The 230,686-nt window shown below is 43.3% G+C and carries 204 protein-coding genes, 21 tRNA genes, 3 rRNA genes, 1 other RNA gene, 28 pseudogenes, 3 riboswitches and 1 other annotated feature (2 of these 261 cut by a window edge); of the genes and pseudogenes, 197 read left to right on the plus strand and 60 right to left on the minus strand.

Going from position 1 to position 230,686, the window contains the following annotated elements:
• From L0M13_RS05500 to L0M13_RS05530, 7 genes and pseudogenes are all read right to left on the minus strand, one after another.
• Positions 1-511, minus strand: the 5' portion of a protein-coding gene (locus L0M13_RS05500; protein ID WP_235198655.1) for a peptidylprolyl isomerase. It extends 404 nt beyond the left edge of the window; the window shows 511 of its 915 coding nt (coding positions 1-511); the start codon lies at positions 509-511; its stop codon lies off the left edge, out of view.
• Between the two features lie 117 nt (positions 512-628).
• Positions 629-814: a hypothetical protein gene (locus L0M13_RS05505; RefSeq protein ID WP_235198656.1), complete on the minus strand. Its 186-nt coding sequence runs from the start codon at positions 812-814 to the stop codon at positions 629-631.
• Positions 815-874: 60 nt separating this feature from the next.
• The gene (locus L0M13_RS05510) at positions 875-1,420 is read right to left on the minus strand and encodes a DUF3267 domain-containing protein (protein WP_235198657.1); all 546 of its coding nucleotides are present in this window, start codon (positions 1,418-1,420) and stop codon (positions 875-877) included.
• Positions 1,421-1,526: 106 nt separating this feature from the next.
• A complete protein-coding gene (locus tag L0M13_RS05515) occupies positions 1,527-2,087 on the minus strand; it encodes an HTH-type transcriptional regulator Hpr (RefSeq protein ID WP_235198658.1) in 561 nt (186 codons plus the stop codon).
• Positions 2,088-2,551: 464 nt separating this feature from the next.
• Positions 2,552-2,971 (minus strand): YtxH domain-containing protein, encoded by a 420-nt coding sequence (locus L0M13_RS05520; RefSeq protein ID WP_235198659.1) that lies wholly within the window; start codon positions 2,969-2,971, stop codon positions 2,552-2,554.
• A gap of 122 nt (positions 2,972-3,093) precedes the next feature.
• On the minus strand, positions 3,094-3,624 hold the full coding sequence (locus L0M13_RS05525) for a tryptophan transporter (protein ID WP_235198660.1): 531 nt from the start codon (positions 3,622-3,624) through the stop codon (positions 3,094-3,096).
• A gap of 115 nt (positions 3,625-3,739) precedes the next feature.
• Positions 3,740-4,163, minus strand: a pseudogene (locus L0M13_RS05530) (HIT family protein).
• A 104-nt stretch (positions 4,164-4,267) separates the two neighbouring features.
• Here L0M13_RS05530 and L0M13_RS05535 point away from each other — a divergent pair.
• Together L0M13_RS05535 and L0M13_RS05540 are read left to right on the plus strand one after the other, a co-directional pair.
• The gene (locus tag L0M13_RS05535; protein ID WP_052652279.1) at positions 4,268-5,017 is read left to right on the plus strand and encodes an ABC transporter ATP-binding protein; all 750 of its coding nucleotides are present in this window, start codon (positions 4,268-4,270) and stop codon (positions 5,015-5,017) included.
• Complete coding sequence (locus L0M13_RS05540; protein WP_235198661.1) at positions 5,001-6,200, plus strand: ABC transporter permease; 1,200 nt, start codon at positions 5,001-5,003, stop codon at positions 6,198-6,200. The genes L0M13_RS05535 and L0M13_RS05540 overlap by 17 nt, the downstream gene beginning before the upstream one ends.
• Before the next feature lie 53 nt (positions 6,201-6,253).
• Here L0M13_RS05540 and L0M13_RS05545 read toward each other — a convergent pair whose 3' ends face one another.
• From L0M13_RS05545 to L0M13_RS05555, 3 genes are all read right to left on the minus strand, one after another.
• Complete coding sequence (locus tag L0M13_RS05545) at positions 6,254-7,408, minus strand: M20 family metallopeptidase (protein WP_235198662.1); 1,155 nt, start codon at positions 7,406-7,408, stop codon at positions 6,254-6,256.
• Positions 7,409-7,549: 141 nt separating this feature from the next.
• The gene (locus L0M13_RS05550) at positions 7,550-8,545 is read right to left on the minus strand and encodes a sodium:calcium antiporter (RefSeq protein ID WP_235198663.1); all 996 of its coding nucleotides are present in this window, start codon (positions 8,543-8,545) and stop codon (positions 7,550-7,552) included.
• A 58-nt stretch (positions 8,546-8,603) separates the two neighbouring features.
• Positions 8,604-9,113 (minus strand): antibiotic biosynthesis monooxygenase family protein, encoded by a 510-nt coding sequence (locus L0M13_RS05555; protein WP_235198664.1) that lies wholly within the window; start codon positions 9,111-9,113, stop codon positions 8,604-8,606.
• A gap of 209 nt (positions 9,114-9,322) precedes the next feature.
• On the opposite strand from L0M13_RS05555, the gene hemE reads away from it, so the two are divergent.
• Genes hemE through L0M13_RS05575 form a run of 7 tightly spaced genes read left to right on the plus strand, consistent with a single transcriptional unit; the run spans position 9,323 to position 13,267 of the window.
• Positions 9,323-10,369, plus strand: coding sequence for a uroporphyrinogen decarboxylase (gene hemE / locus L0M13_RS05560; RefSeq protein WP_235198665.1), 1,047 nt, complete (start codon positions 9,323-9,325; stop codon positions 10,367-10,369).
• A 44-nt stretch (positions 10,370-10,413) separates the two neighbouring features.
• Positions 10,414-11,328 carry a ferrochelatase gene (gene hemH, locus L0M13_RS05565; protein ID WP_235199271.1) on the plus strand — a complete coding sequence of 305 codons (915 nt, stop codon included), beginning with the start codon at positions 10,414-10,416 and terminating at the stop codon, positions 11,326-11,328.
• A 27-nt stretch (positions 11,329-11,355) separates the two neighbouring features.
• Entirely contained in the window at positions 11,356-11,520 is a 165-nt protein-coding gene (locus L0M13_RS18475) for an FAD-dependent oxidoreductase (RefSeq protein WP_311195630.1), read from the plus strand.
• Between the two features lie 13 nt (positions 11,521-11,533).
• Complete coding sequence (locus L0M13_RS18480; protein WP_311195660.1) at positions 11,534-11,770, plus strand: hypothetical protein; 237 nt, start codon at positions 11,534-11,536, stop codon at positions 11,768-11,770.
• A gap of 7 nt (positions 11,771-11,777) precedes the next feature.
• A complete protein-coding gene (gene hemG / locus L0M13_RS18485) occupies positions 11,778-12,590 on the plus strand; it encodes a protoporphyrinogen oxidase (RefSeq protein WP_311195631.1) in 813 nt (270 codons plus the stop codon).
• A 4-nt stretch (positions 12,591-12,594) separates the two neighbouring features.
• Positions 12,595-12,777 (plus strand): hypothetical protein, encoded by a 183-nt coding sequence (locus tag L0M13_RS18490; RefSeq protein WP_311195632.1) that lies wholly within the window; start codon positions 12,595-12,597, stop codon positions 12,775-12,777.
• A 16-nt stretch (positions 12,778-12,793) separates the two neighbouring features.
• A complete protein-coding gene (locus L0M13_RS05575; protein ID WP_235198666.1) occupies positions 12,794-13,267 on the plus strand; it encodes a FixH family protein in 474 nt (157 codons plus the stop codon).
• A gap of 116 nt (positions 13,268-13,383) precedes the next feature.
• On the opposite strand, the gene yhfH is transcribed toward L0M13_RS05575, so the two are convergent.
• The gene (gene yhfH, locus L0M13_RS05580; protein WP_235198667.1) at positions 13,384-13,509 is read right to left on the minus strand and encodes a protein YhfH; all 126 of its coding nucleotides are present in this window, start codon (positions 13,507-13,509) and stop codon (positions 13,384-13,386) included.
• A 141-nt stretch (positions 13,510-13,650) separates the two neighbouring features.
• Between yhfH and L0M13_RS05585 the strand changes: the two genes are divergently transcribed.
• The 8 genes and pseudogenes from L0M13_RS05585 (at position 13,651) to L0M13_RS18700 (ending at position 22,898) form a co-directional block, all read left to right on the plus strand.
• Positions 13,651-14,643, plus strand: a complete 993-nt coding sequence (locus L0M13_RS05585; protein ID WP_235198668.1) for a lipoate--protein ligase — start codon at positions 13,651-13,653, stop codon at positions 14,641-14,643.
• 73 nt (positions 14,644-14,716) lie between these two features.
• Positions 14,717-15,419, plus strand: a pseudogene (locus L0M13_RS05590) (response regulator).
• Positions 15,419-16,463, plus strand: a pseudogene (locus tag L0M13_RS05595) (sensor histidine kinase). Before L0M13_RS05590 ends, L0M13_RS05595 begins: the two co-directional pseudogenes overlap by 1 nt.
• Positions 16,423-17,196 (plus strand): annotated as a pseudogene (locus L0M13_RS05600) (ABC transporter ATP-binding protein). Before L0M13_RS05595 ends, L0M13_RS05600 begins: the two co-directional pseudogenes overlap by 41 nt.
• Positions 17,168-19,105, plus strand: coding sequence for an FtsX-like permease family protein (locus L0M13_RS05605; RefSeq protein WP_235198669.1), 1,938 nt, complete (start codon positions 17,168-17,170; stop codon positions 19,103-19,105). The pseudogene L0M13_RS05600 and the gene L0M13_RS05605 overlap by 29 nt, the downstream one beginning before the upstream one ends.
• A gap of 96 nt (positions 19,106-19,201) precedes the next feature.
• Positions 19,202-20,756: pseudogene (locus L0M13_RS05610) on the plus strand (fatty acid--CoA ligase family protein).
• Positions 20,757-20,922: 166 nt separating this feature from the next.
• Positions 20,923-21,627: a TolB family protein gene (locus L0M13_RS18695; protein ID WP_397443518.1), complete on the plus strand. Its 705-nt coding sequence runs from the start codon at positions 20,923-20,925 to the stop codon at positions 21,625-21,627.
• A gap of 554 nt (positions 21,628-22,181) precedes the next feature.
• Entirely contained in the window at positions 22,182-22,898 is a 717-nt protein-coding gene (locus L0M13_RS18700; RefSeq protein WP_397443536.1) for an alpha/beta hydrolase family protein, read from the plus strand.
• A gap of 168 nt (positions 22,899-23,066) precedes the next feature.
• Here the strand turns inward: L0M13_RS18700 and L0M13_RS05620 are convergent, their stop codons facing one another.
• Complete coding sequence (locus L0M13_RS05620; RefSeq protein WP_235198670.1) at positions 23,067-23,843, minus strand: enoyl-CoA hydratase-related protein; 777 nt, start codon at positions 23,841-23,843, stop codon at positions 23,067-23,069.
• 103 nt (positions 23,844-23,946) lie between these two features.
• Here L0M13_RS05620 and L0M13_RS05625 point away from each other — a divergent pair, with 103 nt between their 5' ends.
• Positions 23,947-25,563 (plus strand): ABC1 kinase family protein, encoded by a 1,617-nt coding sequence (locus L0M13_RS05625; protein ID WP_235198671.1) that lies wholly within the window; start codon positions 23,947-23,949, stop codon positions 25,561-25,563.
• A 123-nt stretch (positions 25,564-25,686) separates the two neighbouring features.
• Complete coding sequence (locus L0M13_RS05630) at positions 25,687-26,052, plus strand: YhjD family protein (protein WP_235198672.1); 366 nt, start codon at positions 25,687-25,689, stop codon at positions 26,050-26,052.
• 97 nt (positions 26,053-26,149) lie between these two features.
• Here the strand turns inward: L0M13_RS05630 and L0M13_RS05635 are convergent, their stop codons facing one another.
• Complete coding sequence (locus L0M13_RS05635; RefSeq protein WP_235198673.1) at positions 26,150-26,704, minus strand: competence protein ComK; 555 nt, start codon at positions 26,702-26,704, stop codon at positions 26,150-26,152.
• Between the two features lie 177 nt (positions 26,705-26,881).
• On the opposite strand from L0M13_RS05635, the gene L0M13_RS05640 reads away from it, so the two are divergent.
• The 4 genes from L0M13_RS05640 (at position 26,882) to L0M13_RS05655 (ending at position 33,433) form a co-directional block, all read left to right on the plus strand.
• A complete protein-coding gene (locus L0M13_RS05640; protein ID WP_052652260.1) occupies positions 26,882-27,121 on the plus strand; it encodes an IDEAL domain-containing protein in 240 nt (79 codons plus the stop codon).
• 142 nt (positions 27,122-27,263) lie between these two features.
• The gene (gene uvrB / locus L0M13_RS05645; RefSeq protein ID WP_235198674.1) at positions 27,264-29,246 is read left to right on the plus strand and encodes an excinuclease ABC subunit UvrB; all 1,983 of its coding nucleotides are present in this window, start codon (positions 27,264-27,266) and stop codon (positions 29,244-29,246) included.
• Positions 29,247-29,252: 6 nt separating this feature from the next.
• Complete coding sequence (gene uvrA / locus L0M13_RS05650; protein ID WP_235198675.1) at positions 29,253-32,135, plus strand: excinuclease ABC subunit UvrA; 2,883 nt, start codon at positions 29,253-29,255, stop codon at positions 32,133-32,135.
• Between the two features lie 116 nt (positions 32,136-32,251).
• On the plus strand, positions 32,252-33,433 hold the full coding sequence (locus L0M13_RS05655; protein ID WP_235198676.1) for a DUF4097 family beta strand repeat-containing protein: 1,182 nt from the start codon (positions 32,252-32,254) through the stop codon (positions 33,431-33,433).
• 37 nt (positions 33,434-33,470) lie between these two features.
• On the opposite strand, the gene L0M13_RS05660 is transcribed toward L0M13_RS05655, so the two are convergent.
• The 3 genes from L0M13_RS05660 to L0M13_RS05670 form a co-directional block, all read right to left on the minus strand.
• Positions 33,471-33,896 carry a DUF1801 domain-containing protein gene (locus L0M13_RS05660; RefSeq protein WP_235198677.1) on the minus strand — a complete coding sequence of 142 codons (426 nt, stop codon included), beginning with the start codon at positions 33,894-33,896 and terminating at the stop codon, positions 33,471-33,473.
• 27 nt (positions 33,897-33,923) lie between these two features.
• Positions 33,924-35,876: a GTP-binding protein gene (locus tag L0M13_RS05665; protein WP_235198678.1), complete on the minus strand. Its 1,953-nt coding sequence runs from the start codon at positions 35,874-35,876 to the stop codon at positions 33,924-33,926.
• Between the two features lie 78 nt (positions 35,877-35,954).
• Positions 35,955-36,521, minus strand: a complete 567-nt coding sequence (locus tag L0M13_RS05670; RefSeq protein ID WP_235198679.1) for an N-acetylmuramoyl-L-alanine amidase — start codon at positions 36,519-36,521, stop codon at positions 35,955-35,957.
• 165 nt (positions 36,522-36,686) lie between these two features.
• Between L0M13_RS05670 and hprK the strand changes: the two genes are divergently transcribed.
• The 20 genes and pseudogenes from hprK (at position 36,687) to L0M13_RS05770 (ending at position 53,683) form a co-directional block, all read left to right on the plus strand.
• Complete coding sequence (gene hprK / locus L0M13_RS05675) at positions 36,687-37,613, plus strand: HPr(Ser) kinase/phosphatase (protein WP_235198680.1); 927 nt, start codon at positions 36,687-36,689, stop codon at positions 37,611-37,613.
• A 21-nt stretch (positions 37,614-37,634) separates the two neighbouring features.
• The gene (gene lgt, locus L0M13_RS05680; RefSeq protein WP_235198681.1) at positions 37,635-38,447 is read left to right on the plus strand and encodes a prolipoprotein diacylglyceryl transferase; all 813 of its coding nucleotides are present in this window, start codon (positions 37,635-37,637) and stop codon (positions 38,445-38,447) included.
• Positions 38,448-38,466: 19 nt separating this feature from the next.
• The gene (locus L0M13_RS05685; protein ID WP_235198682.1) at positions 38,467-39,402 is read left to right on the plus strand and encodes a nucleoside recognition domain-containing protein; all 936 of its coding nucleotides are present in this window, start codon (positions 38,467-38,469) and stop codon (positions 39,400-39,402) included.
• Positions 39,399-40,050 (plus strand): annotated as a pseudogene (ppaX, locus tag L0M13_RS05690) (pyrophosphatase PpaX). Before L0M13_RS05685 ends, ppaX begins: the two are co-directional and overlap by 4 nt.
• Entirely contained in the window at positions 40,047-40,589 is a 543-nt protein-coding gene (locus L0M13_RS05695; protein ID WP_235198683.1) for an acyltransferase, read from the plus strand. Before ppaX ends, L0M13_RS05695 begins: the two are co-directional and overlap by 4 nt.
• Before the next feature lie 135 nt (positions 40,590-40,724).
• Positions 40,725-41,888 (plus strand): ATP phosphoribosyltransferase regulatory subunit, encoded by a 1,164-nt coding sequence (gene hisZ / locus L0M13_RS05700; protein ID WP_235198684.1) that lies wholly within the window; start codon positions 40,725-40,727, stop codon positions 41,886-41,888.
• Positions 41,881-42,507 carry an ATP phosphoribosyltransferase gene (gene hisG, locus L0M13_RS05705; protein ID WP_052652247.1) on the plus strand — a complete coding sequence of 209 codons (627 nt, stop codon included), beginning with the start codon at positions 41,881-41,883 and terminating at the stop codon, positions 42,505-42,507. The genes hisZ and hisG overlap by 8 nt, the downstream gene beginning before the upstream one ends.
• A pseudogene (hisD, locus tag L0M13_RS05710) lies at positions 42,504-43,780 on the plus strand (histidinol dehydrogenase). Before hisG ends, hisD begins: the two are co-directional and overlap by 4 nt.
• A 2-nt stretch (positions 43,781-43,782) precedes the next feature.
• Positions 43,783-44,370, plus strand: coding sequence for an imidazoleglycerol-phosphate dehydratase HisB (hisB, locus tag L0M13_RS05715; protein WP_397443519.1), 588 nt, complete (start codon positions 43,783-43,785; stop codon positions 44,368-44,370).
• Positions 44,367-44,987: pseudogene (gene hisH / locus L0M13_RS05720) on the plus strand (imidazole glycerol phosphate synthase subunit HisH); the annotation flags it as partial. The gene hisB and the pseudogene hisH, both read left to right, overlap by 4 nt.
• Before the next feature lies 1 nt (position 44,988).
• Positions 44,989-45,715 (plus strand): annotated as a pseudogene (gene hisA / locus L0M13_RS05725) (1-(5-phosphoribosyl)-5-[(5-phosphoribosylamino)methylideneamino]imidazole-4-carboxamide isomerase).
• Complete coding sequence (hisF, locus tag L0M13_RS05730; protein ID WP_235198686.1) at positions 45,709-46,461, plus strand: imidazole glycerol phosphate synthase subunit HisF; 753 nt, start codon at positions 45,709-45,711, stop codon at positions 46,459-46,461. The pseudogene hisA and the gene hisF overlap by 7 nt, the downstream one beginning before the upstream one ends.
• On the plus strand, positions 46,458-47,084 hold the full coding sequence (gene hisIE, locus L0M13_RS05735; RefSeq protein WP_235198687.1) for a bifunctional phosphoribosyl-AMP cyclohydrolase/phosphoribosyl-ATP diphosphatase HisIE: 627 nt from the start codon (positions 46,458-46,460) through the stop codon (positions 47,082-47,084). The genes hisF and hisIE overlap by 4 nt, the downstream gene beginning before the upstream one ends.
• An 81-nt stretch (positions 47,085-47,165) precedes the next feature.
• Complete coding sequence (locus L0M13_RS05740) at positions 47,166-48,692, plus strand: tetratricopeptide repeat protein (protein WP_235198688.1); 1,527 nt, start codon at positions 47,166-47,168, stop codon at positions 48,690-48,692.
• A gap of 67 nt (positions 48,693-48,759) precedes the next feature.
• Complete coding sequence (trxB, locus tag L0M13_RS05745; protein WP_235198689.1) at positions 48,760-49,713, plus strand: thioredoxin-disulfide reductase; 954 nt, start codon at positions 48,760-48,762, stop codon at positions 49,711-49,713.
• Between the two features lie 317 nt (positions 49,714-50,030).
• The gene (locus tag L0M13_RS05750) at positions 50,031-50,516 is read left to right on the plus strand and encodes an NUDIX hydrolase (RefSeq protein WP_235198690.1); all 486 of its coding nucleotides are present in this window, start codon (positions 50,031-50,033) and stop codon (positions 50,514-50,516) included.
• Positions 50,509-51,390: an RNase adapter RapZ gene (rapZ, locus tag L0M13_RS05755; protein ID WP_235198691.1), complete on the plus strand. Its 882-nt coding sequence runs from the start codon at positions 50,509-50,511 to the stop codon at positions 51,388-51,390. The genes L0M13_RS05750 and rapZ overlap by 8 nt, the downstream gene beginning before the upstream one ends.
• 4 nt (positions 51,391-51,394) lie before the next feature.
• A pseudogene (yvcK, locus tag L0M13_RS05760) lies at positions 51,395-52,389 on the plus strand (uridine diphosphate-N-acetylglucosamine-binding protein YvcK).
• Between the two features lie 24 nt (positions 52,390-52,413).
• Complete coding sequence (gene whiA, locus L0M13_RS05765; protein ID WP_235198692.1) at positions 52,414-53,364, plus strand: DNA-binding protein WhiA; 951 nt, start codon at positions 52,414-52,416, stop codon at positions 53,362-53,364.
• Between the two features lie 61 nt (positions 53,365-53,425).
• Positions 53,426-53,683, plus strand: a complete 258-nt coding sequence (locus tag L0M13_RS05770) for an HPr family phosphocarrier protein (RefSeq protein ID WP_235198693.1) — start codon at positions 53,426-53,428, stop codon at positions 53,681-53,683.
• A 51-nt stretch (positions 53,684-53,734) separates the two neighbouring features.
• Here the strand turns inward: L0M13_RS05770 and clpP are convergent, their stop codons facing one another.
• Positions 53,735-54,334, minus strand: coding sequence for an ATP-dependent Clp endopeptidase proteolytic subunit ClpP (gene clpP, locus L0M13_RS05775; protein ID WP_235198694.1), 600 nt, complete (start codon positions 54,332-54,334; stop codon positions 53,735-53,737).
• A gap of 173 nt (positions 54,335-54,507) precedes the next feature.
• Between clpP and L0M13_RS05780 the strand changes: the two genes are divergently transcribed.
• From L0M13_RS05780 to ssrA, 13 genes and pseudogenes are all read left to right on the plus strand, one after another.
• Positions 54,508-54,579, plus strand: a tRNA-Arg gene (locus tag L0M13_RS05780).
• Positions 54,580-54,776: 197 nt separating this feature from the next.
• On the plus strand, positions 54,777-55,007 hold the full coding sequence (locus L0M13_RS05785) for a glutaredoxin family protein (protein ID WP_235198695.1): 231 nt from the start codon (positions 54,777-54,779) through the stop codon (positions 55,005-55,007).
• Positions 55,008-55,115: 108 nt separating this feature from the next.
• Positions 55,116-56,159, plus strand: coding sequence for a sugar-binding transcriptional regulator (locus L0M13_RS05790; protein WP_235198696.1), 1,044 nt, complete (start codon positions 55,116-55,118; stop codon positions 56,157-56,159).
• Positions 56,160-57,164 carry a type I glyceraldehyde-3-phosphate dehydrogenase gene (gene gap, locus L0M13_RS05795; RefSeq protein WP_235198697.1) on the plus strand — a complete coding sequence of 335 codons (1,005 nt, stop codon included), beginning with the start codon at positions 56,160-56,162 and terminating at the stop codon, positions 57,162-57,164. It abuts the gene before it with no gap.
• 113 nt (positions 57,165-57,277) lie between these two features.
• The gene (locus L0M13_RS05800) at positions 57,278-58,459 is read left to right on the plus strand and encodes a phosphoglycerate kinase (protein WP_235199273.1); all 1,182 of its coding nucleotides are present in this window, start codon (positions 57,278-57,280) and stop codon (positions 58,457-58,459) included.
• A 50-nt stretch (positions 58,460-58,509) separates the two neighbouring features.
• A complete protein-coding gene (gene tpiA, locus L0M13_RS05805) occupies positions 58,510-59,271 on the plus strand; it encodes a triose-phosphate isomerase (protein WP_235198698.1) in 762 nt (253 codons plus the stop codon).
• Entirely contained in the window at positions 59,264-60,796 is a 1,533-nt protein-coding gene (gene gpmI / locus L0M13_RS05810; RefSeq protein WP_235198699.1) for a 2,3-bisphosphoglycerate-independent phosphoglycerate mutase, read from the plus strand. Before tpiA ends, gpmI begins: the two co-directional genes overlap by 8 nt.
• 19 nt (positions 60,797-60,815) lie before the next feature.
• Entirely contained in the window at positions 60,816-62,111 is a 1,296-nt protein-coding gene (eno, locus tag L0M13_RS05815; RefSeq protein ID WP_235198700.1) for a phosphopyruvate hydratase, read from the plus strand.
• Between the two features lie 99 nt (positions 62,112-62,210).
• Positions 62,211-62,438 (plus strand): preprotein translocase subunit SecG, encoded by a 228-nt coding sequence (secG, locus tag L0M13_RS05820; protein ID WP_008429540.1) that lies wholly within the window; start codon positions 62,211-62,213, stop codon positions 62,436-62,438.
• A 372-nt stretch (positions 62,439-62,810) separates the two neighbouring features.
• Complete coding sequence (locus tag L0M13_RS05825; protein WP_235198701.1) at positions 62,811-63,557, plus strand: alpha/beta hydrolase; 747 nt, start codon at positions 62,811-62,813, stop codon at positions 63,555-63,557.
• Between the two features lie 24 nt (positions 63,558-63,581).
• Positions 63,582-65,927 (plus strand): annotated as a pseudogene (gene rnr, locus L0M13_RS05830) (ribonuclease R).
• Positions 65,928-66,056: 129 nt separating this feature from the next.
• A complete protein-coding gene (smpB, locus tag L0M13_RS05835) occupies positions 66,057-66,524 on the plus strand; it encodes an SsrA-binding protein SmpB (RefSeq protein ID WP_235198702.1) in 468 nt (155 codons plus the stop codon).
• An 86-nt stretch (positions 66,525-66,610) separates the two neighbouring features.
• Positions 66,611-66,961: a transfer-messenger RNA gene (gene ssrA, locus L0M13_RS05840) on the plus strand.
• 120 nt (positions 66,962-67,081) lie between these two features.
• On the opposite strand, the gene L0M13_RS05845 is transcribed toward ssrA, so the two are convergent.
• The 4 genes from L0M13_RS05845 to L0M13_RS05860 all read right to left on the minus strand — a co-directional run bounded on the left by L0M13_RS05845 (position 67,082) and on the right by L0M13_RS05860 (position 71,853).
• Entirely contained in the window at positions 67,082-68,269 is a 1,188-nt protein-coding gene (locus tag L0M13_RS05845; protein ID WP_235198703.1) for a site-specific integrase, read from the minus strand.
• Positions 68,270-68,520: 251 nt separating this feature from the next.
• Complete coding sequence (locus L0M13_RS05850) at positions 68,521-69,660, minus strand: tyrosine-type recombinase/integrase (RefSeq protein WP_235198704.1); 1,140 nt, start codon at positions 69,658-69,660, stop codon at positions 68,521-68,523.
• 46 nt (positions 69,661-69,706) lie between these two features.
• Positions 69,707-69,910: a DNA-binding protein gene (locus L0M13_RS05855; protein WP_235198705.1), complete on the minus strand. Its 204-nt coding sequence runs from the start codon at positions 69,908-69,910 to the stop codon at positions 69,707-69,709.
• A 1,361-nt stretch (positions 69,911-71,271) separates the two neighbouring features.
• On the minus strand, positions 71,272-71,853 hold the full coding sequence (locus tag L0M13_RS05860; RefSeq protein WP_235198706.1) for a hypothetical protein: 582 nt from the start codon (positions 71,851-71,853) through the stop codon (positions 71,272-71,274).
• Positions 71,854-72,188: 335 nt separating this feature from the next.
• On the opposite strand from L0M13_RS05860, the gene L0M13_RS05865 reads away from it, so the two are divergent.
• From L0M13_RS05865 to qatD, 5 genes are read left to right on the plus strand one after another with little or no spacing between them, the layout of a single operon-like run.
• A complete protein-coding gene (locus L0M13_RS05865; protein ID WP_235198707.1) occupies positions 72,189-72,509 on the plus strand; it encodes a P-loop NTPase fold protein in 321 nt (106 codons plus the stop codon).
• Between the two features lie 50 nt (positions 72,510-72,559).
• Complete coding sequence (locus L0M13_RS05870; protein WP_235198708.1) at positions 72,560-74,137, plus strand: KAP family P-loop NTPase fold protein; 1,578 nt, start codon at positions 72,560-72,562, stop codon at positions 74,135-74,137.
• A gap of 1 nt (position 74,138) precedes the next feature.
• The gene (locus L0M13_RS05875) at positions 74,139-74,867 is read left to right on the plus strand and encodes a hypothetical protein (RefSeq protein ID WP_235198709.1); all 729 of its coding nucleotides are present in this window, start codon (positions 74,139-74,141) and stop codon (positions 74,865-74,867) included.
• A gap of 1 nt (position 74,868) precedes the next feature.
• Entirely contained in the window at positions 74,869-76,203 is a 1,335-nt protein-coding gene (gene qatC / locus L0M13_RS05880) for a Qat anti-phage system QueC-like protein QatC (RefSeq protein ID WP_235198710.1), read from the plus strand.
• Positions 76,181-76,957 (plus strand): Qat anti-phage system TatD family nuclease QatD, encoded by a 777-nt coding sequence (gene qatD / locus L0M13_RS05885; protein ID WP_235198711.1) that lies wholly within the window; start codon positions 76,181-76,183, stop codon positions 76,955-76,957. Before qatC ends, qatD begins: the two co-directional genes overlap by 23 nt.
• 781 nt (positions 76,958-77,738) lie before the next feature.
• On the opposite strand, the gene L0M13_RS05890 is transcribed toward qatD, so the two are convergent.
• Positions 77,739-79,589, minus strand: coding sequence for a hypothetical protein (locus L0M13_RS05890; RefSeq protein ID WP_235198712.1), 1,851 nt, complete (start codon positions 79,587-79,589; stop codon positions 77,739-77,741).
• Between the two features lie 1,274 nt (positions 79,590-80,863).
• Between L0M13_RS05890 and L0M13_RS05895 the strand changes: the two genes are divergently transcribed.
• From L0M13_RS05895 to L0M13_RS05905, 3 genes are all read left to right on the plus strand, one after another.
• Entirely contained in the window at positions 80,864-81,388 is a 525-nt protein-coding gene (locus L0M13_RS05895) for a hypothetical protein (RefSeq protein WP_235198713.1), read from the plus strand.
• 142 nt (positions 81,389-81,530) lie between these two features.
• A complete protein-coding gene (locus L0M13_RS05900) occupies positions 81,531-81,905 on the plus strand; it encodes a hypothetical protein (RefSeq protein WP_235198714.1) in 375 nt (124 codons plus the stop codon).
• A 27-nt stretch (positions 81,906-81,932) separates the two neighbouring features.
• Positions 81,933-82,286: a hypothetical protein gene (locus tag L0M13_RS05905; protein WP_235198715.1), complete on the plus strand. Its 354-nt coding sequence runs from the start codon at positions 81,933-81,935 to the stop codon at positions 82,284-82,286.
• A gap of 74 nt (positions 82,287-82,360) precedes the next feature.
• Here the strand turns inward: L0M13_RS05905 and L0M13_RS05910 are convergent, their stop codons facing one another.
• Positions 82,361-82,591 (minus strand): helix-turn-helix domain-containing protein, encoded by a 231-nt coding sequence (locus tag L0M13_RS05910; RefSeq protein WP_235198716.1) that lies wholly within the window; start codon positions 82,589-82,591, stop codon positions 82,361-82,363.
• A 220-nt stretch (positions 82,592-82,811) separates the two neighbouring features.
• On the opposite strand from L0M13_RS05910, the gene L0M13_RS05915 reads away from it, so the two are divergent.
• The gene (locus tag L0M13_RS05915; protein WP_235198717.1) at positions 82,812-83,114 is read left to right on the plus strand and encodes a hypothetical protein; all 303 of its coding nucleotides are present in this window, start codon (positions 82,812-82,814) and stop codon (positions 83,112-83,114) included.
• A gap of 114 nt (positions 83,115-83,228) precedes the next feature.
• Here the strand turns inward: L0M13_RS05915 and L0M13_RS05920 are convergent, their stop codons facing one another.
• Positions 83,229-83,729 carry a hypothetical protein gene (locus L0M13_RS05920; protein ID WP_235198718.1) on the minus strand — a complete coding sequence of 167 codons (501 nt, stop codon included), beginning with the start codon at positions 83,727-83,729 and terminating at the stop codon, positions 83,229-83,231.
• 184 nt (positions 83,730-83,913) lie between these two features.
• Here L0M13_RS05920 and L0M13_RS05925 point away from each other — a divergent pair, with 184 nt between their 5' ends.
• Together L0M13_RS05925 and L0M13_RS05930 are read left to right on the plus strand one after the other, a co-directional pair.
• Positions 83,914-85,920 (plus strand): type I restriction-modification system subunit M, encoded by a 2,007-nt coding sequence (locus L0M13_RS05925; RefSeq protein ID WP_235198719.1) that lies wholly within the window; start codon positions 83,914-83,916, stop codon positions 85,918-85,920.
• Positions 85,917-87,131: a restriction endonuclease subunit S gene (locus L0M13_RS05930; RefSeq protein ID WP_235198720.1), complete on the plus strand. Its 1,215-nt coding sequence runs from the start codon at positions 85,917-85,919 to the stop codon at positions 87,129-87,131. Before L0M13_RS05925 ends, L0M13_RS05930 begins: the two co-directional genes overlap by 4 nt.
• A gap of 141 nt (positions 87,132-87,272) precedes the next feature.
• Here the strand turns inward: L0M13_RS05930 and L0M13_RS05935 are convergent, their stop codons facing one another.
• Positions 87,273-88,388, minus strand: coding sequence for an IS4 family transposase (locus tag L0M13_RS05935; protein WP_235196374.1), 1,116 nt, complete (start codon positions 88,386-88,388; stop codon positions 87,273-87,275).
• Positions 88,389-88,527: 139 nt separating this feature from the next.
• Here L0M13_RS05935 and L0M13_RS05940 point away from each other — a divergent pair.
• Positions 88,528-88,920 (plus strand): annotated as a pseudogene (locus L0M13_RS05940) (SAM-dependent methyltransferase); the annotation flags it as partial.
• 117 nt (positions 88,921-89,037) lie between these two features.
• Positions 89,038-89,895, plus strand: a complete 858-nt coding sequence (gene ant(6) / locus L0M13_RS05945) for an aminoglycoside 6-adenylyltransferase (protein ID WP_235198721.1) — start codon at positions 89,038-89,040, stop codon at positions 89,893-89,895.
• 120 nt (positions 89,896-90,015) lie between these two features.
• On the opposite strand, the gene catA is transcribed toward ant(6), so the two are convergent.
• Entirely contained in the window at positions 90,016-90,666 is a 651-nt protein-coding gene (catA, locus tag L0M13_RS05950) for a type A chloramphenicol O-acetyltransferase (RefSeq protein WP_235198722.1), read from the minus strand.
• A gap of 228 nt (positions 90,667-90,894) precedes the next feature.
• Between catA and L0M13_RS05955 the strand changes: the two genes are divergently transcribed.
• The 11 genes and pseudogenes from L0M13_RS05955 (at position 90,895) to L0M13_RS06005 (ending at position 103,049) form a co-directional block, all read left to right on the plus strand.
• Positions 90,895-91,848 carry an aminoglycoside phosphotransferase family protein gene (locus L0M13_RS05955; protein WP_235198723.1) on the plus strand — a complete coding sequence of 318 codons (954 nt, stop codon included), beginning with the start codon at positions 90,895-90,897 and terminating at the stop codon, positions 91,846-91,848.
• Positions 91,849-91,863: 15 nt separating this feature from the next.
• Entirely contained in the window at positions 91,864-92,400 is a 537-nt protein-coding gene (locus tag L0M13_RS05960) for a GNAT family N-acetyltransferase (protein WP_235198724.1), read from the plus strand.
• Between the two features lie 54 nt (positions 92,401-92,454).
• Positions 92,455-93,288 (plus strand): nucleotidyltransferase domain-containing protein, encoded by an 834-nt coding sequence (locus L0M13_RS05965; protein ID WP_235198725.1) that lies wholly within the window; start codon positions 92,455-92,457, stop codon positions 93,286-93,288.
• A 325-nt stretch (positions 93,289-93,613) separates the two neighbouring features.
• Positions 93,614-94,021 (plus strand): DUF2000 domain-containing protein, encoded by a 408-nt coding sequence (locus tag L0M13_RS05970; protein WP_235198726.1) that lies wholly within the window; start codon positions 93,614-93,616, stop codon positions 94,019-94,021.
• A 121-nt stretch (positions 94,022-94,142) separates the two neighbouring features.
• Entirely contained in the window at positions 94,143-94,718 is a 576-nt protein-coding gene (locus L0M13_RS05975) for a LysE family translocator (RefSeq protein WP_235198727.1), read from the plus strand.
• 26 nt (positions 94,719-94,744) lie between these two features.
• Positions 94,745-95,518, plus strand: coding sequence for an AraC family transcriptional regulator (locus L0M13_RS05980; RefSeq protein ID WP_235198728.1), 774 nt, complete (start codon positions 94,745-94,747; stop codon positions 95,516-95,518).
• 561 nt (positions 95,519-96,079) lie between these two features.
• Positions 96,080-96,487 (plus strand): hypothetical protein, encoded by a 408-nt coding sequence (locus L0M13_RS05985; protein ID WP_026682672.1) that lies wholly within the window; start codon positions 96,080-96,082, stop codon positions 96,485-96,487.
• A 176-nt stretch (positions 96,488-96,663) separates the two neighbouring features.
• Positions 96,664-97,338 carry a YqeB family protein gene (locus tag L0M13_RS05990; protein WP_235198729.1) on the plus strand — a complete coding sequence of 225 codons (675 nt, stop codon included), beginning with the start codon at positions 96,664-96,666 and terminating at the stop codon, positions 97,336-97,338.
• 45 nt (positions 97,339-97,383) lie between these two features.
• Entirely contained in the window at positions 97,384-98,289 is a 906-nt protein-coding gene (locus L0M13_RS05995; protein WP_235198730.1) for a macrolide 2'-phosphotransferase, read from the plus strand.
• Between the two features lie 354 nt (positions 98,290-98,643).
• Complete coding sequence (locus tag L0M13_RS06000) at positions 98,644-99,759, plus strand: IS4 family transposase (RefSeq protein WP_235198731.1); 1,116 nt, start codon at positions 98,644-98,646, stop codon at positions 99,757-99,759.
• Between the two features lie 303 nt (positions 99,760-100,062).
• Positions 100,063-103,049, plus strand: a pseudogene (locus L0M13_RS06005) (type I restriction endonuclease subunit R).
• Between the two features lie 80 nt (positions 103,050-103,129).
• On the opposite strand, the gene L0M13_RS06010 reads toward L0M13_RS06005, so the two are convergent.
• Both L0M13_RS06010 and L0M13_RS06015 read right to left on the minus strand, forming a co-directional pair.
• Positions 103,130-104,257, minus strand: coding sequence for a helix-turn-helix domain-containing protein (locus L0M13_RS06010; protein WP_235198732.1), 1,128 nt, complete (start codon positions 104,255-104,257; stop codon positions 103,130-103,132).
• A gap of 28 nt (positions 104,258-104,285) precedes the next feature.
• Positions 104,286-104,984 carry a hypothetical protein gene (locus L0M13_RS06015; protein ID WP_235198733.1) on the minus strand — a complete coding sequence of 233 codons (699 nt, stop codon included), beginning with the start codon at positions 104,982-104,984 and terminating at the stop codon, positions 104,286-104,288.
• A gap of 654 nt (positions 104,985-105,638) precedes the next feature.
• Here L0M13_RS06015 and L0M13_RS06020 point away from each other — a divergent pair.
• The 4 genes from L0M13_RS06020 (at position 105,639) to L0M13_RS06035 (ending at position 109,457) form a co-directional block, all read left to right on the plus strand.
• Positions 105,639-106,790 (plus strand): ATP-binding protein, encoded by a 1,152-nt coding sequence (locus L0M13_RS06020; RefSeq protein ID WP_235198734.1) that lies wholly within the window; start codon positions 105,639-105,641, stop codon positions 106,788-106,790.
• The gene (locus L0M13_RS06025; RefSeq protein ID WP_235198735.1) at positions 106,748-108,055 is read left to right on the plus strand and encodes a hypothetical protein; all 1,308 of its coding nucleotides are present in this window, start codon (positions 106,748-106,750) and stop codon (positions 108,053-108,055) included. The genes L0M13_RS06020 and L0M13_RS06025 overlap by 43 nt, the downstream gene beginning before the upstream one ends.
• A gap of 12 nt (positions 108,056-108,067) precedes the next feature.
• Positions 108,068-109,033, plus strand: a complete 966-nt coding sequence (locus L0M13_RS06030; protein WP_235198736.1) for a TIR domain-containing protein — start codon at positions 108,068-108,070, stop codon at positions 109,031-109,033.
• Positions 109,034-109,184: 151 nt separating this feature from the next.
• Positions 109,185-109,457, plus strand: a complete 273-nt coding sequence (locus L0M13_RS06035) for a hypothetical protein (protein WP_235198737.1) — start codon at positions 109,185-109,187, stop codon at positions 109,455-109,457.
• A gap of 445 nt (positions 109,458-109,902) precedes the next feature.
• On the opposite strand, the gene L0M13_RS06040 is transcribed toward L0M13_RS06035, so the two are convergent.
• Both L0M13_RS06040 and L0M13_RS06045 read right to left on the minus strand, forming a co-directional pair.
• Positions 109,903-110,820: a M3 family metallopeptidase gene (locus L0M13_RS06040; protein ID WP_235198738.1), complete on the minus strand. Its 918-nt coding sequence runs from the start codon at positions 110,818-110,820 to the stop codon at positions 109,903-109,905.
• Between the two features lie 36 nt (positions 110,821-110,856).
• The gene (locus L0M13_RS06045) at positions 110,857-111,711 is read right to left on the minus strand and encodes a gluzincin family metallopeptidase (RefSeq protein WP_235198739.1); all 855 of its coding nucleotides are present in this window, start codon (positions 111,709-111,711) and stop codon (positions 110,857-110,859) included.
• Between the two features lie 342 nt (positions 111,712-112,053).
• Here L0M13_RS06045 and L0M13_RS06050 point away from each other — a divergent pair, with 342 nt between their 5' ends.
• The 23 genes and pseudogenes from L0M13_RS06050 (at position 112,054) to L0M13_RS06160 (ending at position 130,563) form a co-directional block, all read left to right on the plus strand.
• Positions 112,054-112,932: a helix-turn-helix domain-containing protein gene (locus tag L0M13_RS06050; protein WP_235198740.1), complete on the plus strand. Its 879-nt coding sequence runs from the start codon at positions 112,054-112,056 to the stop codon at positions 112,930-112,932.
• Positions 112,933-112,952: 20 nt separating this feature from the next.
• On the plus strand, positions 112,953-113,399 hold the full coding sequence (locus L0M13_RS06055; RefSeq protein ID WP_235198741.1) for a hypothetical protein: 447 nt from the start codon (positions 112,953-112,955) through the stop codon (positions 113,397-113,399).
• 220 nt (positions 113,400-113,619) lie between these two features.
• Positions 113,620-114,336, plus strand: a complete 717-nt coding sequence (locus L0M13_RS06060) for a class I SAM-dependent methyltransferase (RefSeq protein WP_235198742.1) — start codon at positions 113,620-113,622, stop codon at positions 114,334-114,336.
• A gap of 59 nt (positions 114,337-114,395) precedes the next feature.
• The gene (locus L0M13_RS06065; RefSeq protein WP_235198743.1) at positions 114,396-116,072 is read left to right on the plus strand and encodes an S-layer homology domain-containing protein; all 1,677 of its coding nucleotides are present in this window, start codon (positions 114,396-114,398) and stop codon (positions 116,070-116,072) included.
• Between the two features lie 153 nt (positions 116,073-116,225).
• Positions 116,226-117,295 (plus strand): annotated as a pseudogene (locus tag L0M13_RS06070) (aldo/keto reductase).
• Positions 117,296-117,467: 172 nt separating this feature from the next.
• Complete coding sequence (locus L0M13_RS06075; protein WP_235198744.1) at positions 117,468-118,952, plus strand: UDP-N-acetylmuramoyl-L-alanyl-D-glutamate--2,6-diaminopimelate ligase; 1,485 nt, start codon at positions 117,468-117,470, stop codon at positions 118,950-118,952.
• Between the two features lie 227 nt (positions 118,953-119,179).
• Complete coding sequence (locus L0M13_RS06080) at positions 119,180-119,506, plus strand: hypothetical protein (RefSeq protein WP_235198745.1); 327 nt, start codon at positions 119,180-119,182, stop codon at positions 119,504-119,506.
• Between the two features lie 33 nt (positions 119,507-119,539).
• Entirely contained in the window at positions 119,540-120,085 is a 546-nt protein-coding gene (locus L0M13_RS06085; protein WP_235198746.1) for a DUF2268 domain-containing putative Zn-dependent protease, read from the plus strand.
• Between the two features lie 29 nt (positions 120,086-120,114).
• Positions 120,115-120,495 carry a DUF2268 domain-containing putative Zn-dependent protease gene (locus L0M13_RS06090; protein ID WP_235198747.1) on the plus strand — a complete coding sequence of 127 codons (381 nt, stop codon included), beginning with the start codon at positions 120,115-120,117 and terminating at the stop codon, positions 120,493-120,495.
• A complete protein-coding gene (locus L0M13_RS06095) occupies positions 120,482-120,784 on the plus strand; it encodes a hypothetical protein (RefSeq protein ID WP_235198748.1) in 303 nt (100 codons plus the stop codon). The genes L0M13_RS06090 and L0M13_RS06095 overlap by 14 nt, the downstream gene beginning before the upstream one ends.
• Positions 120,785-120,806: 22 nt before the next feature.
• Complete coding sequence (locus tag L0M13_RS06100; protein ID WP_235198749.1) at positions 120,807-121,532, plus strand: metallophosphoesterase family protein; 726 nt, start codon at positions 120,807-120,809, stop codon at positions 121,530-121,532.
• 43 nt (positions 121,533-121,575) lie between these two features.
• The gene (locus L0M13_RS06105) at positions 121,576-121,836 is read left to right on the plus strand and encodes a hypothetical protein (RefSeq protein WP_235198750.1); all 261 of its coding nucleotides are present in this window, start codon (positions 121,576-121,578) and stop codon (positions 121,834-121,836) included.
• Positions 121,797-122,318: a hypothetical protein gene (locus L0M13_RS06110; protein ID WP_235198751.1), complete on the plus strand. Its 522-nt coding sequence runs from the start codon at positions 121,797-121,799 to the stop codon at positions 122,316-122,318. Before L0M13_RS06105 ends, L0M13_RS06110 begins: the two co-directional genes overlap by 40 nt.
• A gap of 21 nt (positions 122,319-122,339) precedes the next feature.
• On the plus strand, positions 122,340-123,419 hold the full coding sequence (locus tag L0M13_RS06115; RefSeq protein WP_235198752.1) for a hypothetical protein: 1,080 nt from the start codon (positions 122,340-122,342) through the stop codon (positions 123,417-123,419).
• 12 nt (positions 123,420-123,431) lie between these two features.
• On the plus strand, positions 123,432-124,067 hold the full coding sequence (locus tag L0M13_RS06120; protein ID WP_235198753.1) for a hydrolase: 636 nt from the start codon (positions 123,432-123,434) through the stop codon (positions 124,065-124,067).
• A gap of 27 nt (positions 124,068-124,094) precedes the next feature.
• On the plus strand, positions 124,095-124,655 hold the full coding sequence (locus tag L0M13_RS06125) for an AAA family ATPase (protein ID WP_235198754.1): 561 nt from the start codon (positions 124,095-124,097) through the stop codon (positions 124,653-124,655).
• 11 nt (positions 124,656-124,666) lie between these two features.
• The gene (locus L0M13_RS06130) at positions 124,667-125,017 is read left to right on the plus strand and encodes an NUDIX hydrolase (protein ID WP_235198755.1); all 351 of its coding nucleotides are present in this window, start codon (positions 124,667-124,669) and stop codon (positions 125,015-125,017) included.
• Between the two features lie 64 nt (positions 125,018-125,081).
• Positions 125,082-125,393, plus strand: coding sequence for an NUDIX domain-containing protein (locus L0M13_RS06135; protein ID WP_235198756.1), 312 nt, complete (start codon positions 125,082-125,084; stop codon positions 125,391-125,393).
• A 182-nt stretch (positions 125,394-125,575) separates the two neighbouring features.
• A complete protein-coding gene (locus L0M13_RS06140; RefSeq protein WP_235198757.1) occupies positions 125,576-126,106 on the plus strand; it encodes a sigma-70 family RNA polymerase sigma factor in 531 nt (176 codons plus the stop codon).
• Positions 126,107-126,180: 74 nt separating this feature from the next.
• The gene (locus tag L0M13_RS06145; protein ID WP_235199274.1) at positions 126,181-127,092 is read left to right on the plus strand and encodes an anti-sigma factor; all 912 of its coding nucleotides are present in this window, start codon (positions 126,181-126,183) and stop codon (positions 127,090-127,092) included.
• A 91-nt stretch (positions 127,093-127,183) separates the two neighbouring features.
• Positions 127,184-127,868: pseudogene (locus L0M13_RS06150) on the plus strand (HAD family hydrolase).
• A 223-nt stretch (positions 127,869-128,091) separates the two neighbouring features.
• Positions 128,092-129,587: pseudogene (locus tag L0M13_RS06155) on the plus strand (BCCT family transporter).
• Between the two features lie 76 nt (positions 129,588-129,663).
• A complete protein-coding gene (locus L0M13_RS06160) occupies positions 129,664-130,563 on the plus strand; it encodes a 5'-3' exonuclease (RefSeq protein ID WP_235198758.1) in 900 nt (299 codons plus the stop codon).
• Here the strand turns inward: L0M13_RS06160 and L0M13_RS06165 are convergent.
• From L0M13_RS06165 to L0M13_RS06175, 3 genes are all read right to left on the minus strand, one after another.
• A complete protein-coding gene (locus L0M13_RS06165) occupies positions 130,547-131,062 on the minus strand; it encodes a C39 family peptidase (protein ID WP_235198759.1) in 516 nt (171 codons plus the stop codon). The genes L0M13_RS06160 and L0M13_RS06165 overlap by 17 nt on opposite strands.
• Positions 131,063-131,095: 33 nt before the next feature.
• Positions 131,096-131,560 (minus strand): STAS domain-containing protein, encoded by a 465-nt coding sequence (locus L0M13_RS06170; protein WP_235198760.1) that lies wholly within the window; start codon positions 131,558-131,560, stop codon positions 131,096-131,098.
• A gap of 137 nt (positions 131,561-131,697) precedes the next feature.
• Positions 131,698-132,018, minus strand: coding sequence for a thioredoxin family protein (locus L0M13_RS06175; protein WP_235198761.1), 321 nt, complete (start codon positions 132,016-132,018; stop codon positions 131,698-131,700).
• A gap of 209 nt (positions 132,019-132,227) precedes the next feature.
• Here L0M13_RS06175 and L0M13_RS06180 point away from each other — a divergent pair, with 209 nt between their 5' ends.
• From L0M13_RS06180 to sufB, 17 genes and pseudogenes are all read left to right on the plus strand, one after another.
• On the plus strand, positions 132,228-134,612 hold the full coding sequence (locus L0M13_RS06180) for a 3-hydroxyacyl-CoA dehydrogenase/enoyl-CoA hydratase family protein (protein ID WP_235198762.1): 2,385 nt from the start codon (positions 132,228-132,230) through the stop codon (positions 134,610-134,612).
• A gap of 29 nt (positions 134,613-134,641) precedes the next feature.
• A pseudogene (locus L0M13_RS06185) lies at positions 134,642-135,815 on the plus strand (acetyl-CoA C-acetyltransferase).
• Positions 135,816-135,862: 47 nt separating this feature from the next.
• Positions 135,863-137,644 carry an acyl-CoA dehydrogenase family protein gene (locus L0M13_RS06190; protein ID WP_235198763.1) on the plus strand — a complete coding sequence of 594 codons (1,782 nt, stop codon included), beginning with the start codon at positions 135,863-135,865 and terminating at the stop codon, positions 137,642-137,644.
• Positions 137,645-137,733: 89 nt separating this feature from the next.
• Positions 137,734-138,087: an arsenate reductase family protein gene (locus L0M13_RS06195; protein ID WP_235198764.1), complete on the plus strand. Its 354-nt coding sequence runs from the start codon at positions 137,734-137,736 to the stop codon at positions 138,085-138,087.
• 77 nt (positions 138,088-138,164) lie between these two features.
• Positions 138,165-138,545 carry a glycine cleavage system protein GcvH gene (gene gcvH, locus L0M13_RS06200; RefSeq protein WP_235198765.1) on the plus strand — a complete coding sequence of 127 codons (381 nt, stop codon included), beginning with the start codon at positions 138,165-138,167 and terminating at the stop codon, positions 138,543-138,545.
• 163 nt (positions 138,546-138,708) lie between these two features.
• Positions 138,709-139,047 carry a ribonuclease M5 gene (locus L0M13_RS06205; protein ID WP_052652187.1) on the plus strand — a complete coding sequence of 113 codons (339 nt, stop codon included), beginning with the start codon at positions 138,709-138,711 and terminating at the stop codon, positions 139,045-139,047.
• Positions 139,048-139,052: 5 nt separating this feature from the next.
• The gene (locus tag L0M13_RS06210) at positions 139,053-139,364 is read left to right on the plus strand and encodes a thioredoxin family protein (RefSeq protein WP_235198766.1); all 312 of its coding nucleotides are present in this window, start codon (positions 139,053-139,055) and stop codon (positions 139,362-139,364) included.
• A gap of 48 nt (positions 139,365-139,412) precedes the next feature.
• Positions 139,413-139,516, plus strand: a riboswitch (SAM riboswitch).
• Positions 139,517-139,601: 85 nt separating this feature from the next.
• Positions 139,602-140,627 carry a methionine ABC transporter ATP-binding protein gene (locus tag L0M13_RS06215; RefSeq protein WP_235198767.1) on the plus strand — a complete coding sequence of 342 codons (1,026 nt, stop codon included), beginning with the start codon at positions 139,602-139,604 and terminating at the stop codon, positions 140,625-140,627.
• The gene (locus tag L0M13_RS06220) at positions 140,620-141,288 is read left to right on the plus strand and encodes a methionine ABC transporter permease (protein ID WP_235198768.1); all 669 of its coding nucleotides are present in this window, start codon (positions 140,620-140,622) and stop codon (positions 141,286-141,288) included. Before L0M13_RS06215 ends, L0M13_RS06220 begins: the two co-directional genes overlap by 8 nt.
• A 36-nt stretch (positions 141,289-141,324) precedes the next feature.
• Positions 141,325-142,143 carry a MetQ/NlpA family ABC transporter substrate-binding protein gene (locus L0M13_RS06225; RefSeq protein WP_235198769.1) on the plus strand — a complete coding sequence of 273 codons (819 nt, stop codon included), beginning with the start codon at positions 141,325-141,327 and terminating at the stop codon, positions 142,141-142,143.
• 198 nt (positions 142,144-142,341) lie between these two features.
• Positions 142,342-143,508 carry a dicarboxylate/amino acid:cation symporter gene (locus L0M13_RS06230; protein ID WP_235198770.1) on the plus strand — a complete coding sequence of 389 codons (1,167 nt, stop codon included), beginning with the start codon at positions 142,342-142,344 and terminating at the stop codon, positions 143,506-143,508.
• Between the two features lie 106 nt (positions 143,509-143,614).
• Entirely contained in the window at positions 143,615-144,148 is a 534-nt protein-coding gene (locus tag L0M13_RS06235) for a hypothetical protein (RefSeq protein ID WP_235198771.1), read from the plus strand.
• Positions 144,149-144,758: 610 nt separating this feature from the next.
• On the plus strand, positions 144,759-145,538 hold the full coding sequence (gene sufC, locus L0M13_RS06240) for a Fe-S cluster assembly ATPase SufC (RefSeq protein ID WP_235198772.1): 780 nt from the start codon (positions 144,759-144,761) through the stop codon (positions 145,536-145,538).
• Between the two features lie 18 nt (positions 145,539-145,556).
• Positions 145,557-146,861, plus strand: a complete 1,305-nt coding sequence (gene sufD, locus L0M13_RS06245) for a Fe-S cluster assembly protein SufD (protein WP_235198773.1) — start codon at positions 145,557-145,559, stop codon at positions 146,859-146,861.
• Positions 146,861-148,090 (plus strand): cysteine desulfurase, encoded by a 1,230-nt coding sequence (locus L0M13_RS06250; RefSeq protein WP_235198774.1) that lies wholly within the window; start codon positions 146,861-146,863, stop codon positions 148,088-148,090. The genes sufD and L0M13_RS06250 overlap by 1 nt, the downstream gene beginning before the upstream one ends.
• Positions 148,080-148,520, plus strand: a complete 441-nt coding sequence (sufU, locus tag L0M13_RS06255; RefSeq protein WP_052652178.1) for a Fe-S cluster assembly sulfur transfer protein SufU — start codon at positions 148,080-148,082, stop codon at positions 148,518-148,520. Before L0M13_RS06250 ends, sufU begins: the two co-directional genes overlap by 11 nt.
• A gap of 20 nt (positions 148,521-148,540) precedes the next feature.
• Positions 148,541-149,937 (plus strand): annotated as a pseudogene (gene sufB / locus L0M13_RS06260) (Fe-S cluster assembly protein SufB).
• Positions 149,938-150,014: 77 nt separating this feature from the next.
• On the opposite strand, the gene L0M13_RS06265 reads toward sufB, so the two are convergent.
• A complete protein-coding gene (locus L0M13_RS06265; RefSeq protein WP_311195662.1) occupies positions 150,015-150,626 on the minus strand; it encodes a DNA alkylation repair protein in 612 nt (203 codons plus the stop codon).
• Positions 150,627-150,864: 238 nt separating this feature from the next.
• On the opposite strand from L0M13_RS06265, the pseudogene L0M13_RS06270 reads away from it, so the two are divergent.
• The 10 genes and pseudogenes from L0M13_RS06270 (at position 150,865) to L0M13_RS06315 (ending at position 160,437) form a co-directional block, all read left to right on the plus strand.
• Positions 150,865-151,726, plus strand: a pseudogene (locus L0M13_RS06270) (DUF72 domain-containing protein).
• Positions 151,726-152,554: pseudogene (locus tag L0M13_RS06275) on the plus strand (sulfite exporter TauE/SafE family protein). The pseudogenes L0M13_RS06270 and L0M13_RS06275 overlap by 1 nt, the downstream one beginning before the upstream one ends.
• 131 nt (positions 152,555-152,685) lie before the next feature.
• A complete protein-coding gene (locus tag L0M13_RS06280; RefSeq protein WP_311195633.1) occupies positions 152,686-153,912 on the plus strand; it encodes a bifunctional metallophosphatase/5'-nucleotidase in 1,227 nt (408 codons plus the stop codon).
• A gap of 73 nt (positions 153,913-153,985) precedes the next feature.
• A riboswitch (Lysine riboswitch) is annotated at positions 153,986-154,167 on the plus strand.
• A 103-nt stretch (positions 154,168-154,270) separates the two neighbouring features.
• Entirely contained in the window at positions 154,271-155,848 is a 1,578-nt protein-coding gene (locus L0M13_RS06285) for a Na+/H+ antiporter NhaC family protein (protein ID WP_235198775.1), read from the plus strand.
• A gap of 193 nt (positions 155,849-156,041) precedes the next feature.
• On the plus strand, positions 156,042-157,562 hold the full coding sequence (locus tag L0M13_RS06290) for a sodium-dependent transporter (protein WP_235198776.1): 1,521 nt from the start codon (positions 156,042-156,044) through the stop codon (positions 157,560-157,562).
• Between the two features lie 14 nt (positions 157,563-157,576).
• Positions 157,577-157,690: a methionine/alanine import family NSS transporter small subunit gene (locus L0M13_RS06295; protein ID WP_235198777.1), complete on the plus strand. Its 114-nt coding sequence runs from the start codon at positions 157,577-157,579 to the stop codon at positions 157,688-157,690.
• 169 nt (positions 157,691-157,859) lie between these two features.
• A complete protein-coding gene (gene lipA, locus L0M13_RS06300; RefSeq protein ID WP_235198778.1) occupies positions 157,860-158,783 on the plus strand; it encodes a lipoyl synthase in 924 nt (307 codons plus the stop codon).
• Between the two features lie 15 nt (positions 158,784-158,798).
• A complete protein-coding gene (locus L0M13_RS06305) occupies positions 158,799-159,143 on the plus strand; it encodes a YutD family protein (RefSeq protein ID WP_235198779.1) in 345 nt (114 codons plus the stop codon).
• Between the two features lie 84 nt (positions 159,144-159,227).
• Complete coding sequence (locus L0M13_RS06310) at positions 159,228-159,686, plus strand: DUF86 domain-containing protein (RefSeq protein WP_235198780.1); 459 nt, start codon at positions 159,228-159,230, stop codon at positions 159,684-159,686.
• The gene (locus tag L0M13_RS06315; RefSeq protein WP_235198781.1) at positions 159,673-160,437 is read left to right on the plus strand and encodes a TIGR01457 family HAD-type hydrolase; all 765 of its coding nucleotides are present in this window, start codon (positions 159,673-159,675) and stop codon (positions 160,435-160,437) included. Before L0M13_RS06310 ends, L0M13_RS06315 begins: the two co-directional genes overlap by 14 nt.
• A 43-nt stretch (positions 160,438-160,480) precedes the next feature.
• Here L0M13_RS06315 and L0M13_RS06320 read toward each other — a convergent pair whose 3' ends face one another.
• Positions 160,481-160,717: a YuzB family protein gene (locus L0M13_RS06320; RefSeq protein WP_235198782.1), complete on the minus strand. Its 237-nt coding sequence runs from the start codon at positions 160,715-160,717 to the stop codon at positions 160,481-160,483.
• A gap of 150 nt (positions 160,718-160,867) precedes the next feature.
• Here L0M13_RS06320 and L0M13_RS06325 point away from each other — a divergent pair, with 150 nt between their 5' ends.
• Positions 160,868-161,935, plus strand: a complete 1,068-nt coding sequence (locus tag L0M13_RS06325; protein WP_235198783.1) for an NAD(P)/FAD-dependent oxidoreductase — start codon at positions 160,868-160,870, stop codon at positions 161,933-161,935.
• 55 nt (positions 161,936-161,990) lie between these two features.
• On the opposite strand, the gene L0M13_RS06330 is transcribed toward L0M13_RS06325, so the two are convergent.
• A complete protein-coding gene (locus L0M13_RS06330) occupies positions 161,991-162,317 on the minus strand; it encodes a YuzD family protein (RefSeq protein ID WP_235198784.1) in 327 nt (108 codons plus the stop codon).
• Positions 162,318-162,399: 82 nt separating this feature from the next.
• Here L0M13_RS06330 and L0M13_RS06335 point away from each other — a divergent pair, with 82 nt between their 5' ends.
• The 6 genes from L0M13_RS06335 (at position 162,400) to L0M13_RS06360 (ending at position 166,014) form a co-directional block, all read left to right on the plus strand.
• Positions 162,400-162,636 carry a NifU family protein gene (locus L0M13_RS06335; RefSeq protein ID WP_052652153.1) on the plus strand — a complete coding sequence of 79 codons (237 nt, stop codon included), beginning with the start codon at positions 162,400-162,402 and terminating at the stop codon, positions 162,634-162,636.
• 112 nt (positions 162,637-162,748) lie between these two features.
• Positions 162,749-163,111: a HesB/IscA family protein gene (locus tag L0M13_RS06340; protein ID WP_235198785.1), complete on the plus strand. Its 363-nt coding sequence runs from the start codon at positions 162,749-162,751 to the stop codon at positions 163,109-163,111.
• 263 nt (positions 163,112-163,374) lie between these two features.
• Complete coding sequence (locus tag L0M13_RS06345) at positions 163,375-164,589, plus strand: NAD(P)/FAD-dependent oxidoreductase (RefSeq protein WP_235199276.1); 1,215 nt, start codon at positions 163,375-163,377, stop codon at positions 164,587-164,589.
• A 105-nt stretch (positions 164,590-164,694) separates the two neighbouring features.
• Positions 164,695-165,192: an NUDIX domain-containing protein gene (locus tag L0M13_RS06350; protein WP_235198786.1), complete on the plus strand. Its 498-nt coding sequence runs from the start codon at positions 164,695-164,697 to the stop codon at positions 165,190-165,192.
• 140 nt (positions 165,193-165,332) lie between these two features.
• A complete protein-coding gene (locus L0M13_RS06355; protein ID WP_235198787.1) occupies positions 165,333-165,458 on the plus strand; it encodes a YuiA family protein in 126 nt (41 codons plus the stop codon).
• Positions 165,459-165,684: 226 nt separating this feature from the next.
• Positions 165,685-166,014, plus strand: coding sequence for a YuiB family protein (locus tag L0M13_RS06360; protein WP_235198788.1), 330 nt, complete (start codon positions 165,685-165,687; stop codon positions 166,012-166,014).
• 77 nt (positions 166,015-166,091) lie between these two features.
• On the opposite strand, the gene L0M13_RS06365 is transcribed toward L0M13_RS06360, so the two are convergent.
• The gene (locus tag L0M13_RS06365) at positions 166,092-166,568 is read right to left on the minus strand and encodes a divergent PAP2 family protein (RefSeq protein WP_235198789.1); all 477 of its coding nucleotides are present in this window, start codon (positions 166,566-166,568) and stop codon (positions 166,092-166,094) included.
• A gap of 149 nt (positions 166,569-166,717) precedes the next feature.
• Between L0M13_RS06365 and L0M13_RS06370 the strand changes: the two genes are divergently transcribed.
• Positions 166,718-168,211, plus strand: coding sequence for a leucyl aminopeptidase (locus L0M13_RS06370; RefSeq protein ID WP_235198790.1), 1,494 nt, complete (start codon positions 166,718-166,720; stop codon positions 168,209-168,211).
• 48 nt (positions 168,212-168,259) lie between these two features.
• On the opposite strand, the gene mnhG is transcribed toward L0M13_RS06370, so the two are convergent.
• The 8 genes and pseudogenes from mnhG to L0M13_RS06410 all read right to left on the minus strand — a co-directional run bounded on the left by mnhG (position 168,260) and on the right by L0M13_RS06410 (position 175,471).
• Entirely contained in the window at positions 168,260-168,643 is a 384-nt protein-coding gene (gene mnhG / locus L0M13_RS06375; RefSeq protein ID WP_235198791.1) for a monovalent cation/H(+) antiporter subunit G, read from the minus strand.
• Positions 168,603-168,884: a Na(+)/H(+) antiporter subunit F1 gene (locus L0M13_RS06380; RefSeq protein WP_235198792.1), complete on the minus strand. Its 282-nt coding sequence runs from the start codon at positions 168,882-168,884 to the stop codon at positions 168,603-168,605. The genes mnhG and L0M13_RS06380 overlap by 41 nt, the downstream gene beginning before the upstream one ends.
• Positions 168,881-169,360, minus strand: coding sequence for a Na+/H+ antiporter subunit E (locus L0M13_RS06385; RefSeq protein ID WP_235198793.1), 480 nt, complete (start codon positions 169,358-169,360; stop codon positions 168,881-168,883). The genes L0M13_RS06380 and L0M13_RS06385 overlap by 4 nt, the downstream gene beginning before the upstream one ends.
• A gap of 6 nt (positions 169,361-169,366) precedes the next feature.
• Positions 169,367-170,847 (minus strand): annotated as a pseudogene (locus tag L0M13_RS06390) (Na+/H+ antiporter subunit D).
• Positions 170,840-171,187 carry a Na(+)/H(+) antiporter subunit C gene (locus L0M13_RS06395; RefSeq protein WP_235198794.1) on the minus strand — a complete coding sequence of 116 codons (348 nt, stop codon included), beginning with the start codon at positions 171,185-171,187 and terminating at the stop codon, positions 170,840-170,842. The pseudogene L0M13_RS06390 and the gene L0M13_RS06395 overlap by 8 nt, the downstream one beginning before the upstream one ends.
• On the minus strand, positions 171,187-171,609 hold the full coding sequence (locus L0M13_RS06400; protein WP_235198795.1) for a Na(+)/H(+) antiporter subunit B: 423 nt from the start codon (positions 171,607-171,609) through the stop codon (positions 171,187-171,189). Before L0M13_RS06400 ends, L0M13_RS06395 begins: the two co-directional genes overlap by 1 nt.
• Positions 171,596-174,013 carry a Na+/H+ antiporter subunit A gene (locus L0M13_RS06405; RefSeq protein WP_235198796.1) on the minus strand — a complete coding sequence of 806 codons (2,418 nt, stop codon included), beginning with the start codon at positions 174,011-174,013 and terminating at the stop codon, positions 171,596-171,598. Before L0M13_RS06405 ends, L0M13_RS06400 begins: the two co-directional genes overlap by 14 nt.
• Positions 174,014-174,240: 227 nt before the next feature.
• Positions 174,241-175,471: pseudogene (locus L0M13_RS06410) on the minus strand (MFS transporter).
• 133 nt (positions 175,472-175,604) lie between these two features.
• Between L0M13_RS06410 and L0M13_RS06415 the strand changes: the two are divergent.
• Both L0M13_RS06415 and L0M13_RS06420 read left to right on the plus strand, forming a co-directional pair.
• Positions 175,605-176,327: a peptidylprolyl isomerase gene (locus L0M13_RS06415; protein ID WP_311195634.1), complete on the plus strand. Its 723-nt coding sequence runs from the start codon at positions 175,605-175,607 to the stop codon at positions 176,325-176,327.
• A gap of 108 nt (positions 176,328-176,435) precedes the next feature.
• Positions 176,436-176,681, plus strand: a complete 246-nt coding sequence (locus L0M13_RS06420; protein ID WP_397443521.1) for a DUF1871 family protein — start codon at positions 176,436-176,438, stop codon at positions 176,679-176,681.
• Between the two features lie 38 nt (positions 176,682-176,719).
• On the opposite strand, the gene L0M13_RS06425 is transcribed toward L0M13_RS06420, so the two are convergent.
• Together L0M13_RS06425 and L0M13_RS06430 are read right to left on the minus strand one after the other, a co-directional pair.
• Positions 176,720-176,935, minus strand: a complete 216-nt coding sequence (locus L0M13_RS06425) for a helix-turn-helix domain-containing protein (protein WP_235198798.1) — start codon at positions 176,933-176,935, stop codon at positions 176,720-176,722.
• A 103-nt stretch (positions 176,936-177,038) separates the two neighbouring features.
• Positions 177,039-178,373 (minus strand): sodium-dependent transporter, encoded by a 1,335-nt coding sequence (locus tag L0M13_RS06430; RefSeq protein WP_235198799.1) that lies wholly within the window; start codon positions 178,371-178,373, stop codon positions 177,039-177,041.
• A gap of 151 nt (positions 178,374-178,524) precedes the next feature.
• Here L0M13_RS06430 and L0M13_RS06435 point away from each other — a divergent pair, with 151 nt between their 5' ends.
• A complete protein-coding gene (locus L0M13_RS06435; RefSeq protein ID WP_235198800.1) occupies positions 178,525-181,140 on the plus strand; it encodes an RNA polymerase sigma factor in 2,616 nt (871 codons plus the stop codon).
• Positions 181,141-181,228: 88 nt separating this feature from the next.
• A complete protein-coding gene (yugI, locus tag L0M13_RS06440) occupies positions 181,229-181,603 on the plus strand; it encodes a S1 domain-containing post-transcriptional regulator GSP13 (protein ID WP_235198801.1) in 375 nt (124 codons plus the stop codon).
• Between the two features lie 49 nt (positions 181,604-181,652).
• On the opposite strand, the gene L0M13_RS06445 is transcribed toward yugI, so the two are convergent.
• A complete protein-coding gene (locus L0M13_RS06445) occupies positions 181,653-182,966 on the minus strand; it encodes an AAA-type ATPase lid domain-containing protein (RefSeq protein WP_235198802.1) in 1,314 nt (437 codons plus the stop codon).
• Between the two features lie 138 nt (positions 182,967-183,104).
• Here L0M13_RS06445 and pruA point away from each other — a divergent pair, with 138 nt between their 5' ends.
• The 4 genes and pseudogenes from pruA (at position 183,105) to L0M13_RS06465 (ending at position 188,520) form a co-directional block, all read left to right on the plus strand.
• A complete protein-coding gene (gene pruA, locus L0M13_RS06450; RefSeq protein WP_235198803.1) occupies positions 183,105-184,649 on the plus strand; it encodes an L-glutamate gamma-semialdehyde dehydrogenase in 1,545 nt (514 codons plus the stop codon).
• A gap of 79 nt (positions 184,650-184,728) precedes the next feature.
• The gene (locus tag L0M13_RS06455) at positions 184,729-185,922 is read left to right on the plus strand and encodes an ornithine--oxo-acid transaminase (RefSeq protein ID WP_235198804.1); all 1,194 of its coding nucleotides are present in this window, start codon (positions 184,729-184,731) and stop codon (positions 185,920-185,922) included.
• 83 nt (positions 185,923-186,005) lie between these two features.
• Positions 186,006-187,250 (plus strand): Glu/Leu/Phe/Val family dehydrogenase, encoded by a 1,245-nt coding sequence (locus L0M13_RS06460; RefSeq protein ID WP_235198805.1) that lies wholly within the window; start codon positions 186,006-186,008, stop codon positions 187,248-187,250.
• 107 nt (positions 187,251-187,357) lie between these two features.
• Positions 187,358-188,520 (plus strand): annotated as a pseudogene (locus L0M13_RS06465) (iron-containing alcohol dehydrogenase).
• A 39-nt stretch (positions 188,521-188,559) separates the two neighbouring features.
• On the opposite strand, the pseudogene L0M13_RS06470 reads toward L0M13_RS06465, so the two are convergent.
• Together L0M13_RS06470 and L0M13_RS06475 are read right to left on the minus strand one after the other, a co-directional pair.
• Positions 188,560-189,559: pseudogene (locus L0M13_RS06470) on the minus strand (cation diffusion facilitator family transporter).
• Positions 189,560-189,571: 12 nt separating this feature from the next.
• Positions 189,572-190,300 (minus strand): MgtC/SapB family protein, encoded by a 729-nt coding sequence (locus L0M13_RS06475; RefSeq protein ID WP_235198806.1) that lies wholly within the window; start codon positions 190,298-190,300, stop codon positions 189,572-189,574.
• A gap of 103 nt (positions 190,301-190,403) precedes the next feature.
• Between L0M13_RS06475 and L0M13_RS06480 the strand changes: the two genes are divergently transcribed.
• The 24 genes from L0M13_RS06480 to L0M13_RS06595 all read left to right on the plus strand — a co-directional run bounded on the left by L0M13_RS06480 (position 190,404) and on the right by L0M13_RS06595 (position 198,436).
• Positions 190,404-191,306, plus strand: coding sequence for a DMT family transporter (locus tag L0M13_RS06480; protein ID WP_235198807.1), 903 nt, complete (start codon positions 190,404-190,406; stop codon positions 191,304-191,306).
• 283 nt (positions 191,307-191,589) lie between these two features.
• Positions 191,590-193,139: ribosomal RNA gene (locus L0M13_RS06485) — 16S ribosomal RNA — on the plus strand.
• 205 nt (positions 193,140-193,344) lie between these two features.
• A 23S ribosomal RNA gene (locus L0M13_RS06490) occupies positions 193,345-196,281 on the plus strand.
• A 141-nt stretch (positions 196,282-196,422) separates the two neighbouring features.
• A 5S ribosomal RNA gene (gene rrf / locus L0M13_RS06495) occupies positions 196,423-196,538 on the plus strand.
• Together the 16S, 23S and 5S rRNA genes with 20 tRNA genes alongside form the textbook arrangement of a ribosomal RNA operon.
• A 9-nt stretch (positions 196,539-196,547) precedes the next feature.
• Positions 196,548-196,623: transfer RNA gene (locus L0M13_RS06500), tRNA-Val, on the plus strand.
• 13 nt (positions 196,624-196,636) lie between these two features.
• A tRNA-Thr gene (locus tag L0M13_RS06505) sits at positions 196,637-196,712 on the plus strand.
• Positions 196,713-196,722: 10 nt separating this feature from the next.
• Positions 196,723-196,798: transfer RNA gene (locus L0M13_RS06510), tRNA-Lys, on the plus strand.
• A gap of 21 nt (positions 196,799-196,819) precedes the next feature.
• A tRNA-Leu gene (locus L0M13_RS06515) sits at positions 196,820-196,904 on the plus strand.
• A gap of 5 nt (positions 196,905-196,909) precedes the next feature.
• Positions 196,910-196,984: transfer RNA gene (locus tag L0M13_RS06520), tRNA-Gly, on the plus strand.
• Positions 196,985-197,014: 30 nt separating this feature from the next.
• A tRNA-Leu gene (locus L0M13_RS06525) sits at positions 197,015-197,103 on the plus strand.
• A 43-nt stretch (positions 197,104-197,146) separates the two neighbouring features.
• A tRNA-Arg gene (locus tag L0M13_RS06530) sits at positions 197,147-197,223 on the plus strand.
• A gap of 25 nt (positions 197,224-197,248) precedes the next feature.
• A tRNA-Pro gene (locus L0M13_RS06535) sits at positions 197,249-197,325 on the plus strand.
• A 6-nt stretch (positions 197,326-197,331) separates the two neighbouring features.
• Positions 197,332-197,407: transfer RNA gene (locus L0M13_RS06540), tRNA-Ala, on the plus strand.
• A 21-nt stretch (positions 197,408-197,428) separates the two neighbouring features.
• Positions 197,429-197,502: transfer RNA gene (locus L0M13_RS06545), tRNA-Met, on the plus strand.
• 8 nt (positions 197,503-197,510) lie between these two features.
• Positions 197,511-197,587: transfer RNA gene (locus L0M13_RS06550), tRNA-Ile, on the plus strand.
• A 15-nt stretch (positions 197,588-197,602) separates the two neighbouring features.
• Positions 197,603-197,695: transfer RNA gene (locus L0M13_RS06555), tRNA-Ser, on the plus strand.
• 75 nt (positions 197,696-197,770) lie between these two features.
• A tRNA-Met gene (locus tag L0M13_RS06560) sits at positions 197,771-197,847 on the plus strand.
• A 3-nt stretch (positions 197,848-197,850) separates the two neighbouring features.
• Positions 197,851-197,926, plus strand: a tRNA-Asp gene (locus L0M13_RS06565).
• Between the two features lie 19 nt (positions 197,927-197,945).
• Positions 197,946-198,021 (plus strand) — tRNA-Phe (locus tag L0M13_RS06570).
• A 5-nt stretch (positions 198,022-198,026) separates the two neighbouring features.
• Positions 198,027-198,100 (plus strand) — tRNA-Gly (locus tag L0M13_RS06575).
• 10 nt (positions 198,101-198,110) lie between these two features.
• Positions 198,111-198,187 (plus strand) — tRNA-Ile (locus L0M13_RS06580).
• 1 nt (position 198,188) lies between these two features.
• Positions 198,189-198,263, plus strand: a tRNA-Asn gene (locus L0M13_RS06585).
• A gap of 4 nt (positions 198,264-198,267) precedes the next feature.
• Positions 198,268-198,358, plus strand: a tRNA-Ser gene (locus L0M13_RS06590).
• 6 nt (positions 198,359-198,364) lie between these two features.
• Positions 198,365-198,436: transfer RNA gene (locus L0M13_RS06595), tRNA-Glu, on the plus strand.
• A 63-nt stretch (positions 198,437-198,499) separates the two neighbouring features.
• Here L0M13_RS06595 and L0M13_RS06600 read toward each other — a convergent pair.
• Together L0M13_RS06600 and L0M13_RS06605 are read right to left on the minus strand one after the other, a co-directional pair.
• Positions 198,500-199,486, minus strand: coding sequence for a DMT family transporter (locus tag L0M13_RS06600; RefSeq protein ID WP_235198808.1), 987 nt, complete (start codon positions 199,484-199,486; stop codon positions 198,500-198,502).
• Positions 199,487-199,679: 193 nt separating this feature from the next.
• Positions 199,680-200,591 carry a 1,4-dihydroxy-2-naphthoate polyprenyltransferase gene (locus tag L0M13_RS06605; RefSeq protein ID WP_235198809.1) on the minus strand — a complete coding sequence of 304 codons (912 nt, stop codon included), beginning with the start codon at positions 200,589-200,591 and terminating at the stop codon, positions 199,680-199,682.
• 171 nt (positions 200,592-200,762) lie between these two features.
• On the opposite strand from L0M13_RS06605, the gene L0M13_RS06610 reads away from it, so the two are divergent.
• The 10 genes and pseudogenes from L0M13_RS06610 (at position 200,763) to L0M13_RS06655 (ending at position 209,755) form a co-directional block, all read left to right on the plus strand.
• Entirely contained in the window at positions 200,763-202,148 is a 1,386-nt protein-coding gene (locus L0M13_RS06610; protein ID WP_235198810.1) for an isochorismate synthase, read from the plus strand.
• On the plus strand, positions 202,141-203,841 hold the full coding sequence (gene menD, locus L0M13_RS06615) for a 2-succinyl-5-enolpyruvyl-6-hydroxy-3-cyclohexene-1-carboxylic-acid synthase (protein ID WP_235198811.1): 1,701 nt from the start codon (positions 202,141-202,143) through the stop codon (positions 203,839-203,841). Before L0M13_RS06610 ends, menD begins: the two co-directional genes overlap by 8 nt.
• Positions 203,838-204,665 carry a 2-succinyl-6-hydroxy-2,4-cyclohexadiene-1-carboxylate synthase gene (menH, locus tag L0M13_RS06620; RefSeq protein WP_235198812.1) on the plus strand — a complete coding sequence of 276 codons (828 nt, stop codon included), beginning with the start codon at positions 203,838-203,840 and terminating at the stop codon, positions 204,663-204,665. The genes menD and menH overlap by 4 nt, the downstream gene beginning before the upstream one ends.
• A pseudogene (menB, locus tag L0M13_RS06625) lies at positions 204,662-205,479 on the plus strand (1,4-dihydroxy-2-naphthoyl-CoA synthase). Before menH ends, menB begins: the two are co-directional and overlap by 4 nt.
• A 132-nt stretch (positions 205,480-205,611) precedes the next feature.
• Positions 205,612-207,042 (plus strand): annotated as a pseudogene (locus L0M13_RS06630) (o-succinylbenzoate--CoA ligase).
• Positions 207,033-208,097 (plus strand): o-succinylbenzoate synthase, encoded by a 1,065-nt coding sequence (menC, locus tag L0M13_RS06635; protein ID WP_235198813.1) that lies wholly within the window; start codon positions 207,033-207,035, stop codon positions 208,095-208,097. Before L0M13_RS06630 ends, menC begins: the two are co-directional and overlap by 10 nt.
• Positions 208,098-208,199: 102 nt before the next feature.
• Entirely contained in the window at positions 208,200-208,460 is a 261-nt protein-coding gene (locus L0M13_RS06640) for a hypothetical protein (protein WP_235198814.1), read from the plus strand.
• 31 nt (positions 208,461-208,491) lie between these two features.
• Positions 208,492-209,220: an AAA family ATPase gene (locus L0M13_RS06645; protein ID WP_235198815.1), complete on the plus strand. Its 729-nt coding sequence runs from the start codon at positions 208,492-208,494 to the stop codon at positions 209,218-209,220.
• A gap of 11 nt (positions 209,221-209,231) precedes the next feature.
• Entirely contained in the window at positions 209,232-209,531 is a 300-nt protein-coding gene (locus tag L0M13_RS06650; RefSeq protein ID WP_235198816.1) for a YesK-like family protein, read from the plus strand.
• Positions 209,528-209,755: a hypothetical protein gene (locus tag L0M13_RS06655; protein WP_235198817.1), complete on the plus strand. Its 228-nt coding sequence runs from the start codon at positions 209,528-209,530 to the stop codon at positions 209,753-209,755. The genes L0M13_RS06650 and L0M13_RS06655 overlap by 4 nt, the downstream gene beginning before the upstream one ends.
• Positions 209,756-209,788: 33 nt before the next feature.
• On the opposite strand, the gene L0M13_RS06660 is transcribed toward L0M13_RS06655, so the two are convergent.
• Positions 209,789-210,802: a metal ABC transporter solute-binding protein, Zn/Mn family gene (locus L0M13_RS06660; RefSeq protein ID WP_235198818.1), complete on the minus strand. Its 1,014-nt coding sequence runs from the start codon at positions 210,800-210,802 to the stop codon at positions 209,789-209,791.
• Positions 210,803-210,891: 89 nt separating this feature from the next.
• A complete protein-coding gene (gene yidD / locus L0M13_RS06665; protein WP_235198819.1) occupies positions 210,892-211,122 on the minus strand; it encodes a membrane protein insertion efficiency factor YidD in 231 nt (76 codons plus the stop codon).
• Between the two features lie 109 nt (positions 211,123-211,231).
• Here yidD and L0M13_RS06670 point away from each other — a divergent pair, with 109 nt between their 5' ends.
• The 3 genes from L0M13_RS06670 to L0M13_RS06680 all read left to right on the plus strand — a co-directional run bounded on the left by L0M13_RS06670 (position 211,232) and on the right by L0M13_RS06680 (position 212,965).
• Positions 211,232-211,678, plus strand: coding sequence for a Dps family protein (locus L0M13_RS06670; RefSeq protein WP_235198820.1), 447 nt, complete (start codon positions 211,232-211,234; stop codon positions 211,676-211,678).
• A 65-nt stretch (positions 211,679-211,743) separates the two neighbouring features.
• Positions 211,744-212,202: an NUDIX domain-containing protein gene (locus tag L0M13_RS06675; RefSeq protein WP_260107738.1), complete on the plus strand. Its 459-nt coding sequence runs from the start codon at positions 211,744-211,746 to the stop codon at positions 212,200-212,202.
• Entirely contained in the window at positions 212,183-212,965 is a 783-nt protein-coding gene (locus L0M13_RS06680) for an alpha/beta hydrolase family protein (protein WP_235198822.1), read from the plus strand. The genes L0M13_RS06675 and L0M13_RS06680 overlap by 20 nt, the downstream gene beginning before the upstream one ends.
• Before the next feature lie 105 nt (positions 212,966-213,070).
• Here the strand turns inward: L0M13_RS06680 and pckA are convergent, their stop codons facing one another.
• Positions 213,071-214,663: a phosphoenolpyruvate carboxykinase (ATP) gene (gene pckA / locus L0M13_RS06685; protein WP_235198823.1), complete on the minus strand. Its 1,593-nt coding sequence runs from the start codon at positions 214,661-214,663 to the stop codon at positions 213,071-213,073.
• A gap of 238 nt (positions 214,664-214,901) precedes the next feature.
• A riboswitch (SAM riboswitch) is annotated at positions 214,902-215,015 on the plus strand.
• 200 nt (positions 215,016-215,215) lie between these two features.
• On the opposite strand from pckA, the gene metK reads away from it, so the two are divergent.
• Positions 215,216-216,412, plus strand: a complete 1,197-nt coding sequence (gene metK, locus L0M13_RS06690; protein WP_235198824.1) for a methionine adenosyltransferase — start codon at positions 215,216-215,218, stop codon at positions 216,410-216,412.
• 46 nt (positions 216,413-216,458) lie between these two features.
• Here metK and L0M13_RS06695 read toward each other — a convergent pair whose 3' ends face one another.
• On the minus strand, positions 216,459-216,968 hold the full coding sequence (locus L0M13_RS06695) for a gamma carbonic anhydrase (RefSeq protein WP_235198825.1): 510 nt from the start codon (positions 216,966-216,968) through the stop codon (positions 216,459-216,461).
• 103 nt (positions 216,969-217,071) lie between these two features.
• On the opposite strand from L0M13_RS06695, the gene L0M13_RS06700 reads away from it, so the two are divergent.
• The 3 genes from L0M13_RS06700 (at position 217,072) to L0M13_RS06710 (ending at position 220,277) form a co-directional block, all read left to right on the plus strand.
• Positions 217,072-217,875, plus strand: coding sequence for an alpha/beta hydrolase (locus L0M13_RS06700; RefSeq protein WP_235198826.1), 804 nt, complete (start codon positions 217,072-217,074; stop codon positions 217,873-217,875).
• 22 nt (positions 217,876-217,897) lie between these two features.
• The gene (locus L0M13_RS06705) at positions 217,898-218,911 is read left to right on the plus strand and encodes an LLM class flavin-dependent oxidoreductase (RefSeq protein WP_235198827.1); all 1,014 of its coding nucleotides are present in this window, start codon (positions 217,898-217,900) and stop codon (positions 218,909-218,911) included.
• Between the two features lie 388 nt (positions 218,912-219,299).
• Positions 219,300-220,277, plus strand: a complete 978-nt coding sequence (locus L0M13_RS06710; RefSeq protein WP_235198828.1) for a ZinT family metal-binding protein — start codon at positions 219,300-219,302, stop codon at positions 220,275-220,277.
• A gap of 70 nt (positions 220,278-220,347) precedes the next feature.
• Here the strand turns inward: L0M13_RS06710 and L0M13_RS06715 are convergent, their stop codons facing one another.
• On the minus strand, positions 220,348-221,325 hold the full coding sequence (locus L0M13_RS06715; RefSeq protein WP_235198829.1) for a TRM11 family SAM-dependent methyltransferase: 978 nt from the start codon (positions 221,323-221,325) through the stop codon (positions 220,348-220,350).
• A gap of 152 nt (positions 221,326-221,477) precedes the next feature.
• On the opposite strand from L0M13_RS06715, the gene L0M13_RS06720 reads away from it, so the two are divergent.
• Positions 221,478-221,771: a hypothetical protein gene (locus L0M13_RS06720; RefSeq protein ID WP_235198830.1), complete on the plus strand. Its 294-nt coding sequence runs from the start codon at positions 221,478-221,480 to the stop codon at positions 221,769-221,771.
• Between the two features lie 55 nt (positions 221,772-221,826).
• Positions 221,827-222,270, plus strand: a complete 444-nt coding sequence (locus L0M13_RS06725; RefSeq protein ID WP_235198831.1) for an ASCH domain-containing protein — start codon at positions 221,827-221,829, stop codon at positions 222,268-222,270.
• Positions 222,271-222,308: 38 nt separating this feature from the next.
• Here L0M13_RS06725 and L0M13_RS06730 read toward each other — a convergent pair whose 3' ends face one another.
• Together L0M13_RS06730 and L0M13_RS06735 are read right to left on the minus strand one after the other, a co-directional pair.
• The gene (locus L0M13_RS06730) at positions 222,309-222,860 is read right to left on the minus strand and encodes a tRNA 5-(aminomethyl)-2-thiouridylate-methyltransferase MnmM (protein WP_235198832.1); all 552 of its coding nucleotides are present in this window, start codon (positions 222,858-222,860) and stop codon (positions 222,309-222,311) included.
• Positions 222,857-223,809 (minus strand): annotated as a pseudogene (locus tag L0M13_RS06735) (TIGR01212 family radical SAM protein). The gene L0M13_RS06730 and the pseudogene L0M13_RS06735 overlap by 4 nt, the downstream one beginning before the upstream one ends.
• Before the next feature lie 157 nt (positions 223,810-223,966).
• On the opposite strand from L0M13_RS06735, the gene L0M13_RS06740 reads away from it, so the two are divergent.
• From L0M13_RS06740 to leuS, 4 genes and pseudogenes are all read left to right on the plus strand, one after another.
• Positions 223,967-225,160: an MDR family MFS transporter gene (locus L0M13_RS06740; RefSeq protein WP_235198833.1), complete on the plus strand. Its 1,194-nt coding sequence runs from the start codon at positions 223,967-223,969 to the stop codon at positions 225,158-225,160.
• A 188-nt stretch (positions 225,161-225,348) separates the two neighbouring features.
• Complete coding sequence (locus L0M13_RS06745; protein ID WP_052652086.1) at positions 225,349-226,041, plus strand: CoA transferase subunit A; 693 nt, start codon at positions 225,349-225,351, stop codon at positions 226,039-226,041.
• 18 nt (positions 226,042-226,059) lie between these two features.
• Positions 226,060-226,712 (plus strand): annotated as a pseudogene (locus L0M13_RS06750) (3-oxoacid CoA-transferase subunit B).
• Between the two features lie 44 nt (positions 226,713-226,756).
• Positions 226,757-226,961: a binding site (T-box leader), on the plus strand.
• A 44-nt stretch (positions 226,962-227,005) separates the two neighbouring features.
• Positions 227,006-229,423 (plus strand): leucine--tRNA ligase, encoded by a 2,418-nt coding sequence (gene leuS, locus L0M13_RS06755; RefSeq protein WP_235198834.1) that lies wholly within the window; start codon positions 227,006-227,008, stop codon positions 229,421-229,423.
• A gap of 173 nt (positions 229,424-229,596) precedes the next feature.
• On the opposite strand, the gene L0M13_RS06760 is transcribed toward leuS, so the two are convergent.
• Positions 229,597-230,686, minus strand: the 3' portion of a protein-coding gene (locus tag L0M13_RS06760; protein ID WP_235198835.1) for a BaiN/RdsA family NAD(P)/FAD-dependent oxidoreductase. Its footprint extends 188 nt past the window's final position; 1,090 of the gene's 1,278 nt are visible here — the last part of the coding sequence; its start codon lies beyond the right edge, outside the window; the stop codon is at positions 229,597-229,599.

The following is a 230,686-nucleotide window of genomic DNA, read 5'->3' on the forward strand; positions in this document are numbered from 1 at the left end:
CTAATTTAGCGAAGTCGCCGCCTTCATCCAATTCTTTTTTCACTTTGTTCGCTGTTTCTTCATCTGCTACAAGGATATGGCGCGCATTCAGTTCAGTTCCTTGGCGCTCATATTGTGCTTGGATTTCTTCGTCTGTCACGTCTACACCGTCAGTCAATGCTTTTTCCTGCAATAGGTTCAAACGAATGACTTTGCGGTAGCTGTCTTCTGTTTGATTGTTTTGCTGAAGGAACTGTTCAAAGCTTTCGCCTAGCTGCTCTTCAGATTTTTTGTATTCTGCGTCGACTTCTTTGTCCGTCACTTCGTACTTGTCAGAAAGTACTTTTTCGATCATGAGGACTTGAACTGCTTGATCGCCGACAGAAGTTTTCATTTCATTGTATAACTCGTTTTCTGTGATATCGCCAACTTTAGAAGAGACAACAACTTCTCCTTCAGAACCGTTATCGCTGCATGCGCCTAATACTAAAACGGATGCGGCTAAAGACAATGTTAATAGTGATTTCTTCATAATTATTCGCTCCCAACTTTCTATCTTGATGCCGTTAGTTACTATAACATAAACGTTTTAAAAATCAAAAAGTTTCTATATCAAAAGAAAAAGCCCAAATGCCTAGGGCAAATGAACTTATGGAGTAAATTCTACGCCTACATATAATGATACCAATAAGATGGTAATTAATATATTGATTGTACGGAAAATTTTCTGATGGTTTTCTTCAGGAATTTCCCTAGACGTAACAAGAGCTAAGGTCATTCGGTTGATCTGGAACAAGTAAAATACGGAAAACATTACTACAAATGCGACTATCATGGATTTCCTCCCCTCTATACTTAGCTATTAGTATAACAAAGACGAGAGGAAAAAACAGGATTAGACTATTGCTTCCGGAACCAAGATTTCATATCCGGTTTCCGTTTCCTCGATTAAAGCGTCTTTTGGTGAATGCGCCAGATTCCGGAGATAGATCAAGTCCGTTAAGCACAAGCCGCAATGATAAGCGAGCAGCATGGCAAAATAATGGCTGTATACAGGCATTGAGATACTAAGAATAATAATGATCGCATTGATCAATAAGAACGGGCTCAGCAAAGTGAATAAAAAACGTTTCTTGGAAACAGGTTCTTTAATATGCAAGGAAAACATCGGGAAAACCTTAAAGCTTTTTTTCACAACCAATTTGATGCATTTACGGCAGCCGACCAAAGGCAAAAAGTGAAATGCCTTATGAAGCGGATAAACGGCTAAAATCGCCAAGATGAAAAAGAAGAAATTCTGGTCGGACAAAGGATCAGAATACAAGATGTTCAACACAATGTAAAAGCTCATGAAAACACCGAGCCCCATAAGTGCAGAAAGCATATAAACACGATCGAGTCCGTATTGTTTTTTTAAATTGATGGTTTTCCAGCAATGCATTATTTGCATCTCCTAAAAGTAGATTGCTCTTTTGAGTCGATACATACAATACAATGATTTAGCGATAAAAGCAAGACAGATTCATATTAAATTTTAGACAGCGTTTTCACTGCTTTTCAATTGCTTCAATCACATGATTTTCTTCGTTGAATTTGTTCTCGATATTTTTAAAGGAAGCTTCAAAAATCTCCATGAAATCATCGCCGTAAATATTGCGGATTAAGGCCATGATATCCAAAAACTCCGGGAATTTCCCGTAAAGATTCCGAATCGGCAAGGAACCATCAATAACGGAGTGGGGAGTGTCATGGTATCGTTCGATCATCTCCTGCATCAGTTCTTCGCCTTTTGGCGTCAATTCGACATATGTATTGCGTTTGTCGGTATCGCGTTTTGAAAAAGCGAGAAGCTCACGTTCTTCTAATTTCTTTGAAAAGTTAAAGGCGGTGGACACATGCATAACCCCAAATTTAGCAACGTCCGAAATAGAAGCCCCTTTTAAATGGTAAGAAATCCATAAAATGTGGTGTTCATTAATATTCAAGTCATAAGGTTTTATCCACAATTGCCAATCTTTTTCAACAGCTTTCCATAAGGCTTTCGATAATTGCCCGATGCGCTGGCTAAACAACATAGCCTCTTTCATCGTGTATTCGCGTTCATTCATTTCAGCACCAACTTTCCCCCAGAAAGATTTTTCTTTATTATAGCAATAAAGCAAACCTTATTAAAGTGTGAATAATAAAAAAATTTCCAAATAGAAAAGTGGAAGTGCCCGTCAAGCTCTGACAGGCATAAGACAGGCAGCCAAAGCGGCGTTCTTTGCCGCACAGGCTGATTGGCTTATGACCCGAAGAGCTGGGCACTGGAACTGGACAATAGAAAAGTAGAAGTGCCTGTCAAGCTCTGACAGGCATAAGACAGGCTGATTGGCTTATGACCCGAAGAGCTGGGCACTGGAACTGAACAATAAAAAAGTGGAAGTGCCCGCTAAGCTCTGAAGGCATAAGATAGCCAGCCGAAGCGACGTTCTTTACCGAACAGGGGAATGGGAGTTTCAAAAGCTTATAGGAAGTCGAGGCCTTCAGACAACCAATGTCCGGATAAAAAAAAAACTGCCAAATGGCAGTTTCACTTGTCGTCCCTATCATCTGAATCGTGATCAGAGCTGTCGTTTTTTCCTTTATTGTCTTTTTTATCTTTTGTAATAGCATTCTGCAATTCCTCAATCGAATTTTGAATAGCCAAAATTTCTAGTTGTAAATGTTCTTTGGCAGGAGCTGTTCCTTCTTGCCAGTTTTCCATTGAAGCTTTTAAGCCATCCGCTGCTGCTGGAAATTGCGTTTTGGCTTCCGCCGATAATGTGGCGATGGATTCTTTCAGCCCGTTCACTTTTTCTTTAACATCTGCAAGTTTCTCTTTCCAATCGGAAGATGTTGTTTTTACAGAAGTGCGAAGTTCTTTCCCCGATTGTGGTGTTGAAAATAATGTGGCTGCAGCTCCGGCTGCTAACCCTGTTGCAAGCCCTAAAAAAAATGTCGATGCTTTCATCGGCAAACGCCCCTTTCATCTATACCGTTCTTTTCCTCTATTTTACTTAATTAAAACATAAAGGTGAATGGGGATTCAATGAAAAAAGCTTTTCAAGGAGAATGTCCTTGAAAAGCTTTGGATTATGCTGATTGAGTGACAGCTGTTTCGAATTTCGAACGTCTTACTAAAGTAAGGACAATCGGATAAATAAATGCGAAAGCGACACCGTTCAGCAGCATTGCAGGCAGCACCACTGTAGTGAAGAGAATCCCGAAAGGAATATCTGCACCGATGATGAAGATGGCAGATGACAGGAAAACGGTTCCTGACAATACCGTGCCTCCCGCACAAAGGGCGATGGCTACCGGCAATTTTTGCACGATTTTCTTTAAGATTAGAACAAATGCCAAAAAGACAAAGGCCGTAATGAATTTATCAAGGATATTTGGAACAAATCCTCCTGGGAAAGTTGAAAACAGTCCTGAAATCACGCCAGTAGTTACGGCAAGCAAAAATACAGATTTAACATTTGGGAATAACAAGATTCCGATAAACATCATCGTCAACATGAAATCGGGTTTCATGCCTCCGCTAAACCCTGGGATGATCACATATAGCGCAGCCCCAACACTGACCAATAAGGCCATTAAAACTAAATTCTTCGTATTCATTTCTCATCTCTCCTCAGCTCGACTCTTTTTTTGCTTTTTCCCGCACGTGCCCTCGTGGCCGCCGGCGAAAAAACTTATTCTGATTCTATCCTTTATAAGGTGCGAAAGCAAGCATTTAAGCCAATTTTTCCTTTACCTGTTCCGCTAGTTCCTGAATCCGTTCAGTTGTGAATTCTTTTTCTTTTGTCATCCATTTTGCGCCGAAGCCGTCCGTCTCGCCGTAAGCGGGGAATGAAGTGGAGGTGGAAATGGAAAACGCTTTGGCCTGCTTTAGCGCCGTTATTGTTTAATAAGTTCATGCCTTCCGGTTCAAATGTCTCTTTGATGGCTGCGGCAATTTTCGGTGCGACACTGAAGAGGTTCGAAGCTTCTTCCGGCGTCATGTCGTATACAAATTCACGATGCGTTTTTGGAATTAAGAGCGTGTGGCCTTTAGATAGCGGCATGATGTCCATAAAAGCATAAACATGCTCGTCTTCATAAACCTTCACACTCGGGATTTCTCCGGCAATAATTTTGCAGAAAATACAATTTGTCATTGTCATCATCCTTTCCATTTTAATCAGTTTAACATATTTCATTTCTCTCAAAAGAAATCATTCAGGAGATTTGATACAATAGTGGAAAGAAAGAGGTGTTGAGATTGGCAATTTTGGAAGTCCAGTCGCTGACCGGGGGCTATACACGCAAACCCGTTTTGCAAGATGTGACATTTTCGATTAATAAAGGGGAATTGGTCGGCTTGATCGGCTTAAATGGAGCCGGGAAAAGTACGACGATCAAGCATATCATCGGCTTGATGGAACCAAAATCAGGAGAAATCCGTTTGAACGGCAAAAAGTTTGAAGAAGATATGGATGCTTATCGTTCATCCTTTTCCTATATCCCAGAAACGCCGGTTCTATACGAAGAGTTGACGCTGCGCGAACATTTGGAACTGACGGCCATGGCCTATAATATCGAACCGGCCCGTTTTGAAAAACGTTCAGCTGAACTATTGAAGGAATTCCGGATGGAGAAACGCTTGAAATGGTTTCCTTCCCATTTCTCGAAAGGGATGCGCCAGAAAGTCATGATCATGAGCGCGTTCTTAGTGGACCCGGCCTTATACATTATTGACGAACCGTTTGTCGGGCTTGACCCGCTCGGCATCAAATCATTGCTCGACCAAATGGAGAAGCAAAAGAAAAAAGGGGCTTCTGTACTCATGTCGACGCATATCCTATCTACGGCTGAACGCTATTGCGACCGCATCATTCTCTTGCACAATGGCCGCATTCGGGCGGTTGGAACCATGAAGGATCTGCGGAAAGCATTTGATATGCCGGATGCTTCACTAGATGATTTATATATTGCGATGACTGAGGATGCTGTCAATGAAGAACTTGCATGAGGTATGGGATAACCGGCTTCAAAAATACATGCGGGAAGTCCAAAATTATTTAAAATATATTTTCACGGGCCATATCGCAGTTGTGCTTCTTTTTGCCATCGGCGCGGCTGGCTACGCCTATAGCGAATGGGTGCAGAACGTGCCGCCGGATTTCCCCGGTGCATGGCTCATGGCATTTGTTTTTGCCTTATTACTGGCATTCAGTGCACCTTCGACTCTATTGAAGGAAGCGGATATGGTGTACTTTTTGCCGCTTGAAAGCAAACTGGACGAATTTTTAAAACCGGCGCTGAAATGGTCGTTTTTCTCGCAATTGTATTTGCCGGTGATTGCGTTTATCGTGTCATTGCCGATGGTCAATGCGTTATACGGTTTGCCGTCGTCTTTATTGATCGGATTGCCGATATTGCTTTTGCTGATAAAATGGTGGAACATCCAAACTGAATTTTCGTTCCGTAAAGCAAAAGCGGGAAGAGACGCCTGGCTTGACCGGCTGGTCCGTTTTGTTTTCGTGCTGTTCTTTGTCTATTTTTACGTAATCGGCAATTTGCTGATTGCCGTATTATTTTTGTTTGCCATGATTGTCTACGGCAGATGGGTGAAGGGGCAAGCGACTCGAAAAGCTTTTCCTTACGAGCATTTCATCCGGCTTGAAGAAAACCGGATGCTGCGGTTCTATCAATTTGCGAATTACTTTACGGACGTCCCACATATCAAAGGAAAAGTGAAAGAGCGGGCTTGGCTAAACTGGATTTACCGTTTGGTTAAAAATGGTCCGCAAAACGCGCATTTCTATTTGATTTTACGGACTTTTATCCGGTCGGATGAATTGTTCTATTTATGGCTTCGCTTGACGGCCATTTCGATGGCAGGGGCTTGGCTGATCCCGTTTCCAACGGCCATTGCCATTTTTATCGCTGCCTTAGCCTTTGCTTCCAGTATCCAAATTTGGCAGGGCTTAAATCAGAAACAGCATTTCCGCATGGATAATTTATTCCCATTGACGGCATTCAGCCGAGAGCAGGCGGTCGGAAAACTGGTGTTGATTCTTCAAAGCATCCAAGCGGTGGTTGTAGCTGTCGTTTTGCTGATAGCAGGAGAATTTATCGTAGCGTTGATCGCATTTGCTGCAGTTCTAGTTGTTTCCTCTATCACTTTAGCTTTTGCGAAGAAGAAAAAATGAAAAAAAGGGTTGTCCCAGAATTTTTGGGACAACCCTTTTTTATTCGTGGAAATTCAACGCGGCTGACCTAACGTTTTAGCAGCCAAAAGCATTGCTTCTTCTTTAAAATCGAATTTCGGATGATGATGCGGGTAGACAGCGCCGTCCGGCATCGCGCCGGTAAAGAAAAAGGTGCCGGGAATTTCCTGCAGGTAATAAGCGAAATCTTCGCCTCCCATTTGCGGAGGGCAATTATAGACTTCATTGACTCCTGGAACGGCTTCAGCGATTTTCTTTACATACATCGTCTCTGCTTCGTGGTTGACGACAGCAGGATAGCCTCTAGAAAAAGTGAAATCACTATGGCTATCGGTGGCGATATTCGTTCCATCCACCACGCGCTGCATCTCTTTTTCCATCAGCAATCGTGTTTCTTCCGTAAAGGTCCGCACCGTTCCGGAAAGGACAGCATGGTCTGCGATGATATTATAAGGATTTTCCGCTACAAATGAAGTGACGGATAAGACTGCCGACTCAAGCGGATCCACACGGCGAGCCACAAGCTGTTGGAGGTTGTTGACGATTTGTGAGCCAATGACCACGGCATCTTTTGTTTCATGCGGCATCGCGCCATGGCCGCCGCGGCCTTGTACTTTTATCGTGAAGCTATCCGCTGCTGCCATAACGGGCCCGATTCGGTAGTCGATTCGGCCGTACGGGGTCGTTGACCAGAGATGTGTACCAAAAATGACATCGACGCCTTCTAAAACACCCGCTTCAATCATCGGTTTCGCGCCTCCTGGAGCGAGCTCTTCCGCATGCTGATGAATTAATCGATAAGTGCCTTTCAGTTCGTTGCGCATTTCATGGAGTGTTTTTCCAAGAACCAATAAAGTTGCCGTATGGCCATCGTGGCCGCAGGCATGCATTACACCCGGCACTTGTGATTTATAAGGGACGTTTTCTTTCAAATCCTGAATGGGCAGGGCATCAAAATCTGCGCGCAAAGCCACAGTTTTTCCAGGTTTTGCACCTCGAATGGTGGCTACTACGCCGTTGCCGCCAACTCCGTGTTTTACTTCGATCCCTAATTGTTCATAATAATTGCGGATATAGGCAGCGGTTTTGGATTCGTGGAAGGAAGGTTCCGGATTCATATGCAAATAGCGGCGGATCTCCACCATTTCTGGATAGCGTTCTTCTAGTTGTTTATATAGTTTTTCAAGCATTTCTGGATCTCCCTTCAATAGTCGAAATTGTTCTACTATAATCATAGCATATTAAATCAGACAGAATGGATGGGAATATAAGGAAGACCGGCAATCTAAAGTTGTACTGAACGGAAAAAGAGAGAGCATAAGGCTCTCTCTTTAATAGTTGAAATTCAGGAAGGTGGCCACAAAGTAAATGATCACCATTAAGATAGAAGGAACCGAATAAACCGTGCTGGACAATGTTTTCTTCTGAGTCAAAGCGTAAATGGTCAAAAGTGACATAGCCAATACACCGAGTGCGATAATCATATGCGCCCCGGAAACTGCTGATAGGATAGGGCCTGCTGTATACACGGGATCGGAAATCGCTAAAATAATCATGTTGAAAATATTGCTTCCCAAAATTGCGCCGACTGCCATATTGACATTATTCAACCGCAACGCGACGAATACAGAAATGGCTTCCGGCAATGAAGTGGTGGCGGCAATCAGAAAACTGCCGATAAAGCTGGAGCCGATTCCGGTAATGACCGCAATTTCATCTCCTGTGATTGAAAGGGCAGTACCGGTTCCAAGAACGACCAAGGCGGCAAGGATGAATCGGATAACAGCGGCTTTTGCCGATAAGTCGCCGCTTGGGTTATTCGGCTCTTGTTCTGAAACTGCCGCTTCTTCTATAGAAGCATCTTGTGATTGAAGCTTATTGATGACGACCATACCGACAATATAAGCGATGGCGATAATTAATGCATCCAACCCGATTCCGAGGAAGGAAATATCGATTCGCAGCCATAAAGAAAGAATGACGAGTACAGTCAGTAACAAGCCGAGAAATGCCGTATACAAATGGTCTTTGCTGGCTCGTTCCAAAATCCGTCTGCGGCGCAGCAGGAAATCAAAAGATGCCAGGATAAATAAATTAAATAAATTGGAGCCGATCATATTGCCGACTGCGATGTCGGCATTGCCGATGGCTGCAGCAGAAAAGCTTGTCGAAACTTCAGGAAGGGAAGTCGCTCCTGCAAGAAGCAAAGTACCTACCATCATTCCGCCCATCGCAGTTTTCTCGCTGATGACATCTGCGTATTGCGATAATTTGATCGAAGCGATTACGGTCACAATTGCAGCTAAGACAAAGTAAACAAAAACCATTTAGTTTCCTCCAGTCATGTATGTATGTGGAGAGCCTCAAAAAATGAGGCTCACTTGATTAATCGTCTTGTGGCTTTGCTTTGTAGGTTTTGATATAGGAAGAGCCCGAAAAGATATTCTGCCGTTTTTCAGCCGGAGCATCCGCCGGTTTATCATGCGCTTTTGAAAAAGCTTGGGATTCTTTCCATTTTTCAAAGAAAGCAGGAGACTCCCATTCCGTCAACACGACGTACGTATCCGAATCGGTAGGACGCAGCACGCGGAATGCGACATAGCCGGGTTCATTTTCGATTGCGCCAGCCCGGTTTTTAAAACGATGTTCAAAAATTGGACGGCCTTCATCCGTTACCGGAATATGGTTCATAACGAAAAAGCCTTTTTCTTTAAATGTACCGGTTCCATCGACTACTTCATAACGCCGCGGCGTCTGGAAAATAGTTCTCCCTTCCGTTTCATGGAGCAGCAAAGTCGTATTCTCCCCTTGCATCAGCACCATTGTTTCCTGCGGGTGCTTTTCTCTCATGTTCTTCATGAATTCATACGTTCCTGTGGTCATAAATAAATTCATCCAAAATACCTCCTCATTCTATATTCTAATCTTATTCTTCCCTTATCTAAAAACATAAAACGCTTTATGTACAAGCTGTGAAGCGAGAAGAGTCTAATTTATGACATTTCCTTAAGGAATCTATACAATAGGAAGCGGAGCGTCTATAGTAAATACGGATAATGAAATAGAACGCAGTGGAAGATAAGATTGAAGGGATGAATAAAAACATGACAGCATTTAACGACACGTACTTAAGAGCTGCCCGCGGAGAAAAAACGGAACATACACCGGTATGGTATATGCGCCAAGCTGGCCGTTCACAGCCGGAATACCGCAAGATTAAAGAGAAATACTCACTTGAACAAATTACGCATCAGCCAGAGCTTTGCGCTTATGTGACAAAGCTTCCTGTCGATCAATACAATGTGGATGCAGCGATTCTTTATAAAGACATCGTGACGCCGCTGCCGGCAATCGGCGTAGACGTTGAAATCAAAGCTGGAGTTGGTCCGGTTATCGATAACCCGATCCGTACAATGGCAGATATTCAGCGCCTCGGCGAAATTAACCCGGAGCAGGACGTCGATTTCGTTCTTGAGACCATCCGTATTTTGACGCAAGAACAATTGAATGTACCGCTTATCGGCTTTTCAGGCGCACCATTTACTTTAGCGAGCTATATGATTGAAGGCGGACCATCGAAAAGCTATAACAAAACAAAAGCGATGATGGCATCTGAGCCTGAAATGTGGTTTGCGTTAATGGATAAATTGGCAGATACCATCATCCCTTACGTAAAAGCGCAAGTAAAAGCAGGAGCAAAAGCTGTTCAAATTTTCGATTCATGGGTAGGGGCTTTGAATGTAGAAGATTACCGCATTTTCATTAAGCCGGTCATGGATCGGATTTTTGCAGAACTTCGGACAGAAGGCGTACCTTTGACGATTTTTGGCGTTGGTGCGAGCCACTTGGCGAAAGAATGGCACGACCTGCCAGTAGATGTGGTCGGCCTCGATTGGAGATTGCCGATTTCTGAAGCACGTGCAATGGGATTGACGAAAACTTTGCAAGGAAACTTCGACCCTTCATTCTTGCTGGCTGATTGGCCGGTAATTGAAGAGCGCGCTAAAAAGATTTTGGATATGGGCTTGCAGCAAGACGGCCATATCTTCAACCTAGGCCACGGCGTATTCCCGGAAGTACAGCCGGATACTTTGAAACGTTTAACAGCATTTGTGCATGAGTACAGTGCTGCCTATAAAGCAAATAATTAATTGAAGCAAAAATTTCTTATGAGGTGATTAAATTGAAAAAGACAATGGGATTATTGGTTATGGCTTATGGTACACCATACGAAGAAGCGGATATTGAGCGTTATTACACGCATATTCGCCATGGCCGCAAACCAAGCGAAGAAAGCTTGGAAGATTTGCGCAGCCGCTATAAAGCAATCGGAGGATTGTCTCCGCTTGCGAAAATCACACAAGACCAAGCAGATGCTTTAGGCGCACGCTTGAACGAAGTGCAGGATGAAATCGACTTTAAAGTATACCTTGGATTAAAACATATTGAACCATTCGTGGAAGATGGAGTAGCGGCAATGGCACGCGACGGCATCAAAGAAGCGGTATCGATTGTACTCGCACCTCATTTCTCAACATTCTCTGTCAAGTCGTATAATGGCCGTGCAGCAGAAGCTGCTGAAAAAGCGGGAATTGAGTTAGTGTCAGTGGAAAGCTGGTACACGGAACCGAAATTCATCCAATACTGGAGCGAAAAAGTAAGTGCAACTTTCGCTGAAATGTCAGAAGAAGAACGTGCAAAATCTTGCTTGATCGTTTCTGCGCATTCATTGCCTGAGAAAATTATTGCAAATGGCGATCCTTATCCGGATCAATTGAAAGAAACAGCAGCTTTGATTTCTGAAGCGGCAGGCGTGGAAAATGTGGAAGTGGGTTGGCAAAGTGCCGGCCAAACACCAGAACCTTGGATCGGACCGGATGTACAGGATCTGACTCGCGAATTATACGAACAAAAAGGCTATACATCGTTTGTTTACACGCCAGTAGGGTTTGTAGCGGACCATTTAGAAGTATTGTTCGACAATGATTATGAATGCAAAGTGGTATGCGATGAAATCGGCGCAACTTACCATCGTCCAGAAATGCCGAATGTCCAGCCATTGTTCATCGATGGCCTTACAGATGTGGTCTTGAAAAAACTGGCAGAATAATAATTGAATCGGGAGTGAATATGAAACGTGACAGAGCGGACGCTGAAAGCAGCAGTCGTGGGCGGAGGAATTTCGGGCCTGTCTGCTGCATACTATTTACAAAAACAAGCGAAAGAGCAAGGCATTTCGTTGGATCTCACAATTATTGAAGCGGTGCATCGCTTAGGCGGGGAAAATCCAGACGCTTCATAGAGACGGTTTTGTAATTGAGCGTGGGCCAGACTCGTTTCTTTCCCGCACAGAAAATATCAATGATTTGGCTAAAGAGTTAGGAATTGAACATAAGTTGATAGCCAGTGGAGCAGGCGAAAGCTTTGTCGTGGTGGAAGATCAATTGCATCCTATTCCGAAAGGGTCCATTATGGGTGTGCCTACGGAATGGGGACCGTTTATCGCTTCGCATTTATCTTCATGGAGGCGGGAAATTTCGGGCAGCGGCTGACTTAGTCATGCCGAGATCTGCCGAATCCGCTGACCAGCCGCTTGGCAAATTCATGCGCCGCCGTTTCGGAAAAGAATTGGTGGAGAATTTAATCGAACCGATTTTCTCCGGCCTGTACGGCGGAGACATTGACCGCATGAGCTTAGCTTCCACGTTTCCGGCTTTCTATCAAATCGAACAAAAGCATCGCAGTCTGATTGCGGGAGTGAAAAAAGACGATTCACTAAATGCAGACTCTTTTACAACAACGAGTGAAGGAATCTTTCAAACATTCGAGAATGGCATGCAAACATTGATTGATGCTTTAGAAAAGGCTTTAGCCGATTGCACCATCCTCAAAGGCGTGAAAGTCGATAAGATTCGGCGTGAGCAGGACAAAGCGCTTCTCCATTTGAATAATGATTCGGATCTTTTAGTAGATGAAGTGATTTTTGCACTTCCGCATGAAAAAATCCAGCCCTTATTTGAATCGTCCGGGCTATTGGGAAATCTAAAAGAAATGCCATCGACTTCAGTGGCTACTGTTTCAGTGGCCTTTTCGGGGGATGCCATCGATTCTTCTGCTGCAAACGGCATGGGATTTGTGGTTTCCAGAAACAGTGATTTTACCATCACGAAATGTTTGGCCATGCATACAAAATGGCCAGTCCATGTTCCGGCTGGCAAGATGCTTTTCAAAGCATTTGTCGGACGGACAGGGGATGAAGCAGTAGTCGACTTGTCAGACCGGGAAATAGAAAGAATGGTGCTGGAAGATTTGCGGAAAGCGATTCCGATTTCCGGGGAACCTGACTTTACAATTGTCACTCCGCTGGAATAATGCAATGCCGCAATATCAGGTAGGGCATGAGGCCCGTACCCAGGCAGCAAAGGAAGACTTGAAAAAAGCATTCCCGATGGTTCAATTGATTGGCAGTTCTTTTGAAGGAGGCGGCATGCCCGCTTGCGCCCAGCAAGGGCAGGCAGCAGCGCTGGAAGCCATCAAGCGATTCCAGTCGAAGAAATGAATGCGGAGGTAAGAGCATGAAGAAATTATTATGGCTCGGCATGCCGATATTGTTATTGGCAGCTTGTGGATCGAATGACGATTCAGCTGGTGCCGGAGATTCGACCCAAATTGTAGAAGTGGAAATCACGACACCACAGGAAGTGGAAGTGGCGGAAGAGGTTACATTATCTGTGACTGTTACACAAGGAAGCGAAACGGTAGAAGACGCAGACGAAGTCGTCTATGAAGTTTGGCAATCCGGTGACCGCGACAACAGTGAAATGATTGAAGCTGAACATACAGAAGACGGGATCTATGAAGCAGAAACCGTTTTTGAAGAAGAAGGCCTGTATTATATGCAAGCCCATACTACAGCCCGTCGCCTTCACGTGATGCCGAAACAGGAAATCACGGTCGGCGATCCGGATCCAGCTTCTATCGTTCCGGATAGCAGCGATGATTCTGAGGGAATGGACAAGATGGACATGGATGAACATTCCGGCCATTGATCCAGCAAAAGGCAAGCACCCGATATGGGCGCTTGCCTTTTTTGTGTATTCATTATTACATTCGCTGTTCTGTCTTATGCCTGTCGGAGCTGACCAGCCGCTTCCGCTTTTCTGTACTATAACTCTTTGCAGGAATCACATTTGCTTCCGTAGCATTCGTGCTGTTCTTCAATCTTTTCTCCACATGTTACGCATTGTTTCGGCGGCAAGTTCTTGAAAAATTCGACTACGTTCTCAATCATTCATTCCAGCTCCTTTGTTATAGTACTGTTATGGTTTATTGAATTGTATTATAACAGTTTTGATTCGTCAACCCTAAACCATGAAATTTTTTAAATTATCCGTTAAACTAAACAAAGTAGAGAAGTTAAAGGAGAGAGATTATGTATTTCGTAGACAATAAAGGCATTACAGACCCGCGCATTAACTTGGCAATTGAAGAATATCTATTAAAGACGATGGACGTGGAAAAAGATTCGTTCTTGCTGTTCTACATTAACGAGCCTTCAATCATCATCGGGAAAAACCAGAACACTTCTGAGGAGATCAATACCGATTACGTCGATTCGAATGGCATCCATGTAGTTCGCCGCTTGTCCGGCGGTGGCGCTGTTTACCACGATCTTGGCAACTTGAACTATAGTTTCATTACAGTGGATGACGGCAATAGCTTCCGCAACTTCCGCAAGTTCACGGAGCCGGTTGTGCAAGCGCTTCAGTCGCTTGGGGTGGATGCAGAGCTTTCAGGGCGCAATGATTTGATGGTGGCAGGGCGCAAAATTTCCGGAAATGCCCAGTTTTCCACAAGAGGCCGCATGTTCAGCCACGGAACATTGATGTTCGATACGGAAGTGGATGCTGTCGTATCGGCTTTAAAAGTCAGCAAAGAAAAAATCGAATCAAAAGGCATCAAATCGATCCGCAGCCGTGTAGCGAACATTTCCGAATTCCTGCAAGAGCCGATGTCTGTCACGGAATTCCGGGCTGCTATCTTAAATTCCCTTTTTGAAGGCGAAGAAAATGTGAAGTACTGGGAATTGACAGAGGAAGATTGGGAAAACATCCGTGCCTTATCTGCAGAACGCTACGGCAACTGGGATTGGAACTACGGAAAATCGCCAAAATTCAATATGAAGCATTCTCACCGGTTCCCGGTTGGCGGAATCGATGTTCGTTTGCAAGTTGAAAACGGGGCGGTCCAAGCTGCCAATATTTATGGCGACTTTTTCGGTGTCGGTGATGTCGAGGAAATCGAACAAGCGATTACTGGCGTTAAATACGAACGGGCTTCATTAGACGAAGCCATCAGTGGATTTGATATTCCAAAATATCTAGGCGGCATTACGAAAGAAGAGTTTTTGAAATTAATTTATTAAGAATTCATGAAGAGCCTGCTTTTAAGCAGGCTCTTTTGTTAAAATGGAAATAAAACGGAAAGGGGGAATCAGAATGGCAGCCCAACGAATTTTAATTGTAGAAGACGATTTGAAAATTGCGGCGTTATTAGCGGAGACACTTCGCAAATATCATTATGAAGTGGAAACTGCGAAAGATTTTGACCGCATCTTGGAAGAGTTCGAAGCATTTGATCCCCATATGGTTTTGTTGGATATCAATCTGCCTTCTTATGACGGCTATTATTGGTGCCGTCAACTTCGCCAAAAATCCACATGCCCCATCCTCTTCATCTCCGCACGTTCTGGAGAAATGGATCAAGTATTTGCTTTGGAAAATGGCGGCGACGATTTCATCACGAAACCTTTTCATTATGAAATCGTCCTTGCAAAAATAAGAAGCCATTTGCGCAGAGCTTATGGTGAATATGCACCAAAACAAGAAGAGCGTTCCGTTAAAGCCGGGCGCATTGAATTGTTTTTAGAGCGGATGGAATTGCATGTGAAATCGATTGTGATTCCGCTTCAGAAAAAAGAATGTACGATTATGGAATTGTTGATTGCGCAGTTTCCGAAAGTGGTTACGGGAGCAATTGCTTGAAGAGCTCTGGGATGACCAGGCTTTTGTAGATGAAAACACATTGAACGTCAATATGACGCGTGTCCGCAAGAAACTGGCGGATTATGAAGTGAAATCTTCAATTGAAACGGTGCGGGGATCCGGCTACCGCCTGCTGTTGAATGAGGAGGAGCTGTAATGTTCCGTCTGTTCTTTAAAGAGCATGCAGCTTTTATCGTGTTCCAGGCAGTGCTTGTTGCCTTCATCATGGCCCTTTATTGGCTCGATGGTTTTCGGAACGTGGATACCGCCATTTATTCGTTTGTTATCAGTACCTTGTTGGTCATCACTTTTTTAGCGGCCCGTTTTGCGAAACGATATCGCTTCTATCACAAGATTCTCTCCATGCCGGATAAAATGGAGCACGCCATCCAGCGCGAAGGCCGGTCGCCTGAACAGCTGCAAAGCGAAAAATACATGCATGAACTATACCGCGTGTATCAGCACGAAGCCCAAGCTTTATATGCAGCTGAAAAACGCCATCTTCAATTCATGAACCAATGGGTGCATCAGATGAAAACTCCGTTATCCGTCATGCAGCTTCTCTTGCAGGAAGAAAAGGAATTGGATAAAAGCAGTGTCCAGGAAGAGATGGACCGTTTAAAGGCAGGATTAGATACGGTGCTCATGAATGCCCGCCTTGATACATTTGAAGACGATATGCAAATTGAACAAGTTCATTTGCGCGGCTTGTCTCCGAAATCGTCACCGAAAACAAACGGTTGTTCATTTCAAAGGGGTATACCCGGAAATCGATGTGAATGACAGCTATACCGTAACGACCGACCGGAAATGGATGAAGTTCATTTTGGGCCAGTTTTTAACGAATGCGATCAAATATACATTTGAACCGAACAAAAAAGTTTATATTCAAGCTAAATGCCAGGAAGGGCATCTTCTTTTGACCATCCGCGATGAAGGGATTGGAATTCCATCATCGGACTTGCCGCGCATTACAAAAGCATTCTTTACAGGAGAGAATGGCCGGAAAACAGGAGAATCTACAGGCATGGGCCTGTACTTGGCAAAAGAAGTTTGTGGAAAGCTTGGCCACCAGTTCTCCATTTCCTCGGTAAAAGGAGAAGGTACGACGGTATCTGTCTTATTTGACAACGAAGATACAGCAACAGGAGGAGAAGGCAATGCCGCTATTGAAAATCGACGAAGTGACGAAAGTCTATGAAGGAAAAGTGACGCATAGAGCCCTCAATCAGCTAAGCTTCGAAGTGGAAAAAGGCGAATTTCTAGCTGTGATGGGGCCATCCGGTAGCGGGGAAAACCACCTTGCTGAATTTGATCTCTACGATTGATTCCTTAACGGCGGGGAAATCCTGATCGATGGCATCAATCCCCACCGATTGGATAAAAATGAATTGGCTTTATTTCGCAGACGGAAATTGGGCTTTATCTTTCAAGACTTTAACTTGCTGCAGATGCTGACTGTGGAAGAAAACCTGGTGCTGCCGTTGACTCTCGACTATGTTCCGGTCAATGATATGGCCACACGGGTTCTGGAATTGGCGAAGCGCCTGGATCTGACGCCGATCTTGCATAAACGGCCGAACGAAATTTCAGGCGGGGAAGCTCAGCGTACGGCAATTGGGCGCGCTTTGATCCATAAGCCAGCAATCATCTTAGCGGATGAGCCGACGGGGAATTTGGATTCCAAAGCTTCCAAAGACGTCCTGGATCTTTTGTCGAGAGTCAGTGCCAATGAAGGCGCCACGATTGTCATGGTGACACATGATCCGATTGCTGCAAGCTATTGCGACCGGGTGCTGTTTATCAAAGACGGTGAATTTTTCAATGAAATTTACGGCGATGAACGGCGCCAGACATTCTATCAAAGGATTTTGAACGTGCTATCCTTGCTTGGAGGAAATGTCAATGACCTTTCGGCAACTCGCCTACCATAATGTTTTCCGCAACCGCAGAAGCTACGCTGCTTTTTTCCTCGCAAGCGTTGTTTCGGTGATGGTGTTCTTCGTCTATTCGATGTTTATTTTCCATCCATTATTTGAAGAAGATGGCTTGCAGGTGCTGGCTGTCCGGGGAATGTTCATAGCGGAAGTTGTACTTTATATTTTCACGCTGTTTTTCCTGTTTTATTCGATGAGTGCTTTTTTGCAGGCACGGTCGAAGGAGTTCGGAATTCTTATGCATTTAGGGATGACCAAAAAGCAGCTGAATAAGTTGATCTTCTTTGAAACGATGATTCTCGGCTCGGTTTCAACCGTGGCCGGAATCGCTTTCGGTTTTGCGTTTTCAAAGTTTTTCTTTATGATCGGCCGTGAAATCATGGAACTTGAATCGCTGCCGCTGTATGTATCATGGCAGCCATTTGCCCTAACCATTGGGGCATTTGCGAGCCTTTTCATCATCATTTCGGTGATCAGTGTAGCGTTTATCCGGACGAAAGGGATTTTGGATTTGCTGCAAGGCTACTGGAAAGTGGATGAAATCACGAATGCATCACGCTGGCTGTCTTTTTTAGGATTTTTGCTGCTGGGGATTTCATACGTGCTTGCTTCTGTCGTGACGGACGAGACCGTCTATACAATGGTGCTAATCATTCCGCCGCTGGCCACTTTAGGGACGTATCTCTTCTTTACGCATTCCGTCCATTCGCTGCTGAATTTTTATAAACGGCGAAAAGGGGTTTACTGGCATAAGACCCGGCTGGTTTCACTTGCAGAAGCTTCTGTCAAACTGAAAGACAGTGCACAGATGTTTTTCATCGTGACCATCGTTTCGACTGTGGCTTTTCTAACCGTCGGGACACTCGCTTCATTTATGTCTTATACAGGCGATTACCGGGAATCAAATCCGCTCGGGCTGGTTTATATCTCGTTTGACGGCAATAGCAAAGAACTGCAACATATTGAGGGATTGACCGCTGAACTGGAAGAAAAGGAACTGGCTTACGATCTTGTTCCTTTGGTGGTCAAAAGGCAGACTTCTACATTTACCGGCAATGACGTGGACATCATCCGCATGTCCGAATTTAATCGTCTGGCGGCAGCACTTGGTTTTGAACCTGCGTATCCGGACCGGGGCGAAGCGCTTTTTATCCCTTATTCGAAAGAATCCTTGAAAGAATTGGGGAAAAGCCAAGTCCAAACGGAATTGATGGAAAGCGGAGTTGAGCTGTCGATCGATCAAGTCTATCCGCATATTCTTTTTCCGGTCCATACGGTCAACTTTAATAGCATTGTCGTGAATGACCTCGACTATGCAGCGATCGACGAACCGCTTCAAGGCTATGCCGACGGGGAATCGACGTTTACTTATTACGCATTCGACATTCCATCGTGGGAAGAAACGGTAGCCATCGGTTCAGATTTAACTGCTCAAATTGAAAGAGCGGTGGAACAGGAAGATTTCAGTGGACTGAATTTCTTTTTTGAGAATCCGGGAGAAGATTACCGCTGGTTCAAATCCTCTTTTGCTATATTGCTATTTATCGGAGTGATGGTTGCTGCGGTTTTCTTATTGGCAGCAGGCAGTTTCATTTACTTCAAATTGTATACAGGGCTCGAGCGGGACCGGAAGCAATATCTCCTATTGGTCCGTTTGGGAATGACGGAGAAAGAGCTCGGGAGAATCGTCAACCGCCAGCTCATTCCGCAGTTTTTCCTGCCATGGGTCGTCGCTTTATTGCACAGCACTTTCGCGTTCATCTCGCTTCAAGTTGTCTGGGATGAATTTGCTGAGCTTTCGATTCTAGGAGAAATGATTCTAGTGCTTACAGGATTCACAATTGCTCAAGTCCTTTATTTCTATTTAATACGGTGGCGCTATATCGCCCATTTACAAGCATCGTGAAATACGATGCTTGTTGTATTGTCAGAAGATTTATTCTATAATGATATAGTGTAAATAATGAATGACTGTTCATTCAACACGAAAGAGGGATGGAAAATGAATTTAAGCAAACGTGTTCATGAAATTTCACTGCAAGATCCAAACAAAGCGGCGTATCATTTTATGGGGAAAGATACATCGTACGGGGAATTCGATCAATCGGTTTCTAAATTCGCCGGCGCCCTTAAAGAACTGGGAGTAGAAAAAGGGGACCATGTCGCATTTTTGCTGGGCAACTCTCCGCATTTCCTCATCTCTTTATATGCGACGATGCGACTCGGGGCAACAGCAGTGCCAATCAATCCGATTTACGCTCCTGATGAAATCGCTTACATAGTGAAAGACAGTGATGCGAAAGTGGTTATTGCACTGGATGCCTTATTGCCGCTTGTTGAAAAAGCACATATGGCGCTTCCGAAGGTGGAGACCTTCGTCATTTGCGAGACCGATGCTGCAACAGCTGCAAAATTGGCAGAATTGCCGAACGAAGTTGGCCAAAAAGTGGCGGCTTTCTCGGAAATTCTCTCCAAAGCCAATTCGATTGAACAGTCGGCTGATGTGCAAACAGATGATAACGCTGTCATTTTGTATACGTCTGGAACAACTGGCAAACCAAAAGGTGCAATGCTGACGCACGGCAATTTGTATTCCAATGCCCGTGATACCGGCGCTTACCTGCAAATCGGACAGGAAGACCGGATTATTGCTACTTTGCCAGTATTCCATGTCTTTGCTTTGACAGTTGTGGTCAATGCACCGTTGATCCAAGGCGCGACCATTATTCTCATTCCGCGCTTCAATCCGAAAGATGTATTTGACGCGATCAAATCCCAGAAAGCGACCATTTTTGCCGGGGTACCGACGATGTTCAATTTCATGTATCAATTCCCGGAAGCGCAAACGGCTGATTTTGAAACTGTCCGTCTCGCGATTTCAGGAGGATCTGCATTGCCGGTAGCATTGCTCCATAATTTCGAAGAGAAATTCAATGTCCGTGTATCGGAAGGCTACGGCTTATCAGAAGCTTCGCCGGTTACGTGCTTCAATCCGGTTGACCGCGAACGTAAAGCCGGTTCAATCGGAACGTCCATTGTTAATGTAGAAAACAAAGTGGTCGATGAATTGGGAGAAGAAGTCGCTGTAGGCGAAGTCGGCGAATTGATTGTCCGCGGCCCTAACGTCATGAAAGGCTATTACAAAATGCCGGAAGAGACGAATGCTGCCCTTCGGGATGGTTGGCTGTACACTGGCGACTTAGCTAAAGTCGACGAAGAAGGCTATTTCTATATTGTTGACCGCAAAAAAGACATGATTATCGTTGGAGGCTATAACGTCTACGCGTGAAGTCGAAGAAGTGCTATTTGCACATCCAGGCATTTCAGAAGCGGCAGTCGTCGGTTTGCCGGATCCGAATTTCGGTGAAGAAGTGAATGCCTACGTCGTGTTAAAAGATTCTTCGGTGACGATAGAAGAGCTGCGTGCGTATTGTGCAGAGCACTTAGCGAAATACAAAGTGCCAAAGCATTTTGAAGTCCTTGAAGATCTACCGAAAAATACGACAGGAAAAATTCTTCGCCGTTCCTTAAAAGATCAAGCGTTGAATAAATCATAAAACAGTTGCAAAATATCCGGTCTTACCAGCCGGAAGGGGGAAAAGCTCAGGCAGCGAGACTGCCTGAGCTTTTTTGATGCATTTGATTGAAAAAACTGACATTTTTCATTATAGTAAGAGAAGTAATATTGCGAGTTTCGAAATAATCAACCAAGGAGGATTTCAAGTGGCCAAAAAAGCTGTAGAAATAAAAGACCTGACTAAATTAATATCGGTGACAGATCCTCATATTTCGCCGGATGGAACGCAAGCCGTATTTATCCGGACACATATGGATGAAGAAGAAAATACATATATTGCCCATCTGTACCATAGTGATTTGGCAAGCGGAGGAGTGACGCAATGGACGCACGGAAAAGAACGGGTTTCTTCGCCGTCATGGTCCGCGGATGGTTCAAAAATCGCATTTTTATCCACGCGCGATGAGAAAAACCAATTATACGTTATCCCGGCATCTGGAGGGGAAGCGAAGGCATTAACGGATTTTGAAAAAGGCGTGAACAGTTTTGTCTGGTCCCCTTGCAACAAGAAAATCTGGATCAATGCCATGGCAAAAGACGGCAAAACATTTACGGATAAAGAAGACAAAGAAGAAAAGAAAAAGCCGGAGCCGGTCTTCGTGACGACGATGAAATACAAAATGGACGGCGCGGTCTTGTGCCGCAAGATGTCCATCGCCATATCGGGATCGTCGACATCGAGACAAAAGAAGTGGAGCAAATTACAGAAGGCGATTACCATTACAGCTTGGAAACGGTATCGCATGACGGCAGCCGTCTGGTTTATAGCGTTGTCCGTGAGGAAAATGTGGATCACCTTTTCCAAGAGCCTTTGTATTTATACGAAGTGGAAACCCAAAAAGAAACCTTGATCATCGATGAAGGAGGCTATTTCGGCGGCGCGGCGTTTTCGTTCGATGATTCGAAAATTGCATTTGCTGGAAGTACCCGTTATTTCGAAAACGCAACGCATACAGAAATTTATGTATACGATGTGGCAGCAGGAGGCTATTTCTGCCTGACAGAAAGCATGGATTTCCCGATTGGGGATTATACAGTAGCCGACCATCAGCAAGGCGCCGTCGCACCGGCGGTAGTATGGACAAAAGATGACCATCTGTATTTCCAAGTTTCCACAATGGGCGATGTCCGTTTGTACTTCGCTTCGCTTGACGGGGCCATCTACCCGGCATCGCCTGAGATGGAACATATCTACGGATACGATATTTCGCGTGACGGCGTATTTGCAGTAGCTGCCATCAGCAACCCCGTAAACCCGGGAGAATTGTATAAATTGACGATTGCCACCGGTGAACGTTCAGCCCTTACAGCGTTCAATAAAACCTATTTGGAAGAAACGGAATTGATTCAGCCGGCTTCCATCATCGCAAAAGGGGCAAATGATTGGGCCATCCATGGCTGGTTGATGAAACCGCGCGGCTATGCAGAAGGGGAGAAATATCCCCTGGTCGTGAATATCCACGGTGGTCCGCATGCCATGTACGGCAATACATTCGTCCATGAAATGCAATTGCTTGCAGCGAGAGGCTTCGGCGTCCTATACGTCAATCCGAGAGGAAGCCATGGCTACAGCCAGGAGTTTGTGGATGCCGTACGCGGCGACTACGGCGGGGCGGACTATGAAGATATCATCAAATCGCTTGAAGAGATGATGGCGGATCATGACTGGATCGATCAAAATCGCTTAGGTGTCACCGGCGGAAGCTACGGCGGGTTCATGACCAACTGGATCGTCGGCCATACTGACCTGTTCAAAGCGGCTGTGACGCAGCGTTCCATTTCCAACTGGATTTCATTCTTCGGGGTGTCGGATATCGGCTATTATTTCAGCGATTGGCAAATCGGCACTGATATGACGGATGTCGAGAAACTATGGAAGCATTCGCCGCTGAAATATGCAGCCAATGTGAAAACGCCGTTATTGATCCTGCATTCGGAAAATGACTACCGCTGCCCGATCGAACAATCGGAGCAATTCTACATTACGCTGAAAAGTATGGGCAAAGAAACCGAATTCGTCCGTTTCCCGGAAGCCGACCATAATTTGTCGCGCACCGGAAAACCGAATCTCCGCTTTGTCCGCCTCGAGCAGATTACCGGCTGGATGGAAAAATACCTGTAAGAGTTAAAAGTGAGCGGTGCCTGATTGCCAGGCGCCGCTTTTTTATGGGATGTTGAGGTTTGTTTGCGGGATCCTGGGGTTTGTTTGCAGGAAATCAACAATTGTTTGCAGAAACGCAAAATCCATCAAAAAAGCCGTGCGGGCTGCACGGCTTTTTTTAATCCATAATTATTTCCCTTTAAACACCGGTTTTCGTTTTTCGCCAAATGCCATCAACGCTTCGATGCGGTCTTCGGTCGGAATGGTCAGCTCGTAAGCTTTCCGTTCAATATTTAAGCCAGTCTGCAAATCAGCATTCATGCCGTTCTTGATAGCATATTTTGCTTGCTGCAGCGCGATTGGCCCGTTGGCAAGCATCATATCGGCAAATTGAGCGGTAGCTTCAATCAACTCATCGCGCGGCACCACTTTCGTGACGAGGCCGTAATCAAGCGCTTCCGGAGATTTCAAGCGGCGCGCCGTTAAGATCAATTCCATCGCTTTCGATTCGCCGATCAGCCGCGGCAGACGCTGTGTGCCCCCAGCACCCGGAATAATGGCGAGGCTCGTTTCAGTCAAGCCGAGCAGTGTATCATCCGCAATGATGCGGAAATCACAGGCTAGTGCGAGTTCCATGCCTCCACCGAATGCAAAACCGTTCATCATGGCGATGGTCGGCTGCGGCAAGTTTTCAATTGTTGTAAAAACTTCACCGATTTTGAAGATGTTGCGCTTCACATGCTGGTCGGTCAAAGTTTTGCGTTCTTTCAAATCAGCCCCTACGCTAAACGCCTTTTCGCCAGCCCCTGTAAATACCACTACCCGGATGTCCGGATTGATGCGGATCGCCTCAACGACTTGCCCAAGTTCCGTCAGCATATCGTAGTTGAAGGCATTCATGGCTTCAGGCCGGTTTAGCGTAATAAACGCGAGATTCCCTTGTTGTTCGTAATGAATTGTATTCATTTCCATCCCCCTTTAAAATCTTGCCATCCTTAAAAAACATACCACTTTTTGGACTATTGCGCTAACAAACTCTATAATGAAAGCCAGGGAAGGGGGCTCACTAATGACGCGTATTGCATTCATCCGCATTTTCCGCATTGTCTTCATGGCAATCAAATTCTATACGCAAGCGATGCTCTTCCAGCGCCGCCACCGGGGCAACTGGAATCCGCTTGTACAGGAAAAATGGGAAAAGCTCGTAACCAAACAAGCAAAAGAGTATAAAATTCTCGCTCTGAAATTAAGCGGGTTAATGATTAAACTAGGGCAATTCCTGTCTACGCGAGCCGACATCATGCCGCCTTCTTTTTTAGTGGAACTGGAAGGCCTGACAGACCGCGTACCATCCGTGTCTCGCCAAAAAATCGTCTCTGTGCTGGAACAAGAGTGGAATTCGCCTCACACAAGCTATTTGACGAGCTTATCCAATGAGTCGGTTGCCTCTGCTTCGATCGGAGAAGTCTATAAAGGCGTTTTAAAAGATGGAACGGAAGTGGCGATCAAAGTCCAGCGCCCTGGAACAGATCGTATCCTGCGAGCTGATTTTCAGGCGATCCGAATCGTTATCTGGTTCTTGCGGACATTTACGCCGCTTTCAAAACAAATGGATTTCAAGCAACTGTACAACGAAATGACCGAAACAATCGGAGCCGAATTGAATTTCCTTCAAGAGCTTCAAAGCGGCCGCGCATTTGCAGAACGCTTTGATGGAATGGAAGGCGTTCGTTTTCCTGTTTATTTTGATGAATACACCACCCGCCGCGTTCTTGTGATGGAATGGATTGAAGGGGCGCGCATTACGGATCTGGCATTTATCGAAAAACACAATTTGGACCGCCATGAACTTTCAGAGCGGCTGTTCATCCTGTTTCTTGAACAAGTGCTCTACGGGGGACAATTCCACGCGGACCCGCACGGCGGCAATATTTTACTCAAGCCTGACGGCACGATTGTGTTGATTGACTTTGGCATGACCGGAACAATTTCAAAAGCCGATTCACAAGCGGTCCTAAGGATTGCAGAAGGCATCATCTTTAAAAATTACGATGAAGTGCTGGATGCATTGGAAGAGCTGCGTTTCCTGTTGCCGCAAGCTGACCGGGCTTTGCTGGCCGATACGATTGCCCGGCTCGTCACCGCTTATGAGTCGAATGAATTGATGCAGATGGACAGCTTTGTGGTCGAGCGCTTGTTGAAAGATTTGCAAGGCATTGTCCGGACACAGCCTGTTCAACTTCCTGCAGAATTCGCTTTTTTCGGAAGAGCAGCTTCGATTTTTGTCGGCGTGCTCCATGTCCTGGATCCTGGCATTGATTTGCTTGCCCTTGCCCGTCCGCGAATACTGGAATGGGCTTCCTCCCAAAAAGAAGGGAAGCGGATGTTCGGCAAAGAAGATGTATTGCGCTGGGTAATCCAAGCATCAACTCCTCTGCGGGTTTTCCCGCAGAAAGTGATCAATTACTTGGAAGAGCCGGAACGCATGCGCCATTACTTGGAGAACCGGGATGGCCGCGTACGGGAACATCAAAGAGACTTGCAGAGCCGTATGTTCGCGGGGATTTTTACAATCCTTTCTTTTCTCGGCATCTCGATTGCGGTCTGGTTTTCCCATGAAGCATTAATTTGGGTGTCTTCCGCATTTTTCGTCGGATCTTTATGGACCTATCGATCAATTAAATAACCATCAAAAAACTGCGCCGGCTAAGGCGCAGTTTTTTTTTTACATGCGAGCTATTGCATTCTGCCATTTTAGCTGTAAAATAAAAACAAGAACAAATGTTCTCTTTTTGGGGAGGTGGACAAGATGCCGTTGATCTCACAAGAGGAAGTAGCCCATTTTGAAAACATGATTTATTTGCCGATGGTGTTGATCATTTTGGAACGCGACCGCGCCTTGATCGAAAAGGGATCTTTTAAGTTGAAACGGCCTTATTTGGAGCTGATAGAAGGCGCAAGCAAGCATGCGCAAAGAGAACTGACAGATACAAAAATCCAGATGCGGAAGCGCCATATGAAAGTGATGAGAGGAAAAAGAGATGATACTTTCACTGAATATGTCTTTTATCATGGGGGGTTTGAAGATCATCGCCGCTATTTGAATGTCCGGCTGCGCAATCGGGTAGAAGAATTATTGAGGGTGTATTTAGCGATGGCATACAATGAAACCTAATGGAACAAAGACCCTTAAAAGAGATCGGCCTTATAGAAAAGAGGCTGACGAATCGTCGAGGTATGAATCTCTGCCTCTTTGCTTAAAAGAAAGGCAATCAATCGAGCGGGTGTTCTTTGCGCGGTGTATAGCGGCGCTTTGTTAAATAGACCATCTGGTGTTTATGGACCTGTTGGGCGTTTTTGAAATAGCGGCGAAGCGAACCGGCGAAAGAATGCTGGTTTCTGAGTGCGATGGGCGAGACATCGAGCGGTACTGTCACTCCATTGCTCAAATGGACGATGCTTCCTTTTCCGCTTTCATCCGTATCTACGAGTTCCACGGCATCGAAGTTAAACCAAACGGAATCTTTATTCTTCGGAGAATGGGTTGGGAAGAACAATAAGGGATTGCCGTAATATTCACCGATGATGACAGGCGGTTTATGCTTCACGCGGATCGCCTTCTGGGAATACAAAGTCGCGCTTTCCAATGAGCCGCGATAAAACGAACAAGAAGAAGTGACCGTTTTGTAAACCGACTCGTCGACCACGAACTCACTGCGGTCTTCAATCACACGTGTGCCCTCCCGGTGGCCGTCCATATACGGCATAAGTGCATAAGTGTTGCTGCACACAGTATATGATAAGGGATTTTGATTCCTTTTACCCATGATTAAACACCCCTTTAATTTACTATACATATAACATTATAATAAAATATGGAAATTAATCAACGTCTTTAATCGGAATATAAAATTTTTTCTATTTCATTAGAATTTTCAAAAAAGTTATTGATTATTCCTATCGCTTTCATGTATACTAATGAAAAGCATTCGGGGTGAAGAAGAATGGAAAACTATTATTCTTATGCTGATTTCATGAAAGCGATGGCTCAAACAAAAAAGATCACTGAAGCGGAAAAACTGCTTAATGACATTTACCTGGATTTATTTTTAAAGCATGTTCACCGCTCACAGCAAGAAGCACAGCTCATGACATTAATCGATGAAGCCCTGGACAATAATGACCGTCAATCATTCGCCACTTATACTGCACAGTTGCAGAGCCTGCAATGTGATGAAGATTAAATGAGAAAACCGCTCCTGGTGAGCGGTTTTTTTATTGCGCAAAAAGAAAAAAATGATAAAAAACATACGTTCGCTTTTTGTTAGGGGATTTTTAGGGCATATGATAAAATAGAGAGAGCGATATAACGGGAGGACGTTGACTATGAAACAGGAATTTAAACTCCAGGCCCCTTATGAACCGGCTGGAGACCAACCGCAAGCCATAGCGGAACTGACGGAAGGCATCATCAATGGCAAGCGCTGCCAGACATTGCTCGGGGCTACAGGAACGGGCAAGACTTATACGATGTCAAATGTCATTCAGCAAGTGAAGAAGCCGACTTTGATCATGGCGCATAACAAAACATTGGCTGGCCAGCTTTACAGCGAATTCAAAGAATTTTTCCCTGATAATGCGGTTGAATACTTTGTCAGCTATTACGATTACTATCAGCCAGAAGCTTATGTTCCACAATCGGATACTTATATAGAAAAAGATGCCAGCATCAACGATGAAATCGATAAATTGCGGCATTCAGCAACAAGCTCATTGTTTGAACGCGACGATGTCATCGTCGTTGCTTCAGTTTCATGCATTTACGGACTTGGATCCCCAAAAGAATACCGGGAACTTGTGGTATCCCTTCGGAAAGGGATGGAAATCGAACGCAATCAGCTGCTCCGGAAATTGGTTGATGTCCAATATGAACGAAACGACATCAACTTTATTCGCGGAACTTTTCGCGTGCGCGGAGATGTCGTGGAAATTTTCCCGGCCTCCCGTGACGAACATTGCTTGCGCGTTGAGTTTTTTGGAGATGAAATCGATCGGATCCGTGAAGTGGATGCGTTGACTGGCGAAATCATCGGGGAACGTGAACACGTCGCCATCTACCCGGCATCCCACTTTGTTACCGGTGAAGAAAAGATGACAAAAGCCATCGAGAATATCGAAGCGGAACTGGAAGAGCGTTTAAAGGAAATGCGTGCAGAAGATAAATTGCTTGAAGCCCAGCGGCTGGAGCAGCGGACACGCTATGACTTGGAAATGATGCGCGAGATGGGGTTCTGTTCAGGAATCGAAAACTATTCCCGCCATTTGACTTTGCGTCCTCCAGGTGCGCAGCCTTATACATTGATTGATTATTTCCCGGAAGATTTCTTGTTGGTTGTCGATGAAAGCCACGTGACACTGCCGCAGGTAAGAGGCATGTTCAATGGTGACCAAGCACGCAAAAAAGTGCTGGTCGACCATGGTTTCCGTTTGCCGTCTGCCATGGATAACCGCCCTTTGACATTTGATGAATTTGAAAAGCATATCCATCAGGCGGTATTCGTATCAGCGACGCCAGGCCCTTATGAACTGGAACATACACCGGAAATGGTCGAACAGATCATCCGTCCGACAGGATTGCTCGATCCAACGATCGAAGTGCGGCCGATCGAAGGGCAAATCGATGATTTAATGGATGAAATCCGCCAGCGCGTGGAACGGGATGAGCGGGTACTCGTAACGACATTGACCAAAAAAATGTCTGAAGACTTAACGGCTTATTTGAAAGAGGCAGGCGTGAAAGTAAACTACCTGCATTCCGAGATTAAAACCTTGGAACGCATTGAAATCATCCGGGAGCTGCGAATGGGTGTCTACGATGTCCTTGTCGGCATCAACTTGCTTCGTGAAGGGCTCGATATTCCGGAAGTCTCGCTTGTAACCATCTTGGATGCGGATAAGGAAGGCTTCCTCCGTTCCGAACGGTCATTGATCCAGACAATGGGACGGGCTGCCCGGAACTCGAATGGCCACGTTATCATGTATGCGGACAGAATGACCGATTCGATGACAAAAGCGATTGAGGAAACGACTCGGCGCCGGACCATCCAAGCAGAATACAATGAAAAACACGGCATCACACCGATTACCATCCAAAAGAAAATCCGCGATGTTATCCGTGCTACTACGGCAGCGGAAGACACCGAAGAATATGTTACAAAAGCAGCAGCAGGCAAAAAGCTCAACAAAGAAGATCGCCTGAAGCTGATTTCGTTATTGGAAAAAGAAATGAAAGAAGCGGCAAAAGCGCTCGATTTCGAACGGGCTGCCGAACTTCGCGATACTGTGCTTGAATTGAAAGCGGAAGGGTGATGGAACTTGAAAAACCAGGAAATACGTATAAAAGGGGCAAGAGCCCACAATCTGAAAAACATTGATGTCACCATCCCGCGCGACCAGCTTGTGGTGATGACGGGCCTTTCCGGTTCCGGAAAATCTTCGTTGGCTTTTGATACGATTTATGCAGAAGGGCAGCGGCGATACGTCGAATCGCTGTCTTCTTATGCACGCCAATTTTTAGGGCAGATGGATAAGCCGGATGTCGATTTGATCGAAGGGCTGTCGCCAGCCATTTCAATCGATCAGAAAACAACGAGCAAAAATCCGCGTTCTACCGTGGCGACAGTAACTGAGATCTATGATTATATGCGCTTAATGTATGCACGGATCGGCAAACCGATCTGTCCGAATCATGGCATTGAGATTTCTTCACAGACGATTGAACAAATGGTCGATCGTTTGCTTGAGTACCCGGAGCGGACAAAAATGCAGATTTTAGCACCGGTTGTCTCAGGGCGAAAAGGTACGCATGTGAAGATGCTGGAAGATATTAAAAAACAAGGATATGTACGAGTTCGCATTGACGGTGTTTTAACGGATCTTGACGATGACATCAATCTGGATAAGAACAAGAAACATTCGATTGAAGTGGTAATTGACCGCGTCATCATGAAAGAAGGCATTGCACCACGCCTCAGCGATTCTTTGGAAGCGGCATTGCGGTTAGGGGAAGGGCGCGTGCTAGTTGATGTCATGGAACAGGAAGAACTTTTGTTCAGTGAACATCATGCGTGCCCGATCTGCGGATTTTCAATCGGTGAATTGGAGCCGCGGATGTTTTCATTCAACTCGCCTTTTGGCGCTTGTCCGGAATGTGACGGCCTTGGACATAAGCTGGAAGTGGATCCTGATTTAGTTATTCCAGACTGGAATTTGTCGCTCGAGCAAGATGCCATCGCTCCTTGGAAACCGACGAGTTCGCAATACTATCCGCAAATGCTGAAAGCGGTATGCAAGCATTATAAGATCGACATGACGGTCCCGATGAACGAATTGCCAGAAGAGCATATCCAAATTCTGCTTCACGGTTCTGGACACGACAAAATCCGTTTCCGCTATGAGAATGACTATGGCCAAATCCGGGACAACCACATTCATTTTGAAGGGGTCCTGACGAACGTCGACCGGAGATTCAGAGAAACGTCTTCTGACTGGACGCGGGAACAAATGGAGAAATACATGGGTGAACAGCCTTGCCCGACTTGTAAAGGGTATCGCTTGAAACCGGAGTCGCTCGCAGTTAAAGTGAATGATCTGCATATCGGATCGGTTTCCGAATTCTCGATTGTCGAAGCGGATCAATTTTTCGAGAAGCTTGTCCTTTCGGAAAAAGATGCTCAAATTGCAGACGCCATTGTGCGCGAGATCCGGGAACGGGTCAGTTTCCTGATCAATGTCGGTTTGGATTATTTGACGCTTAACCGTGCATCCGGCACTTTATCGGGCGGGGAAGCTCAGCGGATCCGCCTTGCTACTCAAATCGGTTCACGATTGACCGGCGTCTTGTATATACTGGATGAACCGTCGATCGGGTTGCATCAACGAGACAATGACCGCTTGATCGGGGCATTAAAAGACATGCGGGATCTCGGAAATACGCTCATCGTCGTAGAACACGATGAAGACACGATGCTCGCAGCCGATTATTTAATTGATATCGGACCAGGGGCAGGCGTGCACGGCGGAGAAGTCATCGCGGCCGGTACCCCTGAAAAAGTAATGAAAAATAAAAAATCGTTGACTGGCCAGTATCTGAAAGGGACGAAGTTCATCCCGATTCCGGCAGAGCGCCGGCAATCTGATGGCCGCAAAATTTCAATTCGCGGAGCCAGTGAAAATAATCTGAAGAATGTGGACATTGATATTCCACTTGGTTTGTTTGTGGCGGTTACCGGTGTATCGGGTTCTGGGAAAAGTACCTTGGTCAATGAAATTCTTTATAAATCATTGGCAAGCCGCTTGAACCGGGCACGCATCAAACCAGGCAAACACAAATCATTGGAAGGCATTGATGAGTTGGAAAAAGTCATCGATATCGACCAATCGCCAATCGGCCGTACCCCAAGATCGAATCCGGCAACTTATACCGGGGTGTTCGACGATATTCGCGATGTGTATGCATCGACAAACGAAGCGAAAGTACGCGGCTATAAAAAAGGGCGATTCAGTTTTAACATCAAGGGCGGACGCTGTGAAGCCTGCCGCGGAGATGGTATTATAAAAATAGAAATGCATTTCCTTCCGGATGTCTATGTGCCTTGTGAAATCTGCCATGGAAAACGCTATAACCGGGAAACATTGGAAGTGAAGTATAAAGACAAGAGCATCTCCGATGTATTGGAAATGACGGTTGAAGCGGCGTCGCAATTTTTCGAGCACCATCCGAAAATTCATCGCAAGCTGAAAACCATCGTCGATGTAGGATTGGGCTATATCACTTTGGGCCAACCGGCGACTACGCTGTCCGGAGGAGAGGCGCAGCGTGTGAAATTGGCTTCAGAGCTGCATAAACGCTCAAACGGCAAATCCTTCTATATATTGGACGAGCCGACAACCGGGCTTCACGCTGACGACATTTCGAGGCTCCTTCTCGTGCTCCAGCGTTTGGTGGATAACGGCGATACAGTCTTGACCATTGAACATAATCTCGATGTCATCAAGACCGCTGACCACATTATCGATTTAGGGCCAGAAGGCGGCGATAAAGGCGGTACGATTATTGCGACAGGGACACCGGAAGATATAGCTGCTGTAAAGAAATCCTATACAGGCAAATACCTTGGACCCATTTTGGAACGGGATCGTGCCCGTACCGATGCGAAAGTCAAAAAGGCGTCAAGTAAGAAAAAAGTTGCAAAATGAAACTTTTCCAGTCAGTAAACGTATGATTAAGTAGAACATTCAGCTTGGATTTTGTTCAGCCGGAAGGAGCAAGGTTCCGGCTGTTCAAGAGTTCGGCGAAGAGGAGGCCGCAATACATGCAAAGTGAAAAAGAACGCATATTGGATATGGTCGAAAATGGTACGATTACGGCAAGAGAAGCTGTCGAATTATTAAGAGCGATTGATGGTGGCGGCGGAAACCAGGAATCATCGCGTGATTCTTCTTATGGCCGCAACGAATACCGTGAAAAGCGCGGAAAGCGTGGACTATTCAGACCAGAAGATATGATCAAAAGATTTTCGAAAGACATTTCAAAAAACGTTTCCAAAGATTTTTCAAAAAACGTTTCGAAGGATTTCAATCAATTAGGCGACCGCATGATGACGTTTATGCAAAGTTCGGTCAGCAAATTGAAAACAATGGATTTTGATTCGCCTTTCGGTGAAGCTATCCAATTTAGCCATACTTTCCGCGAAGAAAATCTGGCAATCGATAACATCATTGCAGATTTAGCGAATGGGCAGCTTGAAATTTTTGCTTCACAGGACGAAACAATCCGTGCTGAATGTACCGTTAAAGCCTTCCGTGCAGAATCGGAAACGCAAGCGAGAGAAGATTTCCTGGATAAATTCGTCTTTATCGCAGACAACCAAAAGCTGCGGATTATCAGCGATATGAAAACCACTCAAGTGAACATTGTTCTTTACGTTCCTGCGAAAACGTACGACCACATTACAGCACGCCTGTTCAACGGTGGGTTTACAATGAAGCGCATTGATGCGGCTTTGGTCAAAGTCAAAACAGCGAACGGTAAAATCGATTTGAAAAACAGCAATTTCGATGATGCAGAACTGGAAACAGCGAATGGAGCCATCCAAGTCCAGGAAGTGACAGGTAAATTCCTTGAAACGGAAACGCTCAATGGCCGCATCTATGTAGACGGCGATATTCAAGCCGTTGAAGCAAAGTCGTTAAACGGCAATGTAGTCGTGACGTCAAGATGCAAAGAAGCACGCAAAGTGGAAGCGAAAACCATTGCAGGCAATTTGGAAATCTACATCCCGTCCCATTTGCCGCTAAGAGGCGAAGTTTCTTCTAACTTAGGGAAAATGGATGTCTTATTGGCTGATGTGGAAAACACCCATGAGCAAGGGCAGTTTATGCAGAAATCCATCCGCTTCTCGAAAGACAGCGGGGAAGCTGTTGCAGCTCCGTTATTGATTCATGGTGAAACAAAAACAGGTACGGTTCTAGTACGCTACCTGACAATCGAATAATAAACAAAAAAGCCGGCATGCAGCATGCCGGCTTTTTTTATGGAGTTGGAGGATAAAGTTTTTGCAGAAATGCGATGGACTGGGTGATCAGTTGTTTCAAAACGCTTATGTCAACATCATCTATTTTATTGATATAGACACAGCCTTTTCCGCTTGTGTGCTTTCCTAGCTTTTCGAGCAATTGGATGCGTTCGTCGTCGCCGGTTGCGAAATAGAGCGTGGTTTTTGCTTTGCGGGGCGAAAAGCCCACGAGCGGTGCATCGCCTTCGTGCCCGGAAGCATAGACATAATGATAGGAGCCGAAACCGATAATGCTCGGTCCCCACATTTTAGCCGGATATCCGCTTGTTTCTTCGAAAATCTCCAGCAATCGATAAGCGTCTTGCCGTTTTTTTGGATTCTCTACCGATTCGATGAATTCGATGACACTTTCATCGGTTTCTTTCGTCTTCTGTTCGTACATCATCTTCGCCCTCATTTCTAATAGAGTTTATAAGAGGTGCATGGCAGCTTCCGCTTCATCCCATGGCACTTTATAGCTTTGGCCTTTGGCGCAAAAAATGGATGTAGAAGTATAGGCAGGATCGGCTTCTTTATTGTACTGAATCTGTTGAATGATCTCTTCTTCATTATGGCAGAAATCGTAGCCTCCGAATAGTAGATTTAAACTTCCTTTGCCGTGGGTGAACGATGCAAATTCGGTGCTGTAATTCATAAAAGTGGCGACAGGGACGGTGCCTTCAATGAAAACTTTGCCATCTGCAGTGTGCGGCGCTTCAAACTTTCCATGGGCTTGCTGGATATCAGACAGCACTTTGCCCATGAAATCGATGCTCGTGCTTATTTTAAAGCGGTACATCGGTTCTAAAAGGCGGTTTTGGGCTTTCTCGAGACCTTGCCGAAGTGCTCGGTAAGCGGCTTCCCGGAAGTCTCCGCCGGAAGTATGTTCTTTGTGGCCGCGGCCAGTCAGCAAGGTGATCTGCACATCCGTCAATGGCGACCCGGTCAATAAACCATGATGGTCCCGTTCGCTTAAATGATGGAGGACCAAGTTCTGGTTGCCTGTGGATAAATCATCCGCATGGCAAAGGTTGGTCAAGGCCACGCCGCTTCCGCGTTCCGCAGCTTCGATTTTCAGATGGACTTCTGCATAATGGCGCAAAGGTTCAAAATGGCCATAGCCGGTAACTGTGTCCGTAATCGTTTCTTTATATAGAATTTCCGGATTGCCAAACGCTACAGTGAAACCGAAGCGGTCTTTGACGATTTGTTCTAACACTTCCAATTGGATTACCCCCATCACATGGATATGGAGTTCCTGGAAATGCTCATCCCACTTGATTTGAAGCGAAGGATCTTCAGCATCGAGCAATTGGAACGCCTTCAATCCTTCTTTTATCAAAACGGAATCTTCAAAAAGCACTTTCGATTTCAAGGCGAGAATCGTTTCAGGGGAAGGGGAATTGATCAAAGCTCCTAATCCGCCGCCGATCCTGGTTTCACTTAAACCGGTTGCGGCAATCAATTGGCCAGCTTGCGCTATTTCGGAGGGCTGGAATTTAGCTCCGTTGTAAACCCGAAGCTGCGTCGCTTTTTCAATCTTCCTTGAATCAGGTTCCCCGTATTCGATTTCATCGCGTACGCGCAAAGTGCCGCTCAGTACTTTAAAAAAGGTCAGACGGGTGCCATTAGATTCATGGCGAATTTTATAGACTTTTGCAGAAAATGGTTGTTCTTTGTCATAGGAAGTTTCCGTTAACGCATCCAGTTTTTCGAAAAACGGCAGTACGCCAATATCTTTTAGCGCCGATCCACTGCCGCAGAGGAAAATCCGGCGATCGTGGATCATGGCGATTAAGGTTTGCCGCCATAAATGCGCATCGTAGCCCGACTCCATATAATGCTCCAACAAATCTTCATCTCGTTCTGCAATGAATTCAATCAATTCCTCGGAAAGCTCGCCTTCTTGGAATTCCTCGGTTATATCGAAAATATCAGGCGTCAATTCCTGTTTCATTTCTTGTAAAACCGTTTTCGGGTCTGCGCCTTCACGGTCAGTTTTATTGAGAAAAAAGAAAACCGGTACTTTGTATTTATCCAACAGCTGCCAGACGGTTTCCGTGTGTCCTTCAATGCCGTCAGCCGCATTCACAAGTACAATGGCATAATCCATGACTTGGATGGCCCGTTCCATCTCCGGTGAAAAATCGACATGGCCCGGGGTATCGATTAAATAATAAGTCGAATCACCATGCTGAAATAGGGCTTGGTCGGCAAAAATGGTGATGCCCCGATTTTTTTCGATTTCGTGGCTGTCGAGAAACGTATCTTGATGATCAACGCGCCCACGCTGCCGAATGCTATGTGTATGAAAGAGCAGCTGTTCTGAAAATGTGGTTTTTCCAGAATCAACATGCGCCAAAATCCCAATTGTTTTGTACATCTTGCACCTCTTTATGTTCAGCTTCTTAAAACAAGTGTAGCAGAAAGAGGAGAAAATAAAAAAACCCGAAGGAAGCGGTTAGGCTTTCCTTCGGGCATTCTTAGCAGTCTGATAGCAGTTGATGCCGAAAACAATCGCATTGGCACAAGAATTCTGGTAGCTTTCGGACTTTAATAACTCCAGTTCAATCCGATTTGTCATAAACCCGCATTCAATCAAAACAGCTGGCATATTTGTATCGCGAAGAACAGCGAAATCAGCTTTTTTCACTCCGCGATCCGGGCGTCCGGTTGCAAGAACTAAAGCGGTCTGGAGGGAGGCGGCCAATGTTTTGGCAGCTGCGGAAGGATTCGTATACGTAAAGCACTCAATTCCGCAACTCGGATTGAAAGTAGAGCCGTATGCATTGGCATGAATGGAGATGAACAATTCCACTTTTAGCCGGTTGGCTAGATTTGTTCTTTCATGCAACGGGACATCTGCATCTTTTTGGTGGCTGAAGAGGACCAAATGGTCATCTAACCCCAATCGTTTTTTGACCGCATCCGCAACAGCAGAATTAAAATGAAATTCCCGCAGCCTGCCGTCCGGAGAGCGCTTGCCTGGCGTCTCTGGACCATGTCCAGCATCAATCATTATTTTCATATTTTCTCCTCCTTTCCTCTATATATAGAAGGAAGTGGACAGAAAGGAGACATCAAAAACTTCAATTTCATTGTTTCCATGTTAAAATAGGAGCAAACCGCTTGAAAGAAGAAAGAACTTTGAAAAAGTTCTTTGTTTCTGAGTGTAAAAGGAATGAGGGTAAAGATGGGACAAGTTACAACAAAACAAGTAATGGAAACATTTGATTTAAAATTGATCAGCGGACAAGAAGGATTGGGCCGTCATATCCCGATTAGCGATATTTCCCGTCCAGGACTTGAAATGGCGGGCTACTTTACGCATTATCCGGCAAACCGGATGCAATTGCTCGGCAAGACAGAATTGTCATTTTTCGCTTTACTAGAAGCGGATGAGCGCCGAAATCGCATGATGAAGCTTTGTACGGAAGAAACGCCGGCAATCATTGTATCCCACGGTATGGATGTGCCAGCGGAATTAGTGGATGCCTCCAGTAAAACGCATGTACCGGTTCTCAGCACGCAAATGCCAACCACACGTTTTTCCAGTTTGTTGACGAATTATTTGGAAAGCCAGCTGGCACCGACGACAGCCGTCCATGGTGTGTTAGTAGATATTTACGGTGTAGGCGTTTTGATCACGGGCAAAAGCGGCGTCGGGAAGAGTGAGACTGCGCTCGAACTTGTGAAAAAAGGGCATCGCTTAGTGGCCGATGATTGCGTAGAAATCCACCAGGAAGGTGAGAATACCTTGGTCGGCCATCCGCCGAAATTGATTGAGCATTTGCTTGAAATACGAGGCGTCGGCATCATCGATATCATGACACTTTTCGGGGCAAGCGCCGTCCGGATGTTCAAACGGATTTCGCTGGTCATTGATTTGGAAATCTGGGACCAAGAAAAAACTTACGACCGGTTAGGATTGGAAGAAGAGAAGATGAGAATCATTGATACGGATTTAACGAAATTAACGATTCCTGTCCGGCCAGGACGAAACTTATCTGTCATCATCGAAGTGGCCGCTATGAATTACCGCTTGAAGCGCATGGGCGTCAACGCAGCGGAAGAGTTTTCAAAACGTCTGGACGACGTCATTGCGCAAGATACAAACTAAGTGGACGGGAAGGTGCAAGTCATGTATTCGTTTTTAGCTGCAATCGATCCGATCGCGTTTTCACTCGGTCCGATCGATGTCCGTTGGTACGGTGTCATCATCGCTACGGGCATAGTCATTGCATTTTTAGTAGGGCAGCGTGAAATGGTCAAACGGGGGCTGCATCCGGATTTTTTGACGGATCTCTTGATTTGGGCGGTGCCGCTGGCCATTGTAGGGGCACGAATTTACTACGTCACGTTCCAGTGGGAGCATTATAAAGACCATCCTGCTGATATCATCGCCATATGGAATGGCGGAATTGCGATTCACGGGGCATTAATTGCTTCGGTCATCGTTGCTTATATTTTTACGAAACGCCGCAATACCTCATTTTTGAAAGTGGCGGATATTTTAGCGCCAAGCATCCTGATCGGCCAGGCAGTTGGCCGGTGGGGGAATTTCATCAACCAGGAAGCACACGGCGGAGAGGTTTCCCGAAACTTCCTGGAAAATTTGTTCTTGCCTGATTGGATCATTAACCAAATGTACATAGACGGATCGTATTACCACCCGACTTTCCTATACGAATCGTTATGGAGCCTTATCGGCATTATCATTTTGTTGTTGCTGCGCCGGGTCAACCTGGTCCGCGGCGAAATGTTCTTCTTCTATGCCATCTGGTATTCAATTGGCCGTTTCGTCATAGAAGGGATGCGTACAGACAGCCTATATGTCATCGGAGAACTTCGTGCGGCGCAAGTCGTGTCGATTCTTGCGATTTTGATCAGTGCTGTGTTCATCATTTACCGGAGAGTGAGCTTGAAAAACCCTCCCCGCTATTTGGATAAATAATAGAGAAAGAAGCGATGGAATGTCTACTTTGAAAAATGGATTAAAAGCAGGCCTTAAGACGACATGGACATTAGGAAAAGTGATTTTCCCGATTACCTTAATCGTGACCATGCTCCAGTTCACGCCTGTTTTGCCTTTTATAATTGATTTAGTTGCGCCGCTCATGGGATTGTTCGGGCTTAGCGGAGATGCCGCCATTCCATTGGTTCTCGGAAACGCCTTAAACCTTTATGCCGGAATTGCCGGAATCTTGTCTTTGGAGTTGACCGTCAAAGAAGTCTTCATCCTCGCGGTCATGCTGTCATTTTCGCATAATATCTTTATTGAAACCGGCGTCGCGTTGAAAGTTGGCGTCAAGCTTTGGGTCGTTTTAGTTGTCCGCTTTGGACTCGCGGCTCTCTCGGGAATCATCATCAACTTGGTGTGGAAAGGCGGCGGGGAAATTGCCCAGTACGGTTTTGCACCGGAAGCGGCAGCAGATCCGCAGAGTTGGATAGGAATTTTCCTTTTAGGCCTTGAAAAAGCGACATTCGGCGTTTTGCAATTAGCGATGATTGTCATTCCGCTTATGCTTATGATCCAAATATTGAAAGACAAAGGCTATTTGCAGCGCATTTCCGATGGAATGGGGCCCTTAACCCGCCTGCTGGGAATTAAGAAAAATGCTTCTCTCACTTTAGCCTCAGGCTTGATTTTCGGATTGGCGATGGGGGCAGGAGTGATGATCCAAGCCGTCCAGGAAGACGGAGTCAGCAAAAAAGATGCGACCTTGGCTTTTATTTTCTTAGTGGCCTGCCATGCCATCGTAGAAGATACGCTGATCTTCATTCCGCTTGGCATCCCGATCTGGCCTTTGTTCTTGATCCGGCTGATCACGGCACTTGTTTTGACGATTTTCGTCTCGTATGTCTGGCGGAAATCAGAAGCTAACCGGAAGGAAGTGTATTCGACATGACGAAAGAAATCAATGCGCTGCTGTTCGATTTTGACGGCACGCTGCTGGATACAAATGAATTGATCATCCAGACTTTTATCGCCGTTCTTGGAGAGCATTTCCCAGGACGCTATGAAAGGGATGACATTCTGCATTTTATCGGTCCGTCGCTTGAACAGACTTTCGAATCGATTGATGCGGAGCGTGCTGTTGAGTTGACAGCACAATACCGGGCGATCAATAAACAATTGCATGACGAACTTATCACGGAATACGATGGCGTCACGGAAACGCTGCGCTTATTGAAAGCGCGCGGATAAAAATGGCGATCGTGTCGACGAAAAGAAGTGCGAATATTAAACGCGGCTTGGCATTGATGGGCATTGATGAAGTGTTTGAATACATCATCAGCTTAGACGAAGTCAAAAATCCGAAGCCGGATCCGGAGCCGATTTTATTGGCCTTGGAAAAGCTCGGAGCTTCAAAAGAAGAAGCATTGATGATCGGGGATAATTACCACGACATCGAAGGCGGCAAAAATGCAGGAGTCCGGACAGCGGAGTCGCTTGGTCCATCAAAGGGGAAGCCTTTTTAGCGAGCTACGAACCGGATTTCATGCTGCAGCACATTAGCGATTTGCTGGAATTGACGAAAGAAGCGGTCCAATGAGAAAGACAGAGCGCCATTTTGTCACCGGCCCCAACTCACTTTGGCATATCTACAAAACGGTTCCGTTCTGGAAAGTTGCAAAGAATTTTGCGGTTATTCAAACGGCTCGCTATACCCCGTTTTTGCCCATGAAAAATTGGCTCTATAAAACGTTTCTCGGCATGGAAATCGGTAAGCAATCTTCATTCGCTTTGATGGTGATGCTCGATGTGATGTTTCCGGAGAAAATTAAAGTCGGGAAAAACTCGGTGATCGGCTACAACACCACGATTCTCGCCCATGAATATTTGATCGAAGAATACCGGCTCGGGGAAGTGGTGATTGGGGACCGGGTTATGATCGGTGCAAATAGCACCATTTTACCCGGCATCACCATTGGTGACGGCGCCATCGTTTCCGCTGCCACATTGGTCCATAAGGATGTTCCCCCGGGCGCTTTTGTCGGCGGCAATCCGATGCGAATCATTTATACAGCTGAACAAATGGCGGAACGCCAATTAGAAAGCGCTGCTGAACAAGCAGCAAAAGAAAGCCTGTGAAGAAAAACAACCCTTTTCTTCACGGGCTTTTTTTCTAATTCCTTGACGGTTGATAGAAAGATAAGTTAAAATTAAAAAATACTTCACCACTCTAACTAACTAAAGTAAAATAACCAAATTTAGGAAGTGAATCCAATGACGATCCAAATGTTCGAAAAACCGCTCGGCATGCGGGATGATTTCCCTTTCATCGCAAAAAAGAAAGCTGAATTGCGCTCCAAAGGGACATCGATTATGGAAAAAGCAGGCTATGATTTGCTGCAGACGCCGACGCTTGAATATTACGAAACGATCGGGAAAATCAGCGCAATCGCAGATAACGCCCTCTTTAAATTGCTGGACAGCCAAGGCGAAACATTAGTGCTGCGTCCGGATATGACTTCGCCGATTGCACGTGTTGCCGCTTCAAAACTTTTAAAAGAGAAAATGCCGGTTCGGCTCGCTTATTACTCGAATGTATTTCGGGCACAAAAACGCGAAGGGGGACGTCCAGCTGAATTTGAACAGATGGGCGTTGAATTGATCGGAGATGATTCTCTTTATGCGGATGCGGAAGTGATCATTCTCGCTTCTTCGATTCTGAAAGAACTGCAAGTGGAATCGGTTCGGATTGTCATTGGGCATACCCAATTGCTGCAGTTGATCCTAAAAGATTTCGGTTTATCGGATGAACAAATCGATTTGGTAAGGGAAGCACTGGTTTCCAAAAACAGTGTAGGCTTTGAACAGCTGGCTTTATCTTTGCCCATCAAAGAAGAAGCGTTAGAAAGCTTTAATCGATTGATCACGACTTCGACATTGGCCGAATGGAAGCAATGGATCGATCCCTCAAATACGGAGCAAAATGAATTATATGAAGAAATGCTGAAATTGCACAAAATTATGGAACGCAATGGCCTGGTGGATTCGGTTACATTCGATTTAACTTTCATTAGCCATATGACCTATTACACGGGGCTCGTTTTTGAATTCTACGGAGCTGGAAGCGGATTTCCGCTCGGCAACGGCGGACGCTACGATGGATTGATGAAGCAATTCAATCTTCAAGTCGGTGCAACCGGATTTGGTTTACGGGTGGATCGGCTATTGGAAGCTATGGCCCCAAACCGTGAAAAAGAATTGCAGACGCTTGTTTTATTCACAGAAGAGACGGAGCAGGAAGCACATGAATTGGCGCAGAAGCTCCGTTCAGAAGGACAGCGGACGACTTTGCAATATGCTCCGGCTGTGCAAGCATTAGATGAATTTACGGCATTGTTCAGCGATGTCAGACGATTGGACGGTGGTACGAATGGATGAATTGACGATTGCGATGCCAAAAGGTCGCATTTTCGAGGAAGCTTATGAGTTATTGGTGAAAGCGGGCTATGATTTGCCGAAAGAACTGGATGATTCCCGCAAGTTGATCGTGGAAGCGCCAAATGAACGTTTCCGCTTTATCCTGGCAAAACCGATGGATGTGCCCGTTTACGTTGAGCACGGAGTTGCAGACGTCGGGATAGCCGGTAAAGACGTGATGCTTGAACATGACCGCTCTGTCCACGAATTGCTGGATCTTGGCATCAGCAGCTGCTATATCGCTACAGCCGGATTGCCGAATACAACCATGAACGAAGTGACGCCGCGCATCGCGACAAAATATCCGGAAGTGGCTTCCCGTTTTTACCGCAGCAAAGGCGAACAAGTGGAAATTATCGAATTGAACGGTTCGATTGAATTGGCGCCGATGATCGGGCTAGCGGACCGGATTGTCGATATCGTTTCGACAGGAAAGACTTTAAAAGAAAATGGCTTAGTGGAGTACGAAAAAATTGTCGATATCACTTCAAGATTAATCGCGAATCCCGTGAGCTACCGGTTGAAACAGCAGCGCATCTCGGAAATGGTTGAAAAGCTGAGAAAGCAGGCGCTGAAATGAGACAAACGAAATTAGCAGCCGGCATTTCCCTCAGAAGAAATGTGGCGGAAGGAAACGCGGCGCAAGTGGCGGCCGTCAAGGAAATCATCCAAAATGTCCGTTCTAACGGAGATCAGGCATTGCGTGAGTATACAGCAAAATGGGACGGCGTTGAACTTGGCAGCATTCGCGTTGAGCAATCCGAAATCGACGAGGCAGCTTTCCGTTTTGACCCGCAATTGCTGGAAGATTTAAAAGAAGCGGCAGCGAATATCCGAAATTACCACGAAAGCCAAAAGCAGGAAGGCTATAAAAACGAGAAAGCGGATGGTTCTTATGTAGCGCAGCGGGTATCTGCGATTGGCTCGGCTGGACTTTATGTTCCGGGCGGCACAGCCGCTTACCCATCTTCGGTATTGATGAACGTCATCCCTGCCCAAGTGGCAGGAGTGCGGCGCATCGTGTTAACGTCGCCTCCAGGAAAAGACGGGGCTTTATCTGACGGAGTTTTAGCAGCTGCCCATATTCTAGGGATTACGGAAGTTTATAAAGTGGGCGGAGCGCAAGCGATTGCCGCACTTGCTTATGGAACGGAAACGATTCAAGCAGTGGATAAAATAACGGGGCCGGGCAATGTATTTGTGGCGCTCGCTAAACGCGAAGTAAACGGCGATGTGGCCATCGATATGATCGCGGACCAAGTGAAATCGCGGTTATTGCAGACGACACGGCGTATGCCGATGAAGTGGCAGCGGATTTATTGTCCCAGGCAGAGCATGATCCGATGGCGAGTGCCGTTTTGTTGACAGCAAGCGAACAATTGGCCGACGCGGTTTCAAAAGAAATAGACCGCCAACTGGAAACTTTGCCGCGGCATTCCATTGCTGCACAAGCCATCCAGGATTACGGCATGATTTATATCGGCGAATCGATGGATGAATTGATTAAGGCAGCCAATGAACTGGCTCCGGAACACCTGGAAATTATTGCGGCCGATGCAGAAGCGGCAGCAGACAAAATTGAAAATGCCGGTGCCATTTTTATTGGCCGCTATTCTTCGGAGCCGGTCGGCGATTATTTTGCCGGCACGAACCACGTGTTGCCGACAAACAGCACTGCCCGTTTTTCAAGCGCATTGTCGGTCTATGATTTCATTAAACGGACAAGTGTCATCTATTACAGCGAACAGGCATGGCAAGAGAACGAAGCGAAGATTGCGAGGCTCGCGCGTCTAGAAGGGCTGGAAGGCCACGCAAGGGCAATAGAATCGCGTTCATGGGAAAAGGGGAATTGATGATGAGAAAAGCGGAATTGAAACGGGATACGAATGAAACCAAAATCGCGGTGGCGTTTTCGTTAGACGGTGAAGGAAAAGCCGATATCCAGACAGGCGTCCCGTTTATGGACCATATGCTTGATTTATTTATCAAGCACGGATTGTTCGACGGCGATATCAAAGCAGATGGCGATACGCATATTGACGATCACCACACGACAGAAGATATTGGCATTGTACTTGGCCAGGCAGTCAAAGAAGCATTGGGTGATAAAAAAGGGATTCGCCGCTACGGCAACGCGTTTGTCCCAATGGATGATGCGCTTGCTCAAGTGGTCATCGATTGTTCAAACCGCCCGCACCTCGAAATGAGAGGCGAGATTCCAAATGCGAAAGTCGGGACATTTGATACGGAATTGGTGCAGGAGTTCTTATGGAAATTTGCGCTTGAATCACGCATGAACGTTCACGTCATCATTCATTACGGCAAAAACACACACCACATCATCGAAGCGGTTTTCAAAGCGTTGGCGCGTGCGCTCGACGAAGCGACAAGCATCGATCCAAGGGTGAAAGGCGTGCCTTCGACAAAGGGGCTGTTGACATGATCATCGGCATTATCGATTACGGCATGGGCAATCTCTTCAGTGTGGAACAAGCGCTGAAGAAATTGGATTGCACCGTCATTCTCTCGGATGATCCCGAAATCCTCAAAGAAGCGGAAGGAATTTTGCTTCCGGGCGTCGGAGCTTTTCCGGACGCGATGGAATTATTGAATGAGAAAGGCTTGTCTTCTTTTATCCGGTCGTTGCCGGAACGGAAAATTCCGCTTCTCGGCATCTGCCTCGGCATGCAATTATTGTATGAAGACAGTTCAGAAGTAAAACCGGCAAAAGGGCTCGGCTTATTAAAAGGGCAAATCCGCCGTTTTGAAAAAGGCACACACCGGATCCCGCACATGGGATGGAACCGTCTGGAATTTGCTCGGATGCCTTATTGGCTGGATGATCTGCAAATCGATACGCATGTTTATTTTGTGCATTCTTTCTTAGCGGTTGATACCGATGGACAAGAAGTGTTCGGCACAGCAAGCTACGGAGAAGTTCAAGTGCCGGGAGTCGTCGGCTCAGGATTGATTACCGGAATGCAGTTCCACCCGGAAAAATCCGGTGATTTCGGCCATTATTTATTGGAGCAATGGATTGCAAATGTCAGGAGGAATCTCGATGAGCAAGTTTCAAATCTACCGCAATTGATTTGCGCGGAGGCAAATGTGTGCGCCTTTTCCAAGGGGATTATGCACAGGAAACGGTTTACGGCGATTCGCCGGTGGAAATGGCGAAGCAATTTGCAGCATCAGGAGCGGAATGGATTCATATGGTGGATTTGGACGGCGCGAAAGACGGCGTCCGCATCAATGATCAAGTGGTGATCGAAGCGGCGAAATTGCCCGTCAAGGTCCAAATTGGCGGCGGCATCCGGACGCGTGAAGACATTGAACATTATTTATCGAACGGCGTCAGCCGGGTCATTATCGGAAGTTTGGCCATCCGCAATCCTGAACTCGCAGTTTCGTTCATAGAAGAATTTGGCGCAGAGAAAATCGTTATCGGAATCGATGCAAAAGACGGCATGGCGGCGACCGAAGGCTGGATTGAAACATCGAGCCAGTCGGCAACAGATGTAGCCAAATTTTTTGCTTCCAAAGGCGCGAAGCATTTTATCTATACGGACATCGCAACGGATGGTACGCTGCAAGGCCCGAATATCGATGCCAATAAAAAATTGGTGTCGGCTGGCCAGGCGGAAGTGATCGTTTCTGGCGGCATCGGCACACTGGATGACATCCGCAGCGTCAAGAAAGCGGCAGCAGGCAGCCCGATTGCCGGCGTCATCATCGGTAAAGCGTTGTATGAAAAACGCTTTACCCTTGAGGAGGCGCTGTCATGCTAACAAAACGCATTATTCCTTGTCTGGACGTAAAAGAAGGGCGTGTCGTAAAAGGCGTCAGTTTCGTGTCGCTTCGGGATGCCGGAGATCCGGTTGAACTGGCCCGTTTCTACGATAAGCAAGGGGCGGATGAATTGGTGTTTCTTGATATCTCCGCTTCGCACGAAGGCAAAGAGACAATGGTCGAAGTCGTTAAAACCGTCGCGACCGAATTGTCGATTCCATTTACCGTGGGCGGCGGCATCCGGACGCTTGAAGACATCAAGCGGATGCTGCGGGCAGGAGCGGATAAAGTGTCGTTGAACACGGCTGCTTTAGATCGGCCGGAGCTGATCAAAGAAGGCGCCGATTATTTCGGTTCCCAGTGCATCGTGGTAGCGATAGATGCCAAGAAAAACGGCAATAGCTGGGACGTCTATACTCACGGTGGGCGCAATAAAACCGACTGGGACGCCGTGGAATGGGCGAAACGGAGCGTTGAACTTGGCGCTGGTGAATTGCTGCTAACGAGCATGGATAAAGACGGACAGAAAGACGGGTTTGACTTGGAGATGATCCAAGCAGTCCGGGAAGCGGTCGAAGTTCCTGTCATTGCGAGCGGCGGTGCAGGAAACCGCGAACATTTTGCCGAAGTCTTTGAAAAAGTGGACGCAGATGCGGCGCTTGCTGCTTCGATTTTCCACTATAAAGAAACAAGTATCGCTGAAGTAAAAGATTATTTAAAAACAATGGGAGTGAATGTCCGATGAGCAAAATCCAATACGATGAAAACGGGCTGATTCCCGTGATTATTCAAAATGCTGAAACAAAAGAAGTGTTGACATTAGCGTATGCCAATGAAGAAGCGGTCAACAAAACCATCAAACTAGGCGAAACTTGGCTGTATTCGAGAAGCCGCAAGGAACTGTGGAACAAAGGGGCAACGAGCGGCAATACGCAGCAAGTAACAGCTGTCCGCTTGGATTGCGACGGCGATGCGTTGATTTATGAAGTGATTCCAAACGGTCCTGCGTGCCACACAGGCGAAAACAGTTGCTTCAATGAAACGATTTCGGGAACACCGAATCCGTCGAAAGCGGATATGTTCAAGGAATTGACCGAATTGATCCGGAACCGTGAACAGGAAATGCCGGAAGGGGCTTATACGACTTACCTCTTTACCGAAGGCGTAGATAAAATCTGCAAGAAAGTCGGAGAAGAAGCGGCGGAAGTCATCATTGCCGCTAAAAATCGGGATCCGCAGGAATTGTCGATGGAAGCAGCGGATTTGTTCTATCACGTATTGGTTCTTCTTCAAGAACAAAAAGTGGATTTAGATCAAGTGATCGGCGTGCTTCAAGAGCGGCACGCAGTAAAAACTTCAAGTAAATAACAGGGAAATATGCTATAATGACAGCATATTTAAGTGAAGGAGCGATGACTATCGTTCCTTTTACTTTTGCGGAGGCATATTTTGGAGAATAAAAAACAGCAAACCTATAAGAATGTCCTGTCGTTTATTCCGACAGGCGAATACTATTTTAAAAAAGGGCTAAAAGAGTTACAGAAAGAACATTATCCAAAAGCGCATAAATACTTGCAGCGGGCAACCGAATTAAGCCCTGAATCGGCAAGCATTTGGACACAATTCGGCATCGTCCTTATGGAAATGCAGGAATTTGAACAAGCGATGGAAGCGCTGCGGACAGCACATGATCTCGATCCGCTTCAAGCTGAAGTCTTCTTTTTCCTCGCAGAAGTCCATGCGCACATGGGCATGTTCATGGAAGCGCGAAACTATGCCAAGAAGTATACAGAAAGTATGCCTCAAGGCGAATACATCGCAGAGGCGCTCGAAATCATCGATTTTGCAGAACAGGAAGACTGGCAGCTTTTTGATGATGAAGGGGAAGCGCAAGACAGCGAAGATTTCTATCAACAGGAAAAAGCGCGGCGCCTCATGGAACAAGGGGATTTTGCGAAGGCGATCACGCTCCTTGAAAATCTGATTGAGGAAAAGCCGGATTTCTGGGGAGCCCATAACAACTTGGCTTTGGCTTATTTCTATATCGGCGAAACGGAAATGGCAAAAGCGTTATTGCATGATGTGTTAAGACGCAATACCGGCAATCTTCATGCTTTGTGCAATCTTGCGGTATTCCATTACTACGAGAAAAACGACGAACTTGAGGATGTCTTGGCGCTTTTGAAAAAGATCCAGCCTTATGTTTTTGAACATCGCTATAAACTGGGCGCCACTTTTGCGCTTGTCGGCAAATACAAAGAGGCTTATCGCTGGCTTAGAAGCCTTCAAAAGCGTGGATTTGATGGAGATCCGGCTTTTTATTTCTGGTTGTCGCATGCGGCTTACCATTCTGGCCACGAAGATATTGCGAGACAGGCATGGAAGCAGTTGACGAAAATGGATCCCGGAAAAGACGGCTATGAACCGTGGTACGAAAATGAGAAAATGCCCCATGAAGATGCATTGGAGCATAACCGCGATTACTTGATCGGCAAGCTTGACCATGAGCATCGAAGCGAGCGGTTATTCGGCTTGTTCCTGCTCGGGAAATCGTCCCATAAACAAGAAATCATTTCGCATCCGAAATGGCTGAAAGCGGAACAGCCGACAGTTCTTGAAACGTATTTGCTCGGCTACGCGCTCGGCCATTCCTTTAACGAGTCGGTGCTTGAAGAAAAAGCGTTTTTGCGGGCGATGGAAGCGACTGAAATTCTATATGCAGAAGAAAAAATGGTTACGGAGAAAGGCTCCTATGCGTTTCAAATGTGGTTCATGCTAGTAGAAAAAGCGTTTGACCGAGGCTATGAATTCAAAAATCCACGGGCGCTTGCAGCGGCAGTGGATTATATGGTCAAGTCTTCGAGAGACCATGCCATTACGAAAAAAGGGATTGCCGCGCGTTTCGGTGTATCGGCCGCCACATTGACGAAGTACGTCAATCAATTGATCCATTATTTGCCGATTTTCGAGTCCTAGGCAAAAACCTTGCTGTAACAGAAAATATCTTATACGATTTACTTATTGAGACCGAGGAGGGCCTATTATGACTGAAACAACGAATATCTATGACGTGATTATTATCGGAGCCGGACCAGCAGGCATGACCGCTGCTGTTTACACTTCAAGAGCCAATCTTTCAACATTGATGCTTGAACGTGGAATTCCGGGCGGACAAATGGCCAACACAGAAGAAATCGAAAACTATCCAGGCTTTGAACATATCCTAGGGCCGGATCTTTCCAACAAAATGTTCGAACATGCGAAAAAATTTGGCGCAGAATATGCGTATGGTGATGTAAAAGAAATCATTGATGGTGAAGAGTACAAAACGATCAAAGCGGGCTCGAAAGAATACAAAGCACGTGCGATCATCATTACAACCGGAGCCGAATACAAAAAAATGGGCATCCCGGGCGAAAACGAACTGGGCGGACGCGGAGTCAGCTATTGCGCAGTTTGTGACGGGGCGTTCTTTAAACAAAAAAATCTTGTCGTAGTGGGTGGAGGAGACTCTGCAGTTGAAGAAGGCGTCTACTTGACGCGCTTTGCTGACAAAGTGACAATTGTTCACCGCCGCGATGAACTAAGAGCCCAAAAGATCCTTCAAGACCGTGCATTTGCCAATGATAAAATTGATTTTATCTGGAGCCATACGGTGAAAGAGATCAATGATGAAAACGGCAAAGTCGGAAGTGTGACTCTTGTGTCGACAAAAGACGGAGCAGAGCAGGAATTTAAAGCAGACGGCGTATTCATCTATATCGGTATGCTTCCATTGACTAAACCATTCGCTGAATTAGGCATTTTAAATGATGAAGGCTATATCGTGACGAATGAAAAAATGGAGACTTCCGTACCGGGAATCTACGCTGCAGGGGACGTACGCGAGAAAATGCTTCGCCAAGTAGTTACAGCAACTGGCGACGGAAGCATCGCTGCCCAAGCCGCTCAGCATTATATTGAAGAATTGCTTGAAAAAACGGGTATCAAAGCTTAATTTAACGCGTTCTTAACGCCTTTGTAACATGTTTGACATGAAGAGGTGGTATAGTAAGGATAGTAAATTGACCCCCTTTTTATAAAGTAATTTGACAGGCCGTTTTCCGGAAATTCCGGGAGGCGGCCTCTTTTTGTTTGTCTTGCATCTATTAAATCCAAATCGGCGTTTCTACTTTTCTTTTATCTCGTTCCAGCGCCCAGCCTCTCGAGGTCGCTTCGGACTTACTGCAAATGGAATCTACTTTTCTTTCTTTGCATGACACGCCAGGATAGTTGTATAATGGAGAGAGTTTACAAAGATACGGAGTGTCGAATGTGCAGAGAATTGCGAATTTATTAGTGGTCCGTGATGGACAAGTACTGTTATTAAGAAAACCTCGGCGCAATTGGTATGTCGCTCCGGGCGGCAAAATGGAATCAGGCGAGTCGATTTACGAAGCAGGAATCCGGGAATTCACAGAAGAAACCGGGGCAAAACCTGTTGGAACTCATTTAAAAGGCGTTTACACCATGATGATTTATGAGAATGATCAAGTAGTCGATGAATGGATGCTTTATACATTCATCGCGAGAGATTTAGAAGGCCAGTTATTTGAAGAAACACGAGAAGGATTGCTTGAATGGCATCCGGTCGAGAGTTTGGCGTTTTTGCCGATGGCAGAAGGGGACCGCAGTAACCTGCTTTTTGCGGTAAACGAGCCAGGCATGCAATACGGAACTTTCCATTACACATCTGAGTTTGAATTGATCAAGGAAAGTTTACAAACATCGGTCGAAGAGGAGAATCCCCAAAATGGATAAACATGTAGACGAGACGGAGTTAATCATTATTACCGGCATGTCTGGAGCCGGCAAAACGGTCGCCATCCAAAGCTTTGAGGATCTCGGATTTTTCACGATTGATAATTTGCCGCCGGCGCTTTTGCTGACGTTCATTCAATTGATGAGAGATTCCGGAAAATCGATGAAGAGAGTCGCAGCTGTTATGGATCTTCGGGGAGGAGACTTTTTCGATAGCCTTGTAGATGCGATCGACAATATTTCAAAAGAGCCGAAAGTTTCGACGACCTTGCTGTTCCTGGACGCTGACAATCAAACGCTAGTGAGCCGCTATAAAGAGTCAAGACGTTCACATCCCTTATCTCCAGGAGGCTTAGTGCTCGGCGGGATCAAAAAAGAGCGCGATATGCTGATGGACCTTCAAGGAAGAGCCAAATACATCTACAATACTTCCACTATGACCCCACGGCAATTAAAAGAAAAAATTGTTGGCGATTTTGCTTCAACTTCAAGCAATGTCTTTACCGTTAACGTGATGTCATTTGGATTCAAACACGGCATGCCGATTGATGCCGATTTAGTGTTTGATATCCGTTTCCTGCCGAATCCCTATTATATAGAAGAATTAAAACCGTTATCGGGCTTGGATGCTCCAGTTTCTGATTATGTTCTTCAATGGACAGAAACGCAGACCTTGATCGAAAAGCTGACCGATCTGTTTGAATTCATGATTCCCCAGTACAAAAATGAAGGAAAAGCACAGCTTGTGATCGCTTTTGGCTGCACGGGCGGACAACATCGATCCGTTACGTTTGCCGAATACTACGGAAAACTGCTGGCAGAAGAAAACAAAACCATTATTACGCATCGCGATGTCAAAACAAGAAAGGGCTGAGTACATGACAGGTGCTTTACGCCGTAAGCGTGTTGTCATTATAGGTGGGGGCACGGGGCTTTCCACCTTGTTAAGAGGGTTAAAGAAATTCCGCTCGATTTAACGGCCATCGTCACGGTAGCCGATGACGGTGGAAGCTCAGGACGCTTGCGCAACGATTTGGACATTCCGCCGCCTGGCGACATCCGGAATGTCATGGCGGCTTTGTCTGACGCAGAACCGCTCGTTGCTGAAATGTTTCAGTACCGTTTTAAACAGTCACTTGACTTAGATGGGCATTCATTAGGAAATCTGATGCTTGCTGCATTAACTGAAATCACAGGAGATTTCTCCCATGCGGTGCGTGAAATGAGCCGGGTTCTGAATGTCAACGGAACCGTATTGCCGGCTGCCAACCAATTGGTCACGCTTCATGCTGAATTTGAAGATGGCACCATTGTCAGCGGAGAATCCAAAATTCCAGCTTATTTACAGCCCATTAAACGGGTTTTTTTAGAACCGAATGATGTGAAAACCTTGCCGGATACCATCGCAGCTATCAACAAAGCCGATGTGATCGTGGTCGGACCGGGTTCGCTGTATACAAGCATTTTGCCGAACCTGCTCGTGAAAGACATCAAGAAAGCCTTAATGGCATCCCAAGCGAAAAAAATCTATATTTGCAACTTGATGACGCAAGCGGGCGAAACCTACCACTATACAGCTTCAGACCATGTCCAAGCCTTGTATGACCATGTAGGAGAAGATTTTTTAGATGCTATCCTTGTCGGGAAAATCCAATTTCCGCCGTCGGTAGTGGAGCGCTATAAGAAAGAACGGGCTTGGCCAGTAGAATATGACGAAGAACATCTGCGGAAAATGGGGCTTGAAGTCTACAAAGAAGAAATCACGAACATCTTTGGAGAAGCCGTACGCCATGAACCGATGAAAGTTGCAGAATGGTTATTTGGATATGCCGGTGGCCTTGCTAAAGAAGATTCAAAGCATCTTTACTTTTAATGCTTTGAAGAGGGGGGACTAGGTTTGTCTTTTGCATCGGAAACAAAAAAAGAAATGACTCAAATAGAGGTCGATGATTGCTGTGGAAAAGCGGAATTATCCGCATTGATCCGGATGAATGGGACTTTGTCTTTTTCAAATCGGCAATTGAGCCTGGACATACAGACTGAAAACGCGGCTATCGCCCGCCGGATTTATACCTTGTTGAAAAGATTTTACAAAGTTTATCCGGTTGAATTGCTGGTCCGCAAAAAAATGCGTTTGAAAAAGAACAATGTTTACATTTGCCGCCTCCGCGAAGGAGCGAAAATGATTCTGGAAGATTTAGCGATCATCTCGGAAGGTTTCCAGTTCCATCATGATATTGACAAAAAATTAATTGAGAAGAATTGCTGCAAACGTTCTTATTTAAGAGGCGCTTTTTTAGCTGGAGGATCGGTCAACAATCCCGAAACTTCTTCTTATCATTTGGAAATCTACTCGTCTTATAAAGACCATGCTGATTCCTTGGTGGAGCTTATGAACGAATTCCATTTGAACAGCAAAACCATTGAGCGGAAAAAAGGCTTCATCACGTATTTGAAAGAAGCTGAAAAGATTGCAGATTTTCTTAGTCTGACCGGCGCACATTCCGCTTTGCTGAAATTCGAAGATGTCCGGATCATCCGTGATATGCGAAACAGCGTAAATCGCCTGGTCAACTGCGAAACAGCCAATCTGAACAAAACCATTGATGCTGCATTGCGGCAAGTTGAAAATATCCGTTTTATCGACAATATGATCGGCATCGACCAGCTGCCTGAACGGCTCCGGGAAATTGCGCGCTTGCGCGTTGAATACCAGGATGTTACCTTGAAGGAACTAGGGGAAATGGTATCGACCGGAAATGTCAGTAAATCGGGCGTTAATCATCGTCTGCGCAAAATCGATGAAATTGCTGAATCGCTGAGAAAAGGAGAAATGATCGGCCGGTAGCACCGTCCGTTCTTTCATATAATTTTTTAAAGAGTCTAGTCAGTTTTAGAGGAGGATCAGCATGGTTGAAAAACAAGTGGAAGTTCAATTGAAATCCGGTTTGCAAGCAAGACAAGCAGCTTTGTTTGTTCAGGAAGCAAATCGCTACAGTTCAGATGTGTATCTTGAAAAAGATGATAAAAAAGTAAATGCGAAAAGCATCATGGGCATCATGAGTTTAGCAATCAGCAAAGGCACAACAGTGAAAATTTCGGCTGATGGCAATGATGAGCAAAATGCAGTGGAGTCATTAGCAGGCTTAATTGAAAAAGAAGGATAATGAAAAAAGCTTGCAGCCGGTATGGGCTGCAAGCTTTTATTCGTTTAACGCTTATTTTTCTTCCAACATTTTGTTGCGCGTGATGATTTGGTCAACGAGGCCGTATTCAAGCGCGCGTTCAGCAGTCATGAAGTTATCGCGGTCCGTATCTTTTGAAATCACTTCGAGCGGCTGTCCAGTACGTTCAGCTAAAATTTGGTTCAATTTTTCGCGAAGGTGCAAGATGCGTTTTGCAGCGATTTCAATTTCTGTTGCTTGTCCTTGAGCACCGCCAAGTGGCTGGTGAATCATGACTTCAGCGTTCGGAAGCGCATAGCGTTTGCCTTTTGTTCCAGCTGCTAGCAAGAAAGCTCCCATTGAAGCCGCCATACCGATGCAGACTGTTTGAACATCCGGTTTGATGAATTGCATAACATCGTAGATTGCCATACCGGCAGTGATGCTTCCGCCTGGGCTATTGATGTAGATGGAAATATCTTTTTCTGGATCTTCCGCTTCAAGGAATAGAAGTTGAGCGACGATTGAGTTTGCAACGTTATCATCGATTCCGCTTCCCAACATGATGACGCGGTCTTTCAAAAGGCGAGAGTAAATGTCATATGCACGTTCGCCTCTGCTTGTTTGTTCAATTACTGTAGGAATTAAGTTCATAAGATAGTTCCTCCTCATAATAGATAGTATCTAGCTATGCTGAAAAATTCATTTCAGCTGTATTAATATCATACACATCTTGGTCAATGAAGGTCAAATCTAACGAATTGCAAAAATCAACTTGAAATGTTTTTTTGTTATGGTTATAATAGAAAAGTCGTTAACGACCATTTGCCCTCGTAGTGTAATGGATCACACGCAAGATTCCGGTTCTTGAAATGGGGGTTCGATTCCCTCCGAGGGTATCCGTTGCCGCTCGTCCCACTTATTATTGTGGGACGAGCGGCTTTTTTCTATTTCCTGAATGAATGCAAGGGCTAGTCCAGCAGAGAATTTCGAGGAGCCTCAATAAAGATGTTCGCCAAACAAGTTACTTAAATATATTATGGGTGAATAGTATAATAGCTTCACTTGAGAATTTAAAATGAGAAGAGGGAAAGCGATGATTACTTTATACACCCGTCCAAATTGTGAACTATGCGAAGAAGCGAAATTGATGTTGGAGCTTGTCAAAGAAGACTTTCCGCTAGAGTACCAGGAAGTCGATATTGAAAGCGACGAACAGCTGCATGAAAAATATATGGTGATGATTCCGGTTCTTGAAAAAGAAGGCGAGCTCCTTATTTACGGAAGAATCGGCTACGTTGAACTATTGGAAGCGTTAGAATTTTAACGCTTCTTTTTATTTGCATTTTTTTAATGGGTTCGGTAGAATGTAACTAGTGGGACAGAAAAATATTGAGCGGGACGAAAATTGTCCAGCTTGAAATGGAGTGAATCAATGGATCCATTAACGGAAGCGAAGAAAAAGCTGATGCCGGAAATGACCGATCTCCTAAAAAAACGTTATCAAATTCTTCAAACCATCCAGATGGAAGAGCCGATTGGCAGGCGTACGCTAAGTGAACTTGCGGGAATGACAGAACGCGACATCCGGAAAGAAACGGATCTTCTGCGAAGCCAGCAATTAATAGAAGCGAAAACTGCCGGTATGGCGATATCGCCGCAAGGATTGGAAGTGCTGGAGGCATTAAAAGAATTCATGCGTGAAATGTCCGGCTTATCCAATATGGAAAAGCAGCTAAAAGTAATTTTAGGGATTTCACAGGTACTGATATTGCCCCAGGATAGCGACGATATTCCAGCAGTTAAAACAAAAATCGGCAAAGAGGCCGCAAGGCTATTAGAAATGAAGTTCCCACTTCATAAAAAAATTGCAGTGACTGGCGGCAGTACGATGGCTGCAATCTCAAAAGAGATATCTTCCGAAAAGCGGGATCGTTCGCTGCAATTCATTGCAGCACGAGGCGGCCTTGGGGAAGACGTACTTCATCAGGCAAATACCATTGCTTCTCTTTTTGCGGAGAAGACAGGCGGAGCGGTCAAAACGCTTTACTTGCCGGACCATCTCAGCGCAGAAGCTTATGAAATGATGATGCGTGAACCGGTCATCAAAGAAATGATGGAGTTGTATGATGAGACGGACGTCGTAGTGCATGGAATCGGCAATGCCGAGGAAATTGCGCTGCATCGGAAATCATCGCCGGAAGAAGTGGAAATGATCCGAAGCGGCGGAGCGGTCAGCGAAGCATTTGGCTATTACTTCGACAATGAAGGAAATGTTGTTTATCGCATCCGAACTGCGGGAATCCAAATGGAACAGGTCCAAAAAGCGAGAGCCATCTTGGCTGTTGCGGGAGGACGATCAAAAGCGAAAGCGATTCTTTCTTATTTCAACATTGCACCGAGACAAACCGTGCTTATAACGGATGAAGGTGCAGCACGGAAAATAATCGAATTAACTACAAAACAGGAGGAATTTTAAATGACTTTAAAATTAGCGATTAACGGATTTGGACGTATTGGACGTATTGTATTCCGCCAAGCATTGGCAAACGAAGAAGTGGAAGTTGTTGCAGTAAACGATTTAACAGATGCTAAAATGTTGGCACACTTGCTTAAATACGATTCAATCCACGGCACATTGGATGCAGAAATTTCATCTGAAGGCAACGACTTGATCGTAAACGGCAAGAAAATCCATGTTTACTCTGAAAAAGATCCAGCGAACTTGCCATGGGCAGAAAACAACATCGATATCGTCATCGAATCTACTGGATTCTTTACAAATGCTGACGATGCGAAAAAACACATCCAAGCAGGCGCTAAAAAAGTTATCGTTTCAGCTCCAGGCAAAAACATGAAGACGCTTGTAATGGGCGTTAACCATGAAAGCTACAACCCGCAGGAAGACGATGTGATTTCAAATGCTTCTTGTACAACAAACGGCTTAGCTGGAATTTCTAAAATCTTGAACGACAAATTCGGCATCAAAAAAGCGATGATGACAACAATCCACTCGTACACAAACGACCAGATTTTGTTGGATTCTCCGCATAAAGACTACCGCCGTGCACGTTCTGCAGCAGAATCGATGATTCCGACAACTACAGGCGCTGCAGTAGCCGTAACAAAAGTATTGCCAGAACTTGAAGGCAAATTAGACGGAATGGCAATCCGCGTTCCAACTCCAAACGTTTCATTGATCGACTTAGTGGCTGAATTGGAAACAGACGTAACAGTAGAAGACGTAAACAACGCGTTAAAAGAAGCAATCGACAAAGACGAAAATGCTTTCTTGAGCTACAGCGAACTTCCACTAGTTTCACGCGACTACAACGGAGTAACAGCTTCGTCTACTGTCGACCTATTATCTACAATGGAACTTGGCGGCAACATGGTAAAAGTTCTTGCATGGTATGACAACGAATCAGGCTATTCTGCTCGATGCATCGACATCGCGTTGCACATGTACAAAACAGGGCTGTAATCCCAAAATCATAGCTTAATTTCCGATGAACCTCTATAATGAAAGAGGGTAAAAGGGGTGGGGATTTACCCCACCCCTTCTTTTTATTTAAACGAACGGGAGGTAATTTCATGTTGAAGAAGATGACCATGAAAGACGTGGACTTAAAGGGGAAACGTGTATTTTGCCGAGTAGATTTCAACGTACCAATGTCTGAAGGAAAAGTAACAGACGACACACGCATCCGTGCAGCATTGCCGACTATCGAATATTTGGTGGAGAACGGGGCGAAAGTGATACTGGCGAGCCATTTAGGCAGACCAAAAGGCCAAGTGAGCGAAGACTTGAGACTGGCTCCTGCCGGTGCAAGACTGGCCGAATTATTACATAAAGAAGTAAAGAGCCTCGATGAGTCAATTGGGGAAAAGGTTGAACAGGCAATAGCAGCTATGGAAGAAGGCGACATTGTCCTATTAGAAAATGTACGCTTCCATCCAGGCGAAGAAAAAAATGATCCGGAATTGGCAAAAGCTTTCGCTGGCTTAGCGGATGTCTTTGTTAATGATGCATTTGGAGCAGCGCACCGAGCGCATGCAACAACTGCGGGCATTGCCGAGCATCTTCCAGCGGTATCCGGTTTGCTGTTAGAAAAGGAACTGGATGTGTTAGGGAAAGCATTGTCTGAACCTGACCGCCCATTCACTGCCATCATCGGCGGTGCAAAAGTAAAAGACAAAATCGGCGTTATCGACCACCTGCTGGACAAAGTCGATAATCTGATCATCGGCGGGGGCTTATCTTATACATTCATCAAAGCGCAAGGCTATGAAATCGGAACTTCTCTATTAGAAGAAGATAAAATCGATTTGGCACTTTCTTTCATTAAAAAAGCGGAAGAAAAAGGCGTGAAAATGTATCTTCCAGTGGATGTCGTGACGACAAAGGATTTTTCAAATGACGGCGAAACGAAAGTAGCGAGCATCAAGGAAATCCCAAGCGACTGGATGGGGCTGGACATCGGACCGGAAACAGTGGAACTCTACGCTGATGTGATCAAGAACTCGAAATTGGTCATCTGGAACGGGCCTATGGGCGTTTTTGAGATGAGTTCTTTCGAAAACGGCACGAAATCAGTAGCGCAAGCGATGGCTGAAACAGATGCCTACACAATCATTGGCGGCGGCGATTCAGCAGCGGCAGTAGAGCAATTCCATGTAGCCGATCAAATGGACCATATTTCAACAGGCGGCGGTGCATCCCTTGAATTCATGGAAGGCAAGGATCTTCCAGGAGTCAGCGCACTGACGGACAAATAAACAATAAAATTAACAATGTTTAAGAAAACGGATAAGAGGAGTGGATTTCTTTGAGAAAACCGATTATTGCAGGTAACTGGAAAATGTATAAAACATTTTCAGAAGCTAAACAATTCATCGAAGAAGTAAAAGGATTGGCACCGGATGCTGATAAAGTCGATTCAATCATCTGTGCACCGTCCCTATTCCTTCAACCATTAGTACAGGCAACTGAAGGCAGTACACTTCAAATCGGCGCGCAAACAATGCATGATGCAAAAGAAGGCGCGTATACAGGTGAAGTGAGTCCGGTTCAATTGAAAGACATCGGCATCAATTATGTCATCCTTGGCCATTCAGAACGCCGCCAGTATTTCAATGAAAGCGACGTATCGGTCAATAAAAAAGTAAAAGCAGCATATGAACACAGCATTACGCCAATCATGTGCGTAGGTGAAACATTAGAGCAGCGTGAAAGCGGCGCAACAGCTTCTATCGTTGAAAACCAAGTAGCAGCTGGTGTTGCTGGATTGGCTGAAGAGCAAATCAACCAATTAGTCATTGCCTATGAGCCGATTTGGGCAATTGGAACTGGTAAAACAGCAACTGCAGAAGATGCGAATGAAGTTTGCGGCGTCATCCGCAAGAAAATTGCGGGCCTTTACAGCCAAGAAGCTGCCGATCAAGTGCGTATCCAATACGGCGGCAGTGTAAAACCGGCGAATATTGAAGAATTGTTAGGCATGGAGCACATCGACGGCGCATTGGTCGGCGGTGCAAGTTTAGAGGCAGATTCTTTTGTCAAATTACTAGAGGCGGGATTGCATGCGTAATACAGAAAATCCAGTAGCGCTTATCATTTTAGATGGTTTCGGCTGCCGCCAAGAAACATTCGGCAATGCAGTCGCTCAAGCAAAAAAACCTAATTTTGATAAACTATGGGAAACTTATCCACATAATCTTTTAACGGCATCTGGGGAAGCTGTCGGCCTTCCAGATGGCCAAATGGGCAACTCGGAAGTCGGGCATTTGAATATTGGTGCAGGGCGCATCGTTTATCAAAACTTGACCCGCATCCATAAATCGATCCGCGACGGCGATTTCTATCAAAACCCTGCTTTTTTAGAAGCAATAGCGAATGTAAAAGCGAAAGGCACAGCGCTTCACCTGATGGGCTTATTATCAGATGGCGGCGTCCATAGCCATTACGAGCATTTGTTTGCACTTTTGGAGCTGGCGAAACAGCAAGGATTGACGGAAGTCTACGTGCACGGTTTCTTAGACGGCCGCGACGTCGGTCCACAAACTGCACTCGGCTATATTGAAAAAACAGAAGAAAAGATGGCGGAAATCGGCATTGGCCGGTTTGCATCCATCAGCGGACGCTATTACGCGATGGACCGCGACAAACGTTGGGACCGTGCGGAAACAGCTTACCGCGTCTTGGTTGATGGTGTGGGCCTTACCGCAGCATCAGCAACAGAAGGGTTAGTCGAATCTTATGACCAAGGCGTCATGGACGAATTCGTTGTGCCATATGCAATTGTCGATGAAGGCGAACCGGTAGCAACGATCAAATCGGACGATTCGATCATCTTCTTTAACTTCCGTCCAGACCGGGCAATCCAATTGACTTCCGCTTTGATTACGGAGGATTTCAATAGCTTCCCGTTAAGCGTCAATCAGCCGAAGAACCTGACTTTTGTGTCTTTCACTTCTTATAGTGATCTTCTGCCAACGCGCATCGCTTTTGAAACGATGAACTTGGAAAATACAATTGGTGAAGTGATTTCGGCAAATGGATTGACGCAGCTGCGCATTGCGGAAACAGAGAAATATCCGCATGTCACGTTCTTTATGAGCGGCGGCCGCGAAAATGTTTTCCCTGGCGAAGATCGCATTTTAGTCGATTCACCGAAAGTGGCGACTTATGACCTTCAGCCGGAAATGAGCGCTTACGAAGTGACTGAGAAATTGGTTGCTCAAATCGAAGCGGATGCACACGATGCCATCATCTTGAACTTTGCAAATCCCGATATGGTCGGCCATAGCGGAATGATCGAACCGACGATCAAAGCAATTGAAACAGTTGATGAATGCTTAGGCAAAATCATCGATGCTTTGCATGCAAAAGGCGGCTCGGCCATCATTACAGCGGACCACGGAAACGCTGATGAAGTCGTAACGATAGAAGGCTTGCCAATGACGGCGCATACGACAAACCAAGTGCCGGTCATCGTAACGAAACCAGGTGCAGAATTGCGAAACGATGGCATCCTGGCTGATTTGGCGCCAACTGTATTAAAACTCTTGAACATTGAACAACCGAAAGAAATGACAGGAAGACCATTATTCTAAACTAAGGGAGCTGTTTTAAATGCCAATCATTACTGACATTCTTGCACGCGAGGTACTGGATTCACGAGGAAACCCAACAATCGAAGTTGAAGTATTCACAGAAAGCGGCGCATTTGGCCGCGCAATCGTCCCATCTGGAGCATCTACAGGAGAGCACGAAGCTGTAGAACTTCGCGATGGCGATAAGAGCCGCTACCTTGGAAAAGGCGTGCTTAAAGCAGTAGAACACGTAAACAGCGAAATCGCTAACGAATTAGAAGGCAATTTTGACGTAATGGACCAAGTTTCAATCGATAAAGCGTTGATCGAATTAGATGGTACTGAAAACAAAGGCCGTCTTGGCGCAAACGCAATTTTGGGTGTTTCGATGGCTGTAGCTCATGCAGCTGCAGATTATCTTGACCTTCCGCTTTACCAGTACTTGGGCGGATTCAACGCTAAGCAATTGCCGGTTCCAATGATGAACATCTTGAATGGCGGCGAGCACGCGGATAATAACGTCGACATCCAAGAATTCATGGTTATGCCTGTAGGCGCTGAATCTTTCCGCCATGCTGTCCGCATGGGCGCTGAAATCTTCCATAACTTGAAGAGCGTGTTGAAAGAAAAAGGCTATAATACTTCTGTTGGAGACGAGGGCGGATTTGCTCCGAACTTAGGATCAAACGAAGAAGCGCTTCAAACAATTATGGAAGCGATCGAAAAAGCCGGCTACAAACCAGGCGAAGATGTCTTGCTTGCAATGGATGTTGCGTCTTCTGAAATCTACGATAAAGAAAAAGGCGTTTATAACTTGCCAGGCGATAACACTGTAAAAACTTCTGCTGAAATGGTTGACTGGTACGAAGAGCTTTCAAACAAATACCCGATCGTTTCAATCGAAGATGGATTGGATGAAAACGACTGGGAAGGCCACAAACTATTGACTGACCGCATCGGCGATCGCGTTCAATTAGTAGGAGACGACCTATTCGTAACAAACACGAAGAAATTGGCTCAAGGGATTGAACAAGGCGTAGGCAACTCGATCTTGATCAAAGTAAACCAAATCGGTACATTGACAGAAACATTCGATGCAATCGAAATGGCAAAACGTGCAGGCTACACTGCTGTAATCAGCCACCGTTCTGGTGAATCTGAAGACGTAACGATTGCGGATATCGCAGTAGCGACAAACGCTGGGCAAATCAAAACGGGTGCACCTTCCCGTACAGACCGCGTTGCGAAATACAACCAATTACTTCGCATCGAAGATCAGTTGAACGAAACTTCACAATATCTTGGTGTTAAAACTTTCTACAACTTGAAAAAATAAAGCTTAAATCATGACTTTTTAACGATGCTATTGTCATAGTTCTAAGTTTTTGGTAAACTTAGTCTTGTTGTGAAAGTTCTTTTCCAGGAGGTGGAATTTATGCATACGTTGTTAATGACGCTTCTTGTCATCGTATCGCTCGCATTAATCGTTGTCGTTTTATTGCAATCAGGAAAAAGTGCAGGTCTTTCGGGAGCCATCTCCGGTGGAGCAGAGCAACTTTTTGGCAAGCAAAAAGCACGTGGGCTGGACTTAGTCCTGCACCGGGTAACGATAGTGCTTGCTGCCTTATTCTTTATTCTGGCTATCGCCGTTACAAAAGTTTAATGTAGAGATTAAATCGCCTGACCAATACACTGGTTAGGCGTTTTCTTTTAGGGTGGAAAATTTTATTTTTTCTCTGATATTTCGCAAAACAGCTGCGCTGAAAAGATTTGCTCCTGCATCGCTTCGCTAGCTTCGTCGCAAAGACTTGGCCTTGCAGGCTGCAGCCAATGTCTTTCCTGCGGGCGAGCGCCAAGCCTCCTCGGACTGCGTCCTGTGGGGTCTCGGCTTTCTCGCTTTCCGCTGGAGTCTTCGCTGTTTTGCTCCATATCTGGGTGTGTAAATAAAAATTCTAATCTTTTATGTTGTTAGCAGACATTTGGAAGAATTATAGTTAAATTTTTAAGTTATATGTAAAATGAATGGAGGATTTTTATGCGGATTTCGCAGCCAAAACCATTTTTCTTTAAATCAGGGCCGAGAGCGGTCTTGTTGTTGCACGGATTTACCGGGAATTCGGCAGATGTACGGATGCTCGGCCGTTTTCTGGAAAAGCATAATTACACATCCATCGCTCCTCATTACGCAGGGCATGGAGTTGAACCGGAAAAGTTGATTCCGACAGGACCGGAAGATTGGTGGAAAGATGTTGAAGCCGCTTATCATCAATTGCGTGATGAAGGCTATACCGAAATTGCAGTGGCTGGATTGTCGCTTGGCGGCGTATTCACATTGAAATTAGGGTATACATTCCCTGTGAAGGGTTTGGTGACGATGTGTGCACCGATGTATATGAAAACAACCGACTTGATGTATGAAGGCGTTGTAAAATATGCACAGGAGTACAAGAAATATGAAGGAAAAAGCGATGAACTTATCGAAGAAGAGATGGAAGAGTTCAAAAAGCATCCGATGGAATCTTTAGCTGATCTGCAGGCATTAATCGCGGATGTAAAAGACCATGTAGACCATGTCTATGCACCGCTATTTGTCGTCCAAGGCAGATTAGATGATGTCATCAATACGGATTCTGCCAATGTCATTTATGAAAACGCGGAATCCTTTGAGAAAAATATAAAGTGGTACGAGGAATCCGGGCATGTCATTACGCTCGATAAAGAAAAAGAACAATTGCACGAAGATATTTTAGCATTTCTCGAATCGCTCGATTGGAGTGTGTGAGAACGTCTAAAGGAGGAAATATACATGGGAAAAAATGAAACGTCGCTGGACCAGCGGTTATTGTCGTTTATGCGCGAAGACGCGTATAAGCCTTTGACTGTACAAGAAATAGAAGAGCAATTCGGCTTTGATGATGCCGATGAATTTAAAGAATTGGTGAAGACCCTAGTGAAACTGGAAGAAAAGGGGCTGCTTGTCCGTTCACGTGTAAATCGTTACGGCGTACCGGAACGCATGAATTTGATGCGCGGAAGTTTATTGGACATCCAAGAGGTTTCGGCTTCGTAGCACCTGAAGAAGCGGGGAATGGATGATGTATTTATTCCCCCGACGGAAGTTAATGGGGCCATCAATGGCGATACGGTGCTGATCCGGATTTCTGAGAATTCTTCCGGCGACCGTCGTGAAGGGGCCATTATTCGAATCGTTGAACGCGGAACGACGAAAGTGGTCGGTACGTTCCAGGATAACCGCGGCTTCGGCTTTGTGGTATCCGATGATAAGAAAATGAATATGGATATCTTTATCGCAAAAGAAGATACATTGGGAGCTGTGGATGGCCATAAAGTCGTCGTGGAAATTACGGGCTGGCCGGAAGGCAGAAAATCTGCGACCGGTATGGTGACACAGATTCTTGGACATAAGAACGACCCAGGCGTCGACATTTTGTCGATTATCCATAAATACGGCATTGAAACCGAATTTCCAGCGGATGTCTTGGAAATGGCGAATAATGTGCCGGAAGAAATCGATCCATCGGATTTGAACGATCGCCGCGATTTGCGCAATGAGCAGATTGTGACGATTGACGGAGCGGATGCGAAAGACTTGGATGATGCAGTTCAAGTAGTGAAACTGGAAGACGGTACGTATAAACTGGGCGTCCATATTGCCGACGTCAGCCATTACGTAACGGAAGATTCACCGATTGACCGGGAAGCTTATGACCGCGCAACAAGCATTTATTTGACGGACCGCGTTATTCCGATGATTCCCCACCGTTTATCAAACGGAATCTGCTCGTTGAATCCGCAAGTGGACCGCCTGACTTTATCCTGTGAAATGATTTTCAATGATAAAGGGGAAGTTTTATCGCATGACATTTTCCAAAGTGTCATCAACACTTCTGCCCGTATGACGTATACGGATGTATACGAAATCTTGGAACAGGACAATCAGGAACTAAAAGAAAAATACGCAGATCTAGTGCCGATGTTCGAATTAATGAAGGAATTGGCAGCTGTTTTACGCGACCGCCGTATGCGCCGTGGAGCTATCGATTTCGATTTCAAGGAATCGAAAGTGTTAGTAGATGAAGATGGCTATCCTGTTGATGTGGTTGTCCGTGAACGCACAGTTTCTGAACGTTTAATTGAAGAATTCATGTTGGCAGCGAACGAAACAGTCGCGGAGCATTTTCACCGCATGGAAGTTCCAGCCATCTACCGGATCCATGAAGATCCAAAGCCTGAGAAATTGCAGCGCTTCTTTGAATTCGTGACTAATTTCGGGATTGTCGTCAAAGGTACCGGAAACCAGATCCATCCGAAAGCTTTGCAGGAAATCATTGAGTCCATCGAAGGCACACCGGAAGAACCCGTGATTTCGACGATGATGCTGCGTTCGATGCAGCAGGCGAAATACTCTTCTGAAAGCCTTGGGCATTTCGGTCTTTCGACAGAATTCTATACGCATTTCACGTCGCCAATCCGCCGTTATCCCGATTTGATCGTACACCGATTGATCCGAACGTATTTGATCAATAAAGACTTGTCAAAAGCGACGATCATGCACTGGGAAGCGAATATGGACGAAATCGCTGAGCATACTTCCGAGCGTGAGCGCCGGGCAGTAGAAGCAGAACGCGATACCGATGCTTTGAAGAAATCGCAGTACATGGCAGATAAAATCGGCGAGGAATTTGATGGCATCATCAGTTCCGTTACGAATTTCGGTCTTTTCATCGAATTGCCGAATACGATCGAAGGATTGGTACATGTTTCCAATATGACCGATGATTTTTACCGTTTTGACGATCGCCAAATGATGATGATCGGCGAACGCAGCAGCCGCCAATTCCGCATCGGCGACGAGATCCGCATCAAAGTCATTGGCGTGAAGCCGGAAGAATCCGCGATCGACTTTGAAATCGTCGGCATGCCGGAAGTAAAGCGCCGCACACGCAAAGACGCACCGAAAGTCATTCGTGCGACGAAAAAAGAAGGCGCTGGGAAACCAGGGCGTGGAGGCAAGCCGAGCCGCGACGGAAAACCGGGCGAAGGCGGCGGACCGACTCGCAAACCGAAAAACAAAAAGAAAAAGTTCTATGAAGGCGTTGCACGAAACCAGAAAAACAAGAAGAAAAAATAAGGGAGCGGCTTAACTGCCGCTTTTAAAGAAATGAGAGTTGCGCGTTCAAGGTGTAAACTCCGGCGTCCATCTGTCTCGAGAGGCAAGATGGGCGCTCGCGCTTTTCTTAATCCAGTTGAGGTGAACAGCATGGCAAAAGGTGAAGGCAAAGTAATTGCCCAGAACAAAAAAGCCGGCTTCGATTATTTCATCGAAGAAACGATTGAAGCGGGCATCGTATTGCAAGGAACAGAAATTAAATCTGCGCGAAACGGCAAAGTCCAATTGGTCGATGCGTTCGTCCGGATCCGGGGCGGCGAAGCTTGGATCTCGAATATGCATATTGCCCCGTACGAGCAAGGCAATATCTTCAATCACGATCCGACCCGTGTACGGAAATTATTGCTGCATAAAAAGCAGATCAATGAACTGATCGGCGTATCGAAAGTACAAGGATCGGCTATCATTCCATTGAAGATGTATTTGAAAGACGGCTATGCCAAAGTGCTTCTCGGCATCGGTAAAGGGAAGAAGAACTACGACAAGCGCCAGGACTTGAAGAAAAAAGATGCGAAGCGTGAAATCGACCGGGCCATCAAGGACCGGGGCCGCTACTGATCGCTTTTCTTGATATTTAGTCCCTATTGCTCTATAATTAATTTATAACACCGAAGCTAACATCTTCCGTGTTCCCTTTTAAACGAGGGGACGTTACGGATTCGACAGGGATGATCTGGGCTTGGGTCGCGCGTCGGAGGATCGGCTCCGTCACCAACGTAACTATAGTAACTGGCAAAACAAACCAAAACCTAGCATTCGCAGCGTAAGCTCGGATCTGCTCTTAGCATCCATCACCCATGTGGCTGTGTAGAGCTCAACTTTAGTGGGATACGGTCGGCAGTGCAACTTGAGCTGCCGGCAAGAGATTTTCAAGTTAGCGCACACGACGCCTGCTTATCGGCATAGTGCTGCGCGAAACTTAAATGGATAAGCTACACGCGTAGACGCTCAAGTAGCGGAGTTTCTGGACGCGTTCGACTCCGCCGTCTCCATAGATTAATTTCATGGAGTTTCATAGAACGTCAAAATCCTTGATATACCAAGGGTTTTGGCGTTTTTTGATGTCATGGAGTTTCATAGAATATCAAATAAACCTAGTCAAAAACCTAGTCAACCTAGTCAAAAACCTCGTCACGTTTTGGACTATCCTCTAAATAATTTTCGAACTTTTCAATGGTTCCTGCCTTCGCTTTTTCTGTTACATGAGTATAGATATCCATCGTCGTTTTAACGTCTGTATGACCTAGCCGTACTTGCACTTCTTTTAAGGTTGCTCCCGCTTCAAAAAGCAGGGAACAGTGGGTATGGCGTAAGCCGTGAGTAGTAATCATTTTTAGATTGTATTTTTTAATCACATGCATGAGCCATTTTCGAGTTTTCGTCGGCTGGAGAAAGTCGTTGAATTCGTTGCTGAATACAAGTTGTTTAGATTGCATTGTATTATAGCCGAGACGAAAATAATCTTTCTTCTGTTGCTTTTTCCAGTTTTTAAGAAGATCCATTGTTTTTTGATCCATCTTTATAGTACGAACAACTCCAGTCTTCGTTGGTTTTACATAGAGTTTGTTATCTTTTCCTCGCGAAAGTGCCTTGTTGATACGAATCTCATTATTAACGAAATTTATATCCTTCCATGTAAGAGCCAATGCTTCTCCTTTACGCATACCTGAAAAAGCGAGTAGACGGAAAAGGGTATAAACCTTGAAGTAATCTTCTTTCTCCAAGCATGCAAGCAATTTAACAAGCTGTTCACGATCGTAAAAGTTTTCTTCCGTGTCCTCATCTATACTGACTTTTTGTAGCTTATTAGGGGCCTCTACTAATGAAAAAGGATTGACTTGAAGGTAACCGCGCTTAATTGCAAAGTCGAGTACTTTTGCAGCATACGCTTTTACCATTCGAAAACGTTGAAGCTTCTTAGCCCACTCATCAACGTGCTTTTGACAAACGGCCACATCGATTTTTTCAATCTTATATGCGCCCATAGCTGGAAGAATATGATTTTTGAAAATGCAAGTTGTTTTGACAAACGTACTTTCTTCAACCGTATTTTCATAGTGATTAACCCAGAGATCATAAATATCTTGATATGTTTCCAGCTGTTTTTTGCGGAACGTACCTTTACTAATTTCAACTTTTAATGCTGCCAAAGCATCCTTTGCTTCTTTTTTAGTTAGAAATCCTCGACGTGTTGTACTTAGCTCTTTACCAGTTAATGGGTCAACACCAATATAAAGATGAAACATATACCTTGTTGAATTGCTCTTGAGTTTATAGCTTTTAATTGTTGTTTGCTTACTCATTCTGTTCCTCCTGAATGCTTACGGAGATAAGATTGGGAGGGGTAGTTAAACTAACTACTCTTTTATTTTATATTGAAGCCTAGCAGTACACAAATAGCACTTCGATAAATTAGAAATGAAAAAAATATAATTGATTGAGGGGTATAAAAAAAAGAGAAGTTAGTGTGTTGGAAAGTAAAATAAGACCATCTACATTTGAGATTCCAAATGTTGATGGTCTTATGGTTTTTCTTCATCAGACGGGGTCTTTATTAATAATTCATATATTCAACAAATAGATTTAATGTATCATCCATGATTTTATCGGTATGATGAATGTACGTTTTTGTTGTAGTATCTCTACCGGAATGTCCTAATCGTTGTTGAATACCTACCAAGCTTGCTCCTGCTTCAGTTAATAAAGTGGGATGTGTATGTCTAAACCCATGAGGTGACAGGTAAGGTAAACTATATTTTTCTTGAATGTTTCGTCCCCATTTCCATGTAAGAGAGGGCTGAATAAGGTGATTTTTTGTGTTTGGGAAAACGAGTTGATTGCTGTTGTCCTTCTCAACATTGTTGGGAATTTTTACTTGTTCTTTTTGCCAAACTTTTAAAAGTTCTAATGTATTTGAATCTATTTTAATGGCACGAGTTTCTCCGGTTTTTGTTTCACTAAAACTCAATTTCATATTCTCGTCTGTAGAAATTGCCTTGTATACATAAATTTCTTTTTCTTCAAAGTCTACATCACACCAATGAAGAGCTAAACACTCGCTTTTTCGCATACCTGTATATGCTAAAAGACGATAAAAAGCATGAATCATGGTATTTCCTTCATTTTTTACAGCTTCTAAAAAATGAATTAATTCGCCACGTGAGTAGTATTTATTCCCATTTGATGATTTTTTTTGTTTAGGAGTTTCTACTAATTTGAAAGGGTTAGTTTGAATATAACCTAGTTTAATTGCATAAGTCATTACACTTGAAGCGTATGAAATTACGCTTTTAAAGCGTTCAAACTTTTCAACCCAGTAGTATGAATAATTTTCGCAGATAGCAAAATTAATTTTATCAATTCTAAGGTTTCCTATGGCAGGTAATATGTGATTTTGAAACAGTCTTGTAGTTTTAAAAAAAGTCGATGGCTTTACTTTTTTTCTATAGTTTACTTTCCATGCCTCATAGACCTCTTCATAAGTTATATATTGCTGCTTTTTATATGTGCCTTCTCTATAAGCATTCTTTAAGCGATCATATATAGTTTGGGCTTCTCTTGTGGTTTTAAATGTCCGTCGAGTTGTGCTTACTTCTTTTCCGGTAAGAGGATCCACCCCAAGATATATTTTGAACATGTAACGAATATCTCCGTTTTTGAGTTTGTATGGTTTAATTGCTGGGTTAGTGTGCATTATTCTTTCTCCTTCTAATTAATAACTATATTCTTTTAAAAAATTATCAATATCGGTTTTTGAAACTCTTTTTTACGCCATTGATTTCGGAAATCTTCAATCCGCAATCACGGAACTTAATGAACGTGTTGTAACAAACATTGGCATAATCTGCGCCTTCTTTAAGTGACATCCATTCTCTAAACGGTGCTTTTTTAAGAATTTCCTTTAAAACCTCTTCTAACATTTCTTTTACTTCGGTTTGTTGCATTGTTTTCTCTCCTTTGTAGTATTAAGTTTTTTGTTTTGGATAAAGTTGATTACTTCAAGGCGTTATACATCATAGACTATAAATCCTAGTATTTTAAGAGCAAAATTAATTTTTTTATTCATAATTCAATTTGTATATAAAATAATTTGGTAATGCCCTATAAAAAAATTTGCCTGTAAGTTAAAGTCTGATTTGCACTCTTTTTGTTTTTCTTGAAGTAAGCATAGATACTATAGCAGTGGATATTAGCCGTTCGAATACTTTTTCGTTTTTTGATTGAAATAATTTTTTTGATTTTGTCTGATGCTTAATAAACGCTTGATTTTAGTGGAATTAGAAGAGGAAGAAAAGATATGTCGTTTCAGAATGAGAATAGAATTAGGATAGATGCTACCTAGCTCGTATTTCAGAGAATTGATTAAGAAGAGGAATTTAAAGAAAGCGGGAGCTGGAGGAGATAATTAATAGAATTCTTAGAGCTACAGTTCGTTGTATTGTCATTCAAAGAATTTAGATAGGATTTGATGTTAAATATTCTGGATTTTTAATGAAGTGTGGTTCTAAATTATAATTCTCTTCGGAGAATGCATGTAATAGGAGGGTTATGAAAAAGTTCGATAAGAGTGATTAGAAACAGTGTATTTTGTATTTGAGAAATGGGTCAGTGATCATTATTATGTCTGTAAGCGATTAAATTTTTGTGGGCTTTGCATGAGTCATGAGTCTCTGCAGCTCTACAGGCATGATTTCTATGTAACCGGGCGCAGTGGTAAGCGTTTCACACCCTACAAGGATTATCATGGTCGCTACTCCTAATAAGATCGAAGAGTCGAATTTAATCAGAAGATTTATCTTTTTTTGAGTTGACTAGTGACTAATATTTCAATTGCTGTAAGCAAAATAGAAAAAAGCATCAATTAATGATGCTTTTTAATGTACAAATATTGTGCCGAGTTGCATTGGTCCGAAACTTAAATAACCAGCTAAAAGAATTGCGATAATAATAGTGAAATTAATAAATAGTTTGTTCAATCTGCCAAAGAGTATATAGCAAATAATAATTAGAGTAACGGCCATCCCTCCGAAAATCAATATAGGAGATATAGCCATTAAGATTTCACTTTCTTGTCCTTCTAAAAAATTCAAAATTGTAATCCTCCATGGTTTTGGTTTTTATTCAGCTGATAACCATACTGAACAAGAAATGTTATTCTAATTTCTTATAGGTATTGGTCTTAGCGCTTTGTGTAATGTAAGTGAAAGGGAGTTTTAGAACTGTTGGTAGTAACTGTGTTGTAAATGTAGTTATAACTGCTTAGATTAAGGATTCATTTTATATCTTCAATTAAAAAATACATAATTTATGCTTGTTTAAAATCTTTTAGGTAATGCTTATTGATTTTTAAAAGAACTTTACTGAGATCACCTTTGGACTCGATGGATATAAGTTCAGAATTAATCTCAGGAAACTTACTGAAGAATTTTGATTCTTTCTTAGATTCAAAAACTATTGTTGCTTCTTTAGTAATCTTCATAAAAGCTTCATTTCTTAAATTAGTAAGTAAAGTCTTCCACTTTTTGTGATTTTGAGTTAAACGCTGATAATTAACAAGGTAGGCTGGGTTCACTTTATTAAGCGCGGTTAAATCATATTGATAATAGTTGACCATATTTGAAGCTTCCTCAATTCCAATACTGAAGCTCTCAAGATCTGAAGAAGTTGTTATGAGTATTTTACGTGTGTTCTCATATTTAAGTTCCAATTCTTTTTTATTGCTAAGTGCTTTTCTAGATGAATCTATTACGTAGTTTTCAGCACCCCTAGCGCCTTTCAATGCAAGAGTAGCAGCCACTTCTTTTACGACTTTTTCTCCTAATTTTTTTGTTGTATCATTTTTAATTATATTGATACCTTGTTGTGTGGCTTTAGCAATAAAACTCATCTTACTTCCCCCTTATAAAAAATGAATAGTATGTGTAGGACTATTAAGAAAATAATATCATTGTGAGTATTTTAATGTAAGTAGTTGGAAAGGAAAATATAAAGTTGGAAATGATAGAAAAGTATCGAAAGTTTAATAGTCATTATTTTAAGACTCCTGGCTGGTCAGAGAAGTTATTAAGAGTGCGGAAATTACGATTATCGCGCTCTTTTTTTATCTGGTTAAATTACGAGTGTAAAGATATGCATCTTTAATTTATTCTGAAATTTCTCAACAAAAAATGGTTATTTCTTGATAAAATAATAAATGAAGGAAAATGGAAATGAGGGCTATATATGTGGGCAGATAATGAAACAGCAGTTGATTTTTTAGGATTTAAAGTTCACTCCGATTTAATAAGATCTGTTGTAACAGATCAAAATCTATTACCTACTACGATTGGTTTATTTGGAGATTGGGGCAGTGGCAAGACTAGTATTATGAAAATGCTCGAACATGATTTAGATTCTGAAAATTATGATGAACAATCGGATAAAGAAAAATATGAAAAGATTTTATGTATCTATTTTAATGGATGGTTATTTGAAGGATATGACGATGCTAAAGCAGCAATTTTAACTTCAATATTAACGCAAATTGCTGAGAAAAAAAGTTAAGCGCAAAAATGCGTGAGAAAATAAGCGGTCTTATACAGTCGGTGAATTGGATGAGACTTGCAAAAAGCAGTATGAAAGAAATTGGTATACCAGCATTATCAGCTTATTTAACTGGCGGTGCTAGCTTACTTCCAACTGCAATTTCGAAAGCAAAATCAATGCTACCTAGTGAAAATGAAGAAGGCAATATAGGAGAAGATATTCAAACCGAACCAGAATTACTTACAGATCGACTATTAAACGAGAGGTCACCTGATTCTATTCATATGGATGTTCGAACTTTTAGAGAACGTTTTTCTGAGTTATTAGACGAATGTAAAATCGATTCTTTAGTTGTGTTGATTGATGATTTAGATAGATGCTCACCTGAAAGAATAATCGAAAATTTAGAGGCAATTAAATTATTTTTGAATGTACCTAATACTTCATTTGTTATTGGAGCAGATCCACGGATTGTAAGACACGCAATTCAAGTTCGATATAACTCTGTTGAATTTGAAAAAAATGAAAGTAATAGATTTTCTTCTGAAGCACTGATTAATGATTATTTAGAAAAATTAATACAAATTCCATACTATATTCCTCGTTTATCTCCAGCTGAAGTAGAATCGTACATGGCACTATTGTTCTGTAATAAAGACATTGTAGATACGGAAATGTTTAACTCCGTGTTTACACATTGCAATGAGCAAAGATTAAAGAATAGATATGCTACATTCGGATATTCTTCAGTAAATGCCGTTTTCGAAAAACAAGGTTTAACAGTGCCTGAAGTATTATCTAATAGTCTTAATTTTTGTTCATCAATTTCTCAATTAATTACCGAGGGGTTAAATGGTAATCCACGTCAAATAAAAAGATTTTTAAATGCCTATACACTTAGAAAAAAATTGGCAGAAGTCGCATCTTTAGAGGAAGTTAAAGATGACATATTAGTAAAATTAATGGTATTGGAATATTCGCATCCGAGAGAATTCAGGCAATTATTCGAGTGGCAAGCATCACAGGAAGGATTGCCTGAACAAATAAAATTACTAGAAACAGCTTTGTTACAAAATCCTGAGAAAGCAGAGGAAGTAGAAAAAATAGATCAGAACTGGTCGACTTCATTTATGAAAAAATGGATATCAATGGAACCATTTCTTACGGATATAGATTTACGGGATTATTTCTGGGTTGCACGCGATAAATTAGCTTCTACATTTAGCGGGCTATCCATGGTTTCACCTATAGTAAGAATAACTCTTAAAGATCTTACATCTGGCATATCTGGAAAGCAAAATCAAGCTGTATCTGCTATCAAGGAATTTTCTGAACAAGAAAGGGTTTCGTTACTAGATATTTTATCCACTAATGTACTAAGAAATCCTGATCAAACAACCTTATATAAAGGTTTAAGATCGCTAGTTGAAAATGATATTGAAGGAAGTGCGTCTACTTATTTTAGAGTAATGGAAGAGTGCAATCACGAATTAGCACCAGCTAGCGAAGGTATCGAAATTCTAACATTAATGAATAAAAAACCAAATTTAAAATCTGAACTTGAAGCGTTAGTTGTTGTTATAAAAGAAAAGCTAGATACTCGTATTGGTCAAGCTCTTATAGCTGCTGAAGGGAGAAAAAAATAAAGTGGGTACTTCGACAGGATATGATGCTCCAACAACTCCGCAGTGGAGTGACTTGAAAAGTGATATTACAAGGTTAGCTCGCGACGGGAAACCTAATACCGAACAATCTCGGGAAGTTATTAGAAAATATATTAATTCGAACGGCGGTAGTAAAAATATAAGTCAAGGGAAAGGAGTAGTAAGCAGCAATTCTGCTCAAAGGACCGCGAGCAAAATATCCGGATTCCTTTTTGATGTAAGGCAATACGGTTTCGAAGAAGCTCTGCATCGATTAAATGTAAAATCTTATAAAGGAATGAATACATTAGAGTTCACATTAACTTTGACTGACTTTCTTAGCGAATCAGCAACATCTTTAGACGATGCTGATTCGAGAAATGCCCTTTCAAGGTTAATGGAGGAATTATTTAATGAAGCTGCTGATGTAGAAGAATTGAATAGCGTATTGGAGCAGAAGTTAGAGGAGTTTGATATAGAAGGAATTCTTATCAAATTTTTCAGCTACTATTTATACGAGCAATTTTGTCGCGTTTTTTATGAAAGACTGGTAACAAGAGTTGGAGACATCAAAGCTGAATCCTTCCTTTCAGGTATTTATGATTATATTATATCTGAAGTGCATTTATTAAATTCTGAAGATTCTCTAACCTCAACTGATTGGGGATCAATTGATCTTAATGAAACTAGTAGTGATATCTTGAATAGGACTTTAACGATTTATGGAGGATAAAATGGAATTTAAAATTCAAGTAACCTCAAGTGAAAATCAGAGAAATGGAATAAAGGATGTTAAAATTACTAATGACAAATTAAGTAACGAGGTAGAATTAGATATTAACTTCACTAAGTTACTAAAATTTAATAATACTGTTTCTCCGGTTCTTAAAGACTTTTTATTTTTTTCTGCGATTATCTATTCGATTGATAAATCTATAAGCAGAAGAAAGTTTAAAGACAATTGGACTAGAGATTTAAACGTTGAAATACCCTTAATAAATTTTGAAATATATAATTCAGTAAAAATGGAAATCGAAAATGCAGTGTCTTTTTTAACAGGTGATAATTGGAGTTTTAACTTTATTGAATTAGAGGAAGATGTTTTTATCGAGGTTAAAGGGATTGAACTAGACAGCTCCTACCCAAAACACACAAGTTTATTTTCTGGTGGACTTGATTCATTGATTGGAGTAATTAATTGGTTAGAAGAAAATCAAGGAGAAAGCCTAGCTTTAGTAGGTCATTATGATAGGCACATAACTCAACCGAAAACAGATCAAGACTTACTATTTGATTTAATAAAACAGGAATATGGAAATAGGATTGATTTGGTACAAGTTAGAGTAGGGCAATTTCATGGAGGCGAGGAAACTTCACTAAGAAGTCGATCTCTTTTGTTTATCGCTTTGGGACTGTTTGTTAGTAATAGTGTTTCTAAAACTGGTTCTTTAATGATTCCGGAAAATGGAGTTATTGCACTTAATGTACCGTTAACACCTTCTAGAAGAGGCTCTTGCAGTACTAGGACAGCACATCCTTTCTTTTTATTGAGCATCCAAGATATATTGATTAAGCTGAACGTAGAAAATAAATTAGAAAATCCTTTAAGATTTAATACTAAAGGTGAAGCGGTAGCTAACTGTGTGAACCAACGTTTACTAAACGAGTGTATTCAATATAGTGTGTCTTGCGGTAAACGTGGACATACTGCAACATGGCAAAATAGAACTGCAAAAGGATGTGGCAGGTGCGTGCCTTGTATTTATAGACGCGCGGCACTTCATACTATAAATGCAGATAATGAATTATATGGTGTTGATATATGTTCAGATAGAATAGATATTGATTCACACGGTGAATCAGAACAAGACTTAAGAGCATTTCTTTCATTTTTAAGAAAAAAATATACGGCGGATGATATTTCTAAGATTCTACTATCGAACGGAAAAATAGCATTCGATGAACTATTCGTTTATTCGAAAATGGTCCATAGAGCAATGGAAGAATTGAAAATTTTACTCAAAGATAAAGGAAATCAAAAAATAAATGAAAAATCAGGAATATTCTAAAAAGAGTTTAATTGTTGATTCTCATTGTCACATTGATTTATATAAAAACCCTCATAAAACTTGTGAAGCAATTGTTCGGGACAATATCAAGACTATAGCCGTCACAAATTTACCGAGCCATTTTGAAATTGGTTACCCACATATATTGAAATATAAAAATATACGGCTAGCTTTAGGATTTCATCCATTGCATATACAAGATTTAGAAAATGAAATTAAAATTTTTGAAAGAAGTTTAGATAAAACTTCTTATATTGGAGAAATTGGCTTAGATTTCACAAAAAAAGGACAAGAAAGTAAGGAACTACAAATTAATGTTTTTGACTTTATATTAAATAAGATGAGTTCAAATCCAAAGTTTATCACCATTCATTCTAGAAGAGCAGAACGAGTAGTGTTAGAAATGTTAGATAAATATAAAATGTATCCATGTATCTTCCATTGGTATACAGGTCCACTGAGTCTTATTGATGAAATTATTAAATCTGGTCATTATTTTTCAATAAATCCTTCTATGGTTGTAAGTATAAATGGTATTAAAATAATTAATAGAATTCCTAAAGAAAGGATATTAACAGAAACAGACGGCCCATTTGGAAAAGTTAATGATGAAGTAATTCTTCCAAGAGATGTAAGAATTGTGATAAAGTACTTGTCGGAAATATGGGGAACTCCCTTTGAAGAAACGGAAAGAATAATATACTCGAATTTTAGTGAATTATTAAAACCAATCAAAAAGATGAGAAGTCTTTAAAAAGTTTTTTATTGAATTTAAAATTTATTTAATATGGGGTATCTAAAAGGGAGTGTGAAAATAGCCATTATCACACTCCTTTTGTTAGGGAATAGCAAAGTCTACATAAGGGCGAATGGTGTTTTCGAAGATACTGTTATAGATTTAAGAAAGACTTATAAGTATAGTTGCGGTTAAAATGAATATTTCTAAAAAATTAGCCGCATTATAAATAAAGAAGAAGGCAACGTAACAAACGTTGCTTTTTTTATATGCTCAAACAGCAGAACAATAAAATATCACATACTATATATTAATCATTAGATATTCAATACAGTGATAAGCATGGGATTTGAAAAAGAATTTCCTTTGCATGGTTCATCTCTTGCTCCAGTGAAAAAGAATTAAGGTGATTTAGATATAAACCCAAACGAATTATTGAAACCTAATTAGAAATTGAGATCGAAATTAATAAGATAGTTCATTGTCTCACTAAAGTCACGTGTCCGAAACGTTGATATAACAGAGATTTCTATAAAAAAATCTTTGAATTGTGACAAAAGTTGAAAAAGGATATATTGTTTCATACAGTCATTTATATAGATAGTAAGCTTGAATAAGAAAACTTTTATATACCTCTGAAAAGATGTCAAAAAGTCACATAACAGAAGAAAAAGCCAGTCATACCAAGCGATAGCAACCTAAGAAGCTTGTGACAGAGCCAACTTTTCTTAAAATATATTTTTTGTTTGTCACAAAAAAAGCCAGATTGACCGCTTTGAGCGGAGTCAATCTGGACTTATCATTTTTCAGCGAATATTTTCATTTCCATTGGTAGATCTGGATGATTCAAATCGAAAGTCCAGCATCTGTATTGAGTAGTGTTTATGCGTGTACGTTCAGAACCCATGTAATAACTTTGAGACTTTAAATCTTCAGTGACTGCTTTATAGCCGCTATAGTGTTTTTCATTTCCTTTCCACTTTGAGTAAACTCCCCATGTCATGGCCGGAGCGATGTATAATATATTTTCCTCAATTCGATAATGCGACTGGTTTAGCCCTCCAGTTTGCTCGTTTACTAAGACAGCTAAATCTTCTAAAAACGTAGATAAGTGATTTGTGCCATCTGCATGTTTCTGTGATTTAATCATTTCGATTTTTACATCAGCAACCAATTTTTCAAATTGATCTTGGTTGCAGAAATTCGTCTGCAGGTTTTCATCTAACCATTCTGTAAAGGTTAATGCTCCAGCCAGAAGTATGGCATAATTTTTCTGTATCCGACTTGTAATATCAGGTGTATCCTCCAACTGAGTAAGCACCTGATCATAATTTTGAAGCAAATTACTTCTCCATTGATGTGAAGTTCTCATGAAATATTGTCCAATCCAATGGAGGATATGCTGATTCTTTTCGAGTGATTTAAAGGCAGCTCGGTCATGGTGGATATGCAGGGAATTCATTTGAATAAGGCGTGTTGTGATTGCTCCATCAGTTGTTCTATTTTCTCCGCCAAATACCAAAGTGCCACGCACTAAATAATGAATTATTTTGTCGATATCGACTGCACCACGTTCGAGTGCTGTCCTCATGAAAATTGTATTCAGGATTTCACGAAACTTGGTGAAAAAATCATTTGCAGCCCGGCTACCAGGTTTCTGTTCCGCTTCGTCATATCCAATCGGCAGATGAGAATACCAGCTAATCATTTTGCGTAAACCATCTAAACTTGGTGGTGGAGGCAATTTGGAATCAATGCCGGCAAAAGCAAACAAACTTCTCATAATTTCTGTTTTCCCCGTATTTCGCCATCCATAAGCATTAATAAATGGAAATTGCTTTGTTTTCTCAGCTATATACGAGACTTGAAAAGTAGAAGTAACGAACCCAATATTGAGCCAACCATAAACGCCGTATAATTTAATATAGTTCTGGATTAATGTAGTAATTTTCTCAGTAGTAGGTTTTGTACTAATATGATTGACGGGTAATTCGAAAGCAGCGTTTTTTTTAATTAAGTAGCTTTTATAAGGAGTCTTTATAATACCCGCTTCATTAGGAAAATATACTTCACCTTTAAGATAAGCATGAGTCTGAAAAAACCATCCTTCTTCGGAAGTATTCCATCCGATATAGTCAATTTCAACGATGGTTTCTGTTTTATATCCCATTAATAATTCTGTTAGTTCTTCTAAGTCACGAGGTGATCCTTTCCAAATGAAATCGCCTGAACTTAGTAAAAGCTCTTTAAATAAACGAGGATTCGATCTTGTTGCAGCGTCCATTATTATAGTTTGGTTTTCCTTCTTATTCACAATTTTCACTACTAACTTAATCTCTTTATTGTCAGCTATAATGCGATAAAGCGGAAGAATAAGAAAATTGGAGATGCGAACTTGGGATCTTTTCGGACCTTTAAGGACATAGTAATACTTATTAATAACATTTATAAAGACTTGCTGTTCCGAGGGGAATTCCAAATTATAATCCAAAAGCAAGTCGCTTAGTTCCTTCTCCTCCTCAGCTTCTTTTAAAGTTTCCATAACTTCAATAAGTAATGGGTGATTCTCATCGGCTTCGGACAATCTGCTTTTATTATTTACTTTCTCCTCATCGGAAAGAGCGTTAGTACTTTCTGTATTCGTAATCATTATTTAACTTTCCTTTCTCTTTGAAATCTTGTATCGCCTTAAGTAAAGAACAATCAATAATAAATAGATTTATTCGATGAAATTATAAATTTAAGTGAGACATAGAAAATTAAATCCCTTTTGTAGAGAATAAAAGAATAATTTCTTAGTAAGGCGAAAATCATTATATATATTGATTTCTATATTTCTACCTTATTAGAATTATTTTTAATAAAAAGAAGTAATATTAAAAATTTATGAAATCAAGGGTTAAGTTAAATGTATTGAAGAATAATAAAGAATTTTATGCAGCCGAAACTATATGCTGTATCTATAAATGACAATACAAGAATCATTAACTCCTAACCTAACTACCGGTGGAAGTGGTTTGATATGGTACCTTTCAAAGGTAACCCTTAATGGTAACGAATATAAAAAAAGCTTAAAATATATGGATTTATAAACCACATTATTTACAGATTGCTAACAATATCCCCTTTAATGGTTACTATAAAAATACCTTTCATCTAAAGCTTTTGAGATAATTACTAGTCTTAAAAGAATAATCTTCCTAGAGGGTTCTACTACGAGGTTCCGTTGTAGGTTCCATTATTGGTAACCATAAGAAATATTGTTTTTTCGAAAAATGAAATGTCTAGTTTTAATTTTTTCTTAAAAGATCCAAAGGGTTCGAAAGAGATAACTTAGCAAGTAAAATAAAGATATATAAATTTATTTTTATCTTTTTATAAGCAGACTATGAATTTCTGCAGTGTATCCCAATAATAGAGTGTCTTTTGGACATAGTTTTCAACTAAAAATATTTGAACAGTAGTGAACGAATTTTACTTATAAAATAATCAAGCCCACGGGCCAGGGAGAGTAAGTGTATAAAACATACACCTCACTTAATTCTGGATCGTGGGCTTTTTATATAGATTTTTAAAAATATATGGGAGGAAAAAAAGGTTAGAATCTGCATTAACTTTTTATAACAATAGCAGACGGAAAGTAGGCATCCGAAAAAGCCAATCGCTAAGGATAAGCGGTTTAAAAACATATCCTAATTAACTCTGAAAAATGTTTGCTCATGGAAGTCTGAGCGAACGACTGTACCCAAGGACGATAATGGTCAGTATAAAATGCAATACCAGCAGAGGCTAAATTGCTTGCCTCTTTAAATATAGAGTGGACTTCTAGAGGGAGTTTTAATTTTTATGTCACACCTTATGAGAGACATAAGGTTAAGGGGCAGTCCAAATACGTTTATTAAGTTATTAAGAAAGGATAAGGGTATGAGCAGAAAAACAAGAAGTAGTATCGTATTTCAAATATCACAAGCAATTACAGAAATAAATCAGATAGGAATCTCAAAGAAAGAGGCCAGGAGAAAAGGCGAGGAGGGCATACATTCCATTAAACAAATTAAGGAAACGTTATCAGCCGCTCAAAACTTTGGAAAATGGATACGGGATGAGTATGGAGTACGGAGTATTTACAACTTAACGGAAGAGCATTACCGCTCCTATTTAATACATTTAATTGAATTAAAAAGGTCAGCTGGACATCGGCAAAATGTAGAAACGGCTTTACGACATCTGCAAAAAGGTATGGCAATCAGAAGTGACCGCTTAGGACTGAAACAAACAATCTTTGTGCCAACCGCTCGACTAACAGATTGGAGGCAATTGAAGAAAGCAGAGGACCGTAGTTATACACAGGAAGAGTTTGAAATGATTCTTTCGCATGTATCTGATAATGTAGGCGATGCAATTCTCTTGCAGCGTTACATTGGATTAAGAGTGCGGGGAAGCATGTAACGTATGCGTAAAACATTTTATTTTAGACGAAGAAGGAAATTATTCGCTGAGAATTAAGAATGAAGAGGCTAAAGGGATTACAAAAGGGGGAAGATACAGAAACGCATCAGTACCTTTATTTTTTCAAATTGAACTGAAAAGAATGTTAGTAAGTAAAGCAGCCGATGATCCCTTAATAGATGTCAAAGTCTCTACAGTACGTAAAGGCGTTAACAGAGCATGTCAAAAAGCTGGGATTAATCAACGCGGAAGGGGAACTCATGGGTTTAGGCATTTGTTTTGTCGAGATCGATTAATGCTTATGCTTGAAGAGAATCAGATACTAAAGCAGGGAATTGCCATGCTCGAAAGAATTATGGCTAATCGAGATAAAGGTCGAAAAGCTGATTATGGGATTTTAAGTAATACTGATAAAAAGATTTACAGTCAGTTGAAAGGAGCAATTGACTCGATCCATGAAGAGATTGGCCATGGTGAAGATCGCTGGGATCTCGCTGAAAGGTATTTAAGAATATAGAAATAGTATAAAAGGAGAAGTTTCAATATGAATGAAGAAAAATTAACGATAGAAATTAAAAGACTGCAAAAACAGGTGCAAGAGCTGCAAGGAAAGGTTGGAAAATGGAGGCGTATGGCTCAGGAAAAGGCCCCATATAATGAATTCTTCAAGGAGCGGCATGACAATAATGTTCATTACATCTATATAAGTGTGCGTGATATTCCCAAAGATTATCCTCTCCATGATGCACAGAGACACATGTTTTCTACAATTATTCCAGCCTACCCTGAATATCGATATTACGGATGCTATAAAACGACAAAACAAGGCTGGGTTTGTATTTTATCAAGATATGACGATGATGTTGAGTTATTCTACGAAGCCGCTCTCTACAGATAATTAAATATTATTAGCAATTACAATGAGGTAGTAACTAATTTAGAAAAAAATCTAATCATAGCGACTTTAAAGAATTAGTCACTCATTTCCAGCTCTTCAACTTCTTTAATAAGCTCATTAGGCAGAACTTCTAATGTTTTAGCTAAAGTGAAAATCGTGCTGATAGTTGGTTGTCGCAGGCCCCTCTCTAACATACTGATATACGTTCGATCTAAATTCGCTTTGAGAGCCAGCTGTTCTTGAGATAGTAATTTCAATTTACGATGACGCTTTAAAACAATTCCAAAAGCAACTTCTAATTTCATAAACAGACTCCTTTTTAAACGTCGACTCTTTTAGGTTACCTATAATGGTAACCAATAGCCGTAACTAATGGTCTAAAAAAAGAGACATATAGTCTACGGACTATAGTCGTCAAAAAGAGAGCGATATGGTATTATGAATACTATAGTCATAGTTGTTTAGAAAGAAACAATTTACTGTTGCCTTCTGTACAACTAAATTAAGAAGTGGAGGAAGCAGCAATTGTGCAAAGAAGTTAAATATAAAGTTGTTCAATCATTTGTAGTGAGTCATTTCCAAAATGAACTTATTGAAACAAGGTATATAAAAAGAATTATCGAAGAAAATGAGAACGAAACGTTAGTAACTAAAACACAAATTTTAAAATCCAATATTAAAAGGGTTGGCTTAGCTGAAATTCCTGTAAAAAATCATGACCGATATTTTCATAATGAATTTAAATCATTCGAAGTGTTTATTAAGAAAGACGATTTTGAAACATATATGCAATCTTCATTTGATTTATTCAAACTTGCACTGCAGTGATAATTTCTACTTGGAAGATAAAATGAAAACAGCAAAAAGCACCTCCATCGTCGTTTGAACAAAAACGACAGACGGAAGGTGCTTTTTGCTTAACCTTTAGGTTTGAATAGTGTTTTATAGCTTTTCAAAGAATGAGCTGATTAACTGATCATATTCTTTAGCGTTGTAAGGATTTAATAAAAGAATCTTTAGTTCTTCGATTATATAGTTACCACTTACTTTTGTCGGTTCAATTAGCTCTAACCCGACCAGTTTATTTATTGATGCTTTGATTTCAGTTTTACGAATCTTAGTTTTATCATAGATTTCTCCAATGTTTAATTTGAAAGAACCATCTTTAGATTTGCAAGCTAATAATGACAAGTATGCGTAAACTACTGTATCAATTCCTCTAACTTCGCCTATACTTTCTGCGCTGAAAATTACAGCTGGAACATAAAATTTTTCAACTTCCTTGTCTAATTTTACTGAATCCACACTGTACCATTTTCCATCTACCTCAAATCCTTCCTCTTTCAAACTTTTCACGTGATACTTATATAAATCGATATATAATTCCTTGTCGTTTAATTGTTTTTCGAAAAAATTAATAGGTAAAGCTGTATAAGTTATCATGTTAATTCTCTCCTTCTTGTATACTATGGTCATCAAAACTATATCACTTATCTTCTTTGTTGACTATAGTATTCGAAAAAGTTCTAACTTATTCTCGTCCTAACTTTTTGGGCTGCCATGTCTTTTTATACACGCTTCTACTATAATGAGGATATGTAAGATTTTAACTCAAAGGAGAAAACTAATGATTAACTTTCAAGATAAAGTAAGTTTCATCTGGTCGATTGCAGAAGTGTTGCGAGGATCTTATAAACCGGAAGATTACGGGAAAGTGGTACTGCCTTTTGCAGTATTACGCCGCTTTGACAGCGTGCTAGCAGATACAAAAGAAGAAGTGTTAACAAGCTATGAAAAATATAAAACAATGAATGAGGACGCACGTGAGCCGATTTTAAACCGGGTTGCCAAGCAAACTTTCCATAATACAAGCCAGTATGATTTTGCGAAGCTGTTGACCGACTCGGATAATATTGCCGAAAACTTGCGTGACTACATAAATGGTTTTTCGAAAACAGCTCGGGACATTATGCAGCATTTCGATTTTGACCGCCAGATTGACAAGATGGAACAAAACGATCTGCTGTACTTAACGATTAAACGCTTCAGTGAGCTTGACCTTCATCCGAAGACTGTATCGAATGTGGAAATGGGTTATGTATTCGAGGAATTGATCCGTCGGTTCAATGAGAATGCGGAAGCAGGGGATCACTATACGCCTCGTGAGGTTGTGCGATTGATGGTCGGCTTGCTGTTTAATGAAACTGAAGATTTAACTAAGCCGGGCATTACCCAGACATTATATGACTGTGCAGCGGGAACGGGCGGCATGGGTTCAGTGGGCCAGGACTATTTGAAAGAGCTGAACCCTACTGCAGATTTGGAGTTTTTTGCACAGGAAATCAATGCGGAGTCGTATGCTATCTGTAAAGCTGACATCTTGATCAAGGGGGAAGATGCCCGTAACATCCGCAGAGGCAATACACTGACAGATGACCAGTTTAAAGGACAAGCCTTTGACTATCTGATTTCAAATCCGCCGTATGGGGTGGACTGGAAGCAATGGGAGAAGAAAATAAAGGGCGAGCATGAAGATCAAGGGTTTGATGGCAGATATGGCCCCGGAACTCCACGAACAAGCGATGGCCAGCTGCTGTTCCTGTTGCATCTGATTTCAAAAATGAAGCCTGTGACAGCAGAAAACTCACAAGGTTCTCGTTTAGCAATCATTATGAACGGGTCTCCTCTTTTCACAGGAGATGCGGGTTCGGGTGAAAGTGAAATCCGCCGCTATGTATTGGAAAACGATTTAGTTGAAGGAATTGTCGCTATGCCGAACGATCTTTTCTATAACACCGGCATTTCAACGTATATCTGGATCTTGACGAACAATAAAGCACCAATTCGCCGCGGCAAAGTAGCTTTGGTGAACGCAGTCGACTTCTCGAAAAAGATGAAAAAAAGCCTAGGCAATAAACGCAACGAGATTACACAAGAACAAATTGATGAAATTATGCGTCTTTATGGAAACTTCCAGGAAAGCGAGTTTGTAAAAATCTTTGACAATGAAGATTTCGGCTATCAGAAAATAACTGTGGAGCGCCCGCTCCGTTTGAACTTCCAATTCAGTGAAGAACGCATTGCTCGCGTAATAGAAGAAAAGGGCTTTACGAATTTGGCGGTTTCAAAGAAAAAAGGCGACAACGGCTTAGCCGAAATTGAAGCCGGGAAAGAGCTGCAAACACAAATTATTGAAGTACTGCGCAGTTTCTCAAGTGGAGAACTTTATAAAAATCGTGAAGAGGTAACCAAATTGCTGAAAGATGCCTTTAAAACAGCAAGCATTACAATCGGCGCGCCAACCTTAAAAGCGGTACTTGCAGGTTTGGCTGAAAAAGATGAAACAGCAGATATATGCATGAAAAATAAAATAGAAGCAGAGCCGGATGCAGATTTGAGGGATACGGAAAGTGTGCCGCTTAAAGAAAAGATTGAAGAATATGTTGCCCGAGAAGTATTGCCTCATGTACCGGATGCTTGGATTGACGATTCAAAAACAAAAATCGGCTATGAAATACCGTTTACGCGTCAATTCTATAAATACACTACTCTGCGCAGCTCTTCAGAAATAATGGAAGAAATCAAAGCGTTGGAAGCGGAGATTGCAGAGCAATTGGAGAAGGTGATGGGATGACGGAAACTAACTCTAAATGTAAAGACAGTAAAAGCGAGTGGATAGGCAAGATTCCTATTACGTGGAGTATGGCTACCGTCCGTAATGGTTATGAGGTTACTTTGGGTAAAATGGTGCAGCCTGAACCAAAAAGCTCCACAGATGTATTAGTGCCTTACTTAAAGGCGATGAACGTTCAAGATGGTTATATTAAAATAGAGAAAATAGAAAAAATGTATGCAAGCAAAAATGAACTTGAGGTTTACAAAATAAGCAAGGGTGATTTGTTAGTATGCGAAGGCGGCGAAGTTGCGCGTTCAACAATAGTTGAAGATGAATATGATGGTTATGTTTTTCAAAACTCGATACATAGAGTTAAAGCAAAAAAGGACAATAATATAGAATATCTTCATTATTTATTAATTGCATTAAGGAACAGTGGATTTATTAACATTTTGGTGAATAAAGCAACTATCGCTCATTTTACAAAAGATAAATTTAACTCTTTAATAATACCTTTGCCCACATCAGAAGAACAAAAAGAAATTGTACTGTATGTTGAGGCAAAAGAGAAAGAGATCTCGAGATTAATAAAGCAAAAGCATCAATTAATCACTTTATTAGAAGAAAAACGCCAATCCATTATCACAGAAGCTGTAACAAAAGGATTAAATCCAAATGTGAAAATGAAACATTCAGGTGTGGAATGGATTGGAGAAATCCCTGAGGATTGGCAAGTTAAGAAGGTTAAACATTTTTCTGAATTCGTCGGAAGTGGTAAAACGCCTTCGGGAGGTTCTGAAGTATACTTAGAAGAAGGTATACCTTTTTTGAGAAGTTTAAATGTACACTTTGACGGTATAAGATTAAAAAATTTAGCATTTATTTCTGAAGAAACTGATGCCGAAATGAGAAGTAGTAGAATTCAACCTTTGGATAACTTATTAAATATAACAGGAGCTTCTATAGGAAGAAGTTGTATAGTACCCAAAGATTTTGGTCAAGGAAACGTGAACCAACATGTGTGTATTATTAGGGTGGATCAGAATAAAATCAATCCATACTATTTCAATTCAATTTTAAATTCTAAGTTGGCTATGGAACAAGTAATGACAGCTCAAACTGGAAGTTCAAGAGAAGGATTAAATTTTCAACAAGTAAAAAATCTAATGTTCCCTGTGGCGCCACTTGAAGAACAAGAAAAATTAAATCAATTTATTTTTGATCACTAGTGTTGCATAAATAATGACGAAATATTCAGTCACAACGTTTCAATTATTTTTGCCAAAAAGGGAAGCACCCGAATAAAGGTAGCACTGTCCATTTGGTAAATTTATACATTTCGGCAGAGGCGACAATGACAGAACAGCTTGTTACGGAACCTTTTCACTTCCGATTTTCCGAAGCCAGTACTGGGGATTTTTCCAAAGGTTGGCGACCAGTACACGCGAAATTCGTAAGATCGACACTCTACTGTTCGTGTCCATTTGAACAAGCACGTTCAAGCAGTAGGCAATCAAAGCAAGGTACACCTGGTTTTTCACGGCGTTTTCGCTTTGACCATAAAAATGCTTGATTTTCACGTGCTGCTTAAGCCATTTGAAGAACAGTTCGATGGCCCAACGGTTCCGGTAAATATCACTGATTTCCTCTACGGAAATATCGAAGCGGTTGGTGATCAGACGCAACACATCGCCTTTTCCATCTGGGAGAACGATAATTCGGAAGACATTTTCTGTACAATTGGTGGCGTTTCCCACGAATGCCATCGAATCGGAAACAGCATCGCTTTCTTCCGGAAGTTCAAATGTTTCGACTGAATGGATGACGGCTTTGTTTTTCAATCGGGAAACGAAAAAGATGCCGTCATCTGTGAAGGTATCAAAGCGTTCATAGTCGATATAGCCGCGGTCAAAAACATACATGGCTTCCTTGTCGTCCACCAGCACTTCCAGCTGATTGCGATCGGATTCCTTGGCATGGGTCATGACTTCTTTGTCCGGATAATGCGTTCCGTATTCATCGTAAACCAGTCGCAGATGCAGTTTGATCCCCGCTTTGGTTTTTCGGAATTCCGCCCAGTTGAAATGGTTCACATTCAAAGGAAGTGTCGTGGAATCAATGATTTTTAACAACATGCCCTTTTTCGGCGCTCGCTTTTGCGCGGCAATCTGGCTGACCAGCTGCTGGAAAAGATTCGACAGAATCGCTGGATCCAACTTGTTGTTTTTACGGGAAAGCTGCGACACACTGATGGACTTCACGCCAACCGCCCGCTGAAAATCGGCGTTCGTTAACGCTGCTTCAAGCGCATGAAGACTATCCGCCTCGGTCAATTGCGCGTGCAGCATCAGCAGCGTATACGCCTGTGTCGTCAGTTTTTTCGTGTACCGGTCTTGCCCGTGAATTTTCACGTTTTCGTTGAATTTCTCAAAATTAATGGCGTGAAGCCATTTACCAAATGAAGTTTTTCGTGTATTCTTGTCCATGCGTGAGTCCTTTTTATTGGATTTGGACAGGAACTACCTGACCTTTCCATTATAAAGGACTTTTTCTTTTGGTTTTCATCGGTTTTTGAATGTTTTATGAATTCCTAATCTTCAAAATCAATTAATGCAACACTAGTGATTAGCTTTTCACTATATTAAATCGTTTGATACAATTTGCAAAAAAGTTTTTGATTGCTTAAAGCCTGGGGGTTCATTTGTTTTTTCGGTGGAACATCCAATTTTTACTTCTCGAAATGAACAAGATTGGTATTATGATAGCCAAGGAAATCGTCTTCATTGGCCTGTTGACAATTATCAGTCAGAAGGTGTGCGTAATACAACCTTCCTAACTGAAAACGTAATTAAATATCACCGTACAGTTTCAACTTACATAAATGATTTAATTTATACTAGTTTTAAAATAAATGCAGTTATGGAACCTATGGCTACTGAAGAAATGGTAAAGAATGTTCCAGGGATGAAAGATGAAAACAGAAGACCCATGTTTTTAATCATTTCAGTAGAAAAGTAATAGTAATAGTTTACTAAATAAAAAGTACACCAATAGAAATCTCAGAACAGTAATTTTCTGAAATTTCTTCGTATACGGCACATAAACTACTATTCAACAAATTGGAGGATTAATACAATGAGAACCGAACGAGAAATGATGAATACGCTTATAGATTTTGCTAAAAATGATGCAAGAATCCGACTTGTAACGCTGGAAGGCTCTCGAACTAATAAAAACATTCCCCGTGATACATTCCAAGATTATGATATTTCTTATTTTATAACAGATATGGATTCCTTCAAAAAGGATGATGTATGGTTGAATGTTTTTGGGAAGCGTTTGATCATGCAAAAACCAGAGGACATGGAGCTTTTTCCACCAGAGTTAGGGAATTGGTTTTCCTACCTTATGCTATTTGAAGATGGCAATAGAATTGACGTAACACTTATTCCAATAAACGAAGTGGATGATTACTTTTCTAATAGTGATGGGCTAGTAGAAGTCCTACTTGATAAGGATGATCTTGTCAAAAGTGAAGTGGTCGCAAATGATCAAAAGTATTGGATTAAAAAGCCAACTGCAAGAGAATTTGATGATTGCTGTAATGAATTTTGGTGGGTTACAACCTATGTTGTAAAAGGACTAGCAAGAAAAGAAATCCTTTTTGCCATTGACCATTTGAGCGAGATAGCAAGACCAAACTTATTAAGAATGATGTCTTGGCAAATTGGATTAGAGAGAGGCTTTGACTTCAGTGCAGGAAAAAACTACAAATTTATTAATCATTATCTCCCTAAAGAAGATTGGGAAACATTAATTTCAACCTATTCTCAAGGTAGCTACACAAACATGTGGGAGGCTTTATTTACATGTTATGAGTTATTTAGAAAATACTCTAAATCTGTGGTAGAAGGTCTTGGATATAAGTATCCAGATTATGACGAAGCCATCACGAAGTATACTCAAAACATTTATCAGTCATTGAATGAGTAATAAGGGTCAAATATAGGTGAGCTAATCAGAACTAGGTAAAGATGGGGTTTGAGTATAATTAAGAAAAGGAGTCACCAAAGCAACTCCTTAACTAAATTTATTAAGCTACATCATCAATACTTATGGGAGCCAATCAAGGCAGTTATTAGAAAGTTGCTGTAGTTCCTCTATAAAAATACTAGCATGAAATCCATCACAAACCGCATGATGTACCTGTAAAGAAATAGGCAATAATATTTTATCTTCCTGATTAAAGTATTTCCCGCCAGTAATTATTGGTAATAAGTAGTCATGATTATTATTTACGTTTAGGTTGAAGCCAGTAAAATTAACCCATGGAATACTAGATATAGGAAAGGAATTCTCTGGTACATTTTCTTTTGTGAAAAATCCTTTAACCTCTGCATATTGTTTCATATCGTCTTGATAGTTTTTATAGAAGACACGAAATTCATCAGAGAATTCGGTCCATATGCTTGAGAATGATTTGTTATCATTATGGAAGATTGTATAGCTTGGCAACATACTTTCCCAATAACCCAGAGTACCATCATCTTTAAAGCAAGTTCTAAATTCTTTATGAGAATTTACTATTCTAGTGACCATGTAAATAAAGGATGGATATAGCTTTATCCCTTTGTTACGGAGCTGTTCCAATAACGTTGTAATATCTATATTTGCTGTAATACTAAATGTGCACTTCTGATTTAAGTAATGCTCGAAATACGGCAATCTATCCCATTTTTCTTTTTCAATTAGATTTAATTTCATTTGATTAGCCTCCTAAAAATGTATTTTTGATTTTTAGGAGGCTAACTTGTCTGCTCTCACCAATACCCTCACCTCATAAATAGTGCTTTAAATAAGATACTAAATCATTTGAAATTCATATTCAACCATTACAATACGCATAAGTATGGCTTTTCATAATAATTAAAGGGCAACCTCGAATTGTGTTATACTTTTTCCGAGTTGATAGTTTTTACTGGAGGGACTAGGATGAATCAAGTAAAAAGTATATTAAAAGACTTTTATGACATAGAGATTAATGATGTGTTGCCTCAGCAGGGTGGTTGGGCATCACTCGCTTATAAAGTGTTTAACAAAAATCAAAGTTATTTTTTGAAGGTATATGAAAAAGGCAGAGCTTCCACTCCGAAGTTGACTGCTCTGATTGATCAATATGTTCCTATCTTGGTTTGGCTTATAAACAATAGCAACTTAAATGGGAAAATCACCGTTCCTTTAATAACAAGTAGTGGGGAATATAAATGCGAGGATGAGAATGCCATCTATTTGCTTTATGAATATATTGAGGGGGAAACGATTGGGGATCAAGATTTAACAGACGATCAGGTTCGACAGCTTTCGAAAATGATAACGGAGATACATTCATTTGGGAAAGACATTCCAGTTGAAACTGCTGCTATAAAAGAAGATTTTGAGGTTCCATTTTTACAGATGTTGAGACAACTATTGCAAAAAGGGAGAGAAGATTTACCATCGGATGTATGGGAATTGGTCCAATCCTACATGCCACAATTAAATGATCTGATTCAAGCTGTTGAGGAGCTTTCACTGAACTTGAAAAATGTCAATTTGAGTATGGCTTTATGTCATACAGATTTGCACTATTGGAATATGATTCAGTCTGAACAACAGTTAATATTGATTGACTGGGAAGGGTTAAAATTAGCCCCAGTAGAAGCTGACTTGATGTTCTTAGTTGATAAACCCTACTTTAATGAATTTTTAAGTATCTATCAGAAAACCCATCAAAACTTTTCAATTAATCCAGAAGCAATGACCTTTTATGAGGGAAAGAGACGATTAGAAGATATATGGGAGTTTTTGGAACAACTTTTGTATGATAAACAAGAGGAGCAAGAAAGATTTGTGATAATGAACTATTTACAGGAAGAGCTGCATGGATTAAGTGAAAATTTGTATTAGAACAGGAGCTATGAGATGAACATAATAATTAAGCAAGAACAGGTCGAGGACTATAAAGTAACTGAAGAAGTGGTAAAGTGTGCATTTGCTAATGCAGAACACAGTGATAAAAATGAACATAATTTGGTGTCTCGAATTAGAAACTCTAATGTATTTATTCCAGAATTATCTTTAGTGGCGATGGATAAAGATAATAACAAACAAGTGGGACATATTCTATTATCCAAGATAAAAATTATGAATGACAATCAAATTCTAGAGTCACTTGCTCTTGCACCTGTATCTGTCTTACCAGAGTATCAAAATAAAGGTGTAGGAAGATGTTTAATTCTTGAAGCATTGAGAGAAGCAAAAGAGCTTGAATATAATTCGGTTGTCGTCTTGGGGCATCCAGAATATTATCCGAAGTTCGGGTTCAAAAAAGCATCTACTTGGGGGATAAAGGCACCTTTCGAAGTCCCAGATGAAGCATTCATGGCAATTGAATTACATGCAAATGTTCTTGATAAAGTTTCAGGAGTTGTAGAATATCCTAGCGTATATTTTGAATGATTAGCCAAAAGTTGCAAATGGGAAATTTGACAATATTTAAGGAGCTGAAAGTTTATGATCGCGCAAAACATTATGAATGATATAAGTAAAGAGTTAAAAGATGTGCTTGGCATTGTTGGTGTAGTCTTAGGAGGTTCAAGAGCAAGGGGTACAAATCACTCAACTTCTGATATTGATATTGGAATTTATTATGATGTAGCGGCAGGCTTCGATGTTGAAAAGATTAGCAAAATAGCAACTAAATTGGATGATGACCATAGAGAAAATTTAGTTACATCATTAGGTGAATGGGGTGAATGGATAAATGGTGGGGCTTGGATTGTTGTCCAAGGGTACCATGTTGATTTGGTCTTTCGTGATATTAAAAGAGTATCACAGGTAGTCGATGAATGTTTATCAGGTAAAGTGTCCACCCACTATCATACTGGACATCCACATGCCTATCTAAATGTTATGTATATGGGGGAAATCTCCATTTGCAAAATATTGTTTGAACGTACCAATCAAATTTCAGATTTAAAAGCTAAGACTAGCCCTTATCCAAAACCATTAAAGGATGCCTTAATTGGCTATTTTATGTTTGAAGCATCTTTTTCTTTGATGTTTGCGAAAGACAATGTGGATAAGGATGATATTTCATATGTTATGGGACACTGCTTCCGAACTATTTCATGTTTAAATCAAGTCTTATTTGCTTTGAATGAAGAATATTGTATCAATGAGAAAAAAGCAGTTCGGATGATAAAGAGTTTTAATAGGAAACCCAAAGAATATAAGGATAGAATTGACCAGATTTTTTCGTTGATTTCTTCAAATATAGAAAGTACAAAGCAAGGGGTGGAAATGCTCCACGGTCTTGTTTCCGAAACAGAAATACTGCTTAAATAAATTTTGGGTATTCGGATTATCGTGAGGAAAAACATTATAGCACTAAATAGTAGGTGTAATGGTTTTTCAATTAGTATCCAATAGTGGTGTTCAATCTCAAATCTATACGAATCCAGGCTGGATCCAATGAGGGTTTAGTCTTTTTTTTGTCCAATACTATTTTAGTCTCTTGTCCAATAAGGATTTGGGTTGTCTCCACTTACAAATCTCTTCCATGATATGGCCCTGCAATAACATACTATATGCTAATTGATTTTAAGATGTATATTATATGATAATAACTTGAATCATTTACCTAGTGATAAAAAGAAGGTGTAGAGTAATCATGGAATTTGATACCAAAATAAAAATTGTTTTAAGGGATGACCTTGAAATGTGGCAAAAATTAAACGTAACAGCATTCCTAATGAGTGGAATTGCTGAAACTCAAAATATTATTGGACAGCCCTATATAGATAAGGATAATGCTCAATATTTACCCATGTCACAGCAACCAATTATGATACATTCTTCTACTGGCGAACGCATGAATGAGCTATTACAAAAGGCCTTAACAAAAGACGTAGTTATTACAATATACACCGAAGAATTGTTCACTACCTATAATGACGAGGATAATCGTGCAATGGTGGCAAAATTCAAAACGGATGAACTAAACCTTGTTGGAATAGGCATACGGGGTAAGAAAAATCATGTAGATAAATTACTAAAGGGCTTTGAATTGCATAAATAAAGGCAACTATTGACACGGCAATAACAGCACTGTCGCTTTCAATTAACCTGCAATAATATACTATATCCCATTAAATTTTTAGATGTATATTTATATGATAACACAGAAAGGAGTTTTCATCATGGATATTACATCTTTTATCATATACTGTTTTATTGTGACTTTTACTCCAGGACCAACGAATATCGTCATTTTGTCCACAGTGCATAATTATGGGGCCAAAAAGGCAATGGAATATACGTATGGAGCAACGATTGCTTTTGGTTTATTACTTGGTCTATCTGCGATGTTAAATACGGTACTGATAACTGTCATTCCCAAAATTTTAATTGGTATGCAGATTATTGGAACCATTTATATGCTCTACCTTTCTTATCAAATCTATAAAATGGATACATCAGAATCAACATCAAATAAAACGGGAACATTTATCTCAGGATTCCTTATGCAGTTTTTAAATCCAAAAGTCGTCTTATTTACTCTGACTGTCATACCTAGCTTTGTTTTACCATACTATACCGATTTACCTGCTGTGTCATTAAATGTTATTGTTATAACGATGATTGGATTTTTAGCATTTATTGCTTGGGTTTTTTTCGGTGCACTCTTTAAGAAGTTTTTACAAAGGCATACAAGGGTTGTTAATGTCATCATGTCCCTATGTTTAGTGTATGCTACAATCATGATATGGATGTAGGGCAGATTTTTAAAGAGGTGAGTAAAGTGGATAAATTTAGCTATAAGAAAGTAGCGGGTATTACAGCGTTGTCAGCTAGTCTCTCTGATTTTAAGTATAAAAAGCACTATCATCAGGAGTATGCAATTGGTGTAACATTGCGTGGTATTCAACATTACTATTTGGATGGTAGTTTACAATTATCCTATCCAAAAGGTGTGATGCTTTTTAATCCAGAACAGCCACATGACGGAATGGCTCATGATGAGTCGGGCCTGGATTATATGATGCTGTATATTGATCCACAGTTGCTTTTAGATGCTTCTCATAAAAAGGATATTGTATTGTTTAGGGAACCTGTTGTATATGATGATCAACTAGGACAAGAAGTGCTAAGTCTAGCTAGTGCAATATTCAATGAAAAGGATGAGGCGTTATGTAGTGAATTACTTTTATCCCTCACAGATAGTCTTATCCAAACAAATCCTTCAGAAGTTCAAAAAGACATTACGCTAATTAGAAAAGCAAAAGAAATGCTTCATTCTGACTTAGGAAATGTACTGAAACTTGACGAAATAAGTAAAGAGCTTAATCTATCAAAATTTCAGTTTATTAGAATGTTTAAATCTCATACTGGAATTACACCATACCAATACTTCCTTACCTGCAAGATTGAACGTGCTAAGGAATTATTAGATAAAAATCGAGATATTTATGCAACGGTAGCTGAATGTGATTTTGTTGATTTAACCCATTTAAACAAACATTTTAAAAAAATATATGGGATAACAGCATATGAATATATGTTACAGTTGAATTGAGGCTATGGTTGGTATCCAATCGGAAAAGGAATCAGGAAGAGCAGCAACCAAACCGTTAATCGTTATTCAATCGTAAAATCAATATCAATTTGAGGGTGGATTCAATAGTGAACCAGTCTTTTTGTTTTGCTCAATATCCCTTCAATTCCTTGTCCAATAAGGGTTTCAGTCGTCTCCCCAATTCATAAATCCGTAGGATTTCTAATCTCTTTTCAGTTAGCTTCCTAACTGTAAACACCACCCCAGAATTGCTGCATTTCCTTCTTTTCTCCAAATTCTTTCCTCCATTATCGGTACCAACTCTTTAACATTGACGGAATATTCGACACAATTCAGAAGGGAAAAAAGAGTGCGGAATCGGGGGTTTTGGGGAAGAACTTAATAACAGATTGGAAAGAAGAGAAAAGAAGTTGCCCCTTAGATCAGCATGGGTTTGAGGGTGATTTGGGCAGGGAAGGACTTTTTAACAGGGGAATAATAATACTAGTAAATACATTGTGTTGACATTGTAAACACAAGGATGTTATGATTAGTTTATTATTTTAAGGAGGCAAAATTTTAATGGATACGAATTTGCACATACGTATATCAAAAGAACTAAAGGAGAATTTCCAACAGATTGCTAAAGAAAATAATAAAGATACCTCATCCCTTGTACGTGACTGGATTTCCAACTATGTAGCTGAACATCAGAAATCGGATGAAGATATAGCTGCTGAACTATATAAGGCAGGGTACCAATTACAACAATCACTAGGGGGAAGGGAGGAAGTTAGTAAGGAGTTTGTAAAACAATTGCAGGAATACGCCTTAACGAATCAAAAAGAATTCACCCAGTTAATCCTAACCACTTACTTGGACCTTGATTTAACAATTCCTTCAGTTGTCTCAAAAGCGTACAATAAGTATGCATTTTCTCAGATGTTTTTATTTGGATTAATAGGAGATAAACCAAAGGAGAAAGTCTGAATTAAAGAAAGTGTTTGTGATTGATGGACTCATTGATACAAGTCCACTTAAAAGGTTAGATTTCCAGCTATATACGATAGAAAATTATTGTTTGTCCAATTTTTGTTCCTTAATACTGAAATAATAACAGAAATAAAATCATCTATTTTAAAAATAGAATGAGGGAGTAAAAAAATATGAAAGATACATCCACAATTGGTATGGGTTTCTTGGAAAAGCTCTTTGTAGTTTTATTTCCTGTTGTGTTAGGAACGATAGGCTGGTTCCTCCCAAGATTGATTGACTTAGTAAAAAAAGTACCATTATTTACTGATTCAAAGGTCATTGAACTATTCGATTCATTTAACCCTTTTTGGGTGTCTATTGTCTTGATGATTACAGGTGTAATTATAGGGGTGCTTTTGTCATTAACAGTCTATAGCGAAGCATTGAAAATGAGTATTAGAGATACTGAAATTTTGATTAATAAAGATGATAAAGAAAATAAAATTACAAAATCAGATGTTAAAGAAGTTTTTATGGAGGATCATATAGTTGTAATAACTGGAAAAAGGGGACAAGAACTTTTAAGAGAAAAGACAGATATAAAAAAGGCGAAAGTACGAGAGGGCTTTCTATATCATCAATATCCGTGGAGTGAACAAGATCCCTATGCTGATGACTACAAACTCTGGACTCTTGAAGATTGTACGGTTGGCGAGAACGTCAATGCCATATTATATGAACGTAGGAAAGCAATTAGAGAAGGAGACAAGAGAAAAATAAAACATTTAAGAATGGACTTAAATGAGCTTGGATTTGTTGTGAAAGATAAAGGTGCGGATCAATATATACGCAATATTCATAACTAATATTGTCTCTATTATTTCAAAAAAGTGATTTGGATGTGATGAGTAATGAGTAAAACAAAAATAGAAGTATTGAAAATTGCAGAAAAACATGGTCTCCAATTGTTAGAGGATACTTTGGTTTTTAATGAATCTGGATTAGACTTTCAGGTTGTATTTGCTAAGGATCAGGAAGGAAAGGAATGGGCACTAAGGATTCCGAGGCGGTCAGATGTATTTCCTAGAACGAAGGCAGAAAAAACCGCACTGGATCTTATCAACAAATACGTAGATTTTGAAGCTCCTAATTGGGAAGTTTACACAGAAGAGCTGATTGCATATGAAAAGTTACGTGGTGTTCCGGCAGGAACCATCGACCCTGAAGCACAAGCCTATGTTTTTGAAATTGATGAAAATAATATTCCGGAAGGATTTTATCAGACACTAGGAAAAACATTGGCGATGATTCATCGTATTCCACAAAAACAAGCAGCAGAAGCGGGAATTGTCGTTCAAACACCAGAGGAAGTAAAACAAATCATGCGAGACCGAATGGATGCTGTTAAGGAGAAATTTGGGGTGGGAGAAGAGTTATGGAATAGATGGCAGTCGTGGCTGAACGATGAAGAAATGTGGCCAAAAGAAACAGGGATGATTCATGGAGATTTGCACCCAGGACATATCCTCATTGAAAAGTCAGGAAATGTAACAGGTTTAATTGATTGGACGGAAGCAAAGGTAGCTGATATATCAACTGATTTCGTTGGCCACTATAGAGTATTTGGTGAAGAAGGTCTTGATGAACTCATCAAAGCGTACAAAGAAGCGGGAGGATACCATTGGTCGAAGATGAAGGAACATATCATTGAATTAAACGCAGCTTATCCAGTTGGAATTGCTGAATTCGCCTTAATATCTGGTATGGATGAATATGTACAGATGGCCAAAAAAGAATTAGGTTTAACTGGAGTGTAACTTTCTCCCTGCTAAATAGTTGGTTTCCGAACGGTAAAGGAACCTAGAAGAGCAGCGAGCAGTCCGTTATGCATTATTCAATTGGTTTTTTCAATCGTAAAATCAATAAATAATTCGATGCTGGATCCAATAGTGGTCCAGTCTTTTTCTTTTGGTTCAATATCCCCAAAATCCCTTTCCTAATAAGGGTTCAAACATCTTTTCTCTATTATCTCCCACTAGTGTTGCATTAATTTATTTTGAAGATTAGGAATTCATAAAACATTCAAAAACCGATGAAAACCAAAAGAAAAAGTCCTTTATAATGGAAAGGTCAGGTAGTTCCTGTCCAAATCCAATAAAAAGGACTCACGCATGGACAAGAATACACGAAAAACTTCATTTGGTAAATGGCTTCACGCCATTAATTTTGAGAAATTCAACGAAAACGTGAAAATTCACGGGCAAGACCGGTACACGAAAAAACTGACGACACAGGCGTATACGCTGCTGATGCTGCACGCGCAATTGACCGAGGCGGATAGTCTTCATGCGCTTGAAGCAGCGTTAACGAACGCCGATTTTCAGCGGGCGGTTGGCGTGAAGTCCATCAGTGTGTCGCAGCTTTCCCGTAAAAACAACAAGTTGGATCCAGCGATTCTGTCGAATCTTTTCCAGCAGCTGGTCAGCCAGATTGCCGCGCAAAAGCGAGCGCCGAAAAAGGGCATGTTGTTAAAAATCATTGATTCCACGACACTTCCTTTGAATGTGAACCATTTCAACTGGACGGAATTCCGAAAAACCAAAGCGGGGATCAAACTGCATCTGCGACTGGTTTACGATGAATACGGAACGCATTATCCGGACAAAGAAGTCATGACCCATGCCAAGGAATCCGATCGCAATCAGCTGGAAGTGCTGGTGGACGACAAGGAAGCCATGTATGTTTTTGACCGCGGCTATATCGACTATGAACGCTTTGATACCTTCACAGATGACGGCATCTTTTTCGTTTCCCGATTGAAAAACAAAGCCGTCATCCATTCAGTCGAAACATTTGAACTTCCGGAAGAAAGCGATGCTGTTTCCGATTCGATGGCATTCGTGGGAAACGCCACCAATTGTACAGAAAATGTCTTCCGAATTATCGTTCTCCCAGATGGAAAAGGCGATGTGTTGCGTCTGATCACCAACCGCTTCGATATTTCCGTAGAGGAAATCAGTGATATTTACCGGAACCGTTGGGCCATCGAACTGTTCTTCAAATGGCTTAAGCAGCACGTGAAAATCAAGCATTTTTATGGTCAAAGCGAAAACGCCGTGAAAAACCAGGTGTACCTTGCTTTGATTGCCTACTGCTTGAACGTGCTTGTTCAAATGGACACGAACAGTAGAGTGTCGATCTTACGAATTTCGCGTGTACTGGTCGCCAACCTTTGGAAAAATCCCCAGTACTGGCTTCGGAAAATCGGAAGTGAAAAGGTTCCGTAACAAGCTGTTCTGTCAGTGTCGCCTCTGCCGAAATGTATAAATTTACCAAATGGACAGTGCTACCTTTATTCGGGTGCTTCCCTTTTTGGCAAAAATAATTGAAACGTTGTGACTGAATATTTTGTCATTATTTATGCAACACTAGTGATTTTTGATAAACAAAAAGAAATTTACAGAGTGATAGATCGTATTGAATCTCAAATCCAAAAACTAAAAGAATACCGCCAATCTCTAATCTATGAAGCAGTAACTGGGAAAATCGATGTACGTGAGTTAGTAGCCGAAAAATAATGGGGTGAGTGAATGAGGATAGATGTGTCAGAGAAGGGGTTTGAAACCAATATTGAGGCATCTTTGATTGGTGCGGGCTATCATAAGCGGGTACTGGAAGGTGAGGACAGCCATTTATTTAAGGAGCATGCCATTGACATAGAAGAGCTTTTTGCGTTTTTGGAAGATACGCAGCCGCAGCGGATGCGCACATTGAAGAAAACATATGGAGCGGATTATCAGAAAAAAGTATTTGTCCGTATTGTTGACCAGATAAAAAAGCACGGGTTGCTCGAATGCATCCGTAAAGGTATTAAAGACCGCGGAGTTTCGCTGGATTTAGCCTATAATAAGCCGCCGACGACGATGAACCGTACGCTTATAGAAAAGTATGAGAAAAACCGCTTTAACGTCAGCCGCCAGGTGTATTATTCAAAAGATAATCAGAATTCACTCGATATGGTGCTGTTTTTAAACGGTTTGCCGCTTGTTGTGATGGAACTGAAAAATCCGCTTACGGGGCAAACCGTCGAGCATGCAAAAAAACAGTTGATTCATGACCGCAATCCGAAAGAGCAGCTGTTCCAATCTAATTCTCGTGCTATTGTGTATTTTGCGGTGGATCCGGATGAAGTGTATATGACGACGGAATTAAAAGGAAATGCAACTTATTTTCTACCGTTTAATAAAGGGAACAACGGTGGAAAAGGAAATCCGACCGCCTACCATTCGTATCGTACAAATTATTTATGGGAAGACATTTTAACGCCCGATAGCCTGCTTGATCTCGTGTATCGTTTTGTATTCTTGAAAAAAGACGATATTTTGGATTCAAATGGTGAAGTGATTGCAGAGCGTGAAATGCTCATTTTCCCACGTTATCACCAGCTGGATGTTGTGCGTGAAATAGAAAACGATGTACAGGAAAAATCCGTTGGTACTAATTATTTAATTCAGCATAGCGCCGGCTCCGGCAAAACCAACTCGATTTCCTGGCTGTCTCATCGTTTGGCGAAACTACATGATGAAAATAATGAAGCGGTTTTTAGCAGCGTAATCGTCATTACCGACCGCCGTGTGCTGGATAAGCAATTGCAGGATGCCGTATATCAGCTTGAGCATAAAGCAGGGATGGTAGAGCGTATTGATAAGGATTCAAGTCAATTAGCGGATGCTATTAATAGTGAGACACGGATCATTATTACGACGCTGCAAAAATTCCCGTTTATTATGGAAAAAGTTTCTGGATTAAACCGTAAAAAGTATGCCGTTATCATTGATGAAGCGCATTCTTCACAAGGCGGAAAGCATCGGCTGCACTCACAAATATTTTATCAGACAAGACCTTAGAAGATGCTTATGAGGAAGACCGGATTGCGGAAGAAAACATGGATGACACCGAAGAAAAGATCATCGAAACGATCTTAAAAAGCGGTAAGCAGGACAATGTTTCATTCTTTGCGTTTACAGCTACGCCAAAGCCGAAGACCCTTGAGAGATTTGGCACTTTGGGAACTGATGGAAAGCCACGAGCATTCCATCTATATTCTATGCGTCAGGCAATAGAAGAAGGTTTTATTTTAGACGTGTTGGAGAACTATACAGCCTATAAAACGTTCTATAAAATCGCTAAAGAAGTTGATGATGATCCGCTAGTATCCAAAAAGCAGGCGACGAAAAAACTTGCGCAATACGTGTCGTTGCATCCGCATAATATTTCACAAAAGACTGAAATTATCATTGAACATTACCGCAATTTTACTCGACAGAAAATTGGTGGACGAGCTAAAGCGATGGTCGTGACAGCGAGCCGCCTTCATGCGGTGCGTTATAAGATCGCTTTTGATAAATACATCAGAGATAAGGGTTATGATGATTTAAAAACTATCGTCGCGTTTTCCGGAACGGTGAACGACGGAGAAATCCCTTACACCGAACCAGGGATGAACGGTTTTGCTGAAAGAGAACTGCCTGATAAATTCCACTCCGATGACTATAAAGTGTTGTTGGTGGCTGAGAAGTATCAGACAGGTTTTGATGAACCGCTCCTGCATACAATGTATGTAGATAAACCATTGAGTGGTATTAAAGCGGTGCAGACATTATCACGTTTGAATCGCACCTGCCCTGGGAAGCACGACACATTCATATTGGACTTTGTGAATGATCCGGAAGAAATTCAAGCATCTTTCCAGCCGTATTATGAAGCAACGATTTTGTCGGAAACAACGGATCCAAACCTATTGTATGATCTGCAGTCGGATTTAAATCCGTTCCAAGTGTATACAGAAGAAGAAGTAGAAGCTGTCAATGAGCTTGAAGTGAACGCTGGCATTAAGAAATCTGCAAAAGCGCAGTCTGAATTGAATGCTTGGCTGGATAAAGGAGTTGAACGATTTAAGAAACTATCGGATGAAGAGCAGGAAACCTTTAAAAGTACAGCCACTAAGTTTATCCGTACATATGGATTCGTATTGCAGATTGTCACCTTTGTAGATGTCGAGCTTCACAAACTCTATATTTACCTAACTTATTTATTGCGTAAGCTTCCACGTAAAGGCACGGATAAAGATCTGTTTATAGCTGATAATGTTGCACTGCAATACTATCGTAATCAGAAGGTATTTGAAGGCAGCATCGAGCTGGAAAAGACGGGTGAGGAAGAACTCGATCCACAAATGCATGGAGCGGGTGGTTTAGCTGAAGACGAAAAAGTAAACCTTTCTTCCATTCTTGATAAATTGAATGAGCTTTTTGGAACAGATTTCACAGAAACAGATTTTCTATCACGTGAACAAGTGAAAGAAGATATGTTGGCCAGTGAAGACATTCAGCGAAAAGCGAAAAATAACACGAAAGACAATTTCAAATTCGCATTTGAAAAATCCTTCATGGACTTTGTCATCGATCGTATCGGCAGCAACGAGAAGTTCTTTATGAAGATTTTGGAGAATGATGAGTTCAAGTCATTCATCATGGAAGATATGATGGATGAGATTTATAGTGAAGTGAATAGTTAAATAAAACCTTCAGATTAATCAGATTTAAAAATGACCCAAGACTGTAAAATACAGCTGGGTCATTTTTTAATATCGCTAAGCTAAAGTAATCTTATAGTAGGCTCAGTATCAATTCGATTAAGGGTACCTTTTTCTAAATTGCAAAGTTGCTCGATTTGATCTTGAGGTAATGAAAGCTCGAGAATAATCTCTTCTGAACTCTTAACACCATGTTTAAGAATTGTTTTAATTGCTTTATTCATAACAGTTGGTTGTGGTACAGCGTACATATCATCCATTGGTTCTGATTTACGCATCTTTTTCATAGAAATTTGCTTTTGAATAGACGTATATCTACTTTCATCCATTAAGCCAATTTCTTTTGCGCGATGAATCATGGCACCTGCCGATACACGCCAATATGTTTTTAATTCTATAAAGTGACTTAAACTTAGAGAGGTAACAGTTTTTGTAAAAGCTTCTTCTGGTAGTAAGAAACACGAGGCGAAATAAAATGCCTGCTCCTCTATTAATTTTTGTTCTTCTTTGTTCAATGAATCCCATTCTTCAACATGTGGATGCATCAATGCATGTCCTAATTCGTGAGCAACATCTAGTTGTCTTCTAAAAGCAGAAGGCTTATCGTTCCCTAAAAAAATAAATGGTCTATCACTTCTATGTTGATAAAAAGCGTCAACAACAGATTTTGACTCTGTATCAACAGAAAAAACAACAATTCCATTTTTCTCGAGTAAATTAACCATGTTAGGAATCGGTTTTGTACCCAGTCCCCAATTTTCTCTTAGTGATCGAGCTAAGTGTTCTATACTTCGCTTGTTCCAACCTAAATCATAATGGTATTTAGGTAAATTTAAAGTTGGAAATTCAACGAATTGTGAAAGGTAAGTATAAATTTCGTAGCCATAAATAGATTTTTGAAACTGTAGGTCTTTAATTTTTTTAGTTAATTTTGATGATGCTCTAAAGAATGTATTTCCAATAAATTGCTCGCTATTCGGTTTGAAAAAATAAGATCTTGGAAAATTTAGTACGCTCATTAAATTTAATACTGTTTCTAATTTAGGAATAGTATCTCCTAATTCAAATTGAGAGATTGCCTGTCTTGTTATGTTTAATTCTGCTGCTAATTCGGTAATTGAATAGCCTCTTAATAATCTTGCTTCTTTGAGTCTTGCAGGATTAAATTCACTTTCAAATACTTTCTTCATAATATATTCCCCATTCAATAAATAAGAATTATTTTAACGGGATATCAATTTCCTCATCTTCATCATTAAATGCTTTTAGTGGTAAATCAATATCTCCAAGAGGTAAAGGAGTGAATGGAATAATATTTTTATTTTGGTCAATTTCAGAAATGTCATCTAAATAAATCCAATTTTCTTGAGAAGGTGTTTGAGCGCCTTCAAAAATTCGTTTATTAATAGAGTCATAGTAAACAATTATTCCAAAAGGAGAGCTGAGACCTTCAAATTTTAAGTTTGTTTGAAATGCTTCGGTTATGACACTCTCAAATTCAACAGATTCTTCTTCGAGTCTATTAAAATTATTATGAGCATGTTCGCCTCTATACAAACTATGATCAAAATTATCTTGGCTAAGAGGTAATCTGCAAATAATAATATTTATATCTCTAGAAGTATCGAAAAGCTTTACATATTCATGAGAAGCAACTTTTCCTAATGCAATTTCTAATTTACTATTATGATGATACTGCTTATCTTTCATAACAGCCTGGTGAATTTCCTCATTTACTAAATCGTATTCAAGTGGACGATGGTGCTTATTTGTAAAAAGACTTTCTTTTTTAGTCTTGCTTATATCGATACCTTTAAAAATAGCGTTTGCGAGTAATTGCTTTTGATAAAAAGATAACTTTAAGTACGATGGTGTATTTATAGAGCGATTTAAACGTGTTTGACCTTTCAATTCCATAATTTCACTCCTCTACTTAATGATAAACTAATTATTTACTTTTATATATTTTTTGTCAAGTGAATAACGGAATCGGGGTTTCGTGTAAAGTTTCTAGGTTTGAAATATTAGCAGAGTAATTCATGAAAACTAAGTATAAAAGCAGTAAAAGAAAATTAGTAGATTGAATTCTTTATCAAGATAAGTTTTTCCTATAAATACTTATACTTCTACTTCTTTTAAATTTATTAGAAGTGCATAAGTTTATAAAATAACATGTTGCTTCTATAGTGGTTCTTTTTATGATTCTTTAATTGATTCATAAGAGTGATAAAAAGGGAGCTTTACAAATAAATTTCAAAAATATTAAAGTGAAGATTTGATTAAGACGTGGAAGCTATTGTTATAATATAAAGGTGCCTATTAAACAGAAAATTTAAACGGAATTCATACAAAATAAACTGATTTAAATATTACATAATCGAGATTTTTATCTAAAATGTTTAGAAAAACTCTGGCCTATCCCTGGATATAGATCTTTAAACTAGCAGCGGTTCGTGGATTAAATTATAAGCAAAAGTAATAAAACTATTATTAAAAGGATTGAAAGCTCTAGAAGTATTTAAATATATGAAAGTGGAACAAAATTCACAATTGGAAAGCTGAGGTAAATAAATGAACGACGCAAAAAAGGATATATATTTTCAAGCTACTTTGGATGCTAGTTCTACTAAAATATGGAACGAGCTAAAAACTATGAAAGAATCGTCACCACATAAAAAAGAGAAGGCTCGAAGAAGATGGATATGGGAACTAATCCAAAATGCATCGGACTGTACGCCAGATGGTGGAAAAATTGATATAACTCTAGAGTTATCTAATAACCAAGTTACATTTGAGCATAATGGTGTGCCTTTTTCTTATGAAAACTTATTTTCTCTAATTACACAGATTTCAACCAAGCAAAGGGCTGAAGGAAAAAAGACCGGCAAATTCGGCACTGGATTTATGTCAACTCATTTACTATCTGAGGTTGTAAAGGTTGAAGGTGCATTCATCCGTTCAGATGGTGAATATACGAGCTTAGAATTTTTTATCGATAGGTCCTCGAAAGATCCTTTAGATATTATGGAAAAAATACAGACAATGTTAGAAGAACTAGAAGCTTTAAATGATACACAAAATCAACTTGAAGAATATTCAAAGACCACAAAGTTTATTTATAATATAGATCACGCTGAGATTAAAGCATCTGTAAAACAAGGAATTAATGACTTGATAGAAACGTTACCATATGTGCTAACTTTTAATGAGAACATTAGATCGATAACATGTAATGGAGTAATTTATAAAAGAGGAGAAGATATTTTTTCAAAAAAACAACCGAAATTAAAGGTTATAGATATTAAAAGTTCAAATGGGAATGAACAGAGGCTGCTATGCTTAAAAGAAAATGACATCACTATTGCATGTCCCATTAAAACTGATAATAATCAAATATACTTCCTTCCCATATCTAATAGAATTCCGAAATTATTTTGCGAATTTCCGTTGATAGGGACAGAAAAAAATTCATTCCCTATAATATTAAATTCCGAAAAATTTGATGTTGAAATAGATCGTGATGCGATTAGAGATGATAATCCAACAAATAGAAAGTTGATTGATGAAGCTGTCTCATTATATAAAGAGTTCATAGATTATTGTGTTGAAAAAGAAAATATTAACGATACATTTAATGTGTGCATTTTAAATTATCACGATGAATATCTCCTTCAAAAAATTTGTTATCAAGAAATTCGAAAATATATTCAAAAAAAGAAATAATTCCAATTTCCCATACTTCTAAAGTAAGAAAGAGAAAAGCATTCAAAGATGATAGCGGCGTAGATCAAGTAATTATTCCAGTAACAAGGGAAGAATCAAACGATGATTCTTTTTGGGAGCTACTATCTAGTATTAATGCTTGGGATTTACCTACTAAAGACAGCAGTGGAGGATGGAGAAAAGTATTCAGCAGTAACTTTAATTTTTATAAATTAAATGATGAGTTAAAAGAAGTAAATATAAGTAAATTAAATGAATTCTTTAACGAAAAAGACCAAACACTGGAGTGGATAAATAAATTTTATAATTTATGGATACAAGATGAAGGTCTTGAAAAAGTAATAAAATTTGTTTTTGTTCCAACACAGCAGGGAGAATTTATCGAAATTAAAGAGGTCTATTTTGATGATAATATTCACGAGGGACTAAAAGAAATCTTAACTTTACTAGGGATAAGTATAAAAAAGAATTTATTGAGTAGAGAAATTACAGCTTTTAATGAATATTTTGATGATCACCATGATAAAAAGAGAAATACCGAAAAAATTTCTAGAAGCATTGAAGCTGAAGTGTCGAAAATTCTTTATAACGAATCTCTTAACCAGGCAGAGAGACCAAAAAGTATTCAAGACATATTTAATAAATTGACAGACTTTTTCTTGCAAGAACCTGAAATAACCAAAGAACTATTTCCAAATTTATATTCTAAGAGGATGATGTTATCCACCACTGAAGAAAATTTAAGAAGACTGAGAATAGCAGAAAAAGTAGAGGAAAACGGTATTACGTATGAAGAGTTAGGTGATCTTATTGAAAGTCACAAAAGCATAAGGGATATTATAAATAATCCCGAATTAAGTGAAGATGAAATACGGCGTCTATTGAACCACGTTGTAACATCTACAAAAGACATGAAAGAATACTTTGATTTGATTTTAATTAGAAGTATTGAGAATGTATATGACTATTTAAAAAGTTCCAAACACTACACTCTGCCACAAACATTAGAAGAATGGAAAGAACAAAAATACTCTGAGACTGTATTTTCTGCTGTTAAAGATGGAAAAGAAAAAAGAATTATTATTCGTCCAAGTGATTCTCAACAAATTATTTTTTATTATGATGAAGAATATGAAGCTTTGGATGATACAGAATATGAATTATGGACCGATGATGGAGAAAGGCAACAAATTGTAACACTAGGTGACCTACTCAAAACCACAGGAATAACAAGAATCCCTTTAAGAAAATTAATAAATACGTGAGGAGTATCATTATTGAGAACAAAAAAGGAAATAATAGCAAGCATTTATGAAAAGGATAGAATAAATACAACATACATTCATCCAACTATAAATAGTATTGAGATAGCCCGGTATATATCTGCCTATGCAAATGGTAACGGTGGAGATTTAATTTTTGGAATCAAAGATGATGGAAGAACATTGATTATAAAAAATTTTGTGTTTAAGCTAAAAATAGAAGAAGTTTTAGAGCTGCTAAATGGAAATGTGAAAATAGAATATGATTATATTTATATCGAGGATCATAAGCTTTTTTATATTTCTATTGATAAAGCAGATGAATTAATAAAAGTTAAAGATATACCTTACACAGTTAACAAGGACGGAGATATAGAAGAAATGAAAATAAAAAAGGTGTTTATTTCATATTCTCATAAAGATAGTGATCTTGTGAATATTATAGAAGATCAATTAAGCGAATATGAAGACATAGAAATAGGCCGTGATATAAAAATTACAGAATACAGAGATAGCTTAGATGAGTTTATGAAAACTATTAGAAATTATGATTTTGTCATATCGGTAGTGACGAGCGAATACATAAAATCATTAAATTGCATGTATGAAATTACACAATTAATGAAAGATAGGGATTATCAGAAAAAACTTTTCTTTATAGTAGTTGGTAAAGGTGATGTAACTTATTACAAAGAAGAAAATGTATACGAAGGCTTTGAAGCGAATATTTATAACGCTAGAGATAGACTGAAATATATTACTTATTGGAGAAATGAAGAAAAGGTATTGGATAGAGAAATTCGTGAAGCGGACCTTCCTTTAGAGTTAATGGTAAATATTACAGAGGACAAACGAAAACTAAATTCTATAATGTCGTCGATGGATGATTTTATTAAATTGTTAAGCGATAAAGTAGGAAGATCATTCAAAGATATGTATAAAAATGACTTTAAAGAGATATTAGATGTAATTAATGAATAATTCATTATTAAGCAATTCTATATAAGAGCCAGTTTAGATAAGTTTATAAAACTTGTTGATAGATTGCTACATTACTTCTTATTGATAATTATGGAAATAGCAAAATGAAGGCGGTAATTGAGGGGCATATTAGAAGCAGAGGAGGATGACTATGGGGAGCATAGATGAAAAATTTAAAAGCCTCAATGATGATAAGGAAAAACTCCGTCTAACAGAATTGAAAAATAAACATCTTTCCGATATAAATACAAACCTTGAAGGTGCAAAAAAAGAAGGCTACAAAATAGCGACGGAAAAAGCTATTATAAACATTTTTAATAAAATGCCAGATATGACAGTGGAAAGTATTGCTGAATTACTGGAAGTCGATATTAACCAAGTAGAAAGAGTTAAAAATGAACAAACGAATTTAAAGGAAAACTAAAGGTATTAAGAGTATTCCAGGTAGAATCGTCTCTTGACCTCTAGTTTTCCGCTGTTCTACGCACAACTATTTCATTAATAAAGTGATTCGAGTTTCTTCTATAAAAAATATAGAACAAATTAAGCTCTTATTATAGAAGGAACTCTTGTAATTGAAATACTAAAATGCAGTTAATATGATTAAGTTAAAGCACTTCTTTGAATAGATATTTCTTATCTCCGTAAGCAATTTTAATAAACCTAGTCAAAACCGTGGTCAGTGATTTTAAAAGGTATGTCAAAACCCTTGAAAACACTGGTATAATTGCACTTTTAACGGGAGTGGGTCCGACTCCCGCCGTCTCCATAGTGAGATAAACAATGAAAAACGCCAAAACCTTTTCGAAGGTTTTGGCGTTTTTCTTATGCAGGTTTTTATTGCGTTAAACTCATTCTAGTTATCTTTTTCAAGAAGAGTGAATTCCTGAAGAAAGTCTAATAAACTCTTCTGCATCTTTCACACAGAGTGCCATTCCTTTTTCCCAAAAGCTTTCTTCGGTAATATCTTCTCCGAGATGCTTCTGTGCCAATTCTTCAACGGTCATGCGTCCGGTGTCCCGCAGCAACGCTAAGTAACGTTGTTCGAATTCTTTTCCTTCTTCCCGTGCTTTGGCATAAATACTGATCGAGAACAGGTAGCCAAAAGTATAAGGGAAGTTATAGAAAGGTGTAGATGTGATATAGAAGTGGGGCACAGCGATCCAGGAATGAATCGGCAGGTGGCTCATAGAACCGGCATAGCCTTCAGTTAGGGCATTCTGCATCATTTCATTTAATTGTTTTGCGAACACCATGCCTGCTTTACGCGCTTCATAGAGCCTTTCTTCAAACAGAAAACGGGAATGGATGTTCATGAAATTCATGACACTTCGTTTTATTTCTTCGTCTAAAAGAAACAATTTCTGTTCCGTACTTTCTGACGTTTTGATGGCGGCATCTAAGACAATCATTTCGGTGAATGTAGAAGCTGTTTCAGCCGTGGATATGCTATAAGTTTGATTTAGTCCATCGACCGATTTCATCGCGTGATTGTGGAAGGCATGTCCCAGTTCATGAGCCAATGTCAATAAACTCGTCATACTCCCATCATAAGTAAGAAAAATTCTGGATTCCCCAGTAAGAGGAAAGCCGGCACAAAAGGCAATGGCTGATTTTCCTTTCCGGTTTTCTGCTTCCACCCATCCTTCTTTAAAAGCAGTCTGGGCAAAGCTTTCCAATTCAGGTCCAAATTGACGGAAATGCTGGAGTATAAATGAAACAGCCTCCTCATAATTTATTGATGTGCTGCTTTCATTGAAGGGAGCCCAAAAATCATAAGAGGGCATTTGAGTGTTCTGGGCTAATTTTGCTTTATGATCCAATTAATTGGCAAAAGGCTTTTTGTTCCGGTTTATGACCTGCCACATAGCTTGCAAGGTTTCTGCTTTTATCCGGTTGTCTTTTAACGGCTTCTCCAATCCATTCATTATCCCTTGTTTTTTATCTGCTTGGATCCGAAAACCTGTTATGTGGTTTAAGATGTGTGCCATAATATCTTCTAGCGCCGTCCACGTATTTTCTAAGGCGATAAATGCTTCAAGACGAACTTTTTCATCGCTATGTGAACGTAAATTAGTAGCTTGTCCAATTGAATATTCTTTTTCGCTTCCACTAATGGTGATGGGTATTTGTAAGTTATTCACAATCGAACGATATAAACCGCCCCAGGAATGGTAGCCATCTACTGATAAAGCAGCAAGGAGGGTTTCTTCTTCCGCTGATAGCGATGAAGCTGCGTTTTCACGCCATTCCGTTAAAATAAAAACTTGATCACTTAGGCTTTCATTTTCTAGCAGAGTGTCCCATATTTCTTGATCAACTATCGAAAGGAGTCGTTGGAAATCCAAAAGGATAGAAGTGGATTCTGTTTTGAGTGACGCAACTTTCCCTTGAAGTGCGGCGGCTGATTGATTTTTAGGATCTTCCGCAAGCAGGCAAGTGGCAAAAGATGCGACATGAGCTATAGACTTATGTATGCCTGAAATTGTCGCTAAAATATTGTTGATGACTATTTCATTGAGAGCTTCGTTAGTGATAGATAAAGCTGTTGTACTTTCGGCAAGCTCTTTTAATTCTGTTTCTATCCGGGTGATTAATTCAACGAGTTTCATCGAATGATCACCGCCTTTGAAAAGGGTATCTAATTTCCACTTCTCAGAATAACTTTCTACTTTCACTAGAAATCCTCCTCAACATTGCTTTTATTACAACGGGAACTAACGTTCTTGTTTAGTATATAGTTACTAAGAGAGTTTATCTATTTAATTTTTCTAATAATCAAAAGTTAATGATGTGATTTATAGATTGAATGTATAGTTAGAATAAAAGGGAAGACGGGGATGGAATAATGATTTCATTTAAATTCTCTAATGCTTTTGCAGTTCCTCCTTTTACAGGAACCTATTTCAATTCTTTCAGTCCAATAATCAAAGAGATTTTTAAATTACAAAACGCACTTTAGCAATTTCCATCAAAAAAACCTTCTCCATTTTCGGTATGATCATTTTGAGGTGAACAGGATGCAGTACAGTGAAGTGACGCAAAGGACGATTTCTTATATTGAAAGCCAGCTGCAGGAAGAACTTCCGCTCGATTCGTTTCCGCGAGCCGTCGGGTATTCAAAATACCATTTGCTGCGGGTGTTCAAAGAAGAGACAGGCAGGACGATTGGCGAATACATCCGGATGCGCCGGTTAGCGATGGCTTCGATGCTTCTCTTGTACAGTGATGAATCGATTATCGCGATTGCTTTTCAATTTCATTTTCAGTCACAGGAAGCTTTTACGCGGGCATTCAAAGAAGTGTATGCTGTGCCGCCTGGGAAATACCGAAAACTGATGCGAGCTGTCAGAATGATGGAGGAGGAAGAAATGATGACGACAAGTGAACAAGTAAAAGGGTGGAGTTTGAGCGGATCGAATCCAGAGTTGTATGAATTGATGACGGATTCAGCGGTGTGCCATACGGGAACGAAATCTGGATTATTGTATGCCAAAGCAGAGGCAAATGAGCAGCAATTTGCGACGATGATGCAAGGGTTTCAGGCGCGTGAATTTATTGGCAAACGGATTAAGCTTTCCTGTTTTTTGAAAACGGAACAGGCAGATAAATGCGGGGCTTGGCTTCGAATCGATAACGCTTCGGGGGATACGGTCCAGTTCGATAATATGGACAATCGGTCGATTCAAGGTACAACCGATTGGAATCATTACTCGATCGTGCTCGATGTTCCGGAAGACAGCGCTTCTATCCATTTCGGTGTTTTGCTGATTGGCGGCGGCAAAGTGTGGGCGGACGGCTTCCGCTTTGAAGAAGTGGGGCAGAACGTGCCGACGACCAATATGCTTTCGAAAGCACTATTGGCAGCGCAGCCGGTCAATTTAGACTTTAGCGAATGACGGGGAAATGAGGGGATTGGATGAAGCAATTTTGGAAGCTGAATGCAGTAAGCATGCTGTATGCGCTTATGATCGTTATCCCCATTGAATTGATGGTGAATGTTTACAGAATCAGCCGGGTCGCGGACTTGGAAATCGGGACGGTAAATAGCTTGACTGGAATCATCTTGCTTCTTGAAGTGACGTTGGGTACGCTGCTCTTCTATAAACTCATCCAGAAGTGGTTGGGACGGAAGAATTCAAATTACTGGACCGTTATTTTGTGGCTGCCTTATTTTGTTCTGTACCTTTACGGGTTTGCGACGCTTTTCCCCATCAGCTATGGGGGCGATATGCCAAATCCTGCTTCGGGTCTTATGATAATAGCGGGACTGTTCATATACCCATTTTATATCCTCATCCTCACATCAGCCGCATTGCCGATTGACTATGAAAAGAAAGACGGAAAACATTCAACTCCTAATTGAAAATTTTTTGGAGGACAACCCAGTTTGATGAAACTGGGTTGGATTTTTAGCGCTCTATATAAAAACTGATTTATTCTGCTTATAGATAAGCCATGACTTCCGGCAAATATTCTTCGATTGGAAGCGTCGTATTGACCGTCAAGGTTTCAATGTCTATAGGCTTTTTGCTGTTGCCGATTATGTAGTCAAAAAAATATCTTAAATATTTTAGAGGTGAAGCATGAAAGAAAAAATCATTGAAAACTTTAATCGCCTTGCCGGTGCTTATGAAAAAACAGTGGATACCCATAATTTATACAATGCGGAATATGAACGACCGGCGATGCTTGCGGAAATAGCAGAAACCTTAGAAGGAAAAAACATCTTGGATGCAGGATGCGCAGCGGGTTGGTACACGCAGAAATTAAATGGGCGAGGAGCACAGGTTACCGCTATTGATGTAAGCCCAGAAATGGTGGAAGCGGCTCGCCGGCGGATGGGTAATCAGGCAGAAGTATCCTGTATGGATTTAGAAAAGCCATTGCCTTTTCCGGACAGCTCTTTTGATTATGTTATCAGTTCACTGACCCTCCATTACTTAAAAGAGTGGGAACCGACCTTTACGGAATTCCAGCGCATTTTAAAACCGGATGGCGTCTTTTTATTTTCAGTCCATCATCCCTTTACGGATATTAAGCTGTCGCAGAATGCGGATTATTTTGCCGTCGAGCTCTTAAAAGACCAGTGGGAAAAAGAAGGACAGCTGTACGATGTCGTATTTTACAGACGGTCGCTTAGTGAAATCATGGCGGCTACATTGAACCACTTTGAAATTGAAAAAGTCATTGAACCAAAACCGACTTCGAGATTTAAAGAATTGGATCCGGCAGGCTATGCGAAGTTAATGAAAGCGCCCAATTTCCTTATTATAAAAGCCCGTTCAAAATTAGTTAGTTAAAGATGAGCGTTCACTCATGGAATATTATGTTATTCTTAGCTATAAAAGGGGGCTTTCGAATGAAAAAATTAGGACTGGCATTAGCTGCAACGTTATTTGTTTCAAGTATTTCGGCGATGCCATCTTCAGCAGCCGGATTTCCCGATGTGAGCGATGCCAATCGCTTCCATAAAGAAATCCAGTATCTTTCGGATGAAGGCGTCATCACCGGTTTTACGGATGGAAAATTCCAGCCGAAAGCGGGGGGTGACGCGCGGCAAGCGGCGATTATGATCGGCAAAGCGCTCGGTTATTCCGCTGAGGAGCAAAATACGCAGTTTAAAGACGTGGACGACACAATCGTTTCGAGCGGCTATATTGCCAAACTTGTAAAAGAAGGCGTCATCAGCGGCTACCCGGACGGCACATTCAAACCGGCTAAAACAGTGACGCGTGCAGAAATGGCCATTTTCATTTCCCGTGCGTTTGATTGGGGCTATGAAGGCGAGCCGGAATATTTCTTGGATGTCCAAAAAGGGATGAAAGCTTATGATGCAATCCAGAAGTTATCCGCTTGGGGCGTTGCTGCGGGATATGAACGGAGTAACTTCCGGCCAGCGGAAACGCTGACGCGGGAACAATTCGCGGCGTTCACTGCACGGGCCATGAATTTGAATGAATTCTCGGTAAAACCGGATGCAGTAGAAATTGCGTTCCTGGATGTCGGACGGGGCGATGCCACATATGTGGAATATGCAGACGGGCGAGCCGTACTGATCGATGCCGGACCGAATGCGGAACAAATCAGCCGTGCATTAAAAGAAATTGGCGCCCGTCCGATCACTTCCTTAATCTTGACGCATCCAGACCCTGAACATATGGGCGGAGCCGCGTGGGTGATTGAAAACAATGAGGTGGAAACGATTTATGAAAGCGGGCTGCCAACCGACCCGGCCATTCACAGCGATTATTTCAAAGCAGTCGAAGCGAATGAAGTCACAGTGAAGACGGTGAAAACCGGCGATAACCTGTCACCGGATGCTTCAGTCGCGATCCAAGTCTTACATGCAGATCCAAAAGCGGAAAATGCAGATGACGGTGGAATGGTCTTGAAAGTGACTCGCGGCACTGAAGATTTCCTTCTTGCCGGAGATGCTACGCCGAAAGTCCAGCAGCAATTGGTGGACAAGTATGACTTGAAAGCGGAAGTATTGAAAGTGCCGCATCACGGAGAGGAAGAATATTATACCTATCCCTTTATTGATGAAGTGAAAGCGCGCATGGCGATCCTGTCCTATTCCGGTGAACCGGATAAAAGCGTCGTGAATGACCTTCGGGCAAGCGGATCGGATATTTATGATACGCATATCCAAGGCAATGTCATTTATGTCATTGCGGATGAATTTACACAAATGAATGTGGACTATCATTTATTCGGATACGGCCAGTTGATTCCGGATATCCGCATTGTGAAAAAAGATCTGAAAGCGGAAGTGGTCACGCTGACGAACTACGATCGGGTAAATGCCAACATGACCGGATTTACTTTAGTCAGTGTGAAAGGCAACGAAACCTTCAAATTCCCAGATGGCTTTATTCTCCGCTCGGGCCAGAGCGTTAATATCACTTCGGGACCGAATGCCCTCCATCAGCCGCCGCAAAGCTTGAAATGGACGAATGCGAATGTATGGGATGATCGCGGAGATGCTGCGAAACTTTTTGAATTCCCAAGTTCGATGTTGGATGAAACGCCTTAATCGAATAAAAGAACAAACCGTTTTCTTGAGTTTTTTCACTCGAGAAAACGGTTTTTTAGTTGGATTGGACGGCAACTGTTTTAGTGGAGAGGCGGCAGGGTATTCTACTAAGGTCAAATAGAATAACCAAAATTCATCCATTAGGAGGAGCTTATGGAAACCATTTATCTAGGAAAATCAGGCTTGCGCGTTCCGAAATACATACTGGGGACGGTCCCATTCAGCGGGACAAACGGATTTGAAGCAGCGGGCGACGTCAAGGAAGATTTGGCTCGGCGCATGGTCGACATGTCGCTGGAAGCAGGCATCAATATGTTCGATACCGCAAATTTATATTCAAAAGGCGATGCAGAGCGTGTGCTGGGTGCGGCAATCAAAGGACGCCGCGACCAAGTATTGCTCACTTCAAAAACCGGGTTTCCGTTGAGCGACGATCCGAATGTGCGCGGGGCTTCCCGCAATAACATCCTGTCGTCGATCGATCAAACTTTGGAGCGACTTGGAACAGATTACCTGGACCTGTATTTTGTCCATCTATGGGACGGGCAGACGCCTGTCGAAGAAACGGTGGAAACGATGACGCAATTGGTGAAGTCCGGCAAGATCCGCCATTGGGGCGTTTCGAATTACAGCGGCTGGGCACTCGCAAGAACCGTTACGATTGCGGAGCAAAATGGTTTTATTCCGCCGATCACCCAGCAGATTTACTACACGCCGGAAGCGCGGAAGCGGAGTATGAACTGTTGCCGGCAGGGAAAGAGCTTGGGGTCAGTTCAATGATCTGGAGCCCGCTTGGTGAAGGCTTGTTGAACGGGAAAATCGGGCGCAACAAAACTGCGCCTGAAAACACACGGCAAGGTGCCGGATGGCCGGAGCCTTGGGTTCAGGATCAGGAACGCCTGTACCAAGTCATCGACGCTTTAGAGGAAGTGGCGGCGAACCACAACGCCTCGGTTCCACAAATCGCCTACGCATGGGTCCGTGATCGTCCGAATGTCGGGCCGATTGTCATTGCTGCGCGAAACGAAGAACAATTGAAAGAAAACATCGCTTCTTTTGACATTCAATTGACGAAAGAAGAGCAGGGCAAAATCGAAGCCGTTGCACGTCCTGTGCCGATTTATCCGCTTTGGCACCGTGCGATGAGCGCACCCGAAATGGGCAGCCCTTCTGAAATCACGTACTTGAATGGTTACCGCAAATCGATGGGAATCGACGAATAAAAATCGGCACTGCCTTAAGACCGAGATCCGGTTTTTGAGGCGGTGTTTTTTTCTGTAAAACCTTTCTTCTGAATAGTCAGAATTTTAGTGATGCAGTAGACTAATAAAACAAGGAAGGGGATTTCTGGAAATCCGCTGGGAATCATCATTACGCGGCGAGAGGAAGAGGCTTTTGAAAACAGAAGAATTATTGAATCTAATTAAAATAAAAACGATCCAAGGCATAGTGCCTGATTTTATAGAAGGAATTCAAATGGATTCCCGAAATGTCGGACCTGGAGATATTTTTGTCTGCATTACCGGCTATACCGTAGATGGCCACGAATTTGTCGAAGATGCGGTGCGCCGAGGCGCATCAATGATTATTGCGGAAAAAGAAATCAGCCATGTACCGGATGGGCTTTGCGTTGTCCGGGTAAAAGATTCGGCTAAAGTGCTTGCTCGCCTTGCCGCCCATCTTTACGGGTATCCTGCAGCCAAACTCTCGACTATAGGGGTTACTGGAACAAACGGCAAAACAACGGTTTCGCATATGATCCATGAATTGATGGGGAAAGCCGGTCAAAAATCAGCTGTTGCCGGAACGCTTGGCTTTCGTTCAGCTGATACGTGGGCACCGACCCCAAACACCACGAGTGATATCCTTTCCAATTTGAAGATGCTTGAGAAAGCAGCTGAAAGCGATTGTTCCGCGATGATTTTTGAAACGTCTTCACAAGGGCTCGTTAACGGAAGAATGTGGGGAATTGAGTTGGATATTGCGGTATTCACCAATTTAAGCCACGATCATCTGGATTTCCATAAATCGATGGAAAGCTACGGACATGCCAAAGGACTGTTGTTCTCGCAGCTTGGACAAGACGTTCGGAAAACCAAATTCGCCGTTTTGAACCAGGATGATTCATGGTCTGCTTCATTCTCACGGATGACGCCTTTTGAAACGATCAGCTACGGGTTATCGGCGGGCGCTGATTTTCAGGCAAGCCAAATTAGCTATGATGAACAAGGGACGGAATTTATGCTCGAGTCTCCTGAAGGAACCTTTGCTGTGAAAACCGCTTTCATCGGAAAATTCAATGTGTACAATGTGCTCGCAGCCCTTGCTGCATTGTATGCATATGGCATGGAAATCGAAACGATGCTTGAACATTTGCCGGAAATCTATCCGGTGGAAGGGCGGATGGAGAAATTGGCATCTTCAGACGGGCCGACGGTCTATATCGATTATGCGCATACACCGGATGCCATTGAAAAAGCGATCGACAGTCTGTTGCCATTTAAAAAAGGCCGTCTGATTGTCCTCATTGCCGGGGGGAATTACCGCGATCAACTCAAACGGCCGATCATGGCAGAAAAAGCATCGATAGCGGATTACGTCATCATCACAACTAACAATCCAGGGCAAGAGCCGAGCCGTGAAATTCTTCAAGCCTATGAAAAAGGCATGCTTCATAGCCGATATACGTTAATAGCAGAAAGAGCGGAAGCGGTCCGGCATGCTATTCGTATCGCGGAGAAAGAAGATATTGTGCTGTTAACGGATAAAGGGCATGAAACGACTTTGCTCGTGGGCGACAGGTATCTGCCTTACAACGAGAAAGAAATCGTTTTAGAACAGCTTAATTTTCAGGCGATGAATAAAGAACAAGTAAATTAAGCGGAAATAAAAGATCACGAAAAGGCATCGATGCTGCTCTGGAATAGAGCAAAGAAACGATGCCTTTTTAAGTTGGTTAAATAGCTTTTTAGCAATTTCACATTTTTTCCAACTTTAGCTGTTGAATTAAAAGAATTATTGATAAAATTAGAGAAATAAAATTTTTAACATCTTTTTGAAACTTTGGGAGCTGTTCTCTCATTTACTTTTAAGGTAGAGGTGCAATTATGAAAAACATATTCATCATCATCGCGACTGCCGCGGTTGAAACAGCGGTGCTTTGGTCTATATCCTTATTTTTTGACTGGAACTTCATCGATATCATGTTGCTTGGCGGCTTATTGATCTTCGGAGCTATTTGGCTCCTGCAGCTTTACTCCAATCAAACCACTAACCAATACAACGCATTTTCAATGATCGATAACAGGCAGGAAACGCCGCAAGCCATACCGTTCTATTTTAAGATCTCACCTTTGGTCTACGGATTGTTGCTATTTAACTTGATGAGTTTCGTAATTACAGTAGTGAAGTTTTATCCATATTTTATTGATTGAATTCACCTTTCTAAAGCAAAAGGAGCGTCCGCTATGGCTAATTTTAAAGTTGCAGCCCTTGTCTTTTTGATTTTAATTTCTTTAACGGGTTGTTCGCAAAAGAACGAGGAAATTGAGAAGCAAGAAGTGGAACCGAGCTTATCGTTCGAACAGAAAGAGCAGGAGTTTACAGTCGTGAATTATTTGCCGGCTATGGAGGAGTTTATCAAAGCGGCAGAGGCGGATCCAAATAATAAAGACGAACTCTACAAAAAAATCGTTCATGGCAGCCTTCGTGATCATGGATTGGGCTATAGCATTTTAGAGGAATGGATATTCGCCGTGCCGTTTGATTTAGCCAAATTGGAAGCGGCTGTGGCGGAATTAGCGGAGCAAAAAGAACAGTATGAAGCAGCTATAAAAGAAGCGCTCGTGTCATCGGCTGAGCTTTTGCCAGGTGAAAATAAAACGATACATGTTTTTCCTTCATTGCCTGAGTTTGCGAGATCGATGGAAGAGGTGGATTACGTAACCGGTTTTGTCTGGGAAAAAGGCGACATGGTCCTTTTACTTGACCGCGTTTTGATGAAGATTCGCTGAGGCAAACGGTAGCCCATGAATACCACCATATGGTTTACGAAGAAATGCAAAAAAACCTTTTATTTACGGTAGCTGAAAGAACGGTGATGGAAGGGAAAGCAGATGTATTTGCGAAAATGATATACCCGGAAGCCAGTCCGAAATGGGCGAACTTTTCATCAGAATCTGAAAAAGCGCATGCAGTTGAAAATTTCAAAGCATTTAACCAATCGGCAGATCCGGAAATAATTATGGAGTTCCATAACGGCAATCCCGCAAAGCAAATCCCGCAATGGGCTCACTACAAAATTGGAAACGACATGGTCCAGACTTATTTGAGTGAGCATCCAGAAATGTCCATTCCAGAATGGACCGCACTGGAGACAGAGGCGTTTTTAAAGAATAGCGGATACCAGGATGCAGAACAATAAAGAAAAGGCGGCGATTTGTATCGATATCAAAGTGGACTACCCATTCATTTATTTTCTAGGAGATCACCGAATCGTCTTCGTTTATGAAATCACTTCAAAAAAAGCCGTCAATGCTGAAGTGCTGTTCAATAGCGACCGGTTCAGAGCAATTGAGATGTGCGAAGAGGAAGCGTTTGAAACGTTTAGACATGGAGGCAGGACGACGCCGGAAGAAACCAGCTTCTTTATGAAAGAGAATGAGTTAGCGGAGCTCGTGAAGCAGATTAATCGGGTGATTCAGGAAAATTAATTTAAAGAAAAGAAGTGACAAAATGGCAGAAAAAATTGCGGTGTTGGCAGATATACATGGCAATTACTCAGCGCTTCAGGCAGTGCTGAAAGAAATTGACCAGGATCCGGATATTGTCCGGATTTATTGCGTAGGTGATATGGTCGGCATCGGCTATGAAACCGACGAAGTATTGGAAGCTCTTTGTTCACGGGATGATGTGACGATGATTCTGGGGAATCATGAAGAGGAAATGCTGGACCTTTTAAACGGTGAAGAAGGCGAAAGCCAGGGCGGCGAAAGAGTGCACCGTGAGTGGCTGCTCGACCGGATGGATAAAAAGTTCATTCCGGAACTCAAGGCTCTTCCAAAAGAGCTGACGGTCCGGCATGGCGGCAAAAACCTCCTGTTGACCCATTATCATTTGGATCCAGCGAAAAAATACTTGCCAATCGATGCGGATCCGACATGGGAAAAATTCGAAATTCTTTATAAGGATTCCGCTGTGGATCTCGTGTGTTTCGGCCATCATCATCCTGTCCATTATTTCTCGACTAACTCGAGAACCTATTTGAATCCAGGCTCTCTTGGCTGCAGCAAATGGCCATATGCCCGGTATGCCATCGTGTCATTTAACGGAACGATCGAAGTGGAATTGAAAGAAGCAGCCTATGACAATAAAGAATTTCTAGCAGGCTATGAAAAGTTGAAAGTTCCTGAAAGAGATTTCATCTTAAGCGTTTTTCACGGCAATCAGCATTTGCTTTAAAGGAAATCTATTTTCACTATTTGCCTGTAGAGAGGATATAAACATGAAAACAATCTATAGTTTTGAGTCTGTGAAAGCCTATGAAAAGTATCAAGGTATAACAGAAAGCTTTAATAAGCGCTTATTAGATTACCAGAAAGTAATGGAAAAAGACTTTGCTTTGACCGAACTTCCAAAAGCCTTTGTTTGGACTTCAGCAGAACTGGCGACGACGGTTTTTTCAGAAGTGCCAATTCCGCGTTTACAAATAAGGATGTTATTTATATGTCACCGGATCTTGCAGAATGGCGGCAGCTTTTTCTGAAGCAATTAGACGGCAAAGACCTGCCCCATATCGAGCAGTTCTATGCGAACTACTCGGAAAATCAGCTGTTCACCATCGCAGCACATGAGCTGACGCATCACTCCGATTTATTTGAGGATGAATTTGACGTTGAGCGGGATGACAGCATTTGGTTTGAAGAAGGCATGTGCGAGTATTTGCCGAGAAAGCTCCTATTGAGCCCGTCAGAGTTTAATGAAATTACAGCCATTGAAAGTGAATTGGTGAAGGTTTTTACAGAAGACTATGGCATGCGTTCTCTCGATGAATTTGGAAGCGCTTCTTATCTTGGCAGTTTGTCGAGCATCATGTTCGATTATTGGCGGAGTTTTTTAGTAGTAAAAGAACTTGTAGAGGACCAATTTGATAATGATATCCAGGCGGTATTTGAACAATACAAACGTTGGCATGGCGATGGACGGAAAATGCCATTGACCGTGTTCTTCGGAGTAGCCGAACAATAAAACAGAATGGGAAGGTAAAACATGATCAATCCATTAAAATTACAAGCAGCAACCAGACACGCGGAAGTGGATACTCCCGTATTTCTCGGAGAAGGGGCTTGGCATTATGCCTGGAAAGTACGTAAAAATGGAAGCGATTGGGTGCTGCGGATTCCGAAAGAAGTAGCGTATGACCAACCGGCTCTGTATGATGAGGCCGTTTTAAAAGCAGAATACGGGGGAACCGAACTCTATTATGCGGCCGTCAATCAAGCGGTAAAGGGTGCAGCGCCTATGCATTATTCCTTTTTCGTGACGGAAGAGCTGACATACACGCTGGAATCTTTTGCCGGAACCGCCATCGAGCTTGCGGAAATAAATAGGGAAGCTGCTTTTCAATTAGGCCAAGACATTGGAGAAATCTACCGGGAAACGGAAAAAATTCCTCATGGATTATCCGGCTACGGTTTTCTTGCGTGGTCTACAGAAGAGGGGCTTCGGGGCAGCATCGCGGGAGATGCGCATCAAGGGTTGAAAGAAGAAAGTGAAGAGCAATTGGCGGATTATGAAACTTTGTGCCAGAGTCACTCGGAATTAAAGAGTGAAGTGGTCGAGAAGGCAATCCATTGGGCAGCAGCGCTCAGGCAGCGAAGATTTACCATGCCGCTCCTAACCAACCAGGATGCTTCACCTGAAAATATATTGATGAACGGCACTCAAGTTTGCCTGATTGATCCTTATCCGATCGTCTATTATCCAAGAGGAATGGCTGGCAATTTCATGAACTTATACGAAAACTATTTTGTTTCCCTCTCTGCTACCGAACGATACAGAAAACATCGATTTGACGTACACGAAGCGAAGATGAAAGCGATCGCTGAAGGTTTTTTAGCTGGCTATAGCGAAGGCAATACAGAAATCGTCCGTGAAGTCAGAGGGGAACAGCTGCTGCAAGTGCTCGAATCGGCCTTTAGTCACCTCCAATTACTGGAAGGGGAGCTGAGAAAAGAAACTGAAATCCGTTTTGGCACGAAGAAAGAAATAGCTGCCCGGTTGCCGCTATTCTTAACGGAGCTCGAACGACTGGCGGCTATCAATATTAATAATGAATCTATAGTTTGAAGGGGGAACCTTATGGGTTCAAGAATCATGCATTTGATTATTGCAGATAAAGTTTCAAAAGGTTTAGATATGAGCGATACCCGGGAAGTTTTATTAGGCGGCATTGCACCAGACGCTGCTTTTGGACGTGCGCGAAAAGACGCGTCGCATTTCTTTGGAGGGGATTTAGATGACGGCACACGATTTGTGGACTATCACGCTTTCAAAGAAAAATACCCGCAAGCTGTGGAAGAGGCATTCGGGCTTGGCTATTTCATTCATTTGATTGCGGATGATGTCTGGCTCAAACGCATCTATTTCGAGAATGATTTGAAGCGGCGTGTGGATAGAGACCCGACTTTATTGGCGCGATGGCACAGTGATTTCCGGAAGATGAATGGCCGCTTGCTTGAACAATACGGCGCAAACGATTTACAAGAGATTTTGGCGGGAGCAGAACTCTCCAAAAGCCCTGTTGAAGAAATCCAAAAGGACGACTTGCGGCTATTCAAAGAAGAAACGCTTGGTGACTTTATTTATTCGAAAGACGAGCTTGTAAGGGAACTGGAAGTATACTCCTGGGAAGAGGTTCTGTCATACATAGAAGAAGCAGCGAACAAAGCGGCAGAAGAATGTGCGCTCCTTCTAAAAGATTCTGCACGTCGGTAAATTGAAAAACCAGGTGGAGGCAAAACAATGGAGAAGTTCGTTTTTTTATTTGGTCCGCAAGCTGTCGGAAAAATGACAGTTGGACAAGAGCTCGCGGCACTGACAAATTTAAGGTTATTCCATAACCATATGACGATTGATTTGTTGGAGCCTTTGTACGGATTTACAGAGGAAATGTGGCGGCTCAACACCCTGTTTCGCCGGCAGATTTTCGAAAGCTTTGCGGGAAGCGAAGCGTATGGAATGATTTTCACGAAGCTCTGGTATTTCGACAAGAAAGAGGACTGGGACGAAGTGGAATGGATGTGCACGCTTTTTAAAACGCAAGGCGTCGAGATTTATTTCGTGGAGTTGGAAGCAGATACGGAGGAGCGCCTCATCCGCAATAAAACCGCGCACCGGCTAGAACACAAGCCGACCAAACGCAATATTGAACAGTCCGAACAGCATCTGCTCCATACGATGCAGCATAACCGGGTGAATTCTGTCGAAGGGGAAATCACGGAAGCGAATTATCTGCGGATCAATAATACCGCTTTGAGTGCAAAAGAAACAGCGGCTTTAATCAAGAGGAAGTTTTCTTTATAAGGGGGACGATCATGCCATTGGCTGTTTGGAAAGGTGCCGCTGCAGTAGTGATGGAAAATGGGCGATTGCTGATGATCAAATCTACAGAAACGAATGCGTGGAGCATTCCATCAGGCGGTTTAGAAGAAGGCGAAACACCAGAACAGGCTTGCATCCGTGAAGTTTGGGAAGAAACAGGATTTAAAGTTGCTATTCATGAGGAGTTGCCGGTTAAAAGAACGCAGATTGGAGATTACGATGTTACGACCCATTATTTCCTTTGTGAAAAGATGGCGGGTTTTATTTCGTATCAGGACCCTGACGCAGAAGTGGAAGAAATCGGGTGGAAAACAGCTGAAGAAATCAGCGAGGTTGGTCCATAATTATCCGGAAGACGTGGAGATGCTTGTGTCACTTGTTCAAAAATCGGTAGGGGAAGAAGTTTAAATGAGAGACCGCGGTGCAGTGGTCATCATTCAAAACAATCGGGTCGCATTAATCAAACGCGTGCGGACCGATTCAATCTACTACGTCTTTCCTGGCGGCGGGATCGAGGCCGGGGAAACCCCGGAAGCGCCAGCAGAACGGGAAGCGTGGGAAGAACTTGGAGTAAAAGTCGAAATCCAGGAATGCCTGGCAACAGTTGAGTTTAACGGCAAGCAGTATTTTTTTCAGGCAACCATACGGGAAGGCGAATTTGGTACGGGCATCGGCGAAGAATTCAATGACCTTCAAAGAGGCGCATACGTGCCTTTATAGATCGAGTTGAATGAACTGGACCATTTAGACGTAAGACCGAGAAAAGTGGCAGACATCGTAAAAGACAGACAGAAGAGAAACGGAAATTAAGTTTCTCTTCTTTTTTTACATTTCTTTTAGTAAAACTGTAACAATATAGAAAGCAAGACGTGTTACATAGAGAAAAGATAAAGGGGGAGCGAATGAAAAAGCAGCAGCTGGAAACTCTTTATGAAAACTATTCAAAACCCCTTTATTATTTTTTATGGAAAATGTCCGGTTCGTCTCATTTAGCTGAGGACCTGACACAGGAAACCTTCGTTCGCGCGACGATTTCCCTCCATACTTATGAAGGGGAAGAAGCGCGTGCCTGGCTGTTCAAAGTGGCGAGGAATATTTACATTGACGAATGGCGGAAACGGAAACGCAGACAAGCGATTCCGTTCCTGAACTTGTTTTATTCAAACGAAGAAATGATCAGCCCTTACGGATTGCCTGAAGAATCCATGTTGTCTCAAGAGGCAGCAGGGGATTTAAACGAATTGTTGAGCTTTTTGCCGGAGCATTACCGGACGATCCTGTATTTGCGGGAAGTTGAACAATTTACATACGCCGAGATTCAGGAAGCGATGGAGCTGTCGGAAGACCAAGTAAAGGTCAATTTGTACCGGGCACGGAAAAAGCTGGAGGCTATCGGGAAAAAGAGAGGGTGGCATGATGGGCGAATGGAATAAAGAATTGGAAAAGAAAATATTAAAAAAATCCCCTTCACCTTGACGATGCGGATTCTGCGGGTTTTGTCTTGGGAATGCTGGTATATGGGATTTATAGTATTTTGTTGAGTGTGGTTTCGGATCGTTTTCAATTCGCTGAAGAAAATGATTTTAATACGAAGCTCGCTTTGGAATGGAAGACACCGAATGTTAGAGGAACATTTGACTACACAGCAGATGGAATTTCTTTTTTCGGAACAACAGAAGTCACATATCCGATTGTCAAAAAGGTGGGGAAAGAAGACCTGGTCATCGGTGAAGCAAAAGCCGTCAAGCGTTTAAGCGACACCAACTCGTATATTGAATACCAAACACCTGGAAAGGATCAGCTTAACTTTTTCCCTTTCTTTTATCCGGAAGACCCAAGAACTGGGGATAAACTAGATGCCAATCCTGAACCGGACGTGTGGAAGACTTTAGACATGCTGCATGAAGGGATCGTCGGAGAATTGGCATTCTCGACGGACCGCTTCATGGAGCCGGAAGAATTGATTGAAAGCCTGGAACCTTACGATGTGGATATTCTCTGGATGCAGCTGCATGCGGGGGAATACACGGAGTTCAGTCCGGGAAGCTCCGGTGGCAGTGCGACAGAAGTAACTGTATATGATGGTATCGGGCTTCCGCCTGCACGGACGATGGCCGAAGATTATTTGTCGAGCACGATGGCTTTTGAACTGGACGCATCATCGGTCGAAGAAAGCAAAGTTGCGATGCTCGATAATATGGAAAAGCTGATTTCGGACAAATCCACTGATTATCTTGAGTTTTATCTTGGACTTAGCCATTTTAAAACTCGCTATGATTATCTAAAAGAAAACGGATTTACCGTTTACGGTGCTGTTGTGACTGGGCCTGTGAAAGAATTATTGAAGCTGCAGGATGAGGAATGGTTTCGGGGTGAACAATTAGGCGAAGTGGAATTATGGAACTGGAGTGAAGAATAGCTTAGCCACTGTATTTTAAAACAGCAGATCGAAGAACCTTTAGAGGCGAAAGCGCGTCTTTCTAATTAAACGGGGACTAAAGGAGAATTGGATGAAACACGCATGTATTTTTGATATGGACGGAACTCTTTTTCAAACAAATCGAATTTTAGAAGCCGGGGCTCGAAGATGCGTTTTCGCATTTGAGAAGCAAAGGGTTATGGGATGCGGCAACGCCGATCGGACAGTACCGCGACATCATGGGGGTACCGCTGCCCAAAGTTTGGGCGGTCCTATTGCCTGATCATTCCCAAGATGTACGGGATGAAACGAATGGCTATTTCCACGAATGCTTGATAGAGAATATCCAAAAGGGCAATGGAGCTCTCTATCCGAACGTCGAGAAGTTATTCAGCCACTTAAAGAACCTGGGCTATCCAATTTTCATCGCAAGCAACGGGCAGACCGAATATCTCAAAGCGATCGTGGATTTTTATGGATTGGATCAATGGGTGACTGAAACCTTCAGCATTGAACAAATCCCGACCTTGGATAAAAGGGATCTCGTAAAATCGATTGTTGAAAAATATTCTCTTTTGGAAGGTACAGTTATCGGCGACCGGCTTTCTGACATCCAAGCCGCAAAAGCCAATGGGCTGACAGCTATCGGCTGCCGTTTTGATTTTGCGCAGGAATCGGAACTGAGAGAAGCAGATTTTATCATTGAAGACCTTCAGGAAATCAAAGGGCTTCTTCCGGCAATTGGAAGAAATCATGCTATGAATATCAAAGTCTGACAGTTGTTCTCTCCTGGAACAACTAATTGCTAAAACACCGTCTTTCTCAAGAAAAACGGTGTTTTTCTATTTCCATTTTCCGCTAGCTTATTTTAATTTAAAACAGGGTATGGATTACATAGTTCTTCATGGGCGGATTTCTTAATACATAGCACACCGTTTGACATAGGCTTTGAACTTCCGTAACATGAACAATTGTGATAAAAAAACAGGGAGGTACTATATGAAGAAAGTAACCAATGTTTTCTGGATTTCGATTGTCCTTGTGTTATTGGCAGTCGGATACGGCGCTTTTGCACCAGATAATTTTGCAGAAGTTACAGGCAATATAGAAGGATTCCTGACAACTTCGTTCGGGTGGTATTATTTATTGATCGTATCGGTCATGGTTCTGTTCTGCCTATTTTTCCTCATCAGTCCGATGGGGCAAATTCGATTGGGGAAAGACAATGACAAGCCGGAATTTTCTTTCGGCACATGGATTGCGATGTTATTCTCAGCTGGGATGGGCATTGGGCTTGTATTCTGGGGAGCGGCTGAGCCGCTGTCCCACTTTGCAATCGACCCGGCCACCGCTGAGCCAGGAACAGCAGAAGCGTTCAAGGAATCGATGCGCTTCACGTTTTTCCATTGGGGAATTCATGCTTGGGCGATTTATGCAGTAGTGGCATTGCCGCTCGCTTATTTCCAATTCCGTAAAGGAGAGCCAGGTCTGATTTCAGCTACGTTAAAGCCGATTTTTGGCGACAAGATGAATGGACCATGGGGGATTTTGGTTGATGTCGTCGCGGTATTTGCTACAGCTGTAGGTGTAGCAACCACTCTCGGGTTCGGAACCATTCAAATCAATGAAGGATTGGCTTTTTTGTTTGATGGCATTCCGGGAGACAATTTCACGGTTCAATTGATCATCATTGCAGTAGTAACGGTCTTATTCATGATTTCAGCTTGGAGCGGATTAAGCAAGGGGATCAAGTATTTGTCGAATACCAATATGGTATTGGCAATCGCATTATTGGTCTTGGTCCTTATCCTAGGCCCGACCTTATTGATCCTCAATATGTTCACAGAAAGTGTTGGGGGTTATTTCCAAAACTTGATCCAAATGAGTTTCCGTTCGGCTCCGGTAAACGGAGAGAACCGGGCTTGGATTGACGGCTGGACGATTTTCTATTGGGCTTGGTGGATTTCGTGGGCGCCATTTGTCGGCATCTTTATCGCCGCGTTTCAAAAGGGCGGACGATCCGCCAATTCCTATTTGGGGTATTGATGATTCCAACTTTCCTAAGTTTCATCTGGTTTGCTGCTTTCGGTTCAACGGCGATTGATGTTCAAAACAGCGGCGTCGATTTAACCGGATTGTTGACATCGGAAACGCTGTTCGGGGTATTCAATGAAGTGCCATTAGGTGTGGTTCTATCGATCATCGCCATTCTATTGGTCACTACATTCTTTATCACATCCGCCGATTCAGCAACTTTCGTTCTCGGCATGCAATCGACAAATGGGTCATTGCATCCGGCAAATGCGGTTAAACTGACTTGGGGAGTTGCGCAATCATTGATTGCGGTTATCCTGTTATCGGCAGGGGGGCTGGATGCGCTTCAAACGGCGCTGATCATTTCAGCATTCCCATTCTCATTCATTATGCTGATGATGATGGGCTCCTTCTACAAGGCAATTAATCTGGAATACAAAGCCATTAAACGCAAACGATAAAACCGCCGCTTCGGCGGTTTTTTTGTGCAACAAGCGGTATAATGGAATGAGTGTTTGATGAAGGTGAGGAATTAAAATGAATGAAAAACCACATGTTTTATTAGTAGACGGGATGGCGTTATTGTTCCGTTCGTTCTTTGCGACTTCTGCGGTCGGCCAGTATTTCCGGACTGCGGAAGGGCTTGCGACAAATGGAGTCCAAGGATTTGCGCGCCATGTACTGGCTGCGAAAGTCATGATGAAACCCACACACATCGCTGTTTGCTGGGATATGGGCGCGACGACATTCCGTACGGAAATGTTCGATGGCTATAAGGCGAACCGCCCAGCGCCGCCGGAAGATATGCTGCACCAATTCGATCTGGCGAAAAAGGTATCGGAGCAATTGGGCTGGAAAAACTACGGTGAAGTTGGAATCGAAGCGGATGATTTTATCGGCTCTTTCACTAAGCAATGGGAAGGCGAAGCGAATTTCACGATTATCACAGGGGATAAAGACATGCTCCAATTATTGAATCCTTCGGTAAAGATTGCTTTTATGAAAAAAGGATTTCATGTTTACGATGTATACGATGAAGACCGCTTTAAGGCAGAGTACGGCATAATGCCTGTTCAATTTGCAGATGTTAAAGCGTTTATGGGCGACCCGAGTGATGGATATCCGGGCGTTAAAGGAATCGGGCCGAAGACGGCGCTGCAGCTCATTCAGAATTACGGTTCAACTGACGGTGTGTTGGAAGCGATCGATGAGTTAAAGCCGGCGCAAAAGAAAAAGATAGAAGAGCATAAAGATATGCTGCTTCTATCTAAAGAACTTGCGGTCATAAAATGCGACATTCCGCTCCAAGTTTCGCTGGATGAAATTTTGGTACCGAATTACACAAACGATATGGTCCAATTATTCGATGACCAGGAATTGAAATTGCTGGCTCGGCAATTGGAGAAAAGTTTAGCACCGGTCAATCCGTTTGAGTAGGAATGATTTTTAGGAACGTCAGAACTTTTCGGTTCTGTTGATAAGAAACCGCCTGGATTTTACTTGGGCGGTTTCTTTTTCCGTTGTCATGAATGTACAGGATCAAATCGTCCGGCCGTTCTTCAAAACCGATCAGTGGAACCCAATGATATTTGTAGGAAGAAGGAAAGTGCCAGCGAAATGAAAAATAACGGTCGAACTTCATCGCCATCGGCCGGCCTTGCAGCAATTCTTCTTTCACTTGATCAATGGAGCGGGTTTTCACTACCCGGTACCTTTTTTGGCCAAAGCGGTTCAGTTTTCTTTTGAATCTCCAGGTGAAGAGCCCGATGCGCGTCGTACCAAGTGCCCGGTAAAGTTCATTGACATCATATTCCTGCTTTTCATGATGCTTTAAAATCGCAGCGGCGGTTGTCGGCTCGCAAGCGGAACCCTGCAGCTCGGCGGCAATCGACTGATCGTATTGGGACATGCCTTGAAATGGAATAAGCACTTTCATCAGGGACACCTCCTGAAGATTCATGGATTAGTATCAGATCGAGTAAAGCGATTGGTCGCCTTCATTCAGCAAACTCTTCAATGCAGCACGGAATGTGTTGAATACTTCGAGTTCCACTTGAATTCCAGCGTGGACGATTTCGCGTACGAAACGAGGGTTGAATCCTACGTAGATTGGGCGAAGGCCCATCAATTTCAAAGCGCTGTTCAATTGTGAAAGCTCATTGGCCAATTCGTTATAGTCAAAAGACTCCACATCTTCCATGCGGACGCCGGTGAAATCGAAGACGACACAATGGATTTCACGGTTATCGGCCGCGTGCTGAAGCACTTTTGTACGGATTGTTTCAAACCGTTCACTGAAAATATATCCGGCAATCGGCACTAGAATCGTATTGGGAACGATAGAAGGGATGATTGGAGCTGACATATTGCGGATCACTTTTTCGTAATGCTTGATCAATTCTTTTAATTCCTGAATTTCATTGGTTGAATCCATAAGTACACCTCAATTTAATTTGTTTCCCTAGCAATTTTACCAGACTCCTGATCATAAGGAAGTTAAAAATTTTTAGGGAATGGAGAATCTTTACAATGACATCTATTATAGCGTAAAAAAAAGAAATAGACGAATGTCTATTTCTCTTGAGAAGCTAAAAAGTCAGTCACTGATTCAGGCGATTTTGCGTTTGCGCTATGCAAGTGAGCTGTTTTTTCACCGTTTTTGAAAATCAATAGGCTCGGGATGCCCATCACTTCATATTTTTCCGCTAGTTCAGGCAGTTCATCGCGGTTTACGTCATACCATGTGTATTGGTTATACTCTTCGATAATCGGGTCGATGAACATATCCATGCGCGTGCAATCCGGGCACCATCCTGCTTGGAATTTCACGATGACAGGATCCGTTCCTTCTATTACTGTATTGAATTGTTCAGTAGATGTAATTGGCTTCATAATTTCTCCTCCTTAACTGGTTCTTCTTCAGTGTACCTTGTCATCCGTTTTTCGAAAAGAAAACAAACTTGAAAGTAATGGATATTTTTAAGGATTAAATATTGCGAAAAAAGGAAAAATAATTTACACTAAGGACATAGAGAACGTTCTATTTTTTTTACAATAAAAATGAATGAGGATTCATTCAAAAACTCAAGGAGGGTTTGCTCGTGGCATACCAAATCAAAAAAGCGGCGGTGCTCGGTTCAGGCGTTATGGGTTCAGGAATTGCAGCACACCTTGCAAACATAGGGATTCCCGTATTATTGCTGGACATCGTACCGCGTGAATTGACAGAAGCGGAGCAGGGAAAAGGTTTGTCTCTTGAAGACAAAGCAGTGCGCAACCGAATTGCATCAACTTCTATCCAGAAGCTATTGAAACAAAAACCGGCTCCACTTACTGCAAAGAAAAATCTTCAATTGATTACTCCAGGAAACTTAGAAGACGATTTAGAGAAACTTAAAGACGTAGATTGGATCATCGAAGTGATTGTTGAAAACTTGGATGTGAAAAAATCTTTATATGAAAAAATTGACGCGGTTAGAAAACCAGGGACGATTATTACCTCCAATACTTCAGGCATCAGCATCAACGCAATGGCTGAAGGCCGCTCAGAAGATTTCGGCAAGCATTTCCTTGGAACGCATTTCTTCAACCCGCCGCGCTACCTGAAATTGCTAGAAGTGATCCCGGCAAATACGACAGCGCCGGAAGTGGTCGAGTTCATGACGAAATTCGGTGAAGACCGTTTAGGAAAAGGCGTCGTTATTGCAAAAGACACGCCAAACTTTATTGCAAACCGCATCGGTACATACGGCTTATTGGTGACGCTTCGTGAAATGCAGAGCCGCGGTTATTCAATCGGTGAGGTGGATTCAGTAACGGGTCCGTTGATCGGCCGTCCGAAATCTGCGACTTTCCGTACATTGGATGTAGTCGGACTTGACACGTTCATGCACGTTGCCAAAAACGTCTATGACCAAACCTCAGGAGACGAACAGAAAGTGTTCGAAGCTCCGGAGTTTATGAAGAAAATGGTTGAAAACGGCTGGCTTGGAGCAAAATCCGGCCAAGGGTTCTTTTTGAAAAAAGACAAGGAAATCCAGGAACTTGATCCGGAAACCTTGGAATACCGTCCAGCTGGAAAATTGAAAACGCCTTCACAAGAAATGGCGAAGCAGCAAAAAGGCCTATCTTCGAAAATGAAGACGCTTGTCTATGCAGAAGACCGTACAGGTGAATTGCTTTGGAGCATTCTTTCGCCAACACTTCGCTACTCGGCTGAGTTGAACGGCGAAATCGCGGATGACATTGTCGCAATTGATAACGCGATGAAATGGGGCTTCGGCTGGCAGCAAGGCCCATTTGAAACATGGGATGCCATCGGCGTTCAAAAGTCAGTCGAGAAAATGAAGCAAGAAGGCCATGACACGCCGGCATTTGTGCAGCGTTTATTGGATTCAGGCAACGAAAGCTTCTATAAAGAAGAAAACGGAGATTTATACTTCTTCGACGGAACGGATTACAAGCCGGTGCCGGTCAATGAAAAAGTCATCGATCTTAAACGATATAAGAAAAAACATGGCGTGATCAAATCGAATTCAGGCGCAAGCCTGATCGATCTTGGAGACGGTATCGCATTACTGGAATTCCATTCCCGCTCGAACGCAATCGGTTTGGATATTATGCAGATGATCAATTTTGCAGTAGATGAAGTTGAAAAGAACTTTAAAGGTCTCGTTATCGGGAACCAAGGAAAGAACTTCTGCGTAGGTGCGAACTTAGGCATGATTTTGATGGAAGCTCAAGATGACAACATCTTCGAACTCGATTTCACGATTAAAACTTTCCAAAATGCCATGATGAAGATTAAATACAGTTCGAAACCGGTTGTAGCAGCACCATTCGGCATGTCGCTCGGCGGCGGAGCTGAAGTGGCATTGCCTGCAGCACACATTCAAGCTTCGATGGAAACATATATGGGGCTTGTCGAAGCAGGAGTTGGCCTGATTCCAGGCGGCGGCGGAAACAAAGAGCTTTACATCAAGCATTTGAAAGGCTTGCCAAACGGTATCAACGTGGATCTGCAGAATATCGCAAGCAATGTTTTTGAGTCGATCGCGATGGCGAAAGTTTCAACTTCGGCAGAAGAAGCGCGTGAAAATAACTTCTTGAACTTTGTAGATGGAATTTCTGTGAATAGCGATCATTTGATTTATGATGCAAAACAAGCCGCTTTAGCCTTGTACGAAAATGGCTACCAAGCACCGCTTCGCGAAAAGATTCCAGTAACTGGCGAACCGGGCTACGCTACGCTCCTGTTGGGTGCGGAAGGCATGTTCAGTTCAGGCTACATCAGTGAATACGATTTGAAATTAGCGAAAAAACTTGCTTTCGTCTTGTCAGGCGGCAAACTTCCTTATGGCACAAAAGTGGATGAACAATATTTATTGGATTTAGAGCGGGAAGCGTTCTTAAGTCTCGTAGCAGAACCGAAAACGCAGCAGCGGATGCAGCATATGCTGGTTAAAGGCAAACCGCTCCGCAACTGAGAGCTCGATATTAAAGGAGGAAACAACTTATGCGTGAAGCAGTAATCGTGGCCGGGGCGCGTACCCCGGTCGGAAAAGCGAAAAAAGGCTCTCTCGCAACAGTGCGCCCGGATGATTTCGGGGCACTTGTTGTCAGAGAAGCAATGAACCGGGCTGGATACGATGGCCCGATCGATGATTTAATCATGGGCTGCGCCATGCCGGAAGCAGAGCAAGGCATGAACATTGCCCGCAATATCGGAGCACTGGCCGGCCTTCCGGATACGACTCCTGCGGTAACGATCAATCGCTTCTGTTCTTCAGGCCTTCAGTCTATCGCTTATGCGGCAGAACGGATTATGGTTGGATCTGCTGAAGCGATTATTGCAGGCGGCGTCGAGTCAATGAGCATGGTGCCGATGATGGGCAATGTCTTGCGCCCGAATGCGAAGCTTGCTGAAACCGCTCCTCAATACTATATGAGCATGGGGCATACAGCTGAGCAAGTAGCAACACAATACGGCGTGAGCCGTGCTGATCAGGATGCTTTTGCGGTCCGTTCCCACGAAAAAGCTGCAGCTGCTATTGAAAAAGGCCATTTCGTAGAAGAAATCGTGCCGGTCGAAGTGACAAAGCGATTCGTGGATGAAAACAATAAATACCAGGAAAAATCCTTTATGTTCGAAATGGATGAAGGTGTTCGCCACGGCACGACCGTGCAGACACTCGATAAATTGCGCGCAGCCTTTTTCTGCACGCGGCACCGTAACGGCTGGGAACTCTTCCCAAACATCAGACGGTGCAGGCGCACTTTTGGTAATGGACCGCGAAAAAGCGGAATCTTTAGGATTGAAACCGATTGCGAAATTCCGTTCCTTTGCAACAGGCGGTGTACCGCCGGAAGTCATGGGGATCGGCCCAGTTGTCGCGATTCCAAAGGCTTTGAAACTGGCAGGACTATCCATCGAAGATATCGATGTATGGGAATTAAACGAAGCATTCGCTTCCCAATCACTTGGTGTAATCCGTGAGCTTGGGCTTGATATCGACAAAGTGAACTTTAACGGCGGGGCGATTGCACTTGGCCATCCGCTCGGCGCCACAGGATCCATTTTGACTTTGCGCATGATGAGTGAACTCAAGCGCCAAGGAAAACAGTTCGGCGTCGTCACCATGTGCATCGGCGGCGGAATGGGCGCAGCAGGCGTCTTTGAAATGCTATAAAAATTTTCCGTTCAATATAGATAACTAAAACTTAGGAGGAATAAAAAATGGCAGAGTCAAAAACCTTAATTAAAGGCGGCAGTTTTTTAATCGAAGATGCAGATTTATCACGGGTATTCACACCGGAAGATTTTACAGAAGAGCATAAAATGATCGCGAAAACGACTGAGGATTATGTGAACAACGAAGTCATGCCAGTGGTCGAAAAATTGGAAAACCACGAATTTGAGCATTCGGTGCGTTTATTGAAATCAGCAGGCGACCTTGGGTTGCTTGGAGCCGATGTTCCGGAACAATACGGTGGACTGGGCCTCGATAAAATCGCATCTGCATTGATCGCAGAGAAAATGTCGAAAGCCGGCGGATTCTCGATCACTCACGGTGCCCACGTAGGGATCGGCTCATTGCCGATCGTTCTTTTCGGCAACGAAGAACAAAAACAGAAATACTTGCCGCGCCTTGCGACGGGTGAAATGATCGCAGCTTATGCCTTGACTGAGCCGAGCTCAGGATCCGACGCTTTAGGTGCAAAAACGGTAGCAAAACTTAACGAAGCAGGCACGCATTTCGTCTTGAACGGCGAGAAGCAATGGATCACAAACGCAGGGTTTGCCGATGTATTCGTGGTTTATGCGAAAATTGACGGAGATAAATTCTCTGCATTCATCGTAGAGCGCGAATTCCCAGGCGTATCGGTTGGACCGGAAGAAAAGAAAATGGGGATTAAATCTTCTTCCACTCGTACATTGATCTTAGAAGACGCAGAAGTGCCGGTTGAAAACTTGCTGGGCGAGGCAGGCCGCGGACACATCATCGCTTTCAACATCTTGAACATCGGCCGCTACAAATTGGGAGTCGGCACGATCGGAGCTTCAAAACGTGCAATGGAATTAACCATTCCTTATACAAACCAGCGCCAACAATTCAAAACGCCGATTTCTTCATTCAACTTAACGCGTGAAAAATTGGCAACAATGGCTTCTCATCTGTATGCGGTGGAAAGTTCCGTTTACCGCACAGTTGGATTGTTCGAAGACCGCATGAGCGGATTCACGGATGAAGAGCATGCGGACGGGAAATTGGTTGCAAATGCAATTGCCGAATTTGCAGTAGAATGCTCAATGAATAAATTCTTCGGTACAGAGACATTGGATTACATCGTCGATGAAGGCGTGCAATTGCATGGCGGTTACGGCTTCATGCAGGAATACGAAATTGAGCGCATCTACCGCGATTCACGCATCAACCGTATTTTCGAAGGAACAAACGAAATCAACCGCTTGCTTGTACCGGGAACATTGATCCGTAAAGCGGTCAAAGGCGAACTTCCATTGCTTCAGCATGCACAGCAATTACAGGAAGAACTATTGATGATGATGCCGGAAGAAATCGGCACGGAAGCTTTGGCTCAAGAAAAATACTTGGTGAAAAATGCGAAGAAAATCGCTTTGCTTGCAGCAGGTCTTGCAGCACAGACTTACGGCACGAAACTTGAAAGCGAGCAGGAAGTGCTTGTCAATATCGCTGACATCGTGAGCAATGTCTTCGCGATGGAATCCGTAGTGCTTCGTACAGAAAAAGCGATTGCTGCTTCAGGCGAAGAAAAAGCCAAGCAAAAATTGCTTTACACACAAATCTATTGCCAAGAAGCATTTGATAAAATTGAAAAAGACGCAAAAGAAACATTATTGGCTGCGATTGACGGAGACAACCAGCGCATGATGCTGTCAGCGCTCCGCAAACTGACGCGTTCAACTCCTTACAATGTAATCGAGAAAAAACGCCAAGCAGCGGTTAAATTGATCGAAGTTGAAAAATACGTAGTGTGATTTTGAAAAGCGCGGCTTCCGAGCCGCGCTTTTTTTACGTCGACCAGCAGCCTTTATTTTGGTAAGCTTGTGGAAAAGGAGGTTTCTGCATGATTACTTATTACGCTTATCCGAAATGTACGACGTGCCGCAAAGCCAAGAAATGGCTGGACCAGAATGAAGTGGAATTCAACGAAATTCACATCGCTGAACATCCGCCATCAAAAGAAGAACTAAGAAAAATTTATGAAAGCAGTGGCATGGAATTGAAGAAATTCTTTAATACAAGCGGCATGATTTACCGTTCGCTTGGATTGAAAGATAAGCTGTCTTCAATGTCCGAAGATGAACAGTTGGAACTGCTTGCATCTGACGGCATGTTGATCAAACGTCCGCTCGCTTTTGACGGGCAGAAAACAACGCTCGGATTCAAAGAAGCGGATTATCAAAATGCTTGGCTATAAAGCATTTGAAATCTTGTATTTCAATGGGGTTTATGTCAAACTGAAATTGAGTTAATTACATATCTGGAGGGATTTCGATGAGTACACCACAAGAACTTCGTTATTCAAAAGAACATGAATGGGTAAAAGTAGAAGGCGGCACTGCCCGCATTGGCATTACGCATTTTGCACAAGCTGAACTTGGCGATATCGTTTTTGTTGAGCTTCCGCAAGTCGGCGACGAAATTAAAAAAGACGAGCCATTTGGCAGCGTTGAATCAGTTAAGACGGTATCGGAGCTATATGCACCAATCAGCGGCCGTGTAATCGAAGTGAATGCTGAACTCGAGGACAACCCTGAACATGTGAACGAGTCTCCATACGAACAAGCATGGATGGTGGTAATCGAATCCCCGAACGAAGCTGAAATTGGCGAATTGATGACTGCAGACCAATACAAAGAAATGACAAACGAGTAAAATCAAAGCGCCTTTTTGGGCGCTTTTTTCATCTCCAGATTTTCCGCTATAAGCAGGATTCTAGAACAAATCGAGCAATCGTTTTATAATAAGAGTATTAACTCTTGCTTAAAAGGCTCTAACTAGTTGAGGCAGCTATCTATTTCCAGTGAGGTGTAGTCTTATGGAAAAGGTGATTGTGGTAGAAGGGCGCAGTGATAAAACCAGAATTGCACCGCTCATTGCAGAACCCGTGACGATTCTTTGCACAAATGGTACAGTAAGTGCGTCAAGGCTTGAAGAGTTGCTGCTGCCTTATGAGGATCTGGATATCATCATTTTGGTGGATGCGGATAAATCCGGTGAGCAGCTGCGGAAATTGGTCAAAAGGGAATTCCCTGAAGCGCGGCATTTCTATATCAATCGAAGCTATAAGGAAGTGGCGGCGACGCCGATCCGGATTTTGCTTGATGTGCTGATCTCAGCGAATGTTCAAGTCAATAAGCTAGTAACTGAGGGATGAACAAGATGAATGAATGGACACATAAAGAGTGGCTGAAAGAAAAAAATACGCATGAATCAGCCGCTTATTATTTATATACGCCCATGTGCGGCACCTGCCAGGTTGCTTCTAAGATGATGGATGTCGTCAAAGAACTGGTCCCGAGTGTCCGCTTGGGCAAAGCGAATTTAAATTATGTACAGGAAATTGCTTCTTTGTATCAAGTCGAAAGCGTGCCATGCCTGCTGATTACAGAGAACGGCCAGTTGAAAGAAAAGATCTATGCTTTTCATTCAGTGCCTTTTTTGTATGAAAAGTTAAAAACTGTTGACGAATAAATCCCTGCATGGTAAATTGAATTTCTGAATACTAATTAAATATCGTAACTCTTATTAAGAGTGGTGGAGGGAAGTGCCCTATGAAGCCCGGCAACCGTCATGAAAATGAAATGGTGCCAAATCACACAAAGTCTGACTTTGGAAGATGAGAGAACGGTTATCGTGTCATTACACGTTCACCCTTCTGCTCAATTCTGCGCAGAAGGGTTTTTTATTTTGGGGTAGGAGTTGTAAATAATGATTGAATTGAAAAAATTATCGAAGGTCTTCGATACAGGAAAAGGTTCTCTTACCGCCGTTGATCATGTGGACTTGTCCATTGGAGCCGGTGAAATTTTCGGCATTATCGGCTATAGCGGCGCCGGAAAAAGTACCTTGATCCGGTTATTGAACGGTTTGGAAAAACCGTCCGATGGATCGGTTGTCATCAATGGCCAAAACATTACGGCAATAAAAGGCAATGATCTTCGCAAAGCACGGCAGAAAGTCAGTATGATTTTCCAGCATTTTAACTTGCTATGGTCGCGTACCGTCAAGGAGAATATCGAATTTCCGCTTGAAATTGCCGGTGTGCCTAAAAGCAAGCGAGATGCGCGCGTATTGGAACTGGTCGAATTGGTTGGCTTAAAAGGAAGAGAAAATGCATATCCTTCACAGCTATCAGGCGGCCAGAAACAGCGGGTTGGCATCGCACGGGCATTGGCAAACGAACCGGAAGTGCTGCTTTGCGATGAAGCGACATCGGCACTTGATCCGCAGACGACAGACTCGATTCTTGAATTGCTGGTCGATATCAATAAACGGCTCGGGCTAACGATTGTGTTGATTACCCATGAGATGCACGTCATCCGGAAAATCTGCCACCGGGTTGCCGTCATGGAAGGCGGACGCGTAGTAGAGCTTGGCGATGTGCTGAACGTCTTCCAATCTCCGAAAGAAGAAATCACGAAGCGTTTTGTAGCTCAAGTAACCGACACGGAAGATTCCCAGGAAACGATCAAGAATTTGCGGAAGCTATATCCGACTGGGGAATTGGTGAAATTGGTCTTTGTAGGCGACCAAACCGAACAGCCGATTTTGACACAGCTGATCCGCAAGTATCCAGTGGATGTCAATATTGTGCAAGGGAATATCGCGCATACGCAACGCGGAGCCTATGGAACCTTAATCTTACAGATGAAAGGTTCTGCCCAGGAAATCAGTGAGGCGCTCACTTATTTGAATGCAGAAAGCGTTCAAACGGAGGTGATGTCAAATGATTGAGTCCTTATTCCCGAACGTTGATTGGGAGAACATGTGGGAAGCGACACTTGAAACGCTCTACATGACAGCGATGTCTACGTTTTTCACTTTTGTCATTGGGCTGGTTCTCGGAATTGTATTATTTTTGACAGCGCCTAAACAATTATGGGCAAATAGCATCGTCAATTGGTTGACTGGAGCTTTCGTCAATATTTTCCGCTCTATTCCTTTTATCATCTTAATCATCTTATTGATCCCGTTCACGAAATTCCTGATCGGTACAATCCGTGGGCCGAACGCAGCTCTGCCTGCCTTGATCATCGGGGCAGCGCCGTTTTATGCGCGGATGGTGTTGATCGCGTTAAAAGAAATTGATAAAGGCGTTATCGAAGCTGCACGTTCAATGGGAGCGACCACTTGGACGATTATCCGCAAAGTGCTTTTGCCGGAGTCTAAGCCGGCGTTGCTATCAGGAATTACGGTAACAGCCATTGCCCTTGTCGGGTATACGGCAATGGCTGGAATTATTGGTGCAGGCGGACTGGGAACTTTGGCTTTTCTTGATGGATTCCAGCGAAGCCGCGAAGACGTCACGTTAATGGCGACGATTTTAATATTGGTCATTGTATTTGCGATTCAATTTATCGGCGACTGGATGACCACTCGCTCAGATAAGCGTTAATAGAAAAACATTATAGAAAAAAGGGAGATCACACACATGAAGAAACTTGTAGCAGGAACATTATTATCCGTATTGGCACTGTCTGGGTGCGGGAGCGACAACGGCGGGTCAAGCGAAGAAGAGTCAAGCACATTAAAAGTCGGAGCGTCTAACGTGCCACACGCGGAGATTTTAGAAAAAGCCAAACCGCTTCTTGAAGAGCAAGGCATTGAATTGGAAATTGAAACTTATCAAGATTATATCTTGCCGAACCAGGATTTGGATTCAGAAGAAATCGATGCGAACTATTTCCAGCACATTCCGTACCTGGAATCTCAAATCGAAGAATTCGGTTATGATTTTGAAAATGCAGGCGGCATCCACATCGAACCGATCGGCGTTTATTCCCAAAAATATGCATCATTAGATGAATTGCCGGACGGCGCAACGATTTTAATGAGCAACTCGGTAGCCGACCACGGACGAATTCTTTCGCTTCTTGAAGCGGAAGGTTTAATCACTTTAGCGGAAGGCGTCGACAAGACGGTTGCAGAAGTGAGCGACGTTGTGGAAAACCCGAAAAATCTTGAGTTTGATGCAAACTATGAAGCTGCTTTGATGGTTCAGCTATATGAATCAGGGGAAGGCGATGCTTTATTGATCAACTCGAACTATGCAATCGATGCAGGCTTGAATCCGTTAGAAGATTCAATTGCACTTGAAAGCTCTGAGTCGCCTTACGTAAACGTAATTGCCGTAAGAGCTGGCGATGAAGACAGTGAAAACGTCAAAGCGCTGGTTGAAGTATTGAAATCAGAAGAAATCCAAGATTTCATCCTTGAAGAGTGGGGCGGTTCAGTCGTACCGGTCGACTGATAAATGACAAAGAGAAGGTCCAAGTAAAATTGGGCCTTCTTTTTTTATTGCATAAAATTTAGATGTTAAATCAATTGAAACTTGTTTGTGGAATAATGAAAATATTACGAGAATACACTAATGGGTTACAATTATTTGCTTCCTGTGCTATTTTTAAATAATAAAATATACATTTGTTCATCTAGGGAGGACAATCGCATGAAGTTCAAATTCGGCTTATTGCCCCGGATTATTCTGGCAATTGCATTAGGCGTTCTAATCGGCTCTTTTGCGCCTGAATGGATGGCGCGCATTTTTGCGACATTCACTACGGTGTTCGGAAATTTTCTTAACTTTGTCGTGCCGTTAATTATTCTTGGTTTTATCGCACCTGGAATTGCTAAGCTTGGGAAAGGATCTGGGAAACTGCTGGGCCTTGCGACGGGTTTTGCCTATGCTTCGACTATTGTGGCAGGAATTTTGGCCTTCTTTGCGGCAACTGCCATTTTGCCGAACTTTATGGATAAAGGTTCGATGAATGGCATTGACGATCCTGCAAAATCCTTGGCCACTTCTTTCATTGATATGCCAATGGAACCGGTATTCGGCGTCATGACTGCTTTGATTTTGGCATTCTTGCTTGGAATCGGAATGGCTTCGACGGGCAGCAAAACGATGCTTTCGTTTTTTGAAGAATTTCAATCGATTATTGAAAAAGTCATTTCTTATGTCATTATTCCATTGCTGCCATTCCACATCTTCGGCATCTTTGCGAATATGGCATACGGGGGAGCGGTAGCGAAGATTCTTTCGCTCTTTGCTGTCGTATTCGTTATGATTATCATTCTGCACTGGGTGATGCTGTCAGTTCAGTATTCAGCAGCTGGTGCATTAACTAAGAAAAACCCTTTGTTCCTATTGAAAACTATGCTTCCTGCCTATTTTACGGCACTTGGCACACAGTCTTCTGCAGCAACGATTCCGGTTACAGTGAAGCAAGCACGAAAGACTGGTGCAAATGAACGGGTAGTTGATTTCGCTGTGCCCTTGTTTGCAACAATCCATTTGTCTGGGAGCACGATCACGCTTGTTTCTTGTGCAATCGGCGTTCTATTTATCACGGGGCAAGATCCCTCGTTCTCTGATTTCTTGCCATTCATCTTCATGCTTGGCGTTACCATGATTGCTGCTCCCGGCGTACCTGGGGGAGCTGTTATGGCCGCGCTCGGTTTGCTTGAAGTGATGCTTGGTTTCGATCCAACAATGATTGCATTGATGATTGCGCTGTATATGGCGCAGGATAGTTTTGGAACTGCAACGAATGTGACGGGCGACGGCGCTTTAGCGATTATCGTAGACCGTTTTGCCAATGGCAAAAAAGTTTAGAATACATGCGTAATTCGATCTATTCCGGCTATTCCCCCAACTATATACTCCTTCATATCGCTTATGCTATTATATGGAAGGATTATTATACTAAGGGGGAAACAACATGAAGAAATTACTTGCAATCGGATTCTCAGCTGCTTTATTTTTAGGGGCGTGCAGCGATGATACAGCATCAGATGAAAAAGCTTCAACTGATAAAGAAACAGAAGAAACAGCTCAACAAAATACAGATGTAAAACAAGATATGATGAAATTCTATCTTTCCATTTCAAAAACGATCAATGCTGTTGATGCGGACTTAAATGCTTACGAAACAGCTCAAGCGGAAGAAACACTTCCAGAAGGTGCAGATCTTCAAACAATGAAAGATGCAGCGAAAACTTCAGCAGAAGAAGCGGCGAAAGCTGTGGAAGGAATCGAAATTCCAGCTGAACTAGAAGAGCAGCAAGCAGACATTGAAACATCATTTGCATCAATTAAAGAAGCATATGATATGAAAGCGGAAGAATTGACAAAAGAAGCGCCTTCTTTTGAAGCGGCTAACGCAAAATTCATGGAAGCTGATGAAAAACTTAACGCTTTATTAGAAGAGCAAGGGCTAATTCCTTCAAGCCTTCTTAATGAAGTATCTCAATAATAACTTTGAAGACCCAGCTTTGGCTGGGTCTTTTGTTTTACGTATTTTTTATCCGACAATGGGGCTAATTTCAGGAAACTTCGTTTAAATGGGTTTTTACTGGAAAGCAATGGGTATAATAAGAGTGAAACAAAATCAGAGAGGAATGGTTCATTATCGATTCACACGGAATTGAACATACCGAAAAGATGGAACAGGCGTTTAGAGATGTACACGGATTTGGTATCGACGAATATCAAAACGACACTGACAAGATTGTAAAAGTGGAACAACGGAGAGAACGAGATTATCAGCAAGGCCAGCAAGTGGCTGCTCGTTTAGAGCGTCTAGTACACCGTGACTAATAGAAAACCAGAGCCAGCGCGATTGAGCGCTGGTTTTTTTATTGATATGTATTCTCATTTAGTTATGCGGTATTGAAAATAAAACCAATGGAGCTCGTACAGGAGTATTCGTTAAAAACCTTTATAAAATCAGTGTTGTAAATTGTTTTTTATGCAATTTCGGTTTCGGTTTAAAGATTTGCTACTCAAGTGAATTTCGGTTAAGATTAGAATGATACTAATTAAGAATGGTTTCCATTCAAAATTCACTTTATGGAGGTATTTACATGTCAACTTTGGTCATTACAGATTTACACGTTAAAATCGAAGACAAAGAGATTTTAAAAGGTGTGAACTTAACAATTAATACAGGTGAGATCCACGCAATCATGGGACCTAACGGAACTGGAAAATCTACATTGGCTTCAGCAATTATGGGCCATCCAAAATATGAAGTAACGCAGGGAAGCATTACGCTAGACGGCGAAGACGTTCTTGAGATGGAAGTCGATGAACGCGCTCGCGCTGGCCTTTTCCTTGGAATGCAGTACCCAAGTGAAATTTCAGGCGTTACGAATGCAGATTTTATGCGTTCATCTATGAATGCCCGCCGCGAAGAAGGGGATGAAATTTCGTTGATGAAATTCATCCGTGAATTGGATAAAAAAATGGAAGTTCTTGATATGGACCAGGATATGGCTCAACGCTACTTGAACGAAGGTTTCTCCGGCGGTGAAAAGAAACGCAACGAAATTCTTCAAATGATGATGATCAAACCGAAAATCGCTGTTCTTGATGAAATCGACTCCGGTTTGGATATCGATGCATTGAAAGTCGTGTCTGAAGGCGTTAACCAAATGAGAGGCGAAGACTTCGGCTGCTTGATTATCACTCACTATCAGCGTTTGCTGAACTACATCACTCCGGACCATGTCCATGTGATGATGCAGGGACGTGTCGTGAAATCAGGCGGAGAAGAACTTTCTCAAAAATTGGAAGCAGAAGGCTACGACTGGATTAAAGCTGAACTTGGAATCGAAGACGAGACTGTAGGACAGGAAGCATAATTGGAAGGGGAGACTAACGTGACGGTTGAAACGAATATCAAAATGACCGAGCAGGACGTGCGCTCCTTCTCGGCTTCTAAAAGAGAACCAGAAGAGTTTACAAACTTGCGCATCCAGGCGCTAGCAGCCGCAGAAGCGTTGCCGCTGCCAAAACCGGATAAAACCAAAATCGATAAATGGAATTTCACTGAATTCCCGGTTCACGCTGTTGAGAGCTCAACTTACAGCTCTTTAGAAGAATTGCCGGAAGAAGTGAAATCCGTTGTAGACTTAAAACAAAAAAATATTTATATCCAGCACAATAACACTCCAGCTTATTCGGCTCTTTCAGAAGACTTGAAAGCAAAAGGCGTTATTTTGACGGATATTTTTACGGCAATCCGCGAACATAGCGATCTTGTCGGGAAATACTTCATGAAAGAAGCGGTTCGTGCTGAAGAGCATAAATTGACTTCTCTGCATGCAGCTCTTTTAAATGGCGGCGTATTCCTATACGTTCCAAAAAATGTTGAAATTGAAGAGCCGGTACAAGTGGTTTTCATCCACGATGACGAGCAGGCATCTCTTTTCAACCACGTATTGGTCGTAGCTGATACAAGCAGTAAAGTAACTTATGTCGAAAACTATTTCTCGACAATTCCGCATTCGAATGGATTGGCGAATATTGTTTCTGAAGTTATTGCTGAAGACAACGCAAGCATCACTTACGGGGCTGTAGACGTTTTGGCAGAAGGCTTCACAACTTACGTGAACCGCCGCGGGATCGCAAAACGTGATGCACGCATTGAGTGGGCGATCGGCATGATGAACGATAGCGATACGATTTCTGAAAACACAACTCACTTGATCGGCGATAACTCAATCGGCGATACAAAAATGGTGGTTGTCGGCCGCGGAACGCAAAAACAGAACTTTACAACTCAAGTGATTCATTGGGGCAAAAACTCTGATGGACAAATCTTGAAGCACGGTGTGATGAAAGATTCTGCTTCATCTATCTTTAATGGCATCGGTAAAATCGAGCATGGTGCAACAAAAGCCAACGCGGAGCAAGAATCGCGTGTCTTGATGCTAAGCCCTCAAGCCAGAGGAGACGCTAACCCAATTCTTCTGATCGATGAAGACGATGTAACAGCAGGCCACGCAGCATCTGTCGGCCGCGTTGATCCTCTTCAATTGTATTACTTAATGAGCCGCGGGATTACAAAACAAGAAGCTGAACGTCTTGTTATTCACGGTTTCTTGGCACCAGTCGTAAATGTGCTGCCAATCGAAGGCGTTAAAAAGCAATTGACGGAGGTTATCGAAAGGAAAGTCCGCTAATGATTAACCAAGAGATAAAAAGCTATTTCCCAATATTAAATCAGGAAATAAATGGCCATCCGCTTGTTTATCTGGATAGCGCTGCTACTTCCCAAAAACCGGTTCAAGTGATCGAAGCATTAAAGTCTTATTATGAATTCGATAACTCCAATGTCCACCGAGGGGTACATACCCTCGGGAATCGGGCTACGGAAAAGTATGAAGGCGCTCGTGAAAAAGTCCGGAATTTCATCAATGCCAATTCAACAGAAGAAATTGTCTTCCTTCGCGGAACGACAACGGCAATTAATTTAGTAGCCCAAAGCTACGGCAGAGCCAATGTTGAAGAAGGCGATGAAATCGTCATTACTTACATGGAACACCATTCCAATATCATTCCATGGCAGCAATTGGCAAAAGAACGCGGAGCCATCTTGAAATACGTCGAGCTTGAAGAAGATGGAACCATTTCATTGGAGCAAGTTCGTGCCGCAGTAACTGAACGTACGAAAATCGTTTCAATGGTTTATGTATCCAATGTTCTTGGAACGATGAATCCTGTGAAGGAAGTTGCTGAGATTGCCCATGAAAATGGAGCAATTATGGTAGTGGACGGAGCACAAGCTGCGCCGCATCTGAAAATTGATGTACAGCAGCTGGATTGTGATTTCTTCGCTTTTTCCGGACATAAGATGTGTGGTCCGACAGGCATCGGCGTTTTATATGGCAAAAAAGCTTTATTGAATGACATGGAACCTGTCGAATTTGGCGGAGAAATGATTGATTTCGTTGGATTATACGACTCCACATGGAAAGAACTGCCTTGGAAATTTGAAGGCGGAACTCCGATTATCGCTGGAGCGGTTGCACTCGGTGCAGCTATCGACTTCCTGAACGAAATCGGATTGAACGAAATTGAAAAACATGAACATCAAATGGCTGCCTATGCAATGGACAAAATGAGTGGGATCGAAGGCCTTTCAATTTACGGACCGAAAGATCCTGCGAAACGTGCGGGCATTGTGACGTTCAACTTGGATGATGTTCATCCTCATGATGTGGCAACCGTCCTTGATATGAACGGCATTGCTGTTCGTGCCGGACACCATTGTGCTCAGCCTCTTATGAAATGGCTGGAGGTATCAGCTACAGCACGCGCAAGCTTCTACCTATATAATAGCGAGTCGGATGTCGACCGTTTAGTAGAAGGATTGCGTTCGGCAAAGGAGTATTTCAACGATGTCTACTAATAATTTAGATCAATTATACCGACGCGTAATCATGGATCATTATAAAACGCCGCGCAATAAAGGCACGCTTGAAAACGAAAACGTGAAAATCGACATGAATAACCCGACTTGCGGCGACCGTATTCATTTGACTTTGCAAGTTGAAGATGGCATCGTTAAAGATGCGAAATTCGATGGAGAAGGATGCTCGATTTCAATGGCATCAGCTTCAATGATGACGCAAGCTGTCAAAGGGAAAGATGTCGATACAGCGATGAAACTTTCAAGCATCTTTTCAGACATGATGCTCGGAAAAGATTATGATGATTCTATTGACCTTGGTGATATAGAAGCCTTGCAAGGCGTTTCACAATTCCCAGCGCGGATCAAATGTGCAACTCTTGCTTGGAAAGCTATGGAAAAAGGCGTGCAAAACGAAGACAAATCGTAACAAAGAACGGAGGAACGATGATGGCTAAAAAAATGCCGGAAATCGGTGATTATAAATATGGGTTCCACGATAAAGACGTTTCAGTTTTCCGCTCTAAACGTGGATTGACTGAAGATATCGTTCGTGAAATTTCGAATATCAAAAGTGAACCTGAATGGATGCTGGAATCACGCTTAAAAGCATTGAAATTATTCTATTCAATGCCGATGCCGCAATGGGGCGGAGATTTAGGTTCGTTGAACTTCGATGAAATTACGTATTACGTAAAACCATCTGAAGCGAGCCAAACTTCTTGGGACGAAGTTCCAGAAGAAATCAAAGCGACATTCGACAAACTTGGGATTCCTGAAGCAGAACAAAAATACCTTGCGGTGTTTCTGCACAGTACGAATCAGAAGTTGTTTACCACAACATGAAAGTGGAACTTGAGGACATGGGCATCGTCTTTAAAGACACAGATGCTGCGCTTCGTGAAAACGAAGACTTGTTCAGAGAATACTGGCAGACGGTTATTCCGGCTGCTGACAATAAATTTGCTGCGTTGAACACAGCTGTATGGTCTGGTGGATCTTTCATCTATGTACCAAAAGGCATCAAAGTGGAATCTCCGCTACAAGCTTATTTCCGCATCAACTCGGAAAATATGGGGCAATTTGAACGTACGCTGATCATTGTTGATGAAGGCGCAAGCGTTCACTATGTAGAAGGGTGTACAGCACCGGTTTATACAACCAACTCACTTCACTCAGCAGTAGTTGAGATTATCGTGAAAAAAGATGCATATTGCCGTTATACAACGATCCAGAACTGGGCAAACAACGTCTATAACCTTGTAACGAAACGCGCATTCGTTGATGCGAACGGAACAATGGAATGGATTGATGGCAACATCGGTTCTAAATTGACAATGAAATACCCAGCAGTTTACCTGCGCGGCGAAGGCGCTCGCGGAATGACGCTTTCGATTGCAATTGCAGGGAAAGGTCAGCACCAGGATGCTGGAGCTAAAATGATTCACTTGGCTCCGAATACTTCATCATCGATTGTTTCGAAATCCATTTCGAAACAAGGCGGTAAAGTATCGTACCGAGGAATTGTCCGTTTCGGACGTAAGGCGGATGGCGCACGTTCAAACATTGAATGTGATACGTTGATCATGGATAACCAGTCAACTTCTGATACGATTCCTTACAATGAAATCTTGAACGACAATGTTTCATTAGAGCACGAAGCGAAAGTTTCGAAAGTATCTGAAGAGCAATTGTTCTACTTGATGAGCCGCGGCGTTTCTGAGCAAGAAGCGACAGAAATGATCGTTATGGGCTTCATCGAACCATTCACGAAAGAACTTCCAATGGAATATGCGGTAGAAATGAACCGTTTAATCAAGTTCGAAATGGAAGGCTCGATCGGTTAATTTTTTCAATACGAAAAGCCCGGTGCCAATATGGCATCGGGCTTTTTATATTTATTGGAAATTAAGAAGCGCCTCTATTATTTTTCGATATTCTTCAAGGCTTCCCGCCTGCTGAGCGGCATGAGCGAGTGATGTGCAGTAAAAGACCGTACCCATTCCGCATCCGTTTTGGCATATTCCCGCAATGCCCAACCAATTGCTTTTTGGATGAAAAACTCTTTAGAAGCTGCATGTTGCCGAATAATTGAAGTTAACAATTCGGTATCGGTTTCCCGTTTGTATTTTAATTGATGCAAAATGGCAGAGCGATTTGTCCATAGATTATCGGCATAGGACCATTCAAGCATGATAGGTGCCCCGTTAAGGCATTCCTCACTAATGACATGGCCAACTATCCTCGGAGCGATTGAATCGACACTATCCCACCAGGACTTGCTTTCAATGAGCTGCCTCAAATTGGGCAGGTCTTGAAGCGTCAAATGATGTTTCGTTTTTTCGAGCAAGGCGATAGCGGCATATTGGTATTCCCGCTCCGGCAAGTTGTAGAGTTTCCATACCTCTTCGAAAAGCTGTGGTGGATGCGGCAATTCGCATTCTAAAAAATGCTGCTTTAATAACGCGTTTCTTAGGGGTGTTTTGATGCCGAGAAAAAGGGAATTGGTTCCGCATGTAAGCGGCCATCGGCACAGCTAATTGTTCATTGCGGTTGGCTTCGAATTTCTCAATGAGTGTTTCGCGGTTCCATTGTTTTTTCAAAGGGATCGGCTCCTCTTCTCCATGGAGGTGTATTTTTTTAGGGAACTGGGAAAAAAGAGATAAGGCAAGCTTTCAACTAAGAGGGCAGCTTTCCCTCTAAAGGCACTCTTAAAAGACGTCTTATTTTTTCTATGCTATCATAAAATAACAACGAATATTGGAGGCGGACTCATGATATATGTAGGATTGACTGGATGGGGCGACCATCCGGATGTCTATAGCCCAGGTTCTAAAAAAACAGAAAAGCTGATTGACTATAGCGCACATTTTCCAATCGTGGAATTGGATTCTTCTTTCTATGCGGTCCAACCTGAACGGAATATCCGGAAATGGATCGATGAAACGCCCGAAGGGTTCCAATTTGTCGTCAAAGCCTATCAAGGGATGACCGGGCATCAGCGGGGGGAGAACCCTTTTGAAAGCCGCGATCAAATGTTTGAAGCTTTTATCTTATCCATTCGCCCCTTAAAAGAGGCAGGGAAACTGGCCATGGTCTTATTGCAATTCCCGCCTTGGTTCGATTGCCAAAAAGAAAATGTCGAGCAGATCCGGGAAATCACCGGTCGCCTGAAAGAATTTGACTTAGCGGTGGAATTTCGACACCAATCTTGGTATGCACCGGAGCTTCGCGAGAAGACGCTTGAATTTTTTAGGGAAAAACAACCTGATCCATTCGGTCTGCGATGAACCACAAGCAGGCGAGGGATCAATTCCATTGGTTCCTGTATCTACCCGCGAAGATAAAGTGCTGATCAGGCTCCACGGGCGCAACGTCCACGGCTGGCTGAATCCTGGCCATGGCCAAAAATGGCGGGAAGTTCGCTATCTTTACGATTACAATGAAAAAGAATTAAATGAAATCAGCGAAGCAGCCAAACTTCTGGAGAAATCAACAGATCGGGTGTATGTTGTTTTCAACAACAATTCAGGAGGCCATGCCGCTGGTGATGCAAAGCAATTCCAGCAAATGAACGGCTTGGAATTCAACGGCTTATCACCGAAGCAGCTCGATTTATTTGACGGAGGGTTTTAATGGTCTTCTTGCTGATTGCGCTTGTCGGTTTGCTTTCAGGCATCGTTGGCGCATTAATCGGACTCGGCGGCGGTGTGATCTTAGTGCCAGCTATGCTTTTTCTTGGCACTTCTTTCGTCTTTTTTCCTGAACTTCCGCCTCAACAAATCGTTGGGCTTTCCGTGGTCATGATGATTTTCACGGGGCTATCCTCGACACTTTCCTATATGAAAGTCAAAACGGTGGATTACCGGAGGCGGGCTGATTTTCTTCGCTGGCAGCGTACCGGGAACCATCATTGGTGCTTTTGTCAATAAAGGCCTGGATCTTCCTTCGTTTCAATTGTATTTTGGGTTTTTATTAGTTTTTCTGGCTTTGTTATTATTGGTCAAAGACCGCTTAAAAGCAGTGCGGTGGTTTGTACAAAATGGCCGCAATTTCACGTTCCGGGATTCGATGAATAAGGAGTACGTATACGGCTATCCGGTATGGTTTGCGCTTCTTCTGACATTTTCCGTCGGATTTGCATCCGGCTTATTTGGCATCGGTGGAGGATCAATCATGGTGCCGGCAATGATTCTTCTTTTTCTATTTCCTCCACATGTAGCGGTCGGGACTTCGATGTTCATGGTGTTTTTATCGGCTATTGTAAATTCCATCACCCATATTTCACTCGGCAATGTGCCTTGGCTTTACACATTAGCAGTTGTTCCCAGTGCCTATATCGGTGCAAAAATAGGGGCCGCATTAAATAAAAAATTGAATTCCGATACACTCGTCGTTATTTTGCGGATTGCTTTATTGGTTCTCGGACTGCGGTCTATTTACGAAGGAATATTTAGTTCTTAAAGAGGTGTAAGTCATGGGTGAAACCCTTCACATTTATCATACAAACGATGTGCATAGCCATTTTTCAAATTGGCCGCGCATCCGGGCGCTGCTAAAAGAGCGAAAGCGTTGGCACGAAGAAGCGGGGGGATATGTGCCTCATTCTCGATATTGGTGACCATGTTGACCGCTCGCATCCTTTCACTGAAGGAACTTCAGGGAAAGGAAATATCGAATTATTGAACGATGCAGGCTACGATGCGGTGACCATCGGCAATAATGAAGGCATCACCTTGGCTAAGGAAGAGCTTGACACGCTTTATCTGCAAGCCGATTTTGACGTCATCGTCTCCAATTTGTTCGAATTGGACGGCAGCCGGCCGAATTGGGCAAAACCCTTTCAACTAATGGAAGCGAAGAGCGGCTTGAAAATTGCGTTGGTTGGGGCTACTGCAGAGTTTACGCCGTTTTACCGGCGACTGGGCTGGTCCGTTACCGACGCAAAAGATTCCATAGTCCAAGCGGTTGAGGCCATAAAAGATCAAGCCGATCTCATTATCTGTCTGTCGCATCTCGGCATTAAAGAAGATGAGCAATTGGTGGACTTGTGTCCGGAGATCGATGTATTGCTCGGAGCCCATACGCATCATATTTTCCATGATGGCAAAATGATCGGAAATACGATGCTTGGAGCAGCCGGTAAATTCGGCATCTATATCGGACACATTACGGTTGATCTTCAAAGCGGCAAGAAACAAGCGGAATTGATTGAAACCGCTATGCTTCAAAGTGTCGAAGAAGATTTTGATGAGTTGCTGATCGCACAAGGAAAAGAACAATTAAATGATCCGATTTTCTATAATGAGCAAGTACTTGATGCGGAATGGTTCAAAGACTCGAAACTCGCAGAATTGTTCGGGGAAGCGATGCTTGATTTTTCAGGAGCGGACTGCGCCATTTTCAATGCCGGGTTATTTATGGAAAATATGCCGCTTGGAACAGCGACGCGCTATGATTTCCATAAGATGCTTCCGCATCCGATCAATCCTTGCCTGATCGAATTGACAGGCGCCGAACTGAAAGAAATCTTTCTCCAATCCTTGAACGCCGAATGGCCGACTATTGAATTGAAAGGGATGGGTTTCCGTGGGGCGGTGTTCGGCAAAATGATCCGCATCAACTTATCGATGGAGAATCACCAATTATTCATTGGCGGCATTCCGGCAAATCCGGAAGAAACTTATAAATTGATTACTTTGGATATGTTCACTTTTGGTTATTTCTTCCCTTCGTTAAAAAGGGCGCCTAAGAAATACTTCATGCCTGAATTCCTGCGGGACGTCTTTAGCCAGTATTTTAGAAGCAAAGCGCTTAAATGAGTGAATATTCAAAGTATAAACTTATTTGATTTTCAAAAAAATATCGGCTATGCTAACTAAGAAATGAATTATATCGATGGGTAGAGGCTGCGGAATTTATCAGTACAATGCGCGAGTTTGACAACGTTGAACGCATTCGAAAGGAAATTTTGCCGAAGTTCTTTTTTCAGAGTCAATGGAAAAAGTGCTGGGGTCATTCTGAAGAAGAATGGCACTGTCATTTGTGCTTTGCACAAATGAAGAGCTACAGGGATGTTTGATGTATTATCACACAGACGAATTGTAGAAGGCTGATTGTACCCTAACGGTGACAATCAGCCTTTTTTCTCTTCCATCCTACAAAAAAGGAGGATTTTTCATGGAGAACACGATTTATTCAATCTTGCCGCCAATCATCGCCATTGCGATGGTGCTATTAACGCGGCGCGTGTTGCTGTCCCTTGGAGCCGGGATTGTCGCTGCAGCATTTATCTATACCTCATTTGCTCCGGTAGCCGCTTTAAAAGAGCTTTATACGTCTTTTGCAGTTATTTTTTGGGATGAAGGCTTTAATGCTTATAATTTTTTCATTATTCTTTTCCTACTGCTTTTAGGAATCATTACCGCTTTCGTCAGCTTATCAGGAGGAAGCCATGCTTTTGCTGAGTGGGCATCGACTCGGATCAAGTCGAGAAGAGGGGCAAAAGTTGTTACAGTCGCATTAGGTATTGTCATTTTCATTGACGATTACTTTAATGCACTTGCTGTCGGGCAAGTCGCACGCCCGATTACAGACCGTTATAAAGTCTCTCGTGCGAAACTGGCTTACTTTATCGATTCTACAGCCGCGCCTGTCTGCGTTATTTCGCCGGTATCAAGCTGGGGCGCAGCCATTATCGGAATTGTAGCCACCATTTTGGCAGGGCAGACTTATGTCGAGTCGTCAGCTTTGGAAGCGTTCATTTGGATGGCACCGATGAACTTTTATGTGGTTGCTTCTCTTGCAATCGTCTTTTTTGTCGCAATTCGAGATGTGGATTTTGGCGAGATGAAAAAGCATGAAACCCTAGCTCTTACAAAAGGCCAATTATTCGATCCGGATAAAACGATTCCAGGTGAAATGAAAGAAGAATTTCCAAGCCATTCACATGGCCGGGTTCTGGATTTATTATTGCCGATCTTCGTATTGGTCGTAGGAACTGTCAGTGCAATGATGTGGACCGGCTATCAAAATGCGGAACAAGTTTTTGATATTTGGCTGATTTTCGAAAATACGGATGTACCTGCTTCTCTTCTAGTGGGCGGCGTATTGGGGGCATTAACTTCCGTCATTCTTTACTTGCTGCAAATGCGCAAAAACGAAACAGCCAATGCCGGTTGGGTAGCAAAAGGAATTTTGGCTGGAGTTAGATCGATGTTGGGTGCAGTGATGATTCTTATCTTCGCTTGGTCATTGACTTATCTGATCGATAGTCTTGAGACCGGAAAATATTTAGCAGATGTTGTTACCGAAGCTAATATGCCGACTTCAATTCTTCCAGTTTTGCTGTTTTTGCTAGCAGGCATCATGGCATTTTCTACAGGAACATCTTGGGGTTCATTCGGGATCTTGCTGCCAATTGCTGGGCAGATTATGTCTCAAGCTGAACCGGAATTATTATTGCCGACGCTTTCAGCCGTTTTAGCAGGAGCTGTATTCGGCGATCATTGTTCGCCGATTTCAGATACGACAATCCTTTCCTCTACAGGAGCAGGAAGCAATCATATGGACCATGTGATTACCCAGTTGCCTTATGCTATTACAGCCGCGTTAATTGCTGCGGTAGGGTATATTGTCATAGGGTTCACAAACTCACTTTTGCTGTCTTTAGGCGTAGTGATTGTTATTTTGGCGATATTATTCATCGTTTGGTCAAGACGCACGACTATTGCTGAAAAACACAATAAACTAGTATAAATTTGAAAGCAGAGAAGTGACTTCTCTGCTTTTTTATTATTTCGCAAATAGTTTTAATTAAAAAAAACGAGAAATTATCTTTACTTTGCCAAACTCCCTCGTTATACTATTTTTAGATTAGCAATAATCTGAAAATAAACAAACTTCCTATTTTTCTGTAAGAAAAATGGAAGAACACTAAGGGGGAAGAGAGATGGAACGTTCGCAATGGGGTACGCGAGCCGGATTTATTATGGCGGCTGTCGGCTCAGCGGTAGGTTTAGGGAACATTTGGCGTTTTCCATATGTTGCCTATGAAAATGGTGGAGGAGCATTCTTTATACCGTACTTATTCGCTCTGTTAACCGCAGGGATACCAATTCTTATTTTGGAATTCACCATTGGACATAAGTACCGCGGATCGGCACCGTTATCATTCTTCAGAATGAGCGGCAAGAAATTGGAATGGATGGGCTGGTGGGCCGTCTTCGTGTCATTCGTCATATCCGTCTATTATGCGGTCATTATCGCATGGGCAATGCGATACACGATTTTCTCCTTCAATCAAGCTTGGGGAGACGATACAGAAGGATTCCTATTCAATGATTTCTTGCAATTGACTGTACAGCCAGGCGAAACTGGTGGAATAGTATGGGGTGTATTTATTCCGCTCGCACTTGTCTGGATCATTACACTCGGCATCTTGCTTGCCGGAGTTAAAAAAGGAATTGAAATGGCTAACCGCATTTTCATTCCAACTTTAGTCGTGATTTTCTTGATTGTTGTTATTCGCGCTGTCACGTTGGACGGAGCGGCTATGGGATTAGATGCATTCTTCAAACCGAATTTTGATGCCATAATGGATCCTTCGGTCTGGGTAGCAGCTTATGGCCATATTTTCTTCAGTTTATCGGTAGCATTTGCGATTATGATCACTTATGCAAGTTATCTTCCGAAAAAATCGGATATTACCAATAACGCCTTTATCACTGGATTTGCCAACTCGGCTTTCGAATTATTGGCAGGGATTGGCGTTTTCGCAGCACTTGGGTTCATGGCTAGCCAACAAGGGGTGGCCGTGGCGGACGTAGCATCAGCTGGCGTCGGGCTGGCATTTGTTGTATTCCCGCAAATCATCAATGAATTCCCAGGATTCAATGGCCTGTTCGGTGCATTGTTCTTCCTGTCATTGACGCTTGCTGGATTGACTTCCTTGATTTCCATCACTGAAACTTATGTAGCTGGTTTTTCTGAGAAATTCGGCATTTCGCGTAAGAAAGCAGTTCTGTTTGGCGGCGGACTTGCTGCTTTGATTTCTATCCTATTTGCAACTCAGGGCGGCTTGTTCTTCTTGGATCTTGCCGATTACTACATCAACCAATTCGGTGTTGCATTCATCGGACTTGTAGAAGTTGTCCTAGTGGTTTGGGTATTCCGCAAAGCAGGAATGCTTCAAGAACATGCCAATGCCATTTCGGATATTCGACTTGGCGGCTGGTGGAAATTCAGCTTAGGCATCATTACCCCAATCGTCTTAGGCTACATGATGTTCGGCCTTTTGAAGCTGAATATTCTTCAGGAGTTTGATAATGAGACTGGGAACTATGAAGGCTACTCCAATATGTTTACACTGACTGGAGGCGTCGCAGTAGCGGCAGGCGCACTTGTTCTTGGAATCCTCTTCTCAATTGGCAAATGGCATAAAGACCATGCGCAGTATGACGAAAACAAATAAGGGAGGTTCACCATATGTCAACTAGTGCAATAGTCGTAATGATCATCGGAATGGTTATCATCTGGGGCGGTCTTGCTGCAAGTATCGGGAATGCCGTCAGCAAAAGCAGAGCCAACCGAAACGCATAATTTCAAACTTTTATTGGTTTACTATCATGGGCCCGGAAGCTATTCGCTTCCGGGTTTTTCGTTTTACAGAAGATGGCAGAGCTTATTGTAGGCGGTGATATATTATGGTACATTTGGAAGGGACCATGAGCGAATACATAAAACCAAGCACCGAAGGGATGATGTAGCAATGCCAGAAAAGCAAGAACATCTTAGAAAACCCGATTGGTTGAAAATTAAGCTTAATACAAATGAAAATTACACAGATTTAAAGAAAATGATGCGTGAAAACAACTTGAATACTGTTTGTGAAGAAGCGAAATGTCCGAACATCCATGAATGCTGGGGAAGCCGGCGGACAGCCACTTTCATGATTTTAGGTGCGGTCTGTACACGCGCTTGCCGGTTTTGTGCAGTTCAGACCGGCCTTCCAAATGAGCTGGACCTTCAAGAACCTGAGCGGGTCGCAGATTCCGTTAAGCTGATGAATTTAAAGCATACGGTCATTACAGCGGTTGCCCGCGACGATCTTAGAGACGGCGGTTCTGAAGTGTTTGCAGAAACGGTGCGTGCGATTAAAAGGAAAAATCCGTTTACGACAGTGGAAGTGCTTCCTTCGGATATGGGCGGAAGCGAAGAGAACTTAAGGACTTTGATGGACGCACAACCGGATATTTTAAACCATAATATTGAAACGGTGAGGCGTTTGACGCCAAGAGTAAGAGCGCGTGCCAAATACGACCGTTCGCTTGAACTGCTTCGGCGTTCTAAAGAAATGTATCCGGAAATTCCGACGAAATCTTCTTTGATGATCGGTTTAGGGGAGACAAAAGAGGAAATAATTGAAGTGATGGATGATTTGCGTGCGAATGACGTAGACATCATGACAATCGGCCAATATTTACAGCCTTCGAAAAAACATTTAAAAGTGCAGAAATACTATTCGCCGAAAGAATTTAAGGAATTATGGGAAATTGCGATGACAAAAGGCTTCTCGCATTGCCAAGCAGGGCCATTGGTTCGGAGCAGCTACCATGCGGATGAGCAAGTTAATGCCGCTGCAAAAGAACGTCAACGTCTCGGGGATCAGCAAGTTGCAGGAGTTAACAGTTAAGAGGTGAAGACGAACATGGTTACGATTGATAAATGGGAATACGAAGTGATCATCGATTACCGGGAAGGCTTCCAGGAAGAAGCTTTGAATAATCGGTACAGCGAAATCCTTTCCAAATACGATTACATTCTGGGCGATTGGGGATATGGCCAATTGCGCCTGAAAGGCTTTTTTGAAGACACGAACCATAAAGCCACATACGATACGAAAATCAGCACACTGCAGGATTATCTGTATGAATACTGCAATTTTGGCTGCGCTTATTTTGTCATAAAGAAAGTCGGAAAAGCGCCTGAGCCAGCACCGGAAACGAAAGAAATTCCAGAACCAGCCACGGAAACCCTCGAAGCGGATGCATGATCCGCCGAGGGTTTTTCTTTGCGCCTGTGATATGATAGAAGGTGGAAATACCATGAAAAGAACAGATCATCAGGAGGGTATAAGATGTACTTTATTGACCGAAACAAAATTACAGAAACGGTAACTTATATGGGGAAACTAATCGCATTGTACGAAGAGAAGGGAGACTGGGCTTCTCTGACAGATGAGCTTGCGCTGGAACGGGTGGCTAGCAATGTCATTGAATCGATTATTGATGTAGGCAACTCGATGATTGATGGATTTATCATGCGCGATCCGGGAAGCTATGAGGACATTATCGATATTCTGACGGATGAAAAAGTGGTGACGCCTGAAATGGATGAGCCGTTAAAACAAGTCATCGGTTTGCGGAAAATGCTGGTGCGCGAATTTGCAGCTGTCGATCATCAAGAATTGCAGGAAGTGTTAAACCAAAATCTCGAAGAGCTTAAGAATTTCGGACCTAAAGTGGAGTATTACCTGGAGCACGAGCTTGGGCCGGTTTCAGCATTTTTGCCGGAGAATAAAAATGAAAAATTATAAAGCGTATTGCCTTGATTTAGATGGAACGGTTTATCGGGGAAAAGAAGCCGTACCGGAAGCGCCAAATTTTGTGGCTCGGCTCCAAGCAAAAGGCATCGAGCCTTTTTTTGTGACCAATAATGCATCAATGACGCAAACGCAGTTGAATTCGAAACTGGCGAAGTTCGGTGTAGTGACAGAAAATCAGCAAATCATGTCCTCGGCAATTGCCGCAGCGAAATACATCAGCCGCTGGTATCCGAACAAAAGCGTTTATATGATCGGGTCAGATGGTTTGAAAGATGCGCTTCAGCAAGAAGGCATTGTGCAAGTGGAGGAAAATGCAGACGTCGTGGTGATGGGGATCGACCCTGGCATCAATTACGAAAAATTAGCCGTTGCCTGCCTGGAAATTCGGAAAGGGGCCGTTTTCTTATCGACGAACCGTGATCTTGCTTTTCCATCCGAACGGGGGCTTGTGCCTGGTAACGGAGCATTTACAACTTTAGTGGCCGCTTCGACAGGAGTGGAGCCGGTCTATATCGGAAAACCGGAAGGGCATATGCTGGATGCCATTCTTTATGAACATGGATTCGAAAAAGAGGAAATGGTGATGATCGGTGATAATTACGAGACGGATATTTTAGCCGGCATCCATTTTGGAATTGATACGGTTCATGTCAATACTGGGGTCACACCGATGGAAGACGTGCTTAAGAAAGACATTCAACCTACCCATGCACTAGAGAGTCTGGCTTTATGGGAAGTTTAGGCGTGGAGAATTTCGGGTAAAAAAATAAGCCGCAGGAAGCGGCTCAGAATAAAGGGTTTTCTTCTATAAATTCATAGACTTTCTTTGTCAATTCTTCAGGTGTATCGGCTTCGACGATTTCACCGTTAACCAACGCATATAAGGATTCTGCACATTGGGTGCAGTAACTTAAACAGCCATATTCCAATACATCCAAATTTGAATCGCTTTCCAATTTCTCAAACGATTCTTGTGATCCGTTTGCCATGTTGCTAATACAAAATTCAACAATCGGTTTCATTTTGGTCACCTCGCTACTACGAAATCCTACCTTTTTTTATAGCGATAGTCAATTATTTGATTTCTTTGGAATGTATTGTGAAAGTTATCACAATCAGCTATACTCATATTTGAGAAATTAAGCAGACAGATGAAATAAAAGGAGATTTTTATGCGAAAACTAGTCTTACTTGGCGGAGGATACGGCAATATGCGGATATTGCTTCGTTTATTGCCAAACAATTTACCCCTGGATACAGAAATCATCTTGATCGACCGTACACCTTTCCACAGTATGAAAACAGAATTCTATGCACTTGCAGCGGGAACGGCATCCGACCATGAGGTGCGGGTAGCTTTTCCGGAAAGCGACCGCTTATCGCTCGTCCATGGAGAAATTCTTGAAATCGACTTGGAAGATAAATGTGTGCTAATGGAAAATGGAGACCGCGTTCAATACGATGACCTGGTGATCGGATTAGGCTGTGAAGACAAATACCATAGCGTGCCGGGAGCGGATGAATTCACTTACAGCATCCAGACAATCGGCAAGTCACGCGAAACCTTCAAAACACTTTTAGGCCTGCCATCTGGCGCAGTTGTCGGAATTGTCGGAGCGGGTCTTAGCGGAATCGAACTTGCAAGTGAATTGCGCGAAAGCAGACGCGATTTGAACATCAAATTATTTGACCGCAGTCCGCGTATTTTGCGTGATTTTCCGGAGCGTTTGAGTAATTTCGTAAAAAAATGGTTTGATAATCACAATGTTGATGTGGTTTCCAATTCGAATATTACAAAAGTCGAACCGAATCTTCTTTATAACCACGAAGAAACGATTCCGGTCGATGCCGTTGTATGGACAGCCGGCATTCAGCCGGTCAAACCGGTTCGCGACCTTGCGCTTGAAAGTGACAGCAGCGGGCGCGTCGTCATCAACCAATACCATCAATTGCCGAACGACGAACATGTCTATGTGGTTGGCGACTGTGCAGCTGTGCCAATGGCTCCATCGGCACAGCTTGCTGAAGAGCAGGCAGAACAGATCGTTGAAGTATTGAAGTTGACTTGGAGAGACAAGCCGCTTCCTGAAACAATGCCTGAAATTAAATTAAAAGGCTTCCTTGGCTCCCTTGGGAAAAAGCAAGGGTTTGCTTATCTCGCAGATCGGACGGTTACCGGGCGCATTGCGCGCCTCATGAAATCCGGTGTGCTTTGGATGTACAAATGGCATAATGGCTGATTCATACAAAAAGCGCGCTCATTTTAGGATGAGCGCGCTTTTTGTATGGAATCGTTTATTCTGCAGGAGAAAAGCCGTGCTTTTCGAGTTCTTTGTAGACCGGTTTCAATTGGACATAGCCTTCGCCGACCACTTCGCCTTCCACTAATACAAGCGGATAGAAAAATTCATCTTCCAAGATGCGCTCGGCGTAGTCTTTCTGATGTGCTTCCGTCTGTGGTTTCTCAATATCGATATACGTAATTGAAAATGGCTGGCCTTTGTATTTTCTAGAAATTGCCGCTTGCAGCCATTCATACGTATCAATGGAAGAAGGGGCATTCACGCAACTTGCACAGATTACTTCGGTTCCGTACACTTCGATGGAAATTTCTTTTGTCATTTTCTAGACCTCCTGGAAATTCAATAGTGGCTTTTTCTACTCAATCACATTATAATGATTATAATGAAAGGAGTCGATATAAATGACTGAAGCTTTGATGGAAGATCAAGTAATGGAAGTCTTAGATAAATTACGTCCATTCCTTTTGCGTGACGGCGGGGACTGTGAATTAGTGGATGTAGAAGATGGGATCGTAAAACTTCGTCTTCTTGGTGCATGCGGAAGCTGCCCAAGTTCGACCATTACCTTAAAAGCAGGGATTGAACGTGCGTTAATGGAAGAAGTTCCTGGCGTTGTAGAAGTAGAACAAGTATTTTAATGCCAAGGGACCTTTCATAGGTCCCTTTTTTGTTACATATTCAAACTTGCAGAGCGGGTTGCTTGAATGGCTTTGGGCAATATTGCTATGATGGGTATAAGGAGGCGATAACATGGCACAAGTAGTTGAGATTACAGAAGCAGCTTCTTTTCAAGTAAAAGAAATGATGCGCCATAACGAAGAAGAAGGCTCGTATCTTCGTGTCGCTGTAAAAGGCGGAGGCTGCAGCGGATTGACTTACGGCATGGGGTTTGAGAAAGAACATGGACCAGAAGATGATGTGCTGGAACAGTTCGGGCTTCAAATCCTCGTGGCAAAAGAAGATGCCCCTATTTTAAATGGGACTGTCGTTGATTATAAGCAATCGTTAATGGGCGGCGGGTTCACCATTGAAAATCCGAATGCAATCGCTTCATGCGGATGCGGAACTTCATTCCGGACAGCTAAAAAAGCAGGGACACCGGAAAACTGCTAATACGTTAAGAACACCTTCCTTTTAAATGGAAGGTGTTTTATTTTGCCTATAAAGGGAGGATAGGAAGGGAATCGAATATTAATAATGGCTAACTGGTGAATGCATTTGCCGTTCAGTATGCACGCTATTGGAAGAGGGAGAATCCAGTTGAAATCAACTGGTAAAAGGGCTAATATAGAGGGTAGGAGTTTATTGGCACTACTATGATTTATAATTAAACTTTTTCTGTTTAAAAAAATGACTTGAAGGTGGTTGCGATTGTGTTGAAAAGACCGTCAATATTAGTATTAGGAGCAGGTTACGGTGGATTGATGACTGTAGTTAACTTGCAAAAAGTTCTTGGCACTGATGCCGCAGATATTACGTTGATCAATAAAAACGAATACCATTACGAAAGCACTTGGTTGCATGAAGCAGCAGCTGGTACATTATTGCCAGAGCAAGTTCGCTATGATATCAAAGATGTTATTGACAGCGTAAAAACAAAATTCGTCCAAGCGACAGTTGAAGCAATTGATGTTGCAGGCAAAAAAGTGACAACTGACAATGGTGTGTTTACATACGATTATCTAGTTATCGGTTTAGGCTTCGAAGGAGAAACTTTCGGAATTCCTGGATTGGACAAATACGCACTTTCAATTGCGAACGTCAAAGCTGCCCGTTATATCCGTGAGCATATTGAATTCCAATTTGCGACGTGGTCTACAGAAGATGTAAAAGACGACAGCCGTTTGACAATCGTTGTAGGCGGAGCCGGATTTACAGGAATCGAGTTCTTAGGAGAACTGGGTAACCGTGTACCGGAATTATGCAAAGAGTATGACGTTCCTCGCGAAAAAGTTCGCGTAGTTTGTGTAGAGGCGGCCCCAATGGTATTGCCTGGATTTGATCCTGAACTTGTCAGCTATGCAGTTGGCCATTTAGAATCTAAAGGCATCGAGTTCTCAATTGGCACTCCAGTCGTTGAAGCTACTCCAGAAGGCGTTAACATCAAAAAAGGCGATGATGAGTTTGAATTCATCAAAGCAGGTACAGTTGTTTGGGCTGCTGGAGTTCGCGGAAGCAAGCTAATCGAAGAATCAGGCATCGAAAACATGCGCGCTCGCGTAAAAGTGGATGCAGACCTTCGTGCTCCTGGACATTCAGATGTATTCGTGATCGGTGACTGTGCATTGATGATCAACGAAGAAACGAACCGTCCATACCCACCGACAGCCCAAATTGCAATGCAGCAAGGGCAAGCAGTGGCAAACAATATCAACGCTTTGATCAAAGGCGAAGAAACTCACCCATTCGTTCCTGACTTAAAAGGAACAGTTTGCTCATTAGGTGAAAATGACGCAATCGGTGTGGTGTTCGGCAAGAAAATTACTGGTAAACGCGCTTCATTCATGAAAAAAATGATCGATAACCGTGCACTTCTAATGGTTGGCGGACCAGGATTAGTTATGAAAAAAGGTAAATTCAACGTTCTATAAGAGAAGCAAAATCTCCCATCTTGAACTGCACCGAAATTGTTAGAGCGATCTAACAACGGAAGCGCAGTTCAACTGGGAGTTTTTTTGGTTAAAGGAGCTGACGGGATGAAAAAGAGCAAACGGGGCAATGTCTGGTTAGGCGCAGCCGGTTTAGTGGTGAATTCGAAAAATGAATGGCTCGTTGTCAAGAAGAGGTACGGCGGTCTGCATGGCAAGTGGTCATTGCCTGCAGGATTTGTGAATGCCGATGAAACAATCGATCAGGCCGCTATGCGAGAAGTGAAAGAAGAAACCGGAATCGACTGCACGCTGTTTGGGCTGGTTGGCTTTCGTTCGGGAGTCATACGAGAAGAAGTGAGCGATAATATGGGGATTTTCCTGTTGAAACCGGTAGATGAGCAACAAAGAATCAAAGCGCAACTGGATGAACTGTACGAAGCGGCGTGGCGATCTCCTGAAGAGCTGTCGGCAGATCCGGATGCTTCGGTCATGCTTCATGAAATGGCGGATTTTCTGCTTGATGAAGGGTTTGAAGCCATTGAAGACGTAGATCCGGGGGATGTATTCGGGTATTCTTCCTATAAACTATTCTTTAAAAAATAGAGGATAAATGAGCAGAATAGCGAATGAACGAGATAAAGGTTAATGTATCCGTTTACAATTCATTGAATTTTCTTGCAAGTATTAAACAGCCGTGTTATATTATCAGAATATTAAAACGATAACAGGAGGAGGTGTTTCGAATGACTATCTTCAAAAAAGCAAAGTCTGCGAATCAATGCCCATATTGTGCAGGCAAAGGCTATTTCCAATTGCGTTTGGGCGGTTCGGAAACGTGCTCCTGCTGTTCTGGATCCGGCAAAAAGTAAAGGCATCACCAATGCAAGCGTTCATGGGAGAAGACTCCCATGAACGCTTTTTTCAATGCTTATAAAACAGATAAAATGAATAAAGCGAACCAAATTTAAGGCTTTACCCAAATACATGCCGTAAGATCGGTTTTAATGTGACAAAGCAATGAACTCGGGATTGTGTGATTGAAAGGGGCAGGACTTTCGGGTAAACTGATGAAAGGAATAACGGAGGTTAGAATTCATGAATACTTCATTTAGCATTGTCCAATTGATCATTTCGGTTTTACTGTTTTACGTAATGTTTTTCGGCATCGGTTTTTTATTGAATATGCTGCTTCGGATGACATGGCTGATGGCAATCGTCTATCCGATCGTCATCTTGCTGGTCATTGATGATGTCGGCTTTTTCAGCTATTTCACAGATCCAGGCGAGTCCTTCTCGATGCTTGGCGATACCATCACTTCGCTTACAGGAAGCGATATTGCCGTATTGCTTGCAGGCTGGGCTGGAGCAATTACTTCCGGATTCGTCATGAAAATCTTGCGTAAAAGCGGTTATCAAATGTTCTAAATTTCAACATAGAAAATCCGCCAGGCCGATTCAAAGGCTTGGCGGATTTTTTCGGTTTTGAGAAGAAAAGTCCATTTTTAACGCAGGATCCCATAGAAAACAAAAGCAAGGGCGATACCGGTAAGGGCGCCTATAAACACTTCGCTCGGTTTATGGCCGAGAAGCGTTTTGAGTTCTGCTATTCTCTCTTCCTCTTTTTTCTGCGGCCATTTTCTGGTTTCGTCCATGAAAAGATAGAAATCGTTGCGCATCTTGTTGATGGTCAAAGCTTGCTGTCCAGCTTGGAATCTGACGCCAGTGGCATCATACATCGTGATGACAGCGAACACCGCGGCCACTGCAAAAATGGTGGAATCGACCCCGTGTTCAAACGCTACGGCCGTAGTTAAGGAAGTCACAGCAGCCGAATGTGAACTGGGCATTCCTCCGGTTGAAGAAAATAATTTCCAATCCAGTTCACGGGTAACGGCATATTGAATAGGAATTTTAACAAATTGGGCAAAGAGAATAGCGAAAAGTGCAATCATCAGCGGCAAATTAGAAAATAGTTCCATCCCGTAAACAACCTTTCCATAGAAGATATTGCTTTAGTATAACATATGGGATTTATTGATTTATCAAAAATCATTTCGGACTCCGAACTACCCCGTATACTGAATAAATGCTAAACTAGAAGTGGAAGTCAATTTAAGGGGGAAATAATATGGAATTAGTCGTACAATCGGATGCAGCTCAAGCGGAAGCGGATATTTTAATCGTAGGTTTAAGCCGCCACCCAGAAAACAGCAAAGGGTGGGAAGCGTTTTCTGAGCGCTTTAACGGTATGCTGGAAGAATGGGTCAAAGGCGACTTGCCGTTTGATTTGAATTCAATCATTACATATCCGGCGCTATCCGGTTCTATTCCGCGCGTTCTTTTTATCGGTCTGAATGACCGTAAAAAATTGACGGAAGACACTATTCGGACAGCTTTCGGCCATGTCGGAAAAGAGCTGGCTAAGAAAAAAATTAAAAAGGCAGCCGTCTATTTGGATTCATTCCTGAATGATGAGATCTCTTCAGAAGATGCAGCTTATTTAGCCGTTGAGGGCATTACAATGGGCACTTATAAATTCGATGATTATAAAACTTCTTCAAATGAAGCGGATGTGGCCTTGGAAACATTAGCGGTTTTATCGGAAGACGATGCAGAAGAATTGCAGGCTTCCGCTTTTATCGGACATGTATTTGGCCAATCAGTCAATGAAGCCCGTACGCTGGTCAATATGCCTGCGAATTTATTGACGGCGACAGCTATGGCAGACTATGCAAAGGAATTAGGCGAAACATACGGATTTGAAACAGAGATTCTCGGCAAAGCTGAAATGGAAGAGCTCGGAATGGGTGCGATTTTAGCAGTTAACCAAGGATCTGTCGAAGAACCTCGCCTGATCGTATTGAAGTACAAAGCAACTGAGAACTTTGAAGAGCCGCTTGCGCTGGTCGGCAAAGGGATTACGTTTGATACGGGCGGCTACTCCTTGAAGCCGAAAGATGGCATCGTCGGCATGAAAGGCGATATGGGCGGAGCGGCAGCAGTTCTCGGTGCGATGAAAGTCATCGGTGAGTTGAAGCCGGAGAAAAACGTTATCGCGGTCATCGCATCGACAGATAATATGGTGTCAGGCAATGCTTTCAAGCCGGATGATGTGATTACGTCTTTAAGCGGCAAAACAATCGAAATCCTGAACACTGATGCTGAAGGGCGTTTGGTGCTGGCGGATTCTGTGACCTATGCAAAACAGATGGGCGCTACTCATATCATAGATGTGGCGACGTTAACCGGCGGTGTCATCGTAGCATTAGGAAATGATAAAACGGGTGCTTTGACGAACGATGAAGCATTTTTTGAAACTTTCCTTGAAGCTTCGGAGGAAACCGGGGAATTCGTTTGGAGACTTCCTTTGACGGAGAATGACAAAAAGCGGATCCGTAAAAGCGATGTAGCGGATTTAAACAACTCACCGGGACGCGATGGCCATATGATTTTCGGCGGCGGATTTGTCGGTGAATTTGTAGACAATACGCCTTGGATCCATTTGGATATTGCAGGCACGTCCCATGCAGCGTCTGCCCATGATCTTGGACCACAAGGCGGAACAGGTGCGATGGTTCGGACGCTTGCCATGATGGTTGAGAAAATGGCAGAAGAAGCGTAAATGATAAAAAAACAAGCGGGTATGCGATTGGCGCATACCCGCTTGTTTTTATTGTTGCCGCTTTTTCTTTGCGACTGCTTCTTTCATATCATCACGTACCGTTTCTTCAGCCAGTTTGATGCCGGATATATAAGATGCGCGTCCGATCAAATGGCCAGCTACCGGCGAAGTGATGAACAGGAAAATGATCGCAATGATCAGCTGGGAGTTAAAATGATCTTCAATCAACCAGAAGTGGATAAACGTTCCACCAAGTATACACATGACACCGAGTGTAGAGCTTTTAGAAGCTGCGTGAGTCCGTGTATACACATCGGGAAGACGCACAAGCCCAAGTGCCGTGACGGCACTGAAAATGACGCCTGTGCTGATCAGAATAATTATGAGGATATTAGCGATTGTCGTTTCGATCGAAAATCTCTCCTCTCTCAATGAATTTCGCAAAAGCCGTCGTGCCGATAAACGACAAGATGCTTAACAGCAAGATGATTTCCAAAAAGAATTCGGTGCCGATGATGAGCGACAGCAATCCAATGATGGAGACCAAGGCTACACCAAGGGCGTCCAGTGCGACGACACGGTCTGCCACTGTCGGGCCTTTGACAAGCCGGTATAAGAGTCCAACAAAAGCGCAACTGATAACGATCAAGGCAATCCAGTAAAACATCATCATGGCCGGCTCACCTCCATAATCGCTCTTTCAAATGTGTTCTTGATCGAGGAAACAGCATCATCGATGTCTTCAAAATCAATGGCATGGATGTATAATTTTTTCTGATCATCGGAAATGCCGACGACCAGAGTGCCGGGCGTCAATGTGATCAATGCTGAAAGCAAGGTAACTTCCCAGTCTTCTTTCAATTCAGTTTCAAGTTCGAAAATAGCTGGCCGGATATTCATGCGTGGCCGGATTACTAACCTGAAAACGGAAATACTGGACATCAATAACTCTTTCAAGAAAAGGAAGAAAAGCGAGATCACTGCCCAAATTCTTAAAAGATACAAGCGATGGCTGAAGAACCGCCGCATTAATATCACGAGAAGCAGGCCGACCAAAAAGCCGATTGCGAATCCCGTAGGCGAAAAGGAGTTCGTCATGAACATCCAAACGCCTGCCAGGAAGAAATTAAGTAAAATTTGCAAAGCCATCGTCATCTACTCCTTTAATACCGCATCTATATAGATGGATGGATTTAGTAGAACTTCTCCTGCTCCTTTGATGAAGGGCATGAACATTTCCGCACCCACTCCGAGAATGACGGTTAATCCTACAAGGATGACAGCAGGGATGAACATTTGGTAATAGCTGCGTTTTTTTAGCGGGACAGTTTCCACGGGCTCGCCCCAGAAGGCATAAATGAAAATACGGATCACACTCAACAGCACAAGCAAGCTTGTCGCAAGCACGACAATGCTGCCCCAGAACTGCGGGCCTTCAAATCCGCCTTGGACAATCAATAGTTTCCCAGGGAATCCGCTAAGCGGGGAATGCCGGCAAGTCCAAAAGCGGCGATGAGATAGACCCAGCCCAGGACAGGGTAAGTCTTTATCAATCCGCCCATTTCCCGCAGGTTGGAAGTGCCGAATAAGACAGCAACAATTCCAATCAGGAAGAATAGCGCTGCTTTGATCAGCATGTCATGGATGAGGTAGAAGAGAGATCCTTCAATCCCTGCTTCGTTCATCTGCGCTACACCGAACAAAATAACCCCTACAGCGATGATGATGTTATAAATGATGATTTTTTTGACATCGAAATAGGCAAGGGCGCCAACGCATCCTGCAAGAATCGTCAAGATGGCGATGATGCCGAGCAATTCATGCGTAAACGCTATGTTCATGGTGAAGAACAACGTATATGTACGGATGATCGCATATACACCGACCTTTGTCAGCAAAGCTCCAAACAACGCAAGTACAGGAATCGGCGGCGCATAATATGCACCTGGAAGCCAGAAATAAAGCGGGAAGATAGCTGCTTTAAATCCGAAGACCACAAGGAACATTACAGCAATTACCGTCAAGATACCGGTAGCCTCAATTTGAGGAATCTTTACAGCCAAGTCAGCCATATTAAGAGTGCCGGTCACCGAATACAGATAAGCAACTCCAGCAACAAAAAATGCAGATGAAATGATGTTTACCAAAAGGTATTTAATGGATTCACGCAATTGCGGTTTTTCGCCGCCATGAACGATCAACATATAGGACGCCATGAGCAGCACTTCGAAGAATACGAACAAGTTAAAAATATCCCCTGTTGTAAATGCTCCGTTGACTCCAACCAATAAAAACAGGACAGCTGGATAATAGAAAGATTTTTCCCGTTCAATTCCAATTGTCGGCATGCTGTAAAAAATGACGAACAATGTGATGATTGTCGCACTCAGTACAAGGAGTACAGACAGCAAATCTGATACCATCGTTATGCCGAACGGCGCATCCCAACTACCTAGAGTGACCGCTTGGATACCATCAGCTTTCACTTTGAAAAGGAGGAACAGCACCGAAATCAAAGTAGCAGCGGCAGCGGCAGCTGCAATGATGCGCTGCAGGCTAATGTTTTTAGGAAAGAATAACAAGATGGCAGCAAATAACAAGGGAATTAAAATCGGAAACAGAAGTAAATTAATCATTGTCTTCAGTTCCTCTCATTAAATTCATGTTATCGGTGCCTAGTTCCTGATATGCCCGGTAAGCAAGCACCAGGAAAAACGAAGTTACAGCAAAAGAAATAACGATTGCTGTCAATATCAAAGCTTGAGGCAACGGATCTGCATAGTCGCTCACGCTGACACCGTCAGCAACGACTGGCAGGGCAGTTCCGCCAAGCCCGCCCATCGTTAAAATCAAGAGGTGGGCGCCGTGGCTAAGAAGGCCAGTTCCGATAATGATGCGAATCAAACTTTTAGAAAGCATCAAGTAAACCGCGGCCATAAAAAGAAAGCCGATGACAAAAGACATAATAATTTCCATTATTCATCCTCTCCAATCGTTTGAATAATGGTCATCGTAACTCCAACAACAACCAGATAGACACCGAGATCGAATAATGCAGCTGAATGCAGAGACGTTTTGCCGAACAATGGCAAGTCAAAATAGTCATAAGCATGGGTAAAGAAAGGCACGTTAAAGAAAATAGAAGCGCCTGCTGTTGCGACCGCAATCAGTAAACCGATCGCAGTCAGCATCACGTAATTGACCGGGATGATTTTCTTCACCGTTTCAATATCGAAGGCCAGCATCAAAAGGACAATGGCGCTGGCTGTCAGCAAGCCGCCGACAAACCCGCCGCCCGGTGTATAGTGGCCAGCAAAAAAGATGTGGACCGCAAACATCAAGATGATGAATGTCACAACTTTTGTTACGGTTTTTAACATCACATCATTTGTTCTCATGTTGGCCCTCCTTTTTCGTTAAACGGAGTTTGATCATCGTAATAATCCCAATACCGGCGATGCCAAGAACAGTAATTTCAAATAGCGTATCAAACCCACGGTAATCGACAAGGATGACGTTGACGATATTTCCGCCGCCAGCTTCCGAATAGACAGTTTCCTTATAATATTCGGAAATGGAAGGCAGGATTTTCTGCGAGTGGGCGGATAAAGCAACGAGAGTCATGGTGACCCCGACTCCTAAAGCGATTAAACCATTGCCCACTTTAAAGCGTATGCGCTCTTCTTTTTTGCTTGATTTCGGCAAATGGTAGAACGCTAACAGGAACAATGCCACTGAAATTGTTTCAATAACCAATTGCGTCAATGCTAAATCCGGTGCCCGGAAAATAACGAAGAACAAAGCGACGGAATAACCGACAGCGCCCAGTGCAATGATGGCCGTCAGTCTTGATTTGGCGGCCAAAATCGTAATGGTCCCACCAACTAAAGCGAGCACAATGACGATTTCATAAAATCCGATCGGAGCTAAATCCGAAAGATCGAATGCGAAAGCTTCATTCAACACCAAAGTGCTGAGAACAATCAAGATGAAGAATCCGAACATATAAACAAGGTAAGAGCGGATGAACCCCGTCATATAAACGGCTGAAAAGCGATTGGCCCCGCCGTCGCTCAAATACATAAGATTATCGTATAGGCGGTTAAGCGAGACTTTATCCGGGAAGGCATCGTAGGAGCGCTGCCATTTGCGGAGCGTCCAGAACATCAACCCGCCGATGATGAAGATTCCAATAGTCATTGCCAGTTCCGGCGTGATGCTTCCGTGCCATGCAGCTACATGGACATGGACATCAGACGGTGAATCATATAAGAATGGTTGAATCGCCGCAACCGCGGGATTCACGATCCATTTACCGACAAAGTTCGGGATGAAGAAAATCGTGATGACCAAAACAGCTAAAATAGCAGGGGAAATCAACATGCCGATTGGCGCTTCATGCGCTTTTTTCGGCAATTCTTCCGGCTTATGTTTACCAGCGAACGTGTGGAAAACAAAATAAAAACTATAGATGAACGTAAATACGCTCGCAATCCATGCCACTACTGGGAATAACAATCCCCAAACATCCATCGAGAATAAATCAAATTCAGTAATGGCGAGCATCGCTGTTAAGAACATTTCCTTACTGAGGAATCCGCCGAATAGTGGAATTCCGGCCATCGAAAATGAACCAATCATCGCGATCGTAAAGCTGATCGGCATCAAACTCATCAAACCGCCGAGCTTACGTATATCGCGTGTACCTGTTTCATGGTCGACAATTCCAGCAATCATAAAGAGGCTTCCTTTAAAGACAGCATGGTTGACCAAATGGAAAATGGCAGCAAAGCCGGCATATTTAAAGACAGTCTCAGCTGCATTATCCACATGGAAGCCCATAGCGGAAGCACCGAGAAGGCTCATGATTAACCCGAGCTGTGAAACAGTGGAAAACGCTAAGATTCCTTTTAAGTCTTTTTGTTTCAGTGCAAAGAACGATCCCCAGAACAGCGTAAACAATCCGACGCCGGTAACCAGCCAAATCCAAGTTCCGGAAACAGCGAAAATCGGGGTAAAGCGGGCGACCAGATAAAGGCCGGCTTTAACCATGGTTGCTGAGTGGAGATAGGCACTGACAGGAGTCGGCGCTTCCATCGCATCCGGCAGCCAAATATAGAATGGGAATTGAGCGGATTTCGTAAAGGCTCCAAGTAAAATCAAGACCAAAGCCCAAACAAAGAACTCATGAGTTGCAAGTTCCGGAGCTTGGGAAATGAGCTCCCGTATCGAATAAGTATTGCCCATAATACTCAGCAGCACAAACCCTCCGAGCATCATCAAGCCGCCAAATACCGTGATCATCATCGATTTTAACGCCCCAAAACGCGAACGGTCCCGGGTATACCAGTAACCGATCAATAAGAATGAGGAAATCGAAGTAAGTTCCCAGAAAAGGTAAAGGGAAATCATATGATCTGATTGGACAACGCCAAGCATTGCTGTCATGAACATCAGCAAATAGACGTAAAAATTATGTAACTGTTCGCGCTTCTTATCCAAATAAAAAATGGAATACAAAACGACAAGAGCTCCTATTCCGCTGATCAAAAGCGAGAACAGAAGGCTTAACCCATCTATATAGGCCACAATGGCAAGATCAATCGAAGGGATCCAACTCAACTCTGAAACAAGCGTACCGCCTTCAAGCGTCGTCGGCAGCAGCGTTAAATAATAGATGAACAGAACCACTGGAACAATCAAGACAAACCAACCCGTATGGATGCGTCCGAGTTTTTTAAATAACAGCGGGATGAACAATGCTGCAATCAATGGTAAAAAAATCAAAAACACAAGTGACAAATGAATCCTCCTTTCAAGCGCATTCATGATGAGTTTCTAGAGAAATTATAACGTACATAGCCAGATTTTGCACCGTTGCACATTTGTGCGCCTGTAAAAGAAGCAGAAATTCCAAAGCTTTAGAAATAGGAAGAAACTCAATTAAGAAAAATTTGTGAAAACGTATAGAAAACAAAAAAGCAGCGATTTCCTGAGAGAAATCACTGCTTTATTTTATTGAATTTTGTTTATGTGGATTTTAGTTCTTGCTCAAGCAAAACGTCTTCGAAATCCTGTTCCGGTTTGGAAGTCGTATATTTCAAGAAGAAGAACGACACGAGGAACAAAACGCCGGTGACCACAAAGACAGCCGGAATGCCGATGAACCCGCTGACAATGCCGCCAAACATCGGACCGACGATATTGCCGAGGAATCGGAAGCTCGTGTTATAGCCCATGACTTCCCCTTGAATCTCAATGGGCGCTTCACGCCGCATCAAGGCCGTGGTTGTCGGAATCATGCCGCCGACAGCAATACCGAACAACAGACGCAAGATCATCAATTGCCAAAGCTCAGTGACGAATGCTTGCGGGACGATAAAGACAAAAGCAAGAATCAGCAAGAAAGTCAAAACGCGTTCGTAGCCGATCTGATCTCCGAGCCGCCCCCAGCGCCGCGCAAAAAGCAAATTCCCGACGCCGGTCGCACTAAAGGTGATCCCGGCAAGCAAAGCGACATTCGTACTGTCCGTCAAATGGGAAACGTATAAAGACAATAAAGGCTGAATACTAAAGTTTCCGATTTGGATAAGGGAAGTGATGATCATTACGTTCAAAAGCAGCCGGTGATTTAAAATCCCCTGAACAATGGTTTTTCTGGCATAGACATGGGCATTCTTTTTCTTCACTTTTTTAACTTCCTTCAACCCGACTGCGACGATCAATGCAGCAAGCCCAATTACGCCGGAAGTGATAACGAAAGTGTAGATAAAGCCGAATGTATCAGCCATCAGCCCGCCGATAACCGGACCGAAAAGTGTTCCGGAAACACTGCCCATCTGAAGAGTGCCGAGCGTTTTGCCGGCAGTTTCCTTCGCTGTCTGCGAACTCACAAAGGCGAGGGAAGTCGGGATAAATCCGGTAACCAATCCCATAAATAGACGGATAAAAAACAATTGCGGCACTGAATCAGCCGTACCCATGAGGAAAATGCTGATTGCAATACCGAACCCGTTGATGATCAATATAGGTTTGTAGCCGTATTTATCAGCAATCCGGCCCCAAATGGGCGACATGATCAAAGCGGCGACAAAGGTCACACCGAAGACTAGCCCAGCCCATCTCTGCACATACTCTTCGGTGAAATTGCCCATCGATTCAATATAGAGGGAAAGGAAAGGCATAATCATAGTGGTGCTTCCCCGCTACAAGGAAATTGGAAAACATAATAATGAAAAAGTTCTTTTTTTGTGTATCCATTCAGTGAACCCCTTCTTTCTGAACCACTCATCTACCTCTTATTATATATTATTTCGCCTTACGAAAAAAGTAAGGTGAACTGTGGATGAATTCGGAAAAATCTTGTGATAAACTAGAGCGGGGGTGAATCGAGATGAAAATGAAAATCGCATTATTGATTTTATTGGCCGCCGTATTAACGGCTTGTTCGAGCGGAGAAGAAACGGCCAATCAAAAGGAAGAACCAAAAGAAGCTGAGACGTCTTCTGACACCGCTTCTGAATCGCAAGAAGAAGTGGAATTGCCGCAGCTTTCCAATGAAGTGGCTGAAGGCGAAGCATTGGTGGAAATGAAAACATCGATGGGAACTATGAAAATCAAACTTTTCCCGGAACATGCACCAAAAGCGGTCGAGAACTTTTTGACGCATGCTGAAGAAGGCTACTACGAAGGCATCACGTTCCATCGTGTCATGAATGAATTCATGATCCAAGGCGGTGACCCGACTGGCACTGGCGGCGGGGGTGAAAGCATTTACGGAGAGAGCTTTGAAGATGAATTCAGTAAAAACCTTTATAATTTCAGAGGAGCTTTGTCTATGGCAAACGCTGGACCTGGCACAAATGGCAGCCAGTTCTTCATTGTTCAAGCCTCTGCTGCTGACCCGAATGCCTTCAACGAAATCCATACGGATCAAATCAGGGAAGCGTACGAAGAATTGGGTGGCACACCTTGGCTTGACGGAAAGCATACTGTCTTTGGCCAAGTGATTGAAGGATTGGAAACCGTGGATGCGATAGCGGCAGTTGAAACCGCAGAAGCAGACAAACCGGTTGTTGATGTCATTATCGAGTCTATCGAAGTTCTAGAGCAGTGAGTGGAAAGGGAGCTGGATTGGCCAGCTTCCTTTTCTTTTTTGGGCATTGTGCTATTATAGCTTGTAATACTATAGAAATGTCAGGTGAAAACGATGGGTATGAGTGAAATGAACCGAAAAGCTGTGAGAGTCTTGGAAGAATGGGATCCTTTTGCAATCGGGGAAGAGCGGTACGGAGTAGAGATCGGCAATGTTGTGGACCAATTGCAAGTATTGGACCATCCTTCCGATTTAGCCAAGCAAATCCAAAGCATCTATGAAGTCTCTTATGAGAAATGGATTCCTTTGGAAAAATGCGTGGAGATTTCATACAAGCTCTTGGCGTTGAAATACGAAGCGAAATGCATCATCTAAAGAAAAAAGCTTTCGGCACAATTTGCCGAAAGCTTTTTTTATTTTGCTGTTGTTAAACCGTCTGTCAAATTGGAAGACGGAACTTCAAGCGCGTTTGAGAGTTTCAAAATTGTTTGGAGCGAAGGCACTTCTTCCCCGGATTCATAAGCTTGGAGGCGAGCAACGCCGACTCTTGCTTTTAAAGCCAGTTCATCAAGTGTTAAATTACGCTCTTCACGCAAAAATGTTAATTGAGCAGCTAAATCTTTTTTCATAGTGAAACACTCCTTTGCATGGTGATACTTTCCTATATGGAAATAATACCATATTCTTTTTATTTCGCTAGGCGAATATTATGGCATTTTACAGACAATTCGTTTAGAAAGCGTCGATAATCCCTTGGATAAAGACAATTACGATGGCAATTGGGGCTACGTATCTGACAAGTACCGTCCAGACACTCACCCATGTTGACGCTCCGCCGAGTTCTGCTTGGACATCGTTTTTTTTCAGAACATAGCCGGCGAATAACGAAATGAACAGGGCTCCGAGCGGCAAGCCGATTTTACTTGTCAGCACATCGACAAAGTCAAAGAAAGTATAGCCGAATAGAAACGGATCGGACATGACCCCGAATGATAAGGCACTTGGAATCCCGACTAGGAAAATCATCAATCCGTAAAGCCAAGCAATTTTCCGGCGGCGTTCGTATTTATTTTTCACACCGATCGATACGACAATCTCAAGCATCGAGATGGAAGAAGTCAAAGTAGCAAATAGCATCAAGATAAAGAAGATGATGATTAAGAATTCACCCATGAACAGCTGATCGAAAATCGCTGGCAAGATGATGAACACAAGTCCTGGACCTTGGTCAGGAGAATAGCCTAATGCGAAGACTGCCGGGAAAATGATCAATCCCGCCATGATGGAAATAATGATGTTCAACGAAACCACGCTCATCGCTGAACGCGTTAAATTTTCCGATTTCGATAAATAAGATGCATACGTGATCATACCAGCCACACCGACGCTAAGCGAGAAAAAAGCTTGGCCTAAAGCCGTCAAAGCGGTATCAAAAGTAAAGAAGGACCAGTCCGGGACAAACATGAATTCGACGCCGGCCATAGCTCCGTCCAACGTCAGGGAGCGGACCATCAATACAACGAAGAAAATCAATAGAGCCGGCATCATCACTTTGCTGGCACGTTCAATTCCCGCTTGGATGCCGCCTTGGACAATCCAGATCGTCAATAACATAAACGCGGCTTGTGCGAGGAGAACTTCAAGTGGATTGCCGATAATGCCATTAAACAAGTCGGCAAATGCATTGTCTCCAAGATTGGATAATTGCAATAATAGCGCGCGGCCGAGATAAGACAGAATCCATCCGCCAACCACACTGTAGAACGACAAGATCATGAAAGAGAAGAAAAAGCCGGACCAGCCGATCAAAAACCACTTTTTGCCGGGAGCCTGTTTTTTAAGCCCCGTCACGGCATCCGCTTGTCCGCGTCGGCCAATCACAAATTCTGCAAGCAGGATGGGGAGGCCGATGGCAATTGTACTGACGATAAACATTAAAATAAAGACACTGCCGCCGTTCGATCCGGTTTCATAAGGGAATTTCCAGATAGCTCCTAAACCGATCGCACTGCCGGCAGCAGCTAAAATAAAGCCGAGCTTTGAAGTCCATTGTTCGCGTTTTTCCATTTCTTCACTCCTATAATGTATAGATTTTTTCATTCTACACGAGGTCCATTGAAAAAAATAGAACTATTTCAAATCACAGGTTATTTATCGTGTATAATAAACAGAAAAAGGAAAAGATTGAATATTCCTTTAATGCAAGGGGCGGAATTACTTGAGAGAGGAAGAATTATTTCGAGAAGCGCAGGCGGGCGATAGGACGTCTTTTGGGGAATGGTGCAGGAATCAGGGATCCGTTATTGGGCAATTCGGCTATCAAAACGGTGTGCCGTCAGATAGACTGGCTCTCTACCAGGAAGCGGCCTATCGAGCATTTGGAAAACAACTTTCCAAAATCGATATTGAACAAGCCGAAATGGCCATTTATGAACAGGCTATGGCTCTTTTAAACGAATATTCAGAGGAGCAGCCGGCAGGTGAAACAGAAAAGCTGCTGCGTTTTGAAGAAGATTTGGAAACGCATCATGCGATCCAACAATTGCCGAAAAACAGAAGAGTGATTTTCACTTTATTTTATTTTCATCAAAAGAATAAAGAAGAACTGGCGTTATTGACGGGCCGCGACTCGGAGGAAATCGAGGATGAACTGGCTATAGCGGTAGAAAGTTTGGCAACTGCTTTACAGTTGGAAAGCAACGGCCAAACAGAGAAAAGAATTGAGTTCGTGGGAAAATCGTATAGCCGCATCCAGACCATGGTAGAAGAGGAGGATTTACTGAGTGGCGAGCCGGAAGAAAAACCCGAGCTTTCAAAAAAGACAAGTGTCCGGAACACAGCCCCAAACAAGAAAGTAGCTGCGCTGCTCGTTGCAGCGGGCTTGTTTCTAACGGGAGTAATCGGTGCCTCATTTATGTTGAATGATGAAAATCCAAAAGTCACCGCTTCAGCAGATGAAGAAGGTGAGAAAATCACAAGAGAATTGATTGAGGACTGGCGTGCCAAGTATAAAGAAGTGCGGAAAACGGCGCCTGAGCGAATGGGCATCCAGCAGAAAGTCTTCGACCAATTCAGCTATGTCAAAGAGGCCGATGCAAAATTGAAGCGCATTTTAAGTGATAAGAACATCAAGAAGATGGAGAATGACCCCAAAATATTGGAGAAGGAAATGAAAAAGGCTTTAATAAGCATCGAGACTCCTCGGGGAATGGTTGACAGTTTAAGCGGGATTGCTTTGCCGTCGGAAGAATCCCAGGAATTCCTGCATGAGTATGCGCTGAAAACGAAAGAAATCATGGGCGTCATTGATATGGCCCTTCTTGTCCATCAGAAAGAATTGGCGAAAATGAAATTCGAAGGTGAACTTTCTCCTGAAAAATTGATGGCTAACCAGAAAAAGCTGCCTGAAGATATCCAGCTATTGCTGGGTGGAATGAATGAACAAGGCTTGATGATTTTCACGCATCCGTATGAAGAGCAGTTTATTTCGCGGCGCAATATGGAGACCCTTTTCTCGAATGAAGTGCTGAATATGGATTTCTACACGAATGAGTATTCGCGTTTATTGCAAAATGAACCGTATTTTGATGAACAAGGTTTGTTGGTCGAGGCCGAATTTATGCCCTATGTATTGAATACAATGGAATTAGCTTTAATTGAATCGGAAAATTATTCGCGCTTGTATTTGGAGTTTGAATACATTTTCCAGCACAGTTTTTGGCTGATGGTGAAAGGGTCGGATGCAGATCCGATATTCGACAGCAAAGGCGTCGTCCATGAAAAATACCAGACGGCTTGGAAAGAAATGATGATTCAGTCCGGAAATCCGCTGATTTATACGCTTTTGCCGATTGTCGAAGAGATGGAAGCGAGCGGCTGGACCAAATCTGAAAGTTACGACGCTTTGGCTTATACCGATATCGTTCAGGCACTTTACTTGGAGAAAGAACAGAAACTGGCTGAGAAAATGCCGAACGGGGATGTAAAAGTAGATCATCGGATGGTGGATCTAGCGAATTTTGATTTTTCCGAGACCGAAAAACGGTATAAGGCATTTTCAAAAAAACATGATGCGGCCTTATTGGAAAATGTGGAGCCGCTCGATATTTTATTCCTCTATTATTATGCGAATAAACTTGAAGACAAAGAAACAATGTGGCATTTGACCGCTGAGAATGGATTGAAGCCTGGAAAAGAACAATTCTTGTCCCAATGGAGAAAGCAGCCCGATATTTTTGAAAATGTGAGATGGGTGGAAACGGCGAAAGACGGTGTAGGCCGAGAAGGACGCAAACTATTTTTGTATCCGAGTATGAGTTATGGCATGCAAGGCATGATCAGTGAGCCTACGCCAAAATTGATCATGGAAGAAAATCATACGTGGCTGGTTGAAAACCAGATGATTGAATCCTATGTACTTGAAGAAGAGCCGGAATATCGAGCGAGAGTAAAAGCTCTGTATGAAAAATTCGCAAGTGGCTTTGACCAGGATATGCTCGAGACGCTGACAGCAGGGGAGATTTCCGGAATGTTCTTCTATGCAAGAGAAGTGGAAGACTATGCAGCGATGCAACAGCTATCGGAAGAAGATGTGGTAGCGATGGACAGTGATTATTTCATGGAACAGTTAAAAACGAGAGCCGTCCCGAAATTATCGGAGATTAGCCGATTGCTGTTCTCAAGCGAAACTTTGCATTACGATCTCAATTTGCGGCCTTCCGGCAGAATTCAATATGAATTGAAAGAAACAGGTGCAGAATACATGATGGGCAATGGCCACGCCTTGTTCAAAACAGACAAAGGATGGCGTATCGGCAACATGGATATGTACTGATTTTACTCTACCGCCTATGTTGTGCTATAATATACAGATGCCAATAGGTGTATAGGATAATTTAGATAAGACTAGGAGCGGGTAGAACATGACAAAAACATATCAAACAGGAGACACAGTCTCAGGAAAAGTAACAGGAATCCAGCCATACGGTGCATTTGTAGCGCTTGACGAGCAAACACAAGGCTTGGTTCACATTTCAGAAATTACTCACGGCTACGTAAAAGAAGTCAGCGAATATCTTTCAGTCGGCCAAGAAGTAGACGTAAAAGTTTTGGAAGTTGATGAAAAATCTAAAAAAATCAGCTTGTCAATCCGCGCATTGCAAGAGCAGCCACCAGCAGCTCAACGCAGCGAAAAACCAAAGCAATCTCTTCAGTCGCACGTGAATGAAAATGATTCAGAAGGATTCAACTCATTGAAAGACAAAATGCAAGAGTGGATCAAACGTTCTGGACAATAATTAAAATGAAGCCGGCTGTAAAGCCGACACAAAAAAACGAAGCACAAGGTTATCCTTGCGCTTCGTTTTTTTTGATTTTCCGCAGCCGATATTGTAGGTTTTGCCGGCTCATGCCGAGTGCAGCCGCCGCTTTCGTGACATTGCCTCGATGCAAGTCCATCGCTTTTTGAAGGTAGTAGATCTCCGCTTCCAGCAAATAATCATCCAGCGGCAGCAACTCTTTTCCAGAATGGAGGATGAAATCCTCAGGAGTGGCAGAGCCGCTTCGCTGGGCCTTCACTTTGAAATGCTGCGGCAGCAGCTGGTACGTAATTTTTTCTTGAGTGGTCAACAGGGAAGTCGCTTCATCCATTATCAGTTCGAGCTCTTTTAAATTGCCTGGCCAGTCGTACGATAAAAACAATTCTTCCACTTCATCGTCAAGACCGGACACGATCGACCCAAAATGCATCCGGTGGCGTGATAGATAGTCTTCAACGAAGGGCACGATGTCTTCTTTCCGATTGCGCAGCGGCTGCAATTGAATCGTCATTGCGGAAAAGAAATAATACAGCTCTTTCAGCAATTTTTCCGAGCTGATAAGTTCTACCGGATCTTCACCGACACTGGCAATGAAATAAGTGTCCTTAGCAGAGTGGGATTTGGCCATTTTCAATAAATGCTCTTGGAGAGAGAGGGAAAGAAGGTCGATCCGTTCACAGTAAATTGTGCCGCTGGAATGTTCCGCTAAATCGGATCCAAGGCGGTCAATCTTTTCCAGGTCTGTGCCGTGGCAATACAGAGTGTGCAGCTGCCATTCAGAAGATGAGGCGAAATGGATAGCTTCTGCAATCAACTCTTTCCCGGTTCCCGCTTCGCCGATTAACAATACCGGCAATTTGATCATCGCCGCTTTTTCGGCCGTGTCAATGACTTGCTGCATACTGTCTGATATGGCTGAAATGCTATTGAAGGTAATCGGCTCTTCGTATTTTTTCAATGGCTGATAAACCGCTTTTTCAAGCGTAGTTACGTCTTGGGAAATCTCAATCGCACCAACCAATTGATCTTGTTCAAATACCGGATACGTATCATTGATGGTCGTGATTTCCTGTCCTTTTCGATTCCAGTAGGTCTGTTTTCGATTGAAAACCGGCATGCCGCTTTGCAGAACTTGGAGCAGCGTACTCTCATGCTGGTCAAAACGGAACATTTCAAGCAACGAACGATCCGCTAACTCTTCAAAATCAAACCCTTCAATTTCTTTCATTTTATCGTTGTACAAGATGGTTTTTCCTTTGGTGTCAATGGCGTGAATGCCCACGGCCACACGTTCAACTGCGAATTGATAAAACAAGGAAAGATCCTTTTCAGACGCACTCAAGTTCTTCACTCCAAAATTATTTTGACTTTATTCGTTAAAATACTTGAAAAATGCAATTATCTTTTGCATTATTATAAGTATAAACTGTTTGTAAGTGCAAATTTTTTTGCACTTAAACAAATTTCAAGGAGGATTCACATGATTCCCTATAAACACGAACCATTTACTGATTTTTCACAAGAAGAAAACCGCAACGCGTACCTGGAAGGGTTAAAGACAGTTGAAGCTTATCTTGGGCAAGACTATCCATTAATCATCGGCGGCGAACGTGTTACGACTGAAGATAAAATCGTTTCATTCAATCCTGCGGACAAAGAAGAAATCATTGGCCGTGTTTCTAAATCAAATAAAGAGTTAGCTGAAAAAGCGATGCAAAGTGCGCTTGAAGCTTTTAAATCATGGAAAAAAGTGAAGCCTGAAGTGCGTGCAGATGTACTATTCAAAGCCGCAGCGATCATTCGCCGCCGCAAGCATGAATTCTCTGCACTTTTGACAAAAGAAGCCGGAAAGCCTTGGAACGAAGCAGATGCCGATACAGCTGAAGCCATCGACTTCTTGGAATACTACGGCCGTCAAATGCTCCGTCTAAAAGACGGCATGCCAGTGGAAAGCCGTCCGGGTGAATACAACCGCTATGACTACATTCCACTAGGAGTCGGCGTTGTCATTTCACCATGGAACTTTGCATTTGCGATCATGGCAGGGACAACGGTTGCGGCTATGGTTACAGGAAATACAGTTCTATTAAAACCTGCTTCAACAACTCCAATCGTTGCGTATAAATTCATCGAAGTCCTTGAAGAAGCAGGCATGCCTGCAGGCGTAGTCAACTACATCCCGGGACCAGGCGGAGAAGTTGGAGATTACTTGGTTGATCATCCAAAAACTCGCTTTATCTCATTCACAGGATCACGTGCAGTCGGTCTTCGCATCGCTGAACGTTCAGCTAAAGTGAATGAAGGGCAAATCTGGATTAAGCGATTAATCGCTGAAATGGGCGGTAAAGATACAATGGTTGTTGATAAAGAAGCAGATCTTGAATTGGCTGCTCAAACGATTGTAAAATCAGCCTTCGGATTCAGTGGACAAAAATGTTCAGCAGCTTCACGTGCAGTGATCGTCGAGGACGTTTACGATACAGTGCTTGAGCGCGTTATCGAATTGACGAAAGAATTGACGATCGGTAATCCAGTTGAACAATCGAACTTCATGGGACCGGTTATCGACGCAGCGGCATTCAAAAAAATTACGGATTACATCGAAATCGGAAAAGAAGAAGGACGTTTAGTGGTCGGAGGAACTGGCGATGATTCGACAGGTTACTTCGTGAACCCGACGGTCTTTGCAGATTTAGACCCGAATTCACGCATTATGCAAGAAGAAATCTTCGGGCCAGTCATCGGAATTTCAAAAGCGAAAGATTTTGATCATGCGCTTGAAATTGCCAACAACACGGAATACGGCTTGACTGGAGCGGTCATCACGAACAACCGCGAACACTTGGAGCAAGCGCGTGAAGAATTCCATGTCGGAAACCTTTACTTCAACCGCGGCTGTACAGGCGCGATCGTTGGATACCAGCCATTCGGTGGATTCAATATGTCAGGGACTGACTCTAAAGCAGGCGGACCGGATTATTTAACACTTCATTTGCAAGCAAAAACTACATCTGAAATGTTATAATCATTCCGTTAATGTTATAATTATTCATTGAAAAGGCAGACTGATCGTCTGCCTTTTTTAAAAATAAGGAGGAATTGACATGACTAAGACGCAAACAATCATTGAAACTACTGAAAAATACGGTGCCAACAACTATCATCCACTGCCAATCGTCATCACAGAAGCAGAAGGTGTATGGGTAAAAGATCCAGAAGGCAATAAATTCATGGATATGCTTTCTGCATACTCTGCAGTAAACCAAGGCCATCGCCATCCGAAAATCATTCAGGCATTGAAAGACCAAGCGGATCGTGTAACGTTGACTTCACGTGCTTTCCACAATGACATGCTGGCTCCTTGGTATGAAATGATCTGCAAGATTTCTGGAAAAGAAATGGCATTGCCGATGAACACAGGAGCAGAAGCGGTCGAAACAGCATTTAAAGCTGCTCGTCGCTGGGCTTATGATGTTAAAGGGGTAGAAGAGGGACAAGCAGAGATCATTGCGTGCAACGGAAATTTCCATGGACGTACAATGACAGCGGTATCATTATCTTCTGATCCTGAATACCGCAGAGGGTTCGGGCCAATGTTGCCAGGCATCAATTTGATTCCTTTCGGAGATCTTGAAGCCTTAAAAGCTGCTATTACGCCAAATACAGCTGCATTCTTGATTGAACCGATTCAAGGCGAAGCAGGAATCATTATGCCGGAAGAAGGCTTTTTGAAGGCAGCAAGAGAACTTTGCCGCGAGAATAACGTCCTATTCATTGCCGATGAAATTCAATGCGGCCTTGCACGTACAGGCAAAATGTTCGCGTGTGAATGGGAAGACGTAAACCCGGACATGTACATACTTGGAAAAGCACTTGGCGGCGGTGTCTTCCCGATCTCGTGTGTAGTCGCTGACAGCGATATTCTAGGTGTATTCAACCCGGGCTCGCATGGCTCTACATTCGGCGGCAACCCGCTTGCTTGTGCCGTATCGATTGCGTCAATGGAAGTACTGCAAGAAGAAAATTTGGCACAGCGTTCTCTTGAACTTGGAGAATATTTCATGGGAAGACTTCGCGAAATCGAACATCCTTCTATTAAAGAAGTGCGCGGCCGCGGATTGTTCATCGGCATGGAATTGACAGAAGAAGCTCGCCCTTATTGTGAGCAGCTGAAAGAGCTAGGTTTATTATGCAAAGAAACGCATGATACGGTTATCCGTTTTGCGCCCCCTTTGGTTATCTCAAAAGAGGATTTGGATTGGGCGATTGAACGTATTCAAAAAGTATTTGCAAAATAACAACTACCTAGCAAATGCAAAGTCAATTATGTTACACTAGTGGCGGAGTAATTACTATAAATATAAAGAGGCGAATTAAAACAATGGCTGAAAACCTGAACTTGTTGACGTCAACGCAGAACGTTATTAAAACTGCATTGGATAAACTCGGATACGAAGAATCGATGTACGAACTTCTTAAGGAACCGATGCGAATTATGGAAGTGCGTATTCCGGTTCGAATGGATGACGGAAATGTAAAAGTGTTCACTGGATTCCGTGCGCAGCATAATGACGCAGTAGGGCCGACAAAAGGCGGAGTGCGTTTCCACCCGGAAGTGAACCGTGAAGAAGTTATGGCATTGTCTATGTGGATGACGCTTAAATGCGGCATTGTAGATTTACCTTACGGCGGCGGTAAAGGCGGTATCATCTGTGACCCGCGTGAAATGTCAATGTACGAAATCGAAAAATTGAGCCGCGGCTATGTAAGAGCGATCAGTCAGATTGTTGGACCGAACAAAGATATTCCAGCGCCGGATGTATTTACAAATTCTCAAATCATGGCATGGATGTTTGATGAGTACAGCAAAATCGATGAATTCAATTCACCTGGTTTCATTACCGGTAAACCGATTGTCCTAGGTGGTTCTCAAGGCCGGGATAAAGCGACTGCTCAAGGTGTAACCATTGTTATTAATGAAGCTGCTAAAAAACGCGGTTTGAATATGAAAGGCGCTCGTGTCGTTATCCAAGGTTTCGGAAACGCAGGAAGCTTCCTTGCAAAATTCTTGCACGATGCAGGAGCGAAAGTAGTCGGCATTTCGGATGCCTACGGCGCATTGCATGATCCAGACGGTTTGGATATCGACTATCTGCTGGATCGCCGCGATAGCTTCGGTACCGTAACTACATTATTTGACAACACCATTACAAACAAAGAATTGTTTGAGTTGGATTGCGATATCATCGTTCCGGCTGCAATCTCTAATCAGATTACAGCTGAAAACGCACCGAACATCAAAGCTTCCATTGTAGTTGAAGCGGCTAATGGTCCGACAACTGCAGAAGCTACGAAGATTTTAACGGATAAAGGTATTCTTTTAGTTCCGGATGTATTAGCAAGTGCTGGTGGAGTTACGGTTTCTTACTTCGAATGGGTACAGAATAATCAAGGTTATTACTGGACTCAAGAAGAAGTGGATGAAAAGCTCAACAAAAAGCTGGTTGATGCATTTGAAAACGTCTATAACGTTGCAACTACGCGAAATATCGATATGCGACTTGCCGCTTATATGGTAGGTGCCCGCAGAACTGCAGAAGCTGCACGCTTCCGTGGTTGGGTTTAAGAGAAAAAAGCCGCTCCTGGAATTTCCAGGAGCGGCTTTTTGGTGCATAATTTTTGCGTTTTCCTTTTCCTATCGACATAATAGTAATGGAAAAGGAGGTTAAAAAAATGAATTCATTTTCTTTCTATAACCCAGTAAAACTAATATTCGGTAAAGGCCAACTCGAAGCACTTAAAACAGAGTTACCAAATTATGGTAAAAAAGTTTTAGTAGTTTACGGTGGTGGCAGCATCAAAAAGAATGGTCTTTATGATGAAGTGATTGATACCTTAAACCAAGCAGGTCTTGAAATCTTCGAATTAAGCGGGGTAGAGCCAAACCGCGTATTACAACGGCTCGTAAAGGCATTGAAATCTGCAAAAAAGAGAACATCGATGTCCTGTTGGCAGTCGGAGGCGGTTCAGTTATTGACTGCACGAAGTTGATTGCGTGCGGAGCTACATACGATGGGGATGCATGGGACTTTGTTTCCCGTAAAGCCCAGCCAGAAGGCGCTTTGCCTTTCGGAACGGTATTGACGATTGCTGCAACAGGTTCCGAAATGAACGCAGGATCTGTTATTACCAATGAAGAAACACAAGAAAAATACGGCTGGGGAAGCCCGTTTTCATTCCCGAAATTTTCAATACTGGATCCAACTTATACATTATCGGTTCCAGAAAACCACACAGTCTACGGAATTGTTGACATGATGTCGCATATTTTCGAGCAGTATTTCAATAATGCCTCGAATATACCGGTTCAGGACCGTATGTGTGAAGGGGTATTGAAGGCGGTTGTTGAAACGGCACCGAAACTGATGGAAGACCTTCAAAGCTATGAACACCGTGAAACGATTATGTTCGCAGGTACGATCGCATTGAACAAATTCCTTGAAATGGGTTACCGGGGAGACTGGGGATCGCATAATATCGAACATGCGGTATCTGCAGTTTATGACATTCCGCATGCAGGTGGGCTTGCAATCCTATTCCCACAATGGATGCGCCATAATGCAAAAGGAAATCCAAGCAAATTTGCACAATTGGCAGTCCGTGTATTTGAGGTAGATCCTGAAGGGAAGACGGAAGAAGCGATCGCTTTCGAAGGAATCGACCGTCTCCAGGAATTCTGGACTTCATTAGGAGCTCCGACAAAACTGGATTATTACGGCATAGACGATTCGAAAATCGACTTAATGGCCGAAAAAGCAATGATCTATGGTGAATTCGGCAACTTCGCTAAACTAAACGGCGAAGACGTCAAACAAATTCTCCAAGCTTCACTATAAGCATAGAAAAAGACCAGGCAATGAGCGCCTGGTCTTTTTCTATGCTTTTGGTTCTCTGAGCGGCGGCAATGATTCAGGGCGTGTGCTCAAGTGTTTCCAATGCGTTTCTCCATCGTCTGCATCGAATGTTATGAGCACATCATCAACGCTTGGTTGGCTCAATATGAGCTGTGCTAATAAATCCTGCAATTCGTCGGCTTCTTTAACAGATAATTCAGGGTCAATTTCGATTTTCGTTTCAACATGCAAAAATTCGCCTTCTTTTACAACTTCGAGTTCTTTGATATCGCGAACGCCTGAATGGTCAGATAACATATGAGCAATGTGATTGACCATCTGCTCATCTGTTTCCCCAATCGCACCGCGCATTTTCAAGGAATACCGTCATTACGACATAAAACATCATAAGCCCGATTGCGATGGATGCAGCACCTTCAATTGCAAGGAAACCGGTAAAATGTGCAATCAGTACTGCGATTAATGCGAGAACGCCGCCGCCTGTTGCAACCAAATCTTCCATAAATACAAGTTTAGTAGCAGGTTTTGCCCGGTTTAAATGAGCAAAGCTTGTAGTGATCGGCGCCATAATGCCGCCTTTAACTCCAGATTCATGCAAAACTTCTTTGCCTGCTTTATATAAAACTGCAAATTCAAGAATAACAGCTATTGATAAGACCACAACACTTATGATAAACCCTTCAGCTTCAACAGGATGGGTCAATTGATGCCAACCTTCCACAATCGTTTCATAAGCCATGATTCCAACAATCAACACCGCTCCAAGCAGTACCAGGTTTAAAAGTCTGCCAAATCCATTAGGAAATCTTTTAGTCGGCGCTTTTTTAGATAAAGCGGAGCCGATGAAAACGAAATATTGGTTAGCGGCGTCTCCGATCGAATGCATTGTTTCAGCAAACATCGCAACATTCCCTGTGAAGAAAAACGCGACACCTTTCATGATGGCGATTAATGTATTCATCACCGCAGCAAGTAAGGACGGCCTATTGCCTCCTTTTAATAACTTAAAAAATTCACCCATTCAAATTCCTCCTCAGCTAATCAATTCAATTTCTACTTTTTCAACGTGTTTAATTTTCAAGATTCTTTCATATAAAGCGATTGTCTCAGTCTCTTGGAGAAAAGAAGCGCGTATCGCCACTTCATGGCAAGGGAAATCTGCTTCCCTATGTTGGAAGAGAGACATTGCTTCTATAATAACACCTTCTGATGTTATTTCTTTGACCGCCTCATCGATATGAGACGAATCTGAAATGAAAATTTTGATATTCGCTTCAATCAACCGCAGTCGCTTTGGCCCGAATTTAAAGAGAAGGGGAGGGACTATCTCGATACCGATTAGAATAATCAGTACCGAAAATGCAGCTTCGACATAAAAACCCGCAGCAACAGCGATGCCAATGCCACCAGCACCCCAGATCATCGCAGCAGTTGTTAAACCGGAAATGGAATCATTGCCGCGTTTTAAAATAACACCAGCTCCAAGAAAACCGATTCCTGAAACAATTTGAGCAGCCAGACGAAGCGGATCCATCGTAATATTTACATTAGCATACTCGCTTCCTTCTGCAAGATATGCAGATTCAATTGAAATGATGGTCAGCAAACAACTGAATGTTGCAATGACGATACTTGTCTTTAACCCAACAGGTTTTCTTTTCAACTCTCGCTCGAGTCCTATTACTAAACTAAGGAGTGCGGCTACCAGAAGTTTGATGAAAGTTTCAAGGGAAGCGATAGGCAGGAAGGTGAAAAAATCCATAACAGCACTCCTTTCAAATGATGGTTGATAAAGAAAGGGGGACATGTCACACTATTTAAAGTGTGAAAACCTTGCATAAGCAACTTAGAGAAGAGGCGTCTATATGGAAAAACCAGTTGTTCATCCTTTTATCCCGATTATCATTGGTGTATTCTCTGTCGCATTATCAGCAATTTTTGTAAAAATGACTTCTGCCGATTCTGGAGTTACTGCTTTTTATCGAATGCTTTTCTCAATTCTTATAATGAGTCCAGTGTTCTTTATGAAATATACCCAAGAAATCAAGAAGCTAAGCAAAAGAGATTGGGCATTCACTTCGATAGCAGGTATTTTTTTAGCCTTTCATTTCATTTTATGGTTTGAATCGTTGAATTATACATCTGTCGCGAGTTCAACAGTGCTTGTAACATTGCAGCCATTATTCGCATTTGCAGGAACCTATTTCTTTTTTAAAGAGAAACTTTCTATTAAAACACTTGTTTCAGGACTAATTGCCGTACTCGGAAGTGTTTTAATCGGCTATGGTGATTTTAAAATTAGCGGTTCTGCTTTATATGGAGATATCTTAGCTTTAATTGCCTGTGCGTTAATTACAGGTTATCTGCTGTTTGGTCAAGATGTACGCCAAAGATTGTCATTGATTACTTATACTTTTGTTGTTTATAGCTTTAGTACAATAACATTGTTCTTCTATATAATTGTAAAAGGTGAATCTTTTGGTCCTTATCCTGCTTCAGAATGGATGTGGTTTTTACTTTTAGCGATCATTCCTAATCTACTTGGCCACACGTTATTCAATTGGTCTTTAAGATGGGTAAGTACAAATGTCATTTCAATCGCAATTCTTTTTGAGCCTGTAGGAGCTGCTATATTAGCTTATTTCATACTTGGAGAGCTGTTAAGTTCCTCTCAGATCATAGGAGGAACAGTTGTGTTATGCGGCATAATCCTGTTCGTTGCAGACTATGGGAAAATAAAATCATTCTTTTTTAGAAAAAGGGGTTGATTTTCTGCGCTCGGCGGTTTATATTTATATATGTCCTTAAGACGACCGAAAAAATATTTTAAAATAGTATTGACAGCAAGTCGTACCTAAGGTATATTAATAAAGTCGCCAATGAGTGCGGCAACATGAACCTTGAAAACTGAACAGCAAAACGTCAACAATATCGGCAACGGACCTTCGGGTCCGCGCCACAACTTACTGATCAGGCTTTGCCAGATCAAAGCGAATCGCGCGTCTTTTCGGAGACGGCGATGCGCCAGCATTGAGCAATCAATACTACTCTATAATGGAGAGTTTGATCCTGGCTCAGGACGAACGCTGGCGGCGTGCCTAATACATGCAAGTCGAGCGGAACACTTGGAGCTTGCTCCAAGTGTTTAGCGGCGGACGGGTGAGTAACACGTGGGCAACCTGCCCTGCAGATCGGGATAACTCCGGGAAACCGGTGCTAATACCGAATAGTTTGAAGCCTCACCTGAGGCTTCACGGAAAGACGGTTTCGGCTGTCACTGCAGGATGGGCCGCGGCGCATTAGCTAGTTGGTGGGGTAACGGCCCACCAAGGCCACGATGCGTAGCCGACCTGAGAGGGTGACCGGCCACACTGGGACTGAGACACGGCCCAGACTCCTACGGGAGGCAGCAGTAGGGAATCTTCCGCAATGGACGCAAGTCTGACGGAGCAACGCCGCGTGAGTGACGAAGGTTTTCGGATCGTAAAACTCTGTTGTGAGGGAAGAACACGTACCAACTAACTATTGGTACCTTGACGGTACCTCACCAGAAAGCCACGGCTAACTACGTGCCAGCAGCCGCGGTAATACGTAGGTGGCAAGCGTTGTCCGGAATTATTGGGCGTAAAGCGCGCGCAGGCGGTTCCTTAAGTCTGATGTGAAAGCCCACGGCTCAACCGTGGAGGGTCATTGGAAACTGGGGAACTTGAGTGCAGAAGAGGAAAGTGGAATTCCACGTGTAGCGGTGAAATGCGTAGAGATGTGGAGGAACACCAGTGGCGAAGGCGACTTTCTGGTCTGTAACTGACGCTGAGGCGCGAAAGCGTGGGGAGCAAACAGGATTAGATACCCTGGTAGTCCACGCCGTAAACGATGAGTGCTAAGTGTTAGGGGGTTTCCGCCCCTTAGTGCTGCAGCTAACGCATTAAGCACTCCGCCTGGGGAGTACGGCCGCAAGGCTGAAACTCAAAGGAATTGACGGGGGCCCGCACAAGCGGTGGAGCATGTGGTTTAATTCGAAGCAACGCGAAGAACCTTACCAGGTCTTGACATCCCGCTGCCCGCCTTGGAGACAAGGCTTTCCCTTCGGGGACAGCGGTGACAGGTGGTGCATGGTTGTCGTCAGCTCGTGTCGTGAGATGTTGGGTTAAGTCCCGCAACGAGCGCAACCCTTGATCTTAGTTGCCAGCATTCAGTTGGGCACTCTAAGGTGACTGCCGGTGACAAACCGGAGGAAGGTGGGGATGACGTCAAATCATCATGCCCCTTATGACCTGGGCTACACACGTGCTACAATGGACGGTACAAAGGGCAGCCAACCCGCGAGGGGGAGCCAATCCCAGAAAACCGTTCTCAGTTCGGATTGCAGGCTGCAACTCGCCTGCATGAAGCCGGAATCGCTAGTAATCGTGGATCAGCATGCCACGGTGAATACGTTCCCGGGCCTTGTACACACCGCCCGTCACACCACGAGAGTTTGTAACACCCGAAGTCGGTGGGGTAACCCTTACGGGAGCCAGCCGCCGAAGGTGGGACAGATGATTGGGGTGAAGTCGTAACAAGGTAGCCGTATCGGAAGGTGCGGCTGGATCACCTCCTTTCTAAGGATTTATTCGGAAACAAGATCTTAGATCTTGTGTTGACGTTTTGCGTTCAGTTTTGAAGGTTCACCCTTCAGGCGTGAGCCTGTTTTGTGACTTCAAACTTGTTCTTTGAAAACTGGATAAAACGACATTGAAACAAATGAAAACAAGCAATTCATGCAAGCATGATCCCAATTGGGATCCACTTTTTAACAAACCACTTGGTTAAGTTAGAAAGGGCGCACGGTGAATGCCTTGGCACTAGGAGCCGAAGAAGGACGGCACTAACACCGATATGCTTCGGGGAGCTGTAAGTGAGCGATGATCCGGAGATTTCCGAATGGGGGAACCCACCGCCTTTAATGGGGCGGTATCCATGTGTGAATACATAGCACATGAGAAGGCAGACCCAGGGAACTGAAACATCTAAGTACCTGGAGGAAGAGAAAGCAAATGCGATTCCCTGAGTAGCGGCGAGCGAAACGGGAACAGCCCAAACCAAGAGGCTTGCCTCTTGGGGTTGTAGGACACTCATTGCGGAGTTACAAAATCCGAATTTAAGCGAAGCGACCTGGAACGGTCCGCGAGACAAGGTAACAGCCCTGTAGCTGAAAGGTTCGGATCTCCCGAGTGGATCCTGAGTACGGCGGAACACGTGAAATTCCGTCGGAATCCGGGAGGACCATCTCCCAAGGCTAAATACTCCCTAGTGACCGATAGTGAACCAGTACCGTGAGGGAAAGGTGAAAAGCACCCCCGGAAGGGGAGTGAAACAGATCCTGAAACCGTGTGCCTACAAGTAGTCAAAGCCCGTTAATGGGTGATGGCGTGCCTTTTGTAGAATGAACCGGCGAGTTACGATTGCATGCAAGGTTAAGCTGAGAAGGCGGAGCCGCAGCGAAAGCGAGTCTGAATAGGGCGAATGAGTATGCAGTTGTAGACCCGAAACCAGGTGATCTACCCATGTCCAGGGTGAAGGTAAGGTAACACTTACTGGAGGCCCGAACCCACGCACGTTGAAAAGTGCGGGGATGAGGTGTGGGTAGCGGAGAAATTCCAATCGAACCTGGAGATAGCTGGTTCTCTCCGAAATAGCTTTAGGGCTAGCCTCAATCGTTTAGAATCCTGGAGGTAGAGCACTGTTTGGACTAGGGGCCCATCCCGGGTTACCGAATTCAGACAAACTCCGAATGCCAGTGATTTATGATTGGGAGTCAGACTGCGAGTGATAAGATCCGTAGTCAAGAGGGAAACAGCCCAGACCACCAGCTAAGGTCCCCAAATATCCGTTAAGTGGAAAAGGATGTGGCGTTGCTTAGACAACCAGGATGTTGGCTTAGAAGCAGCCATCATTTAAAGAGTGCGTAATAGCTCACTGGTCGAGTGACACTGCGCCGAAAATGTACCGGGGCTAAACGGATTACCGAAGCTGTGGATGGACCTCGTCTGAGGTCCGTGGTAGGAGAGCGTTCTAAGGGCGTTGAAGTCAGACCGGAAGGACTGGTGGAGCGCTTAGAAGTGAGAATGCCGGTATGAGTAACGAAAGACGGGTGAGAATCCCGTCCACCGAATGCCTAAGGTTTCCTGAGGAAGGCTCGTCCGCTCAGGGTCAGTCGGGACCTAAGTCGAGGCCGATAGGCGTAGACGATGGACAACAGGTTGATATTCCTGTACCACCTCCCCCGCCGTTTGAGCAATGGGGGGACGCAGAAGGATAAGGTGAGCGCGCCGTTGGTTGTGCGCGTCCAAGCAGTGAGGCGTGGAATGAGGCAAATCCCATTCCTGATACGTTAAGCTGTGACGGCAAGAGGGTTTACCCTCGAGTCCCTGATTTCACACTGCCAAGAAAAGCCTCTAGCGAGGCGGGAGGTGCCCGTACCGCAAACCGACACAGGTAGGCGAGAAGAGAATTCTAAGGTGAGCGAGTGAACTCTCGTTAAGGAACTCGGCAAAATGACCCCGTAACTTCGGGAGAAGGGGTGCTCTGGTAGGGTGTTACAGCCCGAGAGAGCCGCAGTGAATAGGCCCAGGCGACTGTTTAGCAAAAACACAGGTCTCTGCAAAACCGTAAGGTGACGTATAGGGGCTGACGCCTGCCCGGTGCTGGAAGGTTAAGGGGAGTGCTTAGCGCAAGCGAAGGTGCGAACTGAAGCCCCAGTAAACGGCGGCCGTAACTATAACGGTCCTAAGGTAGCGAAATTCCTTGTCGGGTAAGTTCCGACCCGCACGAAAGGCGTAACGATCTGGGCACTGTCTCAACGAGAGACTCGGTGAAATTATAGTACCTGTGAAGATGCAGGTTACCCGCGACAGGACGGAAAGACCCCGTGGAGCTTTACTGTAGCCTGATATTGAATTTTGGTGCAACTTGTACAGGATAGGTAGGAGCCTTTGAGCCCGGAGCGCCAGCTTCGGAGGAGGCGTCGGTGGGATACTACCCTGGTTGTATTGAAATTCTAACCCACACCCCTGATCGGGGTGGGAGACAGTGTCAGGCGGGCAGTTTGACTGGGGCGGTCGCCTCCTAAAGAGTAACGGAGGCGCCCAAAGGTTCCCTCAGAATGGTTGGAAATCATTCGCAGAGTGTAAAGGCACAAGGGAGCTTGACTGCGAGACGTACAGGTCGAGCAGGGTCGAAAGACGGGCTTAGTGATCCGGTGGTTCCGCATGGAAGGGCCATCGCTCAACGGATAAAAGCTACCCCGGGGATAACAGGCTTATCTCCCCCAAGAGTCCACATCGACGGGGAGGTTTGGCACCTCGATGTCGGCTCATCGCATCCTGGGGCTGTAGTCGGTCCCAAGGGTTGGGCTGTTCGCCCATTAAAGCGGTACGCGAGCTGGGTTCAGAACGTCGTGAGACAGTTCGGTCCCTATCCGTCGCGGGCGCAGGAAATTTGAGAGGAGCTGTCCTTAGTACGAGAGGACCGGGATGGACACACCGCTGGTGTACCAGTTGTTCTGCCAAGGGCATCGCTGGGTAGCTATGTGTGGCCGGGATAAGTGCTGAAAGCATCTAAGCACGAAGCCCCCCTCAAGATGAGATTTCCCATTGCGCAAGCAAGTAAGATCCCTCAAAGACGATGAGGTAGATAGGTTCGAGGTGGAAGCGTGGCGACACGTGCAGCTGACGAATACTAATCGATCGAGGACTTAACCAAATTGCTTTCTGAAGAGCGCGTTTCCTGTATTCAATGTCGAATATCCAGTTTTGAAAGAATAAGGCAAAAGTTTTTTTAAAAAAAGCTTGAAATACCGGTCAGAATTGGTATAATAAAACTTGTCTTTCAAAAATCAAATAGTCCAGTGATGATGGCAAAGAGGCCACACCCGTTCCCATCCCGAACACGGAAGTTAAGCTCTTTTGCGCCGATGGTAGTTGGGGGTCTCCCCCTGTGAGAGTAGGACGTCGCTGGGCATACATACTGGAGGATTAGCTCAGCTGGGAGAGCATCTGCCTTACAAGCAGAGGGTCGGCGGTTCGATCCCGTCATCCTCCACCATTTTTTCTCTTTCGCCGGAGTAGCTCAACTGGTAGAGCAACTGACTTGTAATCAGTAGGTTGAGGGTTCAAGTCCTTTCTCCGGCACCACTTTTCATGAGAGCCATTAGCTCAGTTGGTAGAGCATCTGACTTTTAATCAGAGGGTCGAAGGTTCGAATCCTTCATGGCTCACCATTTTAATTTCATTATTGCCACGCGAGTGTGGCGGAACTGGCAGACGCACTAGACTTAGGATCTAGCGCCTTCGGGCGTGGGGGTTCGACTCCCTTCACCCGCACCATTTTTGCGGAAGTAGTTCAGTGGTAGAACGCCACCTTGCCAAGGTGGAGGTCGCGGGTTCGACCCCCGTCTTCCGCTCCAATTTTTTGCAGCAATTCAAAGCCGACCCATGCCGGGGTGGCGGAACTGGCAGACGCACAGGACTTAAAATCCTGCGGTAGGTGACTACCGTACCGGTTCGATTCCGGTCCTCGGCACCATCTTTGTTTGCAGAAAAAAACCGTCAGGTTTTATCATGAATAAGCGCCCGTAGCTCAATTGGATAGAGTACTTGACTACGAATCAAGCGGTTAGAGGTTCGAGTCCTCTCGGGCGCGCCATATTTTTACACTCAGCATTTAAGTTCGGGAAGTAGCTCAGCTTGGTAGAGCACTTGGTTTGGGACCAAGGGGTCGCAGGTTCGAATCCTGTCTTCCCGACCATTCAATGGGGCCTTAGCTCAGCTGGGAGAGCGCCTGCCTTGCACGCAGGAGGTCAGCGGTTCGATCCCGCTAGGCTCCACCAACTATATATCATAAAGATCCTGGCGGCGTAGCTCAGCTGGCTAGAGCGTACGGTTCATACCCGTAAGGTCGGGGGTTCGATCCCCTCTGCCGCCACTTTTTTAGGACCTTTAGCTCAGTTGGTTAGAGCAGACGGCTCATAACCGTCCGGTCGCAGGTTCGAGTCCTGCAAGGTCCACCATTTATCTATTATCACGGAGGAATACCCAAGTTTGGCTGAAGGGATCGGTCTTGAAAACCGACAGGGGAGTCAAATCCGCGGGGGGTTCGAATCCCTCTTCCTCCTCCATCTTTATAAAAAATGTGTGGACTATCCTTTTTAAAACTTCTATATAATAGAAGAAACTAATATCAATATTATTATCGCGGGGTAGAGCAGTTCGGTAGCTCGTCGGGCTCATAACCCGGAGGTCGCAGGTTCAAATCCTGCCCCCGCAACCAAATGGTCCCGTGGTGTAGCGGTTAACATGCCTGCCTGTCACGCAGGAGATCGCCGGTTCGATCCCGGTCGGGACCGCCATTTTTTATCTTTCAAATGTGGGTCAGTAGCTCAGTCGGTAGAGCATTAGATTGAAGCTCTAAGTGTCGGCGGTTCGATTCCGTCCTGACCCACCATTTATGCGGGTGTAGTTTAGTGGTAAAACCTCAGCCTTCCAAGCTGATGATGAGGGTTCGATTCCCTTCACCCGCTCCATTATACATATGGGCCTATAGCTCAGCTGGTTAGAGCGCACGCCTGATAAGCGTGAGGTCGATGGTTCGAGTCCATTTAGGCCCACCATTCCGAAGTAGCTCAGTGGTAGAGCACCGCACTGTTAATGCGATGGTCGTAGGTTCGAGTCCTACCTTCGGAGCCATACTGGGGAAGTACTCAAGTGGCTGAAGAGGCGCCCCTGCTAAGGGTGTAGGTCGGGAAACCGGCGCGAGGGTTCAAATCCCTCCTTCTCCGCCAGTAATTGGCCCCTTGGTCAAGCGGTTAAGACACCGCCCTTTCACGGCGGTAACACGGGTTCGAATCCCGTAGGGGTCATATAAAAATGTCATGCATTCATTTGCATGGCATTTTTTTGCGTAAAAAAAGCAGCTGCTTATTTTAAAGCGGCTGCTTTTTGGTTAAAATCTCTATGTTTGTGTTCCGGGTTGATTTGATTGCAGAGAGCTGGCTATGGATAATCATGCCAGCCATGACGATGGCAATGCCAACCCAGGAAAGTGGTGTAGGCAAAGCGATCGATAAGATAAGAATTTCGCCAAATAACGCAAAAAGCACTTCTAGTGACTGTGTCGCTTCTACTGCCGCTAGTTTTTTCATATCTTTTCGAACCAAATCGGTAGCTTTAAAAAACAGAACTGTAGCTATGACACCAGAACTCACTGCTACTATTAGCGATTGCAAGCTTTGGTTTATACTTGGGGGTCCTTCAGTTGCTAGTGCGAAGAAAGATAACACCAACCAAAAAGGAAGACTTGCTAAAGTCATTCCAAGAACGCGCTGGTAAGCGTCTAGCTGGTCATTGCAAAGCGCCATCATTTTCCGGTTGCCCAATGGGAAGGCGAAGGAGGCGACTAAAACGGGCAAAAATCCCATTAAAAACGTTTGAAGAGGGATTTCTTGTGCATGTTCTAGTTGCATGATAATAACTCCTAGCAAAATAAGAAAAGAAAAAGCTAATCCTTTATAAGGAATTTTTTCTCTCAATTGGATTTGGCCTTTTGCTGTTTGTATTGTATAGAAAAAAAGAGGGGCAAGCAATGAGCCCGAAATGATCGTTATCTGCCAAGTTCCAGCAATAAGCCAGCCGGGTGAATAGGCTGCGGCAAAGCATAATGGCGCATAGAAAAGTACGAACCCGATAAAACTCCATAGCAGCCAGCTCATGGGGGCCTTTCTCATTTGCTTAAAGAGAGGAATTAAGTTTCTGCGTGCCAGTACTATCACTAAAAGAAATGGGATCATAAAGATGTAGCGTAAAGATGCGCTCCAGAGCCAGCTTCCACCTGTTGCTTCCATACTGGCATTGAAAACGAATGTGAAAGCGAAAAAGAAGGCAGCGATTACTCCGATTATTATTGGTCTCATTGGTTCACCTCACTTTAGCTATATATAAATTTATTCTAATATATCGTTTTTGAAAATTTCGGTCAACAAGGTCAAGTAACAAAAAGGGCCTTTCCAATAAGTTGAGTGAAAACTTGTTGGAAAGCCCCATGGCTTCTAATAAAACTTAATTATTGATTTTGTCACTGCAGCGCTGAATAGATCCGGTGCTGTTTTAAAGAAGATGATGAATAAGAAGCCCAATGCCCAGCAAGAAGGCGAATAAGGTATTTGTAATGCCTGTCGCTTTCATTGCAGGCATGACTTCTAATGGTTTTGTGTAGCGTCTAAAAGTTTTTACTACATTAAACGCTTTAGGAGCGCTAAGGAATACTAAAAGGGTCCATGGCGTTAAATCATTGAAAATCGCTAATGCTAAGATCCATAGATAAGAAATGGCAAAGAACGATGCTAATATCGCGACTCCGGCTGGTCTGCCTGTCAGGATCACTAGAGTTTTACGGCCGCTTGCAGCGTCTCCGACCATATCACGGATATTATTGGTCATCATGATAGCTGCAACTAGTAAGGTGCTTGGTACAGCTAGCAATGAAGCTTCTACTGTTACAGACATCGTTTGGATATAGAACGCAATGATTACGATCAAATAGCCCATAACGACTCCAGAGAATAATTCACCAAATGGCGTGTAAGCGATTGGGTAAGGTCCGCCTGTATACAAATAGCCAATAGCCATTGCAGCACCGCCTACCACAAGCAGCCACCAGCTGGTTTGAGCGCAAATCCAAATGCCGATGACAGCAGCGATTAAATAGAGAAACAAGGCAAGTGATAAAACAGTTTTTGGTTTAACACCGTTTCGGACAATGGCACCGCCGATACCGACCGATTTTTCATTATCCAATCCTCGAGCAAAATCATAATACTCATTGAACATATTGGTTGCTGCCTGGATCAATAAACTCGCAATGAGCATAGCCAGAAATAATCCCCAATGGATATCCGTATAGTTGATGGCAATCATGGTGCCTAAAAAAACGGGAGCAAACGATGCGGTTAAAGTATGGGGACGGGTTAATTGCCACCATACGCGCCAGCCGCTGTCTGCCTGAATGGAATGTGTCATGTTGTGTACCTCTCCTTTAATTCTTTCCACCCTTTATTGTACTTCAAATTCAGGCTAAATACAGCATATGGTGTGCTGAAATTAGAAGAAAAGAGTATGATAGAGGGTAGAGATTTAAAAAGTGAACTTTCACGTATATAGTGTACTTAAATGAAAAACGGAGGTAATTTGATGAATTCACAGCAGTATTCATCGCCGGAAAATTTTACGGATACGCGCTACTTAGCCTATCGATTTTATACGGAAACGATTGAAGTATCCAGAATGTCGGCTTTGGCTTTTTTTGAAGCAGGCGAGCAGCAGTTTAAAGGAAGACGGATGTTTTGGCAAAATCGTGAAAAGACGTTCACCTGGGTTGGTCTTGGCCACGCACATGTGATCACAGCACATAGCCCTCATGGACGTTTTGAGCATGTTAAAAAAGAATGGCAGACTTTGTGCAAGCAAATTGTCAATGAAGAACGGGAAGTTCAGCCGATTCTATTCGGTGGTTTCTCTTTTGATCCGTTAAATGAGAAACAGAGTGTATGGACAAAATTTCCAGAAGCTTATTTTGCAGTACCAACTTTTCAATTGATTATTAAAGGCGAAAGAGCATTTGTAAGCATTCATTTAATTACAAAGGAAAAAGAAACGTTTGCTGCATTTGATGCTTTGCGCAAAGAGCGGGATCGGTTAATTCATGCAGCTCAAGTATCAGAACTCAAAAAATACCGTAAACCGCTAGTCGTTAAGCGGACAGAACTTAAGAAAAAAGAATACCTGGATTCGATTAAAAAAGTGACCGCTGTTATTAAAGCGCAACAGGCGGAAAAAGTAGTAATTGCTCGAGCCTTAAAGCTGAATTTTGATCAGCCCTTGGAACCGGCGGCGGCTCTTTACCAAGTTTCAGAAGAACAGCCGGAAAGCTTTCTATTTGGAATGGAAGCAGAAAATCAGTTTTTCTTTGGGGCGACCCCGGAACGATTGGTTAAAGTGCAAGATCGGCAAGCACTGTCTACTTGTTTAGCTGGGTCGACTCCACGCGGCAAGACTGTGGAAATCGATACAGCACTTGGAAATGAATTATTGAATGATAAGAAAAACCGTTCGGAGCATCAATTTGTCGTGAAGATGATCAGCCAAGTATTTAATGCACATAGTTCGAAGATGTTTGTGCCAAAAATGCCGAAATTGATGAAAATACGGGATATCCAACACCTTTATACGCCGGTTGAAGGAGAGTTGAAAGAAGGGTCCAATTTGTTGGATCTTGTGCAAGATTTACATCCGACACCTGCTCTTGGCGGCGAACCGAAACAGGAAGCGATGAGTTTGATTCGCCAGTATGAAACGATGAGCCGCGGCTATTATGCTGCCCCTGTCGGCTGGATTGATGCAAATGGCGATGGTGAATTTGCTGTCGCTATACGTTCCGCTTTGCTTGATGGAAAAGAAGCTTATTTATATGCAGGAGGGGGAATTGTTGAAGATTCTCACCCTGAAGCAGAATATGACGAAACATGGGTTAAATTTAGACCGATGCTCCGTGTCCTTGGAGGTCAAATGAGTGACTAATCGCAAATCGTTAACAGAATATGTATCAGCTTTTACCCACTCTCTCGTACATTTGGGAGTGGAAAATGTGGTCATCAGTCCAGGTTCGCGTTCCACACCGCTTGCCTATGCCTGCATGAAGCAAGAGGGATTGACGGTTTATCGCCAAATCGATGAACGTTCCGCTGCTTATTTTGCTTTAGGGCTGGCGAAAGCATCCGGCAATCCAGTCATGCTGCTCTGTACATCTGGAACGGCAGCAGCCAATTATTTCCCAGCGATTGTAGAAGCGTATTATGCGCGTGTTCCTTTACTCGTAGTGACAGCTGACCGGCCACATGAATTGCGTGAAGTGGGTGCGCCTCAAGCGATCAATCAAATCAACCTTTTTGGTTCTCATGTGAAATGGTCGGCAGATTTGCCGATGCCGGAGCCGGAAAATCAATTGAGTTTCCTATCCCGGCATTTGCATCGGTCGATTGCGACTGCCAAAACTGCGCCGAAGGGTCCTGTGCATTTGAATGTGCCTTTCCGTGAGCCGCTGCGGATCGATTTTGAACAAAGCTACGAAAGTTCTGGAGAAATGATGCATTTTACAGGAGATTTTGTGTTAACTAATGAAACAAAATCTTTTCTGCAGGATTTATTGGCTAAAGAACGGGGATTATTGGTAGTCGGTGAAATGACGGAACGGATGCCCATAGAATTCTGGGAGTTTGCTCGGAAATTAAATTGGCCGATTCTAGCGGATCCTTTATCCAATCTCCGTTCAGGGGTGAAAGAAGAGCTTCAGCATTTAATTATTGATTCGTATGATGCGCTATTGAAAAATGGTGAGTTTAAGGAAGCGATGGCGCCTGATGCAGTGATTCGGATTGGACCTCAGCCGGTTTCGAAGCCGTTGACTTTGTTCTTGGCCAGCGTTAAGCCGGAAACTTATGCTGTTTTCGATGAAAGTCCGATGATGCGTGATGCACAGTCCGTTGTGACGCATCATATCCAAGCGCCTCCAAAAGAATTATGGAAGCTTGAAATAGAGACAAAGCAGCATAATGCATTTACTGAGAAATGGCGGACAGCTTCTGCGTTGTACTGGGAAATTCTCGAGCAGCATTGCCAAGATGAAATGGATGAAGGCGTTCTTGCTAAAGTGCTGTTCGAAGAATTGGACGCTTGCGATTTGATCGTCGGCAGCAGTATGCCAATTCGGGATGTGGACACGTTCTTCCATACGAACGGACGGCAAGCCATGTTGTATGCAAATCGGGGAGCGAATGGAATCGACGGTGTCGTTTCTACTGCATTCGGCGTACAGGCGGCTTCCAAACGCCCTGCTTATTTATTAATCGGTGATTTGTCGTTCTTGCATGATATGAATGGATTGATCGCTTCTAAAATGCAGGAAACGGATTTAACAGTGGTTGTGATGAATAATGACGGCGGCGGAATTTTTTCTTATTTGCCGCAATCGGAAGAAGAGCGGCATTTTGAAGCGCTGTTCGGTACACCGACCGGCTTGAAATTTGAAGATGCGGCGCGCATGTACGATGCGGAATATGCTGCCGTTGAAACGAAAGAGCAATTGATCGAGGCTTTGCGTCTACCGAAAGAAAAACAAGTCAGAATCATTGAAGTCTTTACCGATAGACAGCAAAATGTCCGCAGCCACCGGAAACTATGGGATCGATTCAACGAGGAGCTGGCAAAGCAATGACTGTGAAAGTTAACGGCTTGGATTACCATGTAGAAATTTGGAATGATGACAAATCTCCGACGATCGTTTTTTTACATGGATTTACTGGCAGTACTAAAACATGGCAAAGAATAGCCGGTTCGCTGTCCGACTACAAAGTGGTCTTGGTCGATCTCCTCGGCCACGGCAAAACGGCTGTGCCGGAAGATGCCTCCCGCTACGTCATGGAACTTCAAGTGCGTGACTTGCATGATTTATTTTCTGAGCTCGGCTTTACGGAATTTGTCCTTGCGGGCTATTCAATGGGCGGCCGAACTGCTCTAGCTTATGCTATTGCCCATCCGGAACGCTTGCAGGGACTTATCCTGGAAAGTGCATCGCCGGGGCTTAAAACCGCAGCTGAGCAGGTAGAACGCCAGCAACGCGACAGTGAACTTGCCTTAACGATTTTAGCAAATGGAATCCAGTCTTTTGTTGATAAGTGGGAAAACATCCCGCTTTTTGACAGCCAGAAAAAATTGCCGTTTGAAATTAGAGATGAAATAAAGCAAGAGCGCCTAAGCCAGCAGCCGCAAGGGCTCGCAAACAGCTTAATCGGCATGGGAACAGGCTCGCAGCCTTCTTATTGGAACCATTTAAAAGACATCCATGTTCCGGTATTGCTGATAACAGGCAGCATGGATTTGAAATTCGAGGCTATTGCCGGTGAGATGAAAACGGCTTTTTTACAGGTGCAGCACCAAATAGTCGAAGCAGGACATGCAATTCATGTGGAAAAACCGGCTGAGTTTGCTACAATAGTAGATGAGTATTTGAGATTGAACATCCAAGGAGGAAAATCATGACACGCGAATGGGTAACAGAACGTACATATGAAGACATCAAATATGAGACGTATAACGGCATTGCCAAAATTACCATCAACCGTCCGGAAGTGCGCAATGCATTCCGTCCGAAAACAGTCCATGAAATGATCGATGCATTTTCACGTGCACGCGATGATTCAAAAGTAGGCGTAATCGTCTTAACAGGTGAAGGCGAAAAAGCATTCTGCTCAGGAGGAGACCAAAGCGTCCGCGGCACGGGGGCTATGTAGGAGAAGATGAAATTCCACGTTTGAACGTATTGGACCTTCAACGTCTAATCCGTGTAATTCCAAAACCGGTAGTAGCGATGGTTGCAGGATATGCAATTGGCGGCGGACATGTCTTGCACGTAGTCTGCGATTTGACGATTGCAGCTGACAATGCACGTTTCGGCCAGACAGGACCACGCGTCGGTTCTTTTGACGCTGGATACGGTTCAGGCTATTTAGCACGTATCATCGGCCATAAGAAAGCGCGTGAAATTTGGTACCTATGCCGTCAATACGACGCGCAAGAAGCACTTGATATGGGCTTAGTCAACACGGTAGTGCCATATGAGCAGCTTGAAGATGAAACGGTTAAATGGTGCGAGGAAATGCTCGAAATGAGCCCGACAGCCCTTCGTTTTGTAAAAGCGGCAATGAACGCAGACACAGATGGCCTTGCTGGACTTCAGCAAATGGCGGGAGACGCTACATTGCTTTACTACACAACAGACGAAGCGAAAGAAGGACGCGATGCGTTTAAAGAAAAACGCAAACCGGATTTCGGCCAATTCCCACGTTTCCCTTGATCAATGAATAATCGAAAGCTGTCCTCTTAGGGGGACAGCTTTTTTTAGAAAATAAAATGCTGTAAAAACTGGAATTGCGTATTCGATAGCTAGACGCGCATTTGCGCTTTTCTGAAAAGGAAGGGTTTTATAATGACTTATCCAAACTGGCTGACTCAACGCAGCCACTTAAGCGGCAGTCGAATGGCGCTGTCTTTCCAAGATCAACAATGGACATTCACCGAAATCAATAGTTTAGCGCTGGAATATGCTGGGAAATTAGCTAGTCTAGGCATCCAGCCAGATTCCCGTCGCCATTCTCGCCAAGTCAAATCCGGATTTCATTTTTATCATGTATGGCTGCCTGCACCTTGGCTGTGAAATGGTCATGCTGAATGAACGATTGGCTCCGGCAGAACTCGCTTATCAAATTGATGATTCAGCAGCGGATTTTGTATTGGCGGATGATCTCCTGAAAGATAAAGTAGAAGAACGGAATCCCGTCCTGTTCAGCCGGATTAAAGATGAGCGAGCTTCAGAAATCACGCAGGCGACAGAGTGGGAGCAAAGCCGCACGATTTCCATTATGTATACTTCCGGAACAACCGGCCATCCGAAAGGCGTCCGGCAGACGGCTGAAAATCATTTTTCAAGCGCTGTTTCTTCAGCGCTGAACATCGGAGTTGCACCAGAAGATGTCTGGCTTTGTTCAGTGCCCTTGTTTCATATCAGTGGATTTTCAATTTTGATGCGTTCGCTGATTTACGGCATGGGCGTCCGGCTGTATGAGAAGTTTGATGCGGAGCATACTGCAAGGGAAATTTGCGAAGGTTCAGTCACGCATGTGTCGCTTGTGGGCGTGATGTTGGAACGTGTACTCAGCAACGTAGAAGAAGCTGGAATGAAAGCATCTCCGCGGTTTAAAGCGATTCTTGCAGGCGGCGGCCAGTTCCTGTTGCTTACATGAAACGGGCTGACAAGTTGGAGATTCCTGTTCTCCAGACATATGGGATGACGGAGACTTCGTCACAAACGACGACGCTGCAGCCGGCAGATGCGGAACGCAAAATCGGTTCTTCCGGCAAGCCTTTGTTTTTGTACCAAGTGAAAATAGAAGGAACCGATAAAGCCGGTGAAAAAGGAGAGATTCTCATTCATGGGCCCCAAGTGACGCCAGGATATATCGGCCGATTCTCGGATCGGCAAGTTCAGCCAGACGGCTGGCTGCATACGGGAGATATCGGCTACTTGGATGACGAAGGTTTTCTATTTGTCGTAGACCGCCGTTCGGACTTGATCGTATCTGGCGGTGAGAATGTCTATCCTGCGGAAATCGAGAAAGTGCTGCTTGCGCATCCGGCTGTACGGGAAGCCGGTGTCTGCGGTGCGGTACATGAGAAATGGGGAGAAGTGCCGGTCGCTTTTGTGGTCTTGAATAAACCGGTTGAAGCCGAAGAATTGCTTACGTATTGCAAACAGCAAATCGCTTCCTATAAAGTGCCGAAGCAATTGACCTTTGTGGATGCCTTGCCGCGAAACGCTTCGAATAAACTCTTGAGAAGAGAGCTGAAAGCATGGACGTGACTATTTCCGAAATCCTTTTGACGCCGATCAAGCAGCCTCTGAAGCTGCCTTTCAAAACCTCCCTGCAGCATGTAAAAGAGCGGGAAGCGATTTTAGTGACAGTGATTTCAAATGAAGGGTTAAAAGGCTACGGAGAATGCGTGGCCTTCTCAACGCCTTGGTATACGGAAGAAACGATAACCGGTTGCCGATTTGTGATAGAAAATGTACTTATCCCTTTATTAAACGGTGAAACGCTCGATGGCCCCGAGGAAGTCACGGGGCGATTTAGCCAGGTGAAAGGCAATCACATGGCAAAAGCGGCAATCGAAATGGCGGTGTGGGACCTTTTTGCGAAGAAGAGAAAGTCGCCGCTTTGGCAAATGGTCGGCGGCAGCGGAGAAGCAGTCGAGGCAGGTGTCGTTGTGGCTGCAGATGAAGCTGAAATTGCTGGTCGTGTAGAGGCGGCAGTTGCTAAAGGGTATAGCCGCATCAAAATAAAAATTAATCCTGCAACAAATAAGGAATTGCTGAAAAACATCGTTTCAAGCTATCCCGACACCCTGTTTTTTGCAGATGCGAATGGCGCGTTCGATGAAACAAATTTCAATCAGCTTAAACAGTTCGACTCGATTGGACTTGCGTTGATCGAACAGCCTTTTGGGGAACAAGAGTGGCAGCTGCATGCACGAGCTAAACGGGAAATGAAGACAGCCATCTGTTTGGACGAAAGCATCAAGAGTTTTGAAGATGTGGAACGGATGATTTTTGAACAGGCTGGAGATATTATCGTCTTGAAAATGGGCAGACTTGGCGGCTGGAGCGAAACATTGCGCATCGTGGAGATATGCCAGAAGCATTCGATTGGAATGTGGGTCGGCGGCATGATCGAGTTCGGTGTATCGAAAGCTCACAACTTAGCCTTGGCATCTCTTCCTGGTATCACTTTGCCGGGCGATTTTTCGGATTCGGGGCATTTCTGGGAACGGGACATCATCGTTCCTGAAATAAAAGTCGCGGATGGGAACATTGAACTGAGCAAAAAGCATGGCATTGGCTATGATATACAATTGTAAAAGAAAGTTTGGGTTGATGAGTCAATCCAAGCTTTTTCTTTATAGAATGGAACTAATCCCTTTTTGATACGTATATACATATAACAGAAAGGGGCCAGAGAGATGAGTTTTTGGAAGATGTTTTTCGCAATTTTATTCACCCGATTAGTTGCGGACCTTACTTATTTGAGGCTGGCTTTTTTTGAATATGACTTGAATCTATTTGCCGGTGAATATTCCTTCGTCTCATTATTGAAGTTTTTTATCGAGTTGGGCCTATTCGGTGTGCTGTTTATCGGAACCTACTATTTGTTGGACTATATCCCAAAAAGGCGCATGCGCACCAGATATGAAGCTGCCGAACAGGAACGGAACCGAAATTAAATAAATCATAGACCTATAAGGAAGTGAAAAAATGTTCCTAAAAAGAATCACGCTGCTGAAAGAAGAAGTGGAAGATACATCGCAATATCCTTTTACGATTCCATCGATCAAAGAACTCGAACAATTGGAACTGACGAGTCCGATCACTTTTTTTGTTGGAGAGAACGGTTCTGGCAAATCTACATTGCTGGAAGCCATTGCTGATAAATGCGATTTCAATACGGCCGGGGGAGGGCGAAATAATATATATGATGTCCATGCTTCCCAGTCGGTGCTGGGGGATTATATCCGCTTATCTTGGCTGCCGAAGATAGGGAATGGCTTTTTCATGCGCGCTGAATCTTTTTATCATTTTGCAACGCATATCGATGAAATGGCTAAAGAAGAAATGATTCCTTACCGGGCGTATGGCGGGAAATCTTTGCACGAACAGTCCCACGGAGAATCGTTTCTATCTTTATTCTTAAACCGTTTCAGCGGTGAAGCGATTTATCTGCTGGATGAGCCGGAGGCGGCGCTTTCACCGCAGCGGCAGTTGATGTTTTTAAGGATTTTGCATGAATTGACGCAAGATGAAGAATGCCAATTCATCATCGCTACCCATTCGCCGATCTTGCTCGGGTTCCCTGGAGCTCAGATTCTCAGTTTCGACCATGGTTCGATACGAGAAGTACAATACGAAGAAACGGATCATTACCGAATTACCAAATCATTCTTGGACCACCGGGAGCGGTTTTTAAAAGAGATAATGGAGGACTAGGAGGTGCGTAGATGGAAGGGTATGGATTTCTCCTATTTCTTGTTCTTGCTATAGCAATAGTGTTAGCCCTGTCAGGTATAGGTTTGAAAAAAATCCTGCCGCCTGAAAAAGCGGTTCAAACGATTGCTATGAGTTTTGCCTCTTTGCTGCTGGCGAGTATTGCGGTAGTCATTATCAGTCTATTTATTGGCGGATGGGAAGGGATGGGCTATGGCATCCTCGGAATATGTGCCTTGATTGGCACGGTTGTGGGCAGTTTCATGTATGCTGGCCTATCTTATTTTATCGATAGGAGGAAATCGAAAAAATGAAAAAGTATTTGGTCTTTATCGTCACCTTTATTTTGTTGCTTACGGTGGCGCAAATCGGTTCAGGATTGATACTTACTTCACTATATGTTCCGGATATGGCAAATGCCGCTCAAACAGGGAATGAGCCGGCAGTTTTTGGATGGCCACCGCTAGTTTCATTCGCTGGAATGGTATTGACGGCGACACTCGCATTCGGCATCACACAAAAACTCATTAAAACATAGGAAAAGAAGGACTCCATTTGGAATCCTTCTTTTTTATTGCAAGGCTGTCTTTAATGTTTCAAGATTCTTTTCCATCAAGGTGAAATAAGTTTCTTCGTCGTTAATGTTTTCTTGGGTGAGGACGCCGAGATTGTTCATTTCAAGCGCTTCTGCACCGACTTCTTTCTGAATCACTTCGGTTAGATTCGATGAAACGTTCTGCTCGAAAATGATGTGTTTGATGTTTTTCTCTTTTGCTAAATCCACAATTTCCGTGAGTTCTTTCTGGGATGGTTCGTCTTGGCTGTTCAAACCGGCGATAGCGACTTGCTCCAACCCGTAAGGCTCAGCCATATAGCCGAATGCTGCATGGGAAACGAAGAAGGTTTTATTGTCCGCTTGTTCTGCCAGTTCGGCAAATGAGCGGTCCAATTCTTCCAGCTCGATTAGCAATTCAGCATAATTGCTTTCAAAGATTTCCGAGTTTTCCGGATCTGCCTCTGCCAAGGAATCTTTGATGGATTCCGCTAATTTCTGGCTAAGCACAGGGGAGATCCAGACATGGGGGTCAGTTGAGCCATGGTCATGGCCCTCGTGAGACTCTTCATCGCGGGCTTCTTCATCATGCGCTTCTTCATCGTGAGACTCGTCATCATGAGCATCGCCTTCATGATGTTCTTCATGGCTAGTCGCTGCCACCAATTCCTCATCAGTGATCGCATCAGCGGTTGCAACAAACTCGACGTTTTCATTCTTTAGCGTTTTTTGTGCACTGTCGATAAATCCTTCAAGGCCAAGTCCGACGTAAAACATCAAATCCGCTTCAGCAAGTGCAATCATGTCTTGCTGGGTCGGTTCAAAACTATGTTCATTGGATCCTGCCGGATAGATGGACTCAACAGTAACGGCTTCGCCGCCAATCCGTTCTGTAAAGTAAGTGAGCGGATAGACGGTTGTATAGACATGGAGCTTCGCGTCGTCTTCCGGTTCAGATGTTGTACCGGTTGTCGAGTCGCCGCAAGCAGCGAGTAGTAGAATAAGGATCAGTAACGGAATAAGTTTCTTCATAAATTTCCTCCAAAATGTAACGGTTACGTTTTATTTACTTAGAGAATATTACACGATGCATTTTCAAAACACAAGAAAAACCACCAAAATTATTTTTTTGGTGGCCATTCTTCTGGAACAAAATCGATTCCGCCTTTATTGAAAGGGTGGCAGCTTAAGATCCGGCGTACGGCTAGATAGCCGCCTTTTATCGCCCCATGTTTTTCAACAGCTTCGATTCCGTAATGCGAGCAGGTCGGGTAGAAGCGGCAGCTTGGCGGCGACAACGGGGAAATGAAACGCTGATAAAAGCGGAAAATTTTAATAAGGATCGTTTTCATTGTAGAGTCATCTTCTTTCAAGAGAAAGTTTCGTTATGTTTATTGTAGGCAGGTTAGAGGTATAAATAAAGTATAAGAGCTTATCAAATACAAATGGAGAGTGATTTTAATGTCAGCAGAATTAAACCACGAATTAAACGTACAAGTCGCAACTTGGTCAGTAGCCTATACGAAATTACATAATTTCCACTGGTATGTAAAAGGGCCATCATTCTTTACACTGCATGTGAAGTTTGAAGAATTATACAATGAAGCAACGCTTCATATGGATGAAATCGCAGAACGTTTGCTTGCACTCGGCGGAAAGCCGGTTGCTACGATGAAGGAACAATTGGAACTTTCAGTTGTTGATGAAGCGACAAGCAAAGAAACTGCAGAAGAAATGGTTGATATTATCGTCAGCGACTACGATAAAATTATGAAATCATTGAAAAAAGGAATGGAACTTGCGGCTGCAGACGGCGATGATATGACGGAAGATATGTTAAACGCGATTCACCAGAACTTAGAGAAGCATTCTTGGATGCTTTCTGCATTCTTAGGAGAAAAGAAGTAAAATAGAAGGACTCGGCGTACACTTTAACGAGTGTGCGCTTTTTTGATGGCAGTGAGGTGAATTAGATGATTTATACCGATTTAAACGGCTTTCGCTGTGAACTTTCCTTTGTTCCCGGCTCCTTCGATGTTCCGAGCCGTCATGTCTTAGTTATTGCAAAGTATCAGGGGAAGTGGCTGATGACGGACCATCCAAAGCGTGGAATCGAATTTCCGGGCGGAAAGGTAGAGGCTGGCGAAAGTTTAAAGGCAGCAGCAGCTAGGGAAGTATATGAAGAAACGGGCGGGGTAGCTGAGAAACTGGAATGGTTTGCAGAATACGTCGTTTACGGTCAGCCTTCTTTCTGCAAAACGGTTTTTATTGCCGAAGTGGAACGAATCGATTCCGTGAAATTGATGGAAACAAAAGGCGCCGTATTAAAAGAGGGATTAGAAGTAACAGAAGATTTTAGTTTCCTCATGAAAGACCAGGGAATGCTGAAAATCATGGAGAAGGTGAAAGAGCTTGGAAAATGGGAAAATTGAATCGGCGAAACTTTACCCTTCGCCTAATCCACGGGTAAAGTTGACGGAAATTGTGTATTGGTCTGATGGCCTTAAAGTGAAAGGGCTGCTCGCTGAGCCGAAAAAAGGAAAAAGTACGAGTGGTATCCTCTATTTAAGAGGAGGCATTCAATCGATCGGGATGGTACGCCCTGCACGCATTGCGCAATTTGCCGCTTACGGATTTACGGTTTTTGCACCTTACTACAGAGGGAACCGCGGCGGGGAAGGACGCGATGAATTCGCAGGGGCTGACCGCTGGGATGCTGTCCATGCAGTGGAAGTGCTAAAGCAGAAATGTTCAGGACCAGTTCACCTGCTGGCATTTTCACGCGGCGGCATCATGGCACTTTGGACAGCGGTATTGCGTGATGATATTGCTTCAGTCGTAACATGGGCCGGAGTGACGGATACAGTGCTGACGTATAAAGAACGCCCTGATATGCGGCGCATGATGAAGCGCTTGTATGGCGGCACTCCAAACACCGCTTTGACTGCCTTCGAAGAGCGGAATCCGCTGCTGCGGATCGAGGAAGCACATATGCCATTCTTAATTATTCATGGCTTGCAAGATGAGAATGTCTTTCCTGCGCAGGCGTATTTATTGGAAGAGGCATTGAAGATGAATGAACAAGCGCATGAAACCTGGTATTTCCCGGAATACACGCATTTCTTCCCGCCGGCAGCGAACCGGAAAGTGGCGAAAGCGCTGACTGTCTGGATGAAAGAGCAGGAAAAAAGCTAGCGCAGCGATGCAAATTGATCTGCTTTTTTATTCATACTAATAAAAATACTTTTGAATAAAAAAGAAGCTCTCCTGTCAAAAGGAGAGCTTCTTTGCTTTTAATACTTATGAGATGGCAACCGGTCCGCCAAGTTGGCTGATGGCTGGATCTACTGTACCGAACTTTTTGAAGTTGTCTTGGAATTTAGATGAAAGTTCTTTAGCTTTTTGATCGTATGCGTCTTTATCTGTCCATGCATTGCGTGGATTCAAGACTTCAGTAGGCACGCCCGGAATTTCTTTTGGAATTTCCAAGCCAAAGATTGCTTCTTTTTCTGTATCGATATTGTGCAATTCGCCTTTCATCGCAGCGCGCACCATTGTACGGGTATAAGAAAGTTTCATACGGCTTCCGACACCGTATTCGCCGCCAGTCCAGCCTGTGTTTACCAAGAAGACTTCCACACCATGTTCGTCGATTTTCTCGCCCAGCATTTCTGCATACACAGTTGCGTGAAGCGGAAGGAACGGTGAACCGAAGCAAGTTGAGAAAGTGGCTTCAGGTGCTGTGATACCACGTTCTGTGCCCGCAAGTTTAGATGTATAGCCGCTTAAGAAGTGGTACATCGCTTGTTCTTTTGACAGTTTGCTGATTGGAGGCAAGACGCCAAATGCATCAGCCGTCAAGAACACGATAGTTTTAGGGTGTCCGCCTACAGACGGGTCTACAATATTATCGATTGCTTGAATCGGATAAGCTGCTCGTGTATTCTCAGTTAGGGAACCATTGTCATAATCAGGGATGCGCGTTTCCGGATCTACAACAACATTTTCAAGTACCGATCCGAAACGAATAGCGTCATAAATCTGCGGTTCGTTTTCACGCGATAAATTGATGGTCTTCGCATAGCAGCCGCCTTCGATATTGAAAACGCCGTTATCCGACCAGCCGTGCTCGTCGTCGCCGATCAATTTGCGGTCGCCGTCTGCTGACAAGGTTGTTTTTCCTGTACCTGATAATCCGAAGAACAAGGTAACATCGCCGTCTTTGCCGACGTTCGCTGAACAGTGCATTGGGAGAATCCCTTTTTCCGGCAAGATGTGGTTCATGATGGAGAAAATCGATTTCTTCATTTCGCCGGCGTATTCTGTTCCGCCGATCAAGATGATTTTCTTTTCCATCGATACAATGATGAAGGTTTCAGAATCTGTGCCATCAATAGCCGGATCTGCATGGAAGGTAGGCGCATAAACAACCGTAAATTCTGCTTCATGCGCTGCCAGCTCTTCTTTTGTCGGACGAATGAATAATTGATGCGCAAACAGGTTATGCCATGCATATTCATTGATGGTTTGAATCGCCAGGCGTGACTCATGGTCAGCTCCAGCAAAGCCTTTAAATACATATAGAGCATCTTTTTGCTTCAAGTGATCGATCACTTTGGCATAAAGGTTCTCGAAAATTTCCGAAGAAATCGGGCGGTTGACATTGCCCCAATCTATTTTGTCTCTCGAAATTGCCTCATCAACGATGTATTTATCTTTTGGCGAGCGGCCTGTATATTTGCCGGTTTCGGCTGCTACAGCGCCTTCTCTAGTTAATACCGCTTCCCCACGGGATGTTGCAGCTTCCACTAATTGTGGAACAGATAATTGAACGTGCACGTTTTGGCCATTTAAAAGATCCTTTAGGTCGTTTTTGATATTCACTGGATTCATTTATATGTACCTTCCTTTTCGGTTATTCCCATTGCGAATGGGGAGGATGTATATTCGAAGATTAGTATAACACATTGTGTTAAATAGTCTATACTAATAACAAAGGGAATCGAAAAAAACGTAAATAATGTGCTTTTTAAAGGCCAATAAAACCATTATATCTTTTATTGAAAGAGTTGGTCATTAAAAACGTTGACATCGCTAAGCACATTCCGTATGATGAAAAATTGAACGGATACTCTTATTCCGAGCTGGTGGAGGGGGCAGGCCCTATGAAACCCGGCAACCTGCTGCGAATATGCAGAGAAGGTGCCAAACCTGAAGCAAGGCACAAGGCCTTGGACGATAAGAGTGAAAGGTGCTACTGATGATTTCTCCTTTCCTCATGTATATGATGGAAGGGATTTTTTTATGAAATTTTGCCCTTAATCCTCGTGTACAAGAGCCACAACGGCTTAAAGTTCAATCCCTTTTGGGAACGGACTTGACATGGGAAACGAGTACCGTATCAATTTCGAGAGCAATCTCGCAGGATCTAAGGAGGAACACATTTTGACAAACCGTCGATTATTCACGTCAGAATCAGTAACAGAAGGACATCCGGATAAAATTTGCGATCAGATTTCAGACGCAATTTTGGATGCGATTTTAGCAGAAGACCCAAATGCACGCGTTGCATGCGAAACAACCGTAACTACAGGACTAGTTTTAGTAGCCGGTGAAATCACGACTTCTACGTATGTGGATATTCCGAAAGTAGTTCGTGAAACTGTTCGCGAAATTGGCTATACCCGTGCAAAATACGGTTTCGATTCTGAAACAAGTGCCGTTTTGACAGCGATTGATGAACAATCACCGGATATTGCTGCCGGAGTCAACGTAGCGCTTGAATCGCGTGAAGGCCAAATGACAGATAAAGAACTAGATGATATCGGAGCAGGAGACCAAGGTCTGATGTTTGGATATGCAACTAACGAAACAGAAGAATTCATGCCACTTCCGATTGCCTTAGCGCATAAATTGGCGCGCCGCCTTGCAGAAGTGCGGAAAGAAGAAATTCTTCCATACTTGCGCCCGGATGGCAAAACGCAAGTGACAATCGAATACGATGAAAACAATAAACCATTGCGTGTGGACACAATCGTTATTTCGACTCAGCATCATCCAGAAGTGACGCTTGAGCAAATCCAGCGCAATATTAAAGAATATGTCATCAACGAAGTGGTTCCTGCACACTTGATCGATGCAGAAACAAAATACTTCATCAATCCAACTGGCCGCTTTGTAATCGGTGGGCCACAAGGGGATGCGGGCCTTACTGGACGCAAAATCATCGTAGATACTTACGGTGGATATGCGCGCCACGGCGGCGGTGCTTTCTCAGGGAAAGACGCAACAAAAGTGGACCGTTCTGCAGCTTATGCAGCTCGCTACGTAGCGAAAAACATCGTCGCAGCGGGCCTTGCTGAACGTTGCGAAGTACAGCTAGCTTACGCAATCGGCGTAGCTCACCCGGTATCAATTGCAGTCGATACGTTTGGAACAGGCACTGTAGAAGAAAACAAATTGATCGAGCTTGTACGCGGAAACTTTGATTTGCGTCCAGCAGGGATCATCAAAATGTTGGATCTTCGCCGTCCAATCTACAAACAAACGGCAGCATATGGCCATTTCGGCCGCACGGATATTGATCTTCCGTGGGAGCGCACGGACAAAGCAGCAGCTTTGAAAGAGCAATCCGCTCAATAGAAACACATAAAAAGACGGCTGAGCAAATTTGCTCAGCCGTCTTTATTTATTGAAGCGATTTGTAGTATGCGCCTTTTTCAGCGTATTCCCGGACAATGCGCTGCATGTCTTCGATGTCTTCTTTGCGCAGCTCGCGCACCACTTTTGCGGGCCGTCCAAATGCCAGCATGCCAGGAGGGATGACTTTGCCTTGCGGAACGAGACTGCCGGCTCCGATGAATGCTCCTTCTCCGACTTCGGCCCCATCTAAGATGATGGAGCCCATTCCGATTAACGCACCTTTGCGAATTTTGCAGCTATGCAAGGTCACTTGATGGCCGATCGTGACTTCGTCTTCCAAAATCAGCGGGTTCCCTGGGCTTTGATGAAGCATGCATAGGTCTTGGATATTGGTTTTCTTGCCGATAATGGTAGGTGCGACATCGCCGCGGATGACGCTGTTGAACCAGACCGAAGAATCTTCACCGATAACGACATCGCCGGTAATCGTAGTATGGTCAGCGATAAAAGCTGAGGGGTGAATGGATGGATGTTTGTCTTTGAATGGGTAAATCATGGAAAACCTCCAGTAAAAAAGATAAGATAATACTAATCCTATCAAAATAAGCGTAAAGGTCAAATGGCGTTGCAGCCTGCGCAAGAGAAAGAGGTGGCTTGAAATGTGGAAATGGGAATCCATCGGACCGGCAAAAGCTGTAGTCGTCCTCATTCATAGTGCATATGAACATCATCTGCGATATGCTTGGCAAATCGATCATTGGCGTGGCGCGAATTTCCATGTCATCATGGGAGATTTGCCTGGGCATGGCGAAAATGCGGAAAAAGATACGGCGCATCGGGAACCGTTTGAAGACTACGAGAAATCCATAAAGACAGCGGTTAAAGTCGCGATGGAAAACGAATTGCCGGTATTTATCGTGGCTCACGGCTTAGGGGCGACTCTTGCGATGAGTGTGCTTTCCAAAAATAGAATGGATATCGCCGGAGTTGTTTTCACTTCGCCTTGGCTGCAATTGATCAAGACACCTTCTAAATTTTCGAATGCTTTGACCGGCTTTCATAAAGTGACTTCCCGAGTAAAGATCAATCACCATATTTCCATCGAAGAATTGACCAAGAACCAAGAAGTGATCGAGCAGGAAAAAGAGGATCCTTTCTACCGAACTGAAATTTCGGTAGGCTGGTATCATGAGCTTCAATCCTATTTAAAGCTGCTTGCCCAAAGCAAAGGGGTATTTCCGGACATTCCGGTATTTATCCATACAGGAGAACGGGATATGATCACGGATAAAGAAATAGCGAAACGCTGGCTCAAACAGCAAAACCTTAAGGAATTCAGCTACAAAGAATGGACAAATGCTTACCATGATTTATTCCAGGAGCCTGAACGCGAAGACATTTTTATTTCTTCGCACCTATTCATCAAAAATGTTTTGCGTTCTTTAGGATACATGGTGCAATAAGTTTTGTGAGAGAAGGGATGACATGGCTTTAGCCTTTAGTATATTAGATCAATCGCCGATTTCAGAAGGCCGTACACCCCAGGAAGCGCTGAAAGCAACAGCGAAGCTCGCACAAATGGCAGAGAAATGGGGCTATACGCGATTTTGGGTTTCCGAACACCATGATGCTACGACGCTCGCAGGTTCTTCACCGGAAATATTGATATCCCATTTGGGGGCAATGACAAATACAATTCGGCTTGGCTCAGGAGGGGTCATGCTGCCGCATTACTCTTCTTTTAAAGTGGCTGAGAACTTTAAGCTCCTTGAAACTTTATATCCGGGACGGATTGACGTCGGTGTTAGGCGGGCGCCGGGCGGAATGCCGCGGGCGAGCTATGCGCTGAATGAAGGACGGAAACGGGATGTAGACCGTTTTCCTGCTCAAATAGACGAATTGCGCATGTATTTGGAAGATCGGATTCCGGAAGACCATGCCTACTACGGCATGAAAGCGACGCCGGTAACAGATTCAGCACCGCCGGTTTGGGTGCTGGGTTCGAGCCAGAGTTCTGCGCAATTGGCTGCTGAAAAAGGCTTGCCTTATATGTTCGCGCAGTTTATCAATGGAGAAGGCGGCCAAAGTTTTGCCAAAACTTACCGCGACCGTTTCGAATCAATGGATGGATCAAAACCGTATCAAGGCGTAGCGATTTTCGTTGTATGCCAAGAAACGGAAGAGAAAGCGGAATGGGTGGCGTCTTCGATGGACTTATCACTTGCCATGGGCGCACAAGGAATGCCATCAAACGGCACGCCGCCGCCTGAGCGCGCCTTCAATTATCCGTATTCTAAATTCGAACGCCTGCTGGTGGAAGAAAACCGCAGACGGATGATTGTCGGGACACCTGAAAAAGTAGTCGGTGCTTTGGAAGAATTAGCAGAAGGCTATGGTGCGGATGAAGTTATGCTTGTGACCATCACGTATGATTTCGCCGACAAATTGGCTTCTTACCGATTAGTGGCAGAAGAAATGCAGAAACGGCAAAGCAATTAGATGATTTAATTTTGAAAAATTGAATCGGTTCTTAAGTCGAATAAACGTCCGTAAAATGTTCTCAACATTTGCGGATGTTTTTTTATTGCACGGGAATATAAAAAAAGGCTTGCAATTAGGACAAAATAAATATAATCTATAAAACGTAATGATTACAATTTATAAAATGCAATCAAAAGGAGCGGAAGGGAATATAGTGGATTGCAACTACTGGTACATTATATCTGGCTGAACTGAAATTTTTAATTGAGCCAAAAATTTTGATACATAGTAAAAGAAAAAATTTTGCAGTTTTTTAAAACGTAATGATTACGAATAAAAGAAGGACAATTGGATTTTGAAAGACTGTACATAAAGAAAAGACATTCAATTTCAGGAGGAATAGAAAATGAAGAAAATAGTAAAAGGACTCGGGTTATTCCTATTGGTTTTAGTATTAGCCGCATGCCAGTCAACTGATGAAACAAACACGGGCAGCGCCACTGAGCAGCAGGGTCATTCAGAAAGCGAAAAAACGGATCAGGAAGTGCCTGAAGGCGTATTGATTGAAGGGTTGGCAGCACATTATCATACAGGAGATGAAATCGAGCTGACAGCATTCTTAAAAGAAGAAGCTGAAGGCGGCCATTGGCACTGGTATAGCAGGGCTAGCAGCTCCGATGAATGGGAAATGGTTTCTGGACAGGAATCAGCCGATTTTACCGGAAAAGCAACGAATGAAATAGCAGAAATCAAAGCGGTCTTTTACGGCGAGGGCGAAGCGTCAGAAGTCCAGTCGGCACCTGCCGAAATTGCGATTGATGACCATCATGGCCATGATGAAGCCACAACTCAAATCTATGACGGTTATTTTGAAGACGAACAAGTAGCAGACCGGGAATTATCGGATTGGGAAGGGGATTGGCAATCTGTTTACCCTTATCTCGTTTCAGGAGATTTAGATGAAGTTTTTGCCCACAAAGCTGAAACTGGCGATATGACAGCGGAAGAATACAAAGAATACTATACGACTGGTTACATAACGGATGTCGACCGCGTTTTAATCAAGGACGGGAGTGTAACTTTTTTTGATGGGAAAGAGGAATATTCAGGAGAGTATGCCTCAGACGGCTATGAAATTTTGACGTATGAAAAAGGAAATCGCGGGGTCCGTTTTATTTTCAAAAAGACGGGAGGCTCCGAACAAGCACCTGCGTTTATCCAGTTTAGTGACCACAATATCTATCCGGTCAAATCTTCGCATTTCCATTTGTATTGGGGAGCGGACCGGAAAGAATTATTGGAGGAAGTTACGCACTGGCCAACGTATTATCCTTCAGACCTAGATGCAGAAGGGCTAGTACGTGATATGCTGGCGCATTATTAGTAGAGAAGAGCAAAAGCACCCGGAGAATATTCTCCGGGTGCTTTTTTCATTGTGTGAATCTGTTGATAGTTTAAGCTTCTTGCAGAACCTTGGTTCTTTCGCAAACAAGAATTTCCCGAAGAAACAAGCCTTTTTTCACCAAGCAGCGATCGGTGATCGAAAACCCGGCTTCATCGATCATGTAGTCGATCGGATCGATTGTCACAACAAGCAATTTTTCGGTGACAGGCAATGCATCTTTGAGAATCCCTTGTTGTTCGGCCTCGGTAGCATTCGTATAAAGGTTGTAAGGCATGTCGATGATGGCCACATCGTATTGCTGCTTAATATCGGCAATGGCTCCCAACTCGACAGCACCCGATAAACCGAAATGTTTAATATTTTCAAGTGAACCTTCGACAACAATAGGGTTGATGTCGCGACCGACAATATCAATGCCCATCGACAACGCTTCGACGAGTACAGTACCAATGCCGCAGCAAGGATCGATCGCTTTCACTCCGATTGGATCAGGTACGGCAATATTGGCAAGTGCACGCGCCACTTTTGTACTGAGTGCTGTCGAGTATTCACGCGGTTTTTGCTGATGCTTGAACCAGACAGACTCACTTTGCAAATAATGGCCGAAATACCACCGGCCGCCGAATAGGATCAACCCGAAAATGACGTCCGGATGATGGACATCCGCTTTTCCTTTGATGACAAATCCAATCTGCCGTTCGATGCTTCGTTTTTCCGTGTATTCGATTTGATCAGTCGATGAAAGGCCGTTCAGTTTCGGGAAAATGATTTTGAATGTAGAATTCTCCATATTTATAGATGCTGCTTGGTTGATGACATCTTCTAGTTTTGTTCCTTCAAACAGCAATTCAATCCGCTCTTTGATGAATGGGCTTCTGCTAGGCTCGATGGCCCTCTTGCTTTTAAGGATTTTCTCTTCTGTATCTTCTCCAAAAAAAGAACGCATCTCTAACAGGCATAGGTCTTTTTCATCTTGGTGATAGGCATATGTATAAATAAACTCGCCTGTTGGGGTTAAGTGTTTCAATCCATCCCGTCCTTCATTCTGATTATTAGGGTCTTATCAAACAGTATACCAATATCTGCGCTGCGGTGAGCTGCCGTTTCCATCTAATAAATGACGAGGGATGGAATATTCGGTTAAACTAAGATGTAATGATGGATAGCGGAGGTATGAGCATGACTGAAATGCAACGAATTACACAGCAAGAGGTTCTTGAAATGCCGGCATTTGAAAATCATGAAGCGGCGTTTCGTTTTTTCGAAGAAAAGTATGGAGAAAAAATCGTATTGGAAGAATCTTCGGATACAGGCGGTCGAACTTGTTATTTCTACCGATTGATTATTGATGAATCTGCATACATAGAAGGAATAACGGAAATGAATTCGACAGGGAATATAGCTCTCGGGTTTTTGAATAGCTACCAGCCCATTCGGATTTGGGAAGACGGCCGTGTAGAAATTGATGGCTAATGAAATAGCAATTGCGCCAACTTTAGGTGCCTACAAAGAAGAAAAGAGGATGGACATGAATTCACAAGCTCTGAAGTTTTGGAATGACTACTGGGAAAGCGAAAAACGGACTCCGGATACAGCAGCGGAAGCCTTCCAATTTGGAGCCGATGCAGATTGGCTGGCAAGTCTTGTGGTTGAAGGCAAGAAAACAGCAACGTGTTCCGCACGTGTTTTATATGAAATCGAAAACGAAGCGCTGCCTCAAGTGGGTCAATACAATATTGTCCTTGATGCAAAAGAAATGCCTGCCGCCATCATTCAAATTACGGAAGTATCTGTTTTGCCGATGAACGAAGTGCCGATCGACTTTGCTTTGGCAGAAGGCGAAGGGGATTATAGTTTTTGGTGGAATGCCCATGAACAGTTTTTTGCAGAGGAATTGAAAGCCCACAACCTAGCTTACTCTGATACGATGCTGTTGGTCTGTGAGCGGTTTAAAGTTGTGCATGTAAAGTGAATAGAAAAAGGCGATGTCCAATAGGGCATCGCCTTTTTCTATTTCTTTTCAATCGCTACCAAAAATGGCGGCGAATGGCGCTGGTTAATAAAGCCGTACTGCAAAACGTCGTATGAAGCTTGCGGCAGCTCAGTAACAAAATTCAATACTGCATCCCGCTCTTCGCTGCCGCCTTCATGCCCGGAATAAATGACGATCAGTACAACGCCTTTTGACTTCAATAAGCTTAGGCATTGCTCGATGGCATCTAGTGTAGACTGGGATTTTGTGATGATGCTGTGATCACCTTTTGGCAGATAGCCGAGATTGAAGACGGCCGCAGCAATCGGTTCTTTCACATAGCTTGAAATTTTCGCGTGGCTGTCATGAATCAGTTCGACTTGTAAAAATCCATGGACGCGCTCACGTGTGTTTCGGATCGCTTCTTCCTGGATATCGAAAGCAAAAACTTTACCGCCATCGCCGACGAGCCCTGCCAAAAAATGCGTATCGTGGCCATTTCCTGCAGTAGCGTCGATGGCGCAGTCACCCGTTTCGACCGCTTGTTCCAATAAAAATTTTGTATAAGGCAATACGCGCTGCAAAGTCATGCATTGACACACTCCCGGTAATTTTTTCCCTGCCACGAATTCCGCTCGGCCAATTCGGCATCAATGCCGTTTAGCACGTCCCATTTATTGGCGCTCCACATCGGACCAATCATCAAGTCGATAGGGCCGTCTCCGGTAATCCGCTGAACGACCATTTCAGGCGGCAGCACTTCCAGTTGATCTGCAACCAAATGGATGTAATCCTGCTTCTCAAGAAATTCAACCATTCCTTTTTCATACTGTTTCACCATCGGCGTCCCCTTTAATAAATGAAGCAGATGGATTTTAATCCCTTGGACATCCAGCTTCGCCACTTCACGGGCGGTTTCCATCATCATATCGCGATCCTCAAGAGGCAAGCCATTGATGATATGGGTGCATACGCGGATGCCGCGGTTCCGAAGTTTTGTGACGCCTTCCACATACGAAGGGAAATCATGCGCCCGGTTCACAAGAAGCGCGGTGCGTTCATGGACGGTTTGCAAGCCGAGCTCCACCCATAAATACGTCCGTTCGTTTAATTCGGCGAGGTAATCAACCACATCATCCGGCAAGCAGTCGGACGCGTTGCGATACTTAAGCCAATGACATTTTCCTGTTCAAGCGCCGCTTCAAATTTTTCTTTGATCACCGAAAGTGGAGCATGGGTATTCGTATAGGCCTGGAAATACGCCATATACTTCCCGTCTTTCCATTTTCGGTGCATTTTTTCTTTTATTTTATCGAATTGGACGGGAATCGAATCGACCCGGTCTCCTGCGAAATCACCAGAGCCGGCGACACTGCAGAATGTGCAGCCGCCGTGCGCAACCGTACCATCTCGGTTTGGGCAATCAAAGCCGGCATCGAGTGCGATTTTCATCACTTTAAATCCGAAATGGTCGCGCAAATGCCGATTCCATGTGTAATAGCGTTTGCCGTCAGAAGAAAAAGGCAAGTTCATTTCCATCGTAAACAACTCCTCTTTTTTCCATTGTAGCATGTGCAAAATTGCCGCTTCAACGGCAGAAAAATCTGTCTTTAAGATATCGAAATATTTCTCTTGTAGAGACGGTTCAAAAGGAATACAATGACTCTTGGAATTTAGTACGAAGGGAAGAATTTTCATGCCGAAACGCGTCTGGCTCTTAATCATCGGAATGCTCGTCAACGTAACGGGTAATTCGTTTTTGTGGCCATTAACTACCATATATATGCACGATCATTTAGGGAAATCGTTATCGCTTGCCGGGCTTGTTTTGATGGGCAATGCGGGAGCGGCGGTCATCGGCAATTTGCTCGGTGGAGCGCTGTTCGATAAATTCGGCGGATACAAGTCGATCATGGCGGGGAATATCATTACCGTCATTGCACTGTCCGGTTTAACGATCTGGCATGAGTTTTTGCCATTCGTTGTTTTTTACACCATTATCGGATTCAGTGGGGGGATTGTATTTCCAAGTATGTATGCAATGGTTGGGACTGTCTGGCCAGAAGGCGGCCGTAAAGCCTTTAACGCCATTTACTTGGCACAGAATGTGGGTGTAGCGGCAGGACCAGCGATGGCGGGAATTCTTGCTGCTTATAGTTTCGACTATATTTTTGGAGCCAATCTGGCAACATACATCTTATTTTTCTTCATTGCATTATTCGGATTCAAATCGATGTCGATTTCCCCAGGTTCACATACTTCGGTTATAAATGAAGGGAAAAAGATACGGAAAAAGGCGCCTTTCAATGCTTTGATGATCGTTTCGGCCGGATATTTTCTTTGCTGGGTCGGATATGTGCAGTGGCAGTCGACAATTTCCGCCTACACACAGGAAATCGGCATCACATTGACGCAATATAGTTTCTTATGGACATTGAACGGCGTATTGATCGTGGCTGGACAGCCTTTTATCCGCCCAATCATGAAACGCATCGAAGATAATATCAAGCAGCAATTGATTATCGGGATTTTAATTATGATGGTTTCTTATGTTGTCGTTGCATTTGCGCAGGATTTCTCGATGTTCATTGCAGCAATGGCCATTTTGACTGTTGGTGAAATGTTCGTATGGCCGGCAGTACCGGCGCTCGCAAACCAATTGGCGCCGAAAGGCCGTGAAGGATTCTATCAAGGCATAGTCAATAGCGTCGCAACCGGCGGCCGCATGGTCGGCCCGCTGCTCGGCGGTGTCATGGTTGATGTGTACGGGATGCCGGCATTATTTGTACTTGTTACAGTTCTAGTCGCAATCGCAATCATTACGTCATTGCTCTATGACCGTCCGCTGAAAAAAGAGCAGGCAGAGAAATTGCAGGAGAATTATAGTTGATGAATCGAGCTTAGAAGAAGGTCCCTTGATGGGCCTTCTTTTTTTATATGGGCTAAAATGGAAGAAGCAGTTATTCCTTTTGATTTGATCCCCCTGTATTGCCTTTTAGGCCATACTTTGTTTAAATTAAAATGAAAGCGTTTTTATTTACATAATTCTGTCAACGGAAAGAACGGGGGATGGCTGAAATGAAACCGATTTATGGATCTGCACGCGAAGCGGTGGAACAAATTCAAGACGGCGCCACAATTATGGTTGGCGGGTTCGGACTAGTAGGAATTCCGGAGCAGCTGATTTTGGCGTTGGTCGATAAAGGGGTAACGGACCTGACAGTGATTTCGAATAACTGCGGAGTCGACGAGTGGGGTCTCGGTCTTTTACTGAAGAACAAACAAATCAAGAAAATGATCGGTTCTTATGTGGGAGAAAATAAGGAATTTGAGCGCCAAGTACTGTCTGGCGAAATAGAAGTGGAATTGACGCCGCAAGGCACATTGGCTGAAAAGATGCGCGCAGGCGGAGCTGGGATTCCAGCATTCTTCACACCGGCTGGAGTGGGTACGACGGTCGCTGAAGGAAAAGAAATCCGTGAGTTTGACGGCAAAGAATACGTGCTTGAACATGCACTTCGTGCCGATTTCGCATTAGTGCGTGCACATAAAGCGGATAAGATGGGGAATCTCGTCTACAACAAAACTGCGCAGAATTTCAATCCGTTGGCCGCAGCGGCTGGAAAAATTACGATTGCGGAAGTCGAAGAAATCGTTGAAACCGGCGACATCGATCCGAATCATGTCCAAACGCCGAGCATTTATGTGCAAGGCTTATTGCAAGCGAAGCAGGAAAAACGCATTGAACGGTTAACAACCCGTTCAGTCTAAGAAAGGATGTGTGCAGCGATGGATAAAAACCAAGTAAGAGAAAGAATTGCGAGACGCGCAGAAAAAGAAATTAATGATGGAGACTACGTAAACTTAGGGATCGGAATGCCGACTTTGGTGGCGAACTTCATCTCGGACAATAAAAGTGTTGTGCTCCAGTCAGAAAACGGATTGCTCGGCATCGGACCCTATCCGACTGAAGACGAAGTGGATCCGGATTTGATCAATGCCGGCAAAGAAACTGTGACGACCATTAAAGGCTCTTCTTTTTTCACAAGCGCTGAATCGTTCGCGATGATTCCGGCGGGCATATTGATGTGGCGATCTTAGGCGGAATGGAAGTTGCTGAAAATGGGGACTTGGCGAACTGGATGATTCCCGGGAAAATGATCAAGGGCATGGGCGGAGCGATGGATCTGGTGCATGGCGCCAAAAAGGTGATTGTCATCATGGATCATGTATCAAAAGACGGATCTTCAAAAATCAAAAAGCAATGCGACTTGCCGCTTACGGGTAAAGGCGTTGTCAACAAGATCATCACTGACCGTGCCGTTATCGAAGTGACGCCTGACGGACTAGTGCTGACGGAAGTGTTCGAAGGCTTCAGCGTCCAAGATATCATTGATGCCACAGATGCGCCTCTGAATACAGAAAACGTGAAAGTGTCCTGAACTATTGCCAAAAAACGGCGGTTCCGCTAAACTAAAGATAATAGTAAACGACAGTGAAGAGGATCAGTAAATTGTTTTCATTCCGAAGAGAGCCGGCGGTAGGTGCAAGCCGGTGTTTGGAGCAATTGAACTCGCCTTGGAGTCCGTGTATGTGAAACCAAGTAAGATACACCGTTTTCCGCGTTAAGGAGTCAAGTTGAGCGAGCAATCGCTAATTTGGGTGGTACCGCGGAAACTCCCGTCCCTTATTAATATGAGGGACGGGAGTTTTTATTTTTGAGGAGGAATTTGAGATGACATTCAAGCACAAGACAGTCGAGAAGAAATGGCAGAAGTTCTGGGATCAGAACAAAACGTTCAAAATGGAAACTGATTTTGATAAACCGAAGTTCTACGCATTGGATATGTTCCCTTACCCCTCTGGAGCTGGACTCCACGTTGGGCACCCGGAAGGTTACACGGCAACGGATATCTTAAGCCGAGTGAAGCGCATGCAGGGCTATAATGTCCTTCATCCGATGGGCTGGGATGCATTCGGCCTTCCGGCAGAACAATATGCACTGGATACAGGAAACGACCCGGCGGAATTCACGGCGAAAAACATCGCAACGTTCAAACGCCAAATCCAGGAACTTGGATTTTCGTATGACTGGGACCGCGAAGTCAACACGACGGATCCGTCTTACTATAAATGGACGCAATGGATTTTTATCCAGCTTTACAATAAAGGCTTGGCCTATGTAGATGAAGTGGCTGTGAACTGGTGCCCGGCGCTAGGGACAGTTCTTGCTAATGAAGAAGTAGTCGACGGCGTTTCTGAACGCGGAGGACATCCGGTTGAACGCCGCCCAATGCGCCAATGGGTGCTGCGCATTACGGAATATGCAGACCGTTTGCTTGAAGACTTGGATGATCTTGACTGGCCGGAAAGCTTGAAAGACATGCAGCGCAACTGGATCGGAAAATCCGAAGGGGCAGAACTTGAGTTTGGAGTCGAAGGCACAGCGCATTCTTTCCGCGCATTTACAACACGTCCAGATACGATTTTCGGTGCAACTTATGCAGTGCTTGCACCGGAACATAAATTGGTGGCTTCCATCACGACGGCTGATCAAAAAGCGGCAGTCGAAAAATACATCGATGACGTGAAAACGAAAAGCGATTTAGAGCGTACGGATTTGGCCAAATCGAAATCAGGCGTCTTTACCGGTTCATTTGCAATCAATCCGGTCAGCGGCGAAAAAATGCCGATCTGGATTGCCGATTATGTACTTGCTACTTACGGAACTGGGGCCATCATGGCAGTTCCAGCACATGATGAGCGCGACTATGAATTTGCGAAGCAATTCGACTTGCCGATTGTCGAAGTAGTATCCGGTGGAAACATCGCGGAAGAAGCATACGCAGGCGACGGCGAATTGATCAATTCCGATTTCTTGAACGGATTGAACAAAAAAGAAGCGATCGCAAAAGCGATTGCTTGGCTTGAAGAACACGGTGTCGGTGAGAAGAAAATTACGTATCGCCTACGCGATTGGCTATTTAGCCGCCAGCGCTATTGGGGTGAGCCAATTCCGATCATCCACTGGGAAGATGGCACTATGACGCCGGTCGATGAAAAAGACTTGCCGTTGATGCTTCCTGTAACAAAAGATATTAAACCGAGCGGCACCGGCGAATCGCCGCTTGCGAATATCACCGAATGGGTCAATGTCGTCCATCCGGAAACAGGCATGAAAGGCCGCCGCGAAACAAATACGATGCCGCAATGGGCAGGAAGCTGCTGGTACTACTTGCGCTATATCGATCCGACAAATGATGAAATGTTGGCCGATCCGGAATTATTGAAGCACTGGCTTCCGGTCGATGTCTATATCGGCGGAGCAGAACATGCCGTCCTTCATTTATTGTATGCGCGTTTCTGGCATAAAGTGCTTTACGATCTTGGCGTTGTGCCGACGAAAGAGCCGTTCCAGAAATTGTTCAACCAAGGAATGATCCTCGGGGAAGGCAATGAAAAAATGTCGAAATCTAAAGGCAATGTCGTCAACCCGGACCAGATCATCGAAAGCCACGGTGCAGACACACTTCGCCTTTATGAAATGTTCATGGGACCGCTTGAAGCTTCGATTGCTTGGTCAACTAATGGCTTGGACGGGGCACGCCGCTTCCTAGACCGTGTTTGGCGGTTGTTCATCGATGAAGAAAGAGATGCATTGAGTGCGAAAATCGTGGATTCAAACGACGGCAAATTGGAAAAAGTCTATCACCAAACCGTGAAGAAAGTAACGGAAGACTTTGAAGGGCTTCGTTTCAATACAGGCATTTCGCAAATGATGGTCTTCATCAACGAAGGCTATAAAGTCGACGCGATTCCAAAAGAATACGTTGAAGGCTTTGTGAAATTATTGTCGCCAGTTGCTCCGCACGTAGCAGAAGAGCTATGGGAGAAATTGGGCCACTCAGAAACGGTGACGTATGAAGCTTGGCCAACGTTCGATGAATCGAAAATGATCGATGATGAAATCGAGGTAGTTGTCCAAGTGAACGGCAAAGTGAAAACGAAATTACTGATTGCTAAAGACAGCACGAAAGAACAATTGGAAGCAGCGGCATTGGCGGATGAGCATGTCCAAAAAGCTGCAGAAGGCAAACAAGTCCGCAAAGTCATCGCGATTCCAGGGAAATTGGTAAACGTGGTAGTCGGATAACATAACAGAACCTGTCGAGGGATTCTCGGCAGGTTTTTTGTTTTGCGCAAATAAACGAGGTTATTCCGCAAACAAAGTATGAAATTCCGCAAACAAATTCCAGTATTCCGCAAACAAATCCGGAATTAGGCAAAATAAAACCCCATTTGCATCCCGGCAAATGGGGTTTTTACTTAATGCGTCAGTTGTAAATCTTCAGCAAAAGCAGCAGCACTGCGCCCTGCAACATTTCCGGTCACGAGTGCGGAAGTGATATTGTAGCCGCCTGTGTAGCCGTGGATGTCCAAGATCTCGCCACAGAAGTAAAGGCCGGGCTTTTTCTTCGAAGCCATCGTTTTTGGTTCAATTTCCTTGATCGAGACACCGCCGCCGGTGACAAAGGCTTTCTCAATCGGCTGCGTGCCAGTCACGGTCATTGAGAATGCCGTCAATTGCTGAGCGAATGCCCGCACTTTGTCGCTTGCAAGTTCTGCACCGATGGCTTGCGGATCGATGCCTGCGCGTTCCATCAAAAACAGCAGCCAACGTTCTTGGGTGATGCTTTTCCAGACGTTTTTCACCGCTTTTTTCGGTTCGTCTTTCATCATTTTATGAAGCAGTTGGAAAGCGGATTCCGCATTTTCCTCAGGCATCGTGTTGATGCGCATCTGCACCGGTTCGCCGCCGTTCTTTTTCATTTCCTTGACGACGTACTGGCTGCAGCGAAGCACCGCGGGGCCGCTCAATCCGAAATGGGTGAAGAGCATATCCATTTGGTGGGTCACTAAATTCTTCCCTTTTTTATTCAGCACCGAAACAGCAGCGTCGCGAAGGGCAAGGCCTTGTAGATCGCGGCTCACGATGAACGGCTCTTTGGACAATAAAGGAACTTCGGTCGGATACAAATCGGTTACGGTGTGCCCCGCTTTTTCAGCCCACGGGTAGCCATCGCCCGTCGAGCCCGTTTGCGGAACGGCTTTTCCGCCGACTGCGACAACAATCGCTTTGGCGGTAAATTCTTCGCCCGAATGCAGCCGGACGCCGGTCACTTTTTCGTCGGTCATCAATAATTTCTTAACCGGTGAATCGAGCATGACTTTCACGTTCAGCCGGTCCATTTCGCGGAACATGGCATCCGCCACGTCTTGCGCCCGGTTGGAAACGGGGAACATGCGACCGTGGTCTTCTTCTTTCAAAGCAACGCCCAACCCTTCAAAAAAAGAGATGATGTCTTCGTTGTTGAAGACGGAAAACGGACTGTGCAGGAATCTGCCGTTGCCTGGA

The organism is Planococcus sp. 107-1 (genome assembly GCF_021513255.1).
GTDB lineage: Bacteria > Bacillota > Bacilli > Bacillales_A > Planococcaceae > Planococcus.

Excerpts from the sequence above, each read along its gene's own strand:
- L0M13_RS06730 (WP_235198832.1), bottom strand. The coding sequence starts at position 222,860 with ATGACTTTGCAGCGCGTATTGCCTTATACAAAATTTTTATTGGAACAA.
- L0M13_RS06095 (WP_235198748.1), top strand. The coding sequence starts at position 120,482 with ATGCAGAACAATAAAGAAAAGGCGGCGATTTGTATCGATATCAAAGTG.
- L0M13_RS05555 (WP_235198664.1), bottom strand. The coding sequence starts at position 9,113 with ATGAATTTATTTATGACCACAGGAACGTATGAATTCATGAAGAACATG.
- L0M13_RS06400 (WP_235198795.1), bottom strand. The coding sequence starts at position 171,609 with ATGAGAACAAATGATGTGATGTTAAAAACCGTAACAAAAGTTGTGACA.
- L0M13_RS06430 (WP_235198799.1), bottom strand. The coding sequence starts at position 178,373 with ATGGAAAAACGCGAACAATGGACTTCAAAGCTCGGCTTTATTTTAGCT.
- L0M13_RS06675 (WP_260107738.1), top strand. The coding sequence starts at position 211,744 with ATGATTTATACCGATTTAAACGGCTTTCGCTGTGAACTTTCCTTTGTT.
- hisZ (WP_235198684.1), top strand. The coding sequence starts at position 40,725 with ATGACGATCCAAATGTTCGAAAAACCGCTCGGCATGCGGGATGATTTC.
- L0M13_RS06175 (WP_235198761.1), bottom strand. The coding sequence starts at position 132,018 with ATGAAGCCAATTACATCTACTGAACAATTCAATACAGTAATAGAAGGA.
- pckA (WP_235198823.1), bottom strand. The coding sequence starts at position 214,663 with ATGAATCCAGTGAATATCAAAAACGACCTAAAGGATCTTTTAAATGGC.
- L0M13_RS06055 (WP_235198741.1), top strand. The coding sequence starts at position 112,953 with ATGAAGCAATTTTGGAAGCTGAATGCAGTAAGCATGCTGTATGCGCTT.
- L0M13_RS05860 (WP_235198706.1), bottom strand. The coding sequence starts at position 71,853 with ATGAGTTTTATTGCTAAAGCCACACAACAAGGTATCAATATAATTAAA.
- L0M13_RS06395 (WP_235198794.1), bottom strand. The coding sequence starts at position 171,187 with ATGGAAATTATTATGTCTTTTGTCATCGGCTTTCTTTTTATGGCCGCG.
- L0M13_RS06655 (WP_235198817.1), top strand. The coding sequence starts at position 209,528 with ATGAAAAAGTATTTGGTCTTTATCGTCACCTTTATTTTGTTGCTTACG.
- L0M13_RS06140 (WP_235198757.1), top strand. The coding sequence starts at position 125,576 with ATGAAAAAGCAGCAGCTGGAAACTCTTTATGAAAACTATTCAAAACCC.
- L0M13_RS05825 (WP_235198701.1), top strand. The coding sequence starts at position 62,811 with ATGCGGATTTCGCAGCCAAAACCATTTTTCTTTAAATCAGGGCCGAGA.
- gpmI (WP_235198699.1), top strand. The coding sequence starts at position 59,264 with ATGCGTAATACAGAAAATCCAGTAGCGCTTATCATTTTAGATGGTTTC.
- L0M13_RS06130 (WP_235198755.1), top strand. The coding sequence starts at position 124,667 with ATGCCATTGGCTGTTTGGAAAGGTGCCGCTGCAGTAGTGATGGAAAAT.
- clpP (WP_235198694.1), bottom strand. The coding sequence starts at position 54,334 with ATGAACTTAATTCCTACAGTAATTGAACAAACAAGCAGAGGCGAACGT.
- eno (WP_235198700.1), top strand. The coding sequence starts at position 60,816 with ATGCCAATCATTACTGACATTCTTGCACGCGAGGTACTGGATTCACGA.
- L0M13_RS06365 (WP_235198789.1), bottom strand. The coding sequence starts at position 166,568 with ATGGAACTATTTTCTAATTTGCCGCTGATGATTGCACTTTTCGCTATT.
- yidD (WP_235198819.1), bottom strand. The coding sequence starts at position 211,122 with ATGAAAACGATCCTTATTAAAATTTTCCGCTTTTATCAGCGTTTCATT.
- L0M13_RS05505 (WP_235198656.1), bottom strand. The coding sequence starts at position 814 with ATGATAGTCGCATTTGTAGTAATGTTTTCCGTATTTTACTTGTTCCAG.
- leuS (WP_235198834.1), top strand. The coding sequence starts at position 227,006 with ATGACATTCAAGCACAAGACAGTCGAGAAGAAATGGCAGAAGTTCTGG.
- L0M13_RS06170 (WP_235198760.1), bottom strand. The coding sequence starts at position 131,560 with ATGGATTCAACCAATGAAATTCAGGAATTAAAAGAATTGATCAAGCAT.
- L0M13_RS06190 (WP_235198763.1), top strand. The coding sequence starts at position 135,863 with ATGGCAGAGTCAAAAACCTTAATTAAAGGCGGCAGTTTTTTAATCGAA.
- L0M13_RS06455 (WP_235198804.1), top strand. The coding sequence starts at position 184,729 with ATGACTAAGACGCAAACAATCATTGAAACTACTGAAAAATACGGTGCC.
- L0M13_RS06250 (WP_235198774.1), top strand. The coding sequence starts at position 146,861 with ATGATTAACCAAGAGATAAAAAGCTATTTCCCAATATTAAATCAGGAA.
- L0M13_RS06460 (WP_235198805.1), top strand. The coding sequence starts at position 186,006 with ATGGCTGAAAACCTGAACTTGTTGACGTCAACGCAGAACGTTATTAAA.
- L0M13_RS05870 (WP_235198708.1), top strand. The coding sequence starts at position 72,560 with ATGAGACTTGCAAAAAGCAGTATGAAAGAAATTGGTATACCAGCATTA.
- L0M13_RS06475 (WP_235198806.1), bottom strand. The coding sequence starts at position 190,300 with ATGGATTTTTTCACCTTCCTGCCTATCGCTTCCCTTGAAACTTTCATC.
- L0M13_RS05975 (WP_235198727.1), top strand. The coding sequence starts at position 94,143 with ATGGATATTACATCTTTTATCATATACTGTTTTATTGTGACTTTTACT.
- L0M13_RS06315 (WP_235198781.1), top strand. The coding sequence starts at position 159,673 with ATGAAAAATTATAAAGCGTATTGCCTTGATTTAGATGGAACGGTTTAT.
- L0M13_RS06020 (WP_235198734.1), top strand. The coding sequence starts at position 105,639 with ATGAACGACGCAAAAAAGGATATATATTTTCAAGCTACTTTGGATGCT.
- L0M13_RS05960 (WP_235198724.1), top strand. The coding sequence starts at position 91,864 with ATGAACATAATAATTAAGCAAGAACAGGTCGAGGACTATAAAGTAACT.
- L0M13_RS05665 (WP_235198678.1), bottom strand. The coding sequence starts at position 35,876 with ATGTACAAAACAATTGGGATTTTGGCGCATGTTGATTCTGGAAAAACC.
- L0M13_RS06080 (WP_235198745.1), top strand. The coding sequence starts at position 119,180 with ATGAAAAACATATTCATCATCATCGCGACTGCCGCGGTTGAAACAGCG.
- L0M13_RS06285 (WP_235198775.1), top strand. The coding sequence starts at position 154,271 with ATGGAGAACACGATTTATTCAATCTTGCCGCCAATCATCGCCATTGCG.
- L0M13_RS06060 (WP_235198742.1), top strand. The coding sequence starts at position 113,620 with ATGAAAGAAAAAATCATTGAAAACTTTAATCGCCTTGCCGGTGCTTAT.
- qatD (WP_235198711.1), top strand. The coding sequence starts at position 76,181 with ATGAAAAATCAGGAATATTCTAAAAAGAGTTTAATTGTTGATTCTCAT.
- L0M13_RS06310 (WP_235198780.1), top strand. The coding sequence starts at position 159,228 with ATGTACTTTATTGACCGAAACAAAATTACAGAAACGGTAACTTATATG.
- L0M13_RS06065 (WP_235198743.1), top strand. The coding sequence starts at position 114,396 with ATGAAAAAATTAGGACTGGCATTAGCTGCAACGTTATTTGTTTCAAGT.
- yugI (WP_235198801.1), top strand. The coding sequence starts at position 181,229 with ATGACAAAAACATATCAAACAGGAGACACAGTCTCAGGAAAAGTAACA.
- L0M13_RS06040 (WP_235198738.1), bottom strand. The coding sequence starts at position 110,820 with ATGCCCTCTTATGATTTTTGGGCTCCCTTCAATGAAAGCAGCACATCA.
- L0M13_RS06720 (WP_235198830.1), top strand. The coding sequence starts at position 221,478 with ATGACTGAAATGCAACGAATTACACAGCAAGAGGTTCTTGAAATGCCG.
- L0M13_RS05985 (WP_026682672.1), top strand. The coding sequence starts at position 96,080 with ATGGATACGAATTTGCACATACGTATATCAAAAGAACTAAAGGAGAAT.
- L0M13_RS06090 (WP_235198747.1), top strand. The coding sequence starts at position 120,115 with ATGGTTTACGAAGAAATGCAAAAAAACCTTTTATTTACGGTAGCTGAA.
- L0M13_RS05845 (WP_235198703.1), bottom strand. The coding sequence starts at position 68,269 with ATGAGTAAGCAAACAACAATTAAAAGCTATAAACTCAAGAGCAATTCA.
- L0M13_RS06015 (WP_235198733.1), bottom strand. The coding sequence starts at position 104,984 with ATGGAATTGAAAGGTCAAACACGTTTAAATCGCTCTATAAATACACCA.
- L0M13_RS06425 (WP_235198798.1), bottom strand. The coding sequence starts at position 176,935 with ATGAAAAAAGATTTAGCTGCTCAATTAACATTTTTGCGTGAAGAGCGT.
- L0M13_RS05545 (WP_235198662.1), bottom strand. The coding sequence starts at position 7,408 with ATGCTTGAAAAACTATATAAACAACTAGAAGAACGCTATCCAGAAATG.
- L0M13_RS06290 (WP_235198776.1), top strand. The coding sequence starts at position 156,042 with ATGGAACGTTCGCAATGGGGTACGCGAGCCGGATTTATTATGGCGGCT.
- yhfH (WP_235198667.1), bottom strand. The coding sequence starts at position 13,509 with ATGATTGAGAACGTAGTCGAATTTTTCAAGAACTTGCCGCCGAAACAA.
- L0M13_RS06340 (WP_235198785.1), top strand. The coding sequence starts at position 162,749 with ATGGCACAAGTAGTTGAGATTACAGAAGCAGCTTCTTTTCAAGTAAAA.
- secG (WP_008429540.1), top strand. The coding sequence starts at position 62,211 with ATGCATACGTTGTTAATGACGCTTCTTGTCATCGTATCGCTCGCATTA.
- L0M13_RS18700 (WP_397443536.1), top strand. The coding sequence starts at position 22,182 with ATGAAACCGCGCGGCTATGCAGAAGGGGAGAAATATCCCCTGGTCGTG.
- L0M13_RS05920 (WP_235198718.1), bottom strand. The coding sequence starts at position 83,729 with ATGATAACTTATACAGCTTTACCTATTAATTTTTTCGAAAAACAATTA.
- hisB (WP_397443519.1), top strand. The coding sequence starts at position 43,783 with ATGAGAAAAGCGGAATTGAAACGGGATACGAATGAAACCAAAATCGCG.
- L0M13_RS05640 (WP_052652260.1), top strand. The coding sequence starts at position 26,882 with ATGGAAAACTATTATTCTTATGCTGATTTCATGAAAGCGATGGCTCAA.
- L0M13_RS06600 (WP_235198808.1), bottom strand. The coding sequence starts at position 199,486 with ATGAGACCAATAATAATCGGAGTAATCGCTGCCTTCTTTTTCGCTTTC.
- L0M13_RS06640 (WP_235198814.1), top strand. The coding sequence starts at position 208,200 with ATGAGTTTTTGGAAGATGTTTTTCGCAATTTTATTCACCCGATTAGTT.
- L0M13_RS05790 (WP_235198696.1), top strand. The coding sequence starts at position 55,116 with ATGGATCCATTAACGGAAGCGAAGAAAAAGCTGATGCCGGAAATGACC.
- L0M13_RS05990 (WP_235198729.1), top strand. The coding sequence starts at position 96,664 with ATGAAAGATACATCCACAATTGGTATGGGTTTCTTGGAAAAGCTCTTT.
- lipA (WP_235198778.1), top strand. The coding sequence starts at position 157,860 with ATGCCAGAAAAGCAAGAACATCTTAGAAAACCCGATTGGTTGAAAATT.
- L0M13_RS06725 (WP_235198831.1), top strand. The coding sequence starts at position 221,827 with ATGAATTCACAAGCTCTGAAGTTTTGGAATGACTACTGGGAAAGCGAA.
- L0M13_RS06135 (WP_235198756.1), top strand. The coding sequence starts at position 125,082 with ATGAGAGACCGCGGTGCAGTGGTCATCATTCAAAACAATCGGGTCGCA.
- L0M13_RS06210 (WP_235198766.1), top strand. The coding sequence starts at position 139,053 with ATGAATGAATGGACACATAAAGAGTGGCTGAAAGAAAAAAATACGCAT.
- trxB (WP_235198689.1), top strand. The coding sequence starts at position 48,760 with ATGACTGAAACAACGAATATCTATGACGTGATTATTATCGGAGCCGGA.
- rapZ (WP_235198691.1), top strand. The coding sequence starts at position 50,509 with ATGGATAAACATGTAGACGAGACGGAGTTAATCATTATTACCGGCATG.
- lgt (WP_235198681.1), top strand. The coding sequence starts at position 37,635 with ATGTATTCGTTTTTAGCTGCAATCGATCCGATCGCGTTTTCACTCGGT.
- gcvH (WP_235198765.1), top strand. The coding sequence starts at position 138,165 with ATGAGTACACCACAAGAACTTCGTTATTCAAAAGAACATGAATGGGTA.
- L0M13_RS06705 (WP_235198827.1), top strand. The coding sequence starts at position 217,898 with ATGGCTTTAGCCTTTAGTATATTAGATCAATCGCCGATTTCAGAAGGC.
- L0M13_RS06220 (WP_235198768.1), top strand. The coding sequence starts at position 140,620 with ATGATTGAGTCCTTATTCCCGAACGTTGATTGGGAGAACATGTGGGAA.
- L0M13_RS05925 (WP_235198719.1), top strand. The coding sequence starts at position 83,914 with ATGATTAACTTTCAAGATAAAGTAAGTTTCATCTGGTCGATTGCAGAA.
- L0M13_RS05575 (WP_235198666.1), top strand. The coding sequence starts at position 12,794 with ATGAAGAAATTATTATGGCTCGGCATGCCGATATTGTTATTGGCAGCT.
- L0M13_RS06325 (WP_235198783.1), top strand. The coding sequence starts at position 160,868 with ATGCGAAAACTAGTCTTACTTGGCGGAGGATACGGCAATATGCGGATA.
- hisG (WP_052652247.1), top strand. The coding sequence starts at position 41,881 with ATGGATGAATTGACGATTGCGATGCCAAAAGGTCGCATTTTCGAGGAA.
- L0M13_RS06710 (WP_235198828.1), top strand. The coding sequence starts at position 219,300 with ATGAAGAAAATAGTAAAAGGACTCGGGTTATTCCTATTGGTTTTAGTA.
- L0M13_RS05955 (WP_235198723.1), top strand. The coding sequence starts at position 90,895 with ATGAATCAAGTAAAAAGTATATTAAAAGACTTTTATGACATAGAGATT.
- L0M13_RS06695 (WP_235198825.1), bottom strand. The coding sequence starts at position 216,968 with ATGATTTACCCATTCAAAGACAAACATCCATCCATTCACCCCTCAGCT.
- L0M13_RS06120 (WP_235198753.1), top strand. The coding sequence starts at position 123,432 with ATGGGTTCAAGAATCATGCATTTGATTATTGCAGATAAAGTTTCAAAA.
- hprK (WP_235198680.1), top strand. The coding sequence starts at position 36,687 with ATGGGACAAGTTACAACAAAACAAGTAATGGAAACATTTGATTTAAAA.
- sufC (WP_235198772.1), top strand. The coding sequence starts at position 144,759 with ATGTCAACTTTGGTCATTACAGATTTACACGTTAAAATCGAAGACAAA.
- L0M13_RS06295 (WP_235198777.1), top strand. The coding sequence starts at position 157,577 with ATGTCAACTAGTGCAATAGTCGTAATGATCATCGGAATGGTTATCATC.
- catA (WP_235198722.1), bottom strand. The coding sequence starts at position 90,666 with ATGAAATTAAATCTAATTGAAAAAGAAAAATGGGATAGATTGCCGTAT.
- L0M13_RS05900 (WP_235198714.1), top strand. The coding sequence starts at position 81,531 with ATGTTAGTAAGTAAAGCAGCCGATGATCCCTTAATAGATGTCAAAGTC.
- L0M13_RS06110 (WP_235198751.1), top strand. The coding sequence starts at position 121,797 with ATGTCACCGGATCTTGCAGAATGGCGGCAGCTTTTTCTGAAGCAATTA.
- L0M13_RS05770 (WP_235198693.1), top strand. The coding sequence starts at position 53,426 with ATGGTTGAAAAACAAGTGGAAGTTCAATTGAAATCCGGTTTGCAAGCA.
- L0M13_RS05550 (WP_235198663.1), bottom strand. The coding sequence starts at position 8,545 with ATGGTTTTTGTTTACTTTGTCTTAGCTGCAATTGTGACCGTAATCGCT.
- L0M13_RS06330 (WP_235198784.1), bottom strand. The coding sequence starts at position 162,317 with ATGACAAAAGAAATTTCCATCGAAGTGTACGGAACCGAAGTAATCTGT.
- L0M13_RS05895 (WP_235198713.1), top strand. The coding sequence starts at position 80,864 with ATGAGCAGAAAAACAAGAAGTAGTATCGTATTTCAAATATCACAAGCA.
- L0M13_RS06605 (WP_235198809.1), bottom strand. The coding sequence starts at position 200,591 with ATGACACATTCCATTCAGGCAGACAGCGGCTGGCGCGTATGGTGGCAA.
- L0M13_RS05905 (WP_235198715.1), top strand. The coding sequence starts at position 81,933 with ATGAATGAAGAAAAATTAACGATAGAAATTAAAAGACTGCAAAAACAG.
- L0M13_RS06480 (WP_235198807.1), top strand. The coding sequence starts at position 190,404 with ATGGAAAAACCAGTTGTTCATCCTTTTATCCCGATTATCATTGGTGTA.
- L0M13_RS05855 (WP_235198705.1), bottom strand. The coding sequence starts at position 69,910 with ATGCAACAAACCGAAGTAAAAGAAATGTTAGAAGAGGTTTTAAAGGAA.
- qatC (WP_235198710.1), top strand. The coding sequence starts at position 74,869 with ATGGAATTTAAAATTCAAGTAACCTCAAGTGAAAATCAGAGAAATGGA.
- menC (WP_235198813.1), top strand. The coding sequence starts at position 207,033 with ATGGACGTGACTATTTCCGAAATCCTTTTGACGCCGATCAAGCAGCCT.
- L0M13_RS05785 (WP_235198695.1), top strand. The coding sequence starts at position 54,777 with ATGATTACTTTATACACCCGTCCAAATTGTGAACTATGCGAAGAAGCG.
- uvrB (WP_235198674.1), top strand. The coding sequence starts at position 27,264 with ATGAAACAGGAATTTAAACTCCAGGCCCCTTATGAACCGGCTGGAGAC.
- gap (WP_235198697.1), top strand. The coding sequence starts at position 56,160 with ATGACTTTAAAATTAGCGATTAACGGATTTGGACGTATTGGACGTATT.
- L0M13_RS06225 (WP_235198769.1), top strand. The coding sequence starts at position 141,325 with ATGAAGAAACTTGTAGCAGGAACATTATTATCCGTATTGGCACTGTCT.
- L0M13_RS06235 (WP_235198771.1), top strand. The coding sequence starts at position 143,615 with ATGAAGAAATTACTTGCAATCGGATTCTCAGCTGCTTTATTTTTAGGG.
- hemH (WP_235199271.1), top strand. The coding sequence starts at position 10,414 with ATGGGATTATTGGTTATGGCTTATGGTACACCATACGAAGAAGCGGAT.
- L0M13_RS06085 (WP_235198746.1), top strand. The coding sequence starts at position 119,540 with ATGGCTAATTTTAAAGTTGCAGCCCTTGTCTTTTTGATTTTAATTTCT.
- L0M13_RS05910 (WP_235198716.1), bottom strand. The coding sequence starts at position 82,591 with ATGAAATTAGAAGTTGCTTTTGGAATTGTTTTAAAGCGTCATCGTAAA.
- L0M13_RS06420 (WP_397443521.1), top strand. The coding sequence starts at position 176,436 with ATGAACCGAAAAGCTGTGAGAGTCTTGGAAGAATGGGATCCTTTTGCA.
- L0M13_RS06145 (WP_235199274.1), top strand. The coding sequence starts at position 126,181 with ATGCTGGTATATGGGATTTATAGTATTTTGTTGAGTGTGGTTTCGGAT.
- L0M13_RS06380 (WP_235198792.1), bottom strand. The coding sequence starts at position 168,884 with ATGATGATGTTTTACTGGATTGCCTTGATCGTTATCAGTTGCGCTTTT.
- L0M13_RS05670 (WP_235198679.1), bottom strand. The coding sequence starts at position 36,521 with ATGAAAATAATGATTGATGCTGGACATGGTCCAGAGACGCCAGGCAAG.
- L0M13_RS06700 (WP_235198826.1), top strand. The coding sequence starts at position 217,072 with ATGTGGAAATGGGAATCCATCGGACCGGCAAAAGCTGTAGTCGTCCTC.
- L0M13_RS06355 (WP_235198787.1), top strand. The coding sequence starts at position 165,333 with ATGACTATCTTCAAAAAAGCAAAGTCTGCGAATCAATGCCCATATTGT.
- L0M13_RS05585 (WP_235198668.1), top strand. The coding sequence starts at position 13,651 with ATGTATTTCGTAGACAATAAAGGCATTACAGACCCGCGCATTAACTTG.
- hisIE (WP_235198687.1), top strand. The coding sequence starts at position 46,458 with ATGAGCAAAATCCAATACGATGAAAACGGGCTGATTCCCGTGATTATT.
- L0M13_RS05995 (WP_235198730.1), top strand. The coding sequence starts at position 97,384 with ATGAGTAAAACAAAAATAGAAGTATTGAAAATTGCAGAAAAACATGGT.
- L0M13_RS06305 (WP_235198779.1), top strand. The coding sequence starts at position 158,799 with ATGGTTACGATTGATAAATGGGAATACGAAGTGATCATCGATTACCGG.
- hemE (WP_235198665.1), top strand. The coding sequence starts at position 9,323 with ATGACAGCATTTAACGACACGTACTTAAGAGCTGCCCGCGGAGAAAAA.
- L0M13_RS05515 (WP_235198658.1), bottom strand. The coding sequence starts at position 2,087 with ATGAATGAACGCGAATACACGATGAAAGAGGCTATGTTGTTTAGCCAG.
- L0M13_RS05620 (WP_235198670.1), bottom strand. The coding sequence starts at position 23,843 with ATGAATACAATTCATTACGAACAACAAGGGAATCTCGCGTTTATTACG.
- L0M13_RS06610 (WP_235198810.1), top strand. The coding sequence starts at position 200,763 with ATGAATTCACAGCAGTATTCATCGCCGGAAAATTTTACGGATACGCGC.
- L0M13_RS05850 (WP_235198704.1), bottom strand. The coding sequence starts at position 69,660 with ATGCACACTAACCCAGCAATTAAACCATACAAACTCAAAAACGGAGAT.
- L0M13_RS06165 (WP_235198759.1), bottom strand. The coding sequence starts at position 131,062 with ATGAAAGTGCTTATTCCATTTCAAGGCATGTCCCAATACGATCAGTCG.
- L0M13_RS06745 (WP_052652086.1), top strand. The coding sequence starts at position 225,349 with ATGAAACCGATTTATGGATCTGCACGCGAAGCGGTGGAACAAATTCAA.
- L0M13_RS06360 (WP_235198788.1), top strand. The coding sequence starts at position 165,685 with ATGAATACTTCATTTAGCATTGTCCAATTGATCATTTCGGTTTTACTG.
- L0M13_RS06280 (WP_311195633.1), top strand. The coding sequence starts at position 152,686 with ATGTGCCTCATTCTCGATATTGGTGACCATGTTGACCGCTCGCATCCT.
- sufU (WP_052652178.1), top strand. The coding sequence starts at position 148,080 with ATGTCTACTAATAATTTAGATCAATTATACCGACGCGTAATCATGGAT.
- L0M13_RS05510 (WP_235198657.1), bottom strand. The coding sequence starts at position 1,420 with ATGCATTGCTGGAAAACCATCAATTTAAAAAAACAATACGGACTCGAT.
- L0M13_RS06645 (WP_235198815.1), top strand. The coding sequence starts at position 208,492 with ATGTTCCTAAAAAGAATCACGCTGCTGAAAGAAGAAGTGGAAGATACA.
- hemG (WP_311195631.1), top strand. The coding sequence starts at position 11,778 with ATGCCGAGATCTGCCGAATCCGCTGACCAGCCGCTTGGCAAATTCATG.
- L0M13_RS05965 (WP_235198725.1), top strand. The coding sequence starts at position 92,455 with ATGATCGCGCAAAACATTATGAATGATATAAGTAAAGAGTTAAAAGAT.
- L0M13_RS05635 (WP_235198673.1), bottom strand. The coding sequence starts at position 26,704 with ATGGGTAAAAGGAATCAAAATCCCTTATCATATACTGTGTGCAGCAAC.
- L0M13_RS05685 (WP_235198682.1), top strand. The coding sequence starts at position 38,467 with ATGTCTACTTTGAAAAATGGATTAAAAGCAGGCCTTAAGACGACATGG.
- L0M13_RS06115 (WP_235198752.1), top strand. The coding sequence starts at position 122,340 with ATGATCAATCCATTAAAATTACAAGCAGCAACCAGACACGCGGAAGTG.
- L0M13_RS06105 (WP_235198750.1), top strand. The coding sequence starts at position 121,576 with ATGAAAACAATCTATAGTTTTGAGTCTGTGAAAGCCTATGAAAAGTAT.
- L0M13_RS06740 (WP_235198833.1), top strand. The coding sequence starts at position 223,967 with ATGCCGAAACGCGTCTGGCTCTTAATCATCGGAATGCTCGTCAACGTA.
- menH (WP_235198812.1), top strand. The coding sequence starts at position 203,838 with ATGACTGTGAAAGTTAACGGCTTGGATTACCATGTAGAAATTTGGAAT.
- L0M13_RS05935 (WP_235196374.1), bottom strand. The coding sequence starts at position 88,388 with ATGGACAAGAATACACGAAAAACTTCATTTGGTAAATGGCTTCACGCC.
- L0M13_RS06050 (WP_235198740.1), top strand. The coding sequence starts at position 112,054 with ATGCAGTACAGTGAAGTGACGCAAAGGACGATTTCTTATATTGAAAGC.
- smpB (WP_235198702.1), top strand. The coding sequence starts at position 66,057 with ATGGCAAAAGGTGAAGGCAAAGTAATTGCCCAGAACAAAAAAGCCGGC.
- L0M13_RS06215 (WP_235198767.1), top strand. The coding sequence starts at position 139,602 with ATGATTGAATTGAAAAAATTATCGAAGGTCTTCGATACAGGAAAAGGT.
- L0M13_RS06670 (WP_235198820.1), top strand. The coding sequence starts at position 211,232 with ATGTCAGCAGAATTAAACCACGAATTAAACGTACAAGTCGCAACTTGG.
- pruA (WP_235198803.1), top strand. The coding sequence starts at position 183,105 with ATGATTCCCTATAAACACGAACCATTTACTGATTTTTCACAAGAAGAA.
- hisF (WP_235198686.1), top strand. The coding sequence starts at position 45,709 with ATGCTAACAAAACGCATTATTCCTTGTCTGGACGTAAAAGAAGGGCGT.
- L0M13_RS06125 (WP_235198754.1), top strand. The coding sequence starts at position 124,095 with ATGGAGAAGTTCGTTTTTTTATTTGGTCCGCAAGCTGTCGGAAAAATG.
- L0M13_RS05660 (WP_235198677.1), bottom strand. The coding sequence starts at position 33,896 with ATGTACGAACAGAAGACGAAAGAAACCGATGAAAGTGTCATCGAATTC.
- L0M13_RS06010 (WP_235198732.1), bottom strand. The coding sequence starts at position 104,257 with ATGAAGAAAGTATTTGAAAGTGAATTTAATCCTGCAAGACTCAAAGAA.
- L0M13_RS05655 (WP_235198676.1), top strand. The coding sequence starts at position 32,252 with ATGCAAAGTGAAAAAGAACGCATATTGGATATGGTCGAAAATGGTACG.
- L0M13_RS06660 (WP_235198818.1), bottom strand. The coding sequence starts at position 210,802 with ATGAAGAAACTTATTCCGTTACTGATCCTTATTCTACTACTCGCTGCT.
- L0M13_RS06035 (WP_235198737.1), top strand. The coding sequence starts at position 109,185 with ATGGGGAGCATAGATGAAAAATTTAAAAGCCTCAATGATGATAAGGAA.
- L0M13_RS06385 (WP_235198793.1), bottom strand. The coding sequence starts at position 169,360 with ATGGCTTTGCAAATTTTACTTAATTTCTTCCTGGCAGGCGTTTGGATG.
- L0M13_RS05695 (WP_235198683.1), top strand. The coding sequence starts at position 40,047 with ATGAGAAAGACAGAGCGCCATTTTGTCACCGGCCCCAACTCACTTTGG.
- L0M13_RS06205 (WP_052652187.1), top strand. The coding sequence starts at position 138,709 with ATGGAAAAGGTGATTGTGGTAGAAGGGCGCAGTGATAAAACCAGAATT.
- L0M13_RS18490 (WP_311195632.1), top strand. The coding sequence starts at position 12,595 with ATGCCGCAATATCAGGTAGGGCATGAGGCCCGTACCCAGGCAGCAAAG.
- L0M13_RS06230 (WP_235198770.1), top strand. The coding sequence starts at position 142,342 with ATGAAGTTCAAATTCGGCTTATTGCCCCGGATTATTCTGGCAATTGCA.
- L0M13_RS05865 (WP_235198707.1), top strand. The coding sequence starts at position 72,189 with ATGTGGGCAGATAATGAAACAGCAGTTGATTTTTTAGGATTTAAAGTT.
- L0M13_RS06160 (WP_235198758.1), top strand. The coding sequence starts at position 129,664 with ATGAATGAAAAACCACATGTTTTATTAGTAGACGGGATGGCGTTATTG.
- L0M13_RS06350 (WP_235198786.1), top strand. The coding sequence starts at position 164,695 with ATGAAAAAGAGCAAACGGGGCAATGTCTGGTTAGGCGCAGCCGGTTTA.
- L0M13_RS05630 (WP_235198672.1), top strand. The coding sequence starts at position 25,687 with ATGCCGTTGATCTCACAAGAGGAAGTAGCCCATTTTGAAAACATGATT.
- L0M13_RS06320 (WP_235198782.1), bottom strand. The coding sequence starts at position 160,717 with ATGAAACCGATTGTTGAATTTTGTATTAGCAACATGGCAAACGGATCA.
- L0M13_RS05970 (WP_235198726.1), top strand. The coding sequence starts at position 93,614 with ATGGAATTTGATACCAAAATAAAAATTGTTTTAAGGGATGACCTTGAA.
- L0M13_RS05625 (WP_235198671.1), top strand. The coding sequence starts at position 23,947 with ATGACGCGTATTGCATTCATCCGCATTTTCCGCATTGTCTTCATGGCA.
- L0M13_RS06415 (WP_311195634.1), top strand. The coding sequence starts at position 175,605 with ATGAAAATGAAAATCGCATTATTGATTTTATTGGCCGCCGTATTAACG.
- L0M13_RS06335 (WP_052652153.1), top strand. The coding sequence starts at position 162,400 with ATGACTGAAGCTTTGATGGAAGATCAAGTAATGGAAGTCTTAGATAAA.
- L0M13_RS05930 (WP_235198720.1), top strand. The coding sequence starts at position 85,917 with ATGACGGAAACTAACTCTAAATGTAAAGACAGTAAAAGCGAGTGGATA.
- L0M13_RS05520 (WP_235198659.1), bottom strand. The coding sequence starts at position 2,971 with ATGAAAGCATCGACATTTTTTTTAGGGCTTGCAACAGGGTTAGCAGCC.
- L0M13_RS06195 (WP_235198764.1), top strand. The coding sequence starts at position 137,734 with ATGATTACTTATTACGCTTATCCGAAATGTACGACGTGCCGCAAAGCC.
- L0M13_RS06100 (WP_235198749.1), top strand. The coding sequence starts at position 120,807 with ATGGCAGAAAAAATTGCGGTGTTGGCAGATATACATGGCAATTACTCA.
- L0M13_RS05605 (WP_235198669.1), top strand. The coding sequence starts at position 17,168 with ATGACCTTTCGGCAACTCGCCTACCATAATGTTTTCCGCAACCGCAGA.
- L0M13_RS05540 (WP_235198661.1), top strand. The coding sequence starts at position 5,001 with ATGAAGAACTTGCATGAGGTATGGGATAACCGGCTTCAAAAATACATG.
- L0M13_RS06370 (WP_235198790.1), top strand. The coding sequence starts at position 166,718 with ATGGAATTAGTCGTACAATCGGATGCAGCTCAAGCGGAAGCGGATATT.
- L0M13_RS05525 (WP_235198660.1), bottom strand. The coding sequence starts at position 3,624 with ATGAATACGAAGAATTTAGTTTTAATGGCCTTATTGGTCAGTGTTGGG.
- L0M13_RS05890 (WP_235198712.1), bottom strand. The coding sequence starts at position 79,589 with ATGATTACGAATACAGAAAGTACTAACGCTCTTTCCGATGAGGAGAAA.
- L0M13_RS06000 (WP_235198731.1), top strand. The coding sequence starts at position 98,644 with ATGGACAAGAATACACGAAAAACTTCATTTGGTAAATGGCTTCACGCC.
- L0M13_RS06650 (WP_235198816.1), top strand. The coding sequence starts at position 209,232 with ATGGAAGGGTATGGATTTCTCCTATTTCTTGTTCTTGCTATAGCAATA.